This window comes from Phyllobacterium lublinensis (assembly GCF_020164435.1).
GTDB lineage: Bacteria > Pseudomonadota > Alphaproteobacteria > Rhizobiales > Rhizobiaceae > Phyllobacterium > Phyllobacterium lublinensis.
On sequence record NZ_JAIUDQ010000003.1, the window covers coordinates 1 to 229138 of the forward strand.

Genomic DNA, 229138 nt, shown 5'->3' on the forward strand with positions numbered 1-229138 from the left:
CGCCCAGCTGGTCGACGCCGTGAGTGGCGATCACCTGTGGGCGGAACGGTTCGATCGGGGACTGGAGGATATCTTTGCCGTTCAGGACGAGGTCACAGGCAAGATCGTCGAGGCTCTCCTCGGCCGGCTGCGTGCGCCGCCGCCGCGCAATCGTCCCAGGAATCTGGAAGCCTACGATCTGTGCGTGCGGGCGCGCAAGCTGATCGACGATTCGCCGCAGACGGCGCGGGAAGCGCATCTGATGCTCACGCGCGCCGTTTCGCTCGATCCGGAATATGCCGAGGCCTATCGCTGGCTTGCCATGAATCACTGGATGGGGTGGGTGCATTGGGGCGAACCGATCGAACCGACCCGTCGCTTGGCCCTGGATCTGGCGCGCAAGGCCGTGGCGATGGATCCCAACGATGCCGGGTGCCGCTGGGTCCTCGCAAACCTGCTGGCCTATGAGCGCAGCTTCGACGAGTCGGATGCGGAGTTTGCCAGGGCGATCGAGCTTGATCCGAACGAGGCCGACATCTGGGCAACTTTGTCCGACATTACCGTCTTGGCCGGAAGGGTGGATGAGGGGCTGCAGCACATTCGCAAGGCGTTTCGGTTGAACCCGTTTCCGGCCAGCTGGTATTATCTGACGTTGGGCCAGGCACAATATGCGGCCGGCGACTATGAAGCTGCCGTCGAGACGCTGCGCAGGGACGAGACCTACCGTACAAGCTCACGCCGGTTCCTGGCCGCGAGCCTCGCCCAACTTGGCCGGCTCGACGAGGCGCGCGCAGAGGTCGAACTGTTCCTCATCAGCAATCCGCACTTCTCGACTCGCCGCTGGGCCGACACCGAGCCATTCTGCGACGCTGCGACGCTTGAGCATTTTGTCGATGGCTATCGCAAGGCCGGCCTTCCGGAGTGACCGGACAAGGCTGGCGCCTATTCCTCAAAGCGGCTCGTAGCATCACGGCCGCGCTCATATCGTCCTTTGAGTGGAAACCGTGGCAACCAGGATTCGCGACGAATGGTCCAGCTCTCGTAAGTTGGCATGAGTTGATCGGGGGCGTCCAGCGTTCCGAGGTGCACCTCGATCTCGTCTGCGGAGCGTGCATAAACGGACGAGCCGCAGCGCGGACAGAAAAATCGCCCGGCGTAGTCGCGCGTTTCTCCATCTATTGTCACTGCATCCTGGGGGAACACAGCGGCGGCATAAAAAAGGGCGCCATGATGCTTGCGGCAGTCGAGACAATGACAAATGCCGACCCGGTACGGCCGCCCCGACGCCACGATTCGGACGTTGCCGCACAGGCAACCGCCGGTAAATCGGTCCATGCTGCTTCTCCTCTGCGTTGAAGCGGGCGCACTGTTTACAACGAACAACACGATCGTTGCAATTGCCGGCTACCGGACGGTGACGGACTGACGTTCCGCTTTTCCGGCCTTGAAACCGGTGTGCACCGGGCTACATTGTTGATGTAGCCCAATCCCATTGCGCTCGCCCGGTGTGACCCCGTGGCGCTCCCTTGCAAGGATATCAACATGACATCGAAACCTGTCTGGTTCATTACTGGATGTTCAACCGGCTTTGGCCGGGAACTCGCCCGCCACACGCTTGAGCTTGGCTATCCGACGGTTGTTACCGCCCGCGACCCCAGGCAGGTCGAGGACCTTGCCGCCAAACACGGCGATAATGCCCTCGTCCTGAAGCTTGACGTGACCAAGGGCGAAGACATCGCAGGTGCAATCGCCGCCGGCGAAAAGCATTTCGGCCGCATCGACGTGCTCGTCAACAATGCGGGCATCGGCTATTTCGGCTCGCTTGAAGAAAGCGATATCGACGAAGTCCGCAAGATGTTCGAGATCAACGTCTGGGGTCTCGCCAATATGACGAGGGCCGTCCTGCCGGGAATGCGCAAGCGACGGTCCGGAACCATTGTCAATATCTCCTCCCAGGGCGGGCTTATCGCCAATGTCGCCGTGAGCTTCTATGCCGCCACGAAGTTCAGTGTCGAAGCGCTGTCGGAATCGCTGTCGAAGGAAGTCGCGCATCTTGGCATCAAGGTCCTTATCGTCGAGCCAAGCGGCTTCCGCACCGACTGGGCCGGCCGTTCCGCCAACGAGGTACCGGAAACCATGGACGATTATCAGCCGACGGCCGGCTCCCGCATGAAAATGCTGCGCGAATTCAGCGGCAACCAGCCGGGCGATCCCGTCCGGGCGGCCAAGGCGATCGTCCAGGCGGTGGAAGCTGAAAGCCCGCCGCTGCGTTTGTTGCTCGGCAAGGAGGCACTCGCCAATGCGCGCAAGAAGATCGGCGAATTGCAGAAGGATTTCGATGCCTGGGCTGAAGTGACGGAGGCTGCCGACGCGCCGAAGGCTTGACCTGCAGGGGGTGCGAAAATGGCCGGCCAGCCGGCCATTTGGGACTTAGGCCCGTCACGATTCATGCCAACACGACGGCTTGCGCTGCCTGAGCCCCGATGACTGCTTGCGCGCCGCGCCCGGAATCTTTATCGCTTTGCGTAAGACAAGAAAATTGGAAGCGCCATGCATAAGATCGTCATCAGCGGAACGGGCGTTTTCACGCCGGAACAGTCCATCAGCAATGCCGAACTGGTTGCGGCGTTCAATACCTACGCCAATCGGCAGAACGAGATTCATGCCGACGAGATCGCCGCCGGCACGCGTGAACCGATGACGATGTCGGCGGAGGACTTCATCGTCCGCGCCTCGGGGATCGAGCGCCGCTACGTCTTGAACAAATCCGGCATTCTCGATCCACAGGTCATGCACCCGGTCCTTCCCGAGCGCGGCGACGATGAACTGTCTGTCATGGCCGAAATGGCGGTCAAGGCAGCGACGCTGGCGCTGGCCAAGGCGGGGCGTTCGGCATCGGAAATCGACGCGGTGATCTGCGCGGCCTCCAATCACGAGCGTCCCTATCCGGCCATTGCCATCGAGGTGCAGCAGGCACTCGGCATCGAGGGTTTCGGCTTCGACATGAACGTCGCCTGCTCGTCGGCCACTTTTGGCATCCAGGCGGCCGCCGACATGATCCGTTCCGGCTCGGCCCGGGCGATCCTCATGGTCAATCCCGAAATCTGCTCGGCCCATCTCGAATGGCGCGATCGCGATTGCCATTTCATCTTCGGCGATGTCTGCACCGCCGTCCTGCTCGAGCGCGACGATCTGGCGACCGCCGCCGACCGGTTCGAAATCGTCTCGACCCGTTGCCTGACGCAGTTCTCCAACAATATCCGCAACAATAACGGCTTCCTGCGCCGCACGCGCGAAGGCCATATGGCCGACCGCCGCGACATGCTGTTCCGCCAGGAAGGCCGCAAGGTGTTCAAGCAGGTGGTGCCGATCGTCGCCGACCTCATCCTGACCCACCTTGCCGACGAGAACATTGCTCCCGCGCACCTGTCGCGCCTCTGGCTGCATCAGGCCAACAAGGGCATGAATGATCTCATCGGCGTCAAGGTGCTCGGCCGCGAGCCAGAGCCCGGCGAGCAGCCCAACATCCTGCAGGATTACGCCAATACCTCGTCCGCCGGCTCAATCATCGCCTTCTCGCACTATTCCGACGATCTCGCCCCGGGGAGCCTCGGCGTGATCTGCTCCTTCGGGGCGGGATATTCGGTCGGCAGCGTCATCGTCAGGAAGCTTTAAATCCGGTCCATCAGCGCGTACCAGCTCAGCGCCAGGAACAGAAGAGGCGCGCGCAAGCGCCGTCCGCCCGGGAAGGCCGGAACCTTTAGCTCTTCCAGTATGCGTAGCCGGTCGCGATTGCCCGCCACGGTCTCCGCATAGAGCTTGCCGACGAAGTTCGACAGCATCACCCCATGGCCGGAATAGCCGCCCGCCGAAATGACGTTCGGCATCACTTCGCGCACGAAAGGCTGGCGCGGCAGGGTAATGCCGACCGAACCGCCCCAGGCCTGGGTGATCTCGACATTGGCCAAACCGGGGTAGATTTCAGCGATCTGACGGCGAATGTGCGTGCTGATGTCGAGCGGATTATCGGCGGTGTAGGCTTCGCGCCCGCCAAACAAAAGCCGCCCATCCCTGGTGCGACGGAAATAGCGCACGACGAAGCGTGAATCGTCGACGCTCTCCCCGCCCGGCAGCACCGGACTGTCTTGTCCGAGCGGCACCGTGGCCCCGATGAATGAGCGGATCGGCATGACATGCGACGCGCTGATCGGCTCCAGATTGTCGCCATAGGCATTGACGGCGATAAATCCCTTTGCCGCGGTCACGCGGCCGGTTGCGGTTTCGACAATCACCTTGCCGTTTTCCGACTTGATGCCCGTGACCTTGGTGTTTTCATAAAGGTGCGCGCCTGCCGCGGCTGCCGCCCTCGCGGTGCCGACGACAAGCTTCATCGGCTGGATATGCCCCGTGCCCTTGTCATAGATGCCGCCGAGATAGCGAGCGGAACCCAGCCGCTCGGCGGTTTCCTGAAAATCCATGTAATGGATGTGCGGATAGCCAAAGCGGCTTGCCATCAGTTCGGCGTGGGCCTGATATTGCTTCAGGTAACGCTTCTTGTGGACGACCGACATCTGCCCCGGCATGTATTCAATGTCGATCCCGTGCGTCTCGGCAAATTCAAGGAGGTGGCTTTTCGCCTCTTCGGCAAGGTCGAACAAGGCCTTGGCGCGGGTAAACCCGTACTGGCCTTCGAGATCTTCCGCCCAGGCACGCTGTCCGGTGCCGAGCTGGCCGCCATTACGGCCGGAAGCGCCGTCGCCGAAGCGCCAGGCCTCGAGCAGCACCACATCCACGCCCGCCGATGCCAGGTGCACCGCCGCGGAGAGGCCGGTAAAGCCCCCGCCGATGATCACGACATCGGTCTGCCGCGAGCCATCGAGCGCCGGATATTCGGCGCGGTCGTCGGTCGTGGTTTCATACCAGGAGATGCCGGGGGAGATGGGTGATTGGTAGGGCATGGAACAAACTTCTACATTGATCTGCGGCGTGACTGCTGTGCGTGGTTCGACAGGCTCACCATGAGGGAAGTGAGCTGGCTGTAACAGTGGAAGAACGGTGAACTGCACGATGATCGGCAGCAGGCGTCACCACTTGGTTCTCTGCGGCCAATCCAGTCCCCTCATGGTGAGCCCGTCGAACCACGCACAGCAGTTGCGCAGCAGCAGACAACTGGAAATGTTCACACATTCAGCAACAGGAACTCGCGTTCCCATGGGCTGATGACCTCCATGAAAGTCTCGAACTCGGCCCGCTTGATGGCGGCATAGGTAATGGCGAAGGGTTCGCCCAGCATGGCGATCAGGTCCTTGTCCTGCTCGAACAGGATCGTCGCCTCGATCAGCCCGCGCGGCAGTTCGATCAGATTGTCATTGACCGTTGTAGAGGCAGGAGCATCGGGCTCCGTCCTGTTGTTCATGCCGAGGAGACCGCAGGCAAGGGATGCCGCGAGCGCAAGATAGGGATTTGCGTCCGACGAAGGGATGCGGTTCTCGACGCGGCGTGCGGCAGGATCGGAGCGCGGCACGCGAAAGGCCGTGGTGCGGTTGTCATAGCCCCATTTGACGTTGACCGGCGCCGAGGCGGCCGGCGTCAGTCGCCGGTAGGAGTTCACGTAAGGCGCGAACATGACGAGCGAGGCGGGTACATGTTTCTGCATGCCGCCGATGAAATGCCGGAAGGCGTCGCTCTCCGTGCCATCGGGGTTGGAGAACACGTTGCGGCCGGTCTTCTTGTCGACGATGGACTGGTGGATATGCATGGCCGATCCCGGCTGGCCCTGGATGGGCTTGGCCATGAAGGTCGCATACATGTCGTGCTTGAGCGCCGCTTCCCTGATCGTGCGCTTGAACAGGAAAACCTGGTCGGCGAGCTCGACCGGATCGCCGTGGCGCAGGTTGATTTCCAGCTGCGCGGCGCCTTCCTCATGGATGAGCGTGTCGATCTCGAGGCCCTGACTCTCGGAGAAATGGTAGATGTCGTCGATCAGTTCATCGAACTCGTTGACCCCGGCAATGGAATAGCCTTGGCCGCCGCCAATGGCGCGGCCCGAACGGCCGACAGGCGGGGTCAATGGATAGTCGGGATCGGGATTCTTCTTGACGAGGTAGAATTCGATTTCGGGCGCAACGACCGGCTTCAGGCCCTTCTTGTTGTAGGCGGCAACGACACGCTTCAGGACGTTGCGCGGTGTGAACTCGACCGCTTGTCCATCCTTGTTGACGAGATCGCAGATCACCTGCGCCGTGGGATCGCTTTCCCACGGTACTTCCGAAAGCGTCGAAAGGTCGGGCATCAGTTTCAGGTCGCCATCATCCTCCGGGTAGGAGAAGCCGTGGCCGTCTTCAGGATACGAGCCGGAGATGGTCGCCATGAACACGGCAGATGGCAGGGCGAGCGAGGTATTGGAGGTGAATTTCTTCGACGGCATCATCTTGCCGCGCGCAACGCCCGCCTGATCCGGCGTTATGCATTCGATGTCTTCGATATCCCGCCAGGCCAGCCACTCGGATGCTTCGCGCCAGTTTTTCACGCCGCGGGTCGCCTTGACATAGGCGGGCGTACGCCGCCGTGTTGTGGTCCGTGCGGGTTTCTTCTCGGGGGTATCGGAGGGCATCAATCACCAGAATTCGTTGCGATGCCAAAATGATAGAGCAAATCACCACAGGATGGGAGACGGTGCCCGGATAAATTTGCGTGGGCAACCAGGCTGCAATCTTCCGCTTCGTCGGGCATATACCTCTCCGTCATCCTCGGGCTTGACCCGAGGACCCATGCATCTCTCGTTGTCATGCCAAAACATGGGGATTGGATCCTCGGGTCAAGCCCGAGCATGACGGAGTGCAGAGGGTGGAAGAATGAAAGATACGAATGAAAAGATACGGATGAAGAGGATGACGAACGACCAGCATTGAGGATGACGAAGTACGTCCTGCCAAGAGGGGGAACCCGTATCAAAGCCGCTCGCGATCTCTCGCGAGCGGCCTTGCGCCGTGCGGGCTCCAGACCGAAACCCGAGAAGGCCACGGCAGCGTTTACTGGCGGGTGACCACGACGGGGATCAGGAGGTCGCCCCAATTGCCGTCACCCCCATGGTGGCGGGCGGAGCGGACCAGCTCCACGGACACGCCGGCGTCAACCGCCTTCATCACGGATTGGTTCAGGCGATGCAGGTCGTTGGCGACCATGCGAATGACAGCCTGCTGGTCTGCATTCATGGCCGATGATTGCTCCTCGGCCCGTTCCTTGACGCGTGTCTGCGGTGCCATGATCTTCTCCTTTTCTGGCGTTGCAGCGGACGATCCCATGATCGTCCGGGGGTGGGCAGGCGGCAGTTATGGGCCGTGTCGCCTGTCCTTTTAAGATTTACTCTGCGGCGGGGCGGAATTGATCCGTCTCGGTCGATTCCTTCATTGCGGTCGTCGAGGACTGGCCGCCGGTGATGGCCAGCGAAACCGCATCGAAATAGCCGGTGCCGACTTCCCGCTGGTGCTTGGTCGCCGTGTAACCATTGACCTCGGCAGCGAATTCCGCTTCCTGCAGTTCCGAATAGGCCGACATCTGCCGGTCCTTGTAGCCGCGGGCGAGTTCGAACATGCCAAAGTTGAGCTGGTGGAACCCGGCCAGCGTGATGAACTGGAATTTGTAGCCCATCGCACCCAGCTCGCGCTGGAACTTGGCGATTGTCGCCTCATCCAGATGCTTCTTCCAGTTGAAGGAAGGCGAGCAGTTATAGGCCAGCAGCTTGTCCGGGTGCTCCTTGCGCACGCCTTCGGCAAAGCGCCTGGCCTGTTCGAGGTCGGGCTTCGACGTCTCGCACCAGATCAGGTCCGCATGCGGCGCATAGGCGATCGCCCTCGCGATGCAGGACTCAAGGCCGTTCTTCACCTGATAGAAGCCTTCCGTCGTGCGCCCCGCATCGTAGTCGACGAATGGCTGGTCGCGTTCGTCGATATCCGATGTCAGAAGCTTGGCTGCCTCGGCGTCGGTACGGGCGATGACGAGGGTAGGCGTGCCCATGACGTCGGCGGCGAGCCGCGCAGCGTTCAGATTGCGGATATGCGCCGCAGTCGGGATGAGCACCTTGCCGCCGAGATGGCCGCACTTCTTCTCGGAAGCCAGCTGGTCTTCATAGTGGACGCCCGCGGCGCCGGCCTCGATGAAGGCCTTCATGATCTCGAAGGCGTTGAGCGGTCCGCCAAAGCCGGCTTCCGCATCGGCGACGATCGGCGCGAACCATGTCTCGACCGATAGACCCTTGCCCTCCGCCGCCTCGATCTGGTCGGCGCGCTGCAGCGTCTTGTTTATGCGCTTGGCCAGCTCCGGCGCGGCATTGGCCGGGTAGAGCGACTGGTCAGGATACATGGCTGAAGCTGTGTTTGCATCGGCTGCAACCTGCCATCCGGAAAGATAAATTGCCTTGAGGCCTGCACGAACCATCTGCATGGCCTGATTGCCTGAGAGAGCACCCAGCGCATTGACGAAACCATCTTCGTGGATGAGCTTCCAGAGCCGGTTGGCACCATTTTCAGCGAGAGTATATTTGATCTGAACCGAGCCTCGCAGGCGCTGGACATCGTCAGGTGTATAGGGGCGTTCGATACCATCATAGCGGCCCTCCGGTGCGTTTGGTACGAGGTTGTAAAAATCAGTCATTATTATCTCCACAAGAGTTTTATCCTGCACAGCCTGTCCGTTTAGGGAGGATTTCACGACTGCGTTGATATGACTAGATTTACATTGCAATGCGGTATGATCCAGAGATATCGCGTATTCTGGCGTATATATCGAGTTAAGCTGTTGTGCGTTTGACAAATCTGGATTGTAAATTTGTAAAAATTGTAATAGCGTGGTGCCGTCACGAATTGTGTAAAATTTTGTCACAACTGGGAACTGTGACGGTTGCTGCGCCTGGCAAGGGTAGCCTCTAGCGTCCATCTATCCGTCATCCTCGGGTCAAGCCCGAGGATGACGGAGGGGCAGCTTGGTTGGAACACCGCTGGCAAGTCAGGAGATCGAATGGCTGAGGGAAAAATCTTCGCGGGTCCGCGCATCAGGCGCATCCGCAACGAGCGTGGCCTCACCCAGACGTCCATGGCCGAGGCGCTCGGCATTTCGCCGTCCTATCTCAATCTGATCGAGCGCAACCAGCGCCCGCTCACGGTCCAGCTTCTGCTCAAGCTTTCATCCACCTACAGGATCGAGCTGGACACGCTGCAGGCGGAGACGGGCTCCTCCATGGCGGCGCTGAAGGAGGTTTTTTCCGACCCGCTTCTCAATGGTGAATTGCCCGGCGACCAGGAACTCATCGAGATCAGCGATGCTGCTCCCAATGCGGCAACGGGGATCATCAAGCTCTACCGTGCCTACAGGGAGCAATTGGAGCGGCTGTCCGATCTGTCGGAGCTGCTGGCCAAGGATGGCCGGGCGCCGTCACTGTCGGCGACACGTCTGCCGTTGACGGAAGTGCGCGATGTGCTCGATCGCCGCGCCAACCATTTCCCGCGCATAGAGGGCGAGGTCGACAGTTTCATCGGCCTCATCAAGCCGGGCGACGATCTCTTGAGCGCACTCAAGGTGTGGTTGAAGGCCGAGCACGGCATTTCGGTGCGCATCCTGCCGGTCGCAACCATGCCGAACTGGCGGCGCCGCTATGACCGCCATTCGCAGCGGCTGTTCATCTCCGAACGGCTTTCACCCTTCGACCAGCTGCGCGAGGTGGCGATGGAGGCCGCGCTCATGCGCATGCAGGTGGTCATCGCCGCCGAAATCCAGGATCTGAAGCTTTCCTCCGACGAGGCGCGGCGCATCGCGCGCTTCGAGTTTGGCCGCTATGCCGCCCATGCCCTGATGATGCCGTACCAGCCGTTCCAGACCGCCGCCACGCGCGCCCGCTATGACATCGATGTCCTGCGCTCGCGCTTCAACGTCTCGTTTGAACAGGCCGCCAATCGCCTGACCTCGCTCACCGGCAAGAACGATATTCCGTTCTTCATGCTGGAAGTCGATCACGCCGGCAACCGCTTCCGCCGGGCAGGGGCGCAAGGTTATCCGCAGTCGCGCTTTGGCGGCGAGTGCCCGAAGCTGCCTGTCCACGCCGCTTTCGCACAGCCCGGCCAGGTTCTTGTCGAAGCGGTGGAAATGCCTGACGGCGCCGAGTTCATGACTATCGCGCGGACCCTGGAGGGGCCGCAGGGGGCCTTCAACGAGCGGCCGCGCCGCACCGCCATCCTCCTTGGCTGTGATATCGAGTTCGCCGACCAGACGGTCTATGGCAGTGCCATCGGCAACCGCAGCATCAGTGCTCCGCCGCTCGGAAAATTCGTCGGCTCGACCCCGGTCGGCCCCGCCTGCCGCCTGTGCGAGCGCGCCGCCTGCCTCTCCCGCGCCGAGCCTCCCGTCACCCGCCCGCTCGGGCTGGACGAGATGGTGACGGGACTGAGTGCGTTTGATTTTCAGTAGGGGTTTTGCTGGATCAATAAAACGAATTTTCTTCGACTATTGTCGGGATTGCGCAACTGCATTGCCCTGCCAATGATGTGCCCGGGAGGCGTCCTTGGTTTCGATTCATAAGGTTGTTGTCACATGGTGGAGGCGTTTGCTGGTCGCGACTGCGTTGCTGGCAGCGATTTCACTGTCCCTCTCGCTGTTCTTCGGCAGGGCGCAGGACGAGCCTCAAGATCTGACGCCCCTAAACCGGGAAAACCTGGTAGCGAAGGAAACAGCATTTCTTGAACTCATGAGAAAGGCGGATGCGCAAGGCAATTATCGCGCCGCTGTAGGTTACGCGCGGGAGTGCCATGAAATGTGGACCAGTTCGAAACCACAGCGGTGGCGGTCTTCGGAATGCTCGTATTATTACATTGATGCTCTTCTCGTGAGCCCTGGCACGACAAGCAATCCGCAACTCGGCTTTCAAATCCTCAAACGAATGGTTGAGCCGGACTACAACGAAAGAAAGTCGGCGGTTAAACTGGCGCAGTTCTATTTTAATGGCATAGGAGTTGCGCGCAATCCCGTTGAAGCCGTGGTTACGCTTTGGCGACATCGCAATGGCCGTTCGTGGGGTTACACTCTTGGGTGCAAGGACTGCGCTGACACCTGGCGAGAAGATTTGGCGCTCGAGACGCATTGGACTAGCCAACTGACCAGTACAGAGAAGGCAGAGGCCAGATCACTGGAGAGGCAGCGGTTTCCGGATTTATACCGTGAAGTTTACTTCTGGGATCTATTGGTGATCCTGCTGCGAACCTTAGTACTTTCATCAATTCTATTGGGGTTATATTTTGTAATTATGATAGTGTTGCACTCTATATCTTCTGGAAAGATGTCCTTAGTTTCGATTCATAAGGTTGTAGACACATGGTGGAGGCGTTTGCTGGTCGCAATTGCGTTGCTGGCCGTGATTTCACTGTCCCTCTCGCTGTTCTTCGGCAGGGAACAGGACGAGCCTCAAGATACGACCATTCATCGCGAAGGCCTTGTGGATAGGGAACAGGCGTTTCTTCGACTGATCAGGCAAGCAGACGCGCAAGGGAACTATCGCGTCGCGCTTGATAACGCGCGTGAATGTCATGAAATGTGGCTAGCTTTGAAGCTGCCTCATTGGCGATCCTCTGACTGTTCCTACTACTATGTCGACGCTGTTGTCGCGGGCAAGGGCATTACCAATAATCCTGTACTCGGCTTCCAAATTCTGGAGCAAACCGTCAAAGCAAATTATGACGATACCTACGCCGTTCCCAAGTTAGTACGGTCTTATCTTGACGGTATTGCTACCTCTCGAAACCCTGTTGGAGCTGCTGTCACGCTGTGGCGATTCAAGAACGGCAGGATATCCGAATTCTTTGCGTGCAAGAACGGGTGTGACGATACTTGGCGTGATATTGAAGATCTTGAGGTGCTGGTGGACGAAGAGTTGTCCGATGAAGAAAAATATCAGGCAAAAATGCTAGAACGAGCGCTATTTTCGAAACTATACTACAAAACATTATCATGGAATAAATTTGTATTATTGGCAAAGTGCGCATTCATTGTGTTGTTGTGTTATGCGTTATTCAAAATATTAATAAAAATTTCTTTAAATATTCAAAGATTGATCAACAAATGATTGGTGCGACAGCAGGGAATTGCTTCATCGTACAGGATATTAGCAAAGGACATTTCGATGGCAACTCAGAACCCCATTTTGATTCATGTTATACTTCCGAACTATAATATTGGGAGTGGAGGCGATCTTGATGCACCTCTGCTAGGTCACGCTGCATTCATCATTATTGATGAGAATGGTGGAACCACCTACCAGGAATTTGGACGCTATGATCCAAATAAGGTTCCAGGTGTGGTGACAATCAATAAAAATTCATACACGGAAGGCAATATTCGGCAGTATCAGATCGTTACAAAGCTCGAATACGATGCCGATGGTAATCTGACGGAAAAATCTCTTACCGCAGCGCTCGATGAAGTGTTCAACACGTCTGGTTTGTATAAGAATGTGGATATTGGCGCGGCTTCGGTGACGCAGTTCAAGATGAGCAGCGAACAATCGGCCAAAATCAGTATTTGGTTCGACGAACAGAAAAAGCTGATCAACGATGGAACCACTCATTATTCAATATTCGACAAGAACTGCATGCAATTCGTCTACGATGCCGCGAAGGCGGCGGGTTTGACTATCAGTAATTCACAGAATTTGCCGGGTTTAGCTATCCCAAGTATTGGTGCAGCCAATATTCTCGAAGTGGCGAAGAAGGGTTATGAATATTTCGCACCAGGTTCGTGGGTCAAAGACCGTATGACGACGATATTCGGACCCGGCACACGGACTGCCAATTTTCTGCAAGACCGCGTTTGGCAGGCCGCGAAAGCGGTGTCGGAGTGGTTTGGTGTGAAGCAGCCTACGATCACCCTGGTTTCTTCTACAGCGCAGCCCATCGCTGAAATCAAGGACAGTTTGGGAAGCTTGCTGCAGCGCACCTCTATTGAAGAAGGCGGAACGCTGAAGAACGTGACTTTCGATAATCTCAGCAACAAAACGAGAGAGGCACTTCTCAACCCGAACGGCAGCCTGAGCACACTTTCCACGTTTAGCCCGGCAGGCATTCTCACGAAAGAGACGAAATGGAGCGAAGGCGGTGCTCGTACAGAACGCGTCTTCGAATCCGAGACCGGCAAACTGTCGTCTCATAAGGAATTCGATGCTTTGGGCCGAAAGGCGGTCGATATAGCTTTCAGGCCGGATGGCACCGCCACGAAGACGACGCTGGATCTCACCAATACCAAGCCTTGGGATCAGGCAATCGGCGAGTTTGATCGCGACGGCCGATTGGTCGGCGAGAAGGTCGTCAATGACAATGGCACTCGTTATGACGCGAAGTTCAATCCGGCGACCGGCAAGATGACGGAGAAGACAGAATTCAACGTCTCCGACAAAGCCACCGCGAAAACGACTTTCAGAAGTGATGGGACAACCTCCAAGGTACTCTTTGATCCAGAAAACAAGGAGACATGGAAAGACGCCGTCGTCGAATACGACAAGAATGGCAAGCCTTTGACCCAGACCGGCACAAATGACGATGGCAGCACCTTTACCGGTACGTACCAGCCTGGGACGACGTTCCTCAACAAGCTCACCACGACCCGGACAGACGGCACGAAATCGCAGACCCTCGTCGATGTGGCAGACACGAAGGATTGGGACGAAGCAACCATCGAATACGCCAAGGATGGCAGTCTTGTCTCCGAGGATGGTACGATGGACGATGGAACGAGCTACAAGCTGACGTACGATCGCGACACCGGCGAGGTGAACCGGCGTGTCGACTTCAACCAGCAAGGCCAGAAGGTTTCCGATATCGTAGTCAACCACGACGGAACCCAGTTGGAAACCCACTATGATGTCAACAACAAGCAGGCCTGGCGCGAAGCTACGCTGCACTACGACAAGAATTGCAAGCTCGTCTTTGAAAAGGGCACCATCGACGACGGGAGCAAATACGACCAGAAATACGATCCGGCAACGGGACGAACAACGGAAAGAACCGAATACAATCCAGCAGACCGGGTCACCTCGATCACCTCATTCAGGACGGACGGGACAAAGTCGAAGACGCTCTATGATCCGGAGAACAAGCAGCCCTGGAAAGAGGCCACCGTTGAATACCGCAAGGACGGAAGCTTGATCTCGGAAAAAGGGGTCAATGACAACGCCACGCGCTACGACCTGACCTTTGACAAGGATACGGGACAGATCACACAGCGGCAGGAGTATGATGCCGCGGGCCAGAAAACCTCTATCACGACTTTCAGGACGGATGGGACCCAGTCGCGAAAGTTTTTCGATGTCGGTAACAAACAGGGCTGGAAAGAGGCGACAGTCGAGTATGACAAGAATGGCAAAGTGGTTTCGGAAACGGGCGTCATCGACGATGGTAGCCGCTACACGCAAAAGTATGATCCAGTGACTGGAAGGACGACGGAGCGTGGCGAGTACACGGCCGACGGAAAGATGACGTCGAAGGCTACCTTCAACGCCGACGGCAGCGAGATCCGGACGGAATATGATACGGACGGTACCAAGCCTTGGTCTGAACGCACGTTAAACTTTGATAAGAATGGCCGGCTGCAATCGATATCTGGAATTTTGGATGACGGTACCCGGATGGAACTGACTTATGATTCCAACGGGAATATCACGCTCGAACGCCGCTACGACAAGTCCGGTAACTTGATCTACGACTCGGTCGAGGAAGCAAAGCGGAAGGCTGCTGCGGAGGAGTTTATCAAGCAGAAACTTGCCGAGAGGCACCTCGTGACGTTGAAAGACGCGGAAGACAAATTCACGTGGGACACCAAGGTCCGCACCTATGATGGATTTGGTCAGCTCATTCGAGAGACGATTGACTTCGGGAAAGGCGCCAACTCGCACGTGGAGAAAGATTTTGATCTGAGCGGTACGGGACCTTGGCGGGAACGAATAAGGACGATCTACAAAGATGGCACCTTGGTCCACGAGTTCATCATCCGAAATGATGGGACATCGAGGGGCACCGCGTACAACCGAAAAACCGGCAAACAAGAAGGCTATACCGAGTACGACAAGAACGGATACGCAATTGCTACTGATCAGAAATACCCCGGTACTCTTCCTCCAGTATTCGTCGACCTTCCTATCCCATACCTTGCGCAACAGATGGAGACGCGCGGCATGGCAGGAGAGTTCGACCCTCATCTGCCGGATGGGAGTGACGGCCTCCCGCCAGGATGGTGGCAAAGCGGTTCGACCGGCCCTAGGCCTACGACAACGTCTGGGACGCGGCCGAATTTGATCACATCACCTTGGGGAACCTTGGGAGTTGATGTGAATGGTGACAAAGACATCTATCCGCGCCGCTACCGAGCGGACTTTTACTCCGATGGAACTAAGGTCATGAATTGGTCGGACGGCACGAAAGTTGTGTTCGACAAGAATGATAACCTGGTCTTTAGGAGTACGGGAAACACGACCGACATTGGCGGCCCTCCCAAGACAAGTCCCATTCTCCTCGACCTGAACCGCGACAACCTTATCGACCTGCGCCCGCTCGATCTGCTCTCCGCTTCGTCCACACCGCATTTCGATTGGAACGGCGACGGGACGCCGGACAAGACCGCATGGGTCGGTCCTGATGATGGCTTGCTGGTGATCGATCTTGGTAAGAGTGGCGCAACGGGTCCTGATGGTACCATCGATCAGGCACGCGAAATCGCTTTCTCGCTGTGGAAGACCGAGGCTGCGCTCGATGCGGAGATCATGGCTTCCGTCACCGATCTCGAAGGTCTGCGTTTCGCCTTCGATACCAATCGTGACGATGTATTGGATGCGCGTGATGCCCGCTGGGCCGATTTCCGCATCTGGCAAGACAGGAACCAGGACGGCGTCAGCGATCCCGGCGAATTGTTTGGTCTCGATGAACTCGGCATCAAGCTGATCAACCTACTGCCCGATCCGGAGGGTGCGCGGCAATTCGCCGACGGCTCGGTGATCACCGGTACGACGACGGCGCTGTTGGCCGACGGATCGACCATGCTCGTCGGCGATGCGGCGCTGCGTTTCCAGCCCTCCCATGCAACCCATCAAATGGCGTGATCCGCAAGCGTCGAGGGCGGATCTCGCCGCCCCGTCGCCCGCCACTGCAATCCATGGGCGAAAACCGACAACACCTCGTCGCGTTCCGGTCTTGACCCCGGGCAGAAGCTTGGCATTGTGCGCACATGAGTGCCACCGCCGTGCCCCTGCCGCCCGTCACCGGGCCTGATCCCGCCAAGAGTTCTTCGGAGGTCGCGGTCGGCTGCCTGCTCGTGGCAGGAGCCGCAATCGCCTGGAGCACGGGCGGCGCCTTGACGCGCTTCGTCGAGCATGACGACAACTGGACCATCGTCTTCTGGCGTTCGTTCTTTGCCGCGCTGTTCCTGCTCTGCTTCATGCTGGTGCGCGACGGCCCGCGCGGCACATTGCGCCTGTTCCAGCACATGGGGCTTGCCGGCATCGGGGTCGCGATCTGCTTCGCCACGGCCTCATCCAGCTTTATCATGGCCTTGTCCTATACGACCGTCGCCAATGTCCTGCTGCTGCAGGCGGGCGTGCCGCTTTTCGCCGCCCTCATCTCGTGGGCGCTGTTCCGCGAAAGGGTCAGCACGGCAACCTGGATCGCGATCGCCGTTGTCATCGCCGGCGTCGCCATCATGGTTTCGGATTCGCTCGATGGCCAAGTCTCGCCAATCGGCGACATGCTGGCATTGTTGATCGCGGTCTGCTTCGCCTCCGCCACCGTCATCACGCGCCGCCACGCACACCTGCGCATGACGCCGGCGGTGTTTCTGGGCGTTGTCATTGCCGCCGTCGTTGCCTCGTTCATGGCCGGGCGGTTTTCGGCAAGTCCGCGCGATTTCGCCCTGCTCTTTGCCCTCGGCGCCGTCAATCTCGGGCTGGGCCTGGCGCTGTTCGTCAGCGGCGCGCGGCTCATTCCCTCGGCACTCGCTGCGCTGATCAGCACGCTCGAGCCCGTGCTTGGCCCCGTCTGGGTGTGGCTCCTGCATAATGAGGTTCCTGCGCCGCGCACCATCATCGGCGGCGCCATCATCCTTGCTGCCCTCCTGATCCATCTCGGCTGGGAATATCGCCGGCAGCGGCGAACACTACACGCCTGACGGGTATTGCCGTCCGCGACTCAATTGCAACGTACAAAAATTCGCGCTCCTGAAAAATTCAGTGGTCGACGGGCGCCAATGCAGTTGACGAAGCCATCGCAATCTAAAAAGGTAGGGCCAAATTTGGGAACCCGGTATCGACAGAGTACGTGTGCCGGCAGCATGGAGACATAAATGGGTATAAAGTCTGTTCTTTTGACGGCCACTCTCGCGCTTGGGCTCGCTACTTCAGCCTGGGCTCAGGAGCGTGTCGTCAATGTGTATAACTGGTCGGATTATATCGATCCTTCCATCCTGGAAGAATTCACCAAGGAAACCGGCATCAAGGTCGTGTACGACACCTTCGACAGCAACGAGATCCTTGAAACCAAGCTCCTTGCCGGCGGCACGGGTTATGACGTGGTCGTCCCGACAGCCAACTTCCTGCAGCGCCAGATTGCCGCTGGCGTGTTCCAGAAGCTCGACAAGTCGAAGCTGCCGAACCTTTCCAATACGTGGGATGTGATCAACCAGCGCATCGCGACCTACGATCCGGGCAATGAATATTCCGTCGACTACATGTGGGGCACCACTGGCCTCGGTTATAATGCCGACAAGATGAAAGCGATTCTCGGCTCGGACGAGAAACCCACATGGGATGTGCTGTTCAAGCCGGAAATGGCGGCAAAGTTCAAGGATTGCGGCATTCACATCCTCGATTCGGCTTCCGATGTCATGCCTTCGGCGCTGGCCTATCTCGGGCTGAATCCGGACAGCAAGGATCCGGATGAACTGGCCAAGGCCGGTGCCTTGCTCGAGTCGATCCGCCCCTATGTGCGCAAGTTCCACTCTTCCGAATACATCAACGCCCTGGCAAACGGCGACATCTGCCTGGCCATGGGCTATTCGGGCGACATCCTGCAGGCGAAGACCCGCGCAGAGGAAGCCAATGCCGGCGTGAAGGTGGAATACGCCATTCCGGCCCAGGGCGCGCAGATGTGGTTCGACCTGATGGCCATTCCTGCCGACGCGCCGCATGTGGCGGAAGCGCATGAGTTCATCAACTACATGCTGAAGCCTGAGGTCGCTGCAAAGTCGTCGGATTACGTATCCTACGCCAATGGCAACAAGGCTTCGCAGCCTCTTATGGACAAGTCTGTCTTCGAGAATCCCGAAGTCTATCCGGATGAGGCAACGCTCAAGAAGCTGTTCACGGTGACGCCCTATGACACCAAGACCCAGCGTGTCGTCACGCGGCTGTGGACGAAAGTCGTCACAGGCCAGTAAATCTCAAGACCCCGGCAGCCACTGCCGGGGTCTTTCACATGAAGCGATTTTGGCGCCGGTTTTCTGTCCGCGATTGCGCCGAGCAACCAGTTGGAGCGGTGCGCCGCTCCGCACGACCTAATGCAGCAAGGCAGGGGACATCATGAAATCATTGGGAAGTTTTCGTCGCAAATTCGCCCCCTGGAACGATCCGGCAGCGAAGCCGTTCATTGCCATCGAAAACGTCACCAAGAAGTTCGCTGATTTCACCGCTGTCGATGATCTGTCCCTGAACATTTACAACCGTGAATTCTTCGCGCTGCTGGGCGCATCCGGCTGCGGCAAGTCCACCCTTCTGCGCATGCTCGCCGGGTTTGAAGAGCCAACCGCGGGCCGCATTCACATTGATGGCCAGGACATGCGCGGGATCCCGCCCTATAAGCGCCCCGTGAACATGATGTTCCAGTCCTACGCACTGTTTCCGCATATGACCGTCGAAGGCAACATCGCGTTCGGGCTCAAGCAGGATGGCATGCCGAAGGGCGACATCGAAGCGCGCGTCGCCGAGATGCTCAAGCTGGTCAAGCTCGAGCGTTTCGCCAAGCGCAAGCCGCACCAGCTCTCCGGCGGGCAGCGCCAGCGTGTCGCGCTTGCACGTGCGGTCGCCAAGCGTCCGAAGGTTTTGCTTCTGGACGAGCCCCTCGGCGCACTGGACAAGAAGCTGCGCGAAGAAACCCAGTTCGAACTGATGGACCTGCAGATGAAGCTCGGTCTGACTTTCGTGGTGGTAACCCACGATCAGGAAGAAGCCATGACCATGGCCGATCGCATCGCCGTCATGGACAAGGGCAAGGTCATGCAGGTGGCAACGCCCGCCGAAGTTTACGAAGCGCCCAACTCGAAATTTGTCGCGGATTTCATCGGCAATGTGAACATGTTCGAGGGCACGACCGCCGCCATCGCCAACGGCAAGATTGACATAGCCGTCGCGCCCGACAATCTGACCATCCGCACCGAGGCGTCAAAAAGTTGCTCGGTCGGGCAGCCGGTCGGCTTCGCCATCAGGCCGGAAAAAATCCGTATCAGCCGCAAACAGCCGGCCGACCCGTCGATCAATTCCGCCTATGGCGAAATGTGGGACATTGCCTATTTCGGCGACATGACGGTCTTCCACGTCAAGCTCGAAAGCGGCCGGATCGTCAAGGCGGCCAGTCTGAACGCGGTGCGTACGGTCGAGGAGCCGCTCGGTTACGACGATATGGTCTGGGTCAATTTCGATACCGATGCCGGTATCGTTCTGACCGCGTGAACGGGGGCCGGCCGATGCAAAGATTGATATCGTCCATAGCCAGCCGCCTCGTCATTGCGGTTCCCTATCTGTGGCTGCTGATCTTCTTCCTCATTCCCTTCGTCATTGTCTTCAAGATCTCGCTGTCGGAAGTAGCGATGGCGATACCGCCCTATTCCCCTGTGTTTGAGCTGGCGGGGGGCTTGCAGGGGCTGAAGGACAACATCTCGCAATTGTCGTGGGACAATTACATCTGGCTGATCGAAGACCCGCTCTACTACAAGGCTTATATCTCCAGCGTGCTGATCGCCGCGGTATCGACGCTGCTGACGCTTATCGTCGGTTATCCGATCGCCTATGGCATGGCGCGTGCACCGGCCACGATCAGACCGACACTGCTGATGCTGGTCATCCTGCCGTTCTGGACCAGTTTCTTGATCCGCGTCTACGCCTGGATCGGCATCCTGAAGCCTGAGGGACTGCTCAACCAGTTCCTCATGTGGGCGCACGTGATCGATACTCCCTTGAATATCCTCAACACCAACACGGCCGTATTCATCGGCATTGTCTATTCCTATCTGCCGTTCCTCGTGCTCCCGATCTATTCGGCGCTGGAGAAGATGGACTATTCGCTCGTTGAGGCGGCCGAGGATTTGGGCTGCCCGCCCATCCTTGCGTTCTGGAAAATAACCTTCCGCCTGTCCATGCCGGGCGTCATTGCCGGTTGCTTCCTCGTGTTCATTCCGGCGGTCGGCGAATTTGTCATCCCGGATCTGCTCGGCGGATCGCAAACCCTGATGATCGGCAAGACACTGTGGAACGAGTTCTTCTCCAACCGCGACTGGCCGGTTTCATCCGCCGTTGCCGTGGTATTGCTGTTGTTGCTTGTGGTGCCGATCGTGCTGTTCCAGCGTGCCGAAGCGCGTGCACAGGAAAGCGAGAAATAAGATGAACACCACCTGGTCTCGCTTCAATATCGTGTCGCTGGTTCTCGGCTTCGCGTTTCTCTATCTGCCGATCGTTCTCCTGGTCATCTATTCCTTCAACGAATCCCGCCTGGTTACGGTCTGGGCCGGGTTCTCGACCAAGTGGTATGTCTCGCTCTTCAACAATCAAAGCTTCATCGATGCCGCCTGGGTAACGATCCGCGTAGGGCTGCTTTCGGCAACGATTGCGACCGTACTCGGAACGCTCGGCGCGCTGGCGATGACACGATATACCCGCTTCCGCGGACGGCTCTTGTTCTCGGCCATGATTTACGCGCCGCTGGTCATGCCGGAGGTGATCACTGGCCTTTCAATGCTGCTGCTGTTTGTTGCGATCGGGTTCGATCGTGGGATCTGGACCATGATCCTCGCCCATATCACCTTCTCGATGTGCTTCGTCGCGGTGGTTGTCCAATCGCGCCTCGTCACCTTCGACCGTTCGCTCGAGGAAGCAGCGATGGATTTGGGTGCGACGCCTGTCACGACCTTCTTCAAGATCACCCTGCCGGTAATCCTCCCCGCCGTCATCTCCGGTTGGATGCTGGCCTTCACCCTGTCGATCGATGATCTGGTGATTTCCAGCTTCACGTCGGGGCCGGGTGCAACCACGCTGCCGATGCGCATCTATTCGCAGGTTCGGCTCGGGGTGACACCGGAAATCAATGCTGCCTGCACCATCCTCATTGCCATCGTTGCCGTCGGCGTGATCATCGCTTCCATCGCCAACAAGCGCCGCGAGGTCCAGAGGGCACGGGACGAACAGGCGGCTGCAAGAAACTAGCAATCGTAGGCAACCTCAGGACCAATAGAACGCGTGCGGATACAACCCTGCATGCGTTGTCGCCCGCATCAAACCCGGCAATAAATCAGCAATGGCGCTCAGAAGCGCGATTGGTTTGAGGGCGGAAGCAGAGAGCATCGAGCCAGCCGGTGCATCGGGGAAGATTGGCCTCCCCGACCTAGGGCAGGGGCCTTGCCTTCAAACTTGGAGGTGAAGCGATGTGGTATCTACCGCTTAGCATCACCCCGGAAATGAAAAAGACCTGGACGAGCTGGCATCTCGTTGCAGGCCGCCCTGAGTCGCACCAATCCTATTGGGAAACGATCGGCGAAATGAACGGATTGTCCCAAGATCCGCCAATGAAGAAGCGCGTGTGGTTGAAAGTCGGCTCCGGCTTCGGCGCATCGGCTGGCGTACCCTCCGGCGGCGCGGGCGCGGCAACGGGCACGGCGAAATCTCCCGTCAGCGCGAGGCTTCTGCCGATCAGCGTCACGATGCCGGCAAAATTGAGCGTGCCCTGCTTGTTCTGGATCTGCGCCGTATCGAGTGCGGCAACGCCGTCCATGATATTGGCCTTGATTTCCAGCCTGTCGAAAGCCAGCCAGGCATCCGTCTTCTCATTGAGGCTGAAGAAGCGGTCGGTCTTGGCCTTGCTGAGCAAGCCGTTGAAATCGAGGCTGCGGATCTGGCCGGAACCAAACCGCATGCTCAGTGTTCCTTTGGCGCTGGCGAGCGACGTCGACCATCGCGATAGTGGGCCCTTCAACACGAGCGACATCGTGCCCTTGCCGAGTTCGAAGCGCTTTCCCAATCCGAGCAGGGACGCGATAGCGGCGCTGTTAACGTCGGTACCGTTGAGACGCAGTTCTCCTAGCGCGCCACCGTCGCCTTCATCAGCGAGCTGGAAACCGGCAGCGACTGAACCGTCGAAGGCCGACGCCTCGCCAATATCGAAAATCGCCCTGCCATTGCGTATCTGCGCCGTTGCCGCCACCTTTGAAAGGTCGACAGGACCCAGTGTTGCCTTTTGGGCCGAAACACGCAGGTCAAGATCGAGCTGTTTCAGGAAGGCCGTGTCGACAACCGCATCCGCGCCGGCCGATCCGGGCAATGGCATGAAACCGGAGAACGCCGAATGAAGGTCGAGCGTCTCGAAGGCAAGCGTGCCTGCAACGCTCGGCTTTCCGTCATCAAGCACGACTTCAATCACGCCCTTGACCGGATTGTCGTTGAGCGCCGCCGTCAGGCCGTCAAGTTTCATCCTGGTTGCAGATCCGGAGACGGATGCATCCAGCGTAAAGCTGCCGATTGGTGCCCCCGGTATCGTCGCCATTCTCGACCATTCGAGTGTCCGCCGCAGCGACGGAGAGGTCAGCGACAAAGTTCCTTCAAAGAACTGGTCCTTCGAAATATTCGCCGAACCATTGAACGCTAGGGTCAGTGGCGTGGAGCTGAGGTTCATCTGCAGCGGACTGGTTCCTCCAGCCAGCAGCAGCAACGCCTTCGTGGCCGAACTGTCGACTTCCGTCTCCTCGCCATGCCAAATGGCGGTACCGCGGAAACTGGCGACGCCGGACGTCTCCGGCCAGTCGAAGACACCGCTGATGCTTGAGATCTGCTCTTCCGCGCCGTTGATGGGCCGTATGAAGGTAACCATCGCATCTTCGAGACGCACCCGTCCGAATGGCTGCGATGAGACGGCGCTCATGTCGGGCTTCGCCGGATTGGTCTCCACCGCTGCGCGGGCCTCCCGCACGACATCGCCGATCCGGCCGTCGCTCTTGGCAAGGGACTCGCCTATTTGCGAGAGGCTCTTGATGGGCTCGTCAATGACAAACCGTGGCCGAACGATCTTGGTTTCCGTAAATTCAATATTGCCCAGCAGGGCAGACAGCAGCGACAGGTCGACTTCTATCCGCTCGGCCTGCATGAAAGGCGCGCCCTGACTTTGCCACGGATTGCGAATGGTCACGTCACCCAGCGATGCACTGAAGACGGGGAACAGCGAAATCTGCGGCGACTGGCGGGATTCGACTGTGTAGCCGGTCCAGTTGCTGATTTCCTGGATGAGCCGTGCCCTGATCAGATCGGTGCTGACAAGATAGGGCAGGGCAATAACGACTCCTCCGGCAACGAGGGCCATCATGAAGATCGTTACAAGAAGGTTCCTTGGCCTGTACCAGGACATGAGGGTTTCCGATAATACTCCACAGACCACCAGTGGTCCGATTTTGGCATTGGAGCACGAGAGCGCTGCTGCAATGTGGAATGTCAAATTCGTTCCACCAGCCGTCAACCTGGTGGTGTTTCTACTGCTTTACAATTGACGGTTTAGCGATCATGTGCGGCAATTCAAGCGGTTTAACACCAAATTGCTACATATTGTAACAATTGCGTGCTCGACACATGAAGGAGTCGTTCCGGATGATCAGGGATTTGGCAGGGTTATCAGCTACTCTGCGAGCACGCGCGTGGATGGAAACGTGATCTCGACCATCGTTCCGCGGCCCGGCGTGGAGTCGATCGTAAAGTTTGCGCGATTGGCTTCGGCCATTGCCTTGGTGAGCGGCAGGCCGAGACCCGTGCCGTCGCTGCGCGCATGTTTCGGCGTCGTAATCTGCTTGTAGGGGCGCAGCGCCTGCTCCACTTCCTGTCGGGTCATGCCGATGCCCGTATCGCGCACCCGCAGCAATACATCACCGCTGGTCTCATAACTGGTCGATACGATGACCTGACCGCCAGGTCCGGTAAAGCGGATTGCATTGGACAACAGGTTCAAGGCGATCTGCGTGATCGAACGGTGGTCGGCCACAATGTCGGGCAGCCGCGACGTCAGGCTGGAGCGGATGATGACGCGCTCGCGGTTGGCTTGTGGCTGCATGATCGCGACGGCTTCCGTCAGCGCTTCGTTGAGCGAGACGGCCTCGAAGTCCATCTCTACTGCGCCTGCCTCGATCTTCGAAATATCCAGCAGATCGTTGACCAGGGACAGGACATGATTACCGGAACGGCTGATATCCTTGAGGTAATCGCGATAGCGTTCATTGCCGACGGGGCCGAACTTCTCATCGGCCATCAGTTCGGAGAATCCGATGATCGCGTTCAGTGGCGTGCGGATTTCATGGCTGATACGGGCAAGGAACTCGCTTTTCTGGCTTGATGTCCGCTCTGCCTCGCGTTTGGCGCTGATGAGCTCTTCCTCGGCCCGCTTCCAATGGGTGATGTCGCGAAGCACGGCGCAATATCCCTTGGACGCGTCGAGTTTGCCGATTGTCATGAACAGCGGAATGAAGCGGCCCTGGGCCTCGCGCCCGATGACCTCGCGTCCGTCATTGAGCAGGCTGGCGACCCCATTGTCTGACAGGCCCTTCAGGTAGTCCATTGCCGCCCGCTGGCTCTCGATGGCGAACAGCAGCGAGAAGGCCTTGCCTGTCACATCTTCCGGTTCATAGCCGAAAAGGGCTGCAGCCGAATGATTGATCGAGCGGATAGTCCCGGCCGAGTCCAGCAGCACGACACCATCGGTCGCCGTATCCAGGATCGCATTGAGCTCGTCGATGCGCGTCTGCAGCAATTGCCGCTCGCTCTCGTCGAAATGCGTGTCGGAAGCTTTTGGCGACAAGGCCAGCAGCAGCGCACGCTCGCCATTTTCAGCGCCATCCTCCCAGCGAACCGCCTGAAGATGCGCCTGAACCCGCGTTATTGAACCGTCGCTCCGGCGCAGGTTCATGCCTGCTTCGTCCTCGTCATCGCTGCCGGGCCCATCGGCGAAAAGCGTGCTGAGGCCGCCGGCCGCATTGATGGCGTCGGGCGTTTCGTAGAGTATTGTCTCCAGCAGCGCCGGGTTGGCGTAAAGGATCTCGCCGTGGCGGTGGATCAGCACCGGCAGCGGCAATGCGGCAAGAATGGACGTATCGACACCACGGCGTGCCTGCGTGCGGATATCGCCGGCAAAGTCTGCCGCCGTTGCTTCCTCCAGCGGCGTCTCCATCGAATCTTGCGCGGTCGCATCCGGGGTTGCGAATCCCGGGCCAACGACTTCCGCGTCGGGAACAACTGCCTTCTGGCTGGCAGCAGCCGGCGCGGCAGGTTGCTGAAGGGCCGCGGGCGCTTCCGGCGCGGCATTTCTGCCAAACTCGGGACTGTCGTTCAGTACTTCCCGTCGCAACCGTTCGGCAATTTCGCGGAACGCATTGCGTTCGGCATCGTTCAGGCGCCCATCATCGCGCAGTGGTCGCTGTGTCTTGAGCGGAATGACGTTGCCCTCGATGGCCGCGTGCGTGCCGTTGGATGCATGGTCCGGACGCGGGGTGATGACGATCGCCGGCGTCTCGCCATTGAAGGCGTCGCTGGCGGCCCCATCAAGGCCGACGGCAGGCTCGAACGGGCCTTTCGCAGCGGCATCCGGTGCTTTTTCTTGCGGTATATCGCGTGCATCGGCGAAGGTCATGCCGATGGCTTTGGGATCGACAGCCACGTCGCCCATGCGCACCACGCCGAAGCCGCGGAAGCCCATGAAGACGCGGTCGCGCGAATAGATCGGTAGCGCCGCCAATTCTATCGGCGCACGCAGCTGTGTGCCTTCGATCGGCCACAGCACCGTCCGGCCCGACCACGTATCGCGCCGCTGCAGCAGTTCGGCAATCTCCTCGCTGGCATCAAGCCCATGACTGCTAGCGACATCGCGAAAGGATTTGCCAATGACGGAAGCCGAGACCGGCCCCACAGCGGCGGCAAACTCCGGCGAGATTTCGTTGAAATGCGCCTGCGCATCCACTTTCCAGGCAAAGCGGACCGGAGCCGTCGATGGCACATATGTAAAGCCATGCGATGGGCTCCCGGATAGCTCTGGCGGTTCGGAGGGGGTGGGGTCGCCGTCCTTGTCGAAGGCGAGCGACGCCTGCGCGTTCTCAGCGGCCGGAGAAGAAACGGCGCGCGGCAGATCCGGCATCACTTCCTCGGGCCGGCTGGGAACAGCTTGCTCGCTGGCAATCGCGGCAGCCTGCTCTTCCTCGGGTTCAATCGCAAACAGCAGATGCAGGGCAGGACTGTCGGTCAGTCTGGCAATGCCGGTCGGTACGGCGCCTTTCGCAGTCTGCACCGGGCGCTTTACCAGCCGGTTGCGCTCGAGCCGCACTTCGCGCACCAGATCGCCGAGGATCTTGTCGTGAAAACCAAGGCGACTGAAATGTTGCGAGGCAGCAATTACTGTACCCACGGAATTGATGATGGCCGCATGAGCCGACCGGTCGCCGAAACCCTCGATTGCCAGCGCGGCCGTGCCTTGCTCGGAGTTCGTCCGGTCCGTGTTGGCGATGGACAGGAGTATGGCTTGCTCGCCGCGCGGCAATGCCAGGTCGCTGGCCTGGAATGTCAGGATACGGCTCGCGAGACCGAAGGCGACGCGCAGCGTGATCGTGCGTCCATGGCCGATCGCGGGAAAACCGTCGAGAGCCATGAGTTGGCGTCGTGCCTGAATGCCGAGAACGCTTTCGCCGTTCAGAATGTCGTCGATCGATCCATAGCCGAGCATAGCGGCACCCTGGCCATTGGCCCACACGACCCGTTCCAGATCCGGCGAGATGACAACGAGCGCATCGCCATTGGCGAAATGCTCGCGGATCTCGTCCAGGACGGCAATGTCGATAAACGGGTAGGTTCCAGACGCCATATGTTGACCAGCATTCCCAGAGGCAATTGACCGCATTCATGCGGCCGTCTTAATACTTTGTTAATAATGATCCCGCCGCCGCTCGTCCACTCACAGCCCCCTATCTTACATGTCTTTCTCTTGGTTTAGTTAACTTCCGCATTCGCGGTGCCACCGTCCACATAATAATTTTGATGTAGAAACAGGTGCTGGATTGTGCGCTGCAAAATAAATGTTGCAATGCACAAAAAGTTCGATTATATAGGGTTCATCAAATCAGTTGCAGCGACAAAGACCGTCTGCACAAGGAAGGACACGAATATGAGCAAGACCACCAAACAGACTGCTGATGCGTTCTCGATCCCGACTTTCGACGCCACCGCTGTAACCGATCAGGTTCGCGAATTCACAGAGAAGGGCGTTGCTCAGTCCAAGGAAGCCTATGCCAAGATCAAGGATCAGGCTGAAGCTGCACAGAAGACCCTCGAAACCACCTTCGAAACCGCTCAGTCGAACACTGCTGCTCTTTCGCTCAAGGCCCTGGCCGCTCTGCGCGCCAACACCGAAGCCAGCTTCGCTCATATCGAAGCCCTCATCGGCGTAAAGTCCTTCGGCGAAGTCATCGAACTGCAGAGCGCATTTGTTCGCAAGCAGGCAGAAGCCATCTCCGGCCAGGCCAAGGAATTCCAGGCTGTCGCCACCAAGGCGGTCGAGGAAATCTCCGCACCGGTCAAGTCGGCTGTCGAGAAGGCAATCAAGGACGTCAAGGTCGCCTGATCAGGCGCCCGACACCAGGCAACACTCCGACGGCATTTCTCCCCCCCAGCCGTTGGAGCGCGAGACTCTGGATCCTCCCACCAGTTCTCGCATCAATTGAAAAGACCGGACCCCATTCCGGTCTTTTTCTTTTTTCTGTCAGAGCAATTCCAGCCAAAGTGGGAACCTGTTTTGCGTCCGAAACTGCGGAAAAGCAAAAGGTTAGCGTATCTTCGTGACTCGTGTGAAACGGAAATGCTCTAATTTTTGTCTTTGTTGCATCGAGCGCTTGCAAAAAGCGTCAATCCTCCGTATGTGACGCCTGTCAAAAACTTGGCGGTACGCGGTCGTAGCTCAGTTGGTTAGAGCGCAGGATTGTGGCTCCTGAGGTCGGTGGTTCGAGCCCACCCGACCGTACCATCCAGACAACAGGCAAATCTCCACAATTGGATATCTTTTCAGCCGGGTGCGAAAGCATGCCGGCCATTCTGTTCGTAGTACTGCCGGTCTTGAGGTAGCATTGTGTTCGCCGCTCACGAGGGCGCAACAGGCGTCTGAGATCGAAAATTCAGATTCTCCATGCGAAAGCGTGCCACCGGCAGGCGCTTCACCCTCAAGGGTGAAACTGTTTCTGCCGATGCGTGCTATCCCCGAACGGCATTCGTCTCAGGCGAATCCATTAGCGTGGGGACCATACGCAAGCCAGTGCTTTTCGCGGCCACTATCGTAGCCGTCCAGTTCTTATGGTTTTTGCTCCTGATGCCGGGAAAACCCGGAAATTCAATTCCTGGGACGATCTCCAGCAGCGATACATCGCGCATCGTTGCATCGGTACATCACAAGCAGAGCACAGGAGGAAATCATGCATTTATTCGCTCGGACGGCCCTGGCAGCCGCAATCCTCATCGTTCCATGCGAGGCCCAGGACATGATCAAGAAGATCGGCTCCGCGGCCGGGTGGGACATATTTGTCAATGAGAAGATGGGCCCCGGTTGCGTTATTGCGCGGCAAAACCCCAATGACGGCGCACAGCTCCTGATCGGCATCGATGCGACAGCCGACCTGCGCGGCTATATGGCGATCTATACCAAAAAGCCTGCAAAGATTTCCCAAGGCGAAAAGCTCTCGGTTCTGTTCGATGTCGACGGCCAGCAGTTTACCGGCGTCGCCACGGGACAGGAGATGGAGGGTTTCGACGGCGCATCGGTGCCCTTCAACAATCTCGATTTCATCTACGATCTTGCCAAGAAGAAGAAGCTGACGATCTCCGCGAAAGGGCGCGACCCGCTGGTGGTTGACCTTACCGGCACCGACGCTGCGTTCAAGGCGTTGCGGGAGTGCCAGGCTGCTCAGAAGAAGTAGGCAGCAGCCTATGCGATTGTGCCGAACCGGAGCGCAATGGACTTTGGGTTCATGCGTCCCGGATCGCAGAACTATGCCTTCCGCCTCAGCCCGAAACCCCCTAGGAGCGCTCTTCCCAGATCTTTGCGAGTTCGACGATCGTCTGCACCGCCTTCTCCATATCCTGACGGCTGACCCATTCGAGCGGCGAGTGAAAAGCGTGACCGCCCGCAAAGAGGTTGGCGCAAGGCAGGCCCATGAATGACAGCCGCGAACCATCCGTGCCGCCCCGAATGCTGCCGCGTACGGGTTTCATCCCGGCGCGCCGGATTGCCTCGAGGGCGTTGTCGACGATCTGCGGATGACGCTCGAGGATGAGCTTCATGTTGCGATATTGCTCCTTGACCTCGAACGTGTAGGAGGAGCCGGGATAGTCGGCAACAACGTCCTTCACGATCTTCTCGAGTAGGTCCTCCTTGGTGGCAAGGCCATCATCGTTGAAGTCGCGGATAATGAAGCTCAGCGCAGCCTTTTCCATCGAACCGGTCACGCCCGTGGGATGGATGAAGCCGTCCCGGCCGTCCGTCGATTCCGGTGCAATCTCCTTCGGCAAGCGGTCGATGATGGCGCCGGCAATCTTGATGGCGTTCTGCATCTTCCCCTTGGCGAAGCCGGGATGGATGGCGACGCCGGCAATGGTGATCTCGACGCCGTCGGCCGAAAAGGTCTCGTCTTCGATATGCCCGGCCGTCTCGCCATCCACGGTATAGGCAAATTGTGCGCCGAGCTTTTTCAGATCGGCCTTGTCCACACCGCGTCCTATTTCCTCATCCGGGGTAAAGAGGATCTTGATTGTGCCGTGCCTGATGCCGGGATTGTCGACCAGGAATTGCGCTGCTGTCATGATCTCGGCAAGTCCCGCCTTGTCATCGGCTCCGAGCAGCGTCGTGCCGTCGGTCGTGATGATGTCATTGCCGATTTGATCACGCAGTGCGGGATGGTCGCTGACACGAATGACCTGCTGCGCTGAAAGCTGGATGTCATCGCCGCGATAGTTTTTCACCAGTTGCGGCTTGACGTTGGTGCCTGTGAAATCGGGTGCCGTATCCATGTGCGAGCAAAAGCAGATGACGGGCACCGGCTTGTCGACATTCGACGGGACGGTTGCATAGACGTAGCCGTGCTCGTCGAGATGAGCGTCATCCAGTCCTATGGCGAGCAGTTCCTCGACGAGCAGGCGGCCAAGGTTCTTTTGCTTCTCGGTGGAAGGCTGTGTCGATGATTTGGGGTCCGATTGGGTGTCGATGACGACGTAGCGAAGAAAACGATCGGTAACGGTATCGGTCATGGTCATTGTCCAATATTTGCTTCAGCGATGAATTGCTGTAGCGCCTGCCGGCGCCGCCGTGAATATATTCTTCGCCGTGACGACGATTTTTTGCGAGGTGGACCGGGCGTCTTATGTGAACGAATTGGTCGAGGGCGATGTTACTCTATACACATTCATATCCATCATAATGCCAGAGATGGTTGGACATCAGGAGCCTTCAACGGCTTGGAAAAATCACCGAAACTGCTATGCTGATCTTGGAGCGGGGACGGACTGTCGTCCGCCCCCATTCCTCATCTAAAAAAATGAACCCGGATGGTGAATTGCCAGCTCGTCCGGGTTCTTTTTATGATGAGGGTGACACTTAGTGGCCTAAACCACATAGCTCACCTCCAAGTTCTGAAAGCAAGGCTGTTGCCCCAGTTGGAGAAGCCCACCCTCCCCAATGCACCGGCTGGCTCGGTGCTTTCTGCTTCTGCTTTCAAAACGGATCGCGCCTCCACTAATCGCCCGGGGCAGCAGAATCGGCAATGAACGCTGGGTTGAATCGATAGGCCCACGATTGTTATCCCGGTTGTGCACGGTCTCTTACCATTTGCGGGCTTCGATGTTTCATGCCAATGAACGGCATGCGCATATTGCTCGTAGAAGACACGCACGATGTGGGAGAAGCCATCTGCAAGCGTTTCGAGGCGACCGGCCACGCCGTCGACTGGGAAACCAACGGGCGCGACGCGGCCGAAATAATCGATTTCACCGAGTACGCGCTGATCATCCTCGACGTGATGCTGCCGGGGATGGACGGGTTCGAAATCCTCAAGCATATCCGCAATTCCGGCAATGCCGTGCCGGTCCTCATCCTCACTGCGCGTTCCGAAATCGATGACCGTGTGGGCGCACTCGACCTTGGGGCCGACGATTATCTGGTCAAGCCTTTCGACTTCAGGGAGCTGGAGGCGAGGGCCCGCGTGCTCATGCGCCGGCACACCGGCGGCGAGGCCACCAATCTGATCAAATGCGGCGATATTGCTGTCGATCGGGCGGCGCGGTCCGTCCATGTCGGCAAGCGCGAGGTCCAGTTGAAGCGCCGCGAACTGACCCTGCTCGAGGTACTCGTCGCGCGGCCCGGCCGCGTCTTCAGCAAGGATGAACTCCTTGACCAGATTTTTGGCTTCGACGAAGCGGCCAACACCAATGCGATCGAGCTCTATATCGGCCGCCTGCGCAAGAAGCTGGAGGGTGCCAGGGCACGCATCGTCACGGTACGCGGCCTCGGTTATCAACTGGTATCCGACAATGAAGCATGAGCCCTCGCTCTTCGCGCGGCTCGCCCGGCGCATTTCCGTCGTGCTTGGCATCGGCGCGGCACTGCTCGTCACGGCGGCGTGGTATTATGCCGAGACCGCGGCCAACAAGGCCTATGACCGCCTTCTCGTTGGTGCTGCGCTGCAGATGGCCGAAAGCCTTTCTGTCGAAGACGGCATATTGGCGGTACGTCTGCCGACCTCTGCGTTCGAACTGCTCGGCCTTGCCGAGCGCGATCGGATTTTCTATCGCGTCATCGATACGCAAGGACAGACCTTGACCGGGTATGACGACCTGCAAAGCCCCACGCCATTCGATGGCGCTCTCGACGTATCCAGCGTGGAAGAGGGCGTCTACAAGGGGGAACCGGTGCGCATTGCCCGGGCAACCCGCGTGCTTGCCGATCCGGCCGTATCGGGTCAAGCCTATGTCATCGTCGCCCAAACCAATGAGGCACGGTCGGCACTGACCCGCGAACTGACATTGCGGGCAACGATCCTTGTTTTCGTCATGAGCCTTCTGGCGTTTGCCGGCGCCATGCTTGCCATTCGCTATGCGCTGCAGCCGGTAGAACGGCTAGGAACTGCCGTGCGCCGTCGCGATCCGCACGATCTGACGCCGGTTTCGGTGGACGTGCCGCGCGAGCTTGATCCATTCGTCGGGTCGATCAATCATTTCATGGGCCGGTTGAATGAACGCGTCGACCTGCTGCAGCGTTTCATTGCAGATGCGGCACACCAGATACGCACGCCGCTGACGGCACTTGTCGCGCAGATCGATCTGCTTGGCACGGGCAAGCTCGACAGTACCGGCCGCCAGCACTACGAGCGTGTACGGGAACGGACTGGCGAACTCGCACGCCTGACCAACCAGCTTCTCAGCCATGCAATGGTCATCCACCGCGCCGATTCAGTGCAGCTCGAGCCGATCAGTCTGGTCGATGTTGCGCGCCGGGCCTACCGCGCGGCCATCCCGGTAACGGTTGATCCCGACATCGTCATCTCGTTCGAAGCGCCGGATGACCGCCCTATCGTGCTTGGGGATGCAGTCAGCCTGCGCGAGGCCATCGTCAATGTGATCGACAATGCCCTGCGCCATGGAGCCGATCAGCGGCTGGAGGTACGCGTTCGCGCCACCGGCACGCAAGCTTTCGTCGAGGTAGAAGATGACGGCCCCGGCATCCCGCCCGAAGGATGGGAGAAGGCAACGCAACGCTTTGTAACATCGAAATCGCATGAAGGAAGTTCCGGTCTTGGCTTTGCCATTGCCCAGGAAGTGGCAAATGCCCATGGCGGCACTCTGGGTTTTCGCGCGCGCGGCGAGAAGGGCTTCACCGTGGTTCTGACCCTGCCGCTTGTGACAGGAGAGCCGAAATGACCAGCTCCGGATCAGCCGGCGGGCATCGCTTTTGCAAGGCACCTCATTCCCTCATGGTGAGCTTGTCGAACCACGCACGGCGATTGCCCCGCCGATTGCTTCTTGTTGCTGCACTGCTTTCCCTTGTTCTTCCTGCGAATGCCGAGGACAACAGGACCGAGTTTCCGGCGCCGCAAGCCGAGACCGGCAAGCTGACGATCTATTCGACGACAGATCTTGCCGCCATGAAGCCGTTGATCGAGGATTTCCAGAAATCCTCACCCGACGTTTCGATCGATTATATCGAATACCTGACAAACGAACTGCATGCCCTGGCAAGCGACGCCTGCAGGAAAAATGAGCCACTTGGAGATCTGTTGCTTTCGTCCTCCGTTGATCAGCTGCTCAAGCTTGCCAATGATGGTTGCGCCGAGTCCCATACATCGCCGGAAACCGCCCGCGTTGCCGATTGGGCCAATTGGCGTGATGAGGTCTTCGGCTTTACCTATGAGCCGGCGGTCTTCGTCTACAATTCGCGTCTGGTGCCGCCGGCAGAAGTGCCGCGTACCCACGTCGAACTCGCCGACCTCTTGCGTGAACGGCTCGACTACTATCGGGGCCGCGTCGGCACCTATGATATCCGGCTTTCGGGGATCGGCTATCTTCTCGCCTTCAATGATGCGCGGCAGACGACGACCGTCTTCGGCCGCCTGCTGGAAAGCATGGCGCGCGCTTCGGCAGTGGCACGGTGCTGCACCGGCGAGATCCTGGAGGAAGTCGGCAAGGGCAATCTCTACATCGGCTACAACATGCTTGGCTCCTACGCCTATGAGGCGGCGCTGCGCAATCCGGAACTTCGGGTAGTCGTGCCGCGTGACTACACACTCGTTCTCAGCAGAGGCGCGCTCATCCCCAAGGGCGCGGCCCATGCCGATCTTGGCGCACGCTTCCTCGATTATCTCTTGTCCGAACGCGGCCAGTCGGTCGGCCGCACTCATGCTTTCTATTTTTCGGAAACAGGCGGTCTTCCGCCCGATGTCGACGGTCCGCAAAATCTGAAGGAGTCGGGTATCGCGCAGCCGATCCGCATCGGGCCTGCGCTGCTGGCCGTCCAGGACAGGGCACAACGTCAGCGCTTCATTGAGGATTGGGCGCAATCCATGATTGAGCTCAACAGCCCGGCATGGACACGGGAATAGAAGTCGCGGGTTTTTGCCGGCCTTGCGCGATATCGAGGAGCTTTTTCCGCAATCGTCCGAAAAGCATCAGAGAATGTGCCATTCTTGACCAACAATCAGCGAATCTGATCGAAAAATTTCAACCGGAGCGTGAAAATTTGCTGTGGTGACGCGAACCCGCGCTAGAACAGCGAACCCTGTGACCCGCTCGGGACCGGTGGCTTTTTGCCGGGGACGGGGCGTTCGGGCTTCGCCCGGGCCGGATGCTGCTCACCCTCCATTGCCAGGGCCCTTACCTCGCCATCCTGGAACTTGAGGGTCAGCTCGTCGCCACCCGCGATGCCTGCGGCGCGCTTGATGGGCGTGCCGGTGGTATCGAGAACGACCGCAAAGCCCCTTTCCAGAACGCCTTGATAGGAAAGGGTTTTCAGCAGGCGTTCGAGTTCGCTGCCACGCCGTCTTGCCCGGTCGAGATTGAGGTCGACAGCCTGCACCTGACGGCGATCGAGCTGCTGCAGATGCTGGCGGCCGCGCTCCGCAAGTCGTGCCGTCGGCTCGATGGAGAGGCGGCCAGCCCGCCTGGCATAGAGCGAACGCCGGTCACGCACGAACACCTCGAGACCTCGGGGCAGCCTGCTCTCCAAGATGCTGATTTCACGTCGTTTTTCGCGAAAACGCTGCTGAAGCAGACGTGGCGATAATTGTCGCGCGCAGCCGTCGAACTCGCTGCGTTTCTTCTGTGTATTCGCCTGCAGCGCCCGTCCGAGCCGCGCGGCCGTTTCGTCGAAATGCCTGCGGGGCAGGGCCAGCAATTGATCCGCATTGGGCAGGGCGCGCGCCAGGGCTCTTTGTGTCTGCCGGCGGCGGTCAAGATAGCGCGATATGCCGGCCGATAGCCGGGCACCCAGCGTCGCAACGGTCGCCGACAAGTCGGCCCGCACTGGCACGGCCATTTCCGCAGCGCCCGTCGGTGTTGGAGCGCGCACATCCGCGGCAAGATCGATCAGCGTCCAGTCAGTCTCGTGGCCAACGGCGGAAATGACTGGAATCCGCGATGCGGCGACGGCGCGAACCACGGCCTCGTCATTGAAGCCCCAGAGGTCTTCAAGGCTGCCACCACCGCGCGCCACGATCAGGACGTCAGGCCGGGGAAGGGCGCCGCCTTCTGTTAGGCCATTGAATCCGTTAATGGCGTTCGCCACCTCCAGGCCGCAGGTCTCGCCCTGGACCCTCACCGGCCAGACCAGCACATGCAGTGGAAAACGATCGGTGATGCGATGGATGATATCGCGGATGACCGCACCAGTCGGGGAGGTTACGACTCCGATGATTCGCGGCATGAATGGCAGGCGTTGCTTGATTGCCGGGTCGAACAGACCTTCGGCGCCGAGCTTGCGCTTGCGCTCCTCAAGCAGCGCCATCAGCGCTCCCGCTCCTGCCGGCTCCATCTGCTCGATGACGATCTGATATTTCGAGGAGCCGGGATATGTGGTCAATTTGCCGGTAGCGATGACCTCCATCCCTTCCTCGGGCTGGAAACGCAGCCGGCTCATCGAACCGCGCCAGATCACCGCTTCAATGCGGGCCTTGTCATCCTTCAGTGAGAAATAGGCATGACCGGAAGAATGCGGGCCACGATAACCTGAAATTTCACCGCGAACCCGCACATGCCCGAACGTGTCCTCGACGGTGCGCTTGAGCGCACCGGAGATTTCGGAAACGGTATACTCGGCTACATTGGAGGCAGATTCGGGCTTTTCGCTCATACGCTATTCCTAGCCGCGCGGTTGTTCACGTCAACCCTCGCGTGCCCCGGTGGCGGCATTGCCAGAGCGAAGAATTTCGACTTTAAGTGGGGCAAAGGAGACAACATGTCCGCAACCGAATCTGCTATCGCCAAGCGTCTGAAATTACGCCACTATTTGCTGATTGGAGCAGCGCTGATTGCCGTTGCGGCCATGATTCTCCTCTGGATGGGCCGCAACCCCATATGTACCTGCGGCACAATAAAGCTATGGGTAGCCGAAACGAATTCGTCCGACAATTCACAGCATATCGCCGACTGGTACACCCTGTCGCATATTATCCATGGCTTCCTGTTCTATGGGATGCTTTGGCTGGTCGGCCGCAGATGGCCGTTGGGGCTGCGTCTGCTGATCGCCATAGTCGTAGAGGCGGCCTGGGAGATCTTCGAGAACACGGACATGGTCATCAACCGTTACCGGGAAGCGACCATCGCGCTCGGTTATGTCGGCGACAGCGTGCTCAATTCCGTGAGCGATATCCTGTTCATGGTGCTCGGATTCTTCTTCGCCGCCCGAGCTCCTCTTTGGCTGACAATCGCCCTGGCGATCTTCTTCGAGCTGCTGGCGGGGTGGGTCATCCGCGACAACCTCACCCTTAACATCATCATGCTGCTCTACCCGCTGGATGCAATCAAGGGATGGCAGAGCGGGCTATGACCCGCTTACCATCCCGGGACGAGTTCCGTCGCGCGTACCTGGCGCAGGCGCTGGTTGGTCAGGACCGGGACCGTGGCCGGCGCCATGCTGACGGGCGTTGGCATGGAAAGATTATCGAGGCTTTCGACGATGTGTTGGGCCAGCGCGTCGACGATTGCCGACGGCTTCGTATGACCGCGCATGATCCCAATGCCAAATTCCGGAAGACGGCCGAAACCGTCGGCTTCGGTCAGCACCCGCATTCCCGGCCGTAGGGCGCATTCCGGGAGGATCGACACGGCAAGCCCGGCCAGTACCGCGGCTGCCAGGACAGTTGCCGACCAGCTGGTGAAGAGAATGCGGTAATCGTGGTGCATCGTATCCAGCACGTCGATCGCGGCCGCGCGCCAGATGCAGGTGGGGCGGCCCACCGCAAGCGGTAGCACTTGTTCCTCATGCACATTGTGGTGTGCCGAGGTGACCCACAGCAGCTGCTCGCTACGAACCACTTCTGAACGCCGGTGCTCGTCGCACTGTGTGACAAGTGCGATGTCGAGCTGACCTTTGCGGATCATCTCGTCGAGATTGACCGTTGGCTCACAGACAACGGAAAGTTCGACGCGTGGATTGGACCGCGAAAATCGTGCCATGATTTCCGGGAGGAACCGGTCCGCATAGTCGTCCGGCGTGCCGATGCGAATGTGGCCCTGGAGCTGCGTGTCATCAAAAGCTGCGATGGTTTCATTGTTGAGCTGCAGCATTCGCCGCGCATAGGCCAGCAACCGTTCGCCGTCTTCGGTGAGCCTGTTTGTGCGCCCGTCGCGCTCGAACAGCGGTTTCGATACGCGTTCTTCGAGCCTGCGCATCTGCATCGATACGGCGGATTGGGTCTTGTTCACCTTATCGGCCGCCCTGGTAAAGCTCCCGAGATCGGCGATGGCGGTAAATGTCTGCAATTGGTCGAGGTCAAGCGGTGCGTTCATGACTGTACTCCCGGACGGATTGATCCATCATTATTATTGAACGTTTACATTAAAAACATTCGTTTGAATAATCAATTTTTATGGATCAATCTGTACATGTTCAGGAAGCGCAGGTGTCAGCAGATACCATGCGTGGTGCGCGAAAAATGGTTTTTGCGCGGTTTAACTTTCTTGATCAGCGCCATTCAAAGGAGTTACGGCGATGACGACCACAACGAGAATGACTGAAGTAACTGGTTTCACCCGCTCGATCGCAGCTTATGCGTCGCAGGCCGCCAGCTTTGTCAACCGAGTGATCGTCGCGCGCCGCAATCGTAAAACGATCCTGAGCCTGGGCGAGTGGAATGACGAAATGCTGCACGACATCGGCATCACACGAGCTGATCTGCATTCGGCCATTGGCACGTCGCTCCTTGACGATCCGAGTGAACGGCTTGGAGCCCTGGCAGATGTCAGGTTCCGCATTCGCGCAACGCGATCGAATTTGTAGGTTGACGATTTGAAGCTTTAGCAGGCGCCCATTCACGCCGGAATCCCCTCCCGGCGCCTAGCCTGCCTCCTGCCCGGCCCACCTTGCATTTGCAACGTGGCCGGGCTTTTTCTTTTCCGCTGTCAGCGATTGCGGTCCATGCCGCGCAGATACTGATCGAATATGGATTCGAGGCCTTTCTGGTACTGGTCGTTGGCCTGCTTTCCGGTATCGAACATCTGGCCGAGTATATCCTTGAGCGGATTATCCGAAGGGGCCGATGTCGGTGGCGCGGCCCGCTTTTGCGCCTGCGGCCGGGTGGGCTGTGACACCTGAGGTTGTTGACCACCACCAAATATCTCTCCGAAAATCTGACCGAGAGGATTGTCCCCGAACGGATTTTGTCCTTGTGCGGTCTCTTGCGGCGCCTCCTCCTGAGGAACCCTGCCACGGGGTGTCGACGCCTGTGGTGTGGCGCCTCCGGGAGCGGCGCCCTTCATCATCTCCTCGAATATCTTGCCAAGCGGATTGTCACCGAAGGGATTCTGCCCTTGTGCGGTCTCTTGAGGCGCCTCTTCCTGAGGAGCCCTGCCACGCGGGGCTGGCGCCTGTGGTGTGGCGCCGCCGGGAGCGGCCCCTTTCATCATCTCCTCGAATATCTTGCCGAGTGGATTGTTACCCAACGGATTCGTTTGGCCTTGGGGCTGCTGGCCTGCCGCACCTCCACCGAACATTCCTTCGAGGATTTGACCCCACGGGTTTGCACCTGCCCCGGGCGCACTCTGTTGGGGCGTGCCCGTCTGTCCGGCGCCGCCTTGCCGCATCATCTGTTCGATGAGGTCGCCAATCACATTGCCGCCACCAAGACCAGCCGCCGCAAATTGGCCGGTCGATTTCTTGTACAATCCCCCCATCATCATCGACGCCACCACTGGCAGCATCTGCTTCAACGTGTCGGCACCGACACCGGCTGCATTGGCGGCATGATCGGCTACGGCACGCGACAAGTCCTTGGAGCCGAAAAGCTGACCAAGCACGTAGTTGCCATCAGCAATGCCAGATGGATTGAATGCGGCTTGCGGATTATCAAAATAATTGACGTTCTGACCGGTCGAAAGCGCCTGGACGAAGGCACCGAAGCCCATCGGGTCCGCTGCATTGCGCTGCAGGCCTTGAGAAAAGGCCGGCATCAGCGCCTCGAGGGCCGCAACAGTCTGCTGAGGCGACAGGTTGAACTGACGGGAGAGAGCATCGATGTTCTGGCCCCCTTGTCCCTTAAGGAACATATCTATGAGATTCATGGCGACGATCCTCCTTCGCGCTGGGCACGATGAAGATTAGCGCCGCGTGTACGCAGACATCAATCCTTTTATGGTAACCCCACCCAGCTAGAAATAGCGCGCGAGATTAGCGCGGATGCGCTCCAGGGGATCGATCGTTGCATCACCTGGCTCGAAGGTTCGGTTGGTGATGGTCTCATAGGCCTGAATGTAGACCTTCGTCGTGGCGTCGATCACGTCTTCGGGGATCTCCGGAATATCATCCTTGTACGGGTCGCAGCGTTCCACGACCCAGTTGCGAACGAAATCCTTGTCGAAGCTGACAGGTCGCTGTCCCGGCACATAACTGTCAGCAAACCAGTAGCGGCTCGAATCCGGCGTATGGATTTCGTCCGCCAGAACAATGTTGCCCTGCTCGTCCGTGCCAAATTCATATTTCGTATCGGCAAGAATCAGGCCACGGCTCGCGGCAATTTCCTGCCCGCGTGCAAAAAGCTTCAAGGCGTAGCTCGATACGCTCTCCCACTGTTCCGCGGTGAGCAATTTCTGCTCCATAATGGCTGCTGCCGTCAGCGGCTCATCATGGCCGCCGTCGAAAGCCTTCGAGGTCGGGGTAATGATCGGCGACGGCAGCTTTTCATTGTCCTGCATGCCATCGGGAAGGGTGAAACCATACATCTGCCGCTGACCGGCCTTGTAGAGGGTCAGGATCGATGTCCCGGTTGTGCCTGCCAGGTAACCGCGAACGACGATCTCGACAGGCAGGATAGTAAGCTTGCGACAGACCAGCACATTCGGGTCGGGATACTCCATGACATGGTTAGGGCAGATGTCCTGTGTCTGCTCGAACTGGAACCGCGCGGTCTGAGTCAGAACCTGACCCTTGAGCGGTATGGACGCCAGAATGCGGTCAAAAGCACTGATACGGTCAGTGGCTATAATAATGCGCCGGCCGTCGGCCAGATCGTAATTCTCGCGAACCTTGCCTTTATAGTAATTGGGCAGCTCGGGAATGAACGCGTCGGACAGAGCTTTGTGATTCGGCATGGTTCAGAAATCCGCTTTAATGATCAGGGCTCCGCATAACACATATGGCCATGGACGGGAGTCAAATTTTCGGATCGAGAGGAGTTTCAGCGCCCGCCGGTCACGTCGAGGCAAGCACCCGTGACGTAGGACGACGCGTCGCTGAGGAGCCACACGATCGATTCTCCAACCTCATCCGCCGTACCTGGCCGCCCGAGCGGCGCAGTTACGCCTAGCCGCTGGGCCCGGTCCGGCTGGCCGCCGCTCGCATGGATGTCTGTTTCGATCAGGCCGGGGCGAATGGCGTTGACGCGGATGCCTTCGGAACCGACCTCCTTGGAAAGGCCGATGGTCAGCGTGTCCATTGCCCCTTTCGATCCGGCATAGTCGACGTATTCATTTGGACCGCCGAGCCGTGCTGCGGCCGATGAGAGGAGGACGATTGACCCGCCCTTGCCGCCACGGGACCGGGCGAGGCGACGGACACCCTCGCGCGCGCAGAGATAGGCACCGAGGATATTGATGTCGAAGATGCTGCGCATGCGTTCGATATCCATATCGATCAGAGGCGAAGCGGGAGCAACAATGCCGGCATTGACCACGACCCCGTCCAGCTTGCCAAGCTCGGCCACCTGGTCGAACATCGATATGACATCCGCTTCAATGGCGACATTGCCCTGTATGGCCTTGGCCCTGCCGCCTGCTGCACCGATGGCATCAACGACTTCATCGGCAGCAAGCTTGTTGCCAACATAGTTGACCCCGACGGACCAGCCTTTCCGGCCGGCAATAATGGCTGCCGCACGGCCGATTCCGCGGCTGGCGCCCGTGATCAAAATGGTCTTGGTCATGGAAGGGCCTTTCGTCTTGCCGGTTTCAGCGCTGTTGATCCTGCCTATGCGGTTACCGTCTAGTATGCATATTCGAGAAAGGCTGGCTCGACCGACGCACCCCAGGCGGTATTGTACTGGGACAGCATTTGCTCTGCGGAGGTAGTGCCGCGCGCCACAACCTCGTCCAACGAGGCAAGGTAATGTGTTTCGTCAAAGCCTTCGCTGTTCAGCCGCGCACGATTCTTCAGCCCGAGCCGCGCTATCGCCAGCACGTCCCTTGCAATATCGTGTGCCGTACGATTGCGGAACGTCGCCTGCAGGCCCTTCGCAGGAACCTCATCACGCAGGGCCTGGACTTCGGGATAGGTCCAGTCACGCGTCAGGGCTTCTGCCGCGTTCAATGCCTCCGCATCATAGAGCAGGCCGACCCAGAACGCCGGAAGCGCGCAGATGCGCCGCCACGGACCTCCATCGGCGCCACGCATTTCAAGGAAACGCTTCAGCCGCACTTCTGGAAACAGCGTCGAGAGATGATTGGCCCAATCGCCCATATTGGGCTCGCCTTCAGGGACCGTGTCCTTCAGTGCACCGTTCATGAATTGGCGGAACGTCACATGCGTGCAGTCGTAGTAACGGCCATGGCGCATGACGAAGTACATCGGCACATCAAGTGCCCACTCGACATAGTCGGCAAATCCGAAGTTTTCGTTGAAGATGAATGGCAATACGCCCGAGCGATTGTTGTCGGTATCGCGCCATATGTTGGAGCGCCACGACAGCAGCCCGTTCGGCCTGCCTTCGGTGAAGGGCGACATGGCAAAGAGCGCTGTTGCAATGGACTGGAGCTTGACCGAGACCTGCATCTTGCGGCGCATGTCGGTTTCGGACGAGAAATCGAGATTTACCTGAATGGTACAGGTTCGGTACATCATGTTCAGTCCGTCCTTGCCGACCTTCGGCATGTAGTTGGACATGATGTTGTAGCGGGACTTGGGCATCCGGGGCGTTTCGGCCAACGTCCATTTGGGGCTGCCTCCGAGGCCGAGAAACCGGATGCCGAGCGGTTCGGCGATTTCGCGAACCTGGGCCAGATGGGCGTTGGATTCGCGGCAAGTCTGGTGAATGGAAAGGAGCGGTGCGCCCGAAAGTTCGAACTGCCCGCCAGGCTCAAGCGAGATTGCCCCCTGGCCGGTCGGTTCAACGAGGCCGATAATATTGCCTTCGTCGACGATCGGTTCCCAGCCGAGCTTGGACTGCATGCCTTCAAGGATCGCACGAATGCCGCGCGGACCATCATAGGGGACAGGGCTGTTGTCTTCAGTGTAGAACGGGAACTTTTCGTGCTCGGTGCCGATGCGCCAGGCAGATTCCGGCTTGGATCCTTGCGCAAGATAGGCTGCCAGTTCTTCGGAACCGGATATCGGTGTTTCGTCTGTCGTGTCCCGCGCCATGTATGGTGCTTTCCGATAAGATGAGATGGTTGCGCGTGATTGGCGTTTTTCGCAAGAGAGCGCAAGCGAATTTCGCTGATGCTCCTATCAAGAGAATTTGTATCTCACCAATCGCCAATTGTCGCCTGAATCAGGGCGAGTGCCGCCACCGCGGCAGTATCGGCGCGCAAAATGCGCTGGCCGAGCGGAATCGCCGTGACAAAGGGCAGTTTGTGCAAGGTTTGGCGCTCCTGATCCGAAAAGCCGCCTTCGGGACCGATGAGGACGCCGAGTGGCCCACGCGGCAGAGATTGCAGCAGCGGAAGAGGGTTGTGTGAATCATGCCCCTCGTCGCAAAAGATCAGACGCCGCTGCCCGTCCCATTCTTCGAGCAGTTTCTCCAGCTTTACCGGCTCGCGTGTGAGCGGGATCGCCAGCACGCCGCACTGTTCAGCCGCCTCGATCGCGTTGGCTTCGATACGTTCGATGCCGATCCTTGCGACCTGTGTGTGCTGGGTAATGACCGGCTGCAAGACACCGGCGCCCATCTCCACAGCCTTCTGTACCAGATAGTCGAGCCGGCCCTGTTTCAGCGGCGCAAAGCAATAGATGAGATCAGGCGCGGCTGGCTGGTCACGGGTGCGTTCCAGGGGTTCCAGGAACAGCTTTTTCCTGCTTTCGAAGCGAAGTGCCCCGCGCCATTCGCCGTCGCGTCCATTGAACGCAAGAATCTCGTCGCCATCCTTCATCCTCAGCACATTGGCGAGATAGTTGATGGCTTCGGGAGGAGTTTCGGCACGCTTTCCGGCGATGAGATCGGCGGTGACGTAGAGTCTCTGCATTTTGTAGTTTGCGCGCATGATTTTTCCGAAACGAATGTTCAGGAGAGCGGGGGAAGACGGCGTTTGACGGGCGATGATTTGACGATCGACGTGTTCGTCTCTCCCTTTTCGGCCAGCCGGTCGAGAATCGTATCGAGCTGTTCCATGGTCCGGAACTGCAGCTTGCCGATGAAGCAATCGTCTCCAGTTACCTTGTCGCATTCGGTAATTTCCGGCGTCTCCTTGATGAGCTTTTCGACGATGTGGAGCATTCCGGGCAGGGGGCGAACGCGCACGATGGCGGTGAGGCTGTAACCAAGGGCGACCGGATCGATGTCGACGGTGAAAGAGCGAATGACCTTCCGTTCTTCCAGGCGGCGCAATCGCTCGGATACACTCGGAGAGGACAGCCCAACCTTCTGGCTGAGTTCCTTCAAAGAGATCCGGGCATCGTCTATCAGAATTTCCAGGATCGTTCGGTCAAGTTCGTCGAGCATGACATGCCTGTTAGGTTATACGCGTTGTTCGCCTGCATTATAAAGGTCAAGAGCCAACTTCACCTAACCGAGTATATATCAAATCACACGTCGGCGGCATAGTCTCAAGTGACTTATCAAAGGAGCGCCGACATGGAAAAGGATGTGTTCAAAGGTAGTCTGGAAATGACTGCCGCCATGATCATCTCGGGGACGATTGGCTGGTTTGTGCTGATGTCCGGTCAGCCGGTCCTGTCGGTTGTGTTCTGGCGCTGTGCCATTGGCGCGGCTACGCTCCTTGCCGTCTGCGCAGCCCTGGGCCTGCTGCGACCGGACGTGATCTCGCTCCGGCTGTTCGGTCTTGCTGTCGTCGGCGGCATCGCGATCGTGTTGAATTGGGTTCTGCTTTTTGCCGCCTATCCCCGCGCGTCGATCGCCATTGCCACGACTGTCTACAATGTGCAGCCGTTCATGCTGGTTGGCCTGGGGGCACTGATCTTCAAGGAAAGGCTCACGGCGACCAAACTTTTCTGGCTGGGGTTTGCCTTTGTGGGCATGCTGTTGATCGTGCAGGCCAAACCGGGCGGTGCCTACACCGGTTCAGACTATATGGCAGGCATTGCATTGTCGCTTGGTGCCGCCTTCCTTTACGCTATTGCATCCATCGTCGCCAAACGGCTGAAAGGCACGCCGCCACATCTCATCGCCCTTATTCAGGTCTGTGTCGGCATCATCATGCTGGCGCCTTTGGCCGATTTCACTTCCCTTCCGCAGAGTGCGGGGCAGTGGGCGAGCATCGTCACGATCGGCGTGGTCCATACTGGCCTCATGTACATCTTGCTGTACAGCGCGATCCAGAAGTTGCCGACCCATATCACCGGATCGCTTTCGTTCATCTATCCGATCGCTGCCATCCTTGTGGACTATATAGCGTTCGGCCATGCATTGCAGCCAAGCCAATTGGTGGGGTCGGCGGCCATCCTGATCGCCGCCGCCGGCACCAGCCTTGGCTGGACGTTCCGCAGGCCGCGGCAAGTGAACATCCCGGTCTGATCTATGGGCCTATCTGCGGGTGATAGCCGGCCCGCAGTGCCGAAACGGTCGAAGGCGGTGTCAGCAGCTCGACGCCGTCCAGCTTGGGCGCTGAAGGCCCGTAGCCATTCCACGACCACAAATATGGTTTGCCGCCCTTGATCACATAGGCATTGTCGCCGGCCGCGATCATCGCACCATCGGGCAAACGGGCATAGGATCCCCCGATCCCGTGGCGTCTCTTGCCGCCCTTGGCATCGAGCCTTTCAGCATGGAGGATCGTATCCATTGCAGGGGCGGACGGGGAAGGCGTCATGTTACCATCCGCCCAGGCAGCCTGGAATGCCTTGGCCCGCTGGTGCTGGCAATAGAAGCATGGCCGATGGCCGGCCGCGAGCGCGGTTGCTTCGTCGAAGAAGAACAATTCGGTCCAGCTTTGACGCGCCATGACCTCGCGTCGTACGCCTTTGAACTCGCAAACGCAGATGATCCAGGCCTTGATTGTCCAGCGTCTCTTCAGCAGGGTGCGGGTCGAGGGATCGTGGATGATGCCCCGATTTCCCATCATCGCGCCGCGCTGTGGCACCGCGACGATCTCGCCAAATGGTGTGACACGGTTTTGCAGGGGCATTTGACACTTCCGACTCGTTATACCCCATGCTATCCGGGAACCTGGATCAAAGCGATATCAGGCAGGCTTCATGCGCGTTCTCGTCGTTCAGAATTACCGGGATACCGGGTTGGGCCAGGTCGGCCGCGCGCTGGAGGAAGCGGAAGCGGATATCGACCTGCGCAAGGCCTATCTTGGAGAGGCCTTGCCTGCCGATCATGCAGGTCACGACGCCTTGGTCGTGCTCGGCGGCGATCAGAATGCGCTTGCCGATGGGGATTACCCTTATCTTCCCGCGCTGGCACGGCTGATCAGGAATTTCGGCAGCGTCGACAAGGCCGTTCTCGGGATTTGTCTCGGCAGCCAGTTGGTTGCGCGGGGATATGGTGCGCAAAACATCATTGGCCGGCCAACGGAATTTGGCTGGCACGACGTCCTGCGTTCAGATCTGGTCGCAGCCGATCCAGTATTCTCCACCGTTCCCGATCGTTTCCCGATCTTTCACTGGCATAGCGATACGTTCTCGTTGCCGGAGGGGGCAACGCACCTTGCGTCGAGTTCCATGACCGCCAACCAGGCGTTCCGCATCGGTCGTGCCGTCTACGGTATCCAGTTTCACTTTGAGGCTGACACCAAGCTCGTCGAGCAGTGGAAGGAGGCTTTCGGTGACCAGATTGCGGAAAATCATGGAGATTGGTTGAAGAATTACGAGACACACGCCGGCCGCAGCGGCGCCGCTGCCGACGCGGCCGGCCTGGCATTGGCACGCGCCTGGGTCGCGTTGATCTAAGGGATTCATCCATCTGGTCTGACAGGCATATGCAGTTCAGTTGCAACTCTGCAACACGCGAATACTGAATCGGAATCGGGTCGTGGATTTGTGTTGAGCGTGTCTTTCATTCACTAGTTGGTAAGCATTGCATCCTGTAGTGGCCTCACTGGTTAACTGGCATCAAGCCAGGTTCAAGACAAGTGATGGAAACACCCGCAATGACCACCAAGAGTGCTGCTCTTTTGACCGCCGTAATGCTCTCCGCCATTCTCTTCATGGGCGTGGGATTGTTCTCGGTCGACGCCGGTGGACACACGGTTTCCAGTGATGGGTACGGGATCAGCACCGCTTCTCGCTGAAGCAGGCGCTCACACGACCGCTTCCAGAAAAACCTTCTGATCAAAGTCGATCGCTATGGCGCTGAGCCTTCCGCTCGCATAGGCGCCGGTATCGAGATTGATGCGGTTTGGCCGCTTCTCGACATCGCCGACCGGCGTATGACCATGAACGATGACCTTGGAATGCAGGCGCGGATTGTCCAGGAACTCCCACCTTATCCAGATCAGATCGTCGGGATCCTGATCGTTGAGATCGACGCCGGGGCGTATGCCCGCGTGGCAGAAGAAGAAATCGCCGAACACGATCGATCGCGGAAGTCCGCGTAGAAATTGGACATGCGACGGCGGCATCGCCTCGGCAAGCGCCTTGCGTCCCGCTGCCACTGAATCCGGGTCGTTGAACTCAATGCTGACACCATAGGACAATGCAGTTTGCCGCCCGCCATTACGCGCAAACAGTCCATACGCATCGCCCGTTTCAAGAAATTCGAGCAATCCGACGTCGTGGTTTCCCGCAAGCGCCAGCATGCGGTGTGTCTTTCGCTGCAGATTGACCAAGAGGTCGAGGACACCCTTTGAATCGGGGCCACGGTCAATATAGTCACCGAGATGAACCACTACCCAGTCAAAAGGTGGAGATTTTTCGTTTTCGGCAAGGATGCGGCGATGCATTGCCTGCAACAGGTCCAGACGCCCATGCACGTCACCAATGGCGTAGACCCGTAATCTGTCCGGGCCGCGTGCGTGTCTGAATTCGATTGTCCTCATTCTGGCTCTCGCTGATTACGCCGCAGGCGAGATATGTCCTGGCGCGCCCGGTCGCGGGTCGCATCGCTCTGTGCCTGCGCGATGAAGTCGATGTGTTCGCTCACGGCAATGCGGGCACCCGCGGGGTCCGAAGCCATGATTGCGTCGAATATCGCGCGATGCTGATCAAGCAGCTTCACCCGCGCGCCAGGAAAACGATAGATCACGCTACGATTGTAAAACACGTCATCCGCAAGCAACCGGTAGCAGGAGCGCAATGTATGCAACAGGATGATGTTGTGTGCACACTCGCCGATGGCATTGTGCAATTCGACATCGAGCTCGGCTTCCCGCTCGAAATCATCGGTCTGGTACGCTTGCTCCATGGCCGTCATGATGTGGCGCAGCAGAAGCCGGTCATCATCGGTCGCCCGCCGGGCCGCATAGTCGGCGGCGATGCTTTCGACTTCGCGGCGATATTCGAGATAGTCCGCCGCCGCCCGCCTGTGGCTGGAGATCAGGTCCATCATCGGCTTGGAAAACACCTCGCCGATCACGTCGGCCACAAATGTTCCACCGCCATGCCGTGTGATGAGCAGGCCTTTGCCTTCCAGCGCCTTGAGCGCACTGCGCAGGATTGGGCGCGATACGTCGAACTGGACCGAAAGTTCACGTTCGCCGGGGAGGCGATCGCCGACCCGCAGCACGCCTTCAAGAATGAGCATTTCGATTTGGCCGATGATGTCGTCGGCAGTGCGCGAAGACGGGACGCGGGCGAAAATGGGTCTGGTCATGAATGGGTCCGCAGCAATGGCATGGCTCATACCGTACCGACAAAGCGGGAAACTGGTCAATTAATTGATCCAGTTTCGGTCGCCTTTATGGTCTTATTTGCCGCAGCCTTCGCAGATGGAAACTGTTGAAAGCTCGGCCTGATCCGTTCACGATCCCGTGACAGCAACCGATCAGGACGAGACCGGTCAGGGATGATGGGGAAAAGATTGAAACAGGCAACACCGCCGCTCGCGAGTGTCGCATCAAGCCCAGGCGGCGTCATGGGATTTCCAGCACATGCAGAACGTGCCGTTGCACTCGGCGAGGTGCACGCGCGGCCTTATCCGCTTGTGGATACGCCGCGCCTGCTGATCCAGCTTGCCTTCATGACGGAAGGCGGATCGACAGTCGACCACGCCGTGTTGGCCGAACTCAGCCGGAGCATTGGCATAGCGCCGCCGGCTCGTGATGCCCGCCACCACATCATGCCCTGGGGCAATGGAACGCTCCGGTGGGAGCGGCATACGGAGTTTTCGACCTATCTTTGGGAGGGGCCCATGCCGCGCGACGGCAGTGTGGCCCAACATCCCTTTGGCCATGGGTTCAATCCTCCCGGGACGGTGATCGACGGTGTCCGGTTGGAAATCATCAAGAAGGATCGAAATGCCCAGGCATTGATTTCCGAATTCGACCCCGCAAGCCTTTGCTATAGTGATGTCGAAAACGGGCTGGCCTCGATCGTCACCGATTTCCGGCAGGATCGCGATGGGATGACCCGCATCCTGATTCTCGACAATGGCCTGTCTCCGGCCCGCGCTGGCGCACTGTCGCAGAGGGTCATTGAAATCGAAACCTATCGCACGCTCGCCATGCTGGGCCTTCCGCTGGCACATTCGCTGTCGCCGCGCATCCGTCGTATCGAAGACAGGCTTGCCGGGCTCACCAATGAGATGCGGGACTCCACGTCGGACAGTCACAAGCTGCTCGACGAGTTGACGTCATTGGCCGCTGAACTTGAGGCTGACGCCGCCTCCAGCCTTTATCGCTTCGGGGCAAGTCGCGCGTACAATGGCATTGTTCTGGAACGGCTGGCAGCGTTGCAGGAAGAGCCTGTGACCGGCTACGAAACCTGGGGCGCTTTCATCCAGCGCCGCATGGCACCGGCGATGCGAACCTGCCGTTCGGTGAGCGGACGGCAGGAGAGCCTGTCTGAAAAGCTTTCCCGGGCCGCGACCTTGCTGCGCACCTCCGTGGACGTCGAACTCGAGCGCCAGAACCGGGACCTGCTCACCTCGATGAACAAACGTGCCCAATTGCAACTGCGGTTGCAACGGACCGTCGAGGGCCTGTCGGTAGCAGCGATCTCCTATTACGTCGTCGGTCTGTTCTATTATCTGGCGCGTGGCGCAGAAACCTATATTCCCGAACTGCACGCGTCAGTGCTGACTGCCATCTTCGTGCCCATTGCGATTCTGGCGATGTGGTATGTGGTCAAGGCCATCCGCAAATCACATGCGGAGGATTGATCATTTTCGATCCCAGGGAGCCACAGGCCCGTATAGCCCCGCCAGATAATCGATGAACAGCCGGACTTTCGCAGGCAGGAACTGGCGCGAAGGGTAGACCGCATAGATCGCGATGTTGCGAGAAGCAGCATAATCTTCAAGCACACGCACCAGAAGACCGTTCGCCAGCTCCGGTCCGATGTCCCAGGTGGAGCGTAACGCGATGCCAAGGCCGCCAAGGACCGCTTCACGCACGACTTCGCTGGAGTTCGTAAGGAGCGGCCCTGCCGGACGCCATGTTACGGCACCGAATGGCCCAATCAGGCGCCACGGGTCACCGTTGTGAGCGGCGAGACAGACATGGTTCTCGAGATCAGAAAATGATTGCGGCAGTCCGTGTTCTGCAACGTAGCGTGGCGCAGCGACAAGGAATCGCTCTACCGGCGCCAGCTTGCGCGCAACGAGACTGGAATCGGATAGTTCAGCGATCCGGATCGCAAGGTCGTAGCCCTCACCGACGATGTCGACGAACTCGTCGGCGAGGACCAGATTGACCGCCAGATCGGGATTGGCGCGCATGAATGGCTCGAGATGGGGAGCAATATGCATGCGCCCAAAGGTGGTCGGCACGGCTACCTTCAGCATACCATGCGCCTGTTCGGAGCGGCGCGATACAAACGCCTCGGCCTCCTCCACCCCTGACAGGATGGCCAGCACGCGCTCATAATATCCTTGGCCTGTCTCCGTCAGTGCAATCTGCCTCGTCGTGCGCTGCATCAGCCGCGTGCCCAGACGCTCCTCCAGCCGCCGCAACCGCTTGGAAACGACGGCAGGCGACAGGCCGAGCTCCCGACCCGCAGCCGACATGCTTCCAGCAGAGACCACGCGCGCAAAGATTTCCATATCGTTGAATTCACTCATGCCCGCACTCTTTCTGTCAGGAGATGATAAGGTCAAGCGCAAATGCTAACGTGAGTTTGGCGCATCTTTACAAAATCGGACAGCGAGAGGTAAAGATATTTTACCAGTTTGGTGAGCAGGCGAGTCGGGAGTTTTCATGTCTGGGTTGATGATGCCTGAAGCGGATGCAGCGACAATGTCGCGGCGTTCGGACATTGTTGCCGCACTACGCGCGATTGTGCCGGGTGAGGGTGTCGTCGACGTTGTCAATGAAATGCGCGCCTTTGAAACCGACGCCTTGACCGCGTACCGGCAACTGCCGCTGGTCGTGGTGCTGCCACAAACCGTGCAGCAGGTCTCGCGCGTGCTGAAATATTGCCATGAGAACAATGTGAAGGTGGTGCCCCGCGGCTCAGGAACGTCCTTGTCGGGCGGTGCGCTGCCGCTCGAGGATGCGGTCCTCCTGGTCATGTCCCGCTTCAACAGGATTCTCGAGATCGATTACCCAAACCGCGCCGCTGTCGTTCAGCCAGGCGTCACGAACCTTGGAATTACCAAGGCCGTCGAACATGAGGGGTTCTATTACGCGCCCGACCCATCTTCCCAGATCGCCTGTTCTATCGGTGGTAATGTGGCGGAGAACTCGGGCGGTGTGCACTGCTTGAAGTATGGCTTGACCGCCAACAACGTGCTCGGTCTGGAAATGGTTCTCATCACGGGTGAAGTGGTGCGGCTCGGTGGCAAGCATCTCGATACCGACGGTTATGATCTCCTTGGCCTGATGACCGGCTCGGAAGGTCTGCTCGGGGTGGTAACTGAAGTAACCGTTCGAATCCTGCAGAAACCGGCAACGGCCCGCGCGCTGATGATCGGATTTCCGACGAGTGAGGAAGCCGGTCAATGCGTTGCCGACGTCATTGCGGCTGGCATCATTCCGGGCGGCATGGAAATGATGGACCGGCCAGCCATCCATGCGGCCGAGGATTTCGTGCATGCGGGATACCCTCTCGACGTTGAGGCGCTGTTGATCGTCGAACTCGACGGACCAGTGGTCGAAGTCGACCATCTGATCAGTGTGGTTGAGGCCATAGGTCGAAGGAATGGTGCTACAACCTGCGTCGTCTCGCAAAGCGAAGAAGAGCGGTTGGTGTTCTGGGCGGGCCGCAAGGCGGCATTCCCGGCCGTAGGACGTATTTCACCCGATTATCTATGTATGGACGGGACGATCCCTCGCAAGGAATTGCCGAAAGTGCTGGCTGGCATGCGCGAACTGTCCGACAAATACGGGCTTCGTGTCGCGAACGTCTTTCATGCCGGCGACGGCAATCTCCACCCCCTCATTCTTTACGACGCCAACATACCGGAACAGTTGCACAAGGCCGAGAGTTTTGGCGCCGACATCCTGCGGCTCTGCGTCAGGGTTGGCGGTGTCTTGACCGGAGAACACGGCGTTGGGGTGGAAAAGCGGGACCTGATGCCGGAAATGTTCAACGAGGTCGATCTCAATCAACAGATCCGCGTCAAATGTGCCTTCGATGACAAACACCTGCTTAATCCGGGCAAAGTGTTCCCGCAGTTGCATCGCTGCGCCGAGCTTGGCCGCATGCACGTGCACGCCGGGCAGGTGCCGTTTCCTGATGTACCGAGATTTTGAGCGTGACGGTTCTTACCCCCAATACGGAACAGGAGATCGTCGAGGCCGTGCAGTGGGCTCTCGCAGAGGAGGCTCCCGTTGAAATCATTGGATATGGCTCAAAGCGCGATCTTGGCCGCCCCTTGCAGACCGAACATACGATTGCCTTGTCCGCCTATACGGGCATCACGCTCTACGAGCCGGACGAACTCGTCCTCAGCGCCAAGGCCGGTACCTCCATCGCAGAGCTGGAGACGCTTCTTGCCGAAAATGGCCAGGCATTCCAATTCGAGCCGATGGATTATGGCCCGCTTCTCGGCCTCGCTGCCGGGCAAGGCAGTCTTGGCGGTTTGCTGTCCACCAATCTTTGCGGTCCGCGCCGTCTCAAGGCGGGCTCGGCCCGCGACCACGTACTTGGGGTGCGGGTCGTCTCGGGTCGAGGCGAACTGTTCAAGTCGGGCGGACGGGTGGTCAAGAATGTGACCGGCTATGATCTGTCGAAGGGTATGGCAAATTCCTGGGGGACGCTCGGGATCACCACTGAAATCACCTTCAAGGTTCTTCCGGCGCCTGAAACGGAGACCACGCTGGTCATTCGCGGGCTCGCAGACGACGAGGCGGCGCGTGCCATGGCTATTGCCATGGGATCTAGTGGCGAGGTGGCCTCCGCCGCACATCTGCCGGGCAACGTTGCCAGCCGCGTCATTGACGGAGCATTGAACGGGGAGGCCTCTACCCTGCTGCGTCTCGAAGGCTTCGCGCCATCAGTGGCTGATCGTGCCAGCATGCTGAAAAACCTGCTTGCAGCCGCCGGGGCGATCGATGCCCTTCCACTTGAGGTGTCGCGCAGGTTATGGCGCGAGGTGCGTGACGTCATTCCGTTTGCTGATGCTACCGATCGACCGGTTTGGCGCGTGTCCATGGTGCCGATGGAAGCCTACAAGCTGGTGGCCTCCTTGCGCATGGGCGCGGCCGTGGATGCGTTTTACGACTGGCAGGGCGGTCTCGTCTGGCTGCGCATGGAGGGGGATCCGGAGGCAGAGGCCGTCCGTGCGTTGATCCGCAAGTACGGCGGCGGCCACGCCACGCTGGTTCGCGCTCCAGCAAGCGTGCGGGCCAGCTTGTCTGTATTTGAGCCGCAACCGGCACCGCTCGCCGCCCTGTCGAAGCGTCTGAAACAACAATTCGATCCTGGCGGAATTTTGAACCCGGGCCGCATGGTCGCAGGAGTATAGCGTGCAGACCAATTTCACACCTGAGCAGCTTCTCGATCCCGGCGTAGCGGAGTCCGAGAAAATCTTACGCAAATGCGTACATTGCGGTTTTTGCACTGCCACTTGCCCGACCTATGTCACCCTTGGCAACGAGCTCGACAGCCCGCGGGGCCGCATATACCTCATCAAGGACATGCTTGAGAACGGGCGTGCCGCCGATGATCAGCTTGTCAAGCATATCGACCGCTGTCTGTCATGCCTCGCCTGCATGACGACCTGCCCGTCAGGCGTCAATTACATGCATCTGGTCGATAATGCCCGCGCTCATATCGAGAAGACATACACGCGTCCCGTTCTCGATCGCTTCATTCGCGCATTGCTTGCGTTTGTTCTGCCTTATCCCCGTCGCTTCCGCTTCGCACTCAACGCGGCCAGGATCGGCCGTCCCCTTGCCCCGCTGTTCAAGTCCTTGCCCGCCCTCAAACCCGTCGGTGCAATGCTGGATCTGGCACCGAAATCCGTGCCTGCGAAATCGCCATTCGCCCAGCCTGGCTCCCATGCGGCGCGTGCAAGGCGGAAGGGCAGGGTTGCAATCCTGACCGGCTGCGCGCAACCGGTTCTAAAACCAGGCATCAACGAGGCCACGATACGCCTCCTGACACGGCTTGGCATTGAAGTGATTGTGCCCAGGGGCGAGGGTTGCTGCGGTTCACTCGTGCATCATATGGGCCGCGAAGAGGCGGCACTCGATGACGCTCGCCGTAACGTGGATGTCTGGAGCAAGGAAATTGATGCTGGCGGCCTCGACGCAATCGTGATCACCGCTTCCGGTTGCGGCACTACAATCAAGGACTATGGATACATGCTCCGCCTCGACCCGCATTACAGCGACAAGGCGGCGCGTGTTTCGGCATTGGCAAGAGATATAACGGAGTATCTGGCCGGACTGGAGCTGCCGGCCGTCGATAAGCCGACCGGACTTACGGTTGCATATCATTCTGCCTGTTCGATGCAGCATGGGCAGAAGATAACCCGGCAGCCTAAGGAACTGCTCAAGGCCGCAGGCTTCGTCGTGAAGGAGCCGGCCGAAGGTCACCTCTGCTGCGGATCGGCCGGTACCTACAACATCATGCAGGCGGACATCGCGCAAACCCTGCGTGATCGCAAGGTCAGGAATATCGAGGCCACGGGGGCTAGCCTCATCGCAACAGGTAACATCGGCTGCATCACCCAGATCGCCGGTGGCTCCAGACTGCCGATAGTCCATACGGTAGAATTGCTTGACTGGGCCTATGGCGGCCCGAAACCCGAAGGTATCGCGGCATCCTTGCAGGCAGCAGAATAGAAAGGGGGCAGCGGTCCAATAAAACCGCTGCCCCAGTTCCCGGCACCGCCCCCGGTGCCGGCCCCACTAACCGCTATCTGACGATGACCTTCGTTCCGACATTGACCCGCTCGTAAAGGTCCGTGACGTCTTCATTGCGCATGCGAATGCAACCGCTGGATACAGCATGGCCGATAGTCCATGGGGCATTGGTCCCGTGTATCCGATAAAGCGTTGAACCGAGGTAGAGCGCCCGCGCGCCGAGCGGATTGGCAATGCCGCCTTCCATGTGTGCCGGTATGTAGTGGCCTTTCAGTCTCTCGCGCTCGATCATCGACGCCGGCGGATTCCAGTCAGGCCATTGGGCCTTGCGGCTGATTGTGTTCGTACCTGACCAGCCAAAGCCTTCCTTGCCGACACCAACGCCATAGCGCTGGGCGGTTCCACCTGCTTCGACCAGAAACAGGAAACGCTGCGATGTGTCGATGACGATGGTGCCGGGTCTCTCAGGGCCGTTATAGGCGACCGTCTGCGGCAGGAACCGGGGATCCATCGCCCTTTTCTTCGGGCGTTGTTCGCTGGCGGGCGGTTCTGGACGCTGGAATGAAACTTCGCGCACGGCGGGGTTCGCTGCAAGGTTGTTCCTGGCGGTTCGCCTGTCCCGTTGAGTGACGGTGCCACGCGACGGACGCTCGGTGAAAACCACATAGTTACGTGGATTGACCGGCGATCCCACCGGTCTTGCGCGCAACTGCATGACCCAGGGCGCGGCGAGGTCGGGGCTCATCACGACAGGAGCTCTCGTTGCATAGCGTTCGCTGGCCATTGCAGGCGTGGCGAGAGCCGCGGTCAGACAGGTTGTCATGAGCAGTCGGGCAATTCTCATTGATATTGTTCTCAACACGCTCCTGACAGGATTTGTCAGGTTTCGGATTGAGTTTGCCCGGGCACAGGTAGAAAAAAGTGAATCGCGCTCAATAAATTGCGATTCTTTGCTGAAACTATCTGGTGTGGTTACCGACGGGTTTGCAAAACTGGTTAACGATGGGAAAAGGGTGGGCGACATGCAAGATGACACTCCGGTCAAGACCGGCCTGATAACCGGTGAAGATGGTGAGACCCGTTGTTTCTGGCCCGGAACCTTGCCGGAATATGTGCACTATCACGACCACGAATGGGGCAGACCGGTCACCGACGATACGCGGCTTTTCGAGAAAATCTGCCTCGAAGGATTTCAGTCGGGCCTTTCATGGCTGACCATTCTTCGCAAGCGGGAGAATTTTCGCAAGGCATTCGATGGCTTCGATTATCATCGGGTTGCCCGCTATGGCGAGAAGGATGTCGAGCGGCTGCTCGCCGATGCGGGCATCATCCGCCACCGCGGCAAGATCAATTCCGCGATCAATAATGCCAAGTACGCCATTGAACTCGTCAAGGAGACCGGGTCGCTCGCGGCCTATTTCTGGCAATTCGAGCCGCCCGCAGACGAGCGTCCGAAAGTCGTCGACTATCCAACGCTGATTGCAAATCCAACGTCGCCGACTTCGATCCGGTTATCGAAGGATTTGAAGAAGCGGGGCTGGAGCTTTGTCGGCCCAACCACGATATATGCGCACATGCAGGCGATGGGATTGGTCAATGATCACATCGAGGGTTGCAAATGCCGCGTGGAGATCGAAAAACTGCGAGCTAGGTTTAAGAGACCGGTTCCGGCTTCATAGAGTCGCGCGTGCTTCACCAGGGTCATCAATCCTTGCCCTTGAAGCCTTGATAAGCTAGAGCAAACCGGCTTTAGCAGACAGCTTCATTTCAGGGTATTGGATCATCATCATGGCGACGAAGGCAGACAGGGTAAAAGCGCGGCTGCCGCGCGGTTTCGTGGACCGTGCGCCGGACGATCTGCGCGCTGCCGAGAAGATGATGGCGGAGATCCGCAAGGTCTATGAACTCTATGGGTTCGAGCCCGTCGAAACCCCGCTCATCGAGTACACGGATGCTTTGGGTAAGTTCTTGCCCGATCAGGACCGACCGAACGAGGGTGTCTTTTCCTTTCAGGACGATGACGAGCAGTGGTTGTCGTTGCGCTACGATCTGACGGCACCGCTGGCGCGCTTCGTTGCCGAGAATTTTGAAGGCATCCCGAAACCCTATCGCAGTTACCGCGCCGGCTGGGTGTTCCGCAACGAGAAGCCCGGCCCAGGCCGTTTCCGGCAGTTCATGCAGTTCGACGCTGATACGGTCGGTGCTCCATCCGTCTCGGCGGATGCGGAAATGTGCATGATGATGGCCGATGTGATGGAGGCGCTGGGTATCAAGCGCGGCGATTACATCATACGCGTCAACAATCGCAAGGTTCTGGATGGCGTTCTGGATGCCATCGGCCTCGTGGGCGACGAAAATGTTGGCCAGCGCCTGACGGTGCTGCGCGCCATCGACAAGCTCGACAAGTTCGGCGTCGAAGGTGTCCGGGAGTTGCTCGGGAAGGGCCGTCTCGACGAAAGTGGTGATTTCACCAAGGGTGCCGGACTCGATGAGGCTGCCATCAAGCTCGTTCTGGATTTTACATCTGCCGGGGGTACTTCGGGCAGCGAAACCATCGCCAATCTTCAGAGCGTCATCGCTGGCAATGAGAAGGGCGGGGAAGGTGTTGCGGAACTCGCGACCATCGAAGCGCTGTGTTCTGCAGCGGGCTACGAGGGCCGGGTCAAGATCGATCCCTCGGTGGTGCGCGGGCTTGAATACTACACCGGCCCCGTATTCGAGGCCGAGTTGCTGGCCGAAATCCCGAATGACGACGGCCAGATCGTACGCTTCGGCTCCGTTGGCGGTGGCGGGCGCTACGACGGCCTTGTTTCACGTTTCCGAGGCGAGCCCGTTCCCGCGACAGGCATTTCCATCGGCGTTTCACGCCTGATGACGGCGTTGAAGAACCTCGGCAAGCTGGATACGTCCGATAATATCGGTCCCGTCGTCGTGCTCGTGATGGATCGCGACACGATCAGCCTCGGGCGTTATCAGAAAATGGTTTCGGATATGAGGCAGGGGGGTATTCGCGCCGAGATGTATCTGGGCGGTTCGGGCATGAAGCCGCAGATGAAATATGCCGATCGCCGCGGTGCGCCTTGCGTCATCATCCAGGGTTCACAGGAACGCGAGAATGGCGAGGTGCAGATCAAGGACCTCATCGAAGGCGCGCGCCTGTCGGCTGAAATCGAGGACAATGTCACCTGGCGCGAAAGTCGCCCGGCGCAGATCACGGTCAAGGAAATCGATCTCGTCGCCGAAGTCCGCAAGATTCTTGAGGCGCAAGCCGAGGACCGCGCCAACGCAGCGAAGGCGGTGTAGTCCCCGATGACCGGCTCGCGTGCTCCAATCTTTTCCGGCGATCTGGCTGCGCTGATTTCGGGGCGGGATGCCGAGCTTGTCGACATTCCCGTCATTCAGCCTGCCGACCAGTTTCTCGACATGGCCGGTGAGGACCTGCGCCGCCGCATTTTCCTGACGGAGAATGAGAATGGCGATAGTCTTTGCCTGCGGCCGGAATTTACCATCCCGGTCTGCCGTAATCACATCGAGCTGAACGCCGCGACGCCGAAGCGCTATGCCTATCTTGGCGAAGTGTTCCGCCAGCGTCGTGAAGGCGGCAATGAGTTCTTTCAGGCCGGAATAGAGGATCTCGGCGACGCCAACCGGGCCCGGGCTGATGCGCGCTCGCTGGCCGATGCACTGGCCGCCATCCGCCTCGTTGCACCGCGTGCGCAGCTCGAAACCCTGCTCGGTGACCAGGCCATTTTTGAAGCCGTACTGGCTGCGCTCGGTCTGCCACGGGGCTGGCAAAAAAAACTGGCTCGCGCCTTTGGCAATCCCGGCCAGCTGAAGGCATTGCTCGAAGACCTTGCTTCAAACCGGCAGAATGGGGTGCTGCCTGATCGCCTGTCCGCACTTGTGGCCGATGGCGATGAGTCCAGCCTTGCCGCCGAACTGGAGCAGGATATGCAGGTGGCGGGCATTTCACCGGGCGCTGGTCGTGCGCCCGTCGAGATCGCGCGGCGACTGATCGAAAAAGCGACACTGGCTTCGGTGAAGCTCCCGACCAAGACTTTTTCGGCCCTCGAAACGTTTCTCGCCATCCGGGTACCGCTTCCATCGGCAGCGGGACAACTGCTCGCCTTTGCCCGCGCCAACGAGTTCGACCTTGGTCCGGCGCTTGAACAATTCGAGGCGCGCGCAGCGTCCGTTATCGAAGCTGGAATCGGGCATGAGACCATCGTCTATGATGCCGCCTTCGGCCGCCCGCTCGATTATTATACCGGCCTCGTCTATGAGACCCGCGCACTGAAAAATACTGAACTGGGCGCCATCGTCGGTGGTGGTCGCTACGACCGGCTGCTGACCATGCTCGGCGCCGTAGGTTCCATACCGGGCGTCGGCTTTTCCATCTGGCTCGACCGGCTCGAGCAGATTGCAGGAGATGCGCAATGACAATTACATTGGCGCTTCCCTCCAAGGGCCGTCTGAAGGACGAGGCGCTTGCCGTTCTACACAATGCCGGGCTGAACGTGATCCTCCCCAAGGATCAGCGCAATTATCGGGCGCAGGTCAAAGGCGAAAGCCAGATCGACATCCTGTTTCTTTCTGCGTCGGAAATTGCCCGCGAACTCGGCTATGGCAGTGTTGACCTTGGCGTGACGGGCGAAGATCTGATCCGCGAAACCCTGTCTTCTGCTGACGAAAGGGTACAGATTGAAGCCCGCCTTGGCTTTGGTCACGCAGATGTGGTCGTGGCCGTTCCGGAGGTTTGGTACGATGTATCGACCATGGCTGACCTTGACGACGTCGCCGCCGATTTCCGCCAGCGCCACGGTCGCCGTCTGCGCATCGCCACCAAGTACTGGCGGCTGACGCAGCAGTTCTTCTCGCAAATGCACGGTATTCAGGTCTATCGCATCGTCGAGAGCCTTGGCGCAACCGAGGGGGCTCCTGCCTCCGGCTCTGCAGACATCATTGTCGATATCACGTCGACTGGTTCGACGCTGCAGGCCAATCATCTCAAGATTCTGGAAGATGGCGTGATCCTCAGGTCGCAGGCCTGTCTGGTTTCATCGCGCGGCACAGCCGCAAACGGCGCCGTGGACGAGCTCGCCAGGCGCATCAAGGCCGCCTTGGCAGGCTGAACTCCTATCAACTCTATGTGAAGTCGTGGCGGTTCTGTAACCTTTGCGGCAGATCATACGTATTTCCTTCAGAAGACCGGACGAAGTTCGGTATAATGCTGTTGGGAGTCTGGCCATGATCACACGTCGAGCGCTTTTTGGCAGTGCGCTAGCAGGACTTGGAGTATATGCCGCGACGCGGTTTGCCGGAACGCCGAACGCAAAGGCAGCCGGTAAGTTCGAAGTCGAGCACACAGCCGCCGAATGGAAAAAGCTGCTTACTGACGAGCAGTACTACGTGTTGCGCGAGGAGGGAACCGAGCGGCCGTTCACCAGCCCGCTCAACCACGAAAAGCGCAAGGGCGTATTCGCCTGTGCCGGCTGCGACCTGCCGCTCTTCAATTCGGACACCAAATTCGACAGCGGCACCGGATGGCCAAGTTTCTGGTCCCCCATCAAGGGGTCGGTCATCGAAATATCAGACAATTCGTTTGGCATGATGCGCACTGCAGTCGAGTGCCACCGTTGCGGCGGCCACCTTGGTCACGTCTTTGACGATGGACCAAAACCGACCGGTCTGCGCTATTGCATGAACGGCGTCGCGTTGAAGTTCAAACCTGCATCTGCCTGAACTCGAAGGAATTCCCATGAAACTCCGTCATCTCCTGCTTGCCGCCGCCATCGTTTTGTCGCCCGGCCTTGCGCTCGCCGCAGAGGCGGTCACCATGGTCCCGCCGCCGGCGCTCGATCAGAAATCTTCGGCCAAATCCGAAACGGTGGTCCTCGCTGGCGGATGCTTCTGGGGAGTCCAGGGTGTGTACCAGCACATGAAAGGCGTAACCAGCGCCGTCTCCGGCTATTCGGGCGGCACAAAGGAAACAGCAAGTTATGAAATCGTCAGTGGTGGCGACACTGGACACGCGGAAGCAGTAGAGGTCACTTTTGATCCGAAAGTGGTCAGCCTCGGAAAGATCCTCCAAGTGTACTTCTCCGTGGTCCACAACCCGACTGAACTGAATCGCCAGGGTCCGGACTCCGGGACGCAATATCGTTCGGCCATCTTCACGACCGGCGCTGATCAGGAGAAGGTAGCAACTGCCTACATAGGCCAGCTGGACAAGGCAAAGGCCTTTTCGAAGCCTATCGTGACGACAGTCTCACAGCTGGTGAAATTCTATCCGGCCGAAGCCTATCACCAGGACTATGCGACGATCCATCCGACACAGCCCTATATCGCCTATTATGACCTGCCCAAGATTGAAAATCTGAGCAAGCTATTTCCCGAAGACTACAGGAAAAAGCCGGTCCTGGTTGGCGACGCAAAGCCTTCCAACTGATGGAACAAATAAAAAAGGCCGCTTGCAGCGGCCTTTTCATCGATTGTTGTTTTCATCAACCGCGCTTGGCGTCCAGCGAAAGTGCGCCTGCGCCATAGGCGGCAAGCAGGAAGAAGCCGCCGGCTATGCCAAGGTTCTTCTGGAAGAACAGGAACTGTGCAGCGCCGGCATCGCCCGACCAGTCCAAGTGCGCCGCAGCGGTAGCAGCCAGCGTGAAAAGTCCGAGAGCCAATGCGGCAATGCGGGTCTGGAACCCAACGAGTACGGCAAGACCGCCGCCAAGTTCAAGCAGGCCAACCAGGATTGCGACGACGGTCGGTGCAGGAAGTCCAAGGCTGCCGAAATATCCAGCGGTACCGCCAATGGCAGTAAGCTTTCCATAGCCGGACAGAATGAACATGAATGATAGTAGAATGCGACCTATTAGAACGAGTACGCTATTGTTAGCCATAAAAGTCTCCAGAGTTTTGCGTTGACAACCCAATAACGAGATTCGATTGTCAATCAAAGCCATCATTTTCTCGACAGATTGTTCACTTTAGAATGACGTTTCAATTACTCTGGCGCAATCATCCGTTCCGGGCGAACGAGACGGTCGTAATCTTCCGCTGAGACGTGACCGCTGGCGAGGGCCTCCTCGCGCAAGGTCGTGCCGTTCTTGTGAGCGGTCTTGGCGATCTTGGCCGCATTGTCATAGCCGATCGCCGGCGCCAATGCCGTTACGAGCATCAGTGAGCGTTCGAGCAGATCCTTGATGCGGACTTCATCGGCTTCGATGCCATCGACGCAATTGTCGGCAAAGGAGATCATGGCATCCGCGAGGATGCGGATCGACTGAAGGACATTGAGAGCAACAACCGGCTTGAATACGTTGAGCTCGAAATGGCCCTGGCTTGCGGCGATCGTCACCGTGGCATTGTTGCCGAAGACTTGCGCGGCCACCATGGTCAGGGCTTCGGCCTGGGTCGGATTGACTTTGCCTGGCATGATCGACGACCCCGGCTCGTTTTCCGGCAGCTTCAATTCGCCGAGGCCGGACCGGGGGCCAGAGCCGAGAAAGCGGATGTCATTGGCAATCTTGAACAGATCGGCGGCAAGCGCATTGAGACTGCCGTGGAAGTTCGTGAGTGCGCCATGGCTCGCCAGCGCCTCGAACTTGTTGGGGGCAGTCTTGAAGGGAAGGCCGGTAATGTCCGATACCGCTTCAGCAAAGCCCGTTTCAAAGCCGATAGGCGCATTGAGACCTGTCCCGACAGCCGTGCCACCCTGTGCCAGCAGGAAGATATCACCCAGGCTCTGTTCGATGCGCGTATGGGCGTATTCCAGTGCGGCCCGGTAGCCGGAGAATTCCTGGCCCAGTGTGACGGGAGTGGCATCTTGAGTGTGCGTGCGGCCAATCTTTATGATGTCGGCAAAGGCCTTTTCCTTCTTGGCCAGGGCAGCAGTGAGATGTTCGAGCGCGGGAAAGAGACGCTCTTTGGCTTCGATGGCCGTCGCGATATGAATCGCAGTCGGGAAGGTGTCATTCGACGACTGGCTCATATTGACGTGGTCATTGGGATGGACAGGCTTCTTGGAACCCTTGGTGCCGCCCAGCATCTCGATGGCGCGGTTGGAGATCACTTCGTTGGCATTCATGTTCGACTGGGTTCCCGACCCGGTCTGCCAGACGACGAGCGGGAAGTGGTCGTCGAGTTTGCCCGCAATGACTTCCTCGGCAGCGACTGTGATGGCGCGGCCGATCACTTCGTCCAGCTTGCCCAGCGCCATATTGGTTTCAGCGGCTGCCCGCTTGGCGATGCCGAGAGCACGCACGAGCGGGATCGGCATCCGTTCGCCGCCGATCTTGAAATTGTGCAGGGAGCGCTCTGTCTGCGCTCCCCAATATCTGTCGGCTGCCACTTCGATTGGACCAAACGTATCTGTCTCGGTACGGGTAGAGCTCATCGTGTACTTTCCTGTTGGGAGTTGGCATGAGCACTACTGAAAAGCTCTGCCCGAGGCAAGGTTCGGGAGCCGAATGATCGGGACGAATTGACCTGCCTTCGGTATAAAATCGATTGTAGGCGCCGCCGCCAGCCGATGCCTCGTGCCGTTGAGCCTGTGGAAGCGCTGTCCGGTTTAGTGCCGATTCGATCGTAGCGAGAATTTCATTCCGGATGGGACTTTTTGATCAAGACAGACAGCCTTCAGGCGCATAAAATTGGTTGCGGTAGTGTGGGAGGAGAAGTCATGGCCACGCATGAAGCGCGAACCCTTGAGATTTCCATCAGGCGCAATTGGCATGATGTCTACGATTACGCGAGCGTTCCGGAAAATTTGCCGACTTGGGCATCCGGTCTGACATCCGGCCTGCAGAAATCCGGAAATGAATGGCTGGCAGATGGTCCGGCTGGCAAGCTCAGGCTGCGCTTTGCCCCGATCAACGAATTTGGTGTGCTCGACCATTGGGTCACCACTGAAACCGGTGAGGACGTCTATATTCCGCTGCGGGTGGTCGCGAACGGCGAGAACTGCGAAGTGCTGTTCACTCTGTTCCGGTTGCCGGGCATGGATGATGAGAAATTCGCCGCTGACGCCGCCTGGGTGAACCGCGACCTGCAAAAGCTCAAGGATCTGCTTGAAGCGCAATTAATCGTGTGAGGATCGACATGGCCAGTTCAGGCAAGGACAAACGCATTGATTACATTGAACTGAACGTCAGTGATATTGCTCGCGCCCGTCAGTTCTACGGTGAGGCATTCGGCTGGACTTTCACGGACTACGGCCCGACTTATTGTGAATTCTCAGACGGGGCGCTCAAAGGCGGCTTCACCACCGAAGGCAAGGTGCGGTCAGGCGGACCGCTAGTTATCCTCTTCGCTGATGATCTGGCAGACACATTGAAGCGGGTCGAGAAAGCAGGCGGCAAGATCGTCAAGCCGGTCTTTACCTTTCCTGGCGGCCGGCGGTTTCACTTCTCTGACCCGGATGGCTACGAGCTTGGGGTCTGGTCGGACAAATAAAGTTCAATGCACAGTCCGCCGACCACGGTGAAGCCATGGCGGAGCGGCAGCCAAGCGGCCGCCGCTCCGAACGATCAGGCAGCGCGGGCGGTCTTCAAGGCATTCATCCACCAGACGAGCTGATCCAGTTGATTGGTTGCCGCCTCGTTGAGGTGGGCGTAATCGCCAAGTTTCTTCTCGCCTTTGATCGCAGACAGGTATTCCGCGTAGGAGATGTGAACGCCGGTCTTGACTGAGGCGGATCCCATTTCCACGAATACCAGGCGAAGCTGCTCGATCGCGCGAGCGCCGCCCACACCGCCATAACCGACAAATCCAACGGGCCGCTGGACGAATTCACCCAGATCAATCGCATTCTTCAGGACCGCGGTCGGGCCGTGATTGTACTCTGCGACAGTGATGACGAACCCGTCGAATTCACGCAGCTTCTTCTTCCACCGCTCTGCAGTCTCATTCTGTGCAGTCGTTGTCCGCTCTTCACCGAAGAAGTTCATCGGGTAATCGAGCAGATCGATGATTTCGACCTCCACATCCTCTCTCTTGCCAGCAAGCTCCGCGATCCATTTGGCAGGAAACTCGGCAAAGCGTCCGATACGTGTGCTGCCGACAATGATGCCGATTTTTGCTTTTGCCATGTTCAGAAATCCTTTGTCTTGGGGGTAGTAACTATTTGTTACCGGCGCTATGTAAGTGACGGTTTGAAATCGCCGCAAGGAGGCACTTTTTTGAAACCAGATCACTTTGAGGTAACCCCTGCATGCACGGCGGTGCATCACCTCTTGGCGCGCATCGGTGACAAGTGGACCGTCATGGTGGTGAAATACCTTGGCAATGGTTCAATGCGGTTCAACGAATTGAAGCGGACCATCGACGGCATATCGCAGAAGATGTTGACAAGCACATTGCGCGGGCTGGAGCGCGACGGCTTCGTTACGCGGACAGTCTTTCCCACAATTCCGCCGCGTGTGGATTATGAGCTGACTGACCTTGGCCGTGATCTTCTGGTGCCGGTCAAGGCATTGGGCGATTGGGCGGTCACGAATGAGCAGCGTGTCAGGGAGGCGCGAGCGCGCTTTGATGCGGCCCGTGCCGGGAAGGAACATTATTCATCCTTCGAAGACGCTGCCGAATAACGGCTTTGTCGTGTATGAGCAAACTTGACATACATCGATAGATCGGGTTTCCCAGATGTATGGATATTAGCAACGCACCTGAAGCGCTGGTCGCAGCAAGGGCTGGTACGAAAGAGGGCCGGCCGCAAACGACAAACCGAACCTTGAGAGTGTATCCCGATGACTGTTACGATTTATCACAATCCTGCCTGTGGCACGTCGCGCAATGTGCTGGAAATGATCCGCCAGAGTGGAGCAGAACCGGAGGTTATCAATTATCTGAAGACGCCGCCGGCCCGGGAAAAACTGGTTGAACTGATCGCCGCGATGGGCGGAAGTGTCCGGGATATTCTGCGTGAGCGGGGAACGCCCTATGCCGAGCTCAATCTTGGTGATAGCAAATGGAGCGACGATCAGCTGATCGATTTCATCGTTGCTCATCCGATCCTGATGAACCGGCCGATCGTGGTGACACCCAAGGGCACGAGACTCTGCCGCCCCTCTGAACTGGTCCTGGAATTGCTTGACCATCCCGTGGAACAATTCACCAAGGAGGATGGCGAGGTGGTAACTTCTAGGGGAACTGGCCGTGCTTGACCTTCCGGGTGTGGACAGTGGAAGTTTCGAAGCAATCGATCAGGCAAAATTGTCCGTAAGGTTTTCAGCCCACGCGCCGCGCATTCTCCTCCTCTACGGTTCCCTGCGGGAACGCTCCTATAGCCGGTTTCTTGCGCAGGAGGCAGAGCGCTATTGATAGCCTTCGGAGCAGAAACCCGCATATTCGATCCCTCCGGTCTCCCGCTTCCCGACGAAACACCAAGCAGTCACCCCAAAGTCCAGGAGCTCCGGGAACTCTCTCTCTGGTCGGAAGGGCAGGTCTGGGTCAGCCCGGAGCGGCACGGAGCGATGTCCGGCGTAATGAAATCACAGATTGACTGGATACCCCTTGCCGTGGGGTCGATCCGCCCGACGCAGGGGCGCACGCTTGCCGTCATGCAGGTTTCCGGAGGATCACAATCGTTCAACGCCGTAAATCAGATGCGTGTACTGGGGCGCTGGATGCGTATGATTACCATTCCAAACCAATCATCCGTGGCCAAGGCCTATCACGAGTTTGACGAGGCCGGGCGGATGAAGCAGTCGCCATATTACGATCGCGTTGTCGACGTGATGGAGGAACTCATCAAGTTCACTCTTTTGACGCGTGATGCCTCATCTTATCTCACCAGCCGATACAGCGAGCGCAAGGAGGATGCGGCGAAACTGGAAGGGCGCGCAAAGCTAAGCTCCATCTGAACGAAAAAAAGGCGGGTCGAAACCCGCCTTTTCCATATGTCGTTGGGACAGGACTTCTTAGAAGTCCATGCCGCCCATGCCGCCCATTCCGCCGCCTGGCATCTGGGGAGCGCCGCCATTGTCCTTCTTCGGAGCTTCGGCGATCATGGCTTCCGTCGTAACGAGAAGACCAGCAACCGATGCAGCATCCTGCAGGGCGGTGCGGACAACCTTGACCGGATCGACGATGCCGAGTGCGATCAGATCGCCATACTCGCCGTTTGCAGCGTTGTAACCGAAGGTTTCCTTCTTGTTGTCGAGGATCTTGCCGATAACGATCGAAGCTTCATCACCTGCGTTGGTTGCAATCTGGCGGGCCGGAGCCTGCAGAGCGCGACGAACGATGTTGATGCCGGCGTCCTGATCGGCATTGGCACCCTTGAGGGTAAGACCAGCCGAAGCGCGCAGGAGAGCAACGCCACCGCCAGGAACGATACCTTCTTCGACAGCCGCACGGGTTGCGTTGAGGGCGTCGTCGACGCGGTCCTTCTTTTCCTTCACTTCAACTTCCGTCGCACCGCCAACGCGGATAACGGCAACGCCGCCAGCGAGCTTGGCAAGACGTTCCTGCAGCTTCTCGCGGTCGTAGTCCGAAGTGGTCTCTTCGATCTGCTGCTTGATCTGGCCGACGCGGGCGTTGATTTCGCCCTTCTTGCCATTGCCGTCAACGATCGTGGTGTTTTCCTTGGTGATCGACACCTTCTTGGCGCGGCCGAGCATGTCGAGCGTAACGCTTTCGAGCTTGATGCCGAGATCTTCGGAGATGACCTGACCGCCGGTGAGGATGGCGATGTCTTCGAGCATGGCCTTGCGGCGATCGCCGAAGCCAGGAGCCTTGACAGCAGCAATCTTCAAGCCGCCGCGCAGCTTGTTGACGACGAGCGTAGCAAGTGCTTCGCCTTCGACGTCTTCAGAAATGATGACGAGCGGCTTGGAGGTCTGAACGACAGCTTCGAGAACCGGCAGGAGGGCCTGGAGGTTCGAAAGCTTCTTCTCGTGGAGAAGGATGTAGGCGTCTTCGAGGTCAGCAACCATCTTCTCAGGGTTGGTGACGAAGTATGGCGACAGGTAGCCGCGGTCGAACTGCATGCCTTCGACGACTTCGAGCTCGGTGTCAGCGGTCTTGGCTTCTTCAACGGTGATGACGCCTTCGTTGCCAACCTTCTGCATCGCCTTGGCGATCATTTCACCGATTTCGGATTCGCCGTTGGCCGAGATCGTGCCGACCTGGGCAACTTCTTCCGAAGTCTTGATCTTCTTGGCGCTCTTGCCGAGCTGCTTGACGACTTCAGCAACAGCAAGATCGATGCCGCGCTTCAGATCCATCGGGTTCATGCCGGCAGCAACAGCCTTGCCGCCTTCCTGAACGATAGCCTGGGCAAGTACAGTGGCAGTCGTGGTGCCATCGCCGGCAATGTCGTTCGTCTTCGAAGCGACTTCACGGACCATCTGTGCGCCCATGTTTTCGAACTTGTCTTCCAGTTCGATTTCCTTGGCAACAGTTACGCCGTCCTTGGTGATGCGCGGAGCGCCGAAGGACTTGTCGATGACAACGTTACGACCCTTCGGGCCGAGCGTTACCTTGACGGCGTCTGCAAGGATATTGACGCCGCGCAGCATGCGCTCACGCGCGTCGCGGCTAAATTTGACTTCTTTGGCAGCCATTTTATCTCTCCTGGGGTTGATCCCGGTTTGATGAATATTTGTTGGATGTGGGATAGCCGGCGATTAGCCGAGAATGCCCAGAATGTCGGATTCCTTCATGATCAGCAGGTCTTCGCCGCCGATCTTGACTTCCGTACCGGACCACTTGCCGAACAGGATCAGATCGCCTGCCTTGACATCGAGTGGTACGAGCTTGCCGGCTTCGTCACGAGCGCCGGTGCCTACAGCGATGACTTCGCCTTCCTGCGGCTTTTCCTTGGCGGTGTCCGGAATGATGATGCCGCCTGCAGTCTTTGCTTCAGATTCGACGCGGCGTACGACGACGCGGTCATGAAGCGGGCGGAACTTGGTTTTGGCCATGGTTAGAACCCTTGATGTTGGTGTCAAAACGATGTCGCGAACACGGACAGTTCACGTTATTAGCACTCGTCATGGGTGAGTGCTAACTGCCGCCGGAGATAGTGGGATGGCGGCCAAGAGTCAAGGGAAAGCGTGATTGAAATATGCTTCCGAGTGGCATTTCGAAAAGTTCAGGCGCGAACGCGCAAAACCGTGCCATGCAAATGTGAAGCCACGATGAAACAGTCAAGGAGACGCCAAGAGAAAAATTGCACTGAAGTGATCTGGAGTTATTCGACGATAGCGAGGCGACGCAGCATTGCGTTCGCGTTTTGTGTGTTGCCAGATCTCAAGCGTACTCAAGTTCCAGCGGGAAGGGTGTTGATTCCCACACCTTGTCATACTTCAGGTTCTTGACTGTCGTTGCTTCGAGTTCGTGCAGGATGCGCGCTAGTTCTTGCCGGTCGTGTGCGACTAGCGCCGGATAGAATGTCGGATACTTCTGGTCCATGTACTGGCGTATCTCTCTCGGCTTCATTGATGGCGCGTCGATGATTTCGAGGGCTTGATCGAGATCGCCGGTGGCAACAGCAATCAGCAGCCGCGTGTAAACGCGTCGTTCAAAAGGGATCGTGTAGTTTCCGGGCTGCGTACCGAATGCGACCATCGTCTCAAGGGTTGTGATGGGCCGCAATGTATCGAGGGCGATCTCGATCACCCGCAACATCCGCTCGATGCCGGGCGAATGATCGATCTCCCAACGGATAAATTCCAGCCGGTCTGCCTTTTCCTGCCGCGCGAGATCATCGTCTACGCCCTCAAAGGAAAAATAACATAATTCCAAACCCCAACCCAGGCGCATTCTGGTGGAGCCATTGAATAACAACGACACGCTGGTCATCGGAACGAAGGGTTTTGGGCTACTGCCTCCGCGTTCAATAAAGATGCCTCTGGTAAAATGATGCACCGGCTTGATGAGGAGGTAGCGCCCGACAAGCGCCAGATCGGCATGGCGCTGGAGCAGTGGTTGGACGACCTGGCGGACCTGGGCGATTGTCGTCACTCGAACGGCCTCATTCCGACGACAAAGAATTGCGTGCCCGCACCGAAATTGAGTGCAACAGTCTTCCCGATCTCGTCAAGCCGGCTAAAAGTGATGTCGTTGTCTCCAGTCTTTGGATCGTAGACGCAGACGAGTTTGTCGGACGCCCTGTCATAGACATCAATTCTGATTGTATCACGTCCGTGTGGCACCCACGGGTCGTTTTCCTCTTCAGCCTGTGCAACGCCCGACTTCAATAGTGACATCTCCGCCTTCAAATTGGGGTCATCCACAGCCTTTACCTTCTGCGCGACCCGATAGTGAATATTGGTGCCCCGATCTCGCTTTGAAGGAAAAGCACCCGTTGCATCGGCTTCCAAAGTTGCTTGATTGAGCAGGTCCTGGACCAACAAATATCTCGGACAATATTTCCTTACCTCATCACGGGTTAGCTCGCCTATGGCTACTTTCGTCTGATCCTCTTCCCTGGAATAGCAGCGGGCCCGCATGGAAATGACGGGGACGATTTCACTGGCCGGACTGAGTTCTGAAACAAGTCGGTTGTATCTTGTGATGCTGCCGTCAACATCGGTGTCCCAATCCAGGTAGTCGATGATCTCGGCAAGGGCCGCAGCTCCTGGAATGGTGCGAGCGAGCCCTCGTGCTGCACCGCCAATCCACGAACCGGACGGCGGAGCTTTGACTGGCGGTGTCTTGGGCGACGTAATGGGTGCCGGTTTCGCACTCGGCGTGCCCGCGCGGCTCGGCCCCGTGTCCGGGATAGGTGCATATGAGCGCCCACCCGTATTCGTCCATTGCCCACCATCGCCGGTTCCCGCTGGCACGCGCGGCTGGTTGGGATCGAAATTGTACTTCAGGGTGAAGGCCCGCTCCATGAGCCGCAACCGGGAACGATCACAGTCAAGGCCAAGTTCGGCCTTGCGGATCTCTATCCAGGGATGGGTGTTGGCCGGTGCCGCACGCATGCGATCAAGTTGAAGCTTCTGTGCGGCGATACTTGCTTTGAGGCTGAAAACTTCGGCGAGATGTTCAGAAAAATGCTCCATGAAATAATTCCCCTAAAAAGGGAAATTATTCCTATTAAAGATCATGCCGGTCAATTAGCAATTGGTCGTACAGCGGTCCTGGTCGTCAGCGCTGCGCGATTGGGTCAGGTCTCGTCAGCTTCCTCGCAGACATGGTCGGCCATGTCGACCAACATGTCGCTGACATGCCTGTCAGCCAGTTCGTAGAACACCTGTTTGGCCTGCCGCGTGCCGCGCACCAACCTTGCGCCGCGCAGCAATCGCAGGTGATGGCTTACAAGCGATTGGGACAGGTCGAGACTTGCTGCGATATCGCCAACCGCCCTCGGGGATTCCAGGCAGAAGAAGAGAATGCGCAGGCGGGTCGGGTCACCGAGCAGGCGGAACGTCTCGGCAAGGATCGTCGTATCAAGCTGCGAGGGAACCGGCGCCTTGCTCAATGCTTGTGGCCCTCGTGACTGTGGGCGTGGACACCATGATCGTGATCGCTGTGATCGTCCGCCTCATGATGATGGCTGTGGTCGTGGTCGTCACCTTCCGCGGAATTCGCCCCGAGACAGCATTCATCTGCTGCCGTGTCCGGCCAATCGATCGCGATCGTCGAGTGTTCAATATCGAACTTGGAAACCAGTTCCGCCTCGACTGCCTTCACCAGCAGCCTTGGGTCCGCATCGGGCAGAGGCTGGACATGCAATGTGGCCAAGGACTTGCCGGAGGTGATCATCCAGACGTGCACGTGGCGGACATTGGCGAGGCCTGGAACAGTGCTCTTCAGATACTGCTCAATCTCCTCCGGTGCGGCATTTGCCGGTGCGCCTTCAAGCAGGATATGCATGGAATTTCGCAAGAGCGCCCAGGCGCTGCGCAGGATCAGCAGACAAACGAAAACGGAGAGAATCGGGTCTATCGGTGTCCAGCCCGTATAGTAGATGACAATGGCGGCGATGATCGTGCCGATGGAGCCCAGCAAGTCGCCAAGAACGTGCAGCACCGCGCCCTTGATATTGACGTGCTCGCTATCACCGCGCGTCAGGATCCAGAACACCGCCATGTTGACGAGCAGTCCGATCGTCGCGACAACCAGCATCGGACCGGCCAGGACTTCCCCGGGATTGCGGAAGCGATCGATGGCTTCGATCGTAATCCACACGAGAATGGCAAAGAGCGCGATCGCATTCATCAATCCTGCAATCACCTCGAACCGGAGATAGCCAAAGGTTCGCCGTTCATCGGCAGCGCGCTTGCCGAAGTGAAAGGCCGCATAGGCGAGGGCCAGTGCGGCGGCATCGGTCACCATGTGTCCTGCATCGGCAATCAGCGCCAGGGAACCCGACAGCAGCCCGCCAATCACCTCGACGATCATGAAGGCAAATGTGATGAAGAAGGCAATCAGGACCTTGCGCTGGTTGTCCGTGGTGATTTTCGGTGTGTGATCGTGCCCCTCGTGGGAATGCGCCATGGCCTCGCCCTTCTATCTGACAAACATATCGATACGTGTTCATATGTATCCTGTCAATCGGGCGGCGATCCGCCAGGCCATAACCGATCGCAATACAATCAGGCGTGACACGATTGGCCTGATCGGCTAATCGATGGCATCTCCCTTGCTTGGGGCATTACCCGTATTCTGAAAGGATAGGCATGAGCGACATGCTACATTTGCAGACTCTCGACGCATTGATGGACCGCTATGACGTGCTTCTGTGCGACGTATGGGGAGTCCTGCACAATGGCGTCGATTCGTTTGCGTCTGCATCCGAAGCCTTGTCACGTGCGCGCCGCGCTGGTCTGACGGTTGTGCTGATAACCAATGCTCCCCGCCCTTTTGCCGGTGTCGCACAGCAGATCCACGCCTTGGGCGTGCCGGGGTCATCCTATGATCGCATCGTGACATCCGGCGATGTCACACGCGAACTGATACGCAGTGCACCGCGCCGAGTCTTTCATCTCGGTCCGGACCGCGACGAAACCCTTTACGAAGGTCTTGATATCGAGCTCCTCGAGGAGCGCGAGGCGGATGTCGTGGTCTGCACCGGCTTCTTTGACGACGAGACGGAAACGCCGGAAGACTATGCCGAAATGCTGACCCGCTTTCGGTCGCGCAATCTGCCCTTCATCTGTGCCAATCCGGATATTGTCGTCGAGCGTGGCGACCGTCTCATCTGGTGTGCCGGCGCGCTCGCCCGCGATTACGGCCAGCTCGGCGGCCGTACCTTGATTGCCGGAAAGCCGCATCGCCCGATTTACGAAGCCGCGGTCTCCGCCGCCGAAGCGGTGCGTGGCAAGCCCGTCGACCTTTCCCGCGTACTGGCGATCGGCGATGGCATGCTGACCGACATAAAGGGCGCCGACCTGTTCGGGATCGACGCGCTCTACATTTCCGGGGGCATTCATGCGGGCGATTATGTCATGGGCGGGGTCCACGACCTTGAAAAGCTGCTCGCTTTTCTTGAAAAGCATGGCAGTAATCCTGTGGCGACGATGCGCGCCCTGGCCTGAGGAGTGATATGCCCTTCTTGCGTTTGACCGATCCATCCCATTTGCCAGACCATCTCAAGGGTGCCGTCGTGGCAATCGGCAACTTTGATGGCGTGCATCGTGGTCATCAGGCAGTACTTGGACGCGCACTCGAAGCGGCAGAGCTTGTGGGACGTCCCTCGCTCGTCCTGACGTTCGAACCGCATCCGCGCAGCGTGTTCGTGCCAGACCAACCTGTTGACCGGCTGACACCGGCCGCTGAAAAGGCCTCGATACTCGAAGCGCTCGGGTTCGATGCCGTCATTGAATGCCCCTTCACGCGGGAATTCTCGCAATTGACCGCCGATTTTTTTGTCGACCAGATCCTCGTCGGCGGTCTGAATGCCAGCCGCATCGTCACCGGCTTTGATTTCCATTTCGGCAGAAACCGTCAGGGTGGTCCGGCATTCCTGATGGATGCGGGCGAAAAACGCGGCTTTGATGTGACGCTGGTGGATGCTTTCCGCGACGAAGGCGGGCACCCCATATCCTCCAGTCGCATTCGTGCGCTTTTCGGAGAAGGCGAAGTTGTGGAAGCGGCGGGTCTCCTTGGCTATCGTCACCGGATCAGGGCTGAGGTCATTGACGGCAAGAAGCTTGGCCGCACGATCGGCTTCCCCACGGCCAATATGGTTCTACCGCCCGAGACGCATCTGAAGCATGGCATATATGCTGTGCGATTCCGCCGTGCGGATGGTACGCTTCATGATGGCGTTGCAAGCTTCGGACGGCGGCCGACCGTGGATGCGCATGGCGAGCCGTTGCTTGAAACCTATGTGTTCGACTTCGATGGCGACCTTTACGGCGAGACCTGCGCGGTTTCTTTCTTCGGCTATCTGCGCGGTGAGGAAAAGTTCGATGGGCTCGAGCCCATGATGCAACAGATCAGGCGCGATGAGGAGGAAGCGCGTGCACTCCTTCACGGTGTGCGGCCGTTGTCAGCGCTCGACCAGACCATCAACTTCGATTGAATTGGTAAATCGTTTACCAAGAGGATCAATGCATTTTTATCTATCTCTCGGTAGGTTCGCCCAAAGCTTGCCACCTCCCAGGCACGGCTCCGGAGTAATCTCATGTCTATTCGCCTGATCGGCGCTCTTGCGAGCGCATTGTTTCTTGCCGGTTCAGCAGCAGGTCTTGCCGACGAATACTATGGGGACAGCCAGACAGCCAGCAGCTCGCGCGGAGAACATTGGTGGTCCGGTGACTGGTACCTGACGCTTGGCGCCAAGGGATTTGTCGCACCCAGCTATGAGGGTGCCACCGAGTACCTCCTGCGAGCCGCCCCGGTCATTTCAATTGGCCGTCCAGGAAGGTCGGCTCGTTTTTCATCGCTCAACGACAATGCCTCCATCGGCTTTATCGATACGGGCGTGTTCCGTGCCGGTCTGACCGGCAAATTGATAACGGGTCGCGACGACGATGATTCTGACGACCTGAAGGGATTGCACGAGGTCGACTGGGGTTTCGAGCTCGGCGGCTTTGCCGAGTTCTATCCGACAGACAATATTCGTGGCCGTGTCGAAGTGCGCCGCGGCCTTGGCGCCCATGATGGCGTCGTGGCAGATGTGTCGATCGATGCGTTCAAGGACCTTACGCCGACCGTCCGGGTTTCCGCCGGTCCGCGTGCGACCTTCGCGACGGAGAACTACTTCCAGGAATATTACGGTGTGAATGCCGCCGAGTCGGCCGCTTCGGGGCTCAAGGAATATTCACCGGGCGGCGGACTGAAGTCCCTTGGCGTCGGCGGCCAGATCACCTGGCAGACGACGGAGAAGGTGACGACGAGCGCCTATGCGGAATACAGCCGCCTTATGGGGCCGGCAGCGGACTCCAGTCTCGTTGAAGAGCGCGGCTCGGCCAATCAGGCCACCTTCGGCGTGCAGGCCACCTATCGTTTCGATTTCTCGTTGTAGTGGTGCGAGGCGCCGTACGTGAAGTTTATTGCGGCTGCCTCTTTATTCTCCCGACAGTGATTGCTAAAAGCGCGGTTATGAAAACCGTTTGCTGGACCCGGATGTTGTCCATACCTATTCAGGCGATACGAATTACTGGCCCGGCCTTGCCGCGTTCCTGAAGCTTCGGCTTGCGGTGCGGAAGGTCGGGGAGGCGCTGGTGCGCTCTATCATGATTTTAATCAAATCCATGCCTGCTGCGATCACGCGCGGGCCTTTGTACAAGCTGGAAAAATGACCGATACATCCACGACAATCGACTATTCGAAAACCCTCTATCTGCCGCAGACAAGCTTTCCGATGCGTGCGGGCCTGCCCGCCAAGGAGCCGGAGATCGTTGCCCGCTGGCAGGAGATGAACCTTTACAAGAAACTGCGGGCGGATGCGAAAGACCGTCCGCTCTATGTCCTGCATGATGGGCCTCCCTATGCCAATGGCAATATCCATATCGGGCACGCGCTGAACAAGATCCTCAAGGATGTCATCACGCGTTCGTTCCAGATGCGCGGCTACAATTCCAACTATGTGCCTGGCTGGGACTGCCACGGCCTGCCGATCGAATGGAAAATCGAAGAACAGTACCGTGCCAAGGGCAAGGACAAGGATGAAGTGCCGATCAACGAGTTCCGCAAGGAATGTCGTGAATTCGCCACGCACTGGATCAAGGTCCAGTCGGCTGAGTTCAAGCGCCTCGGCATCGAAGGTGATTTCGATAACCCCTACACGACGATGGCCTATCACGCCGAGAGCCGCATTGCCGGAGAACTGCTCAAGTTCGCCATGTCGGGCCAGCTCTACCGCGGCTCCAAGCCGGTCATGTGGTCGGTGGTCGAACGCACGGCATTGGCCGAAGCGGAAGTCGAGTACCAGGATATTGAGAGCGACACGATCTGGGTGAAGTTTCCAGTCGCAAGGATAGACGCCACTTCAGCGCAGGATCTGGGGGACGCACACGTCGTCATCTGGACGACGACACCCTGGACCATCCCCGGCAACCGCGCAGTCAGTTATTCTCCGCGCGTGGCCTATGGCCTCTATGAAGTTGAGTCGGTTGAGAATGACTTCGGTCCCCGTCCGGGTGAAAGGCTGATCTTCGCCGATGCTCTGGCCGAGGAATCGGCGATCAAGGCCAAGATGACATTCAAGCGGATCAGAACCGTTTCGGGCGATGAACTCGCGGCGATCACGCTCGCCCATCCGTTCCACGGCCTTGGTGGCGGATATGAGTTCGCCGTTCCCATGCTCGACGGCGATCATGTCACCGACGACGCCGGTACAGGCTTCGTTCATACCGCTCCCGGCCACGGCCGCGAAGACTTTGAAGCCTGGATGAACGCAGCGCGCGATCTGGAAGCACGCGGCATTTCACCGGCGATTCCCTTCGCGGTCGACGATGCCGGCTATTATACCAAGGACGCGCCGGGCTTCGGACCGGATCGCGAGGGTGGGCCTGCCCGCGTCATCGACGACAACGGCAAGAAGGGCGACGCCAACAAGGTTGTCATTGAAGAGCTCATCGCTCGCAATGCCTTGTTCGCGCGCGGGCGTCTGAAGCATTCATACCCGCACTCCTGGCGCTCGAAAAAGCCGGTTATCTTCCGCAACACGCCACAGTGGTTCGTTCATATGGACAAGGACCTTGGCGACCAGTCCACTTTGCGTTCGCGCGCGCTCCGCGCGATCGACGAAACACGCTTCGTGCCGGCAGCCGGCCAGAACCGTTTGCGCGCCATGATCGAAGACCGGCCGGATTGGGTGCTGTCGCGACAGCGCGCGTGGGGTGTGCCGATCTGCCTCTTTGCCGATGAAGATGGCAATGTCCTGCAGGACGAGGCGGTCAATGCACGCATTCTGGCAGCCTTCGAAGAAGAGGGCGCTGACGCCTGGTTCGCCGAGGGTGCGCGCGAGCGCTTTCTTGGCGAGAAGGCAAATGAGTCGTGGACGCAGGTGCGCGACATTCTCGACGTCTGGTTCGACTCGGGGTCCACCCACGTCTTCACGCTGGAGGACCGGCCGGACCTGAAATGGCCTGCCGATGTTTACCTTGAGGGGTCAGACCAGCATCGCGGCTGGTTCCATTCCTCGCTCCTCGAAAGCTGCGGTACGCGAGGCCGAGCGCCCTACGACACGCTCGTTACCCATGGTTTCACCATGGACGAGGAGGGGCGCAAAATGTCGAAGTCGCTCGGCAATACGGTCATACCGCAGGACGTGATCAAGGATTCCGGTGCGGATATCCTGCGCCTCTGGGTAATGACAACCGACTATTGGGAAGACCAGCGGCTCGGCAAGAACATCATCCAGACCAACATCGATGCGTATCGCAAGCTTCGCAACACGATTCGCTGGATGCTTGGCACACTGGCGCACGACGAGGGCGGCGAGATCGCCTATGCGGACATGCCCGAACTCGAAAAGCTCATGCTGCACCGCCTCGCGGAACTCGATGAGCTGGTGCGTTCGGGCTATGACGCGTTTGAGTTCAAGCGGATTACCCGTGCGTTGATCGACTTCATGAATGTCGAGCTCTCGGCATTCTATTTCGATGTTCGCAAGGATGCGCTCTACTGCGATGCGCCGTCGAGCACGAGGCGCAAGGCAGCGCTGCAGGTTGTGCGCCATCTCTTCGATCGTATTGTTACCTGGCTGGCGCCCATGCTGCCTTTCACGACCGAAGAGGCATGGCTCGACCTGCACAAGGATGCCGTCTCCATCCATCTTGAGCAGTTCCGTGATACGCCTTCAGAATGGCGCAACGAACAACTGGCAGCCAAGTGGCGGAAAGTGCGCGACGTCCGCCGTGTTGTCACGGGTGCGCTGGAACTGGAACGCGCAGACAAGCGCATCGGCTCGTCACTGGAGGCGGCTCCGGTCGTTTTCGTCACTGATCCTGAATTGCTCGCTGCCGTGCAGGACATCGACATGGCAGAGGTCTGTATCACCAGCGCCATCACGATCAGGGACGAGGCTCCACCTGCCGGCGCTTTCGTTGCCGATGATGTCAAGGGTGTCGCAGTTGTGCCAGAACGTGCGTCCGGCACCAAATGTGCCCGCTCCTGGCGTTACACCCACGATGTAGGATCTGACGCCGCCTATCCTGATGTTTCGGCGCGCGACGCAGCAGCCCTGCGCGAATTGGCCGAACTCGGGAAGTTGGCTTGAATATAATGGCGGGTCACAAACTTTGTGATCCGCTTCATTCTTAACAATATCTTTCATTGGCTTGCTTAATATAGTTGGCCTCATGTAAAGGCTTGCCATTGAACTGCCTGATTTTAGAGGCAGGGCATTGATCAAGAAAATTTGAAGAGCAGGCGGATCTGCACAGTTCGGGTTGGAAGTGGCAAGCATGGTTTTGAACGGACGCATTACGGTTCTCGGTGCATTGGTCGCGTCACTGGCGCTTGGCGGCTGTGTTGCTTCGCCAACCTATGGCACGGACAAGACCGCCGGTAGCCAGCTTCTCGACGATGTTTCGAACCTCGCTGCGCTGGGACCCAAGAAGCGCAACCAGATTGCGTATAGTCCTCGCCCGGAACTCGTTCGCCCTGCCGACGGCAAGACGCCGCAATTGCCGGCACCACAAAACAATGTCGTTGCGGAGAACAGTGCCGCCTGGCCTGAATCGCCCGAGGCTCGCCGCAAGCGGATTCGCGATACCGCGACAGCCAATCAGAACAATCCGAACTTCACGCCTGAAGTGGAGAACGACATGGCCTTGGCCAAATCGGAACAGAACAAGTCCGATTATGGCGTCTTTGGCGACAAGGCGCCAAAGGTCGTGCCGCACGGAGCAAACGACCAGGGCGCGGAGTTTCGCGCCCGCAAGCTTGCGTCGACTGCCGGATCGCCCACGACGCGTCGCTATCTGAGCGAGCCGCCGCTTGAATATCGTGCTCCTGCACCAACGGCTGCCACCGACGATCTCGGCGAAGATGAAGCCAAGAAAGAGCGCGAGCGCAAGGCCGCCGCGCGCAAGGACAAAGGCTTCAGCTGGAAAAACCTTATCCCTTGGCAGTGAGGCATTCTCAGCCAGTAACTCCTGCCACTTGCTTGCACGACTATCAACAATCTTATAACTGACCGATGGTGAACGCTTGTTTCGCCAAGGTCGATTGATTGCCCGCGTCGAGCGGCATGAACATCACAGCAAGTTCTGTACGGCCGCATCGTAGATCCCGCCTCTACGACTGACGGCTCCCCTTACGCATCACCTTCACACCCATGGCCAGGCTCGCGCCAGGCGTCGCAGTTCCAAGCCAGATTCGACAGTCGGACCGGATTTGGAACGGAATTGATGTCGGGCCCGTTGTTTTCGTCTACAAGGGAAGCGCGTCGTTTCCATCTTCCATCCATCGAGGGCCGCACAAGTGTTCATCCTTCGTTTTCTTGGACTGGTACTGCTTGTCCTGTTGACCTGCCTGGTCTTCTTATGGGGCGGATTCGCACTCTGGTATCAGCTACCGTTCGGAATAATCGGTAATATTGGTTGCCTCCTGCTGTGGGCGGCCATTGCTTTCGCGGTCCTCTGGCTCGAATTCAACGGGCGTCCCTGGCGCGCGCTTATCGTGCTCGTGCCGGTCATGATCGGCCTCGGATACTGGTGGATGACGATCAAGCCCTCCTTGAACCGCATTTGGGCTGATGATGTTGCGCAGACGGTGACCGGTACGCTCGACGGCAACTATGTCACGCTGACCAATGTGCGCAATTTCGAATGGAGGAGTCCAACGGACTATACGCCGCGCTGGGAAGATCGGACTTACAACTTGGAGGACCTTGAATATGTTGACGTATTTCTGTCCTATTGGTCCAATCCCGCCATCGCCCATACTCTGGTGAGTTTCGGATTTGACAATGGCGAGCACGTTGTGTTTTCGGCGGAGATCCGCAAGGAGCGTCACGAGCAGTTCTCGGAAATTGGCGGTTTCTTCAAGGAATTCGAGCTTGCGATGATCGCCGCAGACGAACGCGACATCATTCGTCTTCGCACCAATGTCCGCAAAGAGGAGGTCTATCGCTATCGCATCAACCTGACGCCGGAGATGCGCCACGCATTGTTCCTGTCCTATCTCAACAATGCCAATCAATTGGCAACCACGGCGAAGTTCTACAACACCATCACGGCCAATTGCACGACTGTCATCTTCGACATGGTGCGCGCCCTCACACCTGATATCCCCATTGACTACCGCATCGTGCTGTCAGGCTATCTCCCAGGCTATCTCTATGATCGCGGCGCCATCGACCGGAAAAAGCCTTTGGATGAGGTGGTCAAATCCGCGTTGATCAACCCGCTTGCTCAGGCCGCAGACACAGACCCGGATTTTTCCGCCAGGATCAGAAGCGAAAACTAAAACCTCTTGGCCCGAAAGAACTGCTTCAGGATGGTCTCGGCTTCCTGTTCCTTGAAGCCGGAGTAAACTTCCGGGGCGTGGAGGCAAGTGGGCTGGGCGAAGAACCGGACTCCATTTTCAACGCCGCCGCCCTTGATATCCTGAGCGCCGTAATAGAGCCGCCTTATCCGGGCAAATGATATGGCCGCGGCACACATCGTGCAGGGTTCGAGCGTTACATAGAGGTCGCACCCGGTCAGGCGCTCATTGTCAAGAATTCGGCAGGCCTCGCGCACGACGAGAATTTCGGCGTGCGCGGTGGGGTCATTCAGCTCGCGTGTTCTGTTTCCGGCGCTGGCGAGAATGCTGCCATCCTTGACGAGAACGGCACCGATCGGAACTTCGCCACGCGCCGCAGCGCCATGTGCCTCAGCGAGAGCCCTGCTCATCGGATCAGTTTCTTGGTTCACGCCATGCCCATCATTGTGACCTTGAGATTTCGGCCTGGTGAAGCAGCGGAAGCGGAAAAACGCATCGGATGTCCATCAGCGCCGTGTAATCATACGGTTGTTTAGAATTTACTCGCAAGAACACCTCATAGCTGGTAGTGAGCGCTGCTGAAAGGCAAACATTCCATGACAAGTTCAAATGACCACGGGAAGGGCGGCAAACGCTCCTTTGAAAAGCGCAGCTTCGACAAAAAGGGCGGTGGCGGCGATGGCCGATCCGCGCATAAGGGGCCGCGCAAGTCCGATGCGACGGCTCCTGCGAAGCGTAGTTTCAAATCATCGCATGAGGTTGCGCCCGTTGAAGACGGCGAACGTATCGCCAAGCGTTTGGCGCGCGCCGGCATAGCATCGCGCCGTGAAGCCGAAACGATGATTGCGGCGGGCCGCGTTTCCGTTAACGGCAAACGGCTTGAGAGCCCGGCCGTCAATGTAATGCGCACGGATCGCATCGAAGTGGATGGCAAGCCGCTACCGGAAAAGGAGCGGACACGTCTCTGGCTCTATCATAAGCCTGCCGGGCTCGTAACGACCAACCGCGATCCCGAGGGACGGCAGACAGTCTTTGAGTCGCTGCCGAAGGACATGCCACGTGTTCTCTCTGTCGGACGGCTCGATATCAATACCGAAGGCCTGCTGCTCCTGACCAATGATGGCGGATTGTCTCGCGCACTCGAATTGCCGTCGACCGGCTGGCTCCGCCGCTACCGCGTCCGCGCCCATGGCAGCATAACCCAGGAAAAACTCGATACACTCAAGGATGGTATTGCCGTCGACGGTGTCTTTTACGGTGCAATCGAAGCGACGCTGGAGCGGGAGCAGGGGTCGAACGTCTGGATCATGGTCGGTTTGCGCGAAGGCAAGAACCGGGAAGTCAAGAACGTGCTTGGCGCGCTTGGACTTTCGGTCAATCGCCTCATCCGCATCTCTTATGGACCGTTTCAGCTCAGTGACCTGCCGGAGGGCGCGGTCCGCGAGATGAACGGGCGCACCCTGCGTGACCAGCTCGGCGAGCGCTTGATAGAGGAGTCGGGTGCCGATTTCGATGCACCCATCATCAATGCCTTCTCCAACAGTGCCGTGAAGGGTGAGGCCGTGCAGCCGCAACCGGCTGAAGCACGCGAACGTCCTGTACGCCGCGCATCCGAATGGATTTCCAGCGCGCCCGTGGCCAAAAAGCGTGCGCCGCGCAAATCCAAGGACGAACAGCGGGAAGAAAATCTTTCACGCTGGACGACAACACCCACAGACCGGCCAGCACCGCGAACCGGCCATGACGAGCGACCGGCGCGGGCATCCCGCACCGAGCGGCCGGCTCGAGCAGCTCCTGACCGTGACCAGAAGCCACGCGGCGTTTCATCGAAGGCGGATCGCGAGCGTAAGGAAGACGAGGCACTTGCACCACGCAAATCCCGTTCTGCCAATGTCTGGATGGCGCCTGGCGCCCGGCCCGTTGGCAAGCCGCGCGCCAAGGCCGGAGAGCAGCGGGGCGAACGGACGCACTCCGACAGCACCCGCTCGGATAGGCCGCGTCACACGGGCGATCGCCCCGTTAGAGCTACAGGGGATCGGCCCTATACCGGCCGCCCCACCGGCGATCACGGTTCCTCGGGTCATGCCGGCGACAAACCGCGCAGTTATTCGGCCCGCCCACCCCGCGGCGAGGACGAGAGGGCAGAGCGTCCCAAACGATCCTTCGGATCGGATCGGGGCGAGGGTTCGCGAGATGGTCAACGACCAGCTCGTCCGCCGCGTGTCGGCAAGCGCGAGCGTGCCGAGCTCAAGGAGCGCGAGGCCAGAGGTGACAAACCGGCCCAGGGCGAGCGGCCAAACCGTTCCGAACGTCCCTACGGCGCCAGCGGCAAGCCAACCCGTGCTCCCGGCCGACAGGACGGCAGAAGTGGTGACAGGCCGTACGGTGGCCCGAAGGGCACGCCGCGTGGCGGTTCCGGCACGGGCTCAGGTCGTCCCCCACGTGGCAACAAGCCCAAGTCTTGAGGACTTAATCGGATGCGGATTGTCGGCGGAAAATTTCGCGGGCGTGCATTGGCGACGCCGGCGTCCAACGCGATCCGTCCGACCACGGACCGGACGCGCGAGAGCCTTTTCAACATTCTGGTGCATAACTATCCGGAAAAGTTTGAATCGACACGGGTGCTTGACCTGTTCGCGGGGACGGGCGCGTTGGGTTTGGAGGCCATCTCCCGTGGTGCGCGTTACGGCGTATTCATTGAAGAGTCGACGGAAGGTCGCGGACTGATCCGGACGAACGTCGAGACGTTCGGCCTCCTCGGCAACACCAAGATTTTCCGCCGTGACGCCACAAAACTTGGTGAAGCTGGGACCATCGAGCCTTTCGACCTGGTCTTCGCCGATCCGCCCTATGGCAAGGGACTTGGTGAAATGGCCTTCAAGTCTGCACTTGATGGCGGCTGGCTCAATCCCGACACACTTCTGGTGCTTGAAGAAGAAACCGAGGCGATGGTGGATCTTGATCCACGGTTCTCGGTCATCGAAGAACGCCCCTATGGCGGCACGATCATAAGGCTTGTTACACTGAGGACATAGGCTGGGATCGGGTTGCATCGAGAAACAGAACTGGATTGATCTGAATGTCCTTTCCTTCAAGTCGTAGCATTGCGACATCTATTGTGGTCAGCATGGCTGTCGCGTTGGCTCTCCCGTTTCCGGCTGGAGCGCAGACCGCATCGCAAACGCCTGCTGCCACGGCGACGGTCGACAGGGACGATGTTGCTTCGTTTACGCTGGACAACGGCCTTGAAGTCGTCGTCATTCCGGATCATCGCGCTCCGGTCGTAACGCACATGCTGTGGTACCACGTGGGATCGGCCGACGAGGAGCCCGGCAAGTCCGGCATCGCACACTTTTTCGAGCATCTGATGTTCAAGGCGACCAAGACCTACCCAGCGGGCGAGTTCTCCCGCAAGGTCGCCGAGATCGGTGGTCAGGAAAATGCCTTCACCTCCTATGATTACACCGCCTATTACCAACAGGTCGCGCCTCAGGCGCTTGAAATGGTCATGACCTATGAGGCTGACCGCATGGAAAATCTCATCCTCAACGATGACGTGGTCAAGACAGAGCGCGACGTCGTCCTGGAGGAACGCCGCTCACGCGTGGAGGGCGACCCGGGCGCCCTGCTTGCCGAGGAGGTCAATGCGACCCTCTACCAGAACCATCCATACCGGACGCCTGTTATTGGTTGGTTGCATGAAATGGAGCAGCTCAATCTCAAGGATGCGCTGGCCTTCTACGGCAAATACTACACGCCCAACAATGCAACGCTCGTGGTCTCGGGTGATGTCGATCTTGATACCGTGAAAGCTCTGGCAGAGAAGACCTACGGCAAGATACCGCGCCGCGCCGAGCCAGGGCAACGCCAGCGCCCGCAGGAACCGGAACAAAACACCAAGCGGACCGTTTCGATGGCCGATCCCCGGGTCTCGCAGCCAAGCTTCCAGAAGATGTGGCTCGTTCCGTCCTACACAAGTGCAAAGCCGGGTGAAGCAGAAGCGCTTGATCTTTTGAGCGAAATCCTGGGCGGTTCGTCGCGCAGCCGGATCTATCAGGCGTTGGTCGTTCGGGATGGCTCGGCTGCCAGCGCCGGTGCCTACTACCAGGGCGGCTCACTCGATAGTGGCAGTTTCGGCATTTACGGTTCGCCACGAGGTTCCGCAACGCTGGAGCAGGTCGAAGCCGGTGTCGATGCCCAGATCGCGCGGATAATCAAGGACGGCGTGACGGCGGACGAACTTGAAAAGGCGCGAAACCGGTTCCTGAAAAGCATGATTTTTGCCCGTGACAGTCAGTCGAGCATGGCACGCATCTATGGTTCAACCCTGTCGACAGGCCAGACGATAAAGGACATCCAGGCATGGCCGGATCGCATCCGCGCAGTGAAAGTCGAGGATATCCAGGACGTGGCGAAGCGGTATCTGGTCGATAGCCGGTCGGTCACCAGTTACCTGATGCCGGAAGACGGCAAGCCGGATCAGAAGGTAGAGGAAGAAGCGCCTGTTTCCAACCAGGCACAACAGCCAGGAACGCCAGCGCACGGAGCAATTCAATGACCGCACCTATGATCAAGCGATTTGTTGCCGCTCTGCTGTTGATCCTTTTCACCGTCGCTCCCGGCCAAGCCGTGGAAATCAAGGAGGTCGTCTCGCCCAAGGGCATCCGCGCCTGGCTGGTGCAGGACGATTTCGTGCCCCTGATTTCGTTGCGCTTTTCATTCAAGGGCGGGTCGGCCCAGGATCCGAAGGGCAAGGACGGCCTCGCCAATCTGATGACCGGACTCTTCGATGAAGGGGCCGGCGACTTCAATTCGGATTCATTCCAGGAGCAACTCGACGATGTCGGCGCCGAAATGAGCTTCAATGCAGATGACGACCGCATTAACGGCTCCATGCGCATGTTGGCGGACAAGCGGGACGCTGCTGTGGATCTGCTTGCCCTGGCGGTTACCCAGCCCCGGTTCGATCAGGCGCCGACCGACCGTATCCGTCAGCAGATCGTTGCCGGGATCAAGGCATCCGAGCGCGATCCGAACACGATAGCTGGCCGCAAATTTGCCGAGGCGCTTTATGGCGACCACCCCTATGCGCGTCGATCGGATGGGACGGAGCAAAGCCTTGGCACGATCACACGTGACGATCTGGTCAGTTTCCACAAACGTAACTTCGCGCGGGACAACCTGATCGTCGGCGTGGTTGGATCGATCAGTCCCGAAGATCTGGCGCCACTGTTGGACAAGGTCTTTGGCGACCTGCCGGAGAAGGCCCAGCTCGAGCCCGTCAGCGATGCCAAGTTGGGTTTTGGCCAGACGACGCGCTTTGATTACGTATTGCCGCAGACGTCGATATCGATGGTTTATCCAGGTGTCCGGCGTCAGGATCCGGATTTTTTCCCGGCATATATCATGAATCATATCTTGGGCGGCGGAACGTTCTCTTCCCGCATCTACAATGAGGTGCGTGAAAAGCGAGGCCTTGCCTATTCGGCAGGTTCAAATCTGATCAATCGGGACCATATGGCCGCCCTGATGGTATCGACGGCGACGCGAGCCGACCGCGCCAATGAAACCTTGCAGATTCTGAAGACCGAAATTGCCAGGATGGCCAAGGAGGGTCCGACAGCAGAGGAATTGGCGGAAGCCAAGAAATATCTGGTCGGTTCCTACGCCGTGAATAATCTCGACTCGTCGTCGGCGGTTGCAAGTACGCTTCTTGGCCTGCAGGACGAGAATCTCGGGCGGGACTATATCGACAAGCGTGCCGATCTGATCAACGCTGTTACGCTGGAACAGGTAAAGGCGGTTGCTGGCAAGCTGCTAGAGACTGATCCTGCCGTGCTAATCGTCGGACCGCCGCAGTCCTGACCAGGAGAGAACACGCCATGATCGCGCGCGATCTTGCAGAGGCTGACGCATCGACCGCAACACCGCGCGGTGGCACGCCCACCTTTGCAGTTGCCTTCGGTGGTGGCGGGGCAAGGGGGCTGGCGCATATCAACGTGATCGAGGCGCTCGATGAGCTTGGCATTCGCCCGACGGCGATTTCCGGGTCGTCTATTGGTGCGATCGTCGGTGCCGCAATGGCGGCTGGAATGTCCGGCCGCGATATACGCGAGTATGCGGTAGCGACACTGTCGCGCCGCGCGGAGATTGCAGCGCGATTGTGGCGGCTGCGCCCGGCAAGCTTCGGCGAAATGTTTGGTGGGGGCATCCGCGTCGGCCAGTTCAATATCGAGAGAATCCTCCGGAGCTTTCTGCCGGACCGGATACCGGACACGTTCGAAGAATTGCACATTCCGTTGAGCGTGACGGCAACCGATTTTTACGGGCAGCAGGAAGTGCCGATCACCGAAGGCGATCTCTACAGCGCCATTGCCGCATCAGCAGCCATACCCGCGCTGTTCCGGCCAGTTCGCCGTGATAATCGCATCCTGATTGACGGAGGCATCTATAACCCCGTTCCCTTCGATCATTTGAAGGAGAAGGCACAGTTCGTCATCGGCATCGATGTTGTGGGCGGGCCGGAAGGTCACATCGGCAAGTTTCCGTCATCGATCGAAGCCATGTTCGGCGCCAGCCAATTGATGATGCAATCGATTATTGCGACGCGCCTGCGTACCGACCCGCCGGCCATTTTCCTGCGGCCGAGTGTTGCCAAGTTCGGCGTCCTGGACTTCCTGCGTGTCGAGCAGGTCCTGCAGGACACCGTCGGAATCAAGGATGAGTTGAAACGCGCAGTCGATGCCGCCATCACCTATACCGGACACAGCGAACTGAAATGACAATGCTTACTCGGCTGGTGTCGCGTCCACTTCGGCAATCGTGTCGATCCGCTTGGCTTCGCGTGTCGGTTTGATCAACGGTTCCGGCGTGACCGGATGTGTCAGCAGGAGATCGTTGCCGGCAGTCAACCCTTCCGATGCCTGGATATGCAGGCGGTCCTCATCGCGTCGCCTTATGTCCTGCATGATTTCGTAAGCGAGTTCCTCGCTGACGCCGAGTTCTTCCAACGTCCGGCGGCCAAAGACCAGGCCGGATTCAAAGGTCTCCCGCAACTCGTAGTGAACGCCGCGCGCGCGCAGCTTCAATGTGTGGATGCGATCATATGATCTTACGAACAGCTTGATGTACGGATATTCCGTTTGGATCAGTTCAACGATCTGATCGGTCGTTTCCCTCTTATGCGTGCAGACTGCAACGACCTTGGCCTGCCGGATGCCGGCGGCCTCCAGCACCTCCTTGCGCGTGCCATCGCCGAAGTAGATGCGGAACCCAAAACGTCCGGCTGCCCTGATACGATCGGCGGAACCATCGATCACCGTCACATTACTGCCGCCTGCCAGCAGGATCTGCGCTGCGATCTGCCCATAGCGCGAGAAACCGATCATCATCACGTCGGCACCCGCGCCTTCGAAGTCCTCGTCGATCTCTTCATGCGTGTCGGTGCTGGTCAGCAACTTGTCCCCCAACGCAACGGAAAGCGGCATGACTGCCATGGACAGGGTTACCACCGCAATCAGCTCGGATGCGGTCGAATCGGTCATCAGACCAGCCGCGGCGGCCGTCGAAAACAGGACGAAGCCGAATTCACCGCCTTGCGGGAGGAAAAACGCAATGCGGATGGCATCGTTGTGGCTGGAACGAAAAAGGCGCGCCAGACCATAGACGACGATTGCCTTGATCGTCATGAACACCGGCACGGCAAGCAGGATGGTCTCCCAGTTATCGAGAATGACGTCGAGATCGAGCGAAAGTCCGACCGCCATGAAAAACAGTCCGAGGAAAACACCGCGGAACGGTTCGATGTCGGCCTCAAGCTCATGCCGGTAGGACGATTCTGCGAGTAGAACACCCGCGATAAAGGCGCCCATGGCCATCGACAGGCCGGCAAACTGCATCAGGACAGCCGCGCCAAGCACAACGAAGAGGGCCGCCGCGATCATGACCTCGCGGGCACCCGTATTGGCGATGAAGCGAAAGAGCGGATTGAGCACATAGCGGCCAACCGCCACGATTGCACCGATACAAATGATTGCAATCAAGAGATGTCCAAGCGGATCGGCCGGGCGCTGGGCCGAATCGGGTGCAAGGATCGGGATCATGGCAAGCAACGGAACGATTGCGAGGTCCTGAAACAGAAGGATGGCGAATGAGGTCTGCCCGTGCTGTGTCGCAGTCTCGCCACGTTCTTCCAGGATTTGCATGGCAAAGGCCGTCGATGAAAGGGCCAGGCCAAAGCCGGTTACGAGGGCGGCCTGCCAGACCATGAGATCAAAGGCCAGGAGAACGCCCGTCAATACGGCACCCGTCACGACGACCTGTGCTGCGCCGAGCCCGAAGATCGCACGGCGCAGCGTCCACAGCCGCGAAGGCTTCAATTCCAGGCCGATGACGAACAGCAGGAACACGACGCCGAGTTCGGCAAAATGCAGGACCTGCTCACCATCGGTGATCAGATTGGCAAGCGGTCCGATCAACAGGCCTGCGGCGAGGTAACCAAGCACCGTGCCAAGTCCGAGCCGCTTGAACAACGGAGCCGCGATGATTGCACCGGCCAGTAGTGCCAATGCCTGAAAATAAAGGTTGCCGCTTTGCGAGAGCATATGTTCGTTATCCCGACCAAAAATTGTTGGGCGTGTTTGCCTTGATAGACCCCAATTTGCACCATATAGGAAGGGATACATCTGACCAATTCATTGTATCCAATCATGTAATCGAACCTTAAGGACCATTATGACAGAGCCGGTAAATTCGCGCGAGTTTGTGGACAATGCTGCTGCGCTTGTTGAAGCTGCAAGGAGAGCTGGCGCCGATGCTGCCGATGCTGTTGTGATCCGGTCGCGTTCGACTTCGGTCAGCGTACGACTGGGAAAGGTCGAGGCGACCGAAGCGTCCGAAAGCGACGAGTTTTCACTGCGCGTCTTTGTCGGGCGAAAGGTGGCGAGTATTTCGGCAAACGCCAGTGCGAAACCGGATGTCCTTGCAGAGCGCGCCGTTGCCATGGCGAAAGTGTCGCCTGACGATGCCTATGAGGGCCTGGCAGCGTCCGAGAATCTGGTCCGCAACATACGCGATCTCGATCTCTACGATTCGACCAGCGTCGATGCAGCGCAACTGACCGAAGCCGCCCTTGCCGCCGAAGCTGCAGCTCTCGCCGTCGAGGGCGTTACAAATTCCAGCGGCGCATCTGCTTCGGCAGGCCTGGGTGGTCTGGTGCTTGTGACTTCGGGCGGTTTTTCGGGGCAGTACATGGGTTCGCGGTTTTCCCGTTCCGTAAGCGCCATCGCAGGTACGGGCACGGCGATGGAACGTGATTATGATTTTTCGTCACGCATTTACTTCAGCGATCTGGAAGACGCTGCCGCCATTGGCCGGTCTGCCGGAGAACGTGCGGTCAGACGCCTTGGCGCGCGCCAAGCCAAAACCGGCCGGGTCAACGTCGTTTACGATCCGCGCGTGGCGCGCGGCATCGCAGGACATCTCGCCAGTGCCATCAATGGCGCATCCGTTGCCCGCAAGACCAGCTTCCTCAAGGACCGCATGGGTGAGAAAATCCTCAGCGATGTGATCACTGCGACGGACGAGCCATTGCGTGTCAGGGGCCCGTCATCGCGTCCTTTCGATGGCGAGGGACTCGAGGGAACTCCGCTGAACATGGTCGAAAACGGCGTTCTCAAGCATTGGTTTCTCTCAACGTCGACGGCCAAGGAACTGGGTTTGACTACAAATGGCCGTGGTGTCCGTTCCGGCTCGACAGTGGTCCCGTCATCGACAAACTTTGCCATCGAGCCGGGCGCGAGCAGCCCGGAAGACCTTATCCGCAGTGTCGGGACCGGTTTCTATGTGACGGAGCTGTTCGGGCACGGTGTTGATATGGTGACGGGGGAATACAGCCGCGGTGCCTCGGGATACTGGATTGAAAATGGGGAACTCGCCTATCCGGTGAGCGAGGTGACAATCGCCTCGAACCTGAAGGACATGTTTCTCAATCTCACGCCCGCCAATGACATCGACCGCAATTTTGGCGTTGCCAGCCCGACCCTCATGATCGAAGGCATGACACTTGCCGGAAAATAACCAAAATCGCGAGGATCTGGAGCTCATACGTGAGGCTGCGGAAGGTGCGGGCAGGATTGCTCTCTCATACTTCAAGCAGGCGCCGCAAATTTGGATGAAAACCGGCAACTCGCCGGTGACAGAGGCCGACCTTGCCGCCGACAAATATCTGAAGGACATGCTCCTGACGGCACGTCCCGACTATGGCTGGATTTCCGAGGAAACCCATGACGAGCGCGCCGCTTCGCCACGCCAGCGGTTCTTTGTCGTCGACCCTATTGATGGTACGCGCGCCTTTATCGAGGGGTCGGACGTCTGGTGTGTCAGTGTTGCCGTCATCGAGAATGGCCGGCCCGTCGCAGGTGTTCTGGATTGTCCCGCCCGGGGCGAAATACTCACTGCAATACCGGATGGTGGCGCTGGACAGAATGGCAATGTCATTCGCGTCCAGGCCGAAATGCCCCCGTTCAAGGTTGCAGGGCCGCAGGCATTCATGAAACACCTGCCGGAACGTTTCCTGCAGGCGGTGGAGACAGTTCCCAACGTCGCTTCGCTTGCCTATCGAATTGCCATGGTCGCGCGAGGTGATATTGCAGGCACGTTCGTGCGCCCCAATTCGCATGACTGGGATCTGGCGGCTGCCGATCTCATTCTTTCCGAAGCGGGCGGCAAAGTCTTGACAGCGGATGGCAAAGCGCTCACCTACGGGGTGCGAAACACCAGCAAGGGCGATTATCGGCACGGCGCGCTCGTCGCAGCAAGCGGTCTACTTATGGATAATATGTTGAACGTTGTCGCCGAAACCGCCTTCGGCTAAACAGGCAAGGGGCGTGACCCCCATCCTCAATCCATCATTTTTCCGGACGGGCACCATGAGCGAAAACACATCTGAGCCAAAACAACTGCTTCACCTGGTTTTTGGCGGCGAACTGAAGAAGCTGGGCGGCGTCGAGTTCCGTGATCTCGACAAGCTGGACATCGTCGGAATCTATCCGAATTTCGAAACCGCGCAGCGTGCCTGGAAGTCCAAGGCTCAGCAAACCGTTGACAATGCCCATATGCGTTACTTCATCGTTCACATGCATAAATTGCTTGACCCCGATACGGGCAAGGCAGGGTGACCGCGCATTGCAGTCGCGAATTGACACCGGCATGATCGAAAACAGCTCAGCGACAGCCAAGACCAACCGGCGAAAAGGCGGTGTACTGAAACGCTTCTGGCGTTCGGTGCGCGGACCGCTTGCGAATTCGCCAATGGTCCGCAGCGCGATCGTCTTGCTCATCACCCAGTTTTTCCGCCTCGTGCATCTGACCAACCCGAGACTCGCGGGATCGTCGGATCTTGAGGACATGAAGCGTGGCGGTGAGCCTTTCATCGCCGTCGCCTGGCACGGTCAGCATTTGATGGCGCCGTTTCTAATGCCGCGCGGTGTCCGCTTCGTGGCCATGTTCTCTAGGAGCAAGGATGCCGAACTCAATGCGCGCGTCGCCGAGCGCTTCGGCGTGGAGATCGTGCGCGGCTCGGGCGGACGGGAGCGGACGAGGGGAACCGAGAAAGGCGGTGCAAGGGCACTGCTTGTACTGAAGAAGGCCTTGAAGGAAGGCAAGACCGCCGCAATGATCGCTGACATACCCCACGGCACGCCACGCGACGCGGGCTTGGGGGTTATCCTTCTGGCAAAGCTGTCGGGCCGTCCGATTCTTCCCATATGTTATCTGACCACGCGCCGAAAAGTTCTGCAGAAGAGCTGGGACAAGACAACGATCCCCTTGCCATTCGGCAAGTCGGGGTTGATTGTCGGCGACCCGATTTTTGTTCCCGAGGATGCTGATGATGCGATGCTGGAAGCCAAGCGTGCCGAATTGACGAACAGCCTGAATGAGAACACCAGACGGGTGCATCGACTGGTGGATGGCACGGCATGAGCGAGAAATGGGCACGCCTTGTCCTCAGTACCTACCGGTGGGTGGGTGCCGCGGCATTCCCGATCGTCGGCGCTTATGTTGCGTTCCGCGCCAGCAAGGGCAAGGAGGAGCGTGGCCGTCACGGTGAGCGTTATGGCGTCGCCAGTGTCGCGCGCCCGTCCGGCCCGTTGATATGGGTTCATGCCGCCAGCGTCGGCGAGACTTCGGCGGTCACACCGCTGGTGGAGGCCATCGTCGACATGGGCATCCACGTCGTCTTGACGACAGGCACGGTCACGTCGGCGAAGATGGTGCAGGACCGGTTGGGCGACCGTGTTATCCACCAATATGTGCCGCTGGACCTGAAGCCGGCGGTCGATCGCTTCCTGACCCATTGGCAGCCGGATCTCGCCATCATTTGCGAATCTGAAATCTGGCCGATGACGATTCTCGAATTGGGGACGCGCAGGGTGCCGCAAGTTCTTGTTAATGGCCGCCTCTCCGATCGCTCCTATGCCAACTGGCACAAGCGCCCGTCCATAGCCGAGGCCCTTTTTGAGAATCTCGCCCATGTTGTCGCGCAATCCGACATAGACGGCGAACGGTTCCGCACGCTCGGCGCAAGGCCGGTCACGGTTTCAGGAAACCTCAAGGTCGATACCGCTGTTCCGCCGGTTAACAATGGCGATCTGGCTGCGATGCAGCGCATGATCGGATCGCGCAAGACCTGGGCCGCGATCTCCACCCATCAGGGCGAAGAAGATATCGCCGCTCAAGTGCATCACATGCTGAAGGCGCGGCATCGCGACCTGCTTACAATCATTGTGCCACGACATCCCGATCGGGCGCCGGAAATATCCGAGGCGATCGAGAAAATGGGCATGAAGGTTGCACTGCGCAGCCGCGGTGACCAGATCGAGCCGGATACGGACATCTATCTCGGTGATACGATCGGCGACATGGGCCTCTACCTGCGCCTGACCGAAATCGCCTTTGTCGGTCGCTCCCTCACGGCGCAAGGCGGGCAAAACCCGCTGGAGCCGGCCATGCTCAAATCGGCCATTTTGTCCGGGCGCAACGTCCAGAATTTCCGTGATTCCTACCAACGCCTCATCAAGAATGGCGGAGCAAAACTGGTACGCGACAAGGACATGCTGGCGGGAGCCGTGAATTATCTCTTCAACAATCCAGCTGAACGCCAGGTGATGATCGATGCGGGCTTGAAGACCGTCGAAGACATGCGCGGCTCCCTGGACCGGACCCTGACGGCGTTGGAGCCCTTCGTTCAGCCGCTCGTGCTGAAGGCAAGGTTGAGCAGCCGCGAGGGCGGCTGGAAATGAATGGCGGGGCGGAATGACCAGTGAAGCGCCTCCATTCTGGTGGGAAAAGCCGGATTGGCGCTCTTGGGCCCTGAGCCCGTTGTCGACGATCTATGGCGCGGTCGCGGGCCGCCGCATTCGCCGTGCGAAGCCCCCGGCGGTATCACTGCCCGTCCTTTGCGTGGGCAATTTCACTGTCGGCGGCGCTGGCAAGACCCCGACATCCATTGCCTTTGCCAAGGCGGCAACCGCGGCGGGCCTCAAGCCGGGCATCGTCTCGCGTGGTTATGGCGGCGTCTTCTCAGGCCTGCACAGGGTCGATCCCCATTATGACAGCGCCCGTCATGTCGGCGATGAGCCGATGCTGCTGGCCCGCCATGCGCCGGTCGTCGTTTGCGCCGATCGCCTGGCCGGTGCGTCGGCGTTACAGGAAGCCGGCTGTGATTTCATCATCATGGACGATGGTTTCCAGAGCGCGCGACTCCATATTGATTATGCGCTGATGGTCGTGGATGCCGGGCGTGGCATTGGCAATGGCCACGTTATCCCCGGAGGACCGCTGCGCGCGCCACTGACCGACCAGCTCGTCCGCACGGATGCGTTGTTGAAGATCGGTACGGGCAATGGCGCAGATCAGTTGATCCGCAGCGCGGCGCGTGCCGCAAAACCAATCTATGAGGCCGTGCTTGTCCCCAGGTCGATCAAGGGTGTCCTGGGAAAGCAACTGCTCGCCTTCGCCGGAATCGGCGACCCGTCCAAGTTCTTCAGGACGCTGCAGGAGGCGGGAGCCGCCGTCGCCCAGACCAGATCGTTTCCAGACCATCACCGCTATACCGATGAAGAGCTGGATGACCTGGCCGGTGCCGCATCGAAAGCTGGCCTTACGCTGATCACCACGGCAAAGGACCACGTGAGGTTGCTTGATGGGGGTACTGCCTCGAAAGAGTTCGCCGCGCGCTGCCTTGTCCTGGAGATAGAGCTTGCCTTCAGTCATCCGCAAACGGCATCGCGCATTATTCGCGAAACGCGCGATCGCGCCCGGACACGGTCTATCTGAACTAGAGGGCAAGAGGTTCTAGAATCTGCCGCGCAGTTTCAGCCTCGGCGGTGCCTCCCGCATGGGAATGTTGAGGGTGCTGCCAGTCGTTTGGCTGTACCCGCGATCATTGGAAAAGATCACCGCACCTGCGCGGCGAATTTCGACCGCCAGCGCGATACGTTTCGGCCCGGATGCCGGCACGGCAATCTCGTAACCGACCGGAAATGTGCCATTGCGACCGAGGGCGAAGCTTGTCGAAGCGATCTTGGGCATGGGTGCAGAATTGCCGCCGGTCGCATCATGGGCAGTCACGAAGACGACCGAACTTGCGGTCAGCGAATAGAATGGCGGACCTTGCAGATAGCCACGAATGGTTCTGGTCGGTCCGCTGTAGGCTGGCGCACGGTTTGCGCCATCACTTGTACAGGCGGTTGCCAACAGTCCGGTCGCGACGATTGAAATCAAGGCCGTGCGCCGGGTTATCATCGGTCAGGCCTTCGTTCGTTGGCGCAGAACCGGGTTCATCTCGATTTCGCGCTCCAGAGAAATTCGCGCATCAGCATAGGCCTCCTGGCGGGCGACGTTCCAGTATTTGAGCTCATCCAGCGGGATTTTTTCTGACGTAACGGCGCACAGTACGTATGCACCCGGAGACAGGACCTGGAAGTCGCCGTCGAGATAGCGAATTTTGGCTTCGCGTGAGCCTGGTCCCTCAAATCTGTTCATTCGGTGCATCCAGCTTCGTCATTCAGGCCATTTACGCGCCACTGGTCATGCTGGTCAAGCCATCACCGTCGACCGAACAAGCGCTCGATATCGCTCAGCTTGAGCTCGATATAGGTCGGACGGCCGTGATTGCACGTCCCGGACCCTGGCGTTTCCTCCATCTGGCGAAGCAACGCGTTCATCTCGTCCGGCTTCAGCCTTCGGCCGGACCGGACCGAGCCATGGCAGGCCATGGTGGCAGCAACGTGATCGAGAATGGCCTTCAGGCCATGCGACGTGTCGTGTTCGGCGATCTCGTCAGCAAGGTCGCGGACGAGCTGCTGCGTGTCGATTTCGCCCAGCATCGAAGGTGTTTCGCGCACCGCGACCGCGCCCGGTCCAAAGGCTTCAATGCCGAGTCCGAAGCGTGAAAGCGTTTCCGCGTGAGCGACCAGACGTTCCACATCCTCTTCCGGCAAATCGACGATCTCCGGTATGAGCAGCATCTGCGCGGGCAACGGTCTTGAATGCAGCGCGTTCTTCAATGCCTCATAGACGAGACGCTCGTGTGCAGCGTGCTGGTCGACAATGACCAGGCTATCCGCAGTTTGGGAGACAATATAATTCGCGTGAATCTGCGCCCGCGCCGCGCCGAGGGGCGCCGACAGCAATTCCTGCGGAATTTCGGCTGTACCTGCTCGCGTATCCGCAGCAACCGCTTCTGCCCCGTCATAGAGAAAGGTATGGATCGTTTCGGCAAAGCCATTGCTGTTGCGGACGGAAGTCGACTCCAGATCGAAGGGCCGATAGGGCGATTGCCTTAGTTCATACTTCTGATTGGCGGCTGCAGCACCCTGCCAGCGTTGACCAGCCATGTCCGCGCGCGCGGGCTCGGCACCGCCGAGACGGAACGAATTCAGCATGGCCCCGGCGCCGCTGGTTGCTGCGCGAATGCCGGATTGGCCAAGTGCTTCCCGTATGGCCCCAACGATCAGCCCGCGCACAAGACCGGGATCACGAAAGCGCACATCGGCCTTTGCCGGATGGACATTGACATCGACCAGGACCGGATCAAGGTTGAGAAAGAGCACTGCAACCGGGTGTCGGTCGCGCGCGACCACATCGGCATAGGCCCCGCGAATGGCGCCCCAGATCTGCTTGTCACGCACTGGCCGGCCGTTGACATAGGCGAACTGGTGCAGGCTGTTGGCGCGGTTGAACGCCGGGATGCCGGCGAAGCCTGTCAATCGCACGCCGTCCCGCTCGGCGTCGATCGCAATGGCATTCTCCGGAAATTCCTTGCCAAGCACCTGTGAAATCCGCTCCAGCATACCCGCTGAACCCGCTCCGGTCGCGTTGAGCTCCAAAGGCGTGCGGTCGCTGCCAGCGATCGAGAAACGGATATGGGGAAAGGCAACGGCGATGCGCTTGACCACGTCGCTGATGGCGGATGCTTCGGCCCGGTCGGTCTTCATGAACTTCAACCGCGCAGGTGTGGAAAAGAAGAGATCGCGGACTTCGGCGATCGTCCCGCCATTCATCGGTGTCGGGCGGGGTCCCTCCACACGTCCTCCGTGCACCCCGATCTCAAAACCGGAATCTGCGTCTGCCGTGCGCGACTTGAGCGAGAGGCGCGACACCGAACCTATCGAGGGCAATGCCTCGCCGCGGAACCCGAGCGCCCGAATGTCGTGCACATCGTCGGTAAGCTTGGACGTGCAATGCCGCGAAACCGCGAGGGCCAGCTCATCGCGGGGAATTCCCGAGCCATTGTCGGTAATGCGCATGAGAGTCTTGCCGCCGCCGGCGGTGACGATTTCGATGCGAGTCGCGCCGGCATCAATGGCATTTTCAACCAGTTCCTTCACCACGCTTGCCGGGCGTTCGATAACTTCGCCCGCAGCGATCTGGTTGATGATTGTTTCGGTGAGCTGCCTGATTGCCATCACAAACATATAGTGGATTCGTCAATGGCCCGAAATCCGCAAATCATGTCTATCCCGCATGATCCCAGCAAATATTAGCAATGCCGATCATCTGGTCACCGGCACGGATTTGATGATAGACCTGCGATACACTGAGGAGAATCCGCATGGCAAATTCCAAGCCGTCCTTTGTCTGGACAGACCCGTTTCTGCTGGAAGATCAGTTGACTGCAGATGAGCGGATGATCCGCGACAGCGCTCGCGCCTTCGCACAAGGTGAGCTGCTGCCACGCATTGAAGAGGCCTATCTGGAGGAAAAGACTGACCCTGAGCTGTTCAGGCTCATGGGCGAATCCGGTCTTCTTGGCGTCACCTTGCCTGAAGAGTACGGCACGGCCGGTGCTTCCTATGTCGCTTACGGTTTGGTTGCGCGCGAAGTCGAGCGTGTCGACAGTGGCTACCGCTCGATGATGAGCGTGCAGTCGTCTTTGGTCATGTACCCTATCTACGCCTATGGCTCTGAAGAGCAGCGCAACAAGTACCTGCCAAAGCTTGCCTCCGGTGAGTGGATCGGATGTTTCGGCCTGACCGAACCTGATGCCGGTTCTGATCCCGCCGGCATGAAAACCCGCGCCGAAAGGGTGGCCGATGGCTATCGGCTGTCCGGCTCGAAAATGTGGATATCCAATTCCCCGATCGCCGATGTCTTCGTCGTCTGGGCCAAGTCCGACGCGCATGACGGGCAGATTCGCGGCTTCGTGCTGGAGAAGGGCATGAAGGGTCTTTCCGCCCCGAAGATTGGCGGCAAGCTGTCATTGCGGGCCTCGATCACCGGTGAAATCGTCATGGACGGCGTGGTGGTGGGCGAGGAGCATTTGCTGCCGAACGTGTCCGGGCTGAAAGGCCCGTTCGGCTGCCTCAACCGTGCCCGCTACGGCATCTCCTGGGGTGTGCTTGGCGCGGCCGAGGATTGCTGGCAGCGTACCGTTCAATACGGGCTCGACCGCAAGCAATTCGGGCGGCCATTGGCTGCGACACAGCTCTTCCAGAAGAAATTCGCCGATATGCAGACCGAGATAGCACTTGGCCTGCAAGCCTCCCTGCGGGTCGGCCGTCTCTTCGACGAGGGCAAGGCGGCGCCCGAGATGATCAGTCTCGTCAAGCGCAACAATTGCGGCAAGGCCCTGGATATCGCCCGGGTTGCCCGCGACATGCACGGCGGCAACGGAATCCAGATCGGTTACCACGTCATGCGTCACGCGCAAAACCTTGAGACAGTCAATACCTACGAGGGCACGCACGACGTTCACGCCCTTATCCTTGGCCGTGCTCAGACCGGCATTCAGGCCTTCTTTTAAGGGCAATCGGCAGATCCCACCCTGCGTGATGGTCTGCCGGCCCTTTAGGGGTAGTTATCAGGCGTTGTGCGCCAGGGGCGCATCGATGTGCTTTTCGAGCGCCGCCAGCAAAATGCAGAGCGCAATGCCCTCCGATGCCTGCTCAACCTCCCGAAGCGATGGGTAGGTTGGCGCAAGGCGAAGCGTCCGGTCATGCGGATCTCGTCCGTAAGGCGACGTCGCGCCCGCGGGCGTGAGAACGACACCAGCCTGCCGCGCAAGATCGACGATCTGCTTGGCCGTGCCATCCATTCCATCCACGCAGATGAAGTAACCGCCCTCCGGCTTCGTCCAACGTGCAACGCCGGTACCGGACAGACGCTTCTCAAGCGCGCCGATGACTGCATCGAACTTCGGTTCGATCAAGGCCCGATGCGCTTCCATATGTTGGTGCAAGCCTTCAATGTTCCTCAGGAACCGCACATGTCTGATTTGATTGAGCTTGTCCGGGCCGATTGTCCGCTTGCCTGCCCGTGCCAGATACCACTTCACGTTTGCCGCGGAAGAGGCAAACAGCGCAAGACCGGCACCGGCAAGCGTGACCTTGGACGTGGAGGCGAAGACGAAAGCACGATCCGGATTGCCCGCCTGCTCGCAAAGCTCAAGAATATTGGCAATTTCATGCCTTTGCGGGGTCAGATGGTGCACGGCATAGGCATTGTCCCAGAAAAGCCGGAAGTCGGGGGCTCCTGTCCGCATTGCCGCCAGCCGCTCGATCACCTCCGTCGAATAGACTTCGCCTGATGGGTTCGAATATTTCGGAACGCACCACATGCCCTTTACGTCGGGATCGGCCGCAAGTTCCTCGACCATGTCCATATCCGGTCCATGACCCGTAAGGGGCACGGGCAGCATGCGGATTCCATATTCTTCGCAGATGGCGAAATGCCTGTCATAGCCGGGTACAGCACAGATGAAGGCTGGCGTCCCCGATTGCTGGGACCATGGGTCCATTTCACTCGAAACACCCTTGAACAGTGACCAGGCGAGGCAATCATGCATCAGGGCAAGGCTCGAATTGTCGCCAACGACAATCCGCTCCGCTGGCGCGCCCATCATCGGCGCGAACAGTGCGCGCACCTCTGGCAAGCCCTGCAGGCCGCCGTAGTTGCGCGCATCTTCGCCGGCTTCGGTAAAATGATCGCCGTTGCCGGGCAGGGCGAGCATGCCACTTGCAAGGTCGAGCTGTTCCGGACTTGGCTTGCCCCGGGTCATGTCGATCTGCAGACCGCGGCCACGGAACAGGTCGTATTCACCACGAACCCTGTCGCGCAATGCGCGCAGGTCTTCGGCGCTCAAATCAGCGATGCCACCCATAGCCGTTCAGCCCTTTTGCTGCTGGACAATGCCATAAATGTTCGTCGAACGGGCACCCGACCGGCAATAGGCGAGAACGGGCCCCTCGGCCTCTTCCAGCGCTTGAGCCATGGCGTCGACGTCGTCTTGAGTGAGTTGCCCGGAGACAACAGGAACGTAATAGATCGGGATGCCTGCTTTTTCGGCAACGCGCGCGATCTCTGCGAATTCCGGCTGATCCGGCGCTTCGCCGTCCGGACGGTTGCATATGAGCGTGTGGTAGCCCGCCGCAGCAATATCGCGCACATCATCGGGTGAAATCTGGCCGGTCACGGCAAAACCTTCGTCAATTTGACGGATATCCATTTTATGTCCTTGGAGAAAGTTGGTTTGGCAGCACCATACATCAAACGGAGGGCAATGCCACATCAAAGCGTCTTTACCGCGCAGCTATGCCTATTAATTAGCCACATATGAATATGTGACTAAAGTATGAGCTTGCGATGGCCGGCGGTATCAGCAAACGCTTGCACTTCCCGTTTGTGTCCCCGTTCGGGAAATCTATAATATGTTGATAATTTTGAACAATTCGGATGTCCTCAAAAACCGTCGCCAACTTGGCACGGTCATTGCTTTGAACTCCTTTGGTACCAACAACCAAAAGAGGGGTTCACCTGAATGTTCACTTTACCAGCCAGATTTATCGGGACCTTGGCAGCCGCAGCAATAGGCGCGTCGCTGGCTATGTCCCCGGCAAGCGCCGCGGATGACACGATCAAGGTCGGCATCCTGCATTCGCTCTCCGGAACGATGGCGATTTCCGAGACGACCCTCAAGGACACGATGCTGTTCCTGATCGAGGAGCAGAACAAGAAAGGCGGAATTCTGGGCAAGAAGCTGGAAGCTGTCGTTGTCGACCCAGCATCCGACTGGCCGCTGTTTGCCGAAAAAGCGCGGCAGCTGATCGAACAGGACAAGGTAGCGGCCGTGTTCGGTTGCTGGACGTCCTCATCGCGCAAGTCCGTATTGCCGGTTTTCGAAGAATTGAATTCCCTGCTGTTCTACCCCGTTCAGTATGAGGGTGAGGAAAGCTCGCGCAATGTGTTCTACACGGGCGCTGCTCCGAACCAGCAGGCCATTCCAGCCGTTGACTATCTCGCCAAGGAAGAAGGCGTTGAGCGTTGGGTCCTTGCCGGCACCGACTATGTCTATCCGCAGACAACCAACAAGATCCTGAAAGCCTATCTCAACGCCAAGGGCGTCAAGGATGAGGATATCATGATCAACTACACGCCATTCGGCCATTCTGATTGGCAGACAATCGTTTCTGATATCAAGAAGTTCGGTTCGGCGGGCAAGAAGACGGCCGTGGTCTCGACCATCAATGGCGATGCGAACGTGCCGTTCTACAAGGAACTCGCCAACCAGGGCATCAAGGCCGAGGATATACCGGTGGTTGCCTTCTCGGTCGGCGAAGAGGAACTCGCAGGTCTCGACACCAAGCCGCTTGTCGGGCATCTCGCTGCCTGGAACTATTTCCAGTCGGTCGATGCTGACGTCAATGCCGATTTCATAAAGGAATGGCATACATACATCAAGAACGACAAGCGCGTGACCAACGATCCCATGGAGGCGACCTTTATCGGCTTCAACATGTGGGTAAAGGCCGTTGAGGCCGCTGGCACAACGGACTCCGGCGCCGTCATCGATTCGATCGTTGGCGTTTCCGTTCCCAACCTTTCCGGCGGATCGTCGACGATGATGCCTAACCATCACATCACCAAGCCGGTGCTGATCGGCGAAGTCCAGGACGATGGCCAGTTCGACATCGTCTACCAGACGCCCGGCCTCGTTGTCGGCGACGAGTGGTCGGACTACCTCCCGGGGTCGAAGGATCTGATCTCCGATTGGCGAAAGCCAATGGCATGCGGCAATTTCAATGTTGCCAGCGGCAAGTGCGGCGGCGTCACGAACTAAGAACCCCGCTCGCTACATCGGCTTCGGATCAGGGCATCATCCGAGGCTGGCACCACCTCCGCGTGCGGGGGTGGTGTTCTTCCCCACAATCTTGAAACGCAGGATCGATTGATGCAATTCATCCGTTTGCTGTCCGCAATTTTCCTGATGCTCGGCATTCTTCATCATGCTGCCAATGCACAGACTGTCGATGACGCAACGTTGCGGCCGCTTGTCCAGGCGCTTGCAGGCGAGAATTTCGACAACACGACTAAGGCGATTTCTGATCTTGTGAAGACCGGCGACCCGCGGGTCTCTTCGCTCCTGAATGCCCTTGGCGGAGGCGATCTCTACGTTTCCAAGGCGGACAAAACCGTATTCCTCGGCAAACGCCAAGGTTCTGATTATGCCGCAACGGATCCCGTAACCGGCGCGACTCTTGCTCCGGTACCCCGTTCGGCTGCGGAAAAGATAAAGGTCAACAACCGCCTGCGGCGCGAGATCTCGGCCGCAATCGGCGGATTGACCTTGATGAGCGAAAATGCTGGCGAACGCCGCTCGGCCGCCGAAGCAATTTTGAAGTCGAGGGATCCGGAATCGATCCCGCTGCTGGACCGGGCGATCGCTGCCGAAAACGATCCCTCCATCAAGGCGTTGATGAGCCAGGCCAAGGCCGCGGCCGTTCTCAATTCCGGCTCACCCGATGACGCAAAGATCGCCGCGATAGCCGAAGTCAGCGGCGGCAACAGCCGTGATGCGCTCGGCCTGCTCACGCCGCTTGAAGGCGCCGAAGGTCCGGTTGGCGATGCTGCGCGCGCGGCGATCAGCAGCATCAATTCCGAGCTTGCCATTTGGAATGCTGTCCAGAACATCGTCTATGGACTGTCGCTGGGCTCCGTGCTTCTCCTGGCCGCCATCGGTCTTGCGATCACGTTCGGCGTCATGGGCGTCATCAACATGGCGCATGGCGAGATGGTCATGATCGGCGCCTACACGACCTTCGTTGTTCAGCAGATCATCCGCACTACGGCGCCTGGTATTTTCGATTATTCGCTCCTGATCGCGCTGCCTGCCGCATTCATGGCTTCGGGAGCCATTGGTGTCCTCATCGAACGGAGCGTTATTCGCTTTCTCTACGGCCGGCCGCTGGAGACCCTGCTTGCCACATGGGGCATATCCCTGGTTTTGCAGCAGGCGATCCGGTCCTGGTTCGGTGCCTCCAATGTCCAGGTCGGCAATCCGTCGTGGATGGCAGGCTCGTTTGATCTGGGCCCGCTGACACTCACCTGGTCCAGGTTGTGGATCATCGTCTTTGCCCTGTCGGTATTTGCGATCCTTCAACTCGTCTTGAAGAAGACCATGCTCGGCCTGCGCATGCGAGCCGTTACCCAAAATCGTCGCATGGCGGCCTCGATGGGCATCCGGACTCCATGGGTTGATGCACTGACCTTTGGTCTGGGTTCCGGGATTGCCGGCATCGCCGGTGTTGCCCTCAGCCAGATCGACAATGTCAGTCCCAACCTGGGGCAGGGTTATATCATCGACAGTTTCATGGTGGTGGTGTTCGGCGGCGTCGGCAATCTCTGGGGAACGCTCGTTGGAGCCATGTCGCTCGGAATTGCCAACAAGTTTCTCGAGCCCTTTGCCGGTGCTGTTCTCGGCAAGATACTCGTCCTCGTGCTGATCATACTTTTCATCCAGAAACGTCCGCGCGGTCTTTTCGCACTCAAGGGAAGGGCGATCGAGGCATGATTACCCAATGGTTTTTCTCACATGTTGACCGGCGTGGCGGCATCGTCATTACGCTTCTCGTGGCCATCGCCGTGCTGGTGCCCCTGTCCAATCTCCTGCTTCCGGCTACGTCACCCTTCCATGTCCCGACCTATCTCGTCTCACTGATCGGCAAATATCTCACCTATGCGATGCTGGCGGTTGCGCTCGATCTGGTCTGGGGGTTCTGCGGTATCCTCTCGCTCGGTCATGGTGCATTTTTTGCGCTCGGCGGCTATGCCATGGGCATGTATCTGATGCGCCAGATCGGAGCACGCGGTGTCTATGCCGATCCGGTATTGCCGGACTTCATGGTTTTTCTCAACTGGAAGGAGCTGCCGTGGTTCTGGTACGGATTCGACAGTTTCTGGTTCGCCGCATTGATGGTGCTGCTGGTACCAGGGGTCCTTGCCTTCGGCTTTGGCTGGCTCGCCTTTCGTTCGCGTGTGACCGGCGTATACCTTTCGATCATCACGCAGGCCCTGACCTATGCGCTGCTGCTCGCATTTTTCCGCAACGATATGGGATTTGGTGGCAATAATGGCCTTACCGATTTCAAGGATATTCTCGGTTTCAACATCCAGGCCGACATTACCCGTTCCCTGTTGTTTGCCACGACAGCCCTGTTTTTGGCGCTTGCCGTCTTCGTCACCAGCTTCATTGTCCGCTCCAAACTCGGCAAAGTGCTGGTCGGCGTGCGTGACGCCGAGAGCCGCATGCGTTTTCTCGGCTACCGCGTTGATCGCTTCAAGCTCTTCGTCTGGACGGTTTCGGCGATGATGGCGGGTGTTGCGGGCGCCCTCTACGTGCCGCAAGTCGGGATCATCAATCCCTCGGAATTCGAGCCGGCCAATTCCATCGAGGCGGTCATCTGGGTGGCCGTCGGGGGGCGTGGAACCATCATCGGCCCAATCATCGGTGCCGTACTGGTCAATTTCGGCAAAACCTATTTCACCGCGGCATTCCCGGAAATCTGGCTTTTTGCACTTGGTGCTCTCTTTATCGTCGTCACCCTGTTCCTCCCCAAGGGCATTCTCGGTCTTTATGGCACGTGGAAGAGCAAGTGGACCGATCGCACTGCGCGAAACAGGGATGCAGTGCTACCACCAGTTGCTGCCGTGCGCTCCGGCCACACGCCAATCCCCGAACCTCAAGCGGCGGAATAGATCATGAAAGCCCAGGACACTTTGCTTTATCTCGATGGCGTATCGGTTTCTTTCGACGGATTTCGAGCCATTTACAATCTCTCGCTTGTGCTGCAGTCCGGCGAGATGCGGGCGATCATCGGACCCAACGGCGCCGGCAAGACCACCATGATGGACATCATCACCGGCAAGACCAGGCCGGATACCGGAGATGTCTACTTCAATGGAGAAGTCGACCTCACCAAGCATGACGAAGCAGAAATCGCGCTGCTCGGCATCGGCCGCAAGTTCCAGAAGCCCACTGTCTTCGAAAGCCACACCGTGGAGGACAACCTGGTCCTGGCATTGTCCGGACCAAGATCGGCCTTCTCAACGCTTTTTCATCGCCAGAGCAAGGACGAGGCCGAACGCATTCGCGAGATTCTCGATACGATCCGTCTCCATGACAAGCGCGATTGGCTTGCGGCCAATCTCTCGCATGGCCAGAAGCAATGGCTTGAGATCGGCATGCTGCTCGCGCAAGACCCCAAATTGCTCCTGGTCGATGAGCCGGTTGCAGGAATGACCGATGCCGAAACTGCAGAAACAGCGAAGCTCCTGCGCGAGATCGCCAAGACCCGCTCGGTGCTCGTGGTCGAGCATGACATGCATTTCGTTCGCGAACTCGATGTGAAGGTGACCTGCTTGCACGAAGGCACGGTGCTTGCCGAAGGTTCGCTGGATTTTGTCAGCAATGATCAGCGCGTGATCGAGGTGTATCTTGGCCGGTAGAGCGCAATTTTCAGGAAAAGTCTTGTCCGGTTTCCCGGAACAACAAGGAAATATCCCATGCTGACTGTTGAAAATGCGTCCCTGCATTACGGCGCAGCGCAAGCGTTGCGCGGAGTATCGCTCGAGGTAAGGCCGAAATCGATCACCTGCGTTCTCGGCCGCAATGGTGTCGGCAAGACCAGCATGCTCCGGGCCATCGTTGGGCAGCACCCGTTGTCTTCCGGCTCGATCAGTTTCGACGGTGCACCCCTCGGCAGGAAGCCGTCCTATGATCGTGCACGCGCGGGGATCGCCTTTGTGCCGCAAGGACGCGAGATTTTCCCTCTGCTCACCGTTCGCGAGAATCTTGCAACCGGCTTTGCCGCAGCGCGGCAGGGGAATCGCAATGTGCCGCCTGAAGTCTTCGAATTGTTTCCGGTGTTGAAAACGATGCTGGGGCGACGCGGTGGCGATTTGTCAGGCGGGCAGCAGCAGCAGCTTGCAATCGGCAGGGCGCTGGTAACGCGGCCGAAGCTGCTCGTGCTGGATGAGCCGACCGAAGGTATTCAGCCATCGATTATCAAGGATATTGGCCGCGCGATCCAGTTCCTGCGCGATCAGACGGGTCTCGCAATCCTTCTGGTAGAGCAGTATCTCGACTTCTGCCGGGAGCTTGCCGATCATGTCTACATCATGGACCGGGGCGAGATCGTCCATTCAGGCGATGCCGCCAGCCTGGACAGGCCCGAGGTGCGCAAGTTCTTGACGGTCTGAAAACTTGCCTTGCTGATAACATCGCATCCCCATTAGGGTCGTTCAGGAGGAACAACCCGGATGATCGACAAGCTGGAATTTTTCATTGCCCTGGCGCGCCATCGGCATTTCGGCCGCGCGGCGGAAGAGTGTGGCGTGACCCAGCCCACCTTGTCCGCCGCAATACGTCAGCTTGAAGATACGCTCGGCGTTGTGCTGGTACAGCGCGGATCGCGCTTCAAGGGCCTGACCTCCGAAGGCCAGCGCGTGCTCGAATGGGCCAGGCGCATCGTCGGTGACACGCGCACCATGCGCGAGGAGATCCGCGCTGCCCGCTTCGGCCTTGCCGGTCACGTGAAGATTGCGGCGATTCCGACGGCACTCGCCATGGTCTCGCGGTTGACCACGCCATTTCGCGAGAAACATCCGGACGTCACGTTTTCCATAACGTCGCGCACGTCACTGGAAGTCCTGACACTGCTCAGCAATTTCGAGATCGACGTCGGTATCAGTTATCTTGACAACGAGCCGCTGGGACGCGTGACGTCCGTGCCGCTCTATTCGGAGCGCTACCAGCTCATTACGTCGGCAGGCAATACCTATTCCGACCGGCAATCTGTGACCTGGGCCGAGGTGGGGCAATTGCCGCTCTGCCTCCTGACGATGGACATGCAGAACCGCCGCCTGATCAACAAGCATCTGGAGGAAGCGGGCATCGAGGTTCACCCGACCCTCGAATCAAATTCGATGATCGTGCTGTTCTCGCATATTCGCACAGGAAAATGGGCCAGCATCATGCCGCTGAACCTCGCCGAGTCCCTGGGGTTTGCCGAGCCCATACGCTCGATACCCATCGTAGAGCCCGATGCGCGTCATCTTGTCGGCCTGGTCGCTGCGGACCGGGAGCCGCATACGCCGTTGGTTTCTGCGCTGCTTCACGAGGCCCGAACGCTGGCCACAAGCTTGAATCTGGTTTGATAGAAGATTTCTATCGTTCGACGAGTCTGCTATATTGATATCAGCGGCTATTTTTGATCTGTTCTAAGGAGTGGGGAGAAAAACAAGGGAGGGCACTGCACGATATGCAGGGTGCACGTACCGACATCGCCGAAAGGGCGATAGGCATTATCGATCAACTGAAGGGCAAAGAGGGTCCTCTGCTTCCCATTCTGCACGAACTGCAGGATGAGTTCGGCTATGTGCCGGAGGAGGCTTTGCCGTTGATTGCGCAAGCCCTGAACATTTCCCGCGCCGAAGTACATGGCGTTTTCACCTTCTATCATGACTACCGCGATCATCCTGCGGGGCGGCATGTCCTGAAGCTCTGCCGTGCGGAGGCGTGCCAATCCATGGGTGCTGAGGCGCTTGCCAACACGGCGCGGCAATTGCTCGGCGTCGATTGGCATGACACGACCGCCGACGGGGCCGTTACGCTTGAGCCGGTCTACTGCCTCGGCCTTTGCGCCTGCGCACCTTCTGCCATGCTTGATGGTGAAGTCATTGGCAGGCTGGATATTGAAAAACTTGAGGAAATCGCCGCGGAGGTGCGCCTGTGACGGTCACCATATATGTTCCGCGCGATTCTGGTGCCCTCGCGGTCGGCGCCGAAAAAGTCGCGAAGCAACTCCAGGCTGAGATCGATGGGCGCAATCTCGACGTTAAGATTGTGCGCAACGGTTCGCGTGGGCTGTACTGGCTCGAACCCATGGTCGAGGTCGAGACGCCAAACGGGCGCGTCGCCTATGGTCCAGTGAAGGCAACGGACGTTCCGGCACTGCTCGACAACGGCATGGCCGACGGCAGGGTACATCCGCTCTGGCTCGGACTAACCGATCAATTGCCGTTTCTTGCAAGGCAGACCCGCCTGACGTTCGCGCGCTGCGGCATCACAGACCCGGTCTCGCTGGACGATTATCGTGCCCATGACGGCTTGAAAGGGCTCGAACATGCCCTCAGGCTTTCGCCTGCCGAAATCGTGGCGCAAGTGACGGAATCCGGCCTGCGCGGTCGTGGCGGAGCGGGTTTCCCGACCGGTATTAAATGGAAGACCGTTCTCGACACCGCCGGGACCCAGAAATACATCGTGTGCAATGCGGACGAAGGCGATAGCGGCACGTTCGCCGATCGCATGATCATGGAAGGCGATCCCTTTGTTCTGATCGAGGGCATGGTCATCGCCGGTATCGCCGTCGGCGCGACCCGTGGCTATATCTATACGCGTTCGGAATATCCCCACGCCATTGCAATCATGAACGAAGCGATCGAAGTCGCCCGCAGGGGCGGCGTCCTCGGTCCGTCCGTTCTTGGATCCTCCCACGCCTTTGATCTTGAAGTGCGCGTTGGCGCAGGCGCTTATGTTTGCGGTGAAGAAACGGCACTTCTGGAAAGCCTCGAGGGTCGTCGCGGCATCGTCCGTGCCAAGCCGCCCCTGCCGGCGCACAAGGGACTTTTCGGCAAGCCGACCGTGATCAACAACGTCATCTCGCTTGCTTCGGTCCCCATCATCCTCGACAGGGGAGCCGCCTTCTACAAGGACTTCGGCATGGGCCGCTCGCGCGGCACCATCACGCTGCAGATTGCCGGCAACGTCAAATATGGCGGCCTCTTCGAAACAGCCTTTGGTCTGTCGCTCGGCGAAATCGTCGAGGACATAGGCGGCGGTACCCGGAGTGGCCGGCCGGTCAAGGCCGTGCAGGTTGGCGGTCCGCTTGGCGCCTATTTCCCGCGCGAACTGTTCGATACGCCCTTCGACTATGAAGCCTTCGCGGCCAGGGATGGCCTGATTGGCCATGCCGGCCTGGTCGTATTCGACGACAGCGTCGACATGCTCAAGCAGGCACGCTTTGCGATGGAGTTCTGCGCAATCGAATCCTGCGGCAAGTGCACGCCATGCCGCATTGGCTCGACTCGGGGCGTCGAGGTCGTCGACCGCATCTCGGCCAATATCGAACCTGAGAAGCAAATCGAAGTTCTGACCGATTTGTGCAATACTATGAAGTTCGGCTCGCTCTGTGCCCTGGGCGGCTTCACGCCCTATCCCGTCATGAGTGCGCTAACGCATTTTCCTGAAGATTTCCGGCCCGCGCCTGTCGCGGCTGCGGCGGAATAGGAGCTTCAAAATGTCTCTGATTGAAGAAATCGACTACGGCACGCCCGCCAGTACCTCCGAAAAGATGATCACGCTGACCATCGACGGAAACGAGGTTACCGTTCCCGAGGGTACCTCGATCATGCGCGCCTCCATGGAAGCCGGCATCAAGGTTCCGAAACTGTGCGCCTCGGACATGGTTGATGCCTTTGGTTCCTGCCGGCTGTGCCTGGTCGAAATCGAAGGTCGCAATGGCACGCCCGCTTCCTGCACGACGCCTGCCATGGAAGGTCTTGTGGTCCGGACCCAGACGCAGCGCCTCAAGGACATCCGCAAGGGCGTGATGGAACTCTACATTTCCGATCACCCGCTTGATTGTCTCACCTGCGCCGCCAATGGCGATTGTGAATTGCAGGACATGGCAGGTGCGGTTGGCCTGCGCGATGTGCGGTATGGCTATGAGGGCGACAACCATGTTTTCGCCAAGGCTGGTGCAGTGGCGAACGATCGCTGGCTGCCGAAGGACGAATCCAATCCCTATTTTACCTATGACCCTTCGAAGTGCATCGTCTGTTCGCTGTGTGTCCGCGCCTGTGAGGAGGTGCAGGGTACCTATGCGCTGACCATCGAGGGTCGCGGCTTCAGCAGCCGGGTTTCTTCCGGCGCTGCCCATGACAATTTCATCGACAGCGAGTGCGTATCCTGCGGCGCCTGCGTCCAGGCCTGCCCAACAGCGACGCTCACCGAAAAGTCGGTCATTGAAATCGGCCAGCCTGAACACTCCAAGGTGACGACCTGCGCCTATTGTGGTGTGGGATGTTCGTTCAAGGCGGAAATGCGCGGTGAAGAACTCGTGCGCATGGTGCCCTGGAAGGACGGCAAGGCCAACCGCGGACACTCCTGCGTCAAGGGTCGCTTCGCTTATGGCTACTCGACCCACAAGGATCGCATCCTGAACCCTATGATCCGGGAGAAGATCTCGGACCCATGGCGCGAAGTCAGCTGGGACGAGGCCTATAAGTACGTGGCGAACGAATTCCGCCGCATCCAGTACCAGTACGGCCGCAATTCCATTGGCGGCATCACATCCTCCCGCTGCACCAACGAAGAAACGTACCTCGTGCAGAAGCTGGTTCGTGCCGGCTTCGGCAACAACAATGTCGATACCTGTGCCCGTGTCTGCCATTCACCGACCGGCTATGGTCTCAAGCAGACCTTCGGTACCTCTGCCGGCACACAAGATTTCGACAGTGTCGAGCATACCGACGTGGTCATGATCATCGGCGCCAATCCGACGGATGGCCATCCGGTGTTCGCCTCCCGCCTGAAAAAGCGCCTGCGCAAGGGGGCAAAGCTGATCATCGTCGATCCGCGCCGCATCGACCTTGTGCGCACGCCCCATGTGGAAGCATCCTACCATTTGCCACTGCGACCAGGCACGAACGTGGCCGTCGTCACGTCGATGGCGCATGTCATCGTCACCGAAGGACTGTTTGACGAAAAGTTCATCCGCGAGCGGTGTGATTGGGATGAATTCCAGGATTGGGCGGCCTTCGTATCTTCTCCCGAACACAGCCCCGAGGCCATCGAGCAGATTTCCGGTGTTTCGCCGCAAATGCTGCGTGAGGCAGCGCGGCTATTCGCCACCGGCGGTAATGGTTCGATCTATTATGGCCTTGGCGTCACCGAACACAGCCAGGGTTCGACGACCGTGATGGCAATCGCCAACCTCGCTATGGCCACCGGCAATATCGGCCGCGAGGGTGTTGGTGTAAATCCGCTGCGCGGTCAGAACAATGTGCAGGGCTCGTGCGACATGGGCTCGTTCCCGCATGAACTGCCGGGCTACCGCCACATATCCGATGAATCCACGCGCGACATCTTTGACAAGCTGTGGGGCGTCAAGCTGCAGGATGAACCTGGCCTGCGCATCCCGAACATGCTCGACGCTGCCGTCGATGGCTCGTTCAAGGGCATCTACATCCAGGGCGAGGACATTTTGCAGTCCGATCCCGACACCAAGCATGTCGCAGCCGGTCTCGCCGCGATGGAATGTGTGGTCGTTCATGACCTCTTCCTCAACGAAACCGCAAACTATGCGCATGTCTTCCTGCCGGGTTCGACCTTCCTGGAAAAGGACGGCACCTTCACCAATGCCGAGCGCCGCATCAACCGTGTGCGCAAGGTCATGAGTCCGAAAAATGGCTATGCCGATTGGGAAGTTACCCAAAACCTTGCCACGACAATGGGTCTGAACTGGAACTATACGCATCCATCGCAGATCATGGATGAGATTGCGCAGACGACGCCAAGCTTTGCTGGTGTGACCTATGATCTGCTCGACAGGGAAGGTTCCGTACAGTGGCCGTGCAATGACAAGGCACCGCTGGGAACGCCCATCATGCATATCGAGAGCTTCGCCCGGGGCAAGGGCAAGTTCATCCGAACCGAGTATGTGGCCACGGACGAGCGCACAGGACCGCGCTTCCCGCTGTTGCTCACGACCGGTCGCATCCTGTCGCAGTACAATGTCGGTGCGCAGACACGCCGTACGGACAATGTCATCTGGCATGAGGAGGACCGGCTCGAGATCCACCCGCATGATGCGGAACAACGCGGCATCCGCGATGGCGACTGGGTAAAGGTCACCAGCCGTTCAGGGGAGACCACGCTGCGGGCACTCATTACTGATCGGGTGTCGACGGGTGTCGTCTATACGACCTTCCACCATCCGACGACCCAGGCCAATGTCATCACCACGGATTTCTCCGATTGGGCGACGAATTGCCCGGAATACAAGGTGACGGCGGTACAGGTCGGCGCATCGAATGGGCCGAGCGACTGGCAGGTCAGGTATGACGAGCAGGCGCGCCGCAGCAGGCGTATCGCGCCGGTGCTGGATGCGGCCGAATAATCATGCAATCGCGACCCACACGGTTGTCTGTGCCGCGCATTACCCGTCGCCGCAAGGAGACGGGTGATGTTTATGCGACCGACAGCCGGATGGTGCCCGAAGAGACCCCCGTCGCTTTCAGCTATAATGGCACGACCCATGCGGTCATGATGGCGACCCCCGCCGACGCGGAAGATTTCGCGGTCGGTTTCAGCCTGTCGGAGGGCATCATTTCCCGGATCGATCAGATCAGCGAAATCCATGTCGAGGAACACGACGAGGGTGTGGATATCCAGATCCGTCTTGCCGGCGATGCAGGCCAGGAATTGACCGATCGTCGGCGGCGCATGGCCGGTCCCGTTGGATGCGGTCTGTGTGGCATCGAGTCGATCGAGCAGGCGCTGAAGCCGGTTGCTTCGGTCGATGGGTTGCGGCTGAAACTCGGCCCCGATGAGATTGCCGAGGCGGTGCGGCTGCTGTCAAAAGTGCAGCCGCTGCACAGCGAGACCGGCGCGGTTCACGCCGCCGGCTTCTATGTTCCAGAAAAGGGTATTGTGGCAGTACGCGAGGATGTTGGCCGTCATAATGCACTGGACAAGCTCGCCGGCGCGCTCTGCCGCGCTGGCATCAAAGGTGAGTCCGGAGCAGTGGTCATCACCAGCCGGGTGTCGATCGAAATGGTACAGAAAACGGCTATCATAGGCAGCCCGGTGCTGATTGCCGTATCGGCGCCCACGGCCCTTGCCATCCGCACGGCCCATGCTGCAGGGATGACGTTGATTGCGCTCGTCAGAGGCAATGAATTTGACGTCTTCACGCGCCATGAGCGCATTCCCCTGATTTCCGGGGAACTGGCGGCCGGTTCGGCGGATATCCTGCCCCCAGCTTCGGCTCAAGCGGACCCAGACCCCGCCAAATCAAGCCTTGTTCAATCCCCGTCTGTACGAATGGTGCAATATGGATAGTAAGAGCCACAAGACAACCGCCGACAAGCTGGTCTACATGGCCAATCAGATAGCGGCGTTCTTTCATACCCAGCCTAAGGACGAGGCTGTGGCGGGTGTCGCCGATCACATCAATCATTTCTGGGAGCCGCGCATGCGTGCGCAACTATTCACCATTCTCGGCGAGCCCGACAATGGTCTCGATCCGCTCGTCGTCGAGGCCGCAAAGCAGATCCGCAAGCCAGGGCCGGTTCCAGCTTGAGACATGACCTTGTTTGGACATAGCGAATAATAGATCCTGTTGAGAAGGGCCCCGTAGCGGGCCCTTCGTTCATTTCACTGCCGGCAGATGTTCCGCGGATCAAACGGCAGGTCGGCCAATTCATCGAGCCGCATGGCTTCCAATACCGGGTGGGACAGCGGGTCGCTATACCAGTCCGCAGTTTCGTCAGCGCTTCGGAACCATTGTGACAGGACTTGGAGCAAGGAGAAAATCTTCATGTCGTCTATCCTTTAATTTCGAAATATGGGTTATTTTGTTCCGTTGTGTTAGGATCTGCAATCCAGATTGCTGAAACCGATGTGAAGAAAAACTTGATGAAGAACCTGAACCGCGTTCATCTGAACGGCTTGAAGACTGTGGAAGCAATCGGGCGTCTCGGATCGCTGCCAAAGGCCGCGGACGAACTCGGTGTGTCGGTCAGCGCGGTCAGTCAGCAATTGATCCGGACCGAGGCTCAGATCGGTTACGCAATCTTTGACAGGACGCGAGGCGGCTTGGTGCCGACCTCCTTTGGCAAGACCTTCATAGCAAAACTTCACGATGGCTTCCTGCAGCTCTCCGGGGCTGTGGCACTCGCCGACGGCACAGACCAGACCCTATTGCTGTCTGTTGCCCCGACCTTCGCCTCGAAATGGCTCGTGCCGCATCTCGGTCGCCTGCGCGCGGCACATCCGGATCTCAAGATCCGCATCGAACCTTCGCCAGGCATTGTCGACCTGAAGAGTTCGGACATAGACCTTGCCATAAGACTGGGAAGCGGGGATTGGCGGGATGGAACGCCGGAGTGCCTGCTGCCGCAGAGAATGTTTCCCGTCTGCACCCCTGCCTTTGCCGAACGCCTGCGCAGCCCCGCGGACATGTTCAGTCAGCCGATCATCTGCTACGAGAATCCGATGTTCAGCTGGGACGACTGGCAGGCCGCGACCGGTTTTGCCGGACCCGTGCCGTTTGACGGGCCCACCTTCACCGACCCGTGGCTCGGCCTCGAGGCAGCGATCAGCGGGCAAGGCATCATGCTGGCCTGGGATCTGTTTGCCGAGGATGCACTGGCCGATGGCCGGCTTGTCGCGCCGTTTCCGGAGCGCGTTCCGTCGTCCATCGCCTATTGGCTTGTATCGCCCAAGAACCGCAAGCCATCGCTCCAGGTGTTGAATTTCCAGCGCTGGATCCGCGCTGAAATTGCGCAGGAGAGCACGGCAGGAATCGCTTGATCTGTTGACAAGTTAGGCCGAACTTTGAACAGTGCCCGACATCGGGATTGAGAGTCTGTTCGAACGTCGCTGGGGTGAGTCATGGGGCGTGGTTTTCGGAGTCCGGGCGCCGTGGACATGCCAGTCCAATGGCGCGCCGGAAGTGAAGAAAATCACGACGCATGGCGCTGCAGCGAGGTCGCAAGGCGGGCTCCAGACGGTGGGAGAACCTTCATGTCCATGCGCGCTGTTATCGGCTTTTCTGTTTTTCTTCTCTCCGTTCTCGCTTCCGCCTTGCCGGTTGGTGCGGCAGAACCCAACCGCGACGTTGTCACGACGCAGGATGGCGATTATTTCGGCTTTGACCTGCGTACCGAACAGGATGTCTCGCTGGACCAATGCGAGCTTGTCTGCCTGGCCGATCGGTCCTGCAAGGCGTTCACCTACAACCCTAAGGTGAAATGGTGCTTCCTCAAGTCTGATTTCAATCAGCTGAAGACTAGTCCTGGCGCGGTCGCTGGCAAGGTCGTCGAAACCGCGGCCGATCCTGATATCGGTGCGCCTCCGAAGCTTCAATTCGTATCCGACCAGTTGCTCCAGGATGCGCGTCAGGTCAGGGCCAATCTTGCACTGACCGAAGACCAGAAGATGCAGGGGATCGAGGGCCTCGTCGCTGCTGCACGAAGCGAACTCGCTGCCGGAAACGTGGCCAATGCGCTCAAGGCGTTCAAGGGCGCCCTGGCTGTCATGCCGGACAATGCCGAACTCTGGATAGAGACGGCGCGCGCCGCCAACCAGGATGCAAAGAACTCCGATATTGCCGGGCAGGCTGCGCTTGCGGCGTTGAATGGCTACCAGTTGACGCGCACGGCGCCGAGCCGTGCCGATGCGCTTTCGGCGCTTGCGGCCGCCCTTCAGAACGCGGAAAACTACCGCGCATCTCTTGATGCCTACAAGGCAAGTCTCGCGCTGGTGAATGACAAGACGGTGGAAGCCGCCTATCTCGATCTGCGGTCGCGTCAGGGCTTCCGTGTTGTGAACCATACGATCGACGCGGACAGTGCCACGCCCCGCGCCTGCGTGCAGTTCTCCGCGCCATTGGTGAAAATGGGCACGGATTACGCGCCGTTCGTTACCCTGAATGGCGCGGCGCCAAAGGCAGTTGAAGCCAAGGACAGCGAGATCTGCGTTGAGGGCCTCGAACATGGTCAGCGCTACAAGCTAGCCTTCCGTCCAGGTTTGCCATCCTCCGTCGGCGAATCCCTCGAAGCACCGGTCGATCTTGACGTCTACATCAAGGATCGCTCGGCAATGGTGCGCTTCACCGGCGACAGTTTTGTCCTGCCGAGTACCGCCCGGCGTGGCATACCCATCGTTTCGGTCAACACGACAAGCGCCAATCTCAAGCTTTACCGTATTGGCGATCGTGGGCTTGCACCGCTGCTGACGAGCTCGCAGTTCCTCACGCAGATTGACGGTTTCAATGCCCAGCGCCTGCAGGACGAGGCTGGTGAGCTCGTTTGGCAGGGTGCCATCGAAATCCAGTCCGAGCTTAACAGGGATGTGGTCACAAGCTTCCCGGTTGATGAAGCCTTGCCGCAGCGCAAGCCCGGCGTCTATGTCCTCACGGCGGTCTCGCCGGACGCAAGGACTGAGGAATGGGATGCGCAGGCGACGCAATGGTTCGTCGTTTCGGACATTGGCCTGTCAACCTATGCGGGTACGGACGGATTGAATGTCTTCGCCCGTTCGCTTGCGACTGCCCAGCCGCTCATTGGCGTCGAACTGCAGCTTCTTGCCAAGAACAATGAGATCCTTGGCACTGCCGTTACCGACACCGAGGGCAGGGCCACCTTTACCGCCGGGCTGATGCGTGGAACGGCAGCGATGGAACCGGCGGTGATCACCGCCAAGAATGGCGATGCGGACTACGTGTTTCTCGACATGACCCGTGCCGGGTTCGACCTGTCCGACCGCGGCGTTACCGGCCGGGCGGCACCGGGTGCCATCGACATCCTCGCCTGGACCGAACGCGGCATCTATCGCGCCGGGGAGACTGTCCATGCCTCGGCGCTCGCCCGCGACAATGCGGCAAATGCCATTGAAAACCTGCCCTTGACCTTCGTGTTCAAGCGCCCCGACGGCGTCGAAGATCGCCGCATGGTCAGCGACGGCGTGAATCTAGGCGGTCATAACCTCGATCTTGCGCTGCAGGCCAATTCCATGCGCGGCACGTGGACAATGCAGATCTTTACCGATCCCAAGGGTTCGCCGATCGCCGAGGAGCAGTTCCTCGTTGAAGACTTCGTACCCGACCGTGTCGAGTTCGACCTGACGAGCGCCGCCAAGGCGCTTGACGTGGGCACGCCCACACCGGTGACGGTCGACGGCCGCTATCTCTACGGTGCACCGGCCGCTGGCCTCAATCTCGAAGGTGAGATTGCCCTGAGGCCCACCCGTGAAAGCGCAGGTTTGCCGGGCTATTTCTTCGGTCTCGCCGACGAGCAGGCAAGTGAAGATACCCGCATCCCGCTTGAGGATCTCCAGGCTCTGGATGACAACGGCAAGGCGACGTTCGACATAGCGCTGAACGACGTACCCTCGACCACGCAACTGATCAATGCCGATATTGTCGTGCGAATGCAGGAGGCAGGCGGCCGCGCCGTCGAGCGCATATTGACGCTTCCAGTCAAATCGCAAGGACCGACGATCGGTATCAAGCCGGAATTCTCCGGCGACCTTGCGGAAAATTCCGTGGGTAAGTTCCATGTCATTGCCGTCGACCAGAATGGCCAGAAACAGGCGATGCAAGCTCTGGAGTGGAAACTCCTCAGCGTCGAGCGCAATTACCAGTGGTACCGCGACGGTAACTCCTGGAAATATGAACCAATCCTGTCGACCAAACAGATTGCCAACGGAGTGGTGAACACAACGCCGGATGGGGCCGAGATATCGGTTCCGGTGACCTGGGGCCGCTTCCGTCTTGAGGTGGAGGGCGCTGCCGCTGACGGACCGGCTTCAAGTGTTGAATTCGATGCTGGTTACTATGTTGCTGCAACATCGACGGAAACGCCGGACGGGCTCGAAATTGCACTCGACAAGGACAGCTATGTCGCCGGCGATACGGCAAAGCTGAAAGTATCGCCGCGCTTCGCCGGTGAGCTTCTTGTCACCGTTGGCGCCGAAAGCTTGCTTGCGACCAAGAAGGCGAGCATTCCAGCAGAAGGTGCTGAAATCGAAATTCCGGTTACCGCCGATTGGGGTGCTGGTGCCTATGTCACTGCCACCTTGTTCCGCCCTGGCGACGCACAGGAAACCCATATGCCCATGCGCGCCATCGGCATCAAATGGCTCAATGTCAGCCCCGGCGACCGCAATCTCGCCGTAAAGCTTGAGGCTCCGCAGAAGACCGAGCCGCGCAAGCCATTGAACATTGCCCTGCAGGTGACGGGGGCTGGAGCCAATGAAAATGCCTTCGTTACGGTCGCGGCCGTCGATGTCGGCATCCTCAATCTGACACGCTACGAAGCGCCCAATCCCGATGGCTGGTATTTCGGCCAGCGCCAGTTGGGTCTTGAAATTCGCGATCTTTACGGACGCCTTATCGATGGTTCGCAGGGCGTCACCGGCAAGCTGCGGACGGGCGGCGACGGCGCGCAGATGCCGATGCAGGGCAGTCCTCCAACCGAGAAGCTGGTGGCATTCTTCTCTGGCCCGGTCAAACTCGATCCGCAGGGCAGGGCCAATCTCAGCTTCGACATTCCGCAATTCAACGGCACGGCGCGGCTCATGGCGGTGGCCTGGTCGAAGACCGGGGTGGGTCATGCAACCTCGGATGTCGTCATAAGGGATCCCGTCGTCGTAACGGCGAGCATGCCTAAATTCCTCGCCCCCGGCGACAGATCGTCATTGCGGCTCGATATCGCCAATACGGACGCTCCGGCCGGGGATTACCAGTTGCAGGTCACCAGCAATCCGGTTGTCAGCGTCAATCAGCCGGGAGCGTCGCAAGCGATAACCCTGGCGGCCGGCGGCAAGTTCGACCTGACGCTGCCGCTGACGGGCGAGCACCCCGGAGACGGCGTTGTTTCGATCAAATTGTCCAATGCCTCGGGCCTTTCGTTGGAACAGTCTGTAAACGTTCACGTTCGCGCCGCTACGCTGCCGATGACGGTGCGCAAGCCGATCAGGATCGCGCCGAACAGCAGTCTCAAGGTCGACGGCGAATTGCTGGCGGGCAACATCCTGCAGGGGGCATCGGTCAGTCTTAACGTAACCCGTTCGGCGGCCTTCGACATTCCGGCTCTGCTCATGACCCTCGACCGCTACCCCTATGGCTGCGCCGAGCAGACGACAAGCCGCGCCCTGCCGCTGCTCTATATGAGTGAACTGGCCAAGCAGTCCGGCATGGCTGAGGATGGCGAGGTGCAGAAGCGGGTGCAGGAGGCAATCTACCGTGTCCTGTCCTATCAGTCCTCATCGGGAAGTTTCGGATTGTGGAGCCCCGGTTCAGGCGATCTCTGGCTCGACGCCTATGTCACGGATTTCCTGACTCGCGCCCGGGAACAGAAATATGAGGTGCCGGAACAGGCACTCGTGCAGGCGCTGGAAAACCTGCAGAACTCGCTGAGCTATGACGTCAATGTCAAGGATCAGGGCAATGAGATCGCCTATGCGCTTTACGTCCTTGCCCGTAATCGCAAGGCGGCAATCAGCGACCTGCGCTACTATGCCGATACGAAGCTCGCTGAATTCCCGACCCCCTTGGCGCGTGCCCATCTTGCCGCAGCGCTGTCGCTCTATGGTGATGCGCAGCGCTCGCAGAGCATCTTCACCGATGCGCTGCAGCAGTCCACGCTGGTGACAAATGTCAGTCTCGTCCGGTCCGACTACGGTTCGTCGCTGCGCGATGACGCGGCCGTTCTGGCACTTGCGGCCGAGAGCCGTCCAGTCCAGCCGATCATCCCGCAACTCTCGAAAATCGTGGCGGAGGAATGGGAGCGCAAGCCCTATACCAGCACGCAGGAGCAGACGTGGATGTTGCTTGCCGCGCGTGCCATTCAGGGCGGCGACACGGACCTGAAGCTCGATATCAATGGCACTGCCCATGCTGGCGGCTATGTCGCCCGGCTGACGGGAGACGAACTGCTTGCCCAGCCCGTTACCATCACCAATGCTTCAGTCGAACCGGTGTCCGCTGTCGTCACGACGGTTGCTTCCCCGGCACAGCCGCTCCCGGCTGGCGGTGACGGGTTCAGCATTGAGCGAACCTACTATACGCGCGACGGCCAGCCGGCGAACGTCAGTGAGGCGAAGCAGAACGAGCGCTATGTGGTGGTTCTCAAGGTGACCGAGACCAACAACTGGCCATCCCGCGTGCTGATCACCGATCTGCTGCCAGCCGGTTTCGAAATCGACAATCCCGGCCTCGTCAACAGTGCGAGTCTGTCGAACTTTGACTGGATCGGCGAGGTCGAGGCAGCCCATACGGAATTCCGCAGCGACCGGTTTGTCGCTGCCTTCGACAGGATGTCCGGCGACAATGGCGAAATCACCCTGGCCTATGTCGTCCGGGCAGTGACGCCGGGAACCTATGACCATCCCGCCGCGAGTGTCGAGGACATGTACCGCCCGCAATTCTCGGCGCGTACGGCTACCGGGCGCATGGAGGTTGTCGCAGCGCAGTGATGTTGAAAGATTGGCACTCAGGTTCCCGCTATTACCCTCCCCCTTGTGGGGAGGGAGGCTGCGCAGCAGCAGGGAGGGGCCTTTGAACCACTCATCTTGGATTAGCCGCACTATTGCTGGAATTCCGGAGGAAACCCCTCCCCGTCGCTTCGCTCCTTCCCTCCCCACAAGGAGGAGGGTAACAGCAGCACTCCTCGTCAATATCCTCTTGGCCACGTCCTTGGCCTTCGGCCTCGACGCGGCGGATCGCGCCTTTCCGCCACCGCTTGAACGCGCGGGCGACATCTCGACGGAAGTCCTGGACGCAGATGGGCAGTTGCTGCGCGCCTTCGCAACCCCGGACGGACGATGGCGACTGCGCACGACGGCAAAGGACGTCGATCCGCAGTTTGTACGTATGCTGATTGCCTATGAGGATCAGCGCTTCTGGCAGCACCGTGGTGTGGATCCCATTGCCCTGGCACGCGCTGCCATACAGCTTGCCACCAATGGACGGATTGTTTCGGGGGCATCGACCCTGTCCATGCAGGTCGCCCGGCTGATCGAGCCGCGCGAGGGCCGTTCGCTCACTGCCAAGGTTCAGCAGCTTGTCCGCGCCCTGCAAATCGAGCGCCGTCTGGGCAAAGACCAGGTTCTAGATCTCTATCTGACGCTTGCTCCCTATGGCGGCAATCTTGAGGGCGTTCGCTCGGCAAGTCTTGCCTATTTCGGAAAGGAGCCGCGCCGCCTTACAGTCGCCCAATCCGCGCTTCTGGTTGCACTGCCGCAGTTGCCTGAACGACGCAGACCCGATCGCAATCTGACCCTGGCCGAGGCGGCGCGCAGCCGGGTGCTTCACCGCATGGCGGTCGAAAGGATCGTGGGCGAGGGCGAGGCGGAGCGGGCAGCCATGGCACCAATCCCGTCGCAGCGCCTGCGACTCCCCGCCCATGCTGCGCATCTGGCGGAAGCGGCGCAGCGCCTGCGGCCAGATATAAGGAGCCACCAGACGACGCTACGGCGCTCCGTACAGCAGGGTCTGGAGACGGTCGCAAAGGATGCGGCGCGCAAGCTTGGCCCGAAAATCTCCGTTGCCATGATCATGGCAGACATTCGCACTGGCGAGATCGTAGGCGAGGTTGGCTCCGCGGACTATTTCGACGCAAGCCGGTCGGGCTGGATCGACATGACCAGCAACAATCGATCCCCCGGCTCGACGCTGAAGCCGTTCATCTATGGACTTGCGTTTGAGGATGGGCTGGTCAGTCAGGAGACGATCATCGAGGACCGACCCGCCGATTTCTTCGGCTACAGGCCCCGCAATTTCGACATGAGCTATCAGGGTGATGTGAGCATCCGGCAGGCGCTGCAGCTCTCGCTCAACGTGCCTGCTGTGCGCCTGCTCGATGCCGTTGGCCCGACGCGGCTCATGGTCCGGTTTCGCCGCGCTCAGGTGCGGCCCGTCCTGCCGCCGAATGAAGCGCCTGGCCTTGCGATCGGCCTTGGCGGTGTGGGGATTACCCTCAAGGATTTGGTGCAGCTTTATGCTGGTCTCGCCAATCGCGGCCGGCCGGTGAAACTGGGCGAGGGTATCCAGGGCCAGCCCTCGGCCCTTGAAGGCGAACCGTTGCTCGAGCCGGTGGCCGCATGGCACGTCGCCGACATCCTGGCCGGCGTTCTTCCGCCTGTTGGTGCGGGCCAACGCGGCATCGCTTACAAGACTGGCACAAGCTATGGCTATCGCGATGCCTGGTCGGTCGGGTTCGACGGCACCCATGTGCTGGGCGTCTGGGTTGGCAGGCCGGATAATGGTGCCGTTCCTGGACTCACCGGCTATGGATCAGCCGCTCCGATCCTGTTCGAAGGCTTTGCCAAGTCTGGCGTTGTCGTCACGCCATTGCCGCAAGCGCCGGCCGGTGCGGTCCGGATAACCCAGGCGCAGTTGCCCATCAGTCAACGGCGCTTCTCCATCAATGCGAGTGGTCTGATTGCGTCGACCCGCGAGCCAGCACCGCAGATCATCTACCCGCCAGAGGGCGCCCGCATCGAACTCGGGGCGGCAACTGGCGGGGAAATCATGCCGCTTGCCCTGAAGCTGCAGGGCGGGCGGGCGCCTTTTCGCTGGCTGGCAAATGGCAGGCCGCTGCCCGAGACCTCCCGCCGTCGCATCAGCCAATGGGTGCCCGATGGTGGCGGTTATTCAACCCTCACGGTTATCGACTCGGTTGGCCGGGCCGCCAGCGTACGTATTTTTGTCGACTGAACGGAAAAACGGCGCCCGAATGGACGCCGCTCTTGTCAATATCGGTGGATGCTAGCGTACCTGGACCAGCGCCGAGATGATACCTGTGGCAATACTGACCATGGCATAATCGTTGTCGGCTCTTACCCACTGGTAACCGCGCGGCGGTGTACGCAGATGATGCCGGTGATAATCGCGCACGACGTTGCGCCGATAGCTTGAGGGAAGGGCGTGGCCGCGCGACCAGCGTGTCTGCTTCACGACGACCTTCTTCTTGACGATGACCTCTCTCTGCTGATGGCCATGTGCATGACCACCCCGGTAGTTCTGCTGTTGGGCGAAGGCAGCTGGTGTTGCGATCAGAGAGATCGCGAGCGCAGCCAGAGCAATCTTTTTCATCTTGGTTCCTCGTCAGTTGCGTGGGGGTTAAACCACAGGTTGTCTTGGGACACGCTGTAGTTCTAGGCCTGACGACATGAATGAAAACTGAACGCGTACCTAAACAATTTGTAATGTTTAAAAAGGGTTAGACCCGGTTTTTAAACATCATCGACCCGTTAGCCATACCGGCTGATATTGAGTGGCGATGCATCAACGTCAGGCGATTTCCCGGAAATGAGGTCGGCCAGGACGCGTCCTGATCCGCAGGCCATTGTCCAGCCGAGCGTACCGTGACCGGTGTTGAGGTAAAGGTTCGAATATTTCGGCACACCACCGATGATCGGAGGACCATCCGGCGTCATGGGACGCAGGCCGGTCCAGAACGTCGCCTTGCTGAGATCGCCGCCGCCGGGAAACAGATCGCCGACCGAATGATGAAGTGTTGCCCGTCGCGCATCGCGCAGATTGAGATCGTAACCGGAAATCTCCGCGGTGCCGCCGGCGCGGATGCGGTTTCCGAGACGCGTGATCGCCACCTTGTAGGTTTCGTCCATCACGGTCGAGACAGGTGCAGATTGCTCATCGGCGACCGGGGCCGTTATGGAATAGCCTTTGACCGGATAGACCGGAATGTGCACGCCTACCCGCCGCAACAGGAACGGCGAATAGCTGCCGAATGCGACGACATAGGCATCGGCCGTGAGCTCTTCAGTCTCCGTCGAAACGCTGGCTATGCGATTGGCGCTCGTATTGATCGAGGTAATGGTCGTGTCGAAACGGAACGTCACGCCGCTCTCGGCGCAAAGCGCAGCAAGTCTTTCGGTGAACATTTGGCAATCGCCGGTTTCGTCGCCGGGAAGACGCAGGCCGCCGACGAATTTGCCTTTGACATTGGCAAGCGCCGGTTCTGCCGCAATACAACCCGCCGCGTCGAGAAGCTCGTAGGCAACGCCGAATTGCTTCAGCACCTCAATGTCTCCGCCCGTTCCGTCATACTGCTTCTGGGTGCGAAAAAGCTGCAGCGTGCCTTGCGTGCGTTCGTCATAGGAAATGCTCACCTCGGAACGCAATGCCTTCAGGCAATCGCGGCTATACTCGGCGATCGGCACCATGCGCGCCTTGTTGCGGGCATAGCGCGGCGAGGTGCAGTTGCGCAGCATGCGGATAAGCCAGAGGGCCATGTAGGGATCGATTTTTGGCCGGACGACCAAGGGTCCGAAATGCATCAGCATCCATTTGATCGCCTTGATCGGGACGCCAGGTCCAGCCCAGGGCGACGAATAGCCGGGCGATACTTCTCCGGCATTGGCAAAGCTTGTCTCACGCGCCGGGCCCGGCTGGCGGTCGACCACGACAACGTCATGTCCTGCCTGAGCGAGATACCAGGCCGATGTGACACCGACAACGCCACTGCCGAGGACGAGGACTTTCATGAGCGGGAGACTCCTTCAGACAATGCGAAACCCCTTTGAAGAAGGGGAAAGAATGAATCGCACTGTGTGATGGCGCCGTATTTCTTTCCAGACTTTTCTTGGCCTTGCGCTGAAATGTCTTGTTTTCCGCGACCCGGTCGAAATCCGGGCAAAATAAAAGGCCGGGAAAACCCGACCTTCTCAAATTCATCTCTGCAATCAGTGCCAGTACATCCGTGGTCAAAGACGCGAAGACGAATTATTTTTTAGGCAGCCTGAAGCTGATCAGCAGTCATTTTGCCGGACTTGTTGTCACGGACGAGTTCGAAGCTGATCTTCTGACCGTCATTGAGGCTGCGCATACCAGCGCGCTCAACGGCAGAGATGTGTACGAACACATCAGCTGAACCATCATCTGGCTGAATGAAGCCGAAGCCTTTTGTGGAATTGAACCACTTTACTGTTCCAGTGCTCATGATGAACCCTTTCAATGGAAATATTTCAATACATGGCGCGACGCGTCATGCAATTTTAGCTCGATTTTTGAAGAAGGATTTTTCAGAGCGCCGAAAGCGCAATAAAACTAATAACAAACTACCAAATACCGAGACTGTTACATAGAGCTTCCCGGCCATTTCGTCAATGCCGGCGGCGGGAAATAAATTGCAAGTCAAAGATAATGTTCAACCGCCGCCATTTTTATTTGGAATTATTTTCCGGCTTTCACCGCTCATGCCTGTATTTTACTGGCGGTGACAGGTGCGGTCGGGCAACCGGATATCGGCACTTTCGGCCCGCTTACCTGGATCTGGTAGCGCGGGCGGCCTTTGACTTGGCTTTTGCGGCTGGAGGATTTGCGGCTGTTGCCGCTTGCTCCTCGGCTTCCTTGGCAAGACGCAACGCCTTCAGGCGAGCCGTCTTGCTTTCCCATTTCGCCGTCTCGGCATTGATGATCGCGGCGGCGGCCGCTGTCGTCGCCATGCTTTTCTGTTCGGACGGACTGAGGGTTCTTTCGGGGCGGACGCCAACTTCGGGCATCTTTTTCAGACTATGTTTCATTATATCTCGCACTGTTAGCCCTCACCATGCCACGTGGCGGTCGCCAAGTCTATCATGCAATCTTTTGCTGGCCGGGCTTCCAGCCTCTCGCGAAGCCATAGGACATGGCCAGCGATGCATACTCGATCTCGCGCAAGAGGAATTCCCGTTCTGCCAGCAGCGCGGCGATCGTCGCCCGGACATCACCCTGATGATAGGCCAGCGCTTCGTCGATTTCGTCTTCCGGTTGTTTGGATATGGCGTTCATCAGAATCTCCTTTTCAGGAAGATTGCCACAACCGTATATATAAGAAAAGGAATTTGTTCCTGTTTTGTTCACGTATGCGACGCGTTGCCAGAACGTGCGATTTGGCGCCGGCTTGCAGCATTATTCCATCGCAAACCGGTTGTGAGGCAAGCCTCGTCAAGCTAGCTTCCTTAATCGAAAAATCGTGGCGACGGTCATTATTCCAGCCGGTATCCAAGGGGAGGGAGCAAGTCATGGGCAAAGTGGTTGCCTCTTTTACAATGTCGCTGGACGGCTACATCGCCGGGCCGAATGTGGGTGACGAACACCCCATGGGCGAGGGAGGAGAACAGTTGCACGAGTGGATATTTGACAAGGCATCCGACGTGGACCGGCAAATGGCCGACGAGATCCACGCTCGCGTCGGTGCTGTGGTTTTGGGCCGTCGTACCTTCGATCTGGGGCTGCCCCATTGGAACGATACGCCATTTCCCGTGCCGAGTTTTGTCGTCACGCATGAAAGGCGAGAACCGCTGCCCATGCGCAGCGCTGCCTTCACCTTCATCAACGAGGGTGTCGGGATTGCGGTTGCGCAGGCACGGGATGCGGCGGAGCACAGGGATGTCGTTGTGATGGGGGCCAGCATCGCCCAGCAGTTGCTGGGTGCCGGGCTAGTCGATGAGTTGTTGCTGCAAATCGCGCCCGTGCTGCTCGGGCAGGGTAGCCGCCTGTTTGACAATATTCAGAAGCGTCAGACGGCATTGAAAAATACGAGCGTGATCGCGTCGCCGCACGTTACGCACGTGCGCTACGAAGTCCTGTAGGAGAGAGAGCCCCACCATCGCCGGGGCTCTCGAAAGCCTATGCCTTGGGCTTACCCTTTGGGGTCGTGCTCTCCGCCTTCTTCAACATCGAGCTGAACGGAACATCTGCCTTGGGTGCGGCGGCCTTGTCCTTCTTGGGTTTGCGTACCTCGCGATTGCTGCGCTGCTGACCTTTGGCCATGATATGCTCCTGGGCTTGAATCGGATGATGTGTCGATACGAAATCGGCAATTTGGAATGAGATTGGCGGGTCGAGAACCTCTGACGCCGCGAAGAGCCAAGCCTGGCCAAAAGACGATCCGGATATTTCTCAACGTCATTTGCGGTTTAATTGCGGTTGTTCCGGGAGCTATCCTGCGGGATCGATTGGTGGTAAAATACGCTACTTGCCCTAAAACCGAACCCTTTGCGCTGGATGCCCCATCCAGAGCGGCTCGGTGGCATTGTAGAGGACACCTGCCATGACGTTCATGAACGCAATGACTTTCCTGACTAAGATCAGGAAGCCGGTCGTCACATCTGAGGAAAAACCCGTCAAGATCACGGTACCGCCCGTCACCAAGCCCGTCCGGCGGGAAACTGACGACTGCGATGGAAAACTGCGGCGCATGCAGCAGCTCGTAGAGCATAATCGCCTTATCTGATTAGATAGAGGGCGTCTCCCGCGGTTACCAACAACTTCAAACGGGACTTCCTGCGAACCGCTCGGCAAGCCTGTCACGTTTGACGGCGGCGATGAGAAAATCAACGAATGCACGCGTCTTGGCGGGTAGCAGCGTGCGGCTGGCATAATAGATTGAAATGGGTCCGGCATCCGCATGCCATTGCGGTGCGAGGCGCATCAGTGCGCCACTTTCCAGGTGGGGAAGGGCATCTGGCACTGTAATCAAGGTGACGCCGAGGCCAAGCACGGCCGCTTCACACATTGCAACAGGATCGTTGAAGACGATTTTTTCCTGCAAGACTGCCGGCATCTCGGATCCATGGACGTTTTTCATCGTCCATTGCCGCACCCTGCCAGTACGGGAAGAGCGCATGACGATTCCGTCCAGGGCCGCCAGATCTTGCGGGTCCGCCGGGGGCGTTCGCCCTTGCATGTATCTGGGTGATGCGACCGCGATGATATGCGCCGGTGCGAGTGTCCGGGCGACTATACCTTGCGCCAGTTCGAAGCCGCCGCCGATAGCAGCATCAAAGCCCTCTGCAATCAGATCGACCGGACGACTGTCGAATTGCCAGTCGGGATGGATTTGCGGGTATCGCTCAAGGAAGGCAGGTAGAAGCGGCAGGATATAGTTCGTCCCGAAATTGATGCTGACGCTGATCTTGAGCACGCCTGCCGGTTCATCGCGGCCGGTGGCAATGTTGGCGATGGCGTGCTGCAGTCCCTCCAGATTTCCTTCGACAGCAAGCAGGAAGCGCTCTCCCTCCTCGGTCAATGTCAGCTTTCGCGTGCTGCGATGAAACAGGCGCACACCGAGGTTGCGCTCAAGCATCGCCACATTGCGGCTGACAGCCGCCGGCGTCAGCGCTAACCTTCGTGCAGCGGCGGAGAAGCCCCCGGTTTCAGCGCTGCGGACGAAGGATTCCAGATTGGCAAGCGTTTCCATGGAGGTATCATCTTCAACGGTTACTTGAAAGTAATAAAAGCCATTCATCGCTTATGGTCAAGGAATGAATAGCCCATTTTCACGCCATCAAAAACAATGGAGTGAAAGCCATGTCTGACCAAACCCAACTTCCGCTGGCGGGGAAGACCGCCCTCGTCACCGGCGGTTCCCGTTCGATCGGGGCCGCGATCGCCAAGCGCCTCGCAGCTGACGGCGCAGTGGTTGCAATTACCTTTAGTGCCTCGCCGGAAAAGGCCGGTGACGTTGTCAAGTCGATCGAGGTGGCTGGCGGCCGCGCCGTTGCCATCCATGCTGATGCCGGCAGCCCGGAAGCGGTCCGTCAAGCGGTGGCAAGGACGGTGGATATCTTCGGAGGCATCGATATCCTCGTCAATAACGCAGGTATCGCGCTTGGTGGCCCCATCGACGAGATCACCGACGAAGATTACCAGCGCATGATTGCCGTCAACGTCACCGGTGTGTTTGTGGCAACGCAGGAAGCGGTGCGCAGGATGAAATCCGGCGGGCGCATCGTCCACATCGGCAGCTCGATGCACCGCTATGCAGCTTTCCCCACCGCGTCACTCTACACATTGACCAAGGGAGCCGTTTCCGGGTTCAACCGCAGTCTGGTGCGTGATCTCGGTCCACGCGGCATCACCGTCAACACCGTGCATCCCGGTCCGATCGACACCGACATGAATCCGGATGGTGGACCAGTGTCGAAGATCGTCGGACCTGGCATCGCCATTGGCCGATACGGCAGGTCCGAAGAGATCGCCAGCGCGGTCGCCTATCTCGCCAGCCCCGAGGCAGCCTTCATCACCGGTGCCGATCTTGTCGCCGACGGCGGCTTCACGGCCTGAAACAGAGGAGTACGACAATGACCATCGGAATTATTGGATCTGGCGCGATCGGCTCGGCGTTTGCACGCGCACTTGCCAAAGCCGGGATCGAAGCCGCCATCGCCAACAGCCGTGGCCCGGAGTCGCTAAAGGACCTGGTTGATGAACTTGGTGGGTCGATCAAGGCTGGGACGGTTTTGGAGGCAGCAAGCGCCGACATTGTGCTGGTGGCAGTGAACTGGACAAAACTGCCGCAGGCCCTCGCGGACCTGCCGGACTGGCGTGGCCGCATCGTCGTCGATGCCAACAACCCGATCGAGGCCCCGCATTTCAAGCCAGTCGATCTCGGCAACCGCACCTCCAGTGAAGTCTTTGCCGAAATGGTGCCCGGCGCGCGCGTAGTCAAGGCGTTCAACCACCTGCAGGCGCATCTGCTTTCATCCGATCCCGCAGCCGAGGGCGGGCGACGTGTGCTCTTTTATTCCGGCGACGATGCCGCCGCCAAGGCAGAAGTGGGCGCGCTCATGGAGCGCCTCGGATTCTTCGGCCTCGATCTTGGTTCTCTGGCTACGGGCGCGCGGCTTGTGCAGTTTCCGGGCGGGCCGCTCCCGGTACACAACCTGGTCAAGTTCACCTAGGATCAGGACCCTAGCGCCTATCAAGCGAAACCCGCTCCTGTGAAGGAGCGGGTTTCCTGCAGGAAAGCAAATGCAATTCCCGCAGAGGCCCAGAGACTTGGCACCGCCCGGGGAGGTGGGCACAAATAAACCGATGCCAAATCCCACTGACCGGAATTCTGGTCAGCTCTTAACAACGCACAAATCATCAATTTGTTCCACTGGACGCATAAAATTCTTGTCCAGCGAATGCCATTCCTGCGGCCCATACCAACGCAAGAAATATCAGTGCGATTGCAGCCAGCAGTAGGACGCCCGCAAGAGTGACGGGCCTGTGTTCATGCTCGGACATTATTCATCTCAAAATTGTGTTGGCTGCGTTCATACAACTTATGCGCGAAAGATCAACGAGGCACGTTTCCTTTCGATCGAACGCTTTCAGTTTGGGATGGGAAGTGCGGCGATCAGACGTTCGGATTCGACGACAGAACGCTGCCGTGAGTGTCTTTTGGAGCTGCCAGCATCGAACCGGCCAACCAGGAACCACAAAGCAGAACGCCCAGAATGGCAGCGAGAATCAGCAAGTCCTTCATTTTGGGAAACTGAAATTCAGACTGATGCATACGTAATTTTTCCCATGACATTCGTGGTCTGAGCTGTTCGTCCGCGAGTCGCGGCTCGGGATTGCAAGCTAACATGACACCTGCATCGCCCCTATTGCGCCAAACTAATCCTTTCGATCTAAGCATTCCGCGCCTCTGATGATGGCAGTTGCGACGCACTGCATTGCAACAGAACCATGCCGGTTGCTAAGAGTGGCAATTGCGGGGAGGGACAGATCATATGGTATCGGGCACGGTTCTGGTAACGGGAGCCTCGGGTTTCATTGGACTGGAGCTCGTCCCGCAATTGCAGGAGGTTGGCTACCGCGTCATTGCCGCGACCCGAAATCCCGAAAAGATAGTCGGCGGCGAAACCGTGCGCCTGCCCTTGCCGGCAGAGCCGGTCGAGGCCTTCGAGGCGATTGTCACGAACGTCGATCATGTTGTGCATCTGGCTGCGATTGCCCATACCCAACTCGCCGACTCCGCCGCCATCTACCAGGCCGTCAATTGCGAACTGGCCGTCAAGCTGGCGAAAGCTGCTGAAAAGACCATTGCCGGCAAGTTCGTCTTCATGTCATCCATCCGGGCACAATGCGGAAATGTTCATACCGGCATCGTCGACGAACGCGTTCCGCCGCAACCGACCGATGACTACGGGCGCGCAAAGCTTGCCGCCGAGGTCGACATTGCCGGGATCATGACCCGTGGAAACTATACGATTTTGCGTCCGGTCCTTGTTTATGGCGCTGGCGTCAAGGGCAATATGGCTGCGCTCACCAGGCTCGCGTCGCTTCCAGTCCCGTTGCCGTTGAAATCGCTGGATGCGCGGCGTTCGCTCATCGACCGCACATCTCTCTGTCATGCGATCATTCACTGCCTGCGTGAGCCAGAGACCGATGCGGGAACCTTTATCGTGGCGGACGACAGCCCGCTGACAGTGCCGCAAATAATAACTGCCATTCGCCGCGCGGCCGGGCGCGATCCCGGACTGTTTTCCTGCCCGCGCTGGGCGCTGCAGCTTGCCGCACGGCTCATGGGTCAGGGCGCGCGCTGGCAGACGATCAATGGGGATATGGTTGCAAGCTCTGCCTTGCTGCAGTCGACGGGATGGCACGCGATAGCCGACTCCGCCCAGCGGATCGAAGAGTTATCGCAGCATATGGCCCCACGCTAATTTCCGGCAAGCCCTTGGATATTCGTCAAAGCATGTTACATTGTGCCCAACGTTAATTGAACAGCGTCATGCTTGCGTCCTTTTGGTTCGCGCGGCGCTCGAAGGACAAGACTTTGAAAGACCCCGAAACGGGCGCGTCAAACGCGCCGAATGGAGGGGCGTCTGGCGGTGGCAACGTGTCGAAGGACACTGCAGGCCCCGTCAAGAACGGGCCCGGGCCGCATGGGAATCCTGCAGGTGACATGCAGGAAAACCGGTCCGATTCTGAAGGCAGACGCTTCGACAAGAATCCGAAGAAACGTGCACGCCGCCGCAGGCGCGGCAAGTCGAAACAGCTACCTGCTTCGACGGTGCCGACGCTTGCCATAGCGCAGCCGCCGGTTGCGGCTGACGACACGCATTCCCCGGCGAAGACCGGCAAGAAGCGACGCCCGAACCGGTTTCGCCGTCGCGGGCGCTCGGGCATCAAACCTGCCGCTGCCATCGCTCCGGCCGTTGCCTCGCCTGCAAGCGGATCTACTGCAACATCGTTGCCAGATGTACCGCGACATGAACCAAGACACCAAAATCCGCTCTATGCCGCGCTCGATCTTGGCACCAACAATTGCAGGCTTCTGGTTGCGTCTCCCACACGGCCAGGACAGTTCCGCGTGGTCGATGCATTCTCGCGCATCGTTCGTCTTGGCGAAGGGCTGGGCGCCTCGGGTCGTCTCAGTAGCAACGCCATGAGCCGCGCGATTGAAGCCCTCAAAATCTGCCGCGACAAGCTCGACAACCATGATGTGCGCAAGGCGCGCCTCATTGCGACCGAGGCCTGCCGCCAGGCACAGAACGGGGCGGAGTTTCTCAGCCGCGTGAAAGAGGAGACGGGTCTCGAGCTTGAAATCATCAATCGCCAGACGGAAGCCCGCCTGGCCGTGTCTGGTTGCGGCACGCTGGTTGAGCGCGAGACCGACGCCGTCGTCCTGTTCGACATCGGTGGCGGCTCATCGGAGATCGCCCTGATCGACGTTTCCGAGCGCCGTTCGCCGCGTCTCGCCGAGCATATCATTGCCTGGACATCGTTGCCGGTTGGGGTGGTCACGCTTGCGGAACGCTTTGGCGGGCGTGACGTGACGACCGACAATTTCGCCGTCATGGTCGATCATGTCGCCGGCCTCCTGAATGATTTCTCCGAACGTCACAAGCTCGGCGATCTCGTCAAGAGCCAGAATTTTCATCTGTTGGGAACGTCGGGGACGGTGACCACGCTTGCAGGCATCCATCTGGGGCTTGAGCGCTATGACCGCCGCCGCATAGATGGAATCTGGATGCAGAACCAGGACGTAACGGCCATGACGAGCCGGCTCTTGTCCTGGAGCTTCGATGAGCGTGTTGCCAATCCGTGCATAGGTGCCGACCGGGCCGACCTCGTGCTTGCGGGCTGTGCCATTCTCGACGCCATTCGCAACGTCTGGCCCAGCCAGAAATTGCGCGTGGCCGATCGCGGCCTGCGCGAAGGCATCCTGACCGAACTCATGTCGCGCGACGGCGCGTGGCGCAATCGTTGGCAGCGTAGCGGGAGTGCACATGGCTAAGACAACAACAGGCGGCCGTGGCGGCACAGGCACGCGCGGCCTCCATACCAAGATCAAGAAGAAGGCCGGCACGATCAAGGAGTCGTCCCGCCGCTGGCTTGAGCGCCACATCAACGATCCCTATGTGCAACGCTCCAAGCAGGACGGCTATCGCTCGCGCGCGGCATACAAGCTGATCGAGATCAATGATCGCTACAAGCTGCTGAAAAAAGGCCAGCGGATCATCGATCTGGGCGCTGCGCCCGGCGGCTGGAGTCAGATCGCTGCCTCCATTGTCGGCTCTCCCGACGATTTTCCAACGGTCGTTGGCATCGACTATCTCCACGTCGATCCCTTGCCGGGAGTAACCTTGCTTGAGATGGATTTCCTCGACGACGCCGCACCGGACAAGTTGATGGAAGCGCTCGGCGGCAAGCCGGACATCGTGCTCTCGGACATGGCAGCGCCAACGACCGGCCATCGTCGCACCGATCACATCCGTACGACGCACCTTTGCGAGGTCGCGGCGGATTTTGCCGTTTCGGTCCTCAGTCCCGGCGGCCACTTCCTCACCAAGACGTTCCAGGGTGGGACGGAAAACGAGGTGCTCACACTTCTCAAGAAGCACTTCAAGTCGGTACACCACGTCAAGCCACCCGCTTCCCGGGCAGAGTCGGTCGAGCTCTACCTTTTGGCGCGCGACTTCAAGGGTTGATACAACCAGGGCTGGCTTGGAAATGCTGCCAGAACTGTTATTCCTTCCTGGAGTGAGGAACGAGCTTACGCCCGTCCTCCTTTCCTTATTGATGAAAATGAACCCGGACCGCTATTGTCCAGCCTGTCCGGGTTCATTTCACGATAAGGGTGATGCACCACGGTTTTAACCGCATTGTTTGAAGGCAAGGCTGATGCCGCAGTTGTAGGAGCCCATCCCCTCCAATGCGCCGGCTGGCGTGGCGCTTGCTGCTTCTGCCCCCAAATCCGCATGGAATTTGAGAGCCCATTATTCGCGCAGATATTGTTCCTGCAACAAACGCAAGGTTGTATTGCGCAGTCTTACTCCGCCGGCGCCGCGGCCTTCTCAAACGGCCTGTGTCCCGAGACTTCTGCACCTGCATCCGGCTTCAAGCCCCAGAACCACAGGCAGGCCAGTCCCGATACCGCTGCGACGATGAAGAAGGCGATGTGAAAATCGGAGAGCTGCAGCGGGCCACCATGGATAGTGGTGGAAACCTCAAGGATGCCGCCGGCAAGCGCGACGCCGAGCGCAATGGAAACCTGCTGCGCCACGGAACTGATCGGGGTCGCTAGGCTGGTCTGCTCGTTCGGAACGTCGGCATAGGTGAGCGCATTGATCCCGGTAAAGAACAGTGAACGGAAGAAGCCTCCCGCAAGCAGGAGCAGCACCATCAGCCAGTAGGGTGTTGCCGGCGTAAAAAATCCGTTGACCGCGATCAACGCCGCGGCGAGCACCGACCCATACATCAGGGAATTGCGGAAGCCGGTTCTCTGATAGAACCACGTTGTCACGAGCTTCATGCTCATTGCGCCCAGCGCCGATACAAATGTGATCAGGCCCGACTGGAAGGGGGTCAGTCCGAAGCCGATCTGAAACATGAGCGGCAAGAGGAACGGCAAGGCACCGACGCCGATGCGAAACACGCTGCCGCCGATAATGGATGCCCTGAACACCTGGTTGCGGAAAAGATCGAGCGCGAGCAGTGGCGCCGCTGTTCTGCGGGCGTGCAGCAGGTAAAGGACGGTTGACACGATGCCGACGGCGAGCGTCGAAATGCCCACCCAGGTTGGCAGGGCTGGAAGGCTGACCACCGACAGGCCGAACACGACGCCGGAGGCGGCAATGCCGCTGAGGAAAAAGCCCGTCACGTCGAGCGGGCGCTGGATCAGGGTTTCGACCGCCGGTAGGTAGCGTGTCGCGATCCAGATCCCGACGATCCCGATTGGAACGTTGATCAGGAATATCCAATGCCAGGTAAAATAGGTGGTGATGAAACCGCCCACGGGCGGCCCGAGAAGCGGACCGATAAGTGCTGGCATGGTGAGCCAGGCCATCGCGCCGACGAGTTCATTGCGCGGTGTTGATCGCACCAGAACAAGCCGCGCGATTGGGGTCATCATTGCTCCGCCGATCCCCTGCAGGGAACGAGAGACGACAAACGCCAGCAATGAATTGGAAGCAGCACAAGCAATCGATCCCAGGATGAAGACGACGATCGCTGCCCGAAATACGTTCTTGGCGCCAAACCTGTCAGCCATCCAGCCACTGATTGGAATGAACACGGCGAGAGAAACGAGATATGCCGTTAATGCCAGTTTCAGTGCAATCGGACTGCTGCCGATGTCCGCCGCGATGGCCGGAAGCGATGTCGATATGACGGTGGAGTCCATATTCTCCATGAACAGAGCCACAGCAAGCACAAGCGGAACGATGCGATTCACGTTGGATTCCAGTTCTCAAATGGTTGAGAAAACAGGTGGCGGGTCCGGTTGGGGGGACTCGAACATGCTAGATGCGAGTTCCGATAGCACCGGTCATGCGAAGGCTCAAGCATCGATCATGAAGAAGTGATCCGACAATGAATTCTTGTGATCGATTCCGCCGGTGGTGACGCAAGACGGAGGCGTGGCGACGTGTACACTGCGCCCACCCACGCACAATGGCTGACCACGGAGAAACCTTCATGTCGACGTTCGAGATTTCCCGCCGCAATCTTTTCCTTGCTTCCAGCGCCGTGGCGGGAGGGCTGGCAATTCCACAGATTGTAACGGAAACTGCCGATGCGGCAGTGCCGCCGTCGGATGCAAAGAACTCGGGTTTCAAGCGCTTCAAGCTTGGAGACTTCGAGATCACCGCGTTGCTTGACGGCCTGAGGCCGGGAGATGGACCTCATCCAACCTTTGGCTCCAATCAGAAACCGGAAACTGTAGCCGAGTTGATGCGGGCCAATTTCTTGCCCGAAACCAAGACCGTCAACGGTTTCGCTCCTGTTCTCGTCAATACCGGAGCGGAACTTGTCCTCTTCGATACCGGGTTTGGCGCGGGCGGGCGGGAGAACGGTCTCGGCCAGCTCGAGGCCAATATGAAGGCGGCCGGTTATACGCCCGACCAGGTCACGATCGTGGTACTCACCCACATGCATGGTGATCATATCGGTGGGCTGATGAACGGCGACACGCCCGGTTTTGCCAATGCACGCTACGTTGCCGGTGCGGTGGAATATGATTTCTGGACCGATCCCGCCCGCGCCGGAACGCCCGCGGAAAATGGCGCCAGGAGTGTAAATGCCAAGGTCAAACCGCTTGCCGAAAAGGCGACCTTCATCAAGGCGGGAGATTCGGTTGTCTCCGGCATAACCAGTGAATCGGCCTATGGGCATACGCCTGGACATCTGATTTTCCACATCGAATCCGACGGAAAACATCTGGTCCTGACCGGAGATACGGCCAATCACTACGTCGCATCGCTGCAGCGCCCGGATTGGGAAGTTGCCTTCGATACGGACAAGCAAATGGGAGCGGCAACGCGCAGGAAGGTTTTCGACATGATCGCAACCGACAAGCTCCCGTTCATCGGCTATCACATGCCTTTCCCCGCTGTCGGCTTCGTCGAAAAGCAGGAGATGGGCTACCGCTTCGTGCCGGTCACCTATCAGTTCGACGTCTGACGAAAAATTCGTGCGGTGGCGGTTCGGCGCATTCGCGTCGAACCGCTCGGTTTGGACAAATCTTGCCGGGGGCCTTTCCAAACCGACATATCCGTGTTACCAGCCCGTGCCAATTCACTTGAACACAACCGACTCGGCGCCCCACCACCGTGGAGCGCCCTTTAGTCGTATTAGCCGTATTGTAAGGAATTGGTCATGGCAAAAATCGTTGAATCCGCAACAGGCTCGTTGGCACTGACATTTGACGATGTCCTGTTGCAACCCGGTCATTCCGAAGTCATGCCCGGCCAGACCGACATCCGCACGCGAATTGCTCCCGATATCGAACTGAACCTGCCACTCCTTTCGGCGGCAATGGACACGGTCACCGAATCGCGCCTCGCCATCGCCATGGCGCAGGCGGGCGGCATGGGTGTCATTCATCGCAACCTGTCGCCGGAATTGCAGGCCGAGGAAGTCCGCCAGGTCAAGAAGTTCGAATCCGGCATGGTGGTCAACCCCGTCACCATCGGACCGGACGCGACATTGGCCGATGCGCAGGCGTTGATGCGCGCCCACGGGATTTCCGGCATTCCCGTCGTCGAAAACGCCGGCGAGGGCAGCCGCAAGGCCGGTCGGCTGGTCGGAATACTGACCAATCGCGACGTGCGTTTTGCCTCTGATCCCGCCCAGAAGATCTATGAGCTGATGACGCGCGAAAACCTCATCACCGTGCGGGAGAACGTGCAGCAGGACGAGGCCAAGCGCCTTCTGCATCAGCACCGTATCGAAAAGCTGCTGGTGGTCGACGACAAGGGCTACTGTGTTGGCCTTGTCACGGTTAAGGACATAGAGAAGTCGCAGCTCAACCCGAATGCAGCCAAGGATGCCCAGGGGAGGCTCCGCGTCGCTGCCGCGTCGAGCGTCGGCGAGGACGGCTTCGAGCGCGCCGAACGTCTCATCGCTGCTGGCGTTGACGTTCTCGTCATCGACACCGCGCACGGCCACTCGCAGCGTGTGCTGGATGCGGTCACCCGTGCCAAGAAGATGTCCAATGCCGTGCGCATCATTGCTGGCAATGTCGCCACCGCAGCGGGAACACAGGCACTCATCGATGCCGGCGCCGATGCCGTCAAGGTCGGCATTGGACCGGGCTCGATCTGCACGACGCGTATCGTTGCCGGCGTTGGCGTACCGCAGTTGTCTGCCATCATGTCCGCCGTGGAAGCGGCGCACAAGTCGGGCGTTCCGGTCATCGCCGATGGCGGCATCAAGTATTCCGGCGATTTCGCCAAGGCATTGGCAGCCGGCGCGGCCGCTGCCATGGCGGGATCGGCGCTTGCCGGTACCGAGGAAAGCCCGGGAGAGGTCTATCTCTATCAGGGGCGCTCCTTCAAGGCTTACCGTGGAATGGGCTCGGTCGGAGCCATGGCCCGTGGCTCGGCCGATCGCTATTTCCAGGCCGAAGTACGTGACGAGCTGAAACTTGTGCCGGAAGGCATCGAAGGTCAGGTCGCCTACAAGGGGCCGGTCTCCGGCGTGCTGCATCAGCTCGCGGGCGGGCTACGCGCCTCCATGGGCTATGTCGGGGCAAAAAATCTGGAAGAATTCCGCGAAAAGGCTACATTCGTGCGTATCACCAATGCAGGCCTGCGTGAGAGTCATACCCATGATGTCACGATTACCCGTGAGAGCCCGAACTACCCCGGCGGCAACTGATAAAAGTAGGAGTGGCGTCGATGACTGACGCCCTCCGTGACCACTTCTCGGCCATGGCGCGCAATAGCGCCTGGTCGAACCACAGGCTGCTCAGCGCTTGCCTTGAACTGACCGACGAGGAGTTCGCCCGGGAGCGCACCAGTTTCTTCCCGTCGATCCAGATGACACTCAACCACAATCTCATCGTCGACCATATCTACATGGCTGATATGATCGGCAAGGGCCGCCGCAATATCGGCCTCGAGGGTGACATACCGTTTCCAAAGGCGGTCGACCTGAAACGGGCCCAGGACGAGTTCGACAGAAGCCTTATCGAGTTTTGTGACGGTCTTTCTGCGTCGGATCTCGACCGCATCATTTCCATCACCTGGCGCACGGACGAAACTTCGCAGGAACCGATCCGCCTCGTGCTGTCGCATCTGTTCGTGCACCAGATCCATCATCGCGGACAGGCCCACGCGATGCTTGCTGGAACCCGTGTACCGCCACCGCAGCTCGACGAGTTCTTCCTCAACTACGATATTCCGCGGCGGCTGGGCGAACCATTCACTGATTAGCCTGATGGAATGGGGCCTTTGGCCAGCGACCGTCACGGGATGATTTTCCGTGCCCTGAGGTCGGCAAACACGCGCATGAACATCTCTTCCGTATCGATATATTCATGAAAGCCTGCGCGTCGCAGCCTGGTGCCGTCGGCAAAGAAATCGTAGTCCCAACCGAAGACGGCATCGCCAAACGCCCAGGACGAGACATCCCGATAGGGCGTGTGCGCAATACCGTGCGTTTCGATCATTCTGTTCCACAGCGGATCCTTGTCGGCCATGATGGTTGCCAGTGACATCTGCAGCGGCGGCGCGACCTCCAGGTCAAAGAATTTGGCGATTTTCGGCCACATTTCGCTCCAGCGAAACAGGTCGCCATTGTTGATATTGAAGGCCTGGTTGCCGCATTGCGGGTTGGTTGCAATAAACACCGTTGCCCGCGCCAGCAAACCGGCGTCAGTCATCTCCAGCAGACTGTCATAGGCTCCGACTTTCCCGGGAAAGCGCAGAGGAATGCCAAGTTCCTTCGACATTGAGGCATAGACGGCGATGACCGAAGCAAGATTCATCGGATTGCCAAGCGCAAAGCCGACCACAACGGAAGGACGCAGTGCCGACCAGGTCCAGCTTTTGCCCTTCTGCAACGCCTCGAGGAAATCCTGCTGGTCTATGTTGAATTCCGGCGGCATGTGGTTGGCGTCGGTTTCCCGAGCCGGCGTCTTGAACGGGCCGAGATGCGCACCGTAGACCTTGTAGCCCTGCATCAGACTGATGTGCTGAAGCCCCGTTGCCACCGGCTCAATTGCGTTGACCGTATTGACCAGCATCGCCAGATTTGGCGGCACCAGTTCGGCCCAGCTCGGCCGGTCCTGGTAGGCGGCGTAGAAGATGTGCGTCGCGTCGGCAAGGTGCGTGAGCTTGTCCCTGGCATCTGCCGCATCGAGCAGATCAACGGCAATGTGGCTGACTTTGCCCGCTGTTTTGCCGCCACGCCGCGACAGGCCGACGATCTCCCAGTCGCCAAGTTCCGCGAGGTGGGCGATCAGATTGCCGCCGATGATGCCATTGGCACCGACCACGACTGCTTTCTTGGTCATTTTGAAACTCCTCAGTTCGATTGCTGAACCGAGGATCATGTATTCGCCATACTATGAATAGCTGGCAGAACTTGATATCATTCATAAGAAGCCCTTATAAGTGATGCCATGGACCGATTTGCCGCGATGAAAACTTTCGTCCGTGTTGCGGAACGCGGCACACTTTCGGCTGCAGCACGGGAGCTTGGTCTGACGCAGCCGGCCGTCAGCCAGCAGATTGCGGCACTCGAGCGGCATCTCGATCTGCGGTTGTTTCAGCGCTCGACGCGCCGGCTTGCGCTGACCGAGGGGGGAGAAACCTACTACCAGCACGCGCGTCATATTCTGCAGGCGGTTGATGAGGCCGAGGAAAGTGCTGGCGAATTATCCGCGGCATTACGAGGCAACCTGCGGCTGCATGCACCTGTCGGATTCGGCCAGACCCATCTGTCGCCGATCGTCATCGAATTTCAGCGCCTGCATACAGAACTCGTCATCGAGCTTGTCCTCGACGACCGCGTTGCGGATCTGATCGCCGAAGGCGTCGATGTCGCCATACGTTTTGGCGAACTGAAATCATCCGAACTCATTGCCCGCAAGCTCGCCACATTCGAGCGCATCCTCGTTGCATCGCCGGACTATCTTGCCAGGCATGGCAGTCCGCAAAGCCCGCAGGATCTTGCCAGCCATCGCCATGTCCGTTTCCTCTGGACGCCGCAGGGCGAGGCAATTCCGCTGCTCGGACCAAAAGGCCCCGTCACCGCGCCGGTGCGTTCCACTTTCCTTGCCAACAATGCCTTTGTCCTCAACGACGCGCTTTGCGCCGGGCTCGGCATTGGCGGGGCGCAGATGCCGTTGGTACAGCCATTGCTGGAGGAGAGCAGGCTCGTACGCGTATTGCCGGAATATGCCTATGCGCCGATGGACATCCACGTTGTCTATCCAACGTCCCGCTTTCTGCCGCGCAAGGTCCGTGCCTTTATCAATTACCTGGAGGCAGGATTGGCCGGTGTCGCAGGCTTGCGCATGGTCCGCAATCCTGAAAGGTACGTATAGAAATCTCATCAGGAGGACTTCATGTCGCAAACCGCAATTTTCTGGCCCATGATCGCGCTGACATTCTTGATCTGCTGTATCTACGCCGTTGTCTTCCTGCGGCGCCAGCAGGCGCTGTCAACCGGACAGGCCACGCCGCATGATTTCAGGCTGCCCCTCAAGGAGCCGGAGGCAAGCGTCACGGCCATCCGGAACCTGATGAATCTCTATGAACTGCCGATGCTATTCTATGTGGTCTGCCTCTCGCTTTATGCCGTCAACGGCGCCACACTTCTTGCGGTCATCGTGGCATGGCTGTTTGTGGCTTCGCGCTTCGCCCACAGCTTCGTTCACGTCACATCGAACCGCTTGCGCCTGCGCCAGCCACTGTTCCTCATTGGCTTCATATTGAATGGAGTGCTCTGGGTGATGCTTGCGCTGCACCTTGCCGTACCGCCAGTCGCCTAGGCGGCGGCCAGGTCATCGAGTTCAGCTGGAGACACGAACAGCCTGCGGCTGCATTTGATGATCGATGCCGCCAGCGCCTCGAAATCATCACGGCGCTCGCTCTGCTTGCGCCAGATCAGGCCGATCTCGCGTGATGGTTCCGGATCGGCAAAGGCGACGATCCGGACATTGTTGCGGCTGGCCTCAGTACGCACGGCAATCTCCGGGATGAGCGTCAAGCCCATGCCATGACTGACCATCTGCAGCAGCGTCGCCATGCTTGTGGCGCCGAAATTGACGAGCTGGCGCTGTTTGACGCTGGTACAGACCGCAAGTGCCTGGTCGCGCAGGCAATGACCTTCCTCGAGCAGGAGCAGCCGTTCTACCGCGACGTCTTCTTGCGTCATCGGTGACGTTAGCACGTCGATATCGTTGCTGGATGTCGCAATCAGAAAGCGATCGCGGAACAGCGGCTTTGCGATGGTTCCCTCACCATCGATCGGCAAGGCGGCGATCAGCACGTCGAGATCGCCAAGACGCAGGTCCTCAACCAGCTTCGACGTGACGGCCTCGCGCAATTCGATGGTCAGGTCGGGATAGGCAACCCGCAATTCCGGGATCAACAATGGCAGCAGGTAGGGTGCGATCGTCGGAATGATGCCTAGCCGCAGGCGTCCCCGCAGGATGCCACGCTTTTGCGCTGCGAACTCCTCCAGTGAACGGATTTCATCGAGTATGCCGCGGACACGCGGCAGGAGCCGCCTTCCCATGTCGGTGAGCACAACGGTTCGTCGGGTCCGCTCGAACAGGGTAGCACCAAGCCGCATTTCCATTTCCGCGATCTGTGCCGAAAGCGCCGGCTGCGAGATACGGGCAAGCTCGGCGGCTTTGCGGAAATGCAGCGTGGTGGCGAGAATCTCGAAATAGTGCATCTGGCGAACGGAAAACATGATAAGACAATCCTATCAATAATTATTCCAAATACAATTGGAAACTATGATTAGAAAGGTTCTATTGTAAGGCGAGGGAGCGGCTGCCGAAGTGCGCCTGCGATTCCACCCGCCAAACACGAGATCAGAAGGGGAGAGCCAATGGCTGACCGTCCGACATTGACGACAACTGCCGGTGCGCCGGTATCAGACAACCAGAACAGTATCACCGCTGGCGAGCGCGGCCCCGTCCTGATGCAGGACTACCAGCTTCTGGAAAAGCTGGCTCACCAGAATCGCGAGCGCATCCCCGAGCGCGTCGTCCACGCCAAGGGCTGGGGTGCATTCGGCACGCTGAAGATCACCGGAGACATCTCGCGCTACACCAAGGCGAAAGCCTTGCAACCCGGCGCGGAAACCCCACTTCTCCTGCGCTTTTCCACTGTCGCCGGTGAGCTCGGCGCCGCCGACGCGGAACGCGACGTACGTGGTTTCGCGATCAAGTTCTACACCAGCGAAGGCAATTGGGATCTCGTTGGCAACAACACGCCAGTCTTCTTCGTGCGCGATCCGCTGAAGTTCCCCGATTTCATCCACACGCAGAAGCGCCATCCGCGCACTAACATGCGCTCCGCAACTGCCATGTGGGATTTCTGGTCGCTGTCGCCCGAAAGCCTGCATCAGGTCACCATCCTCATGTCGGATCGCGGCCTGCCAGTCGCCCCGATGTACATGAACGGCTATGGTTCGCACACCTATTCCTTCTGGAATGACAGCGGCGAGCGCTTCTGGGTCAAGTTCCACTTCAAGACCCAGCAGGGCCACAAGTTCTACACCAATGCCGAGGCCGAAAGCCTCATCGGCAAGACCCGCGAATCCTACCAGGAAGAATTGTTCGGCGGTATCGAGAAAGGTCAGTTCCCCAAATGGACCGTCCAGGTCCAGATCATGACCGAAGCGCAGGCGCAACAGACCTCCTACAACCCCTTCGACCTGACCAAGGTCTGGCCGCATGGCGAGTTCCCGCCCATCGAGATCGGTGTCATGGAACTCAACCGCAACGCCGACAACTATTTTGCCGAAATCGAGCAGGCAGCCTTCTCGCCGTCCAATATTGTGCCCGGTATCGGCCATTCGCCGGACAAGATGCTGCAGGCGCGCGTGTTCTCCTACGCGGACGCACACCGGTATCGCCTCGGTACCCACTATGAGGCGCTTCCGGTGAACGCACCCAAATGCCCGGTCCATCACTACCACAAGGACGGCCAGATGAATTTCTTCGGCCAGAAGACCGGCAATGTCGACGCCTATTACGAGCCGAACAGCTTCTCGGGTGCCGTCGAACAGCCATCGGCAAAAGAGCCGCCGCTGCCCGTCTCCGGCGCCGCGGATCGCTACAACCATCGTATCGGCAATGACGACTATGGTCAGGTAACGGCGCTGTTCAATCTGTTCGATGCCGCCCAACGGTCACGTTTGTTCTCCAACATTGCTGCGGCCATGGGCGGCGTACCGGGAGAGATCATCGAACGGCAGCTGGCACACTTCAAGCGGGTGCACCCCGCCTATGAAGCTGGCGTGCGCGCTGCATTGAAGGAAGCGCATGGCTATGAAGCCAATGCGATCTCCAATGAAGAGAAGAACGCCGCTGCCGAATAATCTAAGGCGTTTACTATCCCCGCGTGGGGTCTGAAGGCGGGCGAGACGAGTGGCTCGCCCAGAAAGACGGAGCAAAGCGAAAATCGCTGCTGCTACTGACATTAAGAAAGCCGGGGCTTGATGCTCCGGCTTTCCTTTATTGTCGTGGCCATGTATGCGAAGCCCACAATAGTAAAAAAGGAATGCTCATGCGACTTGGTGGACGCCTGCAGGCGGCAATCGAAGTTCTCGATGATATTGAAAACCGCAAGCGGCCAGCTTCGGATGCACTGAAGGACTGGGGCCTGTCGCATCGTTTTGCTGGCGCGGGTGACCGCGCGGTCATTGGCAATATCGTCTACGACGCCCTGCGGCGGAAACTTTCGCTTGGCTGGCGCATGGACAGCGACGCTGCCCGCCACATCGCCTTTGGCGTCCTGCTGTCGGATGCGGAACTCGCCATTGAAGATATCAACATGGCGCTGGATGGCGACAAGTTTGCGCCCGAACCGCTGGAGGCCGAGCGGCTGGCCATCTGGGCATCGCGGGATCTGGCCGAGGCACCCGACCACGTTCGTGCTGATGTGCCGGAGTGGTGCGTTCCGCATTTCCAGGACATTTTCAATGGTACATGGGTAGCCGAAGCCGCCGCGCTCAGCGATCGCCCCCCGGTCGATCTGCGGGTGAATACGCTGAAAGCGGATCGGGAAAAGGTGTTGAAGGAGCTTGCGCGCGCGGGCGCCGGTCCGGCACCCCTGTTGGAAACGGCCGTGCGCGTGCCGCCGTTGCGCGCCATGGGGCGCCATCCAAATGTGCAGGCAGAACCTGCGTTCCAACGCGGCCTCTTTGAAGTACAGGATCTTGGCTCGCAACTGGCGGCCAAGCTCAGCGGCGCCAAGGCCGGCGAACAGGTGCTCGACTATTGTGCCGGTGCCGGGGGCAAGACGCTCGCCCTGGCCGCCGAAATGGGCAACAAGGGCCAGATCCATGCATATGATGCGGAGCGTGCCCGGCTCGCCCCCATCTTCGACCGGCTGAAGCGCGCAGGCGTACGCAATGCGCAGGCCCATGCCAATGTTGCGGACCTTGCCGCCCTCGAAGGCCAGATGGACCTCGTTCTCGTCGATGCGCCTTGCACCGGATCGGGCACATGGCGGCGCCGTCCGGATGCCAAGTGGCGCCTCAGTGACCAGCAGCTCGAACGCCGTGAGGTCGAACAACGTCAAGTGCTCGACGCTGCAAAGGCCTATGTGAAGCCCGGCGGCCGACTGGTCTACATCACCTGCTCGCTGTTCGCGCCGGAAAACGGCAAGCAGGTCAGCGCCTTTCTGCAGTCGAACGACGGATACAGCAGAGTTGACACGCAGCCCTTGTGGGATCAAGCCGTATCGGCAACATCGGAATACAAGCCGCTGTTCAAGGATGAAACCGCGGTTCTCTCCCCTCTGTCGACATCCACAGATGGCTTCTTCATTTCGGTTCTCAGGCGCGAAAAATAACGATACAAAAAGGACAGCTTAACCGAAGAGAGGTCACGCATGTCCCGTTCGCAGGCGCTTCTGTTGTTTCTCGTATTGGTTGTCGGCGGTGGTCTCGCCATAGGTTATCTCACCTTGCCGGGTGAATGGTACGCCGGGCTGGTCAAGCCCTCTTTCAACCCGCCGAATTGGGTGTTCGCGCCAGTGTGGACGGTCCTCTACATTCTCATCGCCATTGCCGGCTGGCGGGTATGGGACCACGAGCTTACTGCTCCGCAGCAGTTCTGGTGGGCGCAGCTGGTCCTTAATTTCCTCTGGTCGCCGACTTTCTTTGGCCTGCAGCAGATGGGGCTGGCCCTGGTGGTCATTGTGCTTCTGCTTCTGGCTATTCTCGGCTTCATCCTGGCAAGCTGGAAATCCGAACAGACATCGGCGCTACTGTTCCTGCCTTATCTCTTGTGGGTAGCGTTTGCGACGCTCCTCAACGCTTCACTCTGGATGCTCAATGCAGGATGACATGTTGGCTTACCTGACGCCGCTCGCCGGCAAACGCGTACTCTTTGCGATGGCAGTGGATGCGGAATACGGGCCGCATCTGCAGCGGCTATTCACGCCCCTGGTCACCGGCGTCGGGCCCGTGGAAGCGGCCGTAAGCGTGTCGGCCACACTCGCCAGCCTAGCCGCCAACCGCTCGCTCCCGGATCTCGTCGTATCGCTGGGATCGGCGGGGTCGCGAACCTTGGAGCAGGCGGAAGTCTATCAGGTTACCAGTGTTTCCTACCGCGACATGGATGCGTCGGCCCTCGGTTTCAAGAAGGGCGCAACACCCTTCCTCGACATTCCGGTTACGGTGCCGCTGCGCCACCGGATCCCCGGCGTCAAGGAAGCGTCGCTCTCGACCGGTGCAAATATTGTTTCCGGCAAGGCTTATGAGCTGATTGACGCCGACATGGTCGAGATGGAGACCTTCGCCGTACTTCGGGCCTGCCAGCGTTTCGAATTGCCGCTCATCGGCCTGCGCGGCATTTCGGATGGCGCCGCCGAACTGCGCCACTTGAGCGACTGGACGCAATATCTGCATGTGATCGATGAGAAGCTGGCAGTCGCTGTCGAGGCAATGGCCGCAGCGATCGCAGACAGGACAATTTCAATCTGAATTTTATGCAAGGCCATCAGCTTGAACAAATGGGTGGTGACCACCCTTGAACGTTCGATCCGCCAATAGCAATGGAGTGCTTCATCCATTCTGTGAACCAACGGAATCACTTTTTCAGTCACTTGCGGTAACCCATTGCGCCGACTCGACATTTGCTTTAAAGGCCCGCCATGAACACGCCCACTCATCCCGATACAGTCCTCATCGTCGATTTCGGCAGCCAGGTTACGCAGCTGATTGCCCGCCGCGTGCGCGAAGCCGGTGTCTATTCCGAGATCGTCCCGTTCCAATCCGCTGATGAGGCTTTCCGCCGCATCAAGCCAAAGGCGGTCATTCTTTCCGGCAGCCCGCATTCGACCGTCGATATCGGCAGTCCCCGCGCACCGCAGGAAGTCTTCGAATCCGATATTCCGGTTCTCGGCATTTGCTATGGCGAACAGACCATGTGCGCCCAGCTTGGCGGCAAGGTCGAAGGCGGTCATCATCGCGAGTTCGGCCGCGCCTTCCTGGACATCCAGGAAGATTGCGCGCTGTTCGACGGTGTCTGGGCCAAGGGCACACGGCATCAGGTGTGGATGAGCCACGGCGATCGCGTCGTCGAAATCCCCGAGGGTTTCAAGGTTGTCGGCACATCCACCGGCGCCCCCTTTGCGGCGATTGCCGATGAAGCGCGCAAGTACTACGCCGTGCAGTTCCATCCGGAAGTGGTGCACACGCCCGACGGGGCCAAGCTCCTTGAAAATTTCGTCCACCGCATTGCCGGCATCAAGGGCGACTGGACGATGTCCGCCTATCGCGAGCAGGCCATAAATGCCATCCGCAAGCAGGTCGGCGACAAGAAGGTTATCTGCGCACTTTCCGGCGGGGTCGATTCGTCGGTGGCTGCGCTGCTTATCCACGAGGCGGTTGGCGATCAGCTGACCTGTATCCTCGTCGACCACGGCCTGATGCGCAAGAACGAGGCCGCAGAGGTCGTCAAGATGTTCCGCGAACACTACAATTTGCCGCTCATCCTCGTCGATGCCTCCGAACGCTTCATCGGTGCACTTGAGGGCGAATCCGATCCTGAGAAAAAGCGCAAGACGATTGGCAGGCTCTTCATCGAAGTCTTTGAGGAAGAAGCGAAAAAGCTCGGTGGTGCCGATTTCCTAGCACAGGGCACGCTTTATCCCGATGTGATCGAGAGCGTTTCCTTCACCGGCGGTCCGTCGGTAACCATCAAGTCGCACCATAATGTCGGCGGTCTGCCGGAACGCATGAACATGAAGCTCGTGGAGCCGCTGCGCGAGCTCTTCAAGGACGAGGTTCGCGTTCTCGGCAAGGAACTCGGATTGCCGGACCATTTCATCGGCCGCCATCCTTTCCCGGGGCCGGGTCTTGCAATCCGCTGCCCGGGCGGCATTACGCGCGAAAAACTGGAAATCCTGCGTGAGGCCGATGCGGTCTATCTCGACGAGATCCGCAAGGCCGGGCTCTACGACGTCATCTGGCAGGCCTTTGCCGTGCTTCTGCCCGTGCAGACCGTTGGCGTCATGGGCGATGGCCGCACCTATGAGTTCGTCTGTGCCCTGCGGGCGGTGACGTCGGTCGACGGCATGACTGCCGACTTCTATCACTACGACATGAGTTTCCTCGGCCAGGCAGCAACGCGCATCATCAACGAGGTCAAGGGCATCAACCGTGTCGTCTATGACGTCACCTCGAAGCCACCCGGCACCATCGAGTGGGAGTGATTCAGGCCAATCCGAGGGTATCCGGATTGGCCATGGGGCTCAGCCGTCATATCCCCCACACATTGGTTGGGCCGGCGCTGCATTAGATCGCTGCGCGCATGGGATTGACGATCTCAGCTCCGACGAAATCCTTCTTATTGTCAGTTACCGCCATTGAGCTGCCAGACCCACCCCGCCGGTCTCCGTCCGGGCGGTGACTCCTGTTCAGTTGAACAATTAGCATTGACTAATGAATTAGTGGAAGCTAATGATTGTTCATGATCGAAGCTGCATCCATTACCACTGTCATGCGCGCACTTGCCGATCCCACGCGGCGGGCGCTGTTCGAGCGGGTGGCGAACGCCGAGGAGATCACCGTGGTCGAACTGACCCGGGGCAGTGGTGTGACGCAGGGGGCCATCTCCCAGCACCTCAAATCACTGAAACAAGCCGGGCTCGTCGCCGAACGGCCCGATGGCCGCAAGGTCTATTACCGTGCCGATCCTCAAGGACTTGAGCCGCTTTTTGACTGGATGAGCCACTACGGCGTCTTCTGGCGCGAACGGTTTTCCAGTCTCCGTAGCCTTTTGAAGGAGATCGATCCATGAACGACGCCGCATTGAAATTCCAAACGCAGGACATTGTCGTCGATGAAATCTTTCCGCATGCGCCGGAGACGATCTGGATGACACTGACGAGCGGCGAACTGATGGCCCGCTGGATCATGGAACCGACAGGCTTCGCACCCGTGGAGGGCCAGGACTTCACGTTTCAGACGACGCCGGCGGGCGCCTGGGATGGGGTCATTCATTGCCGGGTTCTGGAAGTCGTTCCGAACGAACGTTTCGTCTATGCCTGGAAAGGCGGACACGAGAGCAACGACGGTTATGGCTCGAAGCTCGACACCGTGGTCGCCTTCATGCTTTCGCGAGTGGCAAACGGCACCCGCCTTCGTCTCGTCCATTCCGGCTTCGTACTGCCGAAGAACGAGACTGCCTTCCGGAACATGAGCGATGGCTGGAAGAAGGTCGTCCACAACCTCGACGCGATTGCCGCGGAACAGGGTTCATCAAAGAAGCATTGAGGGCCTGACCCTCACAGTCACATGCGAAGATCTTTCGGGGGATCCAACGACACGAAGGAGAAAAGCAATGACCAACCACATCACCGGCACACGCGACGAGTGGCTTGCGGCCCGGCTGGCGCTGCTGAAGGAAGAGAAGGAACTGACGCGGCGTAGTGACGAGGTCGCCCGGCGGCGGCAGGAACTGCCATGGGTGCGTATCGACAAGGATTACCGGTTCGACACCGATGAAGGAAGCGCGTCGCTCAAGGACCTCTTCGGCGGGCGCTCGCAGCTCCTCATGTATCACTTCATGTTCGGCCCTGACTACAAGGCCGGATGTCCGTCCTGCTCGGCGATTGCCGACGGGTTCAATGGCATCGTCGTCCATCTGCAGAACCACGATGTCGCCTTTACGGCAGTGTCCCGCGCACCCTTGGCCAAGCTGCAGGCCTACAAGCAGCGCCTGGACTGGACCTTTCCCTGGGCATCCTCGGCCGGCAGCGACTTCAATTTCGATTTCCATACGTCGTTCACATTGGAGCAACAACGCGAGGGCATCGAATACAACTACGTGCGGGAACCGAAACTGGACGCCGCCCCGGCAGGGGATGCCGCCTTTGCGGCCATGTCAGGGACCGATCCCGACACCTATGCGCGCGAGAGGCCGGGGATCAGCGCCTTCGTGCTCGACGACGGCGCCGTCTACCACACCTATTCCGCCTATGCGCGCGGTGTGGACGGAATCTGGGCCATGTATCAGTGGTTCGACCGCGCACCCCGGGGCCGCAACGAGGATGGCATCTGGTGGCGCCGCCACGACGAATACGACAAAGGTTGAGCGTCCCGTTTCAGCCAAGGCATGCTCGGATTTGCATTGCGGCAGGCAACTGCACCCGCCGCTGGAGGAAAGTCGCAACCCCGAAGGGGTCAGCACAGGAGAGATAGCATGAGCAAGACATATACCGGCGGCTGCGCCTGCGGCGCGATCCATTACGAAATCTCTGCCGAACAGGTGATCATGAATGACTGCCAATGCCGCGACTGTCAGCGGCGCAGCGGCACCGGTCATGGTTCCTACCTGACCTTCGTGGATGCCGATGTGAAGCTCGATGGCGAAGCCAAGCAATGGAATGTCGCCGGCGAGAGCGGCAACACCAAATCGCATGCCTTCTGTCCGGCCTGTGGGGCACCGGTCTATCTGACGTTTGCTGGCATGCCGAACCTCTTCACTGTGCACGCGGCGAGCCTCGACGATCCGCACCTGTACAAGCCGCAAATGGTGACATACCGCATTCGTGGTTACGACTGGGACAAAACCGATCCGGCCCTGCCGCATTTCGACAAGATGCCGTCGATGTAGAGGCGAGCGCAATCCAGGCCAACGATCACTCAAAATAACCAACCGATCAAATTTATTGGCTTGTCACTGCACCGGGCGGCGATATTGTCCGCCGCATGCGTCCTCCCAGCTCCACTCCTGTCCGGCTTGCCCTGGGCGGTCTCGTCGCCATGGCCATCGGCATGGGTATCGGCCGATTCATTTTCACGCCGATCCTGCCCGGCATGATGACCGAACTTGGCCTTACGCCCGGCGATGCGGGCATCATCGCCTCGGCCAATTATGTCGGCTATCTGCTGGGCGCGGTCATTGCGGGTTTTGGCTGGGCATCGGGCATCGAACGGCCGCTGGTGTATATGTCGATTGGTGCAAGCGCGGCCCTGTGCCTCGCCATGAGCATCAGCGACGGCGTTGTCATGTTCTCCATCGTCAGGTTTTTTGCCGGGGTGGCGAGCGCATTCATGCTGGTATTCACCGCAACGATCGTCTTCAGTCACCTCGCGGCGGCCAATCGCCAGGATTTGCAGGCCGTGCACTTTGGCGGCGTCGGCACTGGCATAGCCCTTTCCTCGCTGCTCGTCGCATTCAGTTCCGCCGGCGGCTATGGCTGGCGGGAGAACTGGGTAGCCGCCGCGATACTGTCGGCCCTCGGACTTCTCGTGGTCTTGACCTTGATCAGGCAGGGACCTGTGCGCACTGGCACTTCCGAAGCCGAGCCGCCGGTCAGCTGGACCTCGGCCTTTGTCAAGATCAACATCGCCTACGGCATATTCGGCTTTGGCTACATCATCACGGCAACCTTCATCATCGCGATCGTGCGCTCCAGCAATGGCGGAACCTGGATGGAAGCTCTGGTCTGGCTCGTCACTGGGGCTTGCGGTGCGGTTTCCGTATGGTTGTGGACGCCCCTCCTGCGACGGGTCGGGCCATTCGTTGCGCTGGCGCTCGGCTGCGCAGTACAGGCGGTTGGCGTGGCTGCCAGTGTTGTCCTCCCATCTCCGGCCGGGCCGTTGCTCGGCGGTATCCTGCTCGGATTGACGTTCATCGTCATCACCGCATTCGGTTTCCAGGCGGGACGGGTCCTGCTTCCGCACTCTCCCCGCCGGGTCATGGCGGTCATGACTGCGGCTTTCGGCATTGGCCAGATCATTGGTCCGTTGGCTGCAGGTTACCTCGCCAACATCACCGGTGATTTCACTTTTGCCACGCTCCTTGCGGCGGCGAGCCTTGTTGTAGCATCGATGTTCGCCTTTTCGGCCGGCCGCCAGCAAGGGTAAGTACCGACGCGGCACACCATCAGGAACTGGTGGATCGCAACGACAGTCTTCGGACGTGCATTTCATACCTCGCTGCAATGAACCCACAGCCCTCATGGTGAGCCCCGTCGAACCACGCGCGGCAGGCCCCGCAGTTGGCTCCAAACATTACAGCAATTTAATTGCTGCGGTTCATGCTTTGCCCTATTCGTGATGTAGCATTTCAACGCAGATCAACTCTGAGATGCGATTTTTCAACGAGGAATCTACCACCGTGTTTGTCTCATTTTTCCCCAAACCGAAGCTCTTCTTTATTTCAGCGGTGCTTTGGTCGATAGCGGCTGTGCTGTTCTGGTTCTATGCAGGACGAAATTTGGGTGCCTCGTTCGGAATGCCACCAGCCGCACCGGATGCACCGCCAATCATCGGCATTTCCAGCTTCTGGTCCAAACCGTTCATCTGGTTCTATATTTATTTCGCACTCGTCTCGCTCATTTTCGCCGGGTTCTGGTTCGTCTACTCGCCGCATCGCTGGCAATTATGGTCGATCCTGGGTTCGGCCCTCATTTTGTTCATTACCTATTTCCAGGTTCAGGTGAGTGTCGCCATCAATGACTGGTATGGACCATTCTGGGATTTGATTCAGGGTATTTTGTCCAAGCAGAACGTATCGAGCACCGCTGCGCTATACGGGGAAATTGCCACTTTTCTTGGCATCGCTCTGGTGGCGGTGACAGTAAGTGCCTTGACGGTTTTCCTGGTCAGTCACTACGTGTTCCGGTGGCGGACGGCAATGAACGAACATTACATGGCCAACTGGCCCAAGTTGCGGCATATCGAGGGTGCTTCGCAGCGTGTTCAAGAAGACACGATGCGGTTCTCCACCATCGTTGAAGGGCTCGGAACCGCATTCATCGACTCGATCATGACATTGATCGCCTTCATGCCACTTTTGATCCGTCTTTCAACACACATCACTGAATTGCCGATCCTCGGTCCCGTTTCGCAACCTCTTGTCATTGCTGCCATCTGTTGGGCGGTATTTGGTACTGTTGTTCTGGCCGTTGTGGGCATGAAATTGCCCGGTCTTCAGTTCCGCAACCAGCGCGTCGAAGCCGCCTATCGCAAGGAACTTGTGTACGGCGAAGATCATGAAGATCGTGCACAGCCACCGACGGTAAGAGAACTTTTCGACAATGTTCGCCGCAATTATTTCCGGCTCTATTTCCACTATGTCTATTTCAATGTGGTCCGGTATCTCTATCTGCAGACCAACAATATCTTTGCACTGGTGTTGATGGTTCCCTCGATCATTGCGGGCACAATTACACTGGGTCTGCTCAACCAGATTTCCAACGCATTCTCGCAGGTAACGTCTTCATTCCAGTTTCTGGTCAACTCGTGGCCGACCATCGTCGAGCTGATGTCGATCTACAAGCGCCTTCGGGCCTTCGAGGCGGTCATCTACGACGAGCCCTTGCCGGAAATCGACCAGCGTTATCTGCAGACACAATCTGAAGAGATTTGATGTTCAACGGGCGGCGGTTTCATGCCGCCGCCCGTGTTCTCATACTATTGTCCGCAATGGGAATGTATGCTCCACCCGGACCTTCGGTCCGACCCTCCCCATCTACGGGGAGGGTGGACCTGTAGTGGCATCCTCACCTCCCCCTTTGATGGGGGGCGCAGCGAAGCTGCGGGTGGGGGTGATTTCACGAAGCGCAGGTGCTGGCCTCACATGCCGCCGCTTGTTACCGGCTGGCTCGGCTCGACACCGGCAACCGGCGTCACGGCGCCAGTTTCCCGCAAATAGTCGCTGTAGGTCGTGCAACGCACATCCGGCTTCGTGCAAACCTCCGCGGTAAAGCGTTCCAATGCCCGCCAATAGGCATCGCCGTTCATCAAGGTAAAATGCAGGCCGATCTGGAACGGGATACGCTGGCCCTCATATTGCCGCTCGAACGCGCCCTTGAATGCAGCATAGGCGCGGTTCTCGAACTCGCCCTGATGATCGGTGCGCTCGAAACCGCCGGAGTGGCGAACGAACAGATTATAGTCCATCGCGATGACAGGCCGGTTTTGCGGGCCTTCGCTGATGGTCGGCAGACCGAACTGATAGAGCCCGTTTGAGTGCAGCGGCAGGGCAGGGCCCTTTGAAACGCCGCTTCCATCAAAGACATAGCCGTTCTTTTTCAGCGCTGCCAGCAGAGCCGGGTTTTCTGAAAGATAGGGCGCGCGAAAGCCGCGGATTTCTTGCCGGACGAACGCTTTCCAGCCCTCCGGTTCGGGATTGCTGCCATATCTACTCCACGCCTCGCTCAACACCCGGCTGTAGGTGGTCAGCTCGCGGTCCCAATCGGCCTTTGACCACGCCTTGCCATCAAAATGACCGCAGGCATGGCTGGCAATCTCGTTGCCCTCATTGCGGGCGCGCCAGATATTGTCCAGGCGCTTGGCAATATCCTCCTTCGAGGTAGCAAAACCGATATTCGATCGACCGGGTGCTTCACCGGGTGCCTGATAGGCTTTGCGGTCGTCCCGGTTGATCAGGAATACGCAGGAAAGGAAATAAGTGAACCTGGCGTTGGAACGCTGCGCAAGCGCCCTGCTTCGGTCCCAAAGCGCATTGCTGCCGGAATTGTCGAAGGAGATCAGTACATATTGCGGCTTCTCACCGATCGACCCCCGCAGCTCTGTCGCGCTATTCGCGAACGCAGGCGAGACCTGCGACAGAGCAAGGGTTGCTGCGAGAATTGAGCAAATCGAACGCATGATGATTATGTCGTTAACTCATAAATCTGATGAAAATGGCGCCTGAAACGGCAAGAAGATGCGAGCAGAGATGCGAAGGGCGGGGTATTTCCCCCGGCCGAGCAGCTCGACACTGCAGCTTGCCGCCGTTTCGGCGTCCGGAGGATATGGGTCATCTGCCCGGCTACTTTGTCGCAAAGGACTTGAAAATGGATAAACATTTCCTTCGCCTTTGCTCCTCCTATCCGAACAGATGATCTCATACCATTTCTCACCAGATTTATGAGTTCACGACCTGTCCGCGGGCCGGGGAAGTGAAGCCGAGTCGCTACAGGTGAATTGTGGCGATGATCGGACGCGTCGATCCACCGCAAGCCTTCTGCCTTCTAACACGCGGCGCATGGGTCTATCGTCGCGCCAGCATTGAGGAGGGCGGCCATGCTGGTACTGATTCTCGGGATCATTATATTTCTTGGAGTTCACTCGGTTCGGATTGTCGCCCCGGAGTGGCGTCTCGCCAAGATGGAGCAGTGGGGCGATAATGCGTGGAAGGGCCTTTACTCGGTCGTCTCGCTTGTCGGCTTTGTTCTAATCGTCTGGGGCTATGGTATTGCCCGTCCCGATGCACCTATCCTTTATGAACCGCCGGCATGGATGAAGCATATCACCGAACTGTTGATGCTGTTCGCCTTCATATTCCTTGGCGTTTACATCGCCAAGCCAGGCAAGATGAAACCGGCGCTGAAGCACCCGATGCTCATAGCCATCAAGACCTGGGCGCTGGCGCACCTTCTTGCCAATGGCGACCTCGCCTCGTTGATCCTGTTTCTCTCTTTCCTCGCCTGGGCCGTTGTCGATCGCATCGCCATCAAGCGGCAGGAACGGGCGGGCCTTGCCGCACCCTATATCGTGCCGGGACCGGCATCCAACGATGTCATCGCCATTGTCATCGGGCTGGTGCTCTACGGTCTGTTCGTGTGGAAATTGCATGAGCTTTTGATTGGCGTATCGCCGATGTAACGCCTATTTTCACGTTGGGTCTTACATCTCGTAAGTTTTCCGACTAAAAGCGCGTGAACTCTTTGCGCGGGCGGCACAAGCTGCGCCGCGTTTTATCAATTGATCTGATGGCGCAAGGCCATGCACGAGGCACTATGACTGACGACGGCTTTTTCCGTGAGGTGAATGAGGAACTTCGTTCCGACAAGGTGAAGGCGATCTGGAACCGCTACGGATCGCTGCTCATTGGTGCTGTTGTTGCCATTGTCGTCGGCACCGGCGTCTTCGCTTTCTACGAGTACTGGACGGAAAAGCAGGCGTCGCAGTCAGGCGACCAGTTTCTCGCCGCGCTCAATCTCGTTCGCGACGGCAAGAACGACGAGGCGCTGAAAACGCTGGAGACGCTGGAAAAGGAAGGCTACGGCGCCTACCCTGTGCTGGCGCGCATGCGTGCGGCAGGGGTGATCTCTCAGAAGGGTGACCTTGCCGGCGCCGTGGCTGCCTTCGACAAGGTTGCTGCCGATACTTCGGTTCCGCAGGCCATTCGCGACATCGCCAAGCTGCGTGCTGCATTCATCCTGATCGATACCGGCTCCTATGATGATGTGGCGAGCCGCGTCGAGGCGCTTTCGTCAGACAACAATCCCATGCGTCATTCGGCCCGTGAAGCGCTTGGTCTTGCTGCCTGGAAGGCCGGCCGCGGTGCGGACGCCTTGAAGCTCTTCCAGCAGATATCGGATGACCAGACCGCGCCAGCCAATGTCCGCCAGTTTGCCGACACGATGCTCGACATGCTCAAGAGCACCGGCGCAGCACCCGCTGCCGCTGCCGGTTGAAGGATAATCAGCTGATGAGCTTTACCCTTGCGATTGTCGGCCGTCCGAATGTCGGAAAGTCCACGCTGTTCAACCGGCTCGTCGGCCGCAAGATCGCACTCGTGGACGACCTGCCCGGCGTTACCCGCGATCGCCGCGTCCATGCAGCCAAGCTGTACGACCTGAAATTCGATGTGATCGACACTGCCGGTCTCGAAGAGGTCGACAGCGCGTCACTCGAGGGACGCATGCGCGCCCAGACGGAAGCCGCCATCGGCGAAGCAGACCTCATTCTCTTCATCGTCGACGCCAAGGCAGGCATAACGCCGACGGATGTTACCTTTGCTGACCTCGTTCGCCGTTCGGGCAAGCCTGTCATCCTGGTGGCCAACAAGGCCGAAGCCCGCGGTGCTGAATCCGGCATGTACGATTCCTATCAGCTTGGCCTTGGCGAGCCTTGTCCGATCTCCGCCGAACATGGCCAGGGCTTTCCCGATCTGCGCGACGCCATCGTCGAGGCGATGGGTGAGGAGCGCGTCTTTCCTGACGAGCATGTGAAGCCCGGCGCGGACGACGTCGCCACTGTGACCATACCGGCTGCGCCGCGCCCCATGGACGATCTTATCGGTGACGATATCGATGATCCGGATGCCGAGGACGTTCCCGCCTACGATTCGTCGAAGCCGCTGCGTATTGCCATCGTCGGGCGTCCGAACGCCGGCAAGTCGACGCTGGTCAATACGATGGTTGGCGAGGACCGACTGCTGACCGGCCCCGAAGCCGGTATCACGCGCGACTCCATCTCGGTTGACTGGGAGTGGAAAGGTCGCAAGATCAAGCTGTTCGACACAGCCGGTCTGCGCCGCAAATCCAAGGTCCAGGGCAAGCTGGAGAAGCTCTCCGTAGGCGATGCGCTCCGCGCCATCCGTTTTGCCGAAGTGGTCATCATCGTGCTTGATGCGACGATCCCGTTCGAGAAGCAGGATTTGCAGATCGCCGATCTGATCATCCGCGAAGGGCGCGCACCGATCATCGCCTTCAACAAGTGGGATCTGGTCGAAAACCGCCAGATGGTGCTTGCCGACCTGCGCGAAAAGACCGAACGGCTCCTGCCGCAGATCAGGGGTATCAGGGCCGTACCGATTTCAGGCGAGCGCAACCAGGGCATCGACAAGCTGATGGCAGCTGTCGCCACCACCGACGAGGTCTGGAACCGCCGCATCTCGACGGGCCGCCTCAACCGCTGGATGGAAGGCGTGATCACGCACCATCCGCCGCCCGCCGTTGCCGGACGCCGCCTCAAGATCAAGTATATCACGCAGGTCAAGACGCGCCCGCCGGGCTTCGTCATCTCCTGCTCGCGTCCGGAGGCATTCCCGACTTCCTATGTGCGCTACCTGTCCAACGGTTTGCGTGAGACGTTCGACATGCCGGGCGTTCCCATCCGCGTTGTCCTGCGTACCTCCGATAACCCCTTCGCGGGCCGGGCCAGGAAGAAGCGGTAATATAACGTTCCCTATGCTGAATCCGTCGAAGCACGCCCGGGCGTGCACGCCTGCCATGAGCCGCAGCTGTTCAATTTCTCGCGTCCTTGTTAACTCTCCATCAAGGTTAATGCTTCATTTTTACGACCAGAATTGTTCGGTTGTGAGTGGGGTATCGGCGTGCGTTTCTCTGGGTTTTTGCGGGCATCGACCTCACGAATGAAGAACCGGACCAATCGGCAGCTTGCGGGTCCATTGATTATCGGCGCTGCGATCTTCTTGCTTTCACCGACGACGACCGCCTACCAGGACATGGCGAGCCTTCTGTCGGGCTCCGAATCCGGTCAGGGACGCTGGACTTCCTATCTGGAAAAATCACCGGCTGGCTCGATCCAGAAGGCCAACATGTCCTTCGTCGATGAAACGGCGATCACAGCCGGTGTGCCCGCCAGCGGCGTCCAGGCACCCGGCATCGGCGCCATCGCGATCAATGGATCGCAGAAATCGCCGGACGCGACACCCGACGAAGACCGGATCAACCGTTCTGAAAAGCAGGGCCGCATTGTCTCCGTCAGCAAGAAGGCGCCGCCCAAGGCGTTCAGCGCCGGCTCGATCCTGCAGCGATCCAGCATGCTGATCCGCCCGAGCCACGGTGTCGAGGTCGAGATGGCCTTTGCCAAGCCGAAAATCGCGGGCAAGGAAATCGAGATTGCGCTTGCCTTCCACAAGCGCGTTCCGGAGAAGGCAAAGGATGACCTTCCGCCCATGCTGGCGAGCCTGGTCAACAATGATCAGCCGGACATACTTGCCCTGGGCTATGCGCCGGCCGCACCGGACTATTCCAAGACGTCGCCTTTCGATTCGATCCTGAACGAGCCCAAGGAGTCGGGCGGCCGGTTCATTCCGCAACTCGGCAAGGGCGATCACAACTGGCTGGCGACGCCGTTGCCCCCAGTTGTTTTCACCAAGGAAGAACAGAAATGCCTGGCGACAGGCATTTATTTTGAGGCGCGAAGCGAAAGCGTCAAGGGCCAGGCCGCTGTCGCCCAGGTCATCCTTAATCGCGTTCGCAACCCGGCCTATCCGAAGACCATCTGCAAGGTGGTCTATCAGAACAATGACTGGATCAATCGCTGCCAGTTTTCCTTCGCGTGCGAGGGCCGCAAGCTGAATGTGACCGAACCGAAGCAATGGAAGGTCGCCCAGGAAATTGCCATGGCGGTGACATCGGGCAGGATCTTCCTCCCCGAAATCGGTTCGGCTACCCACTACCATGCGGTCTATGTGCGGGCGAATTGGGCGCACACGATGAAACGCATCGACAAGATTGGCCAGCACATCTTCTACCGCACCTATGGTGGCGGGTGGATCTGATCATCGGCAACTTGGAAACCGGCGGAAAACTGCTATATTTGTCCCCGGAGTGGAGAACGAGCTTTCGCCCGCCCCCCGTTCCTTATGTGAAGAATTGGACCCGGAGCAAGACTTGCCAGCCTGTCCGGGTCCTTCAACATAAGGGTGACGCTAAACGGAAATCTCCGCATAGTTCACCTCCGAGGTTGAGGGCAGGGCCTTTGCCCAAAGGTCGAAGCGGCCATCCCTTCGATGCACCGGCTGGCTCGGTGCTTGCTGCTTTTGCCCTCAAACCGCTGTCGCTTATTTATTGTTTGGTTTGTAGGTGCCGCAAGAAACGCTGGGTTGTGCGGGATCAAACGATCACGTGGCATCAAGCGATTGGTCGCGCCTGCGTCGTGATACGTTCATCTCGGTCCGTTCCTTGGCCATGTCGCTGACCGCGGCGCGCAGCGCCGGGTGCCGTGCCATGAAGACATTGAAGTCCCGGCGTTCGAGGACAAGGAATTGGCAAAAATCGACGGCAATGACGTCGGCTGTACGGCGTCCGCCGCTGAGCAATGCCATCTCGCCGAAAAATGAGCCTGCTTCGAGCGGAACGTTCTCGTCTTCCAGTTCGACCTCGACGGCTCCGGAAGAGATGAAATACATGCCATCCCCGCGATCGCCCGCCCTGACGACCCGTTCGCCCGGCGACGCCGATTTTGGCCTGAACAGCAGCAGCAACTCTTCCTGCGAGTCTTCGCCAACCTGCGCGAACATCGGAAAAGTCTCGATCAATTCCTGCATCTCGAGTTGATGCTGCCGATTTCTCTCTTCGTTTCGTTTCTGGATGACTGCCAGTTCGCGGGCAAGCTTGTCACTGTTCCGCTTGCCATAGCGCAGGAACAGTCCCGGCCAGGCTGATCGAATGCTCTTTTGCAGGCCCTCTCCGGCAAGGAGAACCAGAGGGTTCAGCGTAATCGACAGGATTGCCCCGGCCAGAATGAGGTCTTGCCCCTCGCGAGGCAACAGACCGAGCGAAACGCCGAGACCCGCCAGTATGAAGGAAAACTCACCGATCTGCGCAAGGCCGGCGGCAATGGAGAGGCCCATGCCAACGGGATATCGCAGCATGAGGACGATGCAAAAGGCAATCACCGAACGTGCAACGATGATGAGCGCCAGGACCGCCAACACGGCAAAGGGATCGCGAACAAGGATCGAAGGGTCGAACAGCATGCCCACGGATACGAAGAACAGCACCGAGAATGCATTCTGCAGTGGCAGCGAGTCGGCGGCCGCCCTGTGGCTGAGATGCGATTCGCTCATCACCACGCCGGCAAAGAATGCGCCGAGCGCAAAGGATACGCCGAAGATCTCGGCAGATCCGAAGGCAATGCCAAGCGCAATCGCAAGGACGGACAGTCTGAACAGCTCGGGTGAGCCGGTGCGTGCGACCAGGGTCAGTATCCACGGCACCACCCGCGGCCCGAACACGATCGCCAGGACGGCGAACCCTCCCACCTGCAGCAGGGTTATGCCGATCGTCACGGCAATCGGTATGTCAGGCTGCCCGGAGGCTGCTTCGGTATTGCCACCGAGGACGCCGGCAAGGGCAGGCAGCAGCACGAGCGCAAGCACCATCGCAAGGTCTTCGACGATAAGCCAGCCGATGGCCACCCTGCCATCGGCGGAGTCCACCTTGTTCTGTTCCTCAAGTGCCTTGAGAAGCACAACCGTACTGGCGACGGAAAGGCTCAGTCCAAAGACAAGACCCGCGCCGAGGCTCCATCCCCACCAGGAGGCGAGGCCCATGCCGAGCAAGGTCGCCAGAAGGATCCGGCCAAGAGCACCCGGCACGGCGATGCCGCGCACGGCCAGGAGATCGGACGTGGAAAAATGCAGACCCACCCCAAACATGAGAAGGATCACACCCATTTCCGCTAGCTGGGCCGCCAGCGCGCCATCGGCGACGAAGCCAGGGGTGTAGGAACCGATCATGATACCTGCGACCAGATATCCGACGAGCGGCGGCAGGCGCAGTCGATCCGCCAGATACCCCAATACCGCTGCGAACACGAAGCCGAGGGCAACGGTTGCGATTAATCCAACTTCCTGATGCACGTAAGTCCCTTAATTATTCCCGTGGCAGCATATCGTTGGTTGTTTAAAGCTGCCTGTCCCGCTTCTTCTATCAGTATTTCCTGCCCACTGTCATCGCTGTCCGAAACGCGTCGTCATCATCAATGAAGACGTCTTCGGGACCGGCGCCGACAGCGTCGAAGTACCGGCTGACGAAACAGCGGAAAGCAGCACAAAGTGCGATGTCGCTGATCTGTTGGTCAGTGAATCCGGCAGATCGCAGCCGGTCAATGTCGGCCTGGGTAACCTTTGATGCATCTTTGGCGATTTTCTCCGCATATGCCAGCATCTCGACATCCTTTTCCGGAAGGCCTGCACTTCGGAAATCACCCTGGACAGCCAAAACTGCCTCCTTTGAGCCCAGATCATCGACAAGCTGCTTGCCATAGACATAGGAACAGTAGGTCGACGGCACGTGCTTGGCCGCGATGAGCGTGATCAGGCGCCACTCTCGAGCGCCAAGTGAAAATCCTGAACGAAGCCTTTCGAAGAAATCGGAATAGATCGGCAGGAAATCGGGACGCGCGGTAAAGGACCGTGCGGTCGCCATGACGAATCCATGTTGCGATTTCTGTGCATCATAGATTTCGGCAACCCTGCCTGTTGCCTCTTCTTCCCCTATCGTTCGCAAAAACATGCTGCTCTCCCAATAAGCTTGCGCGCGCCAACCTAGCAGATTTCTGCGCGAACCGGGATTCGGAATGCCAAGATTGGGCGATGGTTCGCGATTGGCGACGGGTAGAATGGTGCCGAAGTTCGCGGATTCGGCGGCGATTCCTGCTCCGAGAGGTGAGACATAAAGTCATATTTGGCTAACTTGTTGAATTTTACAGCGAAAATTACCCTTGAGAGTCTTCTCTCTGCGCCTTGACTAGCGCGGGGCGTAACAATATGTTGCGCGCGACTTCGAAGCGGGGGTGAAGCCCTGCATTCAGCGCGCAAAGGACATTGCCATGGCCACGGGGAAAAGACCCGACAAGTCAGGTTCTGTCGAAGGAGCGCAGGGTGCCGGGAAGATGCCGACTTCGGATGAGCTGGACAGCCGTCGCCGCTCTCTGGAAGCAAAGCTTGTTTCCAAAGGCGTGGGGCCAAAGCCCAGCTCCGGTGACAAGGGGACGGAAACCGCCTCCGGTGTCGCGCAGGCCATGAAGCTGTCGAGCGAATTCATCGCGGGCGTTCTGGCTGGTGCGGGGTTGGGCTGGTTAGCTGACCGATTTTTGGGTACTTCACCTTGGGGGCTGATTATTCTGCTTCTCCTTGGTTTTTGTGCTGGAACGCTGAATATCCTGCGGTCTGCAGGGCGTGTGGCGGAAAACCGCGGCGTGACCTCCATCAAAGAGGCCAACCGCGACAAACCGGAATAGGTCCTGGCGGCAAGTGCGCCCCAGGAATGGTACGAGAGAGACGAGGTTAGAGTGTCCAACGATCCGATTCATCAGTTCCATATCAACAAGTGGATCCCCATTGATGTGGGCGGAATTGATCTATCCTTCACCAATTCGTCGGCCTTCATGCTTGCCACGGTTGGCGTGGCCTCGGCATTTCTTTACTTGACCTCATCCAATCGTGGCCTCATTCCGACCCGTTTGCAGTCGGTTTCCGAGATGGCCTACGAATTCGTCGCATCAACCTTGCGTGAATCGGCGGGCAATGCCGGGATGAAGTTCTTCCCGTTTGTCTTCTCGCTGTTCATGTTCGTGCTCGTCGCCAACATGCTCGGCATGTTCCCCTATTTCTTCACCGTAACCAGCCAGATCATCGTCACCTTCGCCCTTGCAGTTCTCGTGATCGGCACCGTGCTCGCCTATGGCTTCATGAAGCACGGTTTCAAGTTCCTCGGTGTCTTTGTGCCCTCGGGCGTTCCAGCGCCGCTGCTTCTGCTGGTGGTGCCGATTGAGATCATCTCGTTCCTTTCCCGTCCGATCAGCCTTTCAGTTCGTCTTTTCGCCAACATGCTTGCTGGCCACATCACGCTGAAAGTCTTTGCAGGTTTCGTTGCTTCGCTGGGCGCGTTCGGTGCCATCGGCATTGGCGGCGCGATCCTGCCGCTTGCCATGACCGTCGCTCTGACCGGTCTCGAATTTCTTGTGGCTTTCCTTCAGGCCTACGTCTTCACGGTGCTCACATGCATGTACCTGAATGATGCAGTCCATCCCGGCGGTCACTAAGAAAACCCTCACCGGCGGGTTTCCGCCAAACGTAAATCTATGAATGAGAATTCTATCCAAAGGAGTTTAATATGGATCCGGTAGCAGCAAAGTACATCGGTGCAGGTCTCGCCTGTTTTGGTATGGCCGGAACGGCCCTCGGCCTCGGCAATATTTTCGGCAGCTATCTCTCCGGTGCGTTGCGCAACCCTTCAGCAGCTGATGGCCAGTTCGGCCGTCTGGTATTCGGCTTCGCCGTTACCGAAGCTTTGGGCATCTTCTCGCTGCTCATCGCTCTTCTGCTTCTCTTCGCTGTTTAATTCAAACAGTGACTGATGCTGGCTGCGCCTGGCGCGGCCAGCATGCTATTTCATGATTGGGCTTGGCCCGAACCCAAGGGGGCAATAAATGTTTGTGTCTTCGGCTCATGCCGCATCCACAACCGATACCATCGTCGCTCAGGGCGAAACCCACGGCGCTACCGACCCGGCTGCTCCGGGGACCACGCCTGACGCCCATGCCACGGAGACGCACACCGAAACCGGTGTCGCTCATGAGACCGGTGTATTCCCGCCCTTCGACTCTACCCATTTTGCATCGCAGATACTCTGGCTTGCCCTGACATTTGCGGTCTTCTACCTGTTCCTGTCCCGTGTGATCCTGCCACGCATCGGCGGCATCATCGAGACCCGCCGTGATCGCATCAGCACCGACCTTGATGAGGCCGCGCGCATGAAGCAGGAGTCGGACGAATCCCTTGCTGCCTACGAGCAGGAACTCGCTGATGCCAAGAAGAAAGCCGGCGGTATTGCCCAGGCCGCCCAGGACGAGGCCAAGGCCAAAGCTGACACGGAACAGGCAAAGATCTCTGCCGAACTTGAAAAGAAGCTGAGTGAGGCCGAGGCCAGCATTGCTGCCATCAAGGACAAGGCAATGAAGGAAGTCGGCACGATTGCCGAGGACACCGCTCACGAGATCGTCAAGAAGATTGTCGGCGGAACCGTGGACAAGGCAAGCATTTCCGCCGCTGTCAAAGCCGTGCGGAGCTGAGGAGAACGACGATGGAATTGGATGCAACATTCTTCGCCCTGGTCGGCCTCATCATCTTCCTTCTGCTCGTGGTCTTTCTCAAGGTTCCGGGTACTGTCGGCAAGTCGCTGGACGCCCGTGCCGACCGCATCCGCGACGAACTCGACGAAGCCCGTCGCCTGCGCGAGGAAGCACAGTCCCTGCTGGCTGAATATCAGCGCAAGCGCAAGGATGCCGAGAAGGAGGCAACCGAGATCGTTGCCATCGCCCAGCGCGAGGCGCACGGGCTGCTCGAGGAAGCCAGGAAGAAGACCGAGGAATATGTTGCCCGCCGCAACAAGCTCGCCGAGCAGAAGATCGCCCAGGCCGAAGTCGAGGCAGTCAACGAGGTTCGTGCTTCTGCCGTCGATATCGCCGTTGCCGCTGCGAGCCGCATTCTGGCCGACAAGGTCGATGCCAAGACATCGGCAGACCTTTTCAAGTCGTCGCTGACGGAAGTGAAATCCCGCCTCAACTGAGAACCGGGACCATGCAATCCGAAGAAGCCGCCGCAAGGCGGCTTTTTTGTTGCCGCGGTTCCGCCGCCGGCTAGGTTCGGCCCGAAAAATGTCGGGTACCGCTGTACAAACCGCGAATCTGACCCGAGAAGTCGCCGAAATGCGGTAAAAATTTCAATTGAAGCGCTAAATCAGTAGGTACCAGGTTGAGAGCGGAGTGACCTGCTAGATCTGGCGGTCCTTCAGCGGCGAGAAGCTGAAGCGGTGCAGCCCCACGACCGGCCCGTGGGTTTCCATGGCGTTGCGATGAAACTCGGTGGCATAGCCGGCATGGGATTCAAGGCCGTAGAGCGGGTAATAGCGGCCGGTCTGCGCCATCATCCGGTCGCGCGTCACTTTGGCAAGGATCGAGGCTGCTGCAATGGATACGGAGCGCTGGTCGCCCTTGATGAGCGCGGTAGCGGGGCAGGGCAGGCCGGGAGCGACGTCCCGTCCATCGATGAGTGCATGGCCCGGCACAAGGGCAAGTCCGCAAACGGCTCGACGCATGGCCTCAAGGGCAGCTTTCAGGATATCGGTCGCATCGATGGCAGGCGCCGATACGCTCGCAACCGCGCAGGCCAAGGCGGTATCTGTAATGATTTCAAACAGTTCTTCGCGGCGCTGCGCTGTCAGGCGTTTTGAATCATCAAGACCGTCAGGGATCTTCTTCGGATTGAGAATGACCGCAGCGGCCACGACCGGACCCGCCAGCGGCCCGCGGCCCGCCTCGTCGATGCCGACGACAAGGTCTATCCCGCTGCGCATGAGTTTTCGCTCGCTGGCAAAGTCCGGTTTGCCAGGTTCGAGAGGAAGAAGCAGAGAATCAGAACGCGATCGAGCCATGTTGCGACGAAACTCGCATTCGTTCTGATTCTCTGCAAGCCCTTGGGTAGCTGATGGGGTGGGCTACCCAAGGTCACGTCAGGCCGGATGGGGATATTGCCTGACGGAATTATGATTAGAACAGTGACAATTGCTCACTGCCAGGAGTGGCCGCGAACAGGTCCGTGCGCAGCCGCCTCTTCGAAAGGTTCATGCCGAGCCGCTTCGCCGCCAGCTCAAATCGCCGCCCAATCTGCCAGGCGTAGGGGCCTTCACCGCGCATGCGCTTGCCCCACTCGGCATCGTAATCCTTGCCGTCCCGCATCGACCTGACCAGCGACAGCACATGCCGGTAACGATCGGGATAATTGCGCAGCAGCCATTCCTTGAAGATCGGACTGACTTCCAGCGGCAAGCGAAGCAGAACGTATCCGGCCTCAAGCGCGCCCATCGCGCGGGCGCTGTCGAGAACGCGTTCGATCTCGTGATCGTTGAGACCCGGTATGACTGGCGCAACCATGACGCTGACCGGTATGCCCGCATCAGAAAGGGTGCGCAGGGCCTGCAGGCGGCGCGTTGGCGTCGAGGCGCGCGGCTCCATCGTCCGCGCGAGCTTGCCATCGAGCGTGGTTACCGAGAGCGCCACCTTGGCGAGACCCTTCTCAGCCATGCGGGCCAATATATCCTGATCGCGCATCACCAAAGCTGATTTCGTAACGATACCAACAGGATGATTGTGCGCTTCCAGGACCTGGAGAATGTCGCGCATGATGCGCCACTTCTTCTCGATCGGCTGATAAGGATCTGTATTGGTGCCGATTGCTATTGTCTTCGCCATATATCCAGGCCGTGACAATTCCTTGTCCAGCATCTTGGCGGCATCTGGCTTGGCGAAAAGTTTCGATTCGAAGTCGAGCCCCGCCGAAAGACCCATATAGCTGTGTGTCGGCCGTGCGAAACAATAGATGCAGCCATGTTCACAGCCACGGTACGGGTTAATGGAGCGATCGAAGCTGATATCGGGAGAATCGTTACGCGTTATGATCGTCCTCGGCTTCTCGACCTGAACCTCTGTCTTGAAGGGCGGCAGATCTTCTATTGTTTCCCAGCCATCATCATAAACATGGCGGCTCTCGGCTTCGAAGCGTCCTGTCGGATTCATGCCGGCACCACGGCCGCGACGGCGCTCGCCATCAACCCGCAGCCCGGCCTCCTCGATCAGCACATTGGCATGTTGTGCGCGACCTTGCCCGAAGGCGGCCTTGTCCGCTTGCACGACGATGTTCATTTGCAATCTCCCTGGCACGGTGAGCGAACGAGTCGCTCATGCAACATGAATACATTCCTATCAAATAAGCAGAACAAAGCAAGAACAATCTTCGCCAAAAGGAGGATGGAAATTCATTTAACAATACTATATTTGCTGCTGATGATTTCAGTCCTGATTGAAACCCAGAATTCCGATGAACTCCTGGCCAGAACCCTTGGTGGTCTGGTTGGCGGTGCCGTTGAAGGCTTGCTGAGTGACGTGGTGGTCATCGATCACGGCTCCGTCGACCAGACCCACCGCGTAGCAGATCAGGCCGGTTGTATCTTCCTGCAGGACCAGACCCTGATCGACGGATTCAGGCGGGCGCGGAGCGAATGGTTCCTTTTTCTCGAGCCCGGCGCGCGTTTGCTTGATGGCTGGATCGAGCCTGTGGCAACCCATATCGAGCGCATGCAGGGACCAGCCTGTTTTACCCGGTCCCACACCCACAGACGCCCGTTTCTGAGCCGGGTTTTCTCCCCGGGCAATCCGCTCGCCGACGGGCTTCTGATTTCCAAGCGCCAGTCCATGGCGCTGTTCAATCCCGGCAAGAAGGCGGTTGATCTGGCGCGTGGCCTTGCCATGAAGCGGCTGAGGGCGGAAATCATTCCTGCGGCGCTGAAATAGGGCCCCGTCAGCTCTTGCCGCCGGTTCGTTTCAGGTGTTCGTCCAGGCGAGGCATGATCTCGACGAAGTTGCAGGGCATGTGGCGGTAATCAAGCTGGTACTGGAGAATATTGTCCCAGGCATCCTTGCAAGCGCCTGGCGACCCCGGGATCACAAACACAAAGGTCGCGTTGACCACGCCGCCGGTTGCTCGTGATTGTATCGTCGAGGTGCCGATCTTGTCGTAGGAGATACGGTGAAACACCTCGGAGAAGCCGTCCATGCGCTTCTCGAAGATCGGCTCCAGTGCTTCAGGGGTGACATCGCGTCCGGTAAAGCCGGTGCCGCCAGTGGTGATGACCACATCGATGTGCGGGTCTTTCGACCAAGAAAGCACGCGGTCGCGAATTTTGTCCCTGTCATCCGTCACAATGGCGCGCTCGGCCAGCGTGTGACCGGCGGCGAGAAGCCGCTCCGCCAGTATGCTGCCGGACTTGTCGTCTTCAAGCTTGCGCGTATCGGAGACCGTCAGAACGGCGATCTTGACCGGCACAAAAGGGCGTGTCTCATCGATGCGGCTCAAGTTCAGATCCCTCCGTGATGCTGCGGGTCGCAACGACAAACCAGTCCGGGTGTCGCTGGCGAAGCCTGGCGGCCGCGATTTCGGCATCGTCATTGCTGTCATAAATGGCAAAGCAGGTGCCACCCGAGCCGGACATGCGCACAAGCCTTGCCCGCGTACCGCGCAACGCGTCCATTGTGTCAGCAATTGCCGGAGCCAATTTTGCGGTTGCGCCATACATGTGATTGTGGGTTTCCGCCAGATAGGCACAGACGTCGGCAACGGATTGCAAGGCTGGCAACGCGGGCAGGGGCAGGTTGTCGCGTTTTTCCAGTGCCGCAAAGACCTGTGGTGTGGAAACGGTCACGCCATTGTTGGCAAGAACCATCGGCAAAGGGGGGAAGGCGGCGACGGGCTCGATATCCTCGCCAATGCCGCGCGCAATCAGGGATCTCCCGCGCAGGCACATGGGGACATCTGCGCCCAGCCGCAAGCCAATCGCGGCCAGTAGCTGTGGCTCGGCCTTGATTCCCCAGAGCGCTGCCAGCGAACGGATTGTCGCCGCCGCGTCGCTTGATCCGCCGCCAATGCCGGAGGCAATCGGAAGATGTTTTTCAAGATGAATGGCGACGGGCGCCGCCTGTCCGGGGAAATGCTGGCGCAGTGCGTCCCTCGCCCTGATCACGAGGTTGTTCCCGTCGTACGGTAATTCGCATCCGAACGGGCCCGACATCTCGAACGAATCATCCTTGGCGTGCCTGACAATCACTTTGTCGCCGAAGGCCGCGAAGACCACCAGACTGTCCAGCAAATGATAGCCGTCGCTGCGCCGCCCTGTGACATGCAGCGCGAGATTGATCTTTGCCGGGGCAGCCAGGCTGATCGCGCGATCAAGATGGTCCAGCATTATCAATCTTTGCGCAGACGGTATTCGCCGGTCTCCGGGTCACGCACAAGGGTACCCTGCGCGTGGTTCTGCACTTCCTTTTCAGCCTCGCGAACACGCTGGGAAACCCGCTGTGCTTCTCTCTTGAAGGAACGGTAACCATAATAGGCTGCGGCACCCACAAGAGCGAAAAATATCAACTGTGCCATCGTCCTTGAACCTCGATTGCCGATGCAGACTACACGATTACCATAGCATGGACCCGGCCGGGTCTATAGTCGATTTACAAACCGAAGCGCGACCAAAGTGCACGTTCCTCGGCTGCTCCAATCAGCCCATTGGCAAGACCGGAGCCGAGCTGATCCAGATTTACATCGACCGACGGGGCCTTGCGTCCAAATAGCCCCCGCGGCGCTGAAATCAAGCGGAGCTTGGTTTTCGGGCCATATTGCGACCGGAGATAGGAGCGCATGTCGCCAAGACCGTCGACCAGACCGAGCTCCAGGCCCCTTGTTCCGGTCCAGAACAGACCGGTAAACAGATCGGGGTTGTCAGTAAGTTTCTCGCCGCGCCGTTCCTTGACCAGATTGATGAACGTTTCGTGGATTTCGAGTTGCAGCGCCTTCAGATGTTCGACATCTTCCTTGTTCTCGGGCCGGAAGGGATCGAGCGTTGCCTTGTTCTTGCCCGCTGTGTGCACACGCCGCTCGACACCGATTTTCTTGATGAGATCTGTAAACCCGAAACTGGCCGAGACGACACCAATGGAGCCGACGATGGACGAGGGGTCGGCGATGATCTCATCGCCCGCGACTGCGATCATGTAACCGCCCGACGCAGCGACATCCTCGACGAACATATAGACTTTCTTGTTCTTTTCCTCGGCAAGGTCGCGGATGCGCCGGAAGATCAGGCGCGACTGTACGGGGGAGCCGCCTGGCGAATTGATGGAAATTGCCACCGCCGGCGCATCCTTTTCGGCAAATGCCTTCTCGAGAACTGCAGCCGCCGAGCTCAGCGACAGGTTCTGCCGGAATGGGCCGCCTCCCGTCATGATCACGCCCTGGAGGCGCACAACGGGGATTTCGAGGTAATCGGGGCGCCAGCGGCGGGGCAATAATTTCCGGATGAATCGGGCCAAGCGTGTCTCCTGTCACTATATTTGTTAGAACCATGTAAGTGGTGCTTTAAAATTCTCAATGTCTAAAAGATTCCGAAGGTTGGCTTTTCCCGGCACAGCAGGCGGCGGTCAGAACAACGCTGCCAGCCCATTGTTGATGGCGTTTGCCCGTTCCGTGAAACCGTTTCCTGTCTCATGATGCATTACCAAGGCCGGTTGCAGTGACAGACCGGCACGGCTGCCCCTGATACCCTTGATGACGATGCGGATAGCCGCATCCTGCGGTCTTGGCTGCACGGGAATAATGACCAGGCCGCCGAATCGCCCCTGCAACGCCTCCAGTAGGTCGACAATCGATGTGGGACGGGCAATGATGCCGATCGCACCGCCAGGTTTGACGATGGCTGCCGCAGTCCTGATCCATAGCTCCATCATGCCTTGCGTCATGACATGCGCCTCCGCCTTGACCGGATCGGGCGTGGAACGGTCAGTCGGGGGGTTGAAGGGCGGATTCATGATGGCAAAGTCAAAGCCGTTGTCGTCGAGACCTGCCGCAACCCGTGCCCTCCCGGTCAAGGTGACGTCGGCTTGGATCACTTCGGCACGGCCGGAAAATGCACTGTTTTCCGGCAGTGCCAGCGAACGCCGAGCGAAATCGGCCATGAAATCCGAACGCTCGATCAGTGCCGCCCGTGCATCGGGGCACCGCGAGAGAACAGCAAGTCCGGCCGCACCAGCCCCCGCGCCGAGATCAGCAAGGCGGCCCCGGAATCCTCCCGGCACGACACTCGCAAGGATCATCGCGTCGACACCAGATCGATGTCCCTTTTCTGCGGGCTGAAGCAGATGAAACCGGCCGCGATGAAATGCGTCAATCGTATACGGAGCATCGTTGGCGAGCATTGGTCAGCCCCGAAGCTCCTGTTCAATGCCGGCATCCTTGAGGATCTGCCGTGCTTCCTTTTCACGGTTCTCGTCAACCATGACACGGCGCGCCAGAACACCAAGCGATCCTTCCAGGATGCTCATGTTTGAATCGGCCACAAAGTGCCCGATACCGGCTTCCTTCAGCAAGGATTCGACGAAGGATATCACGACAAGGTCGTTGGTTCGCATTATTTCAATCATGTCATTACCGTCATGGAAGCCAGGGTGTCGCCGTTGCCGCCCAGCAAATGGCGCGTCTGGACTGGCCTTATCACGAATTTGTAACCCGTGCTATTTTTGCGCGCCAATTCGCCGCTTGCGGGTTATAGCCTGTCAAAATAAGGTGTCGCCGCATCATGCCAGAACCTTAGGAGTTTCGTTTTGGGCGTCGTTGTCAATCTTGACGATAAGAAGAATAGCACCGGATCTGTTCAGCCGCTGATCGATCTGACGAAAGCGGATATGGGCCGGGTCAACGAGCTTATCCTGTCAAAAGCAGGGTCTGACGTCGAGATGATCCCCGAAGTTGCCAATCACCTGATCTCGTCTGGCGGCAAACGCCTGCGTCCCATGATCACGCTCGCAGCCGCGCGCATGTTCGGTTATCAGGGCGATGGCCATGTCAAGCTCGCGACCAGCGTCGAGTTCATGCACACGGCGACGCTTTTGCATGATGATGTCGTTGACGAAAGCGATCTGCGCCGCGGCAAAAGCACGGCGCGGATGATCTGGGGCAATCAGGCCAGCGTTCTCGTCGGTGATTTCCTGCTTGGCCAGGCCTTCAAGATGATGGTCGATGTCGGCTCGCTGGAAGCTCTCGATGTGCTCGCGACCTCCGCTTCGGTGATTGCCGAGGGCGAGGTCATGCAGCTTGCTGCGGCAAAGAATCTCGAAACGACCGAGGATGAATATCTCGCGGTGATCAAGGCCAAGACGGCGGCGCTGTTCTCTGCGGCTGCCGAAGTGGGGCCGATCATCGCATCGGCATCGCGGACGGACAGGCAGGCTCTGCGCTCCTATGGTCTCAATCTGGGGCTTGCCTTCCAGCTTGTTGATGATGCGCTTGACTATGGCGGCAACGCCAAGGATCTCGGCAAGAACACCGGCGACGATTTCCGCGAAGGCAAGATTACCCTTCCCGTCGTTCTGACATATCGGCGTGGTACTTCGGAAGAGCGGCTTTTCTGGAGGGATGCGCTGGAAAACGGTGCAAATGACGACAAGGGGCTGGAAAAGGCCAAAGGTTTGATGACGCGTTATGGCGCACTTGGTGATACAATACAGCGTGCGCGGCATTTTGGCGGGATTGCCCGGGATGCCTTGGCTCCTCTCGATCAGTCACCACAGAAGGATGCGCTTCTCGAAGTGATCGACTTCTGCATCAGCCGCGTCAATTGATGCAGCATGGGTGTCCGCAAGAGCGAGGCCGTTTCCGAATTCTCAGCGACCTTGAGGGAAAACCGTAAAAAGGCCATGGTTTGCCTGAGATTCGGACAAATATTTTCAGACTGGGAAAGTGAAGAGGGTTTTTGATATGCAGCGCAGTAAATTGCTTGGCTCCGTTATGGGCGCAACACTTGCTGCGTTTGTAGGCAGTCTTCCCGCTTCTGCAGCAACCGGCAATCCGCCGACATTGAATGCGGGCACTTTGTCCGGAGCGTTTCTGTCCGCCCGTACGGCGGAGCGCATCAATGATTTTGCCAGCGCCATCTCCTTTTACCGGCAGGCGCTTGCCTTTGACCCAAAAAATACCGAGCTGCGGCAAAGCCTGCTGCTGGTCCTCCTGACCGACGGCCAGTTCAAGCAGGCACTGCCGATCGCCGATGAGCTGAAGGCCGTCCCGGAGATCGAACGTTTCTCCCGTCTGGCGCTCGGCATCGATGCTCTGAACAGAAAGCAGTACCAGAAAGTCAACACGTTGATGATGCTGTCGCTCCAGTCGGACCTGGACCGCATGATCACCGGGTTGATTGCCGCCTGGGCCAAGGCCGGGGCCGGCAAGCCGAACGAAGCCCTGTCCATGATCGACAAGCTGCAGGGCCCCGAAGGCTTCAGCCTGTTCAAGACCTATAACTCCGCATTGATCGCAGACATGGCCGGGCAGAAGGACAAGGCAGCGGCTTTCTACCAGGCCGCGCTCGAGGACAAGGCCAATGTGGCCGCCGCTCCGGACACCTATGAACGCCTGGTCGAAGCCTATGCATCATTCAAGATGCGGTCGGGCGACAAGGCGGGCGCCGAAGCCCTGGTCAAGGAAGCCACGGAAGTGCTGTCTGGCCGCATGGTCCTTGTCGAATTTGGCGAGCAGCTGGCGACGGCGAAGACAGTCAAGCCATTGATACAGACGCCGCAACAGGGCGCAGCGGAAGTCCTGTATACGCTTGCCACCGCCATCAACCGCAATGGTGGCGAGGCGTTTTCCAAGCTCTATCTGCAGATGTCGTTGCCATTGCGTCCTGACCATGATGCAACGCTCTACCAGCTCGGCGATATCAGTGCGAAACTGGATCAGCCGGACAAGGCGATCGATTTCTTTGGCCGTATTTCCAATGATTCTGCCTACCGCCGCGACGCCGAAATGCAGCTTGCGATCAATCTCGCAATCCTCAAGCGCAATGACGAGGCAATCCAGCATCTCAATGGCCTGCTTGCCAGTGATCCCAGGGACATGCGTACCTATCTCGCAATCGGCAGCATTTACTCGCAGGACAAGGACTACAGGAAGGCAGCCGATACCTATGACAAGGCTGTCGCCCAGCTGGAGGCCCCGGTCCGCAACGACTGGACGATCTTCTATCAGCGCGGCATAGCCTACGAGCGGCTTAAGGAATGGGACAAGGCCGAGCCGAACTTCCTGAAGGCGCTCGAACTCTTTCCGAACCAGCCCCAGGTTCTCAACTATCTGGGCTATTCCTGGATCGACATGAACATCAAGCTTGAGCAGGGGCTTGATCTGATCAAGAGAGCTGTCGAGGTCAGGCCACAGGATGGGTATATCGTCGATTCTCTCGGCTGGGCCTATTACCGGCTCGGCCGCTACGATGAAGCCGTCACCCAGCTGGAGCAGGCGGTCAAGCTGCGCGCCGAGGACGCAACGATCAACGATCATCTGGGCGATGCCTATTGGCGCGCGGGACGCAAGCTTGAGGCCACATTCCAGTGGGCGCATGCCCGCGACGCCAAGCCAGAGCCTGAAGAACTGGCGAAGATCGAGAACAAGCTGAAGAACGGCCTTCCGGACGAAAAAGATGCGGGTGTTGCCAAGAACGGTGTCGACGAGCCGAAGCCTGTGGAACCGGCCCCCGCGCCGGCTCCCGACAAGAAGGGCTGAACGCTTCACCGCTTGACCGGCTTGAGTGCAAGTCTTAGGACGTGCACTCCATTCCTTCTCGTCAAAAAGGCCGTCCGGTGACTTCTTCCTTGACCGATCACATGCAGCCGACCCGTTCCTTCCAGGGTCTCATCCTGACGCTCCACAATTACTGGGCCGAGCAAGGCTGCGTGATCCTGCAGCCCTACGACATGGAAGTTGGCGCCGGTACATTCCATCCGGCCACGACGTTGCGTTCGTTGGGGCCGAAGCCTTGGAAAGCAGCCTATGTCCAGCCCTCGCGCCGCCCCAAGGATGGGCGCTACGGTGAAAACCCGAACCGGCTGCAGCATTATTACCAATACCAGGTGATCATGAAGCCATCGCCGGCCAACCTGCAGGAACTTTACCTTGGTTCGTTGCGGGCTATTGGCCTTGACCCGCTCGTCCATGACATCCGGTTTGTCGAGGACGACTGGGAAAGCCCGACACTCGGCGCATGGGGCCTTGGCTGGGAGTGCTGGTGCGACGGCATGGAAGTATCGCAGTTCACTTATTTCCAGCAGGTTTGCGGTATCGAGTGTGCGCCGGTTTCCGGCGAGCTCACCTATGGTCTGGAACGCCTCGCAATGTATGTGCAGGGTGTGGACAATGTCTACGACCTCAACTTCAACGGGCTTGAGGGCGATGAGAAGGTCACCTATGGCGATGTCTTCCTCCAGGCCGAGCAGGAATATTCCAGACATAATTTCGAGCACGCCAACACCGGCACGCTGCTGCGTCACTTCGAGGATGCGGAAGCAGAATGCGAGGCGCTGCTGAAGGCGGGCAGCCCGAGGGACGGCGGCAATAGCCCTTTGCACAAGATGGTGCTGCCGGCCTATGACCAGTGCATCAAGGCATCCCACGCCTTCAATCTGCTCGATGCGCGCGGTGTGATCTCGGTCACCGAGCGGCAGAGCTACATTTTGCGCGTACGCAACCTCGCCCGGCAGTGCGGCGAAGCCTTCCTTTTGACGGAAGCCGGTGGCGCTAATTTCAAAAGCGAGTCCGTATAATGCCTGATCTATTGCTCGAACTCCGCTCGGAAGAAATCCCCGCACGCATGCAGCGCAAGGCTGCGGGCGATCTGAAGAAGCTCGTGACCGACGGGCTGGTCGAGGCCGGCCTTACCTACGAGGCCGCGGGCGACTACTGGACGCCGCGCCGCCTCACGCTCGACATCCGGGGCGTCAATGCCCGTTCCAAGGACGTGCATGAGGATCGCAAGGGGCCGAGCGTGAATGCGCCCGAACAGGCCATAGCCGGGTTCTTGCGCTCCGCGGGCCTTGCGGACATTTCCGAAGCGCATGTCCATACGGACTCGAAGAAAGGTGATTTCTACGTTGCCCACCTTACGAGGCCTGGCCGTGCTGCCGAGGAAATCATCGCCGAATTGTTGCCAAGGATCATCCGTGAATTTCCCTGGCCGAAATCCATGCGCTGGGGCGCTGCTTCATCGAAGCCGGGCAGCCTGCGTTGGGTGCGCCCGCTGCAATCCATCCTCTGCACTTTCGGACCGGAAACCGAGGAGCCGGTTGTCGTCGATTTCGAGATCGATGGCCTGCGGGCAGGCAATGTCACCTACGGTCATCGCTTCCTGAGCGACGGCAAGCCGATTACCGTGCGCCGGTTTGACGACTATGTGGCAAAACTGGAAAAGGCCAAGGTGGTGCTTGATGCGGATCGCCGCAAGGAAATCATCCTTTCCGACGCCCATAATATTGCCTTTGCATCCGGGCTTGAACTGGTCGAGGACGACGGGCTCCTTGACGAAGTATCAGGCCTTGTCGAGTGGCCGGTGGTGCTGATGGGTGAGTTTGAGGAAGAATTCCTCGCCATTCCACCGGAGGTAATTCGCCTCACAATCAAGACCAACCAGAAATGCTTTGTAACCCGCAAGCAGGGCGATCCCGACAGGCTGTCGAACAAGTTCATCCTCGTCTCCAATATCGAGGCTACGGATGGCGGGCGCGAAATCGCCTATGGCAACGGCAAGGTCGTGCGGGCACGTCTCTCCGATGCGTTGTATTTCTGGAATACCGATCAGCATGACCTGCCGGACATGCACACGCTTGCCGCAGCGGCCATCAGGTTCGACCTCGATCTGAAGAAGCCGCTGGACCAGCGCATGGCGCGCCTCGATGCGCTGAACGTTACGTTCCACGCCAAGCTTGGGACGCAAGGTGAACGCGTTACCCGCATCAGGGCGCTAGCGCGCGAAATCGCACCGCTGGTCGGGGCCGATCCCGCATTGGCCATGCGCGCGGCGGTACTGGCCAAAGCGGACCTCACGACGGAAATCGTCGGGGAGTTTCCCGAATTGCAGGGCGGCATGGGGCGCAAATATGCTCTGCTGCAAAACGAGCATCCCTCCGTTGCCGCTGCCATCGAAGAGCATTACAAGCCCCAGGGTCCATCCGATTTCGTGCCAAGCGATCCGGTGTCGGTCGCAGTTGCGCTTGCCGACAAGCTCGATACGCTCGTCGGTTTCTGGGCCATTGATGAGAAGCCGACCGGCTCGAAGGATCCGTTCGCCCTGCGCCGCGCGGCCCTTGGAGTCATTCGTTTGCTGCTTTCCAGCGACTGGAAATTCGAACTGTTGCCCGTGTTCCTGGCGGCGTTTGCCCAGTTGCGCGAAGACAGTATCGAGCAGAGCGTCGAACATTTCGAAAAAACGCAGGCAGCACAGCAGACCGGCGACGTGGATGGTGAGGAAGACGTCATCAACGCCATTTCGGGCTTCGAAAAGCGTGTGCGCAGCCAGGTCTCCGAGCGGGCCCGGCCAACCCTTCTTGATCTTCTCGGCTTCTTCCACGAGCGCTTGAAGGTGCATCTGCGCGACCTCGGCGCGCGTCACGATCTCATCGATGCCGTCCTGACCGAGGACGCCGACAATCTCCTGTTGATTGCCCGCCGAGTCGAAGCCTTGATTGTGTTTCTCAACACGGAAGACGGGAAGAACCTTCTCGCCGGCACCAAGCGCGCGGCGAATATCCTGAGCGCCGAAGAGAAGAAGGGCACGGTCATATCCGATCGTGTCGATCCGGCCCTGTTCAATCTCGACGAGGAAAAGCTGCTGCATGCTGCGGTGAATCAGGCTGAGAGCCAGGCTGCGCAAGCGATTCAAAAGGAAGACTTTTCCGGTGCCATGATCGCACTTAGCGCTCTGCGCGAACCGGTTGATTCATTTTTTGAGAAAGTGCTGGTTAACGACGAGAATCCTGATATCCGCGCCAATCGTCTGGCACTTCTTTCGCGAATCCGGACGGCAACAAACACCGTCGCGGACTTCTCGAAAATCGTTGGATAACAAAAGGCTAGGCGCGAAACCTCGCGCCGGTTTCCTACATGCCGGCGCGTAGCGGCGTCTCGGTGACGCTGGTAATCGACTTTTCGGGCACGGCCTCACCGGCAGGAACGAGGGGTGCGGCATTGGCGGCGATCATCGACGTGGGACCTGCGGGAGCCCCATTGCCTTGCAGTCGCGCCATGTATTGGCGGGAGCGCTCACGCCGCTCCGCATAGGCCTTGAGGCGGGCGGCCTCTTCGGCGCGTTTGGCCAGGCAAGGTGTGCAGATTGGATTGCCGTTCGCGTCGAAACTGTCATAGCCAATATAGGAGACGGAGTTTGGCTTGGCGGCTGCGCCCATGACCCTGATAGACTCGCCCGCTTGGGCGGACACGGCCAGTAGCGTCATGGCGGTTGCGGCAATCATCTGGCGAAGCATGGCAGGTCGTCCCCTGTTCGTTTTGTTGAGAAACTCCTAGCAGCGATTCATTGCCAACCCTTATTCAGGATCGCTCCAATTTTAATCATGACCTCATTCGGTGTGTTCATCAGCCGGTACTTGCGGCAGGTCATCGCCTTCGTGTAGGCAATGCCGACGATCGGAGATTTCCTTGGCCCGGATCATAGGCACAGATGAGCAGGCAATCCGAACGGCAGCCGATGCGCTTGCCGCGGGGATGCTTGTCGCCATCCCAACGGAAACCGTTTATGGGCTGGCCGCCGATGCCACTAATGGCAATGCGGTTGCAGGCATCTTCGAGGCCAAGGGCAGGCCGCATTTCAACCCATTGATCTGCCATGTTTCCGATATCGCCATGGCCGAACGCTATGCCGTGGTCGATCCGCTGTCGCGGCGATTGATGAATGCGTTCTGGCCGGGACCCCTGACGGTTGTGCTTCCTTTGCGTCCAGACACGGACATTCACCCACTGGTTGCGGCCGGGCTCGATACGATCGCCCTGCGCATGCCGCGCGGCGTTGCGGCGCGGATCATCGCCGCCCTCGACCGGCCACTGGCTGCTCCAAGCGCCAATACGTCCGGCAGGATCAGCGGAACGAGCGCGACTGCCGTCGAGGATGATCTGGGTGGAAGGATCGCGCTGATCCTTGATGCCGGCCCGTCGGAGGTTGGGCTGGAATCGACGATCGTCAAGGTAGACGGCAATACCGTTCAGCTGCTTCGTCCAGGCGGACTTGCCGCGGAGGACATTGAAGCCGTCATCGCCGGGACATTGAAACGCATCGACCAGCGCTCTGCCATCGAAGCACCGGGCATGTTGGCCTCGCATTACGCTCCGTTGGCAGGTGTGCGGCTCAATGTGCACGAGGTGCGGGCAGGGGAGGCATTGCTCGCCTTCGGTCCGCAGCGTGTGAGCGGCGCCAAGGCGGCAGCAGCAAGCCTCAATCTCAGCGAAACCGGCGATCTGCGTGAAGCCGCCGCCAATCTCTTTGACTATATGAAACGCCTCGATGCTTCAGGCAGTGCCGTGATCGCCGTTGAACCCATCCCCTTCAACGGACTTGGCGAGGCCATCAACGATCGTCTGGTCCGAGCGGCTGCGCCTCGGACCTCCTCTATGACTGTGGAACAGATAAAATGAGCCTGACACCCGACCTCGTTGAGCGTTTCGTTGCAATTGTCGGAGAGAAGAACGCGCTTCGCGATGCGCACGATATCGAGCCCTATCTGATCGAACCGCGGGAAAAATTCGGTGGCAGCACTTCGCTTGTGCTGCGTCCTTCGGCAGTCGAGGAAGTCTCGGCGATCCTCAAACTCGCCACCCAAACCGGAACGGCCATCGTTCCCCAGGGCGGCAATACCGGCCTCGTCGGAGGACAGATGCCCGATGACAGCGGTAGCCAGGTCATCCTGTCACTATCAAGGCTGAACCGTATCCGTTCAGTCGATCCATCCGGCAATCTGGCCATCGTGGAAGCAGGTGTCGTCCTGAAAACCCTGCAGGAAGCGGCCGAGCAGGCAGGCAGGCTGTTTCCCCTGTCGCTCGGTTCGGAAGGGTCCTGCCAGATTGGCGGCAACCTTTCCTCCAATGCAGGCGGCACCGCAGTCCTGGCTTATGGGAATACACGGGAGCTTTGTCTTGGTGTCGAAGTTGTCCTGCCGACGGGCGAGATACTCAATGATCTGCGCTATGTGAAGAAGGACAATACCGGGTACGACCTGAAAGACCTGTTTGTCGGAGCCGAGGGCACGCTCGGCGTGATCACGGCCGCGGTGATGAAGCTCTATCCCCTGCCGAAAGGCAAGGGCGTTGCCTATGCCGGTCTCGCCAGCCCGGAAGATGCGCTGAATCTGCTCGGCATCGCCCAGAGTCATGCGGGCCCTTCGCTGACAGGCTTCGAGCTGATGCCGCGGATCGGTGTGGAGTTTTCCGTTGCCCACACGGACGGCGTGCGCGATCCCCTGGAGGCACCGCACAATTGGTACGTGCTCATCGACATTTCTTCGTCGCGATCTGCCGAAGACGCTCGTGAGACCATCGAGGCAATTCTGGTGGAGGCCTATGAGGCCGGTCTTGTCGCGGATGCCGCGATTGCCGACAGCACCGCTCAGGAGAAATCGTTCTGGCATATGCGCGAAGCGATGTCGCACGCGCAACGCCCGGAAGGCGGCTCGATCAAGCACGATATTTCTGTACCCGTCGCAAGAATTCCCGAGTTCATCGCCGAAGCCGATGTGGCGGTGCTCGAACTTATTCCCGGCGCGCGCATTGTTTGCTTCGGCCACATGGGCGACGGCAACCTTCACTATAATATTTCCCAGCCGGTCGGCGCGGACAAGGAAGCGTTTCTTGCGCGCTGGGTTGAGGTCAACAAACGGGTCCATGACATTGTCCGCACATACAATGGTTCGATTTCTGCCGAACATGGCATCGGCCAGTTGAAGCGCAAGGAAATGTCGGAAACGAAATCGCCGGTGGCGCTCGACCTTATGCGCCGGATCAAGAAATCCTTCGATCCTGCTGGCATCATGAATCCCGGAAAAGTGATCTAGAGCCCTTTGCCCACCTCTCTGTCACAACCGTTCTCCGCCATCGCCCTCCTCACCGTCATCCTCGGGTTAAACCCGAGGACTGACGATGACGGAGAAGGGTGCGCATCTCAGTCAAAAGCTCTGAATTCGCAAACCTTTCATTCATTCACCTTACCAAATTCTTCGACCCGGTTGGGTTTCGATAACCATTCCATCTGATCAGAAACAGTTAACCCAGTTCGTTAAGCGGGATTGGGAAAGTTGGCGCTTATTGTTTCCCCATACGAGACCAGAAACATGGTCCGCTCTACAGGGAAATACAAAGAGAAGACCGGAAAACCGGCTCTCAGGATCGACAGAAGGCGTCACATGAGCAAAACCGGAGCAAAGCCGGTTTGGGCAGGCCGGGAGTTCCGGCTTGACCCATTCCATCTACCCCAGACGGTCACCTATGCCACGCGCGATGACCGTGGCGACATCATCTTCACATTGCACGAGCGAGGTGCAGTGGTGAAGCGCTTGCTGCCTGCAAGTCACCTCCCGGTCTCCCTGGCCTTGCCGGCCTGCGCCTTCCTTGGCGTGACGGCCCGTGCCGTGGAAGACGATCTCGGCGACATTACAGTGACGCTCGAACTCATGCACACCGACCCCCACCTGTCGGTGCCGCTGCTCGTCGCCCACGATCTCAACGATATCGCCGCCGACTGGCGTGCCTGGTCGACGCTGTTCAAGCTCCCCATGATGCTGGTCGAAGAGGACGGTGTTGCGAGGCAGCTCGAGCAAAGCATCGGCCCGGTAACCGTGTCGACGCCAAAGGAACGCCGTCAGGGCAGGGAATCGCGCCGCCGCCGTCCGCGCTTTCTCGCCCGCCGCAAGATGGGCAATCTTGGCCTGCGGCTTGTCATCGGGGGCGAAGAGATAATCGCCCAGGGCGTGAATTAGGTTTGAGCGATTGTGCGTGGGTGCAGGACCTTCAAATGCTGGAGGACGAACCTTGGCCATCAATGCCGTCATCCTCGGTCCTCGGGTTAAACCCGAGGATCCACAATGCTTGCCGCGAAAATATTCAGTGAAACTTATCCACGCCCTTCAAACCTCGCTTATGCTCATTGCCGTCCTTCCCGTGGGAACTGCTTCCGGAGCCGTTCGAAGTGGGAGAAGGGCCGGCGCCTCCGATGGCGGGTGACGCACCCGCTGTCCGGGGAAGTTGCGTCCAAGGGTTCCCCTGCCGGTACTAAGACCGGCGCGTGCTGGACGAGCACTTTAAGGGGCGGTGGCAGTGATGGTTATCCGCACGGGATAACCGCATCCGCCGAAGCCCCCCAAGCGGAACGGACGCGATCAAAAGTCGCCGGACGGGCGGTCTTCGGATCGCACCATCACTGCCCTCTAGACGCGCTTCGACGACCGCCCGTCTTCCCAACCATTCAATGGCCAGACGCGAAAGCGGGCGTGGCAAGGGTCAAACACACCCGGTTCTTTGACAGGCCAGCAGTGACTAAAAGAATGGTTTGATCACCGTCCAGAGCCCCCCAAAGACCAGGCCGAGGAAAATCAGCCAGCCGACGGCTGTATTGGATTTGAACAGCCGCAGGCACTCTGCCGGATTGTCGATGTCGAGTGTCATGATCTGGCGATACATGTGCGCGCCCGCAGCGAGCAGCCCGGCAACAGCTGGCATGGGAACTTCGGCAACGGCAAATGCGCCGAGGAACAGTGCAAGCGCTCCGCCATAGAGAACCATCAAAGCTTCGCGCGTGCGGTTGCCGAACAGTCTGGCGGTCGAATGCACACCCACCAGTGCGTCGTCCTCCTTGTCCTGGTGGGCGTAGATCGTGTCGTAGCCGATTACCCACAGGATGGATCCCGCATAAAGCAACACCGCCGGCAATGAAAGTGAGCCGAAATGCGCTGACCAGCCAACCAGCGCGCCCCAGGAGAAAGCAAGACCCAGGACAAGCTGAGGCCAGTTGGTAATGCGCTTCATGAACGGGTAGATGGCGACAATCAGCAATGAGCCGATTGCTAGGAGAATGGTGAAGAGATTGAACTGAACGACCACCGCCAGCCCGACAAGCGCCTGCAGGACGAGGAAAATCTTGGCCTGTTTGCGCGTTACCTGGCCGGAAGGGAGCGGCCGTGAGCGCGTCCGTGCGACCTTGTTGTCAATGTCTTCGTCGGCGAGATCATTATAGGTGCAACCTGCACCCCGCATCGCGATGGCACCGATCAGGAAAAGGGCGAGGTGGTAGGGCGACGGCAAGACCGACCAGAGCGGGTCGCCGACCTTCGCCCCGGCGGTTGCGGCAAGTGCCGTTGCCCACCAGCACGGCCACAGCAAGAGCCACCAGCCGATCGGCCGGTCCCAACGCGCCAGCTGTGCATAGGGCCACAGCCAGTTTGGCAAGGCGCGGTAGACCCAGTGTCCCGATGGAGCATCGAAAACACGGCCACGCGCTTCCGTCGACTGGATGATGTCTTTTTCTGTCGTCATGGTTTGACCTTGGCCAGCGGCCAACTTCCCAGTCAAGCACTATACGCTGTTTTCAGGGCAAATTTTCGAATGTCCGCTTGACCCTTGCGCTTCAAGGCCATACCGACACGGCAAATCTTCTTAACGCGGAGCAATCTCCATGAATGTCTTGCTGATAGGTTCAGGCGGCCGTGAACACGCGCTGGCATGGAAAATCGCAGCTTCGCCGGCACTGACCAAGCTTTACTGCGCACCCGGCAATCCGGGAATTGCTACCGTCGCTGAATGCGTTGCACTGGATCCGGCAAATCACGAAGAGATCGTCGCCTTCTGCCAGTCGAAGGCCATCGACTTTGTTGTCGTTGGTCCGGAGGCCCCGCTCGTCGCCGGAATTGCCGATGACCTGCGGACAGCAGGAATTGCGGTATTCGGTCCCTCCAGGGCCGCGGCAAGGCTGGAGGGCTCGAAGGGCTTCACCAAGGATCTTTGCGCCCGTTTCAATATCCCGACCGGCGCCTACAAGCGCTTTGACAATGCGGCAGCAGCCAAGTCCTATGTGCATGAGCAGGGTGTACCGATCGTCGTGAAGGCCGATGGACTGGCGGCAGGCAAGGGCGTTGTCGTCGCGTTTCAGCTTCAGGAGGCACTCGATGCCGTCGACGAGTGCTTTGACGGCGCATTCGGCGGTGCAGGGGCAGAGGTGGTTGTTGAAGAGTTCCTCGATGGCGAGGAGGCCAGCTTTTTCTGCCTGTGCGACGGCAAGACGGCATTGCCCTTCGGCACCGCCCAGGATCACAAACGCGTCGGCGATGGCGATACCGGAGTCAACACCGGAGGCATGGGCGCTTATTCTCCTGCGCCGGTGATGACTCAGGACATCGTCGACCGGACGATGCGCGAGCTGATCGAGCCGACCATCCGCGGCATGGCGGAAATCGGCTCACCTTTCAGCGGTGTCCTGTTCGCTGGCCTCATGATCACGAAGGATGGTCCCAAGCTCATCGAATACAATACCCGCTTCGGTGATCCGGAGACGCAGGTGTTGATGTTGCGCCTCAAGGACGATGTCCTGCTGCTGCTCAAGGCCGCGGCCGATGGTGTGCTGGACCAGATGTCGGTGCGGTGGCACAACGATCCCGCCCTCACCGTGGTGATGGCTGCAAGGGGATACCCCGCATCACCGGAAAAGGGCAGCGTCATCAGGGGTGTTGGAGAAGCCGCCACCGATGCCGTCGAAATATTCCATGCCGGAACGGCCGAGAAGAATGGCGAACTCATTGCCAATGGCGGGCGGGTCTTGAACGTCACCGCGACCGGCAGGACGGTCCAGGAAGCGCAGGACGCGGCCTATGCCGCCATCGCAAGGATCGATTGGCCTGAAGGCTTCTACCGGCATGATATTGGCTGGCGGGCGATCGCCCGTGAAAAAGGCACTGCCCTATAGGAATGGCGTCAGGGCGGGGTAACGGATGTGATCGGCCGCCTCCAGCGAGACACCGGCTTTCCGAAGACATGCGGGCGATGGGCCGAACGCCACATGGGTGTTCATATGATCGATCTGTCGGGCTATCGATTTGCTCAAGGCGTCTGACAAGGCGCCAACGGTCATCGTCCTGACCTGTAGCCGACCACTGGTCGGCGGCAGGAATACCGATGCCGTCAAGGTCGCGTCGACAGGTGGCCTTTCCGCAGCAGGTTGGGGATCCGCAGACGCAACCAGCAGATCCTGTTGAATCGCAGGTCTGCTGCCTGGCTTTGGAAGATCGGCCGGGGGTATGGCCTCGACAAGCTGGCCGAATGGCCATGTCCGCCTGAGTTCCGATACCGTCATATCGGCGACGTTCACATCAATGTCGCGGTTCGTCCCGGGCGGCCGATAAGGACAGCGCTGCTTGTCGCAATTGCTTTGGGACGTGAATTGCCAAAGCGCATAATCCCGCCAATTGCCCTTCGGAAAATGCGGTGCGATGTCCGGTTCGTACCGTGCATACCAAAGTGGCAGGCGTGACAGGATCGGAAATTCCAGCCGGTGGTCAGCGATATACTGGGCCGTGATGCCATTGGTGTAGAGCACCGGGTAACGTCCCGCACGGAACTTGATGTGTTCGGCGAATATCTCCGCGTCGCGGAGGGACATGAACTTTCCCGGATTATTGTCTTCGATGTCGATGGCGATCAGCTCATCGGCGGTCGGCTCTGTGTAGTCGATGAAATGGTTCGCCTGCTCGATCGGATTGCCTGGCCGCGCAAGATGATAGGCGCCCCATTTCAGGCCGAGTGCTTTGGCGAGGGCACGGCGGGTCTGGTAGAGCTCACGGGATACCGAGTAATTGCGCCAGATCCGCTTGCACAATTCCTGCTGCATCGCCTCCCTGATACGGGTGCAGTGGTAATTCGCAGGCATGCCATCGGAGCCCTTGTGGATGAAGGCCGCAATTCTCTGATCCTTGACGATTTCGCCAAGATTAAAGGAATTGTGCTCATAGCCGTCGAGCACGATCGCACGTTGCTTGTTGGACCAGGGCGTCCGGAACTCTGACTCCGCATGAGACGGGCCGCCAAAAAACAGGGCAGCCACAATCATAGCAAAGGCACGTAACCGGCTCGTCAAATGGGATGCCCCCTCAAACCTCGCCATCGGTCTCCAGACCCACATTACTGGATGATGGTCGCTGCATCGGGGTTAATATACCGTTAGTCACCGATAAATGCGCTTGTTTTCGTGCGCGGGGCGAATATCTTACGTTTACGTAAAAATACACTTGCCTTGAAACCCCGGTCAGTTGCAAGGTGCCGCCCGCAACAAGCATCACTGCATGAGGAGACTGTGATCCATGTACCGCGCGCCTGTCGAGGAAATTGCCCACACATTAAACAAGGTCGCCGGCCTGGAAGATGCCATCGGACAGGGCCGGCTTGGCGATCTGTCGAGCGATCTCGTCGATGCCATCCTGGAAGAAGCCGGAAAGTTTGCCTCGACCCGCGTCGCCCCCCTGCTGCAGATCGGTGATGAGCATGGCACGCCGCTCAACGGCGCAGATGTCACGATGCCGCCCGGCTGGAAGGACGTCTATCAGGAATGGATTTCCGGAGGCTGGAACGCCTTGACCGGCAGGGAGGAACATGGCGGACAAGGTCTGCCGATGATGCTGGCGATTGCGACCTTCGAGATGTGGAATTCCGGTTCAATGGCATTCGGCATCGGGCCGACGTTGACCCTCGGCGCCATAGAGGCGCTGGAGGCGCATGCCACCGACACGCTGAAGCAGACCTATTTGCCGAAACTCGTGTCAGGCGAGTGGATGGGCACGATGAACCTTACCGAACCGCAGGCGGGTTCGGACGTCGGGTCACTGCGGACGAAGGCAGAGCGTACCGATGACGGCACATACCGCATCTTCGGCAGCAAGATCTTCATCACCTATGGCGAGCATGACCTGACCGAAAACATCATCCATCTGGTCCTGGCACGGCTGCCAGATGCTCCGGCAGGTACCAAAGGCATATCGCTGTTTCTGGTTCCGAAGTTCCTTGTGAATGAGGATGGAACGCTGGGCGCGCGCAACGATGTGTTCTGCGGCGGTATCGAACACAAGATGGGCATCCATGGCTCTCCGACATGCACCATGATCTATGGCGATGGATTTGAAGGCCGCACACCAGGCGCGGTCGGCTGGCTTGTGGGTGAGGAAAACCGGGGCCTGGCTTGCATGTTCACCATGATGAACAATGCCCGTCTCGCCGTGGGCATCCAGGGCGTGGCGGTCGCCGAGGCAGCCTATCAGAAGGCCTTGGCCTATGCGCAGGAGCGCCGCCAGATGCGCGCGCCCGGCTGGACCGGCGAGGGTATGAGCCCGATCATCGAACACCCGGATGTGCAGCGTAACCTTCTGACGATGAAGGGACTTACGGCTGCGGCTCGCTCCATCGCCTATGCCTGCGCGCATGCGATCGACATGTCCAGGTCCGGAACGGGGGATGATGCCCGCCATTGGATTGACCGCGCCAATCTTCTGACCCCTGTCGCAAAGGCGTTTTCGACGGATGTCGGGGTCGATGTGGCGTCGATTGGCATTCAAGTGCATGGCGGTATGGGTTTCATTGAAGAAACGGGTGCGGCCCAGTTCCTTCGCGATGCACGAATTGCGCCCATTTATGAAGGAACCAACGGAATCCAGGCCATCGATCTCGTCCAGCGCAAGCTTCCACTAGGCGGAGGGGAGCACATCAAAGGCTATATCGGCGAGTTGCGCTCTCAAGCCGAGAAAGTCGCCGCATCGAATAATCCAGATTTTGGTGAAACGGGCAAGCGCCTGCTGGCGGGGCTGGATGATCTGGAGGCGGCGAGCCTGTGGCTGCAGCAGGCGCTCGCAAAAGGCGACGTCAGCGCGGCGTTTGCCGGAGCAACGCCCTATCTGCGGCTTTTCGGTCTCGTGGCTGGCGCGACTTATCTTGCAAAGGGCGCTTTGGCGGGTGACGACTCCGGTCGAATTGCCCTGGCGCGGTTCTTTGCCGAAAACCTCCTGTCTGAAACCATTACTCTCAAAGACCGCATCGTTCACGGCGCCGTCAGTTTGCTCGGTGCGCGTTCGGCTCTCGCATAAGGAAAGTCCATGTCAGATCATATCCAAATCGAGCGCAATGGCGCTGTCCAGATTATACGCATGAACCGTCCAGACAAGAAGAACGCTCTGACCCGTGCAATGTACGCAACGATGACGAGGGCGATCGTCGATGGTGACGCAGATGCCTCTGTCCGGGCGCACGTATTCTTCGGCGTCCCAGGGGCGTTTTCGTCGGGCAATGATCTGCAGGACTTCATGGCTTTCGCAACGACCGGCAACATGGGCAGTGAAGTCTTCGATTTTCTCATTGCCCTTGCCGGCGCAAGGAAGCCGCTTCTGGCAGGCGTCGATGGCCTCGCCATTGGGATTGGAACCACGATCCATTTCCATTGCGATCTGACGTTCGCCACGCCGCAATCCTATTTCAGGACGCCTTTTGTCGATCTTGGACTGGTACCAGAGGCTGGATCCAGCTTGCTGGGTCCCGGACTGATGGGGCATCAGAACGCCTTTGCCTTCCTTGCCATGGGCGAAGGATTGCATGCGGTTCAAGCCAAGGAGGCGGGACTGGTATACAGGCTGGTCGATACGGAGGAACTGGAGAGCACCGTATTGAGCGTTGCAAGTGAAATTGCAGCAAAGCCGCCCGAAGCCATGCAGATCTCGCGCGATCTGCTACGCATGCCAAGGGAGTCCGTTGTCGAGCGGATCACGTTGGAGGCCAAACATTTCGCGGAGCGTCTCCAATCGGAAGAGGCACGTGGCGCTTTGATGGCCTTTCTCACGCGCAAAAAGGCCTGACAGCTATCAGGGATAAAGCCTCGTCTTTCCCCAATCTCCTTCGATCGTTTCGCGGCTGAAAACCACCCGGTCGTGCAGCCGGAATGGCCGGTCATGCCAAAATTCGATCGACGTCGGACGGATTCGGAACCCCGACCAATGGTCAGGTCGCGGGATTTCGCCGATGGCGTAACGCGCCGTGTATTCGGCTACGGCTTTCTCGAGCGCAAACCGGCTTTCAAGCGGACGGGATTGTTTTGACGCCCATGCGCCGATGCGGCTTCCGCGAGGGCGCGTCGCATAATAGGCATCAGCCTCTTCGTTGCTGACAATCTCGACGGGACCGCGGATACGGACTTGACGGCGAAGCGACTTCCAGTGAAAGCACATCGCGGCCTTCATGCTGCCCAGGATTTCCTGTCCCTTCATGCTTTCGAAATTGGTATAAAAAACAAAACCTTGGCTGTCGAATCCCTTGAGTAGTACCATGCGAACATCCGGCAAGCCGTCACTGTCCACCGTTGCCAGAGCAACAGCATTGGGATCATTTGGCTCGGTCTTGGTCGCATCCGCCAACCATTCGCCGAAGAGATCGAACGGCTCGGTTTTCTCTGTGAAGTCATCGGTTGTTAACTTCATTTAATTCATAGTCCCATAGTCATTTCGGATTGACCTTGTTAAAGAGAGGTATGTGTTTGGCGTTTCTACGATCTGATAGCAAGAAATTCAGTGCAACAAAACAGCATTGGCACCGGCCTTCCCAAGGCCTTGCCATGGGCTTGGCCCTATGCCTGTTTTCCGGTTGTGCCATGAAGGATTTCGGGATCGAGAAAGCAGTTCCAGATCAGGCAACGGTGACGGGGTCGGTTGCCCCGGCGCAGCCCGTCGACAGCAAGGGTTCGTCGGATCAGACAACAGTGCGCAACATCGTCTCGGCTCTCAACTTCACGCAATGGGGCAGCCAGCCCGTGCCGTGGTCGAACCCAGAGACCGGCAGTCAGGGCACAATAACGGCGATTGCGGAGAAGAAGGACGAATCGGGTCTTTGCCGGGAATTCCAGACTTCGCGCGAATCATTCGATGGAGTGATGCTTTATAAAGGCGAAACTTGCATGCAGAATGGCGGGCAATGGACGTTGAAATCTTTCGCACCTATGTAAGCGGTGATAGGGCGGACTACCATCTAACGCTTTTTTTGCTTCAAATCTCTGGAATTTCTTCCTATTCATGAACATATAGCTGCGGAATCCCAAGGCATCTCGCGTTAGCGAGGAAAGGCAGACACATGCGCGATCCCTATAGCGTACTGGGCGTCGCCAAAACGGCGAAGCCTGAAGAAATTAAATCGGCGTTTCGCAAACTCGCCAAAAAATATCATCCTGACCAGAATCAGGATGATCCGAAGGCGCAGGCCAAATTCTCCGAGATCAACCAAGCCTATGAGATCGTTGGCGACAAGGAACGTCGCGGTCAATTCGATCGCGGAGAGATTGACGCCGAAGGCAAGCAGCGGGTACCCCACGGCTTTGAAGGTTTTTCCGGCGGCGGTGGCGACCCCTTTGCCGGTTTCGGCGGAGCGCGTCAGCGAGCCGGAGGTTTTGAGTTCCGGAGCGGAACAGGTGGCAATGCCGGCTTCGGGGCGGAAGATATTCTGAGCAGCCTGTTTGGCGAAACGGCCGGCATGGGCGGTTTTGGTGGAGGCGGACGACGCACAGGAGGTCCGCGCAAGGGCACTGATTTGCAGGCAACAATCGACATTTCGCTCGAGCAGGCAGCCGGAGCCGAAAAGGTGGAGGCGGTGTTCCCCAACGGAAAGCGGCTGGCGATCAAGCTGCCGGCGCAGGTCGAGAATGGGCAGACGATTCGGTTGAAGGGGCAGGGAGAAGCCATTCCTGGCGGCACTGCGGGTGACGCGTTGGTCACCGTGCGGTTCAAACAGCATCCCAAGTTCCGGGTCGAGGGCAGGGATCTCCACATCGATCTTCCCGTGCCGTTGCGTGATGCAGTGCTTGGATCGCGGCAAGAGGTCGAGACCCTGAATGGACGTGTTGCTGTCAAGGTCGCACCGTGGACCAGTTCCGATCGCGTTTTGCGGTTGAAAGGCAAGGGGTTGCCGAAGAAGCCCGATGGTCATGGCGATCTGTTCGCACATGTACGCATCATGCTGCCGGAAAATGGTGATCCAGCACTTGAAGCGTTTTTACGCGACACCAGTCACTGAAAATCCCAAGTGAGTTTGACAGTGTGCTTGAAGCCCGGCGCGGGCTGTGCGATACCGCACTTCAATCACAAGTCTCATGAAGGGTTGGTATATGACCGCCAAAACTGGTTTGATGCAGGGTAAACGCGGCCTCATTATGGGTGTCGCCAACAATCGGTCGATTGCCTGGGGTATTGCCAAAGCCGCTCACGATGCCGGTGCCGAACTTGCATTTACCTATCAGGGCGATGCGCTGAAGAAGCGCGTCGAACCGCTTGCGCAGGAACTCGGTGCATTTTTGTGCGGGCATTGCGACGTTTCGGATGCATCGACGATCGATGCCTGCTTCGCGGCGCTCGAAAAGGAGTGGGGCAAGATTGATTTCGTCGTTCATGCGATCGGTTTCTCCGACAAGGATGAACTAACCGGGCGTTACGTCGACACCTCGGAAGCCAATTTTACGAAGACGATGCTGATTTCCGTCTATTCACTCACAGCAGTTGCCAAGCGCGCGGAAAAGCTGATGACGGACGGCGGCTCCATCTTGACACTAACCTACTACGGTGCCGAGAAGGTGATGCCGAACTACAACGTCATGGGTGTTGCCAAGGCGGCACTTGAGGCGAGCGTCAAGTATCTTGCGGTTGATCTTGGTCCGGACAATATTCGCGTCAACGCGATCTCTGCCGGCCCGATCAAGACCCTGGCCGCATCGGGAATCGGCGATTTCCGTTATATTCTCAAGTGGAACGAGTACAACGCCCCGCTGCGACGTACTGTAACCATCGAAGAAGTTGGCGACGCAGGGCTCTATTTCCTCTCGGATCTTTCTCGCTCTGTAACCGGCGAGATACATCATGCCGATAGTGGTTATCACGTCGTCGGTATGAAGGCCGTGGACGCTCCGGACATCTCAGTCGTCAAGGATTAGGGCAGGACCCATTTTATGATCGAAATGGCGCCTGAAACGGCACGCACGTGATTCTGCATGACACATTGATATATTTCTCGCGCCACGGCGAGACCGACTGGAATGCGACCGAACGGATCCAGGGCCAGGCGGAGGTCGATATCAATGCGCGGGGTCGGGCCCAGGCCGATCGCAATGGCGATCTGATGAAATCATTGATTGGCGATGGTGCAGGGTTCGAGTTCATCGCCAGCCCGATGCGACGCACCCGCGAGACGATGGAGCGCATCAGGACCCGCATGGGCGTCGATCCTAAAGCGTACCGCACGGATCCAAGATTGATGGAAGTCAATTTCGGCGATTGGCAAGGCTTCATGCTCGAGGATATTGCGGCCAGGACACCCGAGCTCGTAGGGGCGAGGGCGCGTGACAAATGGAACTTCGTACCGCCGGGCCCTACCGGCGAAAGCTATGCCATGCTTGGCGTTCGAGTGGCGAACTGGCTGTCAGAGATCAAGAGCCCTACAGTTTGCGTCACGCATGGCGGTTGCCTGCGGACGATCTTCCAGCTCGTGCATGGGATGGACGGGCATGCGGCAGCCAACCTTGCCATTACCCAAGACCACATTCTGCGACTTGAGCATGGCCACCTTACCTGGCTTTAGCGGATAAACCGGCCCGCCGTTATTCCTGCGTTTCCTCGATATCGGTGATGAAGCGTTCCTTGTTGACGACATCGAACATCAAAGTGACCTTCATGCCTTCTTCGATAACGCTCAAATCGAACTCACCCGGCAATTTATAGACCTTGCCGTCATCCAGTGTGATCGTGGAATTATCCGCATCGATCTTGGTGATTTTGCCTTGCGCATCGTCCGCAAGTGCACCGACCGGGAAAAGGGAAGCGACGAACATGAATGTTGCTACGATGAAGCGCATTTGATTTCCTCTTTATATCAAATCGGTGTGCCGGTCAGGGCTGCAGTTAGAACGCGCATTTGTGGCAAAACAATTGCTTTTTTTGTCAGGGATGAAGGAAATTCAGCGACGCGTTTGACCACAGGAGTAAACGCTCATAAAACCCCCTGATAAATCGTCGGGTAGGCTCATGTCGCATAATACGTTTGGTCATCTTTTCCGTGTCACCACCTGGGGCGAAAGCCATGGTATTGCGCTTGGATGCGTGGTGGATGGATGTCCTCCCGGAATCTCGTTCACCGAAGCGGAAATTCAGGCCTACCTAGACAAGCGCAAACCGGGTCAGTCGAAATATACGACGCAACGGCGCGAGCCCGACCAGGTGCGCGTTCTGTCCGGGGTAATGCTCCAGGATGACGGCATTACGATGGTTTCGACGGGAACGCCCATCTCGATGATGATCGAAAATACCGACCAGCGGTCGAAGGATTACGGCGATATTGCCCGCCAGTATCGCCCCGGCCACGCCGACTACACCTATGATGTCAAATACGGCATTCGTGACTATCGCGGTGGAGGGCGCTCTTCGGCGCGGGAAACTGCTGCCCGCGTCGCCGCCGGTGTCATCGCACGCAAGATAGTGCCCGGACTTGTCGTTCGGGGCGCGCTCGTGGAAATGGGTGTTCACTCGATTGATCGCAGCCGATGGGATTGGGACGAGGTCAACAACAATCCGTTCTTCACTCCGGATGCCGGTTCGGTCGAAACGTTTGCTGGCTACCTGGATGGCATCCGCAAGGCGGGTTCATCGATCGGAGCGGTGATCGAAGTTGTTGCGGAGAACGTCCCCGCCGGGCTTGGTGCACCGGTATATGGCAAGCTCGATCAAGACATTGCCAGCTACCTCATGTCCATCAATGCGGTGAAGGGCGTCGAGATCGGCGACGGTTTTGATTCGGCACGGCTCACCGGCGAGGAAAACGCGGACGAAATGCGCATGGGCAATGATGGGAAACCGATTTTCCTGTCGAACCACGCTGGTGGTATCCTCGGCGGAATATCGAGCGGCGCGCCGGTGGTAGCACGGTTTGCCGTCAAGCCAACCTCATCCATCCTGACGCCCCGGCGCAGCATCGATGCGGACGGTAACCAGGTCGATGTCATGACCAAGGGCAGGCACGATCCTTGCGTGGGTATTCGGGCTGTCCCCATCGGCGAGGCGATGGTGGCATGTGCCATTGCCGATCATTATCTCAGGCATCGCGGCCAGACAGGCCGCATTTAAAGGGCTTTAATTATGGCTTATAATCAGAAACGGGTTGTTGATGCCCTGCGTGCCTTCGAGCGTGGCGAGATCGTCGTAGTCATGGATGATGACGGACGCGAAAACGAGGGCGACCTGATCGTCGCCGCGGTGCACTGCACGCCGGAAAAAATGGCTTTCATCGTACGCCACACGTCTGGCATCGTATGTACGCCGATGCCCCGCGATCACGCCCGCCGCCTCAATCTCGCGCCCATGGTAGCTGACAACGACGCGCCACATTCCACCGCATTCACCGTTACCGTCGATTACAAGCACGGTACAACGACCGGCATTTCCGCCGACGACCGTACGCTTACGGTTCGCAACCTCGCCAATCCCAACGCAGGTTCGTCTGATTTCGTGCGGCCAGGACATATATTCCCGCTTGTGGCTCGCGAGGGCGGCGTCTTGATGCGATCGGGCCATACGGAGGCGGCCGTCGATCTCTGCAAGCTGGCCGGTCTTCCGCCCGTCGGTGTGATCTGCGAACTGGTCAATGATGACGGCTCAGTCATGCGAGGCCCGCAGGTCGCCAGTTTTGCCGAAACGCACAAGCTGCATCAGGTCACAGTTGCTGATCTGATCGCTTACCGCCAGCGCAAGGAAACATTGATCGAGCGCATCGGAGAATATGCGATTGATACCTGTGCCGGTAACGCCAAGGCGATCACCTATGCTTTGCCTTGGGAGCCAATGCACCACATTGCGATCGTTTATGGCGATATCCGCGATGGCGAGGATGTCCCGGTGCGTCTGCAGCGCGAGGATGTGCTGAGTGATGTTTTCGGAGCGCGCAACCCGCTCGACAGCATCATGAAGCGTCTCGCCGAGGAAAAGCGCGGCGTGATCGTCTATCTGCGCGAGGGGTCTGTCGGTGTCGGCCGCGACGACGACCGCAATCGCACGAACCTGCAGGATCGCGAAGCCCATGCAGAAGCGCGTGTACGAGAGGAAGAGTGGCGGCAGATTGGCCTCGGTGCACAGATTCTGAAAGATCTCGGTATTACCTCGATCAGACTTTTGTCGTCGCGCGAGCGGCACTATGTCGGCCTCGAAGGTTTCGGCATTCAGATTACGAGGACCGACATAATCTAGTCGTTGCTGCTAGCAATTGGTCGCCGGGGGTATCATTTTCCGTCGGTTTTATCTTCGAAATAGCAAGGATTGGTCGCAGTGTTTGCTATAATCTCGCTGGTTGAAGCTTCATACCAGCGAGGAGACTGCCATGACTGCTCCCCACCCTTCCAAGACACACATCGGCAATCACGAACTGCATCCCGAGACGCTGATGCTCAATTACGGATACGATCCGGAATTGTCCGAGGGCGCGGTCAAGCCACCGGTTTTCCTGACCTCTACCTTCGTGTTCAAGTCGGCTGAAGAGGGCCGCGATTTCTTCGACTTCGTCTCCGGGCGGCGTGAACCGCCGGCTGGTACCGGTGCAGGACTGGTTTATTCGCGCTTCAATCACCCCAACAGCGAGATCGTCGAAGACCGTCTGGCGGTCTACGAACGCACTGAAAGCTGTGCACTGTTTTCCTCTGGCATGTCGGCCATTGCCACCACCTTGCTCGCTTTCGTTCGACCGGGAGATGCAATCCTGCATTCGCAGCCATTGTATGGCGGTACCGAAACCCTGCTCGCCCGGACGTTTCTCAACATGGGCGTGGCCGCCGTTGGATTTGCCGATGGCGTGAATGAAGATACGGTTCGGGCCGCTGCCGAAGAGGCAATGCAGAAGGGCCGTGTTTCCGTTATCCTCATAGAAACGCCCGCAAACCCGACCAACAGTCTTGTAGACGTGGCAATGATCCGGCGTGTTGCCGAAGCGATCGGTGAAAAACAGGGCCATCGTCCGGTGATTGCTTGCGACAATACCTTGCTCGGCCCGGTCTTTCAGCGGCCAATAGAGCACGGGGCTGATATCTCGCTCTACTCGCTGACAAAATATGTAGGGGGTCACTCCGATTTGATCGCCGGGGCAGCGCTCGGATCGAAGGCGGTGATGAAGCAGGTCAAGGCATTGCGCGGCGCGATAGGCACGCAGCTTGATCCGCATTCATGCTGGATGCTCGGTCGTTCACTCGAAACGCTGGCCATTCGCATGGAGAAAGCCAACAATAATGCCTTGCTGATAGCCAACTTCCTGCGTGAACATCCGAAGTGTGAAAAGATTCATTATCTGCCGTACCACGATGCATCGTCGCCACTTGGCCGAACCTTTGCGGCGCAGTGCACAGGTGCCGGTTCGACCTTTTCCTTTGACATCCAAGGCGGTCAACCCGCGGCATTCAAGTTCCTGAATGCACTGCAGATATTGAAACTGGCGGTCAGTCTTGGCGGCACGGAATCGCTCGCCAGTCATCCGGCGACCATGACTCACTCCGGCGTGCCCGTGGATGTGCGCGAGCGCATCGGCGTCCTGCAGTCGACGATAAGGCTGTCGATAGGCATTGAGCATCCGGATGATCTGATTGCCGATCTTGCGCAGGCTCTGGCAACGGCTTAGTCGTTCTGCAAAGCTTTCATTGCCGGGTGCAAATTTGTGTGCTTGCCTATCACTACCGAGCATTTCCGTGTTCTCCCCGAGTTTCGGTAGCTCTAAGTTATTGTAAGGACGCAATTCCGGACCGAAAACGTTTCACACTTTTCCCGGTATTGCTCCCAGCCGATAGCAAAACAGGAAAGCCCCATGGTCACCCGTCTCTATTCGCATCCGATCTATCTTGAGCATCTGACGCCGCTCGGCCACCCTGAGCGGCCGGACAGGTTGCGCGCACTGGAAAAGGTGCTTGAGGATGGCGCTTTCGATGCCCTTGATCGCGTAACGTCGCCGCTGGGCGACGAAGCCACCATTTTGTATGCCCACCCGGAATCGTTTCTGGAGCGCGTCCGCAATACGGTCCCCGAAGTAGGGCTAACCCGCGTTGATGCCGATACGACGGTCAGTCCAAAAAGCTGGGAGGCCGCCTTGACGGCAATCGGTGCGGCAAACGCCGCAGTCGATGATGTCTTCGAGGGCAGGGCGGACAATGTCTTCGTTGCTTCGCGTCCGCCGGGTCATCACGCAGAGCGCGACAAGGCCATGGGCTTCTGCTTGTTCAACAACGCAGCAATAGCGGCACGTCACGCACAAAGGGCGCACGGCGTTTCCCGCGTCGCGATCGTTGACTGGGACGTGCATCACGGCAACGGCACCCAGGACATCTTCTGGGATGATCCGTCGGTGCTCTATTGCTCGACACATCAGATGCCGCTTTACCCTGGAACCGGCGCGAAGGATGAGACTGGCGCGGGAAACATCGTCAACGCCCCGCTCAGCCCCATGACTGGCAGCGACCATTTCCGCGAGGCTTTCAAAACGCGCATACTGCCGGCGATCGATGCCTTTCAACCGGAACTGATCATCATCTCCGCCGGGTTTGACGCCCATCATCGCGACCCGCTTGCCGAGATCAACCTGTACGAGGATGATTTCGACTGGGCGACAGGGGCTCTCATGGAAAGAGCTGGGAGCTTCGCATCAAACCGTCTTGTCAGCCTTCTGGAAGGCGGGTACGACCTCAAGGGGATGTCGCTCTCGGCGGGCGCCCATATCCGACGCATGATGGAAGGTTGAGCATGGCTGACGTACAAAACAACTCCGATATTGCCGCCATGAGCTTCGAACAGGCGCTCGATCAGCTGGAAAAGATTGTCGATGATTTGGAACGCGGTGACGTGCCCCTCGAACAATCAATCCGCATTTATGAACGCGGCGAGGCCCTGAAGAAGCATTGCGATACGCTGCTGCGTGCCGCAGAGGACAAGGTGGAAAAGATCCGCGTTGGCCGGAACGGCGAACCTGTCGGTACCGAGCCGCTCGACCCGGAGTGACACCAAGTCACCTGTTCAGACCTTTACCGAAGGGCTATGCTGTTGCACCGATAATGCGGAGCAGCACTCATGAGTTTTTACCCATGCCCAGACCCGAACCCGGGTGATGCGACAGCTGTCGATTCAATCGACACGCTGATAATCCCACGAACCAGTGACATTGGTGGTCTTGAGGTGCGCCGTGCGTTACCAAGCGCCAAGCGACGCCTCGTTGGTCCATTCATTTTCTTTGACCGCATGGGACCCGCAATTCTCCGTCCGACCAATGCATTGGATGTCCGGCCGCATCCGCATATCGGCCTTTCGACTGTCACTTATCTGTTCGACGGCAACATCCGACACAGGGACAGTCTCGGAACTGAAATGGTTATCAGGCCAGGCGACGTCAATCTGATGACTGCGGGTCGTGGCATCGTTCATTCGGAACGCTCACCGGAAGAACTGCGAACGGAGCCATTGCCACTGTCCGGTCTGCAGACCTGGCTTGCACTGCCGGACCACCTCGAAGAAATCGATCCGGCTTTTGCCAATACCGGTGCCGATCAGCTCCCTATTCTGCATGACAACGGCATGGAAGCGCGCGTGGTCATGGGCAGCTTTCATGGCATGCGCTCTGCGGTGCAGCAGCATGCGGAGACGCTTTATGTCGATATCCGGCTAAAGCAAGGCAGTCACATCCAGATACCAGCCAATGTTGCGGAGGAGCGGGCCATCTACACGCTGGATGGGCCGGTTACAGTCGCTGGCGAAACATTCCCCGCAGACCGTCTGTTGGTGTTCCGTGCGGGTGACGAAGTAGTCGTCCATGCGCCGGAAGGTGCTCATTTCATGCTGTTCGGTGGCGCTGCCCTGCCATCGCAGCGCTACATCTGGTGGAACTTCGTTTCATCGTCCAAGGAGAGGATCGAGCAGGCAAAGGAAGAATGGCGTTCGGGACGATTTGATATCGTGCCCGGTGATGCGGAAGAATTCATCCCCCTGCCTGAAAATTGACTTGAGAGCCGACGATCCTCTGGTTCTTGCCGGTTTCCTGGTTTTCCTTTAGGGACCTCACGCAAGAATTGAGCTTGGAACTGGAACCTGCACTTTGCCCAAGAATTTTGAGACACCGCTGCTTGATCGCGTCAATGTCCCTGCGGATATGCGCCAGCTGCCCGAATCCGACTTGCCGCAATTGGCACAGGAGCTGCGCACCGAGTTGATCGATGCGGTTTCGACGACAGGTGGACACCTTGGCGCGGGGCTTGGCGTTGTTGAGTTGACCGTCGCTTTGCATCACGTTTTCAACACGCCGCACGATCGGATCATCTGGGACGTTGGGCACCAGGCATATCCGCACAAGATATTGACCGGACGACGGGATCGTATCCGTACCCTGCGACAGGAGGGAGGACTTTCCGGTTTCACCAAGCGCAGCGAGAGCGAGTTTGATCCCTTCGGTGCCGCCCACTCCTCCACGTCGATTTCCGCCGGGCTGGGGATGGCAGTGGCCAGTGCGCTCTCGGGTACGAAGCGCAATGTGATCTCAGTCATCGGCGATGGCGCGATGTCGGCCGGTATGGCCTATGAGGCAATGAACAATGCCGGAGCGCTCGACGCACGGCTGATCGTCGTCCTCAATGACAACGACATGTCGATTGCTCCACCGACCGGCGCGATGAGCGCCTATCTTGCCCGCCTTGTTTCCGGACGCGCATACCGCTCCTTCCGAGAAACAGCCAAGCAGCTTGCGAAGAAGCTGCCGAAATTTCTGCAGGAAAAGGCGCGCCTTTCGGAAGAATATGCCCGCGGATTCTGGACCGGCGGCACCATGTTCGAAGAGCTTGGCTTTTATTATGTGGGACCGATCGACGGACACAATCTAGATCACCTGTTGCCGGTGTTGAAGAATGTCCGCGACACCATGGATGGCCCCGTATTGATCCACGTCGTCACACAGAAGGGCAAGGGCTATGCGCCGGCCGAAGCGGCCGCCGACAAGTATCATGGGGTGAACAAGTTCGACGTCATCACCGGCGCGCAGGCCAAGCCGCCGGCCAATGCGCCAAGCTACACCAAGGTCTTTGCAACGAGCCTGATCGAAGAAGCGCGTCATGATGACAGGATCGTCGCGGTCACCGCAGCCATGCCGGGCGGCACCGGGCTTGATCTGTTCGGTGAAGCCTTCCCCAGTCGCACCTTTGATGTCGGCATTGCGGAGCAGCATGCGGTGACGTTTGCGGCCGGCCTCGCCAGTGAGGGCCTGAAGCCGTTCGCGGCCATCTATTCGACATTCCTGCAGCGTGGCTACGATCAGGTTGTGCACGACGTCTCGTTGCAGAACCTGCCCGTTCGCTTTCCAATTGACCGCGCGGGGCTTGTCGGGGCTGACGGAGCAACCCACGCGGGATCGTTTGACACGGGTTTTCTCGCAGCATTGCCTGGCTTTGTCGTCATGGCCGCGTCCGATGAAGCGGAACTGCGCCACATGGTGCGCACGGCCGCAGAATACGACGAGGGCCCGATCTCCTTCCGTTATCCCCGGGGTGACGGCGTCGGTGTCGACATGCCCGAACGTGGCCGGATTTTGGAGATTGGCAAAGGGCGGATCGTTCGCGAAGGCTCCAAGGTTGCGCTCCTGTCGTTCGGCACGCGCCTGCAGGGGTGCCTCACCGCAGCCGAAGAACTTGACGCAGCCGGTCTTTCCACGACGGTCGCTGACGCACGATTTGCCAAGCCGTTGGATGAGGAATTGGTTCGCCGCCTTGCGCGCGAGCATGAAGTGCTGGTGACGATCGAGGAGGGGGCAATCGGCGGGTTCGCTTCTCATGTGCTGCATTTTCTCAGTCGCGACGGCCTGCTTGATAATGGCCTGCGTGTCCGCACGTTGACCTTGCCTGATCTTTATCTCGATCACGCGAAGCCGGAGGCGATGTACGCCCGTTCGGGCCTCGACTGTGCCGGGATTGTGCAGGCAGTGTTCGGTGCACTGGGCCGCGAGCACATCATTTCGCCTGCGCGTGCATAAGCGGTTCGATGCGCCTCGATCAGCTTCTGGTTGATAAGGGAATCTTTGCCAGCCGGTCACGGGCGCGAGATGCCATTGTGCGTGGGACGGTGCAAGTCAGTGGCATTGTCATTACCAAGCCGGGTGCAACGGTTACGCCGGACGCGGCGATCGCGGTGGATGATCCGGCGAGTGCCTATGTCTCCCGTGCGGCGTTGAAACTTGTTGCCGGCCTCGATCATTTCGCGATCGATGTTAGCGGGCGCACCGCCCTCGACATCGGCGCATCGACCGGCGGTTTCACTCAAGTTTTGCTGGAACGTGGCGCCAGTCACGTCATTGCAATCGATGTCGGCCATGATCAGTTGCATGGGAGCCTGCGCAGCGACAGACGGGTGACCAATATCGAAGCCTTGAACGCGCGGGCTCTGTCGCGCAATCACCTCGGCGGCAAATCAGTCGATCTCGTCGTGTCGGATGTCAGTTTCATTTCGCTCAAGCTGGCGCTGCCGCCGGCACTGGAACTGGCGGAGGCCGGGGCGTGCTGCGTCTTGCTCGTCAAGCCGCAGTTCGAGGCGGGGCGCGAAGCCATTGGCAAGGGTGGTGTTTTACGTGATCCCAAGGATGGCGAACGCGTCGCAAATGATCTAAGGAACTGGCTGGATGGATTGCCGGGCTGGAGCGCCCTGGGGTTTTGCCCTTCGCCCATTGAAGGCGGTGATGGCAATCGCGAATTTCTTCTGGCCGGATTGAAACGAAAAGATTGATGAGTACGCGCGTAACGATTGAAAGAATGGGCGCTGGAGGCGATGGCATTGCTTCCACTTCGGCGGGGCATGCCTATGTGCCATTTTCGTTGCCGGGCGAGGTCGCCAATGTCGCGCTGGACCATAGTCGCGGCACGCTCATGGCGTTACTCGAGCCTTCACCGGAGCGCATAGCACCAGCCTGCCGGCATTTTGAGGAGTGTGGTGGATGCGCACTGCAACATTGGCAGGAAGACGCCTATCGGAATTGGAAGCGCTCGCTGGTTCAGGAAGCGTTGGCCGGGCGAGGGCTCAAGTTCTCCCTGGATACGCTTGTTCCATGCGCACCCCAGACCCGCCGGCGGGCCGTCTTTGCGGTGCGCACCAGCGATCATGGCGCTGTGCTTGGGTTCAACAGGCATTCGAGTCACGATCTGATCGATATTTCTGAGTGTCCAGTGACAGTTACCGACATCGTCTCCCGGCTGGATGATCTGCGCGATCTGGTGGCCGTAATTGGCGGGGGAATGAAGCCATTCAGATTGACTGTGACAGCGACGGCTTCTGGCCTCGACATCATGGTTTCGGGCTGTGCTGCACCAGATGCGGCGAAGCGCCAGGCGCTCACTGCCGTCGTCCTCAAAAAGGGCTTCGCGCGCCTGAGTTTCGAGGGTGAGATCATTGTAGAGCCGAGAAAGCCCATCATTCATTTCGGCAAGGTGCCGGTCTTCCTGCCAGCAGGCGGCTTTCTTCAAGCAACCGTTGATGCCGAACTTGCCATGTGCGCACTCGTAACGGGACATCTGGCGAAGGCAAAGAAGACCCTTGACCTTTTCTCAGGCTCCGGGACTTTTGCATTCCGTATCGCTGAAAAGTCGGCGGTCCATGCGGTAGAAGGAGATCAGGCTGCCGTCACCGCTCTTGATCGAAGCGTGCGCCATGTCCAGGGCCTGAAACCGGTTACGGTCGAGCGACGTGATCTGTTCCGCCGGCCATTCCTTGCAAGGGAGTTGGCTCCATTTACCGGTTTGGTCTTCGACCCACCCCGTGCCGGCGCGGAAGCGCAGGCCACCGAGATTGCCAAGTCAGCGGTCCAGAAGGTTGCCGCCGTCTCATGCAATGCCGTGACCCTTGCCCGCGATCTGAGCATACTCGTGAAAGGGGGGTACAAGATCGACCGCGTCGTACCGATCGACCAGTTTCTTTGGTCGTCGCACGTTGAAGCGGTAGCCTTGCTCAGCAAAAAATAGCGAAGCGGGTTAGACCGCGGTTCCACCCACGGTCATTTGATCCATGCGCAAATGGGGCTGGCCAACGCCAACCGGAACCCATTGACCGCCTTTGCCGCAATTGCCGATCCCGGTATCAAGTTGCAGGTCATTGCCGATCATCGAAATGCGCTGCATGGCGTCCGGCCCGTTTCCGATCAGCATCGCACCCTTGACCGGCGCGCCGAGTTTGCCATTTTCAATCATGTAGGCTTCCGTGCAGCCGAAGACGAACTTGCCGGACGTTATGTCAACCTGGCCCCCGCCGAAGGAAACGGCGTAAATGCCTTTCTTGACCGAGGCGATGATCTCTTCAGGTGTTTTGTCACCGCCAAGCATATAAGTATTGGTCATGCGCGGCATGGGCGCATGCGCATAGGATTCGCGTCGGCCGTTCCCGGTCGGATCCATGCCCATAAGACGGGCGTTCTGGCGGTCTTGCATGTATCCGACAAGCACGCCGTCGTCGATCAGGACAGTCTTGTTGGTGGGCATACCTTCGTCATCGACGGTGAGTGAACCGCGACGCTCGGAGATGGTTCCATCATCGACAACGGTCACGCCCTTCGACGCGACTTGTTGTCCAAGCAATCCGGCGAAGGCCGACGTCTTCTTACGGTTGAAATCGCCCTCAAGACCATGCCCGACCGCTTCGTGCAGCATGACGCCGGGCCAGCCGCTGGAAAGCACGATATCGAAGGTTCCCGCTGGTGCAGGAATGGCTTCAAGATTGACCAAAGCCTGACGCAAAGCCTCATCGGCCGCATATTGCCACTTGTCAGCAGCGATGAACTCACCAAAGCCCTTGCGACCGCCCGCTCCAAAAGTGCCACTTTCCTGACGGTCGCCATCGCCGACGACAACCGAAACATTCAGCCGCACCATCGGCCGGACATCGCGAACAAAATGTCCGTCCGCACGCAGGATCTCCACCTGCTGCCAGGAGGCAGCGAGCGAAACAGATACCTGTCTCACTTTCGGATCCTTGCCGCGCAGATAGGCATCGATCTCCTGCAGCAGTTTTACCTTCGCTTCAAATGTCGGGGAGCCAAGCGGATTCTCGTCACTGTACAGGCTGCGGTTCGTTCCGGGCGGCGCAGCCGTATAAGTCCCCCCGTGCCCGCTTCTGACCGCTGAAGCAGCATCGGAGGCACGCTTGAGGGCTGCAAGGGACAACTCGCCGGCATGGGCATAACCGACAGCTTCGCCTGCGACCGCGCGCAGGCCAAATCCCTGATCCTGATTGAATGAGCCATTCTTCAAGCGGCCATTATCAAAGGCCAGCCCTTCCGATTCCCTGTACTCGATGAAGAGCTCGCCATCATCAGCGCCATCGAGGCTTTGCCTGACGGTGTCCAGGATTTGTTCGCGAGGTGCATCAAAACTGTCAATAAGGCTTTTCATGGAAATCGGTCCGTTCAAAATGGGTCAATGACCCGCATGTAGGCCTTCAATGGGCTTACGACAACCGCAATTTCGCTGAAACTCAGGGGAGGGCGTCGAAGCCTTCGCCGAAACCATTCAATTCGACGGGAATACCGATGCCCTCTTCCGGCGTCTGGAAGACAATGAAGGTTGCAGCCTTGCCGGTCTTGAAGGTCTGGACAAGCTGGTCCTCGAGAATGACTTCAGCATAGCAGCCATCCTCGAAACAGCGAACGAAGTAGGCCCGTCCGATGTCCTTTCCGTCGACATTCAGCCCAAGGCCATTTGGCAAGAGCACACCGAGTGGCGCCAGCACGCGCAGGATCTTGGCCTTGTTGTCAGCGGTTTTGAGAACGACGACCGACAGGCCCATTTCTGGCCGATCTGCCGCGACGACGTTCTGGATCAGCGCACATTGTTCCGATTTTGCGCCGGCAGGCGTATCGCAAAGGATGGACCAAGCGCCATGGGTGGATTTCACCGTACCGCTTTGTTGAGCTGCCATTGACGTACCCGCAAGGGTGCCCATCGACAGGGTAAGCAGGCCGATTGCGATGCTACGTAGCGCGAAAGAGGACATGTAGGCTCCAAAACGAATCATCCAGACGTTAAACCTCCGCGTCGCAGATGAAAAGAATGCCGCTTTCACACTCCCCAGCATACAGCGGCCCAGTGTCGTGTGGTGTAATGCAAAAATGGCCGGATTGTGGGCCGACCCAGGCTTCATGCAGCAAATTCACCGCGAATGCGAAAAAACACGCTGATTGTATATACCTATCGTGCATCAGAGAGAAGCTGCGCGCAAAAATGCCGCATGAGATCACGTTCGCCTTCCTTGCGATGTAAGCTAATGTGTGGTTTGAACGCGGCATATACCCGGGCCAAGTCTACGCCCGGCCTTAACGTATGGAATCAAGCTTCATTCGGGAGAATTCTAGGTGAAGAAGAATATTGTCACGCTGATGGGTGTCCTGAGTGGCCTGTTGAGTGCCGGAACTGCTTACGCAGCGCAACCCGAACCATGGCAGATGACGTTCCAGCCAGCAGCCTCTGCAATCATGGAGCAGATCATCTGGTTTGAACGCTACACACTGTGGTTCATTATCCCGATTACGCTTTTCGTAATGTTTCTGCTGGCCTGGGTCATGATTCGGTATCGTGCCAGTGCCAATCCAGTGCCGTCCAAGACCAGCCACAACACGGCTGTGGAAATTGTCTGGACAGTTGGCCCTGTCGTTATTCTTCTCTTCCTTGCAATCCCCTCCTTCCAGTTGCTGACAGCTCAATATTCGCCGGAAGACCCAAAGATGACCATCAAGGCCACCGGTTATCAGTGGTACTGGGGCTATGAGTACCAGGTAGGCGATGCGCCGGTATCGTTTGATTCCGTGTTGCTGAAGGATGCCGACCGTGCAGCCTTGGGCAAGGAAGATCGCAAGGCCTATCCGCGCCTCCTGGCGGTGGATAACGAAATGGTCGTGCCGGTAAACACCACTGTTCGCTTGCTGGTTGTCGGAGCAGACGTCATCCACTCCTTCTCGATGCCGGCATTCGGCGTCAAGATGGATGCCATCACCGGACGCAGCAATGAAACCTGGTTCAAGGCCGACAAGGAAGGCTTGTACTACGGTCAGTGCTCGCAGATCTGCGGCAAGGACCATGCCTACATGCCCATCGCGATCCGCGTGGTATCGCAGGAACAATACGATACGTGGTTTGCTGCCGCCGGGAAGGACCTCCCTGGTGCCAACAAGGCGCTGGCTGCGAAAATCGACACAGACAAGAACGTGAACGTAGCTGGCAACTAAGCCCTACGTGACTATTTAGGAACGGGAGCACTTTGATGGCAGGTTCTGCAGCTCACGAAGCTCATGACGCCCACAAGCCTACAGGCTGGACGCGCTGGGTCAATTCGACCAACCACAAGGACATTGGTACGCTGTATCTGATCTTCGCGATCGTATCCGGCATCATCGGCGGTTGCCTATCGATCGCCATGCGCGCCGAATTGCAAGAGCCGGGCATTCAGATTTTCCACGGACTTGCGTCCATGGTCTACGGATTCGAAGGTGACGCCGCCGTTGATGCGGCCAAGCACATGTACAACGTGTTCTCTACAGCCCACGGTCTGATCATGATCTTCTTCATGGTCATGCCGGCCTTGATCGGTGGCTTTGCCAACTGGATGGTGCCGATCATGATCGGTGCGCCGGACATGGCGTTCCCCCGCATGAACAACATATCGTTCTGGTTGCTCCCCCCCGCGTTGCTGTTGCTCGTTCTGTCGATGTTCGTACCGGGTCCTGCCGGCGGTTTCGGTACCGGTGGTGGTTGGACGATCTATCCGCCGCTTTCAACATCCGGCCAGCCCGGACCTGCGATGGATTTTGCCATCCTCTCGCTCCATATTGCCGGTGCATCCTCCATCCTTGGTGCGATCAACTTCATTACAACGATCTTCAACATGCGCGCTCCGGGTATGACCTTGCACAAGATGCCACTCTTTGCCTGGTCGGTGCTGATCACTGCATTCCTGCTCCTGCTGTCCCTGCCGGTTCTTGCTGGCGGCATCACGATGCTCTTGACCGACCGCAACTTCGGCACGACGTTCTTCGCTCCGGAAGGCGGCGGTGATCCGATCCTGTTCCAGCATCTGTTCTGGTTCTTTGGGCATCCCGAAGTGTACATCATGATCCTGCCGGCATTCGGCATCATCAGCCACATCGTTTCGACATTCTCCAGAAAGCCGATTTTCGGCTACCTCGGAATGGCTTACGCCATGGTTGCGATCGGCGTCGTCGGCTTTATCGTGTGGGCTCACCACATGTATACGGTCGGTCTGTCCCTCGACACCCAGCGCTATTTCGTCTTCGCGACGATGGTTATCGCTGTCCCGACTGGTGTGAAGATCTTCTCGTGGATCGCTACTATGTGGGGCGGTTCGATTGAGTTCAAGCCGCCCATGGTCTGGGCAATCGGCTTCATCTTCCTGTTCACGGTCGGTGGTGTGACTGGTGTTCAGCTCGCCAATGCCGGTCTCGACCGCGCAATGCATGACACCTATTACGTTATCGCGCATTTCCACTACGTGCTGTCGCTCGGCGCAGTGTTCGGGATTTTTGCGGGCTGGTACTACTGGTTCCCCAAGATGACCGGCTACATGTACAATCACACGATCGCGCATACGCATTTCTGGGTCATGTTCGTCGGCGTCAATCTGGTGTTCTTCCCGCAGCACTTCCTTGGTCTTGCCGGTATGCCGCGCCGTTACATCGACTATCCGGATGCGTTCGCAGGCTGGAACGAGGTATCCTCCATCGGTTCCTACATTTCCGGTGTTGCGGTCCTGATCTTCCTGTTTGGCGTCTTCGAAGCCTTCTCCAAGAAGCGCGAAGCTGGTGCCAATCCATGGGGTGCCGGTGCGACCACGCTGGAATGGCAGCTTTCTTCACCGCCGCCGTTCCATCAGTGGGAACAGCTTCCGCGCATCAAGTAAGACGAACGATGTCCGGCCCGTTGGAACCAGTGGTCCGGACATCCTCAAGCACAAATTTGCTATCTGAAAACGACAAGATTGAACGAATGCCATTGGTTGAGAAAAACGCGAGCCTGGATACGAGCATTGGTCTTTCCGAAGCCAACGCCTCGGATTATATCGCACTGCTCAAGCCGCGGGTGATGTCGCTTGTCGTGTTTACGGGTTTTGTCGGACTGATGGCAGCGCCGGGCCAGATCAACCCGGTCCTGGCCGCAATCGCGATCCTTTGCATCGCCGTTGGGGCAGGGGCCTCGGGCGCGCTGAACATGTGGTACGATGCAGACATCGATGCCATCATGAAGCGGACGGCCAAGCGGCCGATTCCTGCAGGGCGGATATCACGCGAAGAAGTCCTGACCTTCGGACTTTTGCTCTCGGCCTTCTCGGTGGTGACGTTGGGCCTCTTCGTCAACCTGCTGTCGGCTTTCCTGCTGGCATTCACGATTTTCTTTTATGCCGTCGTCTATACAATGTGGCTGAAGCGCTCGACGCCCCAGAACATCGTGATCGGCGGCGCCGCCGGCGCATTTCCACCCATGATCGGTTGGGTCGCCGTGACCAATTCGATCAGCGTGGAGAGCATCGTTCTCTTCATGATCATCTTCCTGTGGACGCCTCCCCATTTCTGGGCGCTGTCGCTGTTCATGTCCGATGATTATGAAAAGGCCAAAATTCCGATGATGCCCAATGTCATGGGCGAGGCATCGACCAAATTCCAGATCTTCCTTTATACGCTTCTGGTCACTCCGGTTGCTGTCTTGCCGTGGATCATGGGCTTTGCAGGACCAGTCTATGGCCTGTTTTCAATCGCGATGGGCGCTGCTTTTCTGGGTTATGCCTGGTCGGTATGGCGTGCGCCGGTTGGCGAAGCGATGATGCGGCCCGCCAAGAAGATGTTCGCATTCTCGATCTTCTATCTCTTCAGTCTCTATGCCGTGCTCCTCGGCGAAATTCTCGTGCGTAAAGCACTTATGGTAGCGGGTGCTTGATATGAACAATGATCGCGTGACACTCACTGACAAACAGAGGAAGGCGCAGCGAAGCCGTTCGATTGCCCTGGCTGTAGCGCTTGCCGCGTTCGTCATCATCGTCTACGTCGGTACCTGGGCAAAGCTCGGGGTCAACATACTCAGCCGGCCAATGTAGTGGGTACCGGGATGAGTAACAGCAACCACACTGGCCAAAATTCTGTACCGCCAAGGCGCAAGGTTTCCGATCGCACGATTGCGATATCGTGCCTGGCGTTCTTCTTCGGTATGGTCGGAATGGCTTTTGCGGCTGTCCCTCTCTACGCCATGTTCTGCCAGGTCACCGGTTACGGCGGCACGACGCAGCGCGTCGAACAAATGTCGGATACGATCCTCGACAAGAAGATTGTCGTCCGGTTCGACGCCAACACCTCCGGTGGCTTGCCTTGGCACTTTGAGCCTGTTCAGCGCGACGTGACAATGAACATCGGCGAAACCAAGCTGATCAAGTACGAAGCCAGGAACATCTCGGACCAACCTACGGCCGGTCGTGCGTCCTTCAATGTCACACCACAGGCGGCTGGAGCCTATTTCAACAAGGTTGAGTGCTTTTGCTTCACGGATACAGTCTTGAAGCCAGGCGAGGATCTGGAGATGCCGGTCGTGTTCTTTGTTGATCCGGATATCGTCAACGCGCCCGAACTCAAGGGCGTCAACACAATCACCCTGTCCTACACATTCTTTCCGATTGAGATGCCAGCACCGGTGGCTGCCAGCGCTGAAGAAAAGAAGAAAGTCTCGGGACAACTTTGAACTTGCATTGGCTCGACGCCAGTGTCTAACAGATGAACAGAATTTGCGGGGGTTAGAATGGCCGAAGCGCACCAGAAGAACCACGATTATCACATCATTGATCCAAGCCCATGGCCGTTTCTTGGCTCGGTAGGCGCGTTTGTTCTCGCCATCGGCGGCATTGCCTTCATGCGCTACAATAGCGGCGGTGAGCTGGTATTGTTCAATGCGAATCTCACGAGCCCGTGGATATTCGCAATTGGCCTCGTGATCATCCTCTACACGATGTACGGCTGGTGGTCGGACACGATCAAGGAAAGCAAGCAGGGCCATCACACCCGCGTCGTATCCTTGCACCTGCGGTACGGCATGATCATGTTCATTGCCTCCGAGGTGATGTTCTTTGTGGCCTGGTTCTGGGCATTCTTTGATGCAAGCCTTTTCCCCGGGGAAGTGCAACAGGTTGCCCGGACGGCCTTTACAGGCGGTGTGTGGCCACCCAAGGGTGTTGAGGTTCTCGATCCGCTTCATCTCCCGCTCTACAACACCATCATCCTCTTGCTGTCTGGTACGACAGTGACTTGGGCGCATCATGCGTTGATCCACAATGATCGAAAGGGGCTGGTCACCGGCCTGACACTGACAGTGCTTCTCGGTATCCTGTTCTCGTTCGTACAGGCATATGAGTATGTGCACGCGCCTTTCGCGTTCAAGGATTCCATCTATGGCGCGACGTTCTTCATGGCGACGGGCTTCCATGGCTTCCACGTCATCATCGGTACCATCTTCCTGGCCGTATGCCTGCTCCGTTCGCTGCGAGGCGACTTCACACCGCAGAAGCATTTCGGCTTCGAAGCCGCCGCTTGGTATTGGCACTTCGTCGACGTGGTCTGGCTGTTCCTGTTTTTCTCGATCTACGTGTGGGCCGGTTGGGGCGCTCCAATCGCAGTCCATTGATCGGATCTGAATGAATTTACCAGGGGGCGGTCATGGAAACATGGCCGCCCTCTTGCTTTGAGGGCAATCCTGCGTATTCGATGTGTGATGTTCCAATTGCCCGTGATCATTTCCATCACGCTTTCACTCGCGTCGCTCCCCAGTGCGTCATATCCTGCTGTGGAGGGACGTGTTGACATGGTGCGCGTTCAGAAGTCGGAACGCAGAATGCAGCTGATGTCCGGGGGTAAACCCATCAAGGAATACAGAATTGCACTCGGTGCGCAGCCGGCAGGCCACAAGCGCTGGCAGGGCGATGAACGGACGCCGGAAGGTCGATACGTCCTTGATTGGCGCAACCCCAACAGCATAGCGCACAAGTCCATCCATATTTCGTATCCGAACGCTGAAGACATGGCCGCAGCAAAATCCATGGGCGTTCCGCCTGGCGGCGCGATCATGATTCATGGAGCTGCCAATGGCTATGGATGGTGGGGGTGGGTGCTTCAACTTATCGACTGGACAGACGGTTGCATTGCCGTCACTAATCGTGAGATGGATGAAATCTGGACGCTCGTTCAGGATGGAACGCCGATCGAGATTAACCCTTGAGTGCATAGTCAATGAACGAAGACACAGCCCTGTACCCCCCGGTGGATCCAGTCACCGCGGGTGTAAAGGCACGATGCCCCCGTTGCGGCCAGGGCAAATTGTTTGACGGCTTTTTGAAGCCAGCGGAACGTTGCTCAAGTTGCGGCCTTGATTATTCCTTCATAGACACGGGAGAGGGGCCGGCCGTTCTGGTCATGCTTTTGATCGGCTTCATCGTCGTCGGTCTTGCCCTCTGGATGGAGGTTACCCTCGATCCTCCACTATGGTTGCATTTCATCCTGTGGATTCCCCTGGCGCTGGTTCTTTGCCTGACTGCGCTCCGCTGGATGAAGGGCGTGTTGATCGCGCTCCAGTACAAGCACAAGGCTTCCGAAGGACAACTCGATCGACCGACTACCCATGACTGACACCGCAACGCCGGCAAGGCGCATTCGATTTCCGTGGATCACGCTGATCATTGGCCTGATCGTCTTTGCCATCCTGATTGCACTCGGGACATGGCAGGTAGAACGCCTGTACTGGAAGGAAGGTCTTCTCGCCGAAATCGAGGCGCGAACCCACGCGGCGCCAGCTTCACTATCCGACATGGAAAAAGTTTGGGCCGACCAGAAAGATGTCGATTACCGGACAGTGACGGCAACCGGCAGACTGCTCAATGACAGGGAGCGACACTACTTCGCGACCTTTGAAGGGTATTCGGGATTCTACGTGTACACGCCTCTGTTGCTGGACGATGGGCGGGCAGTGTTCGTCAACAGAGGCTTTGTTCCCTACGACATGAAAGACCCGGCAACGCGTCCAGGCGGTCAGACCGTCACCGAGGTGACAGTTACTGGACTTGCACGCAATCCCTTAGCGGCTAAACCTTCGTCCATCGTTCCCGACAATGATCTCGCGTCAAATACCTATTACTGGAAAGATTTGGCCACCATGGCCGGCCAGTCTGGGCTCGAATCCGACAAGCTCGTGCCCTTCTTCATCGATGCCGACAAGAGCCCCAATCCGGGTGGATTTCCCATTGGGGGCGTTACCATCATAGATCTGCCGAACAGTCATCTTCAATATGCCGTCACATGGTATGGACTGGCCGCAACACTGGTCGCAATTATGGGAGTGTGGCTCAAGCGAAGATATACATTTCCTGACCGAGACGAGCCGCAAGCCGATCAAACGAAGTCTTCAGACTTGACTTCACGCTGATTGCCGCCCAATTCCAACATGCGTTTCAATACTTCTGCGAGATAGGACACGATGGCTGAAAAGAAACCACTGACAATCCGCCTGTGCGGACCGCGCGGATTCTGCGCCGGTGTGGATCGGGCCATTCAAATCGTCGTCCTCGCTTTGAAAAAATATGGCGCACCGGTCTATGTACGTCATGAGATCGTGCACAATCGCTATGTCGTCGAGGGCCTGCAATCGCGCGGGGCTGTGTTTGTCGAAGAACTGAATGAGATCCCTGCCGAGCATCGGGACCAGCCAGTCGTCTTCTCTGCCCACGGCGTTCCGAAATCAGTTCCTGCTGATGCCGAGAACAAGAACCTGTTCTATCTCGATGCGACGTGCCCGCTGGTATCAAAGGTGCACAAGCAGGCTATGCGCCACCAGCGGCTTGGGCGACACGTCATCCTCGTCGGGCATTCTGGCCATCCAGAAGTCATCGGCACCATGGGGCAGCTACCTGAAGGTGCGGTCACCTTGATCGAAACCATCGAGGACGCGGAGGCTTATGTCCCGCAAGACCCCGACAATCTTGGCTTTGTGACCCAGACAACCCTTTCGGTAGACGACACCGCTGGCATCATCGCAACTTTGCAGCGAAGGTTTCCTGCTCTTACAGCACCGGCCGCCGAATCCATCTGCTACGCAACCACCAACCGCCAGGATGCGGTGAAGGCAGCGGCCCCGGGTTGTGACCTTTTCCTGGTGGTCGGCGCTCCCAACTCCTCCAATTCCAAACGGCTGGTTGAAGTGGCTGAGCGATCGGGCGCCGCGCAGTCTCTTCTCGTTCAACGCGCTGCAGACATCGACTGGACGCAGATTGGAGACATTTCGGTCGTTGGCCTTTCTGCGGGCGCTTCAGCTCCGGAAATCATCGTTGATGAGATTATTCAATCCTTTTCGGAGCGTTATTCAGTGACCATCGATCTCGCCGAAACGACAATTGAGACCGAGAACTTCCATGTCATGCGCGATCTGCGCGATGTGAAGCTGACAAACGACGACATGGCATTCGTGAATGGAAGCCACTGACCATGGCCGTCTACACAGATATCAACGAGATCGACCTCGCGCATTTCCTCAAGGACTATGATGTTGGAGAGTTGTTGTCCTACAAGGGCATCGCCGAGGGTGTCGAGAACTCCAATTACCTGCTTCATACCAGCACAGGATCGTTCATCCTGACCCTCTATGAGAAGCGCGTGAACAGCAATGATCTGCCCTTTTTCCTCGGGCTCATGCGCCATCTCGCCGGGAAGGGGATAAGTTGTCCGTTGCCAGTGAACCAGAAATCCGGTTCGAGCATTGGCGAGTTGGCCGGTCGCCCCGCTGCAATCGTCACGTTCCTCGAGGGAATGTGGATGCGCCGCCCGACGGTCCAGCACTGCCATGCCTTGGGTGAGGCCCTGGCCCGCATGCATATTGCCGGCGAGGATTTCCCCATGCGGCGCCGGAACGCGCTTTCGGTAGACGGCTGGCGGCCGCTATGGGACAATTCCAAATCGGGTGCCGATCGGGTCGAGCCGGGGCTTGCCAAGGAAACCGAAGCAGAACTTGCTTTCCTCGAGGCCAACTGGCCGGCGCAGTTGCCCCATGGCGTCATTCACGCGGATCTGTTTCCAGACAATGTGTTCTTCCTCGGAAGCAAGCTGTCGGGTCTCATCGATTTCTATTTCGCTTGCAACGACCTGCTTGCCTATGATGTTGCCGTTTGCCTGAATGCATGGTGCTTCGAGAAGGATCACTCCTTCAACCTTACAAAGGGCACAGCCTTGCTTCGCGGCTACAATGCAGTGCGACCCCTATCCACCGACGAGGCCGCCTGCTTGCCGATCCTCGCGCGTGGCTCTGCGCTACGCTTCATGCTGACTAGGCTGTACGATTGGTTGAACACGCCGGAAGGGAGCCTCGTCGTGAAAAAAGACCCCATGGAATATGTTCGCCGCATGCGGTTCCATCGACAGATCCAGTCGCCTGTAGAATATGGACTTGTTTCAGAAGGGCAGCAGGCGTGAAGGAAATTCAGGCATTCACCGATGGCGCGTGCTCTGGCAATCCCGGGCCCGGAGGCTGGGGCGCTGTCCTGCGCTGGAACGGCAATGAAAAAGAGCTCTCTGGCGGAGAGGCCGACACGACCAACAATCGCATGGAATTGATGGCGGCAATCTCGGCGCTTAATGCGCTCAAGGAGCCGTGCCACGTCGATCTTTATACCGACTCCGTCTACGTCCGGGATGGCATCTCCGGCTGGATCGAAGGCTGGAAGCGAAATGGATGGAAGACCGCGGCCAAGAAGCCGGTGAAGAATGCTGAACTCTGGCAGGCTTTGGATGAAGCGCGCAAGCGCCACAAGGTTGTATGGCACTGGGTCAAGGGGCATGCTGGCCACCCGGAAAACGAACGCGCGGATGAGCTGGCGCGCGCGGGAATGGCACCGTTCAAGCGGAAGTCAGTCTCCCAGGGCTGAATGGCCGGCATGCCGGCCATTGCTCTTTTCGTAGGATCAGTTCAGAGCTGCTCAAGAATGGTCGCAGCGCTGGATGCCACGGCTTGGCCTGGCGTATTTTCGATGTTGAGCTGTTTTACTACGCCATCTTCCACGAGCATTGAGTATCGCTTGGATCTGACGCCCATGCTCACAGCAGACAGATCGATGTCGAGCCCAATGGCTTTTGTGAACGTTGCATTGCCATCCGACAGGTATGTGATCTTGCCCTCGCCATTGGTGGCCTTGGCCCAGGCACCCATCACATGGGGGTCATTGACTGCAACGACGACAATCGAGTCGACACCCTTGGCGAGGATTGCATCGCGGTTCTCGAGGTAACCCGGCAGATGATTCATGCTGCAGGTCGGTGTGAAGGCTCCGGGCACTCCAAAGAACACGACTTTCTTGCCTTTAAACAAAGTATCGGACAGTACCTCGAGGACACCTTCGTCGGATTTCGTCTTGAATACAGCGTCCGGCAAACGCTCGCCTACCTTGATCGTCATGAATGGCTCCTTGGGGGAAATGAAGATTTGTTATGCAACGCAGATAGGGTTGTGCAGCCCAAAAGTCTAGGATTTTGATGACTATTCCTGCACGTCGATTGTACCTGAGACCGCTTTGTCACCTTGCACCAGCGTATAATGCAACAGGACCGGCTTCTTATCCTTCCCGGCGACAATGGGTGCAGAGAAAACGGCGCTCCTGGCCTCCCGGCTTTTAAGCTTTGACATACCGAACGTAACCCCACCATTGCCGGCCACGAAAACATCGGGCTCGGGATTCTCGTCAGGAACGTTGACTGTGATCCTGACGCGATCATCCTTTCGCACCGCGGACACAGCACCGAAATTCTCGGAAGCTTGTTGCGGCAACTGCGAAAACGCATTGTCGACCAAGGCTTTTGTCAATGGATCGGATGACGTGCCATGGACCGATATATCGAACTGCGCTGTGACGGGGATGCAAATTGTCTCGCAGATACCAAGAAATGCATGCCCCTTCACGTGCACCGGCTTGGTGGGATCAATCGGGGTCAGCGTCACGGGCAGCACGACGGGTTTCTTGTAGCCGGCCCAATGTGTGCCGCCATCCTCGAAACGATGCGGAGTCGGAAACGCAATGGAATAGCTTTTGATGTTGGTGCTTTCGCCAAGATCCAATTCCGGCGGAACACCGGCATCGCCTGGTTCTCTCCAATAGGTTTTCCAGCCCGGATCGAGATTGATCTGCAGGGCGGCGCGAATTTCCGTCGATGGTTGTGTCGGAGCATCAACGATAAGTCGGACGTTGCCCCCTGGGGTCTTTGTCCAATCAGAAGCAGACGCAAATGCGGAATTGGCCAACAGCAGCGTGGCGACGAGAAGGTAGAACATTGTTTTCATTTTTTGACCATTGCAGGCCTTTGGGGCTCTATCAAGGAGAGCACTGTTTTGGTTCATCATTTCTGTGTGAGTTGCGGTGTGATATCGAATTTCCCCGGGCCCTCCAGTGCCGCCGTTTACAATTCGTTATCCAAAGCCGTTGTCATTTGCAAAATCCTTGGTACCTTTATTCTTATGGAGATTTTCAGAGACGCCAACAAGGAAACCGGTTTTCTGAATGGTCAGTTCCTTCTCGCCATGCCGGGAATGGAAGACAGCCGGTTTGCGCGCTCGGTCATTTATGTCTGCGCACATTCCGAGAAGGGCGCGATGGGCCTGATCATCAACCGCGTTCAGGATATGGAGTTTGCAGATATTCTCGTTCAACTCGGTGTGCTTGACGAACAGCAGGCGATCATGATGCCGGAGACCACACGGGATTTTCTGGTGCGCAATGGTGGGCCGGTCGAAGTGCGCCGCGGTTTTGTCCTGCACTCTGACGATTATCTCACTGAATCGACGATGCCGGTAGCCGAGGAAATATGCCTGACCGGTACGGTCGATATTCTGCGGGCGATTTCTGGCGGTCGCGGGCCGCGCAAAGCGCTGATGACCCTGGGCTATTCCGGCTGGGCGTCTGGCCAGCTTGAAAACGAGATTGCGAATAATGGCTGGCTCACCTGCCAGGCGCCGCATGAAATGCTTTTCGATACGGATATCGACAGCAAATATGACCGCATTCTCGCTTATATGGGTGTCGACCCATCGCGCCTGGCAACTGTAGCCGGCCACGCCTGATAGACGTTCCTACGAAGCTTTCGACTGTTGGAATTGTTCCCGCAGCAGCTTGGTTGCAACGTCCAAGTTCAGCGGTGGGCTGAACATGAAGCTCTGGGCATACTCACACCCCATCTGCCGCAGCTGCAGCGCGTCGCTTTCATTCTCGATGCCTTCCGTAACAACGGAAAGCCCGAGATCATGTGCCATGCTGATCATGGATCGTAGCAGTGTGACCTTCTGCGGCTGATCCGCCCGGAGGAATGAACGATCGATCTTGATCATGTCGAACGGGAAGCTGGTCAAATACGACAGTGATGAATAACCGGTGCCGAAATCGTCGAGCGATACTCCAACACCCATGGCCTTGATGCTGGAAAGGACATAGGCGGAGCGTTCGGGGTTTTCCATCATCAACGACTCCGTCAGTTCGAGCTTTAGGCAGGAAGGCTCGATCTGCGTCTGGAGAAGAACCGAGCGGACATCGTCGATCAAGTCCTGGCGGATCAATTGACTGCTGGAAATATTGACCGATACGAAGAGTGGTGTAGCGCCAAGGGTGCGCTGCCAGTTGACAAGGTCCTCCGCCGCCTTCTGCATGGCAAACAGGCCGAGCTGGACGATCAGACCGGAACTTTCGGCGATCGGTATGAACTCTGACGGCGGTATCGAACCACGACGCGGATGGTCCCAGCGCATCAAGGCTTCGAATCCGGCGATGCTGTTATCCTCGAGCCGAACGATCGGCTGGTAGGCAATATGGATTTCGCGCCTCTCCAGCGCTCGGCGCAGGTCGGATTCAAGTTGCAGCCTGTCGCTGCCAACCGCGCGGAAGGCCGGACGGAATGGCTCAATTCGATCGCCGCCGAACCGCTTGGCTTGGAACATCGCAAGCTCCGCGTCCTTCATCAGGTCTTCCGGCGAAGCTGCGCTTCCACTCGTCCATGTAATAAGGCCAAGCGAAGCAGTCAGAACGATTTCGCGTTTTGCAAAAGCAATGGGCGCTCGGATTGCCTGTTTAACGGCTTCGGCAAAGGCGGCTATCTTGGCCGGTTCGCTTTCGGACACGAGGATCAGACCGAATTGATCAGCCGCAAGCCGGCTGAGTGTGTCCTGTGGCCGTAACAGGCGGTGCAGGCGCCGCGAAATGGTCAGGAGGAATGTATCACCGGCCGAAATGCCGAGACCATCATTGACCTGTTTGAACCGGTCAATGTCGATGATGAATACGGTCGGGCGAATCTTGCTTTCCGTCTGCGCCATGGTGATGACCGATCCCAAGCGGTCAAGGAACAGTTCGCGATTGGGCAGACCCGTGAGGTTATCGTGCACAGCGTCGTGCAGCAGACGTTCCTCAGCCTTTTTTTGCTCGGTTACATCGATCAGGGTTCCGACGCACCGTACGATTTCGCCGTCGGAACCAATCACAGGGCGGGCCTTGAGCGAATACCAATAATAATGCCCGTCGTTGGCCCGCAGGCGGAACGTCTGCGAGATACGGCCGCGCCGGTTTTCGAGAATGACGTCCAGTGTCGTCCGGAAACGGTCGCGATCGTCGGCATGAAGCGTTGGCAACCAGTTGCGAACGGCACCATGCAGGGAACTCGCTGATGCGCCAAGGAAGTTGGTCAGATCCGGCGTCGTGACGACGCGATCCCGTGGCACGTCCCAGTCCCAGACGATATCTCCGGATCCAATGATGGCCAGCGCTTGCCTTTCCACGTCGGAGAACAGTCCTTGCTGCAACGCTCCGCCGGAGAAGGCATGCTGCATGACGGTGAAGCCGATCAAGAGAATGATGAGGACCAGGCCACCAGCCAACGCAGGCTGTATGATATCGTTGGCGAGAATTCCGGAGATGGTCAGCCAGCTTCCCATCAACCAGACCAGCAGCAGGATCCAGGTCGGTATGAGCATGATCGCCCGGTCGTAGCTGCGGAACGAGAAAAAGCCTATCAGCACCGTGCCGGAAATGACCGTGAGGGCAAACGAGAAACGCGCGATACCGGCCGCAATAGGCGGATCAAAGATGGCGACGCCGGAGACAACGCCGAGGCCAAGTATCCAGGTCAGTGCACCATAGCTGAAATTGTCGTGCCATCGATTAAGGTTGAGATAGGTAAACAGGAAGATCACGAGAGTTGCGGCGAGTGCAACCTCCGTGCCCGCGCGCCACATTTGCTCATTGCCTGGCGTGATTTCGATGAGCTTGTTCCAGAAGCCGAAATCCACGCAGATATAGGCAAGCACTGCCCAGGCAAGGGCAGCGGTCGCTGGAAAAAGGGATGTTCCCTTGACGACAAAAAGAATTGTCAGAAACAATGCAAGCAGACCGGCAATGCCGAGAAGGATACCGCGGTAGAGCGTGTAGGAATTGACCGTGTCCTTGTAGGCGTTGGGTTCCCAGACGTAGACCTGCGGCAGGTTTGGCGACGCGAGCTCGGCCACGAATGTAATCACTGATCCCGGATTGAGCGTCACCAGAAAGATGTCCGCGTCCTCACTCGCCTGCCGGTCGAGGGCAAATCCTTCGCTGGGCGTAATAGCCACGATCCGGGTCGAGCCGAGGTCCGGCCAGATGAAGCCAGATCCGACGAGGCGGAAGTGCGGGGCGACAATCAGGCGATCGATCTGTTCATCAGTAGGGTTGGCGAGCGAGAAGGCCGCCCAATCCCCGCTGGAGCGCTTGTCGTTGGCCGGCACTTCGATGCGCCGCACAATGCCGTCGGTTCCAGGAGCGGTGGTTACCTGGAAATTCTCGCCCTGGTTCCTGTAGACTTCGACTGCCTTGGAGAGGTCGAGTGCCGTGCTTTCCTTGGTGATCTTGATTGTTTCAAAAGCGTTTGCAGCCGGCTGGGCGGACAACATCAGACAGACTAGGACAAGAATCCGCGATAGGCTTTTCAGCATATGTCCAGTCAATGAAGTCACGCAAGAAACCTTTATTTTAGTTGGCGTCGGCCATCTTCTTCAATCAGCGAGAAGAGCAGATGATCTTGCCACATACCGTTTATCTTGAGGTAGGAACGTAGCAGTCCTTCCCTCTGAAATCCGGCTTTTTCGAGAAGGCGGATCGATCTTTCATTGCTTGGAATACAGGCCGCTTCCAACCGGTGCAACCTTACCTTGGTGAATGCATAAAGGATCAACAGATCGAGCGCCTCGCTCATATAGCCCTGGCCGGCGAATGGCTGGCCGATCCAATACCCGATCATTCCGTTCTGACCGACTCCCCGCCTTATATTTCCAAGCGTTATTCCGCCCAGAAGTCGTGAATCCGAATTTCGGAACAGGAAGAACGGATGGGCCGTTCCAGCCGCGGCCTCTTCGTCATAGTGACGTACCCTATGGCGAAATGCGCCCCGCTCCAGATCATCGACTGCCCAGAGCGGCTCCCAGGGTGCCAGGAACTCGCGGCTCTGGGCGCGAAGTGTCGCCCAAGCCCGATAATCGGAAACCTGCGGCGGACGCAGGTAAAGCCGCTCGCCCTGCAGGGGCGGCGACGCGCTTCTCAGGAAGGGCAGGGCGATCATGGCGTCAGATCGTCAGACGGCAATTTTTCGGGGACTGGACGTTGGCGCTGCCAGTCCATGACGAACATCGGCAAACTTCATCAACGGCCCGACCGGTCCAACGGCAGCGATAGTTGGCGTCGTGTCAAGGAAAAGACGCCCCGCCAGATCGGTCAAACGTTCCGTCGTGATCTTCGACAGCCGGTCAACAAGCTCTTCCGTCGAAACTGGATGCCCGTAAAGCAGCATCTGGCGGGCGATCTGTCCCGCACGGCTGGCTGCGCTTTCATGCGACATCAGAAGGCTCGCGCGATATTGCGCCCGCGCCCGGTTCAGCTCCTCCTGGCTGATGTTTCGAGCTGCCGCATGCAATTCGTTGATAATGACTGGAACGAGCTTTTTCAGATGAGTGCGCCCGGTGGCGGCGTGAATGCCGAACACACCAGTATCGGAGAAACCCCAATGGAACGCATAAACCGAATAGCAAAGGCCGCGCTTTTCCCGCACCTCCTGAAACAGCCGGGAAGACATGCCACCACCAAGGATCATGGCAAGCAGTTGCGAGGCATAGAAGTCACGGACATGGTAGGCGCGCCCTTCAAATCCGATGACGACCTGGGCATCCATCAGATCGCGCTGTTCGCGGAAATCACCACCGACGTAGTGCGAGGCTTGCGGTTCAGGGGCCGTCGATTTTGACCGGAACGAGCCCAGTCGCGTTTCGACCTCGCGGACGAACTCGTCATGCTTCACACCGCCGGCAGCGACAACAACCATCCGTTCGGCGCTGTATTGTTCATCCATGTAGCGGCGAAGATCGGCCGATGAGAATGACTGGACGGTTTCGGGTGTGCCAAGAATGGTCCGGCCAAGCGTCTGCTCTCGAAAGGCAGCTTCAGTAAACCGGTCAAACACCACGTCATCAGGTGTATCGTGCGCTGCACCAATCTCCTGCATGACGACGTTTTTCTCGCGTTCGAGCTCTTCGGCATCGAATTTGGAGCCTGTCATGATGTCGGCAAGAATATCGATCGCCAGCGGCATGTCATCGCGCAAGACGCGTGCATAGTAGGATGTGGTCTCGACACTCGTCGCTGCATTGATTTCGCCGCCGACATCTTCAATATCGGCTGCGATCTTCCATGCGGAACGGTTATCAGTTCCCTTGAATGCCATATGTTCCAGAAGATGGGCTATACCGTGCTGGTTGCTCGCCTCGTTCCGCGACCCTGCCTTGACCCAGATGCCAAGGGCTACACTCTCCACATGCGGCATTGTCTCTGTCGCAATCGTCAGACCGTTGGAGAGGCGACTGATTTCAACGCCCATTCAATGCTCCTTAACTCGCCGCTCTTGAATGTCGGCTGACATACTCTTCCACATTTTTAAGGTCGTTGGGAAGTACCGTGTACTGTTCTTTTCGTTGCATGAGGTCGCCGAGCCAAAGTGGCAGCTCTGGATGGATATCGCTTGCCTCCTGCACGGCATCGGGAAATTTAGCCGGATGAGCCGTTGCAAGGACAACGCTCGGGGTTGCGGGAGACAGCTTCTCCCGGGCTACTTTCAGGCCAATCGCGGAATGGGGGTCGAGCAGATAGCCGGACCGCGCCAGGACAGCCTTGATCGTAGCATCGGTTTCCAGCTTGTTCGAGCGTCCGGCGTCGAACTCAGCGCGGATCTTCGTGAGCGACGGTTCAGTTATGGTAAAACTGCCAGATTGTTTCAGGCCATCCATTAGGCGGCGCACCGATGCCGCGTCACGTTCATGCGCTTCAAACAGGAGGCGTTCGAAGTTGGACGAGACCTGAATGTCCATGGAGGGCGACGTCGTATGTACGACGCCGCGTGTCGTGTATTTTCCGGTTTCGAGGGTGCGGGTCAGGATATCGTTGTCGTTGGTAGCAATGACCAGACGATCAATCGGAAGTCCCATGCGCTTTGCAACGTAGCCGGCGAAAATATCGCCGAAGTTTCCCGTTGGCACGGTAAAGGAAACGGCCCGATCCGGACTGCCGAGAGAGAGGGCGGCCGTGAAATAGTACACGATCTGCGGCATGATCCGCGCCCAGTTGATTGAATTTACTCCGGAAAGAGACAATGAATCGCGGAAGTTCAGATCGTTGAACATGCCTTTGACCAGGGATTGGCAATCGTCAAAATTGCCTTCTATCGCCAGCGCATGGACATTGGATGCCGCCGATGTCGTCATCTGCCGTTGCTGCACAGGGGAAACGCGGTTGTGGGGAAAGAGGATGAAGATGTCCGTGCGATCGCGTCTGGCGAAAGCTTCGATAGCCGCGCCGCCCGTATCGCCGGATGTGGCGCCAACGATCGTCGCGCGCTGGTGTCGGCGGGTCAGGATGTAATCCATCAGCCGCGCCAGAAGCTGCATCGCCACATCCTTGAAAGCAAGCGTAGGTCCATGGAAAAGTTCGAGAATGAATTCGTTGTGCCCGGTCTGGACGAGCGGACAAACAGCCTCGTGGCGGAACGTTCCGTAGGCTTCATGCACCATGCGTTCGAAATCAGTCTGGTCGATGTCGCCCTCGACGAAGGGGCTCAGCACTTGAATGGCCACCTCCGCGTAGCTCTTGCCGCGCAAGGCGCGAATATCGCTGGCGGAAAACTGTGGAAACTCTTTTGGAAGATACAAGCCGCCATCCCGGGCGAGCCCGGCCAGAAGTGCATCGGAAAAGCCTAAAACAGGGGCCTCCCCACGGGTGCTTACATATTCCATATCAAATCGCCCTTTGTACCTTGCCTGTAAATCCAAACTTCGCCTTGGCAAAAAGCCATAAAGCCCGGTCGCATTATTTCCTTACCGTTGGTATAGAACACGCTCGTTCGTCAAGGTTCGTTCTTCGAGGAAAGTCCAGTTCATGAAGTCAGAAACACAAAAAACTCTGCCCTTCTATCAACTTTGCGCCCCAATTTGTGCAATTGTCTTTGCAGTTGGGCTTAGCGCGTGTTCCACCAGCGGCAACAAGACGGAAGATCCGAACAGTCCAAAAGCCTTGGCGACCGCGGAAGCGCAAAAGCGCATTACGGAATCCGAGCTGCGCGCTTTTTGTCCGACAGTCACAATCCGCGAAGGTACGGCGGTATTGACGAACTACGGAAAGTCGACCGACAAAACGCCCGACAACTTGATCTATCAAGCCTCCATCTCCAATGAAACGCGGTCTTGCCAGTCGAGCGACGCCACAATGACGATGAACGTTGCCATTGCCGGCAAGATTGTGCCCGGCGCCAAATTCTCGCCCGGAACGATCACGGTGCCGATCCGCGTTGCCGTCGTCCAGGGAACGGATGTTCTCTATTCGAAGCTGCACAAGCAGGCCGTCTCGGCCACAGATGCCAATTCTGCAACGCAGTTCGTTTTCACCGATCCGAACGTGACTTTCCCCAAACCGGCGGCCCAGAACGTCCAGGTGTTCATCGGGTTTGACGAGGGTCCGGAAAGCGCTGGTACCAAGGCCAGCAAGAAGACGCAGTAGGAGTAAAGGCTGGCGCCGGCCAGCCTCTCTTGCCCTCAAACTGCCTCGGACCACACGGCCATTGCTTCAAGAACCGCGGGCAGATCGCGGTGTCGGCTGATCACCGTTTCTGCACCCGCATCGGTCAACTTGTCGGCATGGCCTGGATAGGTATGGGCGCCACCGGTAAAGCCAACGACGCGCATTCCCGCCGCCCTTGCCGCGTGGACACCATGGCTGGAGTCTTCGATGACGATAGCGCGTGATGGATCGACGTTGAACTGTTTTGCCGCGAACAGAAAGACATTCGGATCCGGCTTGGGTTTCTGCGAACCGACCTCTCGTGCCGAGAAGATGTGCGGGGCGAACAGGTCGTAAAGCGTGCTTTGCTCGAGCATCATCTTCAGGGATGAACTGATCGAATTGGACGCGACGCATTTTGGATATTTCAAAGCTGCGATCACCTGTTCCGCGCCATCGATGACATTGAGCTCGTTGCGCAACTTGTTATCCATCTGCCGTGCAGATTCTTCGATGAGAGACGCAGAAATCGGGATGCCGGATTCCTTCTCCACCTGAAGGAGGATATCAGTCCAGGTCAGGCCGGCAAATCGCTCGGCAATGGCTTCGGCTTCAATAGGGTAGCCGGATTGTGTCAACAGCTGTGATTCCACTTCGGCTGCCAGAATTTCTGAATCAACGAGCACGCCGTCGCAGTCGAAGATTATGAGCTGTGGTTCCATTTCATCTACCTGTTCGTGAAAAACGCCGCAAATCGCTGCAGCCACGGGCCAATTGGGGGGATTACCGGGATCGACTACACGCTAATTGGGGCGGCGTCAAAGAAAACAGGCCCGGCACTATGGTCGTTTTCGGCCGCTCTTAACGCGATATTTACCCTGCGCGGTAACCATACGGACCAGTAAAGCGTCTCCAGTAATCGAGTATCACATGTCAGTTGTCCGTCTCGTGAATGAACTGCCCGTCAAGGCAGCGCCGCAATCCTCCTGGCTTGACACCATTCTGAAAGGCGACTGCGTTGCCGCACTCAATCGCCTGCCTGATCACTCGATCGACATTATCTTTGCCGACCCGCCATACAATCTCCAGCTCGACGGCGATTTGCATCGCCCGGATCAATCAAAGGTCGACGCTGTCGACGATCATTGGGATCAGTTCGAAAGTTTCCAGGCCTATGATGCCTTCACACGGGCATGGCTTCTGGCTTGCCGGCGCGTCTTGAAGCCGAACGGTACGATCTGGGTCATCGGTTCCTATCACAACATCTTCCGTGTCGGCGCGACCATGCAGGATCTAGGGTTCTGGATGCTCAACGACATCATCTGGCGCAAGAACAACCCAATGCCGAACTTTCGCGGCCGCCGCTTCCAGAACGCCCATGAAACGATGATATGGGCGTCACGCGACCAAAAATCAAAGGGGTATACCTTCAATTACGAAGCGATGAAGGCCGCAAATGATGATCTTCAGATGCGGTCGGACTGGCTTTTTCCCATTTGCACCGGTGCGGAGCGTCTAAAAGATGAGAATGGCGACAAGATACACCCAACCCAAAAACCGGAAGCGCTGCTGGCCCGTATTGTCATGGCGTCATCGAAACCAGGCGATGTCATTCTCGATCCCTTCTTCGGTTCAGGAACCACGGGTGCGGTTGCAAAACGGCTTGGACGCCATTTCGTCGGCATCGAGCGCGAACAGAAATACATCGATGCTGCAACGGCTCGCATCGCTGCGGTGGAACCGTTGGCGGGAGCTGAACTTACGGTGATGACCGGCAAGCGCGCAGAGCCGCGGGTCGCCTTTGGCAGCATCGTCGAATCGGGGATGTTGAAGCCCGGCGCAATATTGAGCGATGCCCGCAAGCGTCATGCAGCGATCGTTCGCGCCGATGGAACGGTGACATCGGCGGGCGATGCCGGCTCCATCCATCGCATGGGTGCGAAAGTGCAGGGTCTTGATGCCTGCAACGGCTGGACGTTCTGGCACTTCGACGATGGCGGTGTTCTGAAGCCGATTGACGAATTGCGCAAACAGGTACGCACCGGCATGGTTTCGGCTGGAGGATAAGTTTCCGATCGGACGCGGACCTCCAGTGCCGTTCTGATCCCGAAACGCCCGGTATGTCCGGGCGTTTCGTCGTTACAGGGGTGGCTAGACCCGAATTCCCAGAGCGTTGAGATCGGCCCTGAGGGTTTGCGGGTCAATGAATTGTACCGATTGCCAGCCGGCTGCCTTGGCGCCGGCGACGTTTTTTGCGCTGTCATCGATGAAGAGTGTGACCGATGGCTCAAGGTCAAAGGCATCGACATGGTGGTCGTATATAGCCCTGTCGGGCTTGATCAGTCCAATATCGCCGGACACGGTGACACCGCGGCTTTCGGTAAGAAAGGGAAAGCGTTCCCAGGCCTCGCGCAACGTGTCCGACGCAAAATTCGTCAGCATTGTGACATCGTGTCCACCGGCGATCAGCTTGCGCATGATCTCCACACTGCCATCGATAGAATGCGTGATCATCTGATGCCAGTTCTTCCGGAAAGCCCGTATATGGTGCTCCCGATCAGGGAAGTCGGCAATCAGCAGCGCCTCGGCGTCGGGCCATTTGCGGCCACGATCCTGCTCGATATTCCAGGCACTCGTGCACACATTGTCGAAGAACCATTTGCGTTCCTCGGCATCGGGGATAACGCTGCGAAACGCTGCATCCGGATCATAATGAATAAGTACCTGACCGATGTCGAAAACAATATGCTTGACGGACGTCATTCCACTTTCCTTGTCTTGGCGAATGCATGGGGAATGGCGGCAGCAATGGCTTTTTTCATGACGGTAGGCAATGCCTCATGCGCCAGTTTTTCAACTTTGACCCACCAGCCATCCGGCCCGGGCTGTTTATCTACCCCATTTGCAGTGTAGATTTTGAGACGCAGTTCAAAATGAGTGAATACATGAGTGATACCGCCGACCGCTTTCCAGTTCGCGGGGAACGGTGCGGCTTCCATGCCGGTGCTTCCATCCAGACGGGCTGTCCATTGCGTCGTCGGTACCTCCGTCATGCCGCCCAGTAGCCCCTTTTCGGATCGACTGCGCAGATAGACCTCGTCGGTACTCGAAACAGCAACGTAAGCCGCACCGAGACGCACAGGCCGTTCCTTTTTGGGTGCCTTGACAGGGAAGAATTCAGGGTCAGTCGTCCGCAGTGCCGCGCAGTTGTCGTTAAGCGGGCAAATGATGCAGGTTGGACGTTTCGGAGTGCAGATTGTTGCCCCGAGATCCATCATCGCTTGCGCAAAATCGCCTGGCCGACTGCTGGGGGTGAGCGCCTGCATCCTGGTTCGAATTGCCGGTTTTGCCGCGGGCAGGGGCGTCGCCAGCGCGTAAATCCGCGTCATCACACGTTCCACATTACCGTCGACGACGGCGTGGGGCAGATCAAAAGCAATAGAAGCGATGGCAGCGGCCGTATATTCACCAATACCAGGCAAAGACTTCAAGCGGTCCACATCGGCCGGAAAATTCCCGCCGAAATCCCCGCAAACGATATCGGCACACTTTTTCAGGTTTCGGGCGCGTGAGTAATATCCAAGTCCTGCCCAGGCGCGCAGGACATCATCCAGATTCGCTGCGGCGAGATCGGTCACGGTGGGCCATTTCTCGACGAATGTGCGGAAATAAGGTTTCACCGCCTCGACCGTCGTCTGCTGAAGCATGATCTCGGAGAGCCACACCGGGTAAGGGTTGGGGATCACGCCTGCGAGGCGGTCGCGCGGCGAAATGCGCCATGGTAGAATCCGATGATGGGAATCATACCATTGAAGTAGGTTGACGGTTATCGGTTGCATCGGTTCCAAACTGCGCTACAGGGATGTGAAGCGACTTGTTCGACAATAGCGACTACCACGTGAAATTCAGTAATATTCGGAATCCTCGATGTTTCCAGACCAGTTGACCAAGGCGCTTATGCTCCCGACCCGGGGGCATTTTGTTGGAATCGATCGCAATAATCGCCTCTTCACATTCGTGTTTGCGCTTTTTCCGGGATTGCTGGCAAGCGGAACTTCGGTATCGCTCGTATGTGCCTTTCTCTGGGCGCTGATTTCACTCGTAACGAAGCGCTTTGCTTTCAAACTGACCGGACCGGACAAAATTGTCGCTTGGTGCGTCACATTCTATGTGCTCGTGACGGTCTTCTCTGTTGTGGTTCATCCCAATGTCGAGAATGGCGTCGGCTACATTCTAAAGATGATCCCCTTCCTTGCCATCTGGACGGTCATTCCGCGTCTGCGCGCCGGTCTTCCTGACCGGCTTTTGCCCT

General features: G+C 58.4%; 217 protein-coding genes, 1 tRNA gene and 1 pseudogene (1 of these 219 cut by a window edge). 143 read left to right on the top strand and 76 right to left on the bottom strand.

What is annotated here, in order from left to right:
* Positions 1-904: tetratricopeptide repeat protein (locus tag K9U38_RS04705; RefSeq protein ID WP_444357266.1), on the top strand; the 904-nt coding region annotated here is incomplete at its 5' end.
* 17 nt (positions 905-921) lie between these two features.
* Here the strand turns inward: K9U38_RS04705 and K9U38_RS04710 are convergent.
* Positions 922-1314, bottom strand: coding sequence for a GFA family protein (locus K9U38_RS04710; protein ID WP_224493200.1), 393 nt, complete (start codon positions 1312-1314; stop codon positions 922-924).
* 207 nt (positions 1315-1521) lie between these two features.
* On the opposite strand from K9U38_RS04710, the gene K9U38_RS04715 reads away from it, so the two are divergent.
* On the top strand, positions 1522-2364 hold the full coding sequence (locus tag K9U38_RS04715; RefSeq protein WP_224493201.1) for an oxidoreductase: 843 nt from the start codon (positions 1522-1524) through the stop codon (positions 2362-2364).
* A 165-nt stretch (positions 2365-2529) separates the two neighbouring features.
* Positions 2530-3654, top strand: a complete 1125-nt coding sequence (locus K9U38_RS04720; protein ID WP_224493202.1) for a beta-ketoacyl-ACP synthase III — start codon at positions 2530-2532, stop codon at positions 3652-3654.
* Here the strand turns inward: K9U38_RS04720 and K9U38_RS04725 are convergent.
* The 4 genes from K9U38_RS04725 to aceA all read right to left on the bottom strand — a co-directional run bounded on the left by K9U38_RS04725 (position 3651) and on the right by aceA (position 8631).
* The gene (locus tag K9U38_RS04725; RefSeq protein ID WP_224493203.1) at positions 3651-4937 is read right to left on the bottom strand and encodes an NAD(P)/FAD-dependent oxidoreductase; all 1287 of its coding nucleotides are present in this window, start codon (positions 4935-4937) and stop codon (positions 3651-3653) included. The genes K9U38_RS04720 and K9U38_RS04725 overlap by 4 nt on opposite strands.
* Positions 4938-5158: 221 nt before the next feature.
* Entirely contained in the window at positions 5159-6592 is a 1434-nt protein-coding gene (locus tag K9U38_RS04730; RefSeq protein ID WP_224493204.1) for a glutamine synthetase family protein, read from the bottom strand.
* A 418-nt stretch (positions 6593-7010) separates the two neighbouring features.
* A complete protein-coding gene (locus K9U38_RS04735) occupies positions 7011-7244 on the bottom strand; it encodes an SMc00767 family acetate metabolism repressor (RefSeq protein WP_027230260.1) in 234 nt (77 codons plus the stop codon).
* 97 nt (positions 7245-7341) lie between these two features.
* Entirely contained in the window at positions 7342-8631 is a 1290-nt protein-coding gene (gene aceA, locus K9U38_RS04740; protein WP_224493205.1) for an isocitrate lyase, read from the bottom strand.
* A 363-nt stretch (positions 8632-8994) separates the two neighbouring features.
* Here aceA and K9U38_RS04745 point away from each other — a divergent pair, with 363 nt between their 5' ends.
* The 8 genes from K9U38_RS04745 (at position 8995) to K9U38_RS04780 (ending at position 21466) form a co-directional block, all read left to right on the top strand.
* The gene (locus K9U38_RS04745) at positions 8995-10437 is read left to right on the top strand and encodes a helix-turn-helix domain-containing protein (protein ID WP_224493206.1); all 1443 of its coding nucleotides are present in this window, start codon (positions 8995-8997) and stop codon (positions 10435-10437) included.
* Between the two features lie 94 nt (positions 10438-10531).
* Complete coding sequence (locus tag K9U38_RS04750) at positions 10532-12085, top strand: hypothetical protein (RefSeq protein WP_224493207.1); 1554 nt, start codon at positions 10532-10534, stop codon at positions 12083-12085.
* A 57-nt stretch (positions 12086-12142) separates the two neighbouring features.
* Positions 12143-16105, top strand: coding sequence for an SPM autocatalytic domain-containing protein (locus K9U38_RS04755; protein ID WP_444357270.1), 3963 nt, complete (start codon positions 12143-12145; stop codon positions 16103-16105).
* A gap of 125 nt (positions 16106-16230) precedes the next feature.
* Entirely contained in the window at positions 16231-17166 is a 936-nt protein-coding gene (locus K9U38_RS04760; RefSeq protein WP_224493209.1) for a DMT family transporter, read from the top strand.
* Between the two features lie 174 nt (positions 17167-17340).
* Complete coding sequence (locus K9U38_RS04765) at positions 17341-18432, top strand: polyamine ABC transporter substrate-binding protein (protein WP_224493210.1); 1092 nt, start codon at positions 17341-17343, stop codon at positions 18430-18432.
* Positions 18433-18574: 142 nt separating this feature from the next.
* Entirely contained in the window at positions 18575-19720 is a 1146-nt protein-coding gene (locus tag K9U38_RS04770) for an ABC transporter ATP-binding protein (protein ID WP_224493211.1), read from the top strand.
* 14 nt (positions 19721-19734) lie between these two features.
* Positions 19735-20646: an ABC transporter permease subunit gene (locus K9U38_RS04775; protein WP_224493212.1), complete on the top strand. Its 912-nt coding sequence runs from the start codon at positions 19735-19737 to the stop codon at positions 20644-20646.
* Between the two features lies 1 nt (position 20647).
* The gene (locus K9U38_RS04780) at positions 20648-21466 is read left to right on the top strand and encodes an ABC transporter permease (protein ID WP_224493213.1); all 819 of its coding nucleotides are present in this window, start codon (positions 20648-20650) and stop codon (positions 21464-21466) included.
* Positions 21467-21776: 310 nt separating this feature from the next.
* Here K9U38_RS04780 and K9U38_RS04785 read toward each other — a convergent pair whose 3' ends face one another.
* Together K9U38_RS04785 and K9U38_RS04790 are read right to left on the bottom strand one after the other, a co-directional pair.
* Positions 21777-23654 (bottom strand): AsmA family protein, encoded by a 1878-nt coding sequence (locus K9U38_RS04785; protein ID WP_224493214.1) that lies wholly within the window; start codon positions 23652-23654, stop codon positions 21777-21779.
* Between the two features lie 264 nt (positions 23655-23918).
* Positions 23919-27137: a PAS domain S-box protein gene (locus tag K9U38_RS04790; RefSeq protein ID WP_224493215.1), complete on the bottom strand. Its 3219-nt coding sequence runs from the start codon at positions 27135-27137 to the stop codon at positions 23919-23921.
* 300 nt (positions 27138-27437) lie between these two features.
* Between K9U38_RS04790 and K9U38_RS04795 the strand changes: the two genes are divergently transcribed.
* The 3 genes from K9U38_RS04795 to K9U38_RS04805 all read left to right on the top strand — a co-directional run bounded on the left by K9U38_RS04795 (position 27438) and on the right by K9U38_RS04805 (position 29235).
* Positions 27438-27893 (top strand): phasin, encoded by a 456-nt coding sequence (locus tag K9U38_RS04795; RefSeq protein WP_224493216.1) that lies wholly within the window; start codon positions 27438-27440, stop codon positions 27891-27893.
* Positions 27894-28215: 322 nt separating this feature from the next.
* A tRNA-His gene (locus tag K9U38_RS04800) sits at positions 28216-28292 on the top strand.
* A gap of 442 nt (positions 28293-28734) precedes the next feature.
* Complete coding sequence (locus tag K9U38_RS04805; protein WP_224493217.1) at positions 28735-29235, top strand: hypothetical protein; 501 nt, start codon at positions 28735-28737, stop codon at positions 29233-29235.
* A gap of 100 nt (positions 29236-29335) precedes the next feature.
* On the opposite strand, the gene pepT is transcribed toward K9U38_RS04805, so the two are convergent.
* Positions 29336-30562, bottom strand: coding sequence for a peptidase T (gene pepT / locus K9U38_RS04810; protein ID WP_224493218.1), 1227 nt, complete (start codon positions 30560-30562; stop codon positions 29336-29338).
* 611 nt (positions 30563-31173) lie between these two features.
* Between pepT and K9U38_RS04815 the strand changes: the two genes are divergently transcribed.
* The 3 genes from K9U38_RS04815 to K9U38_RS04825 are packed head-to-tail and all read left to right on the top strand — an operon-like array spanning position 31174 to position 34404.
* Complete coding sequence (locus tag K9U38_RS04815) at positions 31174-31851, top strand: response regulator transcription factor (RefSeq protein ID WP_224493497.1); 678 nt, start codon at positions 31174-31176, stop codon at positions 31849-31851.
* Positions 31841-33226, top strand: a complete 1386-nt coding sequence (locus tag K9U38_RS04820; protein ID WP_224493219.1) for a sensor histidine kinase — start codon at positions 31841-31843, stop codon at positions 33224-33226. The genes K9U38_RS04815 and K9U38_RS04820 overlap by 11 nt, the downstream gene beginning before the upstream one ends.
* Positions 33223-34404: an ABC transporter substrate-binding protein gene (locus K9U38_RS04825; protein ID WP_224493220.1), complete on the top strand. Its 1182-nt coding sequence runs from the start codon at positions 33223-33225 to the stop codon at positions 34402-34404. The genes K9U38_RS04820 and K9U38_RS04825 overlap by 4 nt, the downstream gene beginning before the upstream one ends.
* A 161-nt stretch (positions 34405-34565) precedes the next feature.
* Here K9U38_RS04825 and xseA read toward each other — a convergent pair whose 3' ends face one another.
* Entirely contained in the window at positions 34566-36149 is a 1584-nt protein-coding gene (gene xseA / locus K9U38_RS04830) for an exodeoxyribonuclease VII large subunit (protein WP_224493221.1), read from the bottom strand.
* Between the two features lie 105 nt (positions 36150-36254).
* Here xseA and K9U38_RS04835 point away from each other — a divergent pair, with 105 nt between their 5' ends.
* Positions 36255-36845: a DUF2585 domain-containing protein gene (locus K9U38_RS04835; RefSeq protein WP_224493222.1), complete on the top strand. Its 591-nt coding sequence runs from the start codon at positions 36255-36257 to the stop codon at positions 36843-36845.
* Between the two features lie 5 nt (positions 36846-36850).
* Here K9U38_RS04835 and K9U38_RS04840 read toward each other — a convergent pair whose 3' ends face one another.
* Positions 36851-37807 carry a LysR substrate-binding domain-containing protein gene (locus tag K9U38_RS04840; protein WP_224493223.1) on the bottom strand — a complete coding sequence of 319 codons (957 nt, stop codon included), beginning with the start codon at positions 37805-37807 and terminating at the stop codon, positions 36851-36853.
* 202 nt (positions 37808-38009) lie between these two features.
* Here K9U38_RS04840 and K9U38_RS04845 point away from each other — a divergent pair, with 202 nt between their 5' ends.
* Positions 38010-38297 (top strand): DUF1127 domain-containing protein, encoded by a 288-nt coding sequence (locus K9U38_RS04845; protein WP_224493224.1) that lies wholly within the window; start codon positions 38010-38012, stop codon positions 38295-38297.
* Between the two features lie 122 nt (positions 38298-38419).
* Here K9U38_RS04845 and K9U38_RS04850 read toward each other — a convergent pair whose 3' ends face one another.
* The 6 genes from K9U38_RS04850 to K9U38_RS04875 form a co-directional block, all read right to left on the bottom strand.
* The gene (locus K9U38_RS04850) at positions 38420-39577 is read right to left on the bottom strand and encodes a DUF937 domain-containing protein (RefSeq protein WP_224493225.1); all 1158 of its coding nucleotides are present in this window, start codon (positions 39575-39577) and stop codon (positions 38420-38422) included.
* Between the two features lie 87 nt (positions 39578-39664).
* Entirely contained in the window at positions 39665-40603 is a 939-nt protein-coding gene (locus K9U38_RS04855; RefSeq protein WP_224493226.1) for a phosphoribosylaminoimidazolesuccinocarboxamide synthase, read from the bottom strand.
* Positions 40604-40689: 86 nt separating this feature from the next.
* Positions 40690-41433 (bottom strand): SDR family oxidoreductase, encoded by a 744-nt coding sequence (locus K9U38_RS04860; protein WP_224493227.1) that lies wholly within the window; start codon positions 41431-41433, stop codon positions 40690-40692.
* 59 nt (positions 41434-41492) lie between these two features.
* Entirely contained in the window at positions 41493-42866 is a 1374-nt protein-coding gene (locus tag K9U38_RS04865) for a glutamate--cysteine ligase (RefSeq protein WP_224493228.1), read from the bottom strand.
* 104 nt (positions 42867-42970) lie between these two features.
* On the bottom strand, positions 42971-43705 hold the full coding sequence (locus K9U38_RS04870; RefSeq protein ID WP_224493229.1) for a 16S rRNA (uracil(1498)-N(3))-methyltransferase: 735 nt from the start codon (positions 43703-43705) through the stop codon (positions 42971-42973).
* Positions 43706-43725: 20 nt separating this feature from the next.
* Complete coding sequence (locus tag K9U38_RS04875) at positions 43726-44163, bottom strand: Lrp/AsnC family transcriptional regulator (RefSeq protein WP_224493230.1); 438 nt, start codon at positions 44161-44163, stop codon at positions 43726-43728.
* A gap of 132 nt (positions 44164-44295) precedes the next feature.
* Here K9U38_RS04875 and K9U38_RS04880 point away from each other — a divergent pair, with 132 nt between their 5' ends.
* Positions 44296-45195, top strand: a complete 900-nt coding sequence (locus K9U38_RS04880; protein WP_224493231.1) for a DMT family transporter — start codon at positions 44296-44298, stop codon at positions 45193-45195.
* A gap of 1 nt (position 45196) precedes the next feature.
* Here K9U38_RS04880 and K9U38_RS04885 read toward each other — a convergent pair whose 3' ends face one another.
* Positions 45197-45805, bottom strand: coding sequence for a hypothetical protein (locus tag K9U38_RS04885; RefSeq protein WP_224493232.1), 609 nt, complete (start codon positions 45803-45805; stop codon positions 45197-45199).
* Between the two features lie 70 nt (positions 45806-45875).
* Between K9U38_RS04885 and K9U38_RS04890 the strand changes: the two genes are divergently transcribed.
* Both K9U38_RS04890 and K9U38_RS04895 read left to right on the top strand, forming a co-directional pair.
* Positions 45876-46574, top strand: a complete 699-nt coding sequence (locus K9U38_RS04890; RefSeq protein WP_224493233.1) for a type 1 glutamine amidotransferase — start codon at positions 45876-45878, stop codon at positions 46572-46574.
* A 200-nt stretch (positions 46575-46774) separates the two neighbouring features.
* Positions 46775-46915, top strand: coding sequence for a hypothetical protein (locus tag K9U38_RS04895; RefSeq protein ID WP_166648288.1), 141 nt, complete (start codon positions 46775-46777; stop codon positions 46913-46915).
* A 9-nt stretch (positions 46916-46924) separates the two neighbouring features.
* On the opposite strand, the gene K9U38_RS04900 is transcribed toward K9U38_RS04895, so the two are convergent.
* Together K9U38_RS04900 and K9U38_RS04905 are read right to left on the bottom strand one after the other, a co-directional pair.
* Complete coding sequence (locus K9U38_RS04900; RefSeq protein WP_224493234.1) at positions 46925-47662, bottom strand: metallophosphoesterase family protein; 738 nt, start codon at positions 47660-47662, stop codon at positions 46925-46927.
* Positions 47659-48435, bottom strand: coding sequence for an FCD domain-containing protein (locus K9U38_RS04905; protein WP_224493235.1), 777 nt, complete (start codon positions 48433-48435; stop codon positions 47659-47661). The genes K9U38_RS04900 and K9U38_RS04905 overlap by 4 nt, the downstream gene beginning before the upstream one ends.
* Before the next feature lie 195 nt (positions 48436-48630).
* On the opposite strand from K9U38_RS04905, the gene K9U38_RS04910 reads away from it, so the two are divergent.
* Positions 48631-49941 (top strand): DUF3422 family protein, encoded by a 1311-nt coding sequence (locus K9U38_RS04910; protein ID WP_370631839.1) that lies wholly within the window; start codon positions 48631-48633, stop codon positions 49939-49941.
* Here K9U38_RS04910 and K9U38_RS04915 read toward each other — a convergent pair whose 3' ends face one another.
* The gene (locus K9U38_RS04915; RefSeq protein ID WP_224493236.1) at positions 49942-50841 is read right to left on the bottom strand and encodes a LysR family transcriptional regulator; all 900 of its coding nucleotides are present in this window, start codon (positions 50839-50841) and stop codon (positions 49942-49944) included.
* 136 nt (positions 50842-50977) lie between these two features.
* Between K9U38_RS04915 and K9U38_RS04920 the strand changes: the two genes are divergently transcribed.
* Genes K9U38_RS04920 through glcF form a run of 3 tightly spaced genes read left to right on the top strand, consistent with a single transcriptional unit; the run spans position 50978 to position 55012 of the window.
* The gene (locus K9U38_RS04920; protein WP_224493237.1) at positions 50978-52474 is read left to right on the top strand and encodes an FAD-linked oxidase C-terminal domain-containing protein; all 1497 of its coding nucleotides are present in this window, start codon (positions 50978-50980) and stop codon (positions 52472-52474) included.
* Positions 52468-53688, top strand: a complete 1221-nt coding sequence (locus tag K9U38_RS04925) for an FAD-binding protein (protein ID WP_370631840.1) — start codon at positions 52468-52470, stop codon at positions 53686-53688. The genes K9U38_RS04920 and K9U38_RS04925 overlap by 7 nt, the downstream gene beginning before the upstream one ends.
* Before the next feature lies 1 nt (position 53689).
* Positions 53690-55012, top strand: coding sequence for a glycolate oxidase subunit GlcF (glcF, locus tag K9U38_RS04930; protein ID WP_224493239.1), 1323 nt, complete (start codon positions 53690-53692; stop codon positions 55010-55012).
* A 73-nt stretch (positions 55013-55085) separates the two neighbouring features.
* On the opposite strand, the gene K9U38_RS04935 is transcribed toward glcF, so the two are convergent.
* Positions 55086-55877, bottom strand: coding sequence for a L,D-transpeptidase (locus K9U38_RS04935; RefSeq protein ID WP_224493240.1), 792 nt, complete (start codon positions 55875-55877; stop codon positions 55086-55088).
* A 178-nt stretch (positions 55878-56055) separates the two neighbouring features.
* On the opposite strand from K9U38_RS04935, the gene K9U38_RS04940 reads away from it, so the two are divergent.
* The 6 genes from K9U38_RS04940 to msrA all read left to right on the top strand — a co-directional run bounded on the left by K9U38_RS04940 (position 56056) and on the right by msrA (position 61481).
* Positions 56056-56712: a DNA-3-methyladenine glycosylase I gene (locus K9U38_RS04940; protein WP_224493241.1), complete on the top strand. Its 657-nt coding sequence runs from the start codon at positions 56056-56058 to the stop codon at positions 56710-56712.
* A gap of 109 nt (positions 56713-56821) precedes the next feature.
* The gene (gene hisS / locus K9U38_RS04945; protein WP_224493242.1) at positions 56822-58336 is read left to right on the top strand and encodes a histidine--tRNA ligase; all 1515 of its coding nucleotides are present in this window, start codon (positions 56822-56824) and stop codon (positions 58334-58336) included.
* Between the two features lie 6 nt (positions 58337-58342).
* The gene (locus tag K9U38_RS04950; protein ID WP_224493243.1) at positions 58343-59473 is read left to right on the top strand and encodes an ATP phosphoribosyltransferase regulatory subunit; all 1131 of its coding nucleotides are present in this window, start codon (positions 58343-58345) and stop codon (positions 59471-59473) included.
* Entirely contained in the window at positions 59470-60165 is a 696-nt protein-coding gene (gene hisG, locus K9U38_RS04955) for an ATP phosphoribosyltransferase (protein ID WP_224493244.1), read from the top strand. Before K9U38_RS04950 ends, hisG begins: the two co-directional genes overlap by 4 nt.
* A 115-nt stretch (positions 60166-60280) precedes the next feature.
* The gene (msrB, locus tag K9U38_RS04960; RefSeq protein WP_224493245.1) at positions 60281-60775 is read left to right on the top strand and encodes a peptide-methionine (R)-S-oxide reductase MsrB; all 495 of its coding nucleotides are present in this window, start codon (positions 60281-60283) and stop codon (positions 60773-60775) included.
* A 16-nt stretch (positions 60776-60791) separates the two neighbouring features.
* Positions 60792-61481, top strand: coding sequence for a peptide-methionine (S)-S-oxide reductase MsrA (gene msrA, locus K9U38_RS04965; protein WP_224493246.1), 690 nt, complete (start codon positions 60792-60794; stop codon positions 61479-61481).
* 55 nt (positions 61482-61536) lie between these two features.
* On the opposite strand, the gene K9U38_RS04970 is transcribed toward msrA, so the two are convergent.
* Together K9U38_RS04970 and fumC are read right to left on the bottom strand one after the other, a co-directional pair.
* Positions 61537-61932 carry a DoxX family protein gene (locus tag K9U38_RS04970; protein WP_224493247.1) on the bottom strand — a complete coding sequence of 132 codons (396 nt, stop codon included), beginning with the start codon at positions 61930-61932 and terminating at the stop codon, positions 61537-61539.
* 104 nt (positions 61933-62036) lie between these two features.
* Entirely contained in the window at positions 62037-63428 is a 1392-nt protein-coding gene (gene fumC, locus K9U38_RS04975; RefSeq protein WP_224493248.1) for a class II fumarate hydratase, read from the bottom strand.
* Between the two features lie 285 nt (positions 63429-63713).
* Between fumC and K9U38_RS04980 the strand changes: the two genes are divergently transcribed.
* Together K9U38_RS04980 and K9U38_RS04985 are read left to right on the top strand one after the other, a co-directional pair.
* The gene (locus tag K9U38_RS04980; protein WP_224493249.1) at positions 63714-64124 is read left to right on the top strand and encodes an SRPBCC family protein; all 411 of its coding nucleotides are present in this window, start codon (positions 63714-63716) and stop codon (positions 64122-64124) included.
* A gap of 8 nt (positions 64125-64132) precedes the next feature.
* Positions 64133-64486: a VOC family protein gene (locus K9U38_RS04985; RefSeq protein ID WP_224493250.1), complete on the top strand. Its 354-nt coding sequence runs from the start codon at positions 64133-64135 to the stop codon at positions 64484-64486.
* A gap of 74 nt (positions 64487-64560) precedes the next feature.
* Here K9U38_RS04985 and K9U38_RS04990 read toward each other — a convergent pair whose 3' ends face one another.
* The gene (locus K9U38_RS04990) at positions 64561-65121 is read right to left on the bottom strand and encodes an NADPH-dependent FMN reductase (protein WP_224493251.1); all 561 of its coding nucleotides are present in this window, start codon (positions 65119-65121) and stop codon (positions 64561-64563) included.
* 90 nt (positions 65122-65211) lie between these two features.
* Here K9U38_RS04990 and K9U38_RS04995 point away from each other — a divergent pair, with 90 nt between their 5' ends.
* From K9U38_RS04995 to arsH, 3 genes and pseudogenes are all read left to right on the top strand, one after another.
* Positions 65212-65619 (top strand): winged helix-turn-helix transcriptional regulator, encoded by a 408-nt coding sequence (locus K9U38_RS04995; RefSeq protein ID WP_224493252.1) that lies wholly within the window; start codon positions 65212-65214, stop codon positions 65617-65619.
* A gap of 159 nt (positions 65620-65778) precedes the next feature.
* Entirely contained in the window at positions 65779-66195 is a 417-nt protein-coding gene (arsC, locus tag K9U38_RS05000; protein ID WP_224493253.1) for an arsenate reductase (glutaredoxin), read from the top strand.
* A 10-nt stretch (positions 66196-66205) separates the two neighbouring features.
* Positions 66206-66894 (top strand): annotated as a pseudogene (arsH, locus tag K9U38_RS05005) (arsenical resistance protein ArsH).
* Positions 66895-66951: 57 nt separating this feature from the next.
* Here the strand turns inward: arsH and groL are convergent.
* From groL to K9U38_RS05035, 6 genes are all read right to left on the bottom strand, one after another.
* Positions 66952-68598, bottom strand: a complete 1647-nt coding sequence (gene groL, locus K9U38_RS05010) for a chaperonin GroEL (RefSeq protein WP_224493254.1) — start codon at positions 68596-68598, stop codon at positions 66952-66954.
* A 63-nt stretch (positions 68599-68661) separates the two neighbouring features.
* A complete protein-coding gene (gene groES / locus K9U38_RS05015) occupies positions 68662-68958 on the bottom strand; it encodes a co-chaperone GroES (RefSeq protein WP_027230208.1) in 297 nt (98 codons plus the stop codon).
* Between the two features lie 328 nt (positions 68959-69286).
* Complete coding sequence (locus K9U38_RS05020; RefSeq protein ID WP_224493255.1) at positions 69287-70000, bottom strand: hypothetical protein; 714 nt, start codon at positions 69998-70000, stop codon at positions 69287-69289.
* Positions 69997-71046 (bottom strand): hypothetical protein, encoded by a 1050-nt coding sequence (locus K9U38_RS05025; RefSeq protein WP_224493256.1) that lies wholly within the window; start codon positions 71044-71046, stop codon positions 69997-69999. Before K9U38_RS05025 ends, K9U38_RS05020 begins: the two co-directional genes overlap by 4 nt.
* A gap of 104 nt (positions 71047-71150) precedes the next feature.
* Positions 71151-71465: an ArsR/SmtB family transcription factor gene (locus K9U38_RS05030; protein ID WP_224493257.1), complete on the bottom strand. Its 315-nt coding sequence runs from the start codon at positions 71463-71465 to the stop codon at positions 71151-71153.
* The gene (locus tag K9U38_RS05035; RefSeq protein ID WP_224493258.1) at positions 71462-72484 is read right to left on the bottom strand and encodes a cation diffusion facilitator family transporter; all 1023 of its coding nucleotides are present in this window, start codon (positions 72482-72484) and stop codon (positions 71462-71464) included. The genes K9U38_RS05030 and K9U38_RS05035 overlap by 4 nt, the downstream gene beginning before the upstream one ends.
* On the opposite strand from K9U38_RS05035, the gene K9U38_RS21960 reads away from it, so the two are divergent.
* The 8 genes from K9U38_RS21960 (at position 72483) to K9U38_RS05070 (ending at position 80854) form a co-directional block, all read left to right on the top strand.
* The gene (locus K9U38_RS21960) at positions 72483-72614 is read left to right on the top strand and encodes a hypothetical protein (RefSeq protein ID WP_255606948.1); all 132 of its coding nucleotides are present in this window, start codon (positions 72483-72485) and stop codon (positions 72612-72614) included. The genes K9U38_RS05035 and K9U38_RS21960 overlap by 2 nt on opposite strands.
* Before the next feature lie 61 nt (positions 72615-72675).
* Entirely contained in the window at positions 72676-73524 is an 849-nt protein-coding gene (locus tag K9U38_RS05040; protein WP_224493499.1) for a TIGR01459 family HAD-type hydrolase, read from the top strand.
* 8 nt (positions 73525-73532) lie between these two features.
* Complete coding sequence (locus tag K9U38_RS05045) at positions 73533-74513, top strand: bifunctional riboflavin kinase/FAD synthetase (RefSeq protein ID WP_224493259.1); 981 nt, start codon at positions 73533-73535, stop codon at positions 74511-74513.
* A gap of 102 nt (positions 74514-74615) precedes the next feature.
* On the top strand, positions 74616-75458 hold the full coding sequence (locus K9U38_RS05050) for a MipA/OmpV family protein (RefSeq protein WP_224493260.1): 843 nt from the start codon (positions 74616-74618) through the stop codon (positions 75456-75458).
* Positions 75459-75546: 88 nt separating this feature from the next.
* Positions 75547-75735, top strand: coding sequence for a SusD/RagB family nutrient-binding outer membrane lipoprotein (locus K9U38_RS05055; protein ID WP_224493261.1), 189 nt, complete (start codon positions 75547-75549; stop codon positions 75733-75735).
* Positions 75732-78659, top strand: a complete 2928-nt coding sequence (gene ileS / locus K9U38_RS05060) for an isoleucine--tRNA ligase (RefSeq protein ID WP_224493262.1) — start codon at positions 75732-75734, stop codon at positions 78657-78659. The genes K9U38_RS05055 and ileS overlap by 4 nt, the downstream gene beginning before the upstream one ends.
* 187 nt (positions 78660-78846) lie before the next feature.
* Entirely contained in the window at positions 78847-79518 is a 672-nt protein-coding gene (locus K9U38_RS05065; protein ID WP_224493263.1) for a hypothetical protein, read from the top strand.
* 349 nt (positions 79519-79867) lie between these two features.
* A complete protein-coding gene (locus tag K9U38_RS05070) occupies positions 79868-80854 on the top strand; it encodes an Lnb N-terminal periplasmic domain-containing protein (RefSeq protein ID WP_224493264.1) in 987 nt (328 codons plus the stop codon).
* On the opposite strand, the gene K9U38_RS05075 is transcribed toward K9U38_RS05070, so the two are convergent.
* Positions 80851-81282 (bottom strand): nucleoside deaminase, encoded by a 432-nt coding sequence (locus tag K9U38_RS05075; RefSeq protein WP_224493265.1) that lies wholly within the window; start codon positions 81280-81282, stop codon positions 80851-80853. The two genes, K9U38_RS05070 and K9U38_RS05075, sit on opposite strands and share 4 nt — an antisense overlap.
* A 186-nt stretch (positions 81283-81468) precedes the next feature.
* Between K9U38_RS05075 and K9U38_RS05080 the strand changes: the two genes are divergently transcribed.
* The 5 genes from K9U38_RS05080 to K9U38_RS05100 are packed head-to-tail and all read left to right on the top strand — an operon-like array spanning position 81469 to position 87654.
* Positions 81469-83337, top strand: a complete 1869-nt coding sequence (locus K9U38_RS05080; protein WP_224493266.1) for a pseudouridine synthase — start codon at positions 81469-81471, stop codon at positions 83335-83337.
* A gap of 12 nt (positions 83338-83349) precedes the next feature.
* A complete protein-coding gene (gene rsmD, locus K9U38_RS05085) occupies positions 83350-83907 on the top strand; it encodes a 16S rRNA (guanine(966)-N(2))-methyltransferase RsmD (RefSeq protein WP_224493267.1) in 558 nt (185 codons plus the stop codon).
* Between the two features lie 44 nt (positions 83908-83951).
* Entirely contained in the window at positions 83952-85430 is a 1479-nt protein-coding gene (locus K9U38_RS05090; RefSeq protein WP_224493268.1) for a M16 family metallopeptidase, read from the top strand.
* Positions 85427-86737, top strand: a complete 1311-nt coding sequence (locus K9U38_RS05095) for a M16 family metallopeptidase (protein WP_370631822.1) — start codon at positions 85427-85429, stop codon at positions 86735-86737. Before K9U38_RS05090 ends, K9U38_RS05095 begins: the two co-directional genes overlap by 4 nt.
* A 17-nt stretch (positions 86738-86754) precedes the next feature.
* On the top strand, positions 86755-87654 hold the full coding sequence (locus tag K9U38_RS05100) for a patatin-like phospholipase family protein (protein ID WP_224493269.1): 900 nt from the start codon (positions 86755-86757) through the stop codon (positions 87652-87654).
* 6 nt (positions 87655-87660) lie between these two features.
* Here the strand turns inward: K9U38_RS05100 and K9U38_RS05105 are convergent, their stop codons facing one another.
* A complete protein-coding gene (locus K9U38_RS05105) occupies positions 87661-89475 on the bottom strand; it encodes a monovalent cation:proton antiporter-2 (CPA2) family protein (protein ID WP_224493270.1) in 1815 nt (604 codons plus the stop codon).
* Between the two features lie 130 nt (positions 89476-89605).
* On the opposite strand from K9U38_RS05105, the gene K9U38_RS05110 reads away from it, so the two are divergent.
* From K9U38_RS05110 to lpxK, 6 genes are read left to right on the top strand one after another with little or no spacing between them, the layout of a single operon-like run.
* Positions 89606-90949 (top strand): TldD/PmbA family protein, encoded by a 1344-nt coding sequence (locus tag K9U38_RS05110; protein ID WP_224493271.1) that lies wholly within the window; start codon positions 89606-89608, stop codon positions 90947-90949.
* On the top strand, positions 90936-91745 hold the full coding sequence (locus K9U38_RS05115) for a 3'(2'),5'-bisphosphate nucleotidase CysQ (protein WP_224493272.1): 810 nt from the start codon (positions 90936-90938) through the stop codon (positions 91743-91745). Before K9U38_RS05110 ends, K9U38_RS05115 begins: the two co-directional genes overlap by 14 nt.
* 55 nt (positions 91746-91800) lie before the next feature.
* Positions 91801-92049: a DUF4170 domain-containing protein gene (locus tag K9U38_RS05120; RefSeq protein ID WP_106709229.1), complete on the top strand. Its 249-nt coding sequence runs from the start codon at positions 91801-91803 to the stop codon at positions 92047-92049.
* Between the two features lie 31 nt (positions 92050-92080).
* Positions 92081-92854, top strand: a complete 774-nt coding sequence (locus K9U38_RS05125; RefSeq protein WP_224493273.1) for a lysophospholipid acyltransferase family protein — start codon at positions 92081-92083, stop codon at positions 92852-92854.
* On the top strand, positions 92851-94173 hold the full coding sequence (gene waaA, locus K9U38_RS05130; RefSeq protein WP_224493274.1) for a lipid IV(A) 3-deoxy-D-manno-octulosonic acid transferase: 1323 nt from the start codon (positions 92851-92853) through the stop codon (positions 94171-94173). The genes K9U38_RS05125 and waaA overlap by 4 nt, the downstream gene beginning before the upstream one ends.
* 13 nt (positions 94174-94186) lie before the next feature.
* A complete protein-coding gene (gene lpxK, locus K9U38_RS05135; RefSeq protein ID WP_255606949.1) occupies positions 94187-95209 on the top strand; it encodes a tetraacyldisaccharide 4'-kinase in 1023 nt (340 codons plus the stop codon).
* 18 nt (positions 95210-95227) lie between these two features.
* On the opposite strand, the gene K9U38_RS05140 is transcribed toward lpxK, so the two are convergent.
* From K9U38_RS05140 to mutL, 3 genes are all read right to left on the bottom strand, one after another.
* Entirely contained in the window at positions 95228-95677 is a 450-nt protein-coding gene (locus K9U38_RS05140) for a hypothetical protein (protein WP_224493275.1), read from the bottom strand.
* Positions 95678-95680: 3 nt separating this feature from the next.
* Positions 95681-95917, bottom strand: coding sequence for a DUF2093 domain-containing protein (locus K9U38_RS05145; protein WP_224493276.1), 237 nt, complete (start codon positions 95915-95917; stop codon positions 95681-95683).
* A gap of 62 nt (positions 95918-95979) precedes the next feature.
* Positions 95980-97842, bottom strand: a complete 1863-nt coding sequence (mutL, locus tag K9U38_RS05150) for a DNA mismatch repair endonuclease MutL (RefSeq protein ID WP_224493277.1) — start codon at positions 97840-97842, stop codon at positions 95980-95982.
* A gap of 146 nt (positions 97843-97988) precedes the next feature.
* Here mutL and K9U38_RS05155 point away from each other — a divergent pair, with 146 nt between their 5' ends.
* Positions 97989-99179, top strand: a complete 1191-nt coding sequence (locus tag K9U38_RS05155; protein ID WP_224493278.1) for an acyl-CoA dehydrogenase — start codon at positions 97989-97991, stop codon at positions 99177-99179.
* 57 nt (positions 99180-99236) lie between these two features.
* Here the strand turns inward: K9U38_RS05155 and K9U38_RS05160 are convergent, their stop codons facing one another.
* Together K9U38_RS05160 and K9U38_RS05165 are read right to left on the bottom strand one after the other, a co-directional pair.
* On the bottom strand, positions 99237-100535 hold the full coding sequence (locus K9U38_RS05160) for an aspartate aminotransferase type Ic (protein WP_224493279.1): 1299 nt from the start codon (positions 100533-100535) through the stop codon (positions 99237-99239).
* A 6-nt stretch (positions 100536-100541) separates the two neighbouring features.
* Positions 100542-100880: a protein tyrosine phosphatase family protein gene (locus K9U38_RS05165; RefSeq protein ID WP_224493280.1), complete on the bottom strand. Its 339-nt coding sequence runs from the start codon at positions 100878-100880 to the stop codon at positions 100542-100544.
* A 312-nt stretch (positions 100881-101192) separates the two neighbouring features.
* Here K9U38_RS05165 and urtA point away from each other — a divergent pair, with 312 nt between their 5' ends.
* The 11 genes from urtA (at position 101193) to K9U38_RS05220 (ending at position 114075) form a co-directional block, all read left to right on the top strand.
* Positions 101193-102491 (top strand): urea ABC transporter substrate-binding protein, encoded by a 1299-nt coding sequence (urtA, locus tag K9U38_RS05170; RefSeq protein ID WP_224493281.1) that lies wholly within the window; start codon positions 101193-101195, stop codon positions 102489-102491.
* Positions 102492-102602: 111 nt separating this feature from the next.
* Positions 102603-104222, top strand: coding sequence for an urea ABC transporter permease subunit UrtB (gene urtB, locus K9U38_RS05175; RefSeq protein ID WP_224493282.1), 1620 nt, complete (start codon positions 102603-102605; stop codon positions 104220-104222).
* Positions 104219-105406 carry an urea ABC transporter permease subunit UrtC gene (gene urtC, locus K9U38_RS05180; RefSeq protein ID WP_370631824.1) on the top strand — a complete coding sequence of 396 codons (1188 nt, stop codon included), beginning with the start codon at positions 104219-104221 and terminating at the stop codon, positions 105404-105406. Before urtB ends, urtC begins: the two co-directional genes overlap by 4 nt.
* A gap of 3 nt (positions 105407-105409) precedes the next feature.
* On the top strand, positions 105410-106156 hold the full coding sequence (gene urtD / locus K9U38_RS05185) for an urea ABC transporter ATP-binding protein UrtD (protein WP_224493283.1): 747 nt from the start codon (positions 105410-105412) through the stop codon (positions 106154-106156).
* Between the two features lie 57 nt (positions 106157-106213).
* A complete protein-coding gene (gene urtE, locus K9U38_RS05190) occupies positions 106214-106909 on the top strand; it encodes an urea ABC transporter ATP-binding subunit UrtE (protein ID WP_224493284.1) in 696 nt (231 codons plus the stop codon).
* A gap of 60 nt (positions 106910-106969) precedes the next feature.
* Positions 106970-107866 carry a LysR family transcriptional regulator gene (locus K9U38_RS05195; RefSeq protein WP_224493285.1) on the top strand — a complete coding sequence of 299 codons (897 nt, stop codon included), beginning with the start codon at positions 106970-106972 and terminating at the stop codon, positions 107864-107866.
* A 104-nt stretch (positions 107867-107970) separates the two neighbouring features.
* Positions 107971-108444 carry a formate dehydrogenase subunit gamma gene (locus K9U38_RS05200; RefSeq protein ID WP_224493286.1) on the top strand — a complete coding sequence of 158 codons (474 nt, stop codon included), beginning with the start codon at positions 107971-107973 and terminating at the stop codon, positions 108442-108444.
* Positions 108441-109997, top strand: a complete 1557-nt coding sequence (locus K9U38_RS05205; protein ID WP_224493287.1) for a formate dehydrogenase beta subunit — start codon at positions 108441-108443, stop codon at positions 109995-109997. Before K9U38_RS05200 ends, K9U38_RS05205 begins: the two co-directional genes overlap by 4 nt.
* Before the next feature lie 10 nt (positions 109998-110007).
* Positions 110008-112890, top strand: coding sequence for a formate dehydrogenase subunit alpha (gene fdhF, locus K9U38_RS05210; RefSeq protein WP_224493288.1), 2883 nt, complete (start codon positions 110008-110010; stop codon positions 112888-112890).
* 2 nt (positions 112891-112892) lie between these two features.
* Positions 112893-113834 (top strand): formate dehydrogenase accessory sulfurtransferase FdhD, encoded by a 942-nt coding sequence (fdhD, locus tag K9U38_RS05215; protein ID WP_224493289.1) that lies wholly within the window; start codon positions 112893-112895, stop codon positions 113832-113834.
* A complete protein-coding gene (locus K9U38_RS05220) occupies positions 113827-114075 on the top strand; it encodes a formate dehydrogenase subunit delta (RefSeq protein ID WP_224493290.1) in 249 nt (82 codons plus the stop codon). The genes fdhD and K9U38_RS05220 overlap by 8 nt, the downstream gene beginning before the upstream one ends.
* A gap of 74 nt (positions 114076-114149) precedes the next feature.
* Here K9U38_RS05220 and K9U38_RS05225 read toward each other — a convergent pair whose 3' ends face one another.
* Positions 114150-114314 (bottom strand): hypothetical protein, encoded by a 165-nt coding sequence (locus K9U38_RS05225; protein WP_224493291.1) that lies wholly within the window; start codon positions 114312-114314, stop codon positions 114150-114152.
* 96 nt (positions 114315-114410) lie between these two features.
* Here K9U38_RS05225 and K9U38_RS05230 point away from each other — a divergent pair, with 96 nt between their 5' ends.
* The 3 genes from K9U38_RS05230 to pbpC all read left to right on the top strand — a co-directional run bounded on the left by K9U38_RS05230 (position 114411) and on the right by pbpC (position 123216).
* Positions 114411-115307, top strand: coding sequence for a LysR substrate-binding domain-containing protein (locus K9U38_RS05230; RefSeq protein ID WP_224493292.1), 897 nt, complete (start codon positions 114411-114413; stop codon positions 115305-115307).
* 219 nt (positions 115308-115526) lie between these two features.
* Complete coding sequence (locus tag K9U38_RS05235) at positions 115527-120974, top strand: alpha-2-macroglobulin family protein (protein WP_224493501.1); 5448 nt, start codon at positions 115527-115529, stop codon at positions 120972-120974.
* Between the two features lie 202 nt (positions 120975-121176).
* Positions 121177-123216, top strand: coding sequence for a penicillin-binding protein 1C (gene pbpC, locus K9U38_RS05240; RefSeq protein WP_224493502.1), 2040 nt, complete (start codon positions 121177-121179; stop codon positions 123214-123216).
* A 51-nt stretch (positions 123217-123267) separates the two neighbouring features.
* Here the strand turns inward: pbpC and K9U38_RS05245 are convergent, their stop codons facing one another.
* The 5 genes from K9U38_RS05245 to K9U38_RS05265 form a co-directional block, all read right to left on the bottom strand.
* Positions 123268-123594, bottom strand: coding sequence for an RcnB family protein (locus K9U38_RS05245; protein ID WP_224493293.1), 327 nt, complete (start codon positions 123592-123594; stop codon positions 123268-123270).
* A 158-nt stretch (positions 123595-123752) separates the two neighbouring features.
* Positions 123753-125009 carry a D-amino acid dehydrogenase gene (locus K9U38_RS05250; RefSeq protein WP_224493294.1) on the bottom strand — a complete coding sequence of 419 codons (1257 nt, stop codon included), beginning with the start codon at positions 125007-125009 and terminating at the stop codon, positions 123753-123755.
* A gap of 245 nt (positions 125010-125254) precedes the next feature.
* Complete coding sequence (locus K9U38_RS05255) at positions 125255-125464, bottom strand: cold-shock protein (protein WP_113482624.1); 210 nt, start codon at positions 125462-125464, stop codon at positions 125255-125257.
* 322 nt (positions 125465-125786) lie between these two features.
* A complete protein-coding gene (locus tag K9U38_RS05260; RefSeq protein ID WP_224493295.1) occupies positions 125787-126047 on the bottom strand; it encodes a hypothetical protein in 261 nt (86 codons plus the stop codon).
* A gap of 52 nt (positions 126048-126099) precedes the next feature.
* The gene (locus K9U38_RS05265; RefSeq protein ID WP_224493296.1) at positions 126100-126294 is read right to left on the bottom strand and encodes a hypothetical protein; all 195 of its coding nucleotides are present in this window, start codon (positions 126292-126294) and stop codon (positions 126100-126102) included.
* 233 nt (positions 126295-126527) lie between these two features.
* On the opposite strand from K9U38_RS05265, the gene K9U38_RS05270 reads away from it, so the two are divergent.
* Positions 126528-127097, top strand: coding sequence for a dihydrofolate reductase family protein (locus K9U38_RS05270; RefSeq protein WP_224493297.1), 570 nt, complete (start codon positions 126528-126530; stop codon positions 127095-127097).
* 37 nt (positions 127098-127134) lie between these two features.
* Here the strand turns inward: K9U38_RS05270 and K9U38_RS05275 are convergent, their stop codons facing one another.
* Complete coding sequence (locus K9U38_RS05275) at positions 127135-127278, bottom strand: hypothetical protein (RefSeq protein WP_224493298.1); 144 nt, start codon at positions 127276-127278, stop codon at positions 127135-127137.
* Positions 127279-127558: 280 nt separating this feature from the next.
* On the opposite strand from K9U38_RS05275, the gene K9U38_RS05280 reads away from it, so the two are divergent.
* Positions 127559-127741, top strand: coding sequence for a hypothetical protein (locus K9U38_RS05280; protein WP_224493299.1), 183 nt, complete (start codon positions 127559-127561; stop codon positions 127739-127741).
* Positions 127742-127777: 36 nt separating this feature from the next.
* Here K9U38_RS05280 and K9U38_RS05285 read toward each other — a convergent pair whose 3' ends face one another.
* Complete coding sequence (locus K9U38_RS05285; protein WP_224493300.1) at positions 127778-128707, bottom strand: LysR family transcriptional regulator; 930 nt, start codon at positions 128705-128707, stop codon at positions 127778-127780.
* Positions 128708-128817: 110 nt separating this feature from the next.
* Here K9U38_RS05285 and K9U38_RS05290 point away from each other — a divergent pair, with 110 nt between their 5' ends.
* Together K9U38_RS05290 and K9U38_RS05295 are read left to right on the top strand one after the other, a co-directional pair.
* On the top strand, positions 128818-129573 hold the full coding sequence (locus K9U38_RS05290) for an SDR family NAD(P)-dependent oxidoreductase (protein WP_370631825.1): 756 nt from the start codon (positions 128818-128820) through the stop codon (positions 129571-129573).
* Positions 129574-129590: 17 nt separating this feature from the next.
* Entirely contained in the window at positions 129591-130190 is a 600-nt protein-coding gene (locus tag K9U38_RS05295) for an NADPH-dependent F420 reductase (protein ID WP_370631826.1), read from the top strand.
* 443 nt (positions 130191-130633) lie between these two features.
* Here the strand turns inward: K9U38_RS05295 and K9U38_RS21965 are convergent, their stop codons facing one another.
* Positions 130634-130762, bottom strand: a complete 129-nt coding sequence (locus K9U38_RS21965; RefSeq protein WP_255606952.1) for a hypothetical protein — start codon at positions 130760-130762, stop codon at positions 130634-130636.
* Positions 130763-131012: 250 nt separating this feature from the next.
* Here K9U38_RS21965 and K9U38_RS05300 point away from each other — a divergent pair, with 250 nt between their 5' ends.
* The 3 genes from K9U38_RS05300 (at position 131013) to K9U38_RS05310 (ending at position 134219) form a co-directional block, all read left to right on the top strand.
* Positions 131013-131948 carry an NAD-dependent epimerase/dehydratase family protein gene (locus K9U38_RS05300; RefSeq protein WP_224493301.1) on the top strand — a complete coding sequence of 312 codons (936 nt, stop codon included), beginning with the start codon at positions 131013-131015 and terminating at the stop codon, positions 131946-131948.
* Between the two features lie 68 nt (positions 131949-132016).
* Positions 132017-133525: a Ppx/GppA phosphatase family protein gene (locus K9U38_RS05305; RefSeq protein WP_370631827.1), complete on the top strand. Its 1509-nt coding sequence runs from the start codon at positions 132017-132019 to the stop codon at positions 133523-133525.
* Positions 133518-134219 carry an RlmE family RNA methyltransferase gene (locus K9U38_RS05310; protein ID WP_224493302.1) on the top strand — a complete coding sequence of 234 codons (702 nt, stop codon included), beginning with the start codon at positions 133518-133520 and terminating at the stop codon, positions 134217-134219. The genes K9U38_RS05305 and K9U38_RS05310 overlap by 8 nt, the downstream gene beginning before the upstream one ends.
* 341 nt (positions 134220-134560) lie before the next feature.
* On the opposite strand, the gene K9U38_RS05315 is transcribed toward K9U38_RS05310, so the two are convergent.
* Entirely contained in the window at positions 134561-135964 is a 1404-nt protein-coding gene (locus tag K9U38_RS05315) for a DHA2 family efflux MFS transporter permease subunit (RefSeq protein WP_224493303.1), read from the bottom strand.
* A gap of 218 nt (positions 135965-136182) precedes the next feature.
* Between K9U38_RS05315 and K9U38_RS05320 the strand changes: the two genes are divergently transcribed.
* The 3 genes from K9U38_RS05320 to K9U38_RS05330 all read left to right on the top strand — a co-directional run bounded on the left by K9U38_RS05320 (position 136183) and on the right by K9U38_RS05330 (position 139445).
* Positions 136183-137190 carry an MBL fold metallo-hydrolase gene (locus K9U38_RS05320; RefSeq protein WP_370631828.1) on the top strand — a complete coding sequence of 336 codons (1008 nt, stop codon included), beginning with the start codon at positions 136183-136185 and terminating at the stop codon, positions 137188-137190.
* Positions 137191-137385: 195 nt separating this feature from the next.
* A complete protein-coding gene (gene guaB / locus K9U38_RS05325; RefSeq protein WP_224493304.1) occupies positions 137386-138888 on the top strand; it encodes an IMP dehydrogenase in 1503 nt (500 codons plus the stop codon).
* A gap of 20 nt (positions 138889-138908) precedes the next feature.
* Positions 138909-139445: a DinB family protein gene (locus K9U38_RS05330; RefSeq protein ID WP_224493305.1), complete on the top strand. Its 537-nt coding sequence runs from the start codon at positions 138909-138911 to the stop codon at positions 139443-139445.
* Between the two features lie 32 nt (positions 139446-139477).
* On the opposite strand, the gene K9U38_RS05335 is transcribed toward K9U38_RS05330, so the two are convergent.
* Positions 139478-140527, bottom strand: a complete 1050-nt coding sequence (locus K9U38_RS05335; protein ID WP_224493306.1) for an SDR family oxidoreductase — start codon at positions 140525-140527, stop codon at positions 139478-139480.
* A gap of 108 nt (positions 140528-140635) precedes the next feature.
* Between K9U38_RS05335 and K9U38_RS05340 the strand changes: the two genes are divergently transcribed.
* Complete coding sequence (locus K9U38_RS05340; protein ID WP_224493307.1) at positions 140636-141562, top strand: LysR family transcriptional regulator; 927 nt, start codon at positions 140636-140638, stop codon at positions 141560-141562.
* Positions 141563-141583: 21 nt separating this feature from the next.
* Complete coding sequence (locus K9U38_RS05345) at positions 141584-142009, top strand: MAPEG family protein (RefSeq protein WP_224493308.1); 426 nt, start codon at positions 141584-141586, stop codon at positions 142007-142009.
* Here the strand turns inward: K9U38_RS05345 and K9U38_RS05350 are convergent.
* Complete coding sequence (locus K9U38_RS05350; RefSeq protein WP_224493309.1) at positions 142006-142938, bottom strand: hydrogen peroxide-inducible genes activator; 933 nt, start codon at positions 142936-142938, stop codon at positions 142006-142008. The genes K9U38_RS05345 and K9U38_RS05350 overlap by 4 nt on opposite strands.
* A 141-nt stretch (positions 142939-143079) precedes the next feature.
* On the opposite strand from K9U38_RS05350, the gene katA reads away from it, so the two are divergent.
* From katA to sbmA, 11 genes are all read left to right on the top strand, one after another.
* On the top strand, positions 143080-144576 hold the full coding sequence (gene katA / locus K9U38_RS05355; RefSeq protein WP_224493310.1) for a catalase KatA: 1497 nt from the start codon (positions 143080-143082) through the stop codon (positions 144574-144576).
* A 188-nt stretch (positions 144577-144764) separates the two neighbouring features.
* Positions 144765-146054 (top strand): RsmB/NOP family class I SAM-dependent RNA methyltransferase, encoded by a 1290-nt coding sequence (locus tag K9U38_RS05360; protein WP_224493311.1) that lies wholly within the window; start codon positions 144765-144767, stop codon positions 146052-146054.
* A gap of 39 nt (positions 146055-146093) precedes the next feature.
* Positions 146094-146549: a TspO/MBR family protein gene (locus K9U38_RS05365; RefSeq protein WP_224493312.1), complete on the top strand. Its 456-nt coding sequence runs from the start codon at positions 146094-146096 to the stop codon at positions 146547-146549.
* Positions 146539-147189 (top strand): 5'-methylthioadenosine/S-adenosylhomocysteine nucleosidase, encoded by a 651-nt coding sequence (locus tag K9U38_RS05370; RefSeq protein ID WP_370631829.1) that lies wholly within the window; start codon positions 146539-146541, stop codon positions 147187-147189. Before K9U38_RS05365 ends, K9U38_RS05370 begins: the two co-directional genes overlap by 11 nt.
* A 170-nt stretch (positions 147190-147359) precedes the next feature.
* The gene (gene guaA / locus K9U38_RS05375; RefSeq protein ID WP_224493313.1) at positions 147360-148922 is read left to right on the top strand and encodes a glutamine-hydrolyzing GMP synthase; all 1563 of its coding nucleotides are present in this window, start codon (positions 147360-147362) and stop codon (positions 148920-148922) included.
* Positions 148923-149179: 257 nt separating this feature from the next.
* The gene (locus K9U38_RS05380) at positions 149180-149509 is read left to right on the top strand and encodes an ArsR/SmtB family transcription factor (RefSeq protein ID WP_224493314.1); all 330 of its coding nucleotides are present in this window, start codon (positions 149180-149182) and stop codon (positions 149507-149509) included.
* Entirely contained in the window at positions 149506-149985 is a 480-nt protein-coding gene (locus K9U38_RS05385) for an SRPBCC family protein (protein ID WP_224493315.1), read from the top strand. The genes K9U38_RS05380 and K9U38_RS05385 overlap by 4 nt, the downstream gene beginning before the upstream one ends.
* Positions 149986-150052: 67 nt before the next feature.
* Positions 150053-150805 carry a DUF899 domain-containing protein gene (locus K9U38_RS05390; protein WP_224493316.1) on the top strand — a complete coding sequence of 251 codons (753 nt, stop codon included), beginning with the start codon at positions 150053-150055 and terminating at the stop codon, positions 150803-150805.
* A 108-nt stretch (positions 150806-150913) separates the two neighbouring features.
* The gene (locus tag K9U38_RS05395) at positions 150914-151327 is read left to right on the top strand and encodes a GFA family protein (RefSeq protein WP_224493317.1); all 414 of its coding nucleotides are present in this window, start codon (positions 150914-150916) and stop codon (positions 151325-151327) included.
* Positions 151328-151422: 95 nt separating this feature from the next.
* Positions 151423-152583: a YbfB/YjiJ family MFS transporter gene (locus K9U38_RS05400; RefSeq protein WP_224493318.1), complete on the top strand. Its 1161-nt coding sequence runs from the start codon at positions 151423-151425 to the stop codon at positions 152581-152583.
* A 253-nt stretch (positions 152584-152836) separates the two neighbouring features.
* Positions 152837-154090, top strand: a complete 1254-nt coding sequence (gene sbmA, locus K9U38_RS05405) for a peptide antibiotic transporter SbmA (RefSeq protein WP_224493319.1) — start codon at positions 152837-152839, stop codon at positions 154088-154090.
* A 206-nt stretch (positions 154091-154296) separates the two neighbouring features.
* Here sbmA and K9U38_RS05410 read toward each other — a convergent pair whose 3' ends face one another.
* A complete protein-coding gene (locus K9U38_RS05410) occupies positions 154297-155334 on the bottom strand; it encodes a polysaccharide deacetylase family protein (RefSeq protein WP_224493320.1) in 1038 nt (345 codons plus the stop codon).
* A gap of 417 nt (positions 155335-155751) precedes the next feature.
* On the opposite strand from K9U38_RS05410, the gene K9U38_RS05415 reads away from it, so the two are divergent.
* From K9U38_RS05415 to K9U38_RS05430, 4 genes are all read left to right on the top strand, one after another.
* Entirely contained in the window at positions 155752-156333 is a 582-nt protein-coding gene (locus K9U38_RS05415; RefSeq protein ID WP_224493321.1) for an NnrU family protein, read from the top strand.
* A 134-nt stretch (positions 156334-156467) separates the two neighbouring features.
* Positions 156468-157148, top strand: a complete 681-nt coding sequence (locus K9U38_RS05420; RefSeq protein ID WP_224493322.1) for a tetratricopeptide repeat protein — start codon at positions 156468-156470, stop codon at positions 157146-157148.
* Between the two features lie 14 nt (positions 157149-157162).
* Positions 157163-158632 (top strand): ribosome biogenesis GTPase Der, encoded by a 1470-nt coding sequence (gene der / locus K9U38_RS05425; RefSeq protein ID WP_224493323.1) that lies wholly within the window; start codon positions 157163-157165, stop codon positions 158630-158632.
* Between the two features lie 198 nt (positions 158633-158830).
* A complete protein-coding gene (locus K9U38_RS05430; RefSeq protein ID WP_224493324.1) occupies positions 158831-159985 on the top strand; it encodes a cell wall hydrolase in 1155 nt (384 codons plus the stop codon).
* Between the two features lie 342 nt (positions 159986-160327).
* On the opposite strand, the gene K9U38_RS05435 is transcribed toward K9U38_RS05430, so the two are convergent.
* Both K9U38_RS05435 and K9U38_RS05440 read right to left on the bottom strand, forming a co-directional pair.
* The gene (locus K9U38_RS05435) at positions 160328-162070 is read right to left on the bottom strand and encodes a cation:proton antiporter domain-containing protein (protein ID WP_224493325.1); all 1743 of its coding nucleotides are present in this window, start codon (positions 162068-162070) and stop codon (positions 160328-160330) included.
* A 70-nt stretch (positions 162071-162140) separates the two neighbouring features.
* Entirely contained in the window at positions 162141-162725 is a 585-nt protein-coding gene (locus K9U38_RS05440; RefSeq protein ID WP_224493326.1) for a carboxymuconolactone decarboxylase family protein, read from the bottom strand.
* A 316-nt stretch (positions 162726-163041) separates the two neighbouring features.
* Here K9U38_RS05440 and K9U38_RS05445 point away from each other — a divergent pair, with 316 nt between their 5' ends.
* The 5 genes from K9U38_RS05445 (at position 163042) to K9U38_RS05465 (ending at position 165782) form a co-directional block, all read left to right on the top strand.
* A complete protein-coding gene (locus K9U38_RS05445; RefSeq protein ID WP_224493327.1) occupies positions 163042-163452 on the top strand; it encodes an AtpZ/AtpI family protein in 411 nt (136 codons plus the stop codon).
* A gap of 51 nt (positions 163453-163503) precedes the next feature.
* On the top strand, positions 163504-164256 hold the full coding sequence (locus K9U38_RS05450) for a F0F1 ATP synthase subunit A (RefSeq protein ID WP_224493328.1): 753 nt from the start codon (positions 163504-163506) through the stop codon (positions 164254-164256).
* 71 nt (positions 164257-164327) lie between these two features.
* On the top strand, positions 164328-164555 hold the full coding sequence (locus K9U38_RS05455) for a F0F1 ATP synthase subunit C (RefSeq protein WP_008125314.1): 228 nt from the start codon (positions 164328-164330) through the stop codon (positions 164553-164555).
* Between the two features lie 88 nt (positions 164556-164643).
* The gene (locus tag K9U38_RS05460; protein ID WP_224493329.1) at positions 164644-165285 is read left to right on the top strand and encodes a F0F1 ATP synthase subunit B; all 642 of its coding nucleotides are present in this window, start codon (positions 164644-164646) and stop codon (positions 165283-165285) included.
* A gap of 17 nt (positions 165286-165302) precedes the next feature.
* Complete coding sequence (locus K9U38_RS05465) at positions 165303-165782, top strand: F0F1 ATP synthase subunit B (RefSeq protein ID WP_224493508.1); 480 nt, start codon at positions 165303-165305, stop codon at positions 165780-165782.
* A gap of 204 nt (positions 165783-165986) precedes the next feature.
* Here K9U38_RS05465 and rnhB read toward each other — a convergent pair whose 3' ends face one another.
* Both rnhB and K9U38_RS05475 read right to left on the bottom strand, forming a co-directional pair.
* A complete protein-coding gene (gene rnhB, locus K9U38_RS05470) occupies positions 165987-166646 on the bottom strand; it encodes a ribonuclease HII (RefSeq protein ID WP_224493330.1) in 660 nt (219 codons plus the stop codon).
* Between the two features lie 115 nt (positions 166647-166761).
* Positions 166762-167913, bottom strand: a complete 1152-nt coding sequence (locus K9U38_RS05475) for a PA0069 family radical SAM protein (RefSeq protein ID WP_224493331.1) — start codon at positions 167911-167913, stop codon at positions 166762-166764.
* Between the two features lie 141 nt (positions 167914-168054).
* Between K9U38_RS05475 and K9U38_RS05480 the strand changes: the two genes are divergently transcribed.
* On the top strand, positions 168055-168561 hold the full coding sequence (locus tag K9U38_RS05480) for a glycosyltransferase (RefSeq protein WP_224493332.1): 507 nt from the start codon (positions 168055-168057) through the stop codon (positions 168559-168561).
* Positions 168562-168568: 7 nt separating this feature from the next.
* Here K9U38_RS05480 and moaB read toward each other — a convergent pair whose 3' ends face one another.
* The 6 genes from moaB to K9U38_RS05510 all read right to left on the bottom strand — a co-directional run bounded on the left by moaB (position 168569) and on the right by K9U38_RS05510 (position 172236).
* Positions 168569-169123 carry a molybdenum cofactor biosynthesis protein B gene (gene moaB / locus K9U38_RS05485; RefSeq protein ID WP_224493333.1) on the bottom strand — a complete coding sequence of 185 codons (555 nt, stop codon included), beginning with the start codon at positions 169121-169123 and terminating at the stop codon, positions 168569-168571.
* Positions 169107-170009, bottom strand: a complete 903-nt coding sequence (locus K9U38_RS05490; RefSeq protein WP_224493334.1) for a 4-(cytidine 5'-diphospho)-2-C-methyl-D-erythritol kinase — start codon at positions 170007-170009, stop codon at positions 169107-169109. The genes moaB and K9U38_RS05490 overlap by 17 nt, the downstream gene beginning before the upstream one ends.
* 2 nt (positions 170010-170011) lie before the next feature.
* Positions 170012-170197 carry a hypothetical protein gene (locus tag K9U38_RS05495; protein ID WP_224493335.1) on the bottom strand — a complete coding sequence of 62 codons (186 nt, stop codon included), beginning with the start codon at positions 170195-170197 and terminating at the stop codon, positions 170012-170014.
* A 74-nt stretch (positions 170198-170271) separates the two neighbouring features.
* Positions 170272-171129 carry a S49 family peptidase gene (locus tag K9U38_RS05500; RefSeq protein ID WP_224493336.1) on the bottom strand — a complete coding sequence of 286 codons (858 nt, stop codon included), beginning with the start codon at positions 171127-171129 and terminating at the stop codon, positions 170272-170274.
* Positions 171130-171237: 108 nt separating this feature from the next.
* Positions 171238-172011 carry a tRNA1(Val) (adenine(37)-N6)-methyltransferase gene (locus K9U38_RS05505; protein WP_224493337.1) on the bottom strand — a complete coding sequence of 258 codons (774 nt, stop codon included), beginning with the start codon at positions 172009-172011 and terminating at the stop codon, positions 171238-171240.
* A 3-nt stretch (positions 172012-172014) separates the two neighbouring features.
* Positions 172015-172236: a putative signal transducing protein gene (locus K9U38_RS05510; RefSeq protein ID WP_224493338.1), complete on the bottom strand. Its 222-nt coding sequence runs from the start codon at positions 172234-172236 to the stop codon at positions 172015-172017.
* A gap of 180 nt (positions 172237-172416) precedes the next feature.
* Here K9U38_RS05510 and K9U38_RS05515 point away from each other — a divergent pair, with 180 nt between their 5' ends.
* From K9U38_RS05515 to glyS, 4 genes are all read left to right on the top strand, one after another.
* Positions 172417-173433 carry a polyprenyl synthetase family protein gene (locus K9U38_RS05515; RefSeq protein WP_224493339.1) on the top strand — a complete coding sequence of 339 codons (1017 nt, stop codon included), beginning with the start codon at positions 172417-172419 and terminating at the stop codon, positions 173431-173433.
* Positions 173434-173569: 136 nt separating this feature from the next.
* Positions 173570-175366, top strand: coding sequence for a tetratricopeptide repeat protein (locus K9U38_RS05520; protein ID WP_224493340.1), 1797 nt, complete (start codon positions 173570-173572; stop codon positions 175364-175366).
* A 101-nt stretch (positions 175367-175467) separates the two neighbouring features.
* A complete protein-coding gene (locus K9U38_RS05525) occupies positions 175468-176403 on the top strand; it encodes a glycine--tRNA ligase subunit alpha (protein WP_224493509.1) in 936 nt (311 codons plus the stop codon).
* Positions 176403-178697 (top strand): glycine--tRNA ligase subunit beta, encoded by a 2295-nt coding sequence (gene glyS, locus K9U38_RS05530; RefSeq protein ID WP_224493341.1) that lies wholly within the window; start codon positions 176403-176405, stop codon positions 178695-178697. The genes K9U38_RS05525 and glyS overlap by 1 nt, the downstream gene beginning before the upstream one ends.
* A gap of 34 nt (positions 178698-178731) precedes the next feature.
* Here glyS and K9U38_RS05535 read toward each other — a convergent pair whose 3' ends face one another.
* The gene (locus K9U38_RS05535; protein WP_224493342.1) at positions 178732-179115 is read right to left on the bottom strand and encodes a hypothetical protein; all 384 of its coding nucleotides are present in this window, start codon (positions 179113-179115) and stop codon (positions 178732-178734) included.
* A gap of 172 nt (positions 179116-179287) precedes the next feature.
* Here K9U38_RS05535 and K9U38_RS05540 point away from each other — a divergent pair, with 172 nt between their 5' ends.
* The 3 genes from K9U38_RS05540 (at position 179288) to K9U38_RS05550 (ending at position 182610) form a co-directional block, all read left to right on the top strand.
* The gene (locus K9U38_RS05540; RefSeq protein ID WP_224493343.1) at positions 179288-180277 is read left to right on the top strand and encodes an L-threonylcarbamoyladenylate synthase; all 990 of its coding nucleotides are present in this window, start codon (positions 179288-179290) and stop codon (positions 180275-180277) included.
* On the top strand, positions 180274-181689 hold the full coding sequence (locus tag K9U38_RS05545) for an FAD-binding oxidoreductase (RefSeq protein WP_224493344.1): 1416 nt from the start codon (positions 180274-180276) through the stop codon (positions 181687-181689). The genes K9U38_RS05540 and K9U38_RS05545 overlap by 4 nt, the downstream gene beginning before the upstream one ends.
* Positions 181690-182037: 348 nt before the next feature.
* Complete coding sequence (locus K9U38_RS05550; RefSeq protein WP_224493345.1) at positions 182038-182610, top strand: DUF6101 family protein; 573 nt, start codon at positions 182038-182040, stop codon at positions 182608-182610.
* A 556-nt stretch (positions 182611-183166) separates the two neighbouring features.
* On the opposite strand, the gene ubiA is transcribed toward K9U38_RS05550, so the two are convergent.
* A complete protein-coding gene (gene ubiA, locus K9U38_RS05555; RefSeq protein WP_224493346.1) occupies positions 183167-184162 on the bottom strand; it encodes a 4-hydroxybenzoate octaprenyltransferase in 996 nt (331 codons plus the stop codon).
* Positions 184163-184301: 139 nt separating this feature from the next.
* On the opposite strand from ubiA, the gene purD reads away from it, so the two are divergent.
* On the top strand, positions 184302-185585 hold the full coding sequence (purD, locus tag K9U38_RS05560) for a phosphoribosylamine--glycine ligase (protein WP_224493347.1): 1284 nt from the start codon (positions 184302-184304) through the stop codon (positions 185583-185585).
* Here the strand turns inward: purD and K9U38_RS05565 are convergent.
* Entirely contained in the window at positions 185580-186725 is a 1146-nt protein-coding gene (locus tag K9U38_RS05565) for a glycoside hydrolase family 25 protein (RefSeq protein WP_370631841.1), read from the bottom strand. The genes purD and K9U38_RS05565 overlap by 6 nt on opposite strands.
* A gap of 250 nt (positions 186726-186975) precedes the next feature.
* Here K9U38_RS05565 and K9U38_RS05570 point away from each other — a divergent pair, with 250 nt between their 5' ends.
* Together K9U38_RS05570 and K9U38_RS05575 are read left to right on the top strand one after the other, a co-directional pair.
* The gene (locus tag K9U38_RS05570; protein ID WP_224493349.1) at positions 186976-188745 is read left to right on the top strand and encodes an acyl-CoA dehydrogenase family protein; all 1770 of its coding nucleotides are present in this window, start codon (positions 186976-186978) and stop codon (positions 188743-188745) included.
* A 9-nt stretch (positions 188746-188754) separates the two neighbouring features.
* Entirely contained in the window at positions 188755-189507 is a 753-nt protein-coding gene (locus K9U38_RS05575; protein ID WP_224493350.1) for a crotonase/enoyl-CoA hydratase family protein, read from the top strand.
* Between the two features lie 6 nt (positions 189508-189513).
* Here K9U38_RS05575 and pdxH read toward each other — a convergent pair whose 3' ends face one another.
* The gene (gene pdxH, locus K9U38_RS05580; protein ID WP_224493351.1) at positions 189514-190125 is read right to left on the bottom strand and encodes a pyridoxamine 5'-phosphate oxidase; all 612 of its coding nucleotides are present in this window, start codon (positions 190123-190125) and stop codon (positions 189514-189516) included.
* Positions 190126-190259: 134 nt separating this feature from the next.
* On the opposite strand from pdxH, the gene K9U38_RS05585 reads away from it, so the two are divergent.
* The 4 genes from K9U38_RS05585 (at position 190260) to K9U38_RS05600 (ending at position 193261) form a co-directional block, all read left to right on the top strand.
* A complete protein-coding gene (locus K9U38_RS05585) occupies positions 190260-190646 on the top strand; it encodes an RT0821/Lpp0805 family surface protein (protein ID WP_224493352.1) in 387 nt (128 codons plus the stop codon).
* 125 nt (positions 190647-190771) lie between these two features.
* A complete protein-coding gene (locus K9U38_RS05590; RefSeq protein ID WP_224493353.1) occupies positions 190772-191707 on the top strand; it encodes a DnaJ C-terminal domain-containing protein in 936 nt (311 codons plus the stop codon).
* 91 nt (positions 191708-191798) lie between these two features.
* Positions 191799-192617 carry an enoyl-ACP reductase FabI gene (gene fabI, locus K9U38_RS05595; protein WP_224493354.1) on the top strand — a complete coding sequence of 273 codons (819 nt, stop codon included), beginning with the start codon at positions 191799-191801 and terminating at the stop codon, positions 192615-192617.
* Between the two features lie 53 nt (positions 192618-192670).
* Positions 192671-193261: a histidine phosphatase family protein gene (locus tag K9U38_RS05600; protein ID WP_224493510.1), complete on the top strand. Its 591-nt coding sequence runs from the start codon at positions 192671-192673 to the stop codon at positions 193259-193261.
* A 19-nt stretch (positions 193262-193280) separates the two neighbouring features.
* On the opposite strand, the gene K9U38_RS05605 is transcribed toward K9U38_RS05600, so the two are convergent.
* A complete protein-coding gene (locus K9U38_RS05605; RefSeq protein WP_224493355.1) occupies positions 193281-193535 on the bottom strand; it encodes a DUF1344 domain-containing protein in 255 nt (84 codons plus the stop codon).
* 169 nt (positions 193536-193704) lie between these two features.
* Between K9U38_RS05605 and aroC the strand changes: the two genes are divergently transcribed.
* From aroC to K9U38_RS05650, 9 genes are all read left to right on the top strand, one after another.
* Positions 193705-194799 carry a chorismate synthase gene (gene aroC / locus K9U38_RS05610; RefSeq protein WP_224493356.1) on the top strand — a complete coding sequence of 365 codons (1095 nt, stop codon included), beginning with the start codon at positions 193705-193707 and terminating at the stop codon, positions 194797-194799.
* A 12-nt stretch (positions 194800-194811) separates the two neighbouring features.
* Positions 194812-195915, top strand: a complete 1104-nt coding sequence (gene ribB, locus K9U38_RS05615; RefSeq protein ID WP_224493357.1) for a 3,4-dihydroxy-2-butanone-4-phosphate synthase — start codon at positions 194812-194814, stop codon at positions 195913-195915.
* A gap of 130 nt (positions 195916-196045) precedes the next feature.
* On the top strand, positions 196046-197329 hold the full coding sequence (locus K9U38_RS05620) for a cystathionine gamma-synthase family protein (protein WP_224493358.1): 1284 nt from the start codon (positions 196046-196048) through the stop codon (positions 197327-197329).
* Positions 197330-197512: 183 nt separating this feature from the next.
* Positions 197513-198439: a histone deacetylase family protein gene (locus K9U38_RS05625; protein WP_224493359.1), complete on the top strand. Its 927-nt coding sequence runs from the start codon at positions 197513-197515 to the stop codon at positions 198437-198439.
* Between the two features lie 2 nt (positions 198440-198441).
* On the top strand, positions 198442-198696 hold the full coding sequence (locus tag K9U38_RS05630) for an exodeoxyribonuclease VII small subunit (protein ID WP_106709116.1): 255 nt from the start codon (positions 198442-198444) through the stop codon (positions 198694-198696).
* Between the two features lie 69 nt (positions 198697-198765).
* Positions 198766-199689, top strand: a complete 924-nt coding sequence (locus K9U38_RS05635; protein ID WP_224493360.1) for a pirin family protein — start codon at positions 198766-198768, stop codon at positions 199687-199689.
* A gap of 148 nt (positions 199690-199837) precedes the next feature.
* The gene (gene dxs, locus K9U38_RS05640; RefSeq protein WP_370631842.1) at positions 199838-201703 is read left to right on the top strand and encodes a 1-deoxy-D-xylulose-5-phosphate synthase; all 1866 of its coding nucleotides are present in this window, start codon (positions 199838-199840) and stop codon (positions 201701-201703) included.
* 8 nt (positions 201704-201711) lie between these two features.
* Entirely contained in the window at positions 201712-202449 is a 738-nt protein-coding gene (locus K9U38_RS05645) for a TlyA family RNA methyltransferase (protein WP_224493362.1), read from the top strand.
* Positions 202449-203678 (top strand): class I SAM-dependent RNA methyltransferase, encoded by a 1230-nt coding sequence (locus K9U38_RS05650; RefSeq protein ID WP_370631831.1) that lies wholly within the window; start codon positions 202449-202451, stop codon positions 203676-203678. Before K9U38_RS05645 ends, K9U38_RS05650 begins: the two co-directional genes overlap by 1 nt.
* Before the next feature lie 9 nt (positions 203679-203687).
* Here K9U38_RS05650 and tldD read toward each other — a convergent pair whose 3' ends face one another.
* Both tldD and K9U38_RS05660 read right to left on the bottom strand, forming a co-directional pair.
* Positions 203688-205100 (bottom strand): metalloprotease TldD, encoded by a 1413-nt coding sequence (gene tldD, locus K9U38_RS05655; RefSeq protein WP_224493364.1) that lies wholly within the window; start codon positions 205098-205100, stop codon positions 203688-203690.
* A gap of 82 nt (positions 205101-205182) precedes the next feature.
* Positions 205183-205650 carry an invasion associated locus B family protein gene (locus K9U38_RS05660; protein ID WP_224493511.1) on the bottom strand — a complete coding sequence of 156 codons (468 nt, stop codon included), beginning with the start codon at positions 205648-205650 and terminating at the stop codon, positions 205183-205185.
* 433 nt (positions 205651-206083) lie between these two features.
* Here K9U38_RS05660 and coxB point away from each other — a divergent pair, with 433 nt between their 5' ends.
* The 12 genes from coxB to rnhA all read left to right on the top strand — a co-directional run bounded on the left by coxB (position 206084) and on the right by rnhA (position 215655).
* Positions 206084-206929 (top strand): cytochrome c oxidase subunit II, encoded by an 846-nt coding sequence (gene coxB / locus K9U38_RS05665; protein ID WP_370631843.1) that lies wholly within the window; start codon positions 206084-206086, stop codon positions 206927-206929.
* A 35-nt stretch (positions 206930-206964) separates the two neighbouring features.
* Positions 206965-208617: a cytochrome c oxidase subunit I gene (gene ctaD / locus K9U38_RS05670; protein WP_224493365.1), complete on the top strand. Its 1653-nt coding sequence runs from the start codon at positions 206965-206967 to the stop codon at positions 208615-208617.
* A gap of 86 nt (positions 208618-208703) precedes the next feature.
* Positions 208704-209648, top strand: a complete 945-nt coding sequence (gene cyoE / locus K9U38_RS05675) for a heme o synthase (protein WP_224493366.1) — start codon at positions 208704-208706, stop codon at positions 209646-209648.
* 1 nt (position 209649) lies between these two features.
* Positions 209650-209805, top strand: coding sequence for a cytochrome c oxidase system small membrane protein (locus tag K9U38_RS05680; protein ID WP_224493367.1), 156 nt, complete (start codon positions 209650-209652; stop codon positions 209803-209805).
* An 11-nt stretch (positions 209806-209816) separates the two neighbouring features.
* Positions 209817-210440, top strand: a complete 624-nt coding sequence (locus tag K9U38_RS05685; RefSeq protein WP_224493368.1) for a cytochrome c oxidase assembly protein — start codon at positions 209817-209819, stop codon at positions 210438-210440.
* Positions 210441-210497: 57 nt separating this feature from the next.
* The gene (locus K9U38_RS05690) at positions 210498-211376 is read left to right on the top strand and encodes a cytochrome c oxidase subunit 3 (RefSeq protein ID WP_224493369.1); all 879 of its coding nucleotides are present in this window, start codon (positions 210498-210500) and stop codon (positions 211374-211376) included.
* Positions 211377-211463: 87 nt separating this feature from the next.
* Positions 211464-211967, top strand: coding sequence for a L,D-transpeptidase family protein (locus K9U38_RS05695; protein WP_224493370.1), 504 nt, complete (start codon positions 211464-211466; stop codon positions 211965-211967).
* Between the two features lie 11 nt (positions 211968-211978).
* Positions 211979-212374: a DUF983 domain-containing protein gene (locus K9U38_RS05700; protein ID WP_224493371.1), complete on the top strand. Its 396-nt coding sequence runs from the start codon at positions 211979-211981 to the stop codon at positions 212372-212374.
* Positions 212367-213167, top strand: a complete 801-nt coding sequence (locus K9U38_RS05705; RefSeq protein ID WP_224493372.1) for an SURF1 family protein — start codon at positions 212367-212369, stop codon at positions 213165-213167. The genes K9U38_RS05700 and K9U38_RS05705 overlap by 8 nt, the downstream gene beginning before the upstream one ends.
* 51 nt (positions 213168-213218) lie before the next feature.
* Complete coding sequence (gene ispH / locus K9U38_RS05710; protein WP_224493373.1) at positions 213219-214220, top strand: 4-hydroxy-3-methylbut-2-enyl diphosphate reductase; 1002 nt, start codon at positions 213219-213221, stop codon at positions 214218-214220.
* 2 nt (positions 214221-214222) lie between these two features.
* Complete coding sequence (locus K9U38_RS05715) at positions 214223-215203, top strand: homoserine kinase (RefSeq protein ID WP_224493374.1); 981 nt, start codon at positions 214223-214225, stop codon at positions 215201-215203.
* Positions 215200-215655, top strand: coding sequence for a ribonuclease HI (rnhA, locus tag K9U38_RS05720; RefSeq protein ID WP_224493375.1), 456 nt, complete (start codon positions 215200-215202; stop codon positions 215653-215655). The genes K9U38_RS05715 and rnhA overlap by 4 nt, the downstream gene beginning before the upstream one ends.
* Before the next feature lie 41 nt (positions 215656-215696).
* Here the strand turns inward: rnhA and K9U38_RS05725 are convergent, their stop codons facing one another.
* Both K9U38_RS05725 and K9U38_RS05730 read right to left on the bottom strand, forming a co-directional pair.
* A complete protein-coding gene (locus K9U38_RS05725; RefSeq protein WP_224493376.1) occupies positions 215697-216182 on the bottom strand; it encodes a peroxiredoxin in 486 nt (161 codons plus the stop codon).
* An 81-nt stretch (positions 216183-216263) separates the two neighbouring features.
* Positions 216264-217052, bottom strand: coding sequence for a protein-disulfide reductase DsbD domain-containing protein (locus K9U38_RS05730; protein WP_224493377.1), 789 nt, complete (start codon positions 217050-217052; stop codon positions 216264-216266).
* Between the two features lie 183 nt (positions 217053-217235).
* On the opposite strand from K9U38_RS05730, the gene K9U38_RS05735 reads away from it, so the two are divergent.
* On the top strand, positions 217236-217838 hold the full coding sequence (locus K9U38_RS05735) for a YqgE/AlgH family protein (protein WP_106709098.1): 603 nt from the start codon (positions 217236-217238) through the stop codon (positions 217836-217838).
* Positions 217839-217847: 9 nt separating this feature from the next.
* On the opposite strand, the gene K9U38_RS05740 is transcribed toward K9U38_RS05735, so the two are convergent.
* From K9U38_RS05740 to thrC, 4 genes are all read right to left on the bottom strand, one after another.
* Positions 217848-220685, bottom strand: a complete 2838-nt coding sequence (locus K9U38_RS05740) for an EAL domain-containing protein (protein WP_224493513.1) — start codon at positions 220683-220685, stop codon at positions 217848-217850.
* 74 nt (positions 220686-220759) lie between these two features.
* Positions 220760-221350, bottom strand: coding sequence for a GNAT family N-acetyltransferase (locus K9U38_RS05745; RefSeq protein WP_224493378.1), 591 nt, complete (start codon positions 221348-221350; stop codon positions 220760-220762).
* Positions 221351-221362: 12 nt separating this feature from the next.
* Complete coding sequence (locus K9U38_RS05750) at positions 221363-222658, bottom strand: M16 family metallopeptidase (protein WP_224493379.1); 1296 nt, start codon at positions 222656-222658, stop codon at positions 221363-221365.
* Between the two features lie 10 nt (positions 222659-222668).
* A complete protein-coding gene (thrC, locus tag K9U38_RS05755) occupies positions 222669-224066 on the bottom strand; it encodes a threonine synthase (RefSeq protein WP_224493380.1) in 1398 nt (465 codons plus the stop codon).
* A gap of 142 nt (positions 224067-224208) precedes the next feature.
* On the opposite strand from thrC, the gene K9U38_RS05760 reads away from it, so the two are divergent.
* On the top strand, positions 224209-224826 hold the full coding sequence (locus tag K9U38_RS05760; protein WP_224493381.1) for a hypothetical protein: 618 nt from the start codon (positions 224209-224211) through the stop codon (positions 224824-224826).
* 35 nt (positions 224827-224861) lie between these two features.
* Here the strand turns inward: K9U38_RS05760 and K9U38_RS05765 are convergent, their stop codons facing one another.
* Complete coding sequence (locus K9U38_RS05765) at positions 224862-225548, bottom strand: HAD family hydrolase (RefSeq protein WP_224493382.1); 687 nt, start codon at positions 225546-225548, stop codon at positions 224862-224864.
* A 208-nt stretch (positions 225549-225756) separates the two neighbouring features.
* On the opposite strand from K9U38_RS05765, the gene K9U38_RS05770 reads away from it, so the two are divergent.
* A complete protein-coding gene (locus tag K9U38_RS05770) occupies positions 225757-226893 on the top strand; it encodes a site-specific DNA-methyltransferase (protein ID WP_224493383.1) in 1137 nt (378 codons plus the stop codon).
* A gap of 84 nt (positions 226894-226977) precedes the next feature.
* On the opposite strand, the gene K9U38_RS05775 is transcribed toward K9U38_RS05770, so the two are convergent.
* Both K9U38_RS05775 and mutY read right to left on the bottom strand, forming a co-directional pair.
* Positions 226978-227589, bottom strand: coding sequence for an HAD family hydrolase (locus K9U38_RS05775; RefSeq protein ID WP_224493384.1), 612 nt, complete (start codon positions 227587-227589; stop codon positions 226978-226980).
* Positions 227586-228665, bottom strand: coding sequence for an A/G-specific adenine glycosylase (gene mutY / locus K9U38_RS05780; RefSeq protein WP_224493385.1), 1080 nt, complete (start codon positions 228663-228665; stop codon positions 227586-227588). The genes K9U38_RS05775 and mutY overlap by 4 nt, the downstream gene beginning before the upstream one ends.
* Positions 228666-228753: 88 nt before the next feature.
* On the opposite strand from mutY, the gene K9U38_RS05785 reads away from it, so the two are divergent.
* Positions 228754-229138: the 5' portion of an O-antigen ligase family protein gene (locus K9U38_RS05785; protein WP_224493386.1), read on the top strand. 926 nt of this gene lie beyond the right edge of the window; the window shows 385 of its 1311 coding nt (coding positions 1-385); its start codon is at positions 228754-228756; the stop codon falls past the right edge of the window.

Coding starts and splice junctions, on each gene's coding strand:
- K9U38_RS04710 (WP_224493200.1), bottom strand. CDS start 1,314: ATGGACCGATTTACCGGCGGTTGCCTGTGCGGCAACGTCCGAATCGTG.
- K9U38_RS04715 (WP_224493201.1), top strand. CDS start 1,522: ATGACATCGAAACCTGTCTGGTTCATTACTGGATGTTCAACCGGCTTT.
- K9U38_RS04720 (WP_224493202.1), top strand. CDS start 2,530: ATGCATAAGATCGTCATCAGCGGAACGGGCGTTTTCACGCCGGAACAG.
- K9U38_RS04725 (WP_224493203.1), bottom strand. CDS start 4,937: ATGCCCTACCAATCACCCATCTCCCCCGGCATCTCCTGGTATGAAACC.
- K9U38_RS04730 (WP_224493204.1), bottom strand. CDS start 6,592: ATGCCCTCCGATACCCCCGAGAAGAAACCCGCACGGACCACAACACGG.
- K9U38_RS04735 (WP_027230260.1), bottom strand. CDS start 7,244: ATGGCACCGCAGACACGCGTCAAGGAACGGGCCGAGGAGCAATCATCG.
- aceA (WP_224493205.1), bottom strand. CDS start 8,631: ATGACTGATTTTTACAACCTCGTACCAAACGCACCGGAGGGCCGCTAT.
- K9U38_RS04745 (WP_224493206.1), top strand. CDS start 8,995: ATGGCTGAGGGAAAAATCTTCGCGGGTCCGCGCATCAGGCGCATCCGC.
- K9U38_RS04755 (WP_444357270.1), top strand. CDS start 12,143: ATGGCAACTCAGAACCCCATTTTGATTCATGTTATACTTCCGAACTAT.
- K9U38_RS04760 (WP_224493209.1), top strand. CDS start 16,231: ATGAGTGCCACCGCCGTGCCCCTGCCGCCCGTCACCGGGCCTGATCCC.
- K9U38_RS04765 (WP_224493210.1), top strand. CDS start 17,341: ATGGGTATAAAGTCTGTTCTTTTGACGGCCACTCTCGCGCTTGGGCTC.
- K9U38_RS04770 (WP_224493211.1), top strand. CDS start 18,575: ATGAAATCATTGGGAAGTTTTCGTCGCAAATTCGCCCCCTGGAACGAT.
- K9U38_RS04775 (WP_224493212.1), top strand. CDS start 19,735: ATGCAAAGATTGATATCGTCCATAGCCAGCCGCCTCGTCATTGCGGTT.
- K9U38_RS04780 (WP_224493213.1), top strand. CDS start 20,648: ATGAACACCACCTGGTCTCGCTTCAATATCGTGTCGCTGGTTCTCGGC.
- K9U38_RS04785 (WP_224493214.1), bottom strand. CDS start 23,654: ATGTCCTGGTACAGGCCAAGGAACCTTCTTGTAACGATCTTCATGATG.
- K9U38_RS04790 (WP_224493215.1), bottom strand. CDS start 27,137: ATGGCGTCTGGAACCTACCCGTTTATCGACATTGCCGTCCTGGACGAG.
- K9U38_RS04795 (WP_224493216.1), top strand. CDS start 27,438: ATGAGCAAGACCACCAAACAGACTGCTGATGCGTTCTCGATCCCGACT.
- K9U38_RS04805 (WP_224493217.1), top strand. CDS start 28,735: ATGCATTTATTCGCTCGGACGGCCCTGGCAGCCGCAATCCTCATCGTT.
- pepT (WP_224493218.1), bottom strand. CDS start 30,562: ATGACCGATACCGTTACCGATCGTTTTCTTCGCTACGTCGTCATCGAC.
- K9U38_RS04815 (WP_224493497.1), top strand. CDS start 31,174: ATGCGCATATTGCTCGTAGAAGACACGCACGATGTGGGAGAAGCCATC.
- K9U38_RS04820 (WP_224493219.1), top strand. CDS start 31,841: ATGAAGCATGAGCCCTCGCTCTTCGCGCGGCTCGCCCGGCGCATTTCC.
- K9U38_RS04825 (WP_224493220.1), top strand. CDS start 33,223: ATGACCAGCTCCGGATCAGCCGGCGGGCATCGCTTTTGCAAGGCACCT.
- xseA (WP_224493221.1), bottom strand. CDS start 36,149: ATGAGCGAAAAGCCCGAATCTGCCTCCAATGTAGCCGAGTATACCGTT.
- K9U38_RS04835 (WP_224493222.1), top strand. CDS start 36,255: ATGTCCGCAACCGAATCTGCTATCGCCAAGCGTCTGAAATTACGCCAC.
- K9U38_RS04840 (WP_224493223.1), bottom strand. CDS start 37,807: ATGAACGCACCGCTTGACCTCGACCAATTGCAGACATTTACCGCCATC.
- K9U38_RS04845 (WP_224493224.1), top strand. CDS start 38,010: ATGACGACCACAACGAGAATGACTGAAGTAACTGGTTTCACCCGCTCG.
- K9U38_RS04850 (WP_224493225.1), bottom strand. CDS start 39,577: ATGAATCTCATAGATATGTTCCTTAAGGGACAAGGGGGCCAGAACATC.
- K9U38_RS04855 (WP_224493226.1), bottom strand. CDS start 40,603: ATGCCGAATCACAAAGCTCTGTCCGACGCGTTCATTCCCGAGCTGCCC.
- K9U38_RS04860 (WP_224493227.1), bottom strand. CDS start 41,433: ATGACCAAGACCATTTTGATCACGGGCGCCAGCCGCGGAATCGGCCGT.
- K9U38_RS04865 (WP_224493228.1), bottom strand. CDS start 42,866: ATGGCGCGGGACACGACAGACGAAACACCGATATCCGGTTCCGAAGAA.
- K9U38_RS04870 (WP_224493229.1), bottom strand. CDS start 43,705: ATGCGCGCAAACTACAAAATGCAGAGACTCTACGTCACCGCCGATCTC.
- K9U38_RS04875 (WP_224493230.1), bottom strand. CDS start 44,163: ATGCTCGACGAACTTGACCGAACGATCCTGGAAATTCTGATAGACGAT.
- K9U38_RS04880 (WP_224493231.1), top strand. CDS start 44,296: ATGGAAAAGGATGTGTTCAAAGGTAGTCTGGAAATGACTGCCGCCATG.
- K9U38_RS04885 (WP_224493232.1), bottom strand. CDS start 45,805: ATGCCCCTGCAAAACCGTGTCACACCATTTGGCGAGATCGTCGCGGTG.
- K9U38_RS04890 (WP_224493233.1), top strand. CDS start 45,876: ATGCGCGTTCTCGTCGTTCAGAATTACCGGGATACCGGGTTGGGCCAG.
- K9U38_RS04895 (WP_166648288.1), top strand. CDS start 46,775: ATGACCACCAAGAGTGCTGCTCTTTTGACCGCCGTAATGCTCTCCGCC.
- K9U38_RS04900 (WP_224493234.1), bottom strand. CDS start 47,662: ATGAGGACAATCGAATTCAGACACGCACGCGGCCCGGACAGATTACGG.
- K9U38_RS04905 (WP_224493235.1), bottom strand. CDS start 48,435: ATGACCAGACCCATTTTCGCCCGCGTCCCGTCTTCGCGCACTGCCGAC.
- K9U38_RS04910 (WP_370631839.1), top strand. CDS start 48,631: ATGGGGAAAAGATTGAAACAGGCAACACCGCCGCTCGCGAGTGTCGCA.
- K9U38_RS04915 (WP_224493236.1), bottom strand. CDS start 50,841: ATGAGTGAATTCAACGATATGGAAATCTTTGCGCGCGTGGTCTCTGCT.
- K9U38_RS04920 (WP_224493237.1), top strand. CDS start 50,978: ATGTCTGGGTTGATGATGCCTGAAGCGGATGCAGCGACAATGTCGCGG.
- K9U38_RS04935 (WP_224493240.1), bottom strand. CDS start 55,877: ATGAGAATTGCCCGACTGCTCATGACAACCTGTCTGACCGCGGCTCTC.
- K9U38_RS04940 (WP_224493241.1), top strand. CDS start 56,056: ATGCAAGATGACACTCCGGTCAAGACCGGCCTGATAACCGGTGAAGAT.
- hisS (WP_224493242.1), top strand. CDS start 56,822: ATGGCGACGAAGGCAGACAGGGTAAAAGCGCGGCTGCCGCGCGGTTTC.
- K9U38_RS04950 (WP_224493243.1), top strand. CDS start 58,343: ATGACCGGCTCGCGTGCTCCAATCTTTTCCGGCGATCTGGCTGCGCTG.
- hisG (WP_224493244.1), top strand. CDS start 59,470: ATGACAATTACATTGGCGCTTCCCTCCAAGGGCCGTCTGAAGGACGAG.
- msrB (WP_224493245.1), top strand. CDS start 60,281: ATGATCACACGTCGAGCGCTTTTTGGCAGTGCGCTAGCAGGACTTGGA.
- msrA (WP_224493246.1), top strand. CDS start 60,792: ATGAAACTCCGTCATCTCCTGCTTGCCGCCGCCATCGTTTTGTCGCCC.
- K9U38_RS04970 (WP_224493247.1), bottom strand. CDS start 61,932: ATGGCTAACAATAGCGTACTCGTTCTAATAGGTCGCATTCTACTATCA.
- fumC (WP_224493248.1), bottom strand. CDS start 63,428: ATGAGCTCTACCCGTACCGAGACAGATACGTTTGGTCCAATCGAAGTG.
- K9U38_RS04980 (WP_224493249.1), top strand. CDS start 63,714: ATGGCCACGCATGAAGCGCGAACCCTTGAGATTTCCATCAGGCGCAAT.
- K9U38_RS04985 (WP_224493250.1), top strand. CDS start 64,133: ATGGCCAGTTCAGGCAAGGACAAACGCATTGATTACATTGAACTGAAC.
- K9U38_RS04990 (WP_224493251.1), bottom strand. CDS start 65,121: ATGGCAAAAGCAAAAATCGGCATCATTGTCGGCAGCACACGTATCGGA.
- arsC (WP_224493253.1), top strand. CDS start 65,779: ATGACTGTTACGATTTATCACAATCCTGCCTGTGGCACGTCGCGCAAT.
- groL (WP_224493254.1), bottom strand. CDS start 68,598: ATGGCTGCCAAAGAAGTCAAATTTAGCCGCGACGCGCGTGAGCGCATG.
- groES (WP_027230208.1), bottom strand. CDS start 68,958: ATGGCCAAAACCAAGTTCCGCCCGCTTCATGACCGCGTCGTCGTACGC.
- K9U38_RS05025 (WP_224493256.1), bottom strand. CDS start 71,046: ATGGAGCATTTTTCTGAACATCTCGCCGAAGTTTTCAGCCTCAAAGCA.
- K9U38_RS21960 (WP_255606948.1), top strand. CDS start 72,483: ATGGCCTCGCCCTTCTATCTGACAAACATATCGATACGTGTTCATATG.
- K9U38_RS05035 (WP_224493258.1), bottom strand. CDS start 72,484: ATGGCGCATTCCCACGAGGGGCACGATCACACACCGAAAATCACCACG.
- K9U38_RS05040 (WP_224493499.1), top strand. CDS start 72,676: ATGCTACATTTGCAGACTCTCGACGCATTGATGGACCGCTATGACGTG.
- K9U38_RS05045 (WP_224493259.1), top strand. CDS start 73,533: ATGCCCTTCTTGCGTTTGACCGATCCATCCCATTTGCCAGACCATCTC.
- K9U38_RS05050 (WP_224493260.1), top strand. CDS start 74,616: ATGTCTATTCGCCTGATCGGCGCTCTTGCGAGCGCATTGTTTCTTGCC.
- ileS (WP_224493262.1), top strand. CDS start 75,732: ATGACCGATACATCCACGACAATCGACTATTCGAAAACCCTCTATCTG.
- K9U38_RS05065 (WP_224493263.1), top strand. CDS start 78,847: ATGGTTTTGAACGGACGCATTACGGTTCTCGGTGCATTGGTCGCGTCA.
- K9U38_RS05075 (WP_224493265.1), bottom strand. CDS start 81,282: ATGAGCAGGGCTCTCGCTGAGGCACATGGCGCTGCGGCGCGTGGCGAA.
- K9U38_RS05080 (WP_224493266.1), top strand. CDS start 81,469: ATGACAAGTTCAAATGACCACGGGAAGGGCGGCAAACGCTCCTTTGAA.
- rsmD (WP_224493267.1), top strand. CDS start 83,350: ATGCGGATTGTCGGCGGAAAATTTCGCGGGCGTGCATTGGCGACGCCG.
- K9U38_RS05090 (WP_224493268.1), top strand. CDS start 83,952: ATGTCCTTTCCTTCAAGTCGTAGCATTGCGACATCTATTGTGGTCAGC.
- K9U38_RS05095 (WP_370631822.1), top strand. CDS start 85,427: ATGACCGCACCTATGATCAAGCGATTTGTTGCCGCTCTGCTGTTGATC.
- K9U38_RS05100 (WP_224493269.1), top strand. CDS start 86,755: ATGATCGCGCGCGATCTTGCAGAGGCTGACGCATCGACCGCAACACCG.
- K9U38_RS05105 (WP_224493270.1), bottom strand. CDS start 89,475: ATGCTCTCGCAAAGCGGCAACCTTTATTTTCAGGCATTGGCACTACTG.
- K9U38_RS05110 (WP_224493271.1), top strand. CDS start 89,606: ATGACAGAGCCGGTAAATTCGCGCGAGTTTGTGGACAATGCTGCTGCG.
- K9U38_RS05120 (WP_106709229.1), top strand. CDS start 91,801: ATGAGCGAAAACACATCTGAGCCAAAACAACTGCTTCACCTGGTTTTT.
- K9U38_RS05125 (WP_224493273.1), top strand. CDS start 92,081: ATGATCGAAAACAGCTCAGCGACAGCCAAGACCAACCGGCGAAAAGGC.
- waaA (WP_224493274.1), top strand. CDS start 92,851: ATGAGCGAGAAATGGGCACGCCTTGTCCTCAGTACCTACCGGTGGGTG.
- lpxK (WP_255606949.1), top strand. CDS start 94,187: ATGACCAGTGAAGCGCCTCCATTCTGGTGGGAAAAGCCGGATTGGCGC.
- K9U38_RS05140 (WP_224493275.1), bottom strand. CDS start 95,677: ATGATAACCCGGCGCACGGCCTTGATTTCAATCGTCGCGACCGGACTG.
- K9U38_RS05145 (WP_224493276.1), bottom strand. CDS start 95,917: ATGAACAGATTTGAGGGACCAGGCTCACGCGAAGCCAAAATTCGCTAT.
- mutL (WP_224493277.1), bottom strand. CDS start 97,842: ATGGCAATCAGGCAGCTCACCGAAACAATCATCAACCAGATCGCTGCG.
- K9U38_RS05155 (WP_224493278.1), top strand. CDS start 97,989: ATGGCAAATTCCAAGCCGTCCTTTGTCTGGACAGACCCGTTTCTGCTG.
- K9U38_RS05160 (WP_224493279.1), bottom strand. CDS start 100,535: ATGGGTGGCATCGCTGATTTGAGCGCCGAAGACCTGCGCGCATTGCGC.
- K9U38_RS05165 (WP_224493280.1), bottom strand. CDS start 100,880: ATGGATATCCGTCAAATTGACGAAGGTTTTGCCGTGACCGGCCAGATT.
- urtA (WP_224493281.1), top strand. CDS start 101,193: ATGTTCACTTTACCAGCCAGATTTATCGGGACCTTGGCAGCCGCAGCA.
- urtB (WP_224493282.1), top strand. CDS start 102,603: ATGCAATTCATCCGTTTGCTGTCCGCAATTTTCCTGATGCTCGGCATT.
- urtC (WP_370631824.1), top strand. CDS start 104,219: ATGATTACCCAATGGTTTTTCTCACATGTTGACCGGCGTGGCGGCATC.
- urtD (WP_224493283.1), top strand. CDS start 105,410: ATGAAAGCCCAGGACACTTTGCTTTATCTCGATGGCGTATCGGTTTCT.
- urtE (WP_224493284.1), top strand. CDS start 106,214: ATGCTGACTGTTGAAAATGCGTCCCTGCATTACGGCGCAGCGCAAGCG.
- K9U38_RS05195 (WP_224493285.1), top strand. CDS start 106,970: ATGATCGACAAGCTGGAATTTTTCATTGCCCTGGCGCGCCATCGGCAT.
- K9U38_RS05200 (WP_224493286.1), top strand. CDS start 107,971: ATGCAGGGTGCACGTACCGACATCGCCGAAAGGGCGATAGGCATTATC.
- fdhF (WP_224493288.1), top strand. CDS start 110,008: ATGTCTCTGATTGAAGAAATCGACTACGGCACGCCCGCCAGTACCTCC.
- fdhD (WP_224493289.1), top strand. CDS start 112,893: ATGCAATCGCGACCCACACGGTTGTCTGTGCCGCGCATTACCCGTCGC.
- K9U38_RS05220 (WP_224493290.1), top strand. CDS start 113,827: ATGGATAGTAAGAGCCACAAGACAACCGCCGACAAGCTGGTCTACATG.
- K9U38_RS05225 (WP_224493291.1), bottom strand. CDS start 114,314: ATGAAGATTTTCTCCTTGCTCCAAGTCCTGTCACAATGGTTCCGAAGC.
- K9U38_RS05230 (WP_224493292.1), top strand. CDS start 114,411: ATGAAGAACCTGAACCGCGTTCATCTGAACGGCTTGAAGACTGTGGAA.
- K9U38_RS05235 (WP_224493501.1), top strand. CDS start 115,527: ATGCGCGCTGTTATCGGCTTTTCTGTTTTTCTTCTCTCCGTTCTCGCT.
- K9U38_RS05245 (WP_224493293.1), bottom strand. CDS start 123,594: ATGAAAAAGATTGCTCTGGCTGCGCTCGCGATCTCTCTGATCGCAACA.
- K9U38_RS05250 (WP_224493294.1), bottom strand. CDS start 125,009: ATGAAAGTCCTCGTCCTCGGCAGTGGCGTTGTCGGTGTCACATCGGCC.
- K9U38_RS05255 (WP_113482624.1), bottom strand. CDS start 125,464: ATGAGCACTGGAACAGTAAAGTGGTTCAATTCCACAAAAGGCTTCGGC.
- K9U38_RS05260 (WP_224493295.1), bottom strand. CDS start 126,047: ATGAAACATAGTCTGAAAAAGATGCCCGAAGTTGGCGTCCGCCCCGAA.
- K9U38_RS05265 (WP_224493296.1), bottom strand. CDS start 126,294: ATGAACGCCATATCCAAACAACCGGAAGACGAAATCGACGAAGCGCTG.
- K9U38_RS05270 (WP_224493297.1), top strand. CDS start 126,528: ATGGGCAAAGTGGTTGCCTCTTTTACAATGTCGCTGGACGGCTACATC.
- K9U38_RS05275 (WP_224493298.1), bottom strand. CDS start 127,278: ATGGCCAAAGGTCAGCAGCGCAGCAATCGCGAGGTACGCAAACCCAAG.
- K9U38_RS05280 (WP_224493299.1), top strand. CDS start 127,559: ATGACGTTCATGAACGCAATGACTTTCCTGACTAAGATCAGGAAGCCG.
- K9U38_RS05285 (WP_224493300.1), bottom strand. CDS start 128,707: ATGGAAACGCTTGCCAATCTGGAATCCTTCGTCCGCAGCGCTGAAACC.
- K9U38_RS05290 (WP_370631825.1), top strand. CDS start 128,818: ATGTCTGACCAAACCCAACTTCCGCTGGCGGGGAAGACCGCCCTCGTC.
- K9U38_RS05295 (WP_370631826.1), top strand. CDS start 129,591: ATGACCATCGGAATTATTGGATCTGGCGCGATCGGCTCGGCGTTTGCA.
- K9U38_RS21965 (WP_255606952.1), bottom strand. CDS start 130,762: ATGAAGGACTTGCTGATTCTCGCTGCCATTCTGGGCGTTCTGCTTTGT.
- K9U38_RS05300 (WP_224493301.1), top strand. CDS start 131,013: ATGGTATCGGGCACGGTTCTGGTAACGGGAGCCTCGGGTTTCATTGGA.
- K9U38_RS05305 (WP_370631827.1), top strand. CDS start 132,017: ATGCTTGCGTCCTTTTGGTTCGCGCGGCGCTCGAAGGACAAGACTTTG.
- K9U38_RS05310 (WP_224493302.1), top strand. CDS start 133,518: ATGGCTAAGACAACAACAGGCGGCCGTGGCGGCACAGGCACGCGCGGC.
- K9U38_RS05320 (WP_370631828.1), top strand. CDS start 136,183: ATGGCTGACCACGGAGAAACCTTCATGTCGACGTTCGAGATTTCCCGC.
- guaB (WP_224493304.1), top strand. CDS start 137,386: ATGGCAAAAATCGTTGAATCCGCAACAGGCTCGTTGGCACTGACATTT.
- K9U38_RS05330 (WP_224493305.1), top strand. CDS start 138,909: ATGACTGACGCCCTCCGTGACCACTTCTCGGCCATGGCGCGCAATAGC.
- K9U38_RS05335 (WP_224493306.1), bottom strand. CDS start 140,527: ATGACCAAGAAAGCAGTCGTGGTCGGTGCCAATGGCATCATCGGCGGC.
- K9U38_RS05340 (WP_224493307.1), top strand. CDS start 140,636: ATGGACCGATTTGCCGCGATGAAAACTTTCGTCCGTGTTGCGGAACGC.
- K9U38_RS05345 (WP_224493308.1), top strand. CDS start 141,584: ATGTCGCAAACCGCAATTTTCTGGCCCATGATCGCGCTGACATTCTTG.
- K9U38_RS05350 (WP_224493309.1), bottom strand. CDS start 142,938: ATGTTTTCCGTTCGCCAGATGCACTATTTCGAGATTCTCGCCACCACG.
- katA (WP_224493310.1), top strand. CDS start 143,080: ATGGCTGACCGTCCGACATTGACGACAACTGCCGGTGCGCCGGTATCA.
- K9U38_RS05360 (WP_224493311.1), top strand. CDS start 144,765: ATGCGACTTGGTGGACGCCTGCAGGCGGCAATCGAAGTTCTCGATGAT.
- K9U38_RS05365 (WP_224493312.1), top strand. CDS start 146,094: ATGTCCCGTTCGCAGGCGCTTCTGTTGTTTCTCGTATTGGTTGTCGGC.
- K9U38_RS05370 (WP_370631829.1), top strand. CDS start 146,539: ATGCAGGATGACATGTTGGCTTACCTGACGCCGCTCGCCGGCAAACGC.
- guaA (WP_224493313.1), top strand. CDS start 147,360: ATGAACACGCCCACTCATCCCGATACAGTCCTCATCGTCGATTTCGGC.
- K9U38_RS05380 (WP_224493314.1), top strand. CDS start 149,180: ATGATCGAAGCTGCATCCATTACCACTGTCATGCGCGCACTTGCCGAT.
- K9U38_RS05385 (WP_224493315.1), top strand. CDS start 149,506: ATGAACGACGCCGCATTGAAATTCCAAACGCAGGACATTGTCGTCGAT.
- K9U38_RS05390 (WP_224493316.1), top strand. CDS start 150,053: ATGACCAACCACATCACCGGCACACGCGACGAGTGGCTTGCGGCCCGG.
- K9U38_RS05395 (WP_224493317.1), top strand. CDS start 150,914: ATGAGCAAGACATATACCGGCGGCTGCGCCTGCGGCGCGATCCATTAC.
- K9U38_RS05400 (WP_224493318.1), top strand. CDS start 151,423: ATGCGTCCTCCCAGCTCCACTCCTGTCCGGCTTGCCCTGGGCGGTCTC.
- K9U38_RS05410 (WP_224493320.1), bottom strand. CDS start 155,334: ATGCGTTCGATTTGCTCAATTCTCGCAGCAACCCTTGCTCTGTCGCAG.
- K9U38_RS05415 (WP_224493321.1), top strand. CDS start 155,752: ATGCTGGTACTGATTCTCGGGATCATTATATTTCTTGGAGTTCACTCG.
- K9U38_RS05420 (WP_224493322.1), top strand. CDS start 156,468: ATGACTGACGACGGCTTTTTCCGTGAGGTGAATGAGGAACTTCGTTCC.
- der (WP_224493323.1), top strand. CDS start 157,163: ATGAGCTTTACCCTTGCGATTGTCGGCCGTCCGAATGTCGGAAAGTCC.
- K9U38_RS05430 (WP_224493324.1), top strand. CDS start 158,831: ATGAAGAACCGGACCAATCGGCAGCTTGCGGGTCCATTGATTATCGGC.
- K9U38_RS05440 (WP_224493326.1), bottom strand. CDS start 162,725: ATGTTTTTGCGAACGATAGGGGAAGAAGAGGCAACAGGCAGGGTTGCC.
- K9U38_RS05445 (WP_224493327.1), top strand. CDS start 163,042: ATGGCCACGGGGAAAAGACCCGACAAGTCAGGTTCTGTCGAAGGAGCG.
- K9U38_RS05455 (WP_008125314.1), top strand. CDS start 164,328: ATGGATCCGGTAGCAGCAAAGTACATCGGTGCAGGTCTCGCCTGTTTT.
- K9U38_RS05460 (WP_224493329.1), top strand. CDS start 164,644: ATGTTTGTGTCTTCGGCTCATGCCGCATCCACAACCGATACCATCGTC.
- rnhB (WP_224493330.1), bottom strand. CDS start 166,646: ATGGCTCGATCGCGTTCTGATTCTCTGCTTCTTCCTCTCGAACCTGGC.
- K9U38_RS05475 (WP_224493331.1), bottom strand. CDS start 167,913: ATGAACATCGTCGTGCAAGCGGACAAGGCCGCCTTCGGGCAAGGTCGC.
- K9U38_RS05480 (WP_224493332.1), top strand. CDS start 168,055: ATGATTTCAGTCCTGATTGAAACCCAGAATTCCGATGAACTCCTGGCC.
- K9U38_RS05490 (WP_224493334.1), bottom strand. CDS start 170,009: ATGCTGGACCATCTTGATCGCGCGATCAGCCTGGCTGCCCCGGCAAAG.
- K9U38_RS05495 (WP_224493335.1), bottom strand. CDS start 170,197: ATGGCACAGTTGATATTTTTCGCTCTTGTGGGTGCCGCAGCCTATTAT.
- K9U38_RS05505 (WP_224493337.1), bottom strand. CDS start 172,011: ATGCTCGCCAACGATGCTCCGTATACGATTGACGCATTTCATCGCGGC.
- K9U38_RS05510 (WP_224493338.1), bottom strand. CDS start 172,236: ATGATTGAAATAATGCGAACCAACGACCTTGTCGTGATATCCTTCGTC.
- K9U38_RS05520 (WP_224493340.1), top strand. CDS start 173,570: ATGCAGCGCAGTAAATTGCTTGGCTCCGTTATGGGCGCAACACTTGCT.
- K9U38_RS05525 (WP_224493509.1), top strand. CDS start 175,468: ATGCAGCCGACCCGTTCCTTCCAGGGTCTCATCCTGACGCTCCACAAT.
- glyS (WP_224493341.1), top strand. CDS start 176,403: ATGCCTGATCTATTGCTCGAACTCCGCTCGGAAGAAATCCCCGCACGC.
- K9U38_RS05535 (WP_224493342.1), bottom strand. CDS start 179,115: ATGCTTCGCCAGATGATTGCCGCAACCGCCATGACGCTACTGGCCGTG.
- K9U38_RS05545 (WP_224493344.1), top strand. CDS start 180,274: ATGAGCCTGACACCCGACCTCGTTGAGCGTTTCGTTGCAATTGTCGGA.
- K9U38_RS05550 (WP_224493345.1), top strand. CDS start 182,038: ATGAGCAAAACCGGAGCAAAGCCGGTTTGGGCAGGCCGGGAGTTCCGG.
- ubiA (WP_224493346.1), bottom strand. CDS start 184,162: ATGACGACAGAAAAAGACATCATCCAGTCGACGGAAGCGCGTGGCCGT.
- purD (WP_224493347.1), top strand. CDS start 184,302: ATGAATGTCTTGCTGATAGGTTCAGGCGGCCGTGAACACGCGCTGGCA.
- K9U38_RS05565 (WP_370631841.1), bottom strand. CDS start 186,725: ATGATTGTGGCTGCCCTGTTTTTTGGCGGCCCGTCTCATGCGGAGTCA.
- K9U38_RS05570 (WP_224493349.1), top strand. CDS start 186,976: ATGTACCGCGCGCCTGTCGAGGAAATTGCCCACACATTAAACAAGGTC.
- K9U38_RS05575 (WP_224493350.1), top strand. CDS start 188,755: ATGTCAGATCATATCCAAATCGAGCGCAATGGCGCTGTCCAGATTATA.
- pdxH (WP_224493351.1), bottom strand. CDS start 190,125: ATGAAGTTAACAACCGATGACTTCACAGAGAAAACCGAGCCGTTCGAT.
- K9U38_RS05585 (WP_224493352.1), top strand. CDS start 190,260: ATGGGCTTGGCCCTATGCCTGTTTTCCGGTTGTGCCATGAAGGATTTC.
- K9U38_RS05590 (WP_224493353.1), top strand. CDS start 190,772: ATGCGCGATCCCTATAGCGTACTGGGCGTCGCCAAAACGGCGAAGCCT.
- fabI (WP_224493354.1), top strand. CDS start 191,799: ATGACCGCCAAAACTGGTTTGATGCAGGGTAAACGCGGCCTCATTATG.
- K9U38_RS05605 (WP_224493355.1), bottom strand. CDS start 193,535: ATGCGCTTCATCGTAGCAACATTCATGTTCGTCGCTTCCCTTTTCCCG.
- aroC (WP_224493356.1), top strand. CDS start 193,705: ATGTCGCATAATACGTTTGGTCATCTTTTCCGTGTCACCACCTGGGGC.
- ribB (WP_224493357.1), top strand. CDS start 194,812: ATGGCTTATAATCAGAAACGGGTTGTTGATGCCCTGCGTGCCTTCGAG.
- K9U38_RS05620 (WP_224493358.1), top strand. CDS start 196,046: ATGACTGCTCCCCACCCTTCCAAGACACACATCGGCAATCACGAACTG.
- K9U38_RS05625 (WP_224493359.1), top strand. CDS start 197,513: ATGGTCACCCGTCTCTATTCGCATCCGATCTATCTTGAGCATCTGACG.
- K9U38_RS05630 (WP_106709116.1), top strand. CDS start 198,442: ATGGCTGACGTACAAAACAACTCCGATATTGCCGCCATGAGCTTCGAA.
- K9U38_RS05635 (WP_224493360.1), top strand. CDS start 198,766: ATGAGTTTTTACCCATGCCCAGACCCGAACCCGGGTGATGCGACAGCT.
- dxs (WP_370631842.1), top strand. CDS start 199,838: ATGCGCCAGCTGCCCGAATCCGACTTGCCGCAATTGGCACAGGAGCTG.
- K9U38_RS05645 (WP_224493362.1), top strand. CDS start 201,712: ATGCGCCTCGATCAGCTTCTGGTTGATAAGGGAATCTTTGCCAGCCGG.
- K9U38_RS05650 (WP_370631831.1), top strand. CDS start 202,449: ATGAGTACGCGCGTAACGATTGAAAGAATGGGCGCTGGAGGCGATGGC.
- tldD (WP_224493364.1), bottom strand. CDS start 205,100: ATGAAAAGCCTTATTGACAGTTTTGATGCACCTCGCGAACAAATCCTG.
- K9U38_RS05660 (WP_224493511.1), bottom strand. CDS start 205,650: ATGGGCACCCTTGCGGGTACGTCAATGGCAGCTCAACAAAGCGGTACG.
- coxB (WP_370631843.1), top strand. CDS start 206,084: ATGGGTGTCCTGAGTGGCCTGTTGAGTGCCGGAACTGCTTACGCAGCG.
- ctaD (WP_224493365.1), top strand. CDS start 206,965: ATGGCAGGTTCTGCAGCTCACGAAGCTCATGACGCCCACAAGCCTACA.
- cyoE (WP_224493366.1), top strand. CDS start 208,704: ATGCCATTGGTTGAGAAAAACGCGAGCCTGGATACGAGCATTGGTCTT.
- K9U38_RS05680 (WP_224493367.1), top strand. CDS start 209,650: ATGAACAATGATCGCGTGACACTCACTGACAAACAGAGGAAGGCGCAG.
- K9U38_RS05685 (WP_224493368.1), top strand. CDS start 209,817: ATGAGTAACAGCAACCACACTGGCCAAAATTCTGTACCGCCAAGGCGC.
- K9U38_RS05690 (WP_224493369.1), top strand. CDS start 210,498: ATGGCCGAAGCGCACCAGAAGAACCACGATTATCACATCATTGATCCA.
- K9U38_RS05695 (WP_224493370.1), top strand. CDS start 211,464: ATGTTCCAATTGCCCGTGATCATTTCCATCACGCTTTCACTCGCGTCG.
- K9U38_RS05700 (WP_224493371.1), top strand. CDS start 211,979: ATGAACGAAGACACAGCCCTGTACCCCCCGGTGGATCCAGTCACCGCG.
- K9U38_RS05705 (WP_224493372.1), top strand. CDS start 212,367: ATGACTGACACCGCAACGCCGGCAAGGCGCATTCGATTTCCGTGGATC.
- ispH (WP_224493373.1), top strand. CDS start 213,219: ATGGCTGAAAAGAAACCACTGACAATCCGCCTGTGCGGACCGCGCGGA.
- K9U38_RS05715 (WP_224493374.1), top strand. CDS start 214,223: ATGGCCGTCTACACAGATATCAACGAGATCGACCTCGCGCATTTCCTC.
- K9U38_RS05725 (WP_224493376.1), bottom strand. CDS start 216,182: ATGACGATCAAGGTAGGCGAGCGTTTGCCGGACGCTGTATTCAAGACG.
- K9U38_RS05730 (WP_224493377.1), bottom strand. CDS start 217,052: ATGTTCTACCTTCTCGTCGCCACGCTGCTGTTGGCCAATTCCGCATTT.
- K9U38_RS05735 (WP_106709098.1), top strand. CDS start 217,236: ATGGAGATTTTCAGAGACGCCAACAAGGAAACCGGTTTTCTGAATGGT.
- K9U38_RS05740 (WP_224493513.1), bottom strand. CDS start 220,685: ATGTTGTCCGCCCAGCCGGCTGCAAACGCTTTTGAAACAATCAAGATC.
- K9U38_RS05745 (WP_224493378.1), bottom strand. CDS start 221,350: ATGATCGCCCTGCCCTTCCTGAGAAGCGCGTCGCCGCCCCTGCAGGGC.
- K9U38_RS05750 (WP_224493379.1), bottom strand. CDS start 222,658: ATGGGCGTTGAAATCAGTCGCCTCTCCAACGGTCTGACGATTGCGACA.
- thrC (WP_224493380.1), bottom strand. CDS start 224,066: ATGGAATATGTAAGCACCCGTGGGGAGGCCCCTGTTTTAGGCTTTTCC.
- K9U38_RS05760 (WP_224493381.1), top strand. CDS start 224,209: ATGAAGTCAGAAACACAAAAAACTCTGCCCTTCTATCAACTTTGCGCC.
- K9U38_RS05765 (WP_224493382.1), bottom strand. CDS start 225,548: ATGGAACCACAGCTCATAATCTTCGACTGCGACGGCGTGCTCGTTGAT.
- K9U38_RS05770 (WP_224493383.1), top strand. CDS start 225,757: ATGTCAGTTGTCCGTCTCGTGAATGAACTGCCCGTCAAGGCAGCGCCG.
- K9U38_RS05775 (WP_224493384.1), bottom strand. CDS start 227,589: ATGACGTCCGTCAAGCATATTGTTTTCGACATCGGTCAGGTACTTATT.
- mutY (WP_224493385.1), bottom strand. CDS start 228,665: ATGCAACCGATAACCGTCAACCTACTTCAATGGTATGATTCCCATCAT.